The sequence below is a fragment of the Acinetobacter sp. Marseille-Q1623 genome (assembly GCF_902809895.1).
Classification (GTDB): Bacteria; Pseudomonadota; Gammaproteobacteria; order Pseudomonadales; family Moraxellaceae; genus Acinetobacter; species Acinetobacter piscicola_A.
On the sequence record NZ_CADDWG010000001.1, the window covers coordinates 692,058 to 922,743 of the forward strand.

The 230,686-nt window shown below is 37.9% G+C and carries 211 protein-coding genes, 2 tRNA genes, 3 rRNA genes, 3 pseudogenes and 1 CRISPR repeat array (2 of these 220 only partly in view); of the genes and pseudogenes, 126 read left to right on the forward strand and 93 right to left on the reverse strand.

The window, feature by feature from the left end; translation table 11 throughout:
- Window positions 1-611, reverse strand: the 5' portion of a protein-coding gene (locus HUV91_RS03205; protein WP_130073334.1) for a TetR/AcrR family transcriptional regulator. The gene continues 46 nt to the left of window position 1, outside the view; the window shows 611 of its 657 coding nt (coding positions 1-611); the start codon lies at window positions 609-611; its stop codon lies beyond the left edge, outside the window.
- Between the two features lie 236 nt (window positions 612-847).
- Here HUV91_RS03205 and prpB point away from each other — a divergent pair, with 236 nt between their 5' ends.
- Together prpB and prpC are read left to right on the forward strand one after the other, a co-directional pair.
- The gene (gene prpB, locus HUV91_RS03210; RefSeq protein ID WP_174492506.1) at window positions 848-1,732 is read left to right on the forward strand and encodes a methylisocitrate lyase; all 885 of its coding nucleotides are present in this window, start codon (window positions 848-850) and stop codon (window positions 1,730-1,732) included.
- Between the two features lie 2 nt (window positions 1,733-1,734).
- Entirely contained in the window at window positions 1,735-2,871 is a 1,137-nt protein-coding gene (gene prpC, locus HUV91_RS03215; RefSeq protein WP_174492507.1) for a bifunctional 2-methylcitrate synthase/citrate synthase, read from the forward strand.
- 136 nt (window positions 2,872-3,007) lie between these two features.
- Here prpC and HUV91_RS03220 read toward each other — a convergent pair whose 3' ends face one another.
- Window positions 3,008-3,931 carry an AraC family transcriptional regulator gene (locus HUV91_RS03220; RefSeq protein ID WP_130075431.1) on the reverse strand — a complete coding sequence of 308 codons (924 nt, stop codon included), beginning with the start codon at window positions 3,929-3,931 and terminating at the stop codon, window positions 3,008-3,010.
- Between the two features lie 184 nt (window positions 3,932-4,115).
- Here HUV91_RS03220 and HUV91_RS03225 point away from each other — a divergent pair, with 184 nt between their 5' ends.
- Entirely contained in the window at window positions 4,116-5,333 is a 1,218-nt protein-coding gene (locus tag HUV91_RS03225; RefSeq protein ID WP_130075432.1) for an alkane 1-monooxygenase, read from the forward strand.
- Between the two features lie 58 nt (window positions 5,334-5,391).
- Here the strand turns inward: HUV91_RS03225 and HUV91_RS03230 are convergent, their stop codons facing one another.
- Together HUV91_RS03230 and HUV91_RS03235 are read right to left on the reverse strand one after the other, a co-directional pair.
- Window positions 5,392-5,799 (reverse strand): hypothetical protein, encoded by a 408-nt coding sequence (locus HUV91_RS03230; RefSeq protein ID WP_130075434.1) that lies wholly within the window; start codon window positions 5,797-5,799, stop codon window positions 5,392-5,394.
- Window positions 5,800-5,932: 133 nt separating this feature from the next.
- A complete protein-coding gene (locus HUV91_RS03235) occupies window positions 5,933-7,462 on the reverse strand; it encodes an acetyl-CoA C-acetyltransferase (RefSeq protein ID WP_174492508.1) in 1,530 nt (509 codons plus the stop codon).
- Between the two features lie 242 nt (window positions 7,463-7,704).
- Here HUV91_RS03235 and HUV91_RS03240 point away from each other — a divergent pair, with 242 nt between their 5' ends.
- The 4 genes from HUV91_RS03240 to dnaX all read left to right on the forward strand — a co-directional run bounded on the left by HUV91_RS03240 (window position 7,705) and on the right by dnaX (window position 13,750).
- Window positions 7,705-9,096 carry a 3-oxoacyl-ACP reductase gene (locus HUV91_RS03240; protein WP_130075437.1) on the forward strand — a complete coding sequence of 464 codons (1,392 nt, stop codon included), beginning with the start codon at window positions 7,705-7,707 and terminating at the stop codon, window positions 9,094-9,096.
- Window positions 9,097-9,260: 164 nt separating this feature from the next.
- The gene (locus HUV91_RS03245) at window positions 9,261-10,115 is read left to right on the forward strand and encodes a MaoC family dehydratase (RefSeq protein WP_174492509.1); all 855 of its coding nucleotides are present in this window, start codon (window positions 9,261-9,263) and stop codon (window positions 10,113-10,115) included.
- A 76-nt stretch (window positions 10,116-10,191) separates the two neighbouring features.
- A complete protein-coding gene (locus HUV91_RS03250; RefSeq protein ID WP_174492510.1) occupies window positions 10,192-11,454 on the forward strand; it encodes a serine hydrolase domain-containing protein in 1,263 nt (420 codons plus the stop codon).
- A 130-nt stretch (window positions 11,455-11,584) separates the two neighbouring features.
- Window positions 11,585-13,750, forward strand: coding sequence for a DNA polymerase III subunit gamma/tau (gene dnaX / locus HUV91_RS03255; RefSeq protein WP_174492511.1), 2,166 nt, complete (start codon window positions 11,585-11,587; stop codon window positions 13,748-13,750).
- A 1-nt stretch (window position 13,751) separates the two neighbouring features.
- Here dnaX and HUV91_RS03260 read toward each other — a convergent pair whose 3' ends face one another.
- Both HUV91_RS03260 and HUV91_RS03265 read right to left on the reverse strand, forming a co-directional pair.
- Window positions 13,752-14,186 carry an acyl-CoA thioesterase gene (locus HUV91_RS03260; RefSeq protein WP_174492512.1) on the reverse strand — a complete coding sequence of 145 codons (435 nt, stop codon included), beginning with the start codon at window positions 14,184-14,186 and terminating at the stop codon, window positions 13,752-13,754.
- Between the two features lie 55 nt (window positions 14,187-14,241).
- Entirely contained in the window at window positions 14,242-15,399 is a 1,158-nt protein-coding gene (locus HUV91_RS03265; protein ID WP_174492513.1) for an iron-containing alcohol dehydrogenase, read from the reverse strand.
- 120 nt (window positions 15,400-15,519) lie between these two features.
- On the opposite strand from HUV91_RS03265, the gene HUV91_RS03270 reads away from it, so the two are divergent.
- The 9 genes from HUV91_RS03270 (at window position 15,520) to rrf (ending at window position 25,115) form a co-directional block, all read left to right on the forward strand.
- Window positions 15,520-16,023, forward strand: coding sequence for a low molecular weight protein-tyrosine-phosphatase (locus HUV91_RS03270; RefSeq protein ID WP_130075448.1), 504 nt, complete (start codon window positions 15,520-15,522; stop codon window positions 16,021-16,023).
- A gap of 14 nt (window positions 16,024-16,037) precedes the next feature.
- The gene (gene murB, locus HUV91_RS03275; protein WP_174492514.1) at window positions 16,038-17,075 is read left to right on the forward strand and encodes a UDP-N-acetylmuramate dehydrogenase; all 1,038 of its coding nucleotides are present in this window, start codon (window positions 16,038-16,040) and stop codon (window positions 17,073-17,075) included.
- Window positions 17,076-17,079: 4 nt separating this feature from the next.
- Window positions 17,080-18,204: a YdcF family protein gene (locus tag HUV91_RS03280; RefSeq protein ID WP_174492515.1), complete on the forward strand. Its 1,125-nt coding sequence runs from the start codon at window positions 17,080-17,082 to the stop codon at window positions 18,202-18,204.
- The gene (locus tag HUV91_RS03285; RefSeq protein ID WP_174492516.1) at window positions 18,204-19,232 is read left to right on the forward strand and encodes an alpha/beta hydrolase; all 1,029 of its coding nucleotides are present in this window, start codon (window positions 18,204-18,206) and stop codon (window positions 19,230-19,232) included. Before HUV91_RS03280 ends, HUV91_RS03285 begins: the two co-directional genes overlap by 1 nt.
- 495 nt (window positions 19,233-19,727) lie before the next feature.
- Window positions 19,728-21,264, forward strand: a 16S ribosomal RNA gene (locus HUV91_RS03290).
- A 59-nt stretch (window positions 21,265-21,323) separates the two neighbouring features.
- Window positions 21,324-21,400, forward strand: a tRNA-Ile gene (locus HUV91_RS03295).
- A 74-nt stretch (window positions 21,401-21,474) separates the two neighbouring features.
- A tRNA-Ala gene (locus HUV91_RS03300) sits at window positions 21,475-21,550 on the forward strand.
- A 384-nt stretch (window positions 21,551-21,934) separates the two neighbouring features.
- A 23S ribosomal RNA gene (locus HUV91_RS03305) occupies window positions 21,935-24,827 on the forward strand.
- Window positions 24,828-25,000: 173 nt separating this feature from the next.
- Window positions 25,001-25,115 (forward strand): 5S ribosomal RNA (gene rrf / locus HUV91_RS03310).
- Together the 16S, 23S and 5S rRNA genes with 2 tRNA genes alongside form the textbook arrangement of a ribosomal RNA operon.
- Before the next feature lie 605 nt (window positions 25,116-25,720).
- On the opposite strand, the gene pcaD is transcribed toward rrf, so the two are convergent.
- The 7 genes from pcaD to HUV91_RS03345 form a co-directional block, all read right to left on the reverse strand.
- On the reverse strand, window positions 25,721-26,500 hold the full coding sequence (gene pcaD / locus HUV91_RS03315; RefSeq protein WP_174492517.1) for a 3-oxoadipate enol-lactonase: 780 nt from the start codon (window positions 26,498-26,500) through the stop codon (window positions 25,721-25,723).
- 63 nt (window positions 26,501-26,563) lie between these two features.
- Window positions 26,564-27,766 (reverse strand): 3-oxoadipyl-CoA thiolase, encoded by a 1,203-nt coding sequence (pcaF, locus tag HUV91_RS03320; RefSeq protein WP_174492518.1) that lies wholly within the window; start codon window positions 27,764-27,766, stop codon window positions 26,564-26,566.
- Between the two features lie 133 nt (window positions 27,767-27,899).
- Window positions 27,900-28,550, reverse strand: a complete 651-nt coding sequence (locus HUV91_RS03325; RefSeq protein WP_174492519.1) for a 3-oxoacid CoA-transferase subunit B — start codon at window positions 28,548-28,550, stop codon at window positions 27,900-27,902.
- 2 nt (window positions 28,551-28,552) lie between these two features.
- Window positions 28,553-29,242: a 3-oxoacid CoA-transferase subunit A gene (locus HUV91_RS03330; protein WP_174492520.1), complete on the reverse strand. Its 690-nt coding sequence runs from the start codon at window positions 29,240-29,242 to the stop codon at window positions 28,553-28,555.
- Between the two features lie 130 nt (window positions 29,243-29,372).
- Window positions 29,373-30,293 carry a catechol 1,2-dioxygenase gene (catA, locus tag HUV91_RS03335; protein WP_174492521.1) on the reverse strand — a complete coding sequence of 307 codons (921 nt, stop codon included), beginning with the start codon at window positions 30,291-30,293 and terminating at the stop codon, window positions 29,373-29,375.
- 114 nt (window positions 30,294-30,407) lie between these two features.
- Window positions 30,408-30,698 carry a muconolactone Delta-isomerase gene (gene catC, locus HUV91_RS03340; RefSeq protein WP_130073354.1) on the reverse strand — a complete coding sequence of 97 codons (291 nt, stop codon included), beginning with the start codon at window positions 30,696-30,698 and terminating at the stop codon, window positions 30,408-30,410.
- Between the two features lie 14 nt (window positions 30,699-30,712).
- Window positions 30,713-31,822: a muconate/chloromuconate family cycloisomerase gene (locus tag HUV91_RS03345; RefSeq protein WP_130073355.1), complete on the reverse strand. Its 1,110-nt coding sequence runs from the start codon at window positions 31,820-31,822 to the stop codon at window positions 30,713-30,715.
- Between the two features lie 118 nt (window positions 31,823-31,940).
- On the opposite strand from HUV91_RS03345, the gene catM reads away from it, so the two are divergent.
- Window positions 31,941-32,861, forward strand: a complete 921-nt coding sequence (catM, locus tag HUV91_RS03350) for a cis,cis-muconate-binding transcription regulator CatM (RefSeq protein ID WP_130073356.1) — start codon at window positions 31,941-31,943, stop codon at window positions 32,859-32,861.
- A gap of 128 nt (window positions 32,862-32,989) precedes the next feature.
- Here the strand turns inward: catM and HUV91_RS03355 are convergent, their stop codons facing one another.
- The 5 genes from HUV91_RS03355 to dnaE all read right to left on the reverse strand — a co-directional run bounded on the left by HUV91_RS03355 (window position 32,990) and on the right by dnaE (window position 41,510).
- On the reverse strand, window positions 32,990-34,996 hold the full coding sequence (locus tag HUV91_RS03355; RefSeq protein WP_174492522.1) for an alpha/beta fold hydrolase: 2,007 nt from the start codon (window positions 34,994-34,996) through the stop codon (window positions 32,990-32,992).
- Between the two features lie 135 nt (window positions 34,997-35,131).
- Window positions 35,132-36,061, reverse strand: coding sequence for an ABUW_2363 family tetratricopeptide repeat lipoprotein (locus HUV91_RS03360; protein ID WP_130073358.1), 930 nt, complete (start codon window positions 36,059-36,061; stop codon window positions 35,132-35,134).
- Window positions 36,062-36,266: 205 nt separating this feature from the next.
- A complete protein-coding gene (cysE, locus tag HUV91_RS03365) occupies window positions 36,267-37,067 on the reverse strand; it encodes a serine O-acetyltransferase (RefSeq protein ID WP_174492523.1) in 801 nt (266 codons plus the stop codon).
- A complete protein-coding gene (locus HUV91_RS03370) occupies window positions 37,067-37,903 on the reverse strand; it encodes an RNA methyltransferase (protein ID WP_174492524.1) in 837 nt (278 codons plus the stop codon). The genes cysE and HUV91_RS03370 overlap by 1 nt, the downstream gene beginning before the upstream one ends.
- Before the next feature lie 34 nt (window positions 37,904-37,937).
- Window positions 37,938-41,510 (reverse strand): DNA polymerase III subunit alpha, encoded by a 3,573-nt coding sequence (gene dnaE, locus HUV91_RS03375; RefSeq protein WP_174492525.1) that lies wholly within the window; start codon window positions 41,508-41,510, stop codon window positions 37,938-37,940.
- Window positions 41,511-41,686: 176 nt separating this feature from the next.
- Between dnaE and HUV91_RS03380 the strand changes: the two genes are divergently transcribed.
- The gene (locus HUV91_RS03380; RefSeq protein WP_130073362.1) at window positions 41,687-42,577 is read left to right on the forward strand and encodes a tetratricopeptide repeat protein; all 891 of its coding nucleotides are present in this window, start codon (window positions 41,687-41,689) and stop codon (window positions 42,575-42,577) included.
- Between the two features lie 75 nt (window positions 42,578-42,652).
- On the opposite strand, the gene HUV91_RS03385 is transcribed toward HUV91_RS03380, so the two are convergent.
- The 3 genes from HUV91_RS03385 to HUV91_RS03395 form a co-directional block, all read right to left on the reverse strand.
- A complete protein-coding gene (locus HUV91_RS03385) occupies window positions 42,653-43,711 on the reverse strand; it encodes an asparaginase (RefSeq protein ID WP_130073363.1) in 1,059 nt (352 codons plus the stop codon).
- 156 nt (window positions 43,712-43,867) lie between these two features.
- Window positions 43,868-44,566, reverse strand: a complete 699-nt coding sequence (locus HUV91_RS03390; RefSeq protein ID WP_267313469.1) for a PhzF family phenazine biosynthesis protein — start codon at window positions 44,564-44,566, stop codon at window positions 43,868-43,870.
- A 215-nt stretch (window positions 44,567-44,781) separates the two neighbouring features.
- A complete protein-coding gene (locus HUV91_RS03395; protein ID WP_174492526.1) occupies window positions 44,782-46,212 on the reverse strand; it encodes a pyridoxal phosphate-dependent aminotransferase in 1,431 nt (476 codons plus the stop codon).
- A 228-nt stretch (window positions 46,213-46,440) separates the two neighbouring features.
- On the opposite strand from HUV91_RS03395, the gene msrB reads away from it, so the two are divergent.
- The 3 genes from msrB (at window position 46,441) to HUV91_RS03410 (ending at window position 48,607) form a co-directional block, all read left to right on the forward strand.
- A complete protein-coding gene (gene msrB, locus HUV91_RS03400; RefSeq protein ID WP_130073365.1) occupies window positions 46,441-46,860 on the forward strand; it encodes a peptide-methionine (R)-S-oxide reductase MsrB in 420 nt (139 codons plus the stop codon).
- Window positions 46,857-47,339 carry a glutathione peroxidase gene (locus HUV91_RS03405; RefSeq protein WP_130073366.1) on the forward strand — a complete coding sequence of 161 codons (483 nt, stop codon included), beginning with the start codon at window positions 46,857-46,859 and terminating at the stop codon, window positions 47,337-47,339. Before msrB ends, HUV91_RS03405 begins: the two co-directional genes overlap by 4 nt.
- A 347-nt stretch (window positions 47,340-47,686) precedes the next feature.
- Window positions 47,687-48,607, forward strand: a complete 921-nt coding sequence (locus tag HUV91_RS03410) for a LysR family transcriptional regulator (protein ID WP_130073367.1) — start codon at window positions 47,687-47,689, stop codon at window positions 48,605-48,607.
- Between the two features lie 75 nt (window positions 48,608-48,682).
- Here HUV91_RS03410 and HUV91_RS03415 read toward each other — a convergent pair whose 3' ends face one another.
- Together HUV91_RS03415 and HUV91_RS03420 are read right to left on the reverse strand one after the other, a co-directional pair.
- Window positions 48,683-49,612 carry an alpha/beta fold hydrolase gene (locus tag HUV91_RS03415; RefSeq protein WP_174492527.1) on the reverse strand — a complete coding sequence of 310 codons (930 nt, stop codon included), beginning with the start codon at window positions 49,610-49,612 and terminating at the stop codon, window positions 48,683-48,685.
- Window positions 49,613-49,620: 8 nt separating this feature from the next.
- Window positions 49,621-50,172, reverse strand: a complete 552-nt coding sequence (locus HUV91_RS03420) for a PadR family transcriptional regulator (protein ID WP_174493581.1) — start codon at window positions 50,170-50,172, stop codon at window positions 49,621-49,623.
- A 164-nt stretch (window positions 50,173-50,336) separates the two neighbouring features.
- On the opposite strand from HUV91_RS03420, the gene HUV91_RS03425 reads away from it, so the two are divergent.
- The 3 genes from HUV91_RS03425 (at window position 50,337) to HUV91_RS03435 (ending at window position 54,232) form a co-directional block, all read left to right on the forward strand.
- Window positions 50,337-52,361, forward strand: coding sequence for an NADPH-dependent 2,4-dienoyl-CoA reductase (locus HUV91_RS03425; RefSeq protein WP_174492528.1), 2,025 nt, complete (start codon window positions 50,337-50,339; stop codon window positions 52,359-52,361).
- Window positions 52,362-52,574: 213 nt separating this feature from the next.
- On the forward strand, window positions 52,575-52,982 hold the full coding sequence (locus HUV91_RS03430; RefSeq protein ID WP_174492529.1) for a nuclear transport factor 2 family protein: 408 nt from the start codon (window positions 52,575-52,577) through the stop codon (window positions 52,980-52,982).
- Window positions 52,983-53,140: 158 nt separating this feature from the next.
- The gene (locus HUV91_RS03435) at window positions 53,141-54,232 is read left to right on the forward strand and encodes a YheT family hydrolase (RefSeq protein ID WP_174492530.1); all 1,092 of its coding nucleotides are present in this window, start codon (window positions 53,141-53,143) and stop codon (window positions 54,230-54,232) included.
- A gap of 97 nt (window positions 54,233-54,329) precedes the next feature.
- Here HUV91_RS03435 and HUV91_RS03440 read toward each other — a convergent pair whose 3' ends face one another.
- Window positions 54,330-54,842 carry an internalin gene (locus tag HUV91_RS03440; protein ID WP_130073372.1) on the reverse strand — a complete coding sequence of 171 codons (513 nt, stop codon included), beginning with the start codon at window positions 54,840-54,842 and terminating at the stop codon, window positions 54,330-54,332.
- A gap of 226 nt (window positions 54,843-55,068) precedes the next feature.
- Between HUV91_RS03440 and HUV91_RS03445 the strand changes: the two genes are divergently transcribed.
- From HUV91_RS03445 to HUV91_RS03485, 9 genes are all read left to right on the forward strand, one after another.
- Window positions 55,069-56,709, forward strand: coding sequence for a CTP synthase (locus tag HUV91_RS03445; RefSeq protein ID WP_130073373.1), 1,641 nt, complete (start codon window positions 55,069-55,071; stop codon window positions 56,707-56,709).
- 28 nt (window positions 56,710-56,737) lie between these two features.
- Entirely contained in the window at window positions 56,738-57,595 is an 858-nt protein-coding gene (kdsA, locus tag HUV91_RS03450; protein WP_174492531.1) for a 3-deoxy-8-phosphooctulonate synthase, read from the forward strand.
- Between the two features lie 47 nt (window positions 57,596-57,642).
- The gene (gene eno, locus HUV91_RS03455) at window positions 57,643-58,932 is read left to right on the forward strand and encodes a phosphopyruvate hydratase (RefSeq protein ID WP_130073375.1); all 1,290 of its coding nucleotides are present in this window, start codon (window positions 57,643-57,645) and stop codon (window positions 58,930-58,932) included.
- A 270-nt stretch (window positions 58,933-59,202) separates the two neighbouring features.
- Window positions 59,203-59,619, forward strand: coding sequence for a hypothetical protein (locus HUV91_RS03460; RefSeq protein ID WP_174492532.1), 417 nt, complete (start codon window positions 59,203-59,205; stop codon window positions 59,617-59,619).
- A gap of 657 nt (window positions 59,620-60,276) precedes the next feature.
- Entirely contained in the window at window positions 60,277-60,672 is a 396-nt protein-coding gene (locus HUV91_RS03465) for a septum formation initiator family protein (protein ID WP_130073377.1), read from the forward strand.
- Window positions 60,644-61,366, forward strand: a complete 723-nt coding sequence (ispD, locus tag HUV91_RS03470) for a 2-C-methyl-D-erythritol 4-phosphate cytidylyltransferase (RefSeq protein ID WP_174492533.1) — start codon at window positions 60,644-60,646, stop codon at window positions 61,364-61,366. The genes HUV91_RS03465 and ispD overlap by 29 nt, the downstream gene beginning before the upstream one ends.
- An 86-nt stretch (window positions 61,367-61,452) precedes the next feature.
- Window positions 61,453-62,589, forward strand: coding sequence for a rod shape-determining protein RodA (gene rodA, locus HUV91_RS03475; protein WP_130073379.1), 1,137 nt, complete (start codon window positions 61,453-61,455; stop codon window positions 62,587-62,589).
- Between the two features lie 110 nt (window positions 62,590-62,699).
- Window positions 62,700-63,191 (forward strand): hypothetical protein, encoded by a 492-nt coding sequence (locus HUV91_RS03480; protein WP_130073380.1) that lies wholly within the window; start codon window positions 62,700-62,702, stop codon window positions 63,189-63,191.
- Window positions 63,192-63,209: 18 nt separating this feature from the next.
- A complete protein-coding gene (locus HUV91_RS03485; RefSeq protein WP_174492534.1) occupies window positions 63,210-63,833 on the forward strand; it encodes a protein DA1 in 624 nt (207 codons plus the stop codon).
- A 3-nt stretch (window positions 63,834-63,836) separates the two neighbouring features.
- Here the strand turns inward: HUV91_RS03485 and ygaH are convergent, their stop codons facing one another.
- Window positions 63,837-64,178 carry an L-valine transporter subunit YgaH gene (gene ygaH / locus HUV91_RS03490; protein ID WP_174492535.1) on the reverse strand — a complete coding sequence of 114 codons (342 nt, stop codon included), beginning with the start codon at window positions 64,176-64,178 and terminating at the stop codon, window positions 63,837-63,839.
- A 1-nt stretch (window position 64,179) separates the two neighbouring features.
- On the reverse strand, window positions 64,180-64,935 hold the full coding sequence (locus tag HUV91_RS03495) for an AzlC family ABC transporter permease (RefSeq protein ID WP_174492536.1): 756 nt from the start codon (window positions 64,933-64,935) through the stop codon (window positions 64,180-64,182).
- A gap of 103 nt (window positions 64,936-65,038) precedes the next feature.
- Here HUV91_RS03495 and HUV91_RS03500 point away from each other — a divergent pair, with 103 nt between their 5' ends.
- Window positions 65,039-65,515, forward strand: coding sequence for a hypothetical protein (locus HUV91_RS03500; protein WP_130073384.1), 477 nt, complete (start codon window positions 65,039-65,041; stop codon window positions 65,513-65,515).
- A 58-nt stretch (window positions 65,516-65,573) separates the two neighbouring features.
- On the opposite strand, the gene HUV91_RS03505 is transcribed toward HUV91_RS03500, so the two are convergent.
- The 9 genes from HUV91_RS03505 to yegQ form a co-directional block, all read right to left on the reverse strand.
- Window positions 65,574-66,197, reverse strand: coding sequence for an aminotransferase (locus tag HUV91_RS03505; RefSeq protein WP_174492537.1), 624 nt, complete (start codon window positions 66,195-66,197; stop codon window positions 65,574-65,576).
- Window positions 66,198-66,578: 381 nt separating this feature from the next.
- On the reverse strand, window positions 66,579-68,249 hold the full coding sequence (locus HUV91_RS03510) for an FMN-binding glutamate synthase family protein (protein ID WP_174492538.1): 1,671 nt from the start codon (window positions 68,247-68,249) through the stop codon (window positions 66,579-66,581).
- Window positions 68,250-68,404: 155 nt separating this feature from the next.
- Window positions 68,405-69,268: an SAM-dependent methyltransferase TehB gene (gene tehB, locus HUV91_RS03515; protein ID WP_174492539.1), complete on the reverse strand. Its 864-nt coding sequence runs from the start codon at window positions 69,266-69,268 to the stop codon at window positions 68,405-68,407.
- Window positions 69,269-69,330: 62 nt separating this feature from the next.
- Complete coding sequence (locus tag HUV91_RS03520; protein WP_174492540.1) at window positions 69,331-70,497, reverse strand: cupin domain-containing protein; 1,167 nt, start codon at window positions 70,495-70,497, stop codon at window positions 69,331-69,333.
- 170 nt (window positions 70,498-70,667) lie between these two features.
- Window positions 70,668-71,363: a methionine ABC transporter permease gene (locus HUV91_RS03525; protein ID WP_130073389.1), complete on the reverse strand. Its 696-nt coding sequence runs from the start codon at window positions 71,361-71,363 to the stop codon at window positions 70,668-70,670.
- A complete protein-coding gene (locus tag HUV91_RS03530) occupies window positions 71,360-72,385 on the reverse strand; it encodes a methionine ABC transporter ATP-binding protein (RefSeq protein WP_174492541.1) in 1,026 nt (341 codons plus the stop codon). Before HUV91_RS03530 ends, HUV91_RS03525 begins: the two co-directional genes overlap by 4 nt.
- Before the next feature lie 74 nt (window positions 72,386-72,459).
- Window positions 72,460-73,332, reverse strand: a complete 873-nt coding sequence (locus HUV91_RS03535; protein WP_130073391.1) for a MetQ/NlpA family ABC transporter substrate-binding protein — start codon at window positions 73,330-73,332, stop codon at window positions 72,460-72,462.
- 774 nt (window positions 73,333-74,106) lie between these two features.
- On the reverse strand, window positions 74,107-74,364 hold the full coding sequence (locus tag HUV91_RS03540) for a YfhL family 4Fe-4S dicluster ferredoxin (RefSeq protein ID WP_174492542.1): 258 nt from the start codon (window positions 74,362-74,364) through the stop codon (window positions 74,107-74,109).
- A gap of 2 nt (window positions 74,365-74,366) precedes the next feature.
- Window positions 74,367-75,767: a tRNA 5-hydroxyuridine modification protein YegQ gene (gene yegQ, locus HUV91_RS03545; RefSeq protein WP_174492543.1), complete on the reverse strand. Its 1,401-nt coding sequence runs from the start codon at window positions 75,765-75,767 to the stop codon at window positions 74,367-74,369.
- A gap of 162 nt (window positions 75,768-75,929) precedes the next feature.
- On the opposite strand from yegQ, the gene HUV91_RS03550 reads away from it, so the two are divergent.
- Genes HUV91_RS03550 through arsH form a run of 4 tightly spaced genes read left to right on the forward strand, consistent with a single transcriptional unit; the run spans window position 75,930 to window position 78,513 of the window.
- The gene (locus HUV91_RS03550) at window positions 75,930-76,250 is read left to right on the forward strand and encodes an ArsR/SmtB family transcription factor (protein ID WP_174492544.1); all 321 of its coding nucleotides are present in this window, start codon (window positions 75,930-75,932) and stop codon (window positions 76,248-76,250) included.
- A gap of 17 nt (window positions 76,251-76,267) precedes the next feature.
- On the forward strand, window positions 76,268-76,741 hold the full coding sequence (locus HUV91_RS03555) for an arsenate reductase ArsC (protein WP_130073395.1): 474 nt from the start codon (window positions 76,268-76,270) through the stop codon (window positions 76,739-76,741).
- 10 nt (window positions 76,742-76,751) lie between these two features.
- Window positions 76,752-77,786: an ACR3 family arsenite efflux transporter gene (gene arsB / locus HUV91_RS03560; RefSeq protein WP_174492545.1), complete on the forward strand. Its 1,035-nt coding sequence runs from the start codon at window positions 76,752-76,754 to the stop codon at window positions 77,784-77,786.
- 22 nt (window positions 77,787-77,808) lie between these two features.
- Window positions 77,809-78,513, forward strand: a complete 705-nt coding sequence (gene arsH, locus HUV91_RS03565) for an arsenical resistance protein ArsH (protein WP_130073397.1) — start codon at window positions 77,809-77,811, stop codon at window positions 78,511-78,513.
- A gap of 86 nt (window positions 78,514-78,599) precedes the next feature.
- Here arsH and HUV91_RS03570 read toward each other — a convergent pair whose 3' ends face one another.
- The gene (locus tag HUV91_RS03570; RefSeq protein ID WP_130073624.1) at window positions 78,600-79,007 is read right to left on the reverse strand and encodes a Cd(II)/Pb(II)-responsive transcriptional regulator; all 408 of its coding nucleotides are present in this window, start codon (window positions 79,005-79,007) and stop codon (window positions 78,600-78,602) included.
- A gap of 92 nt (window positions 79,008-79,099) precedes the next feature.
- Here HUV91_RS03570 and HUV91_RS03575 point away from each other — a divergent pair, with 92 nt between their 5' ends.
- The 9 genes from HUV91_RS03575 to HUV91_RS03615 all read left to right on the forward strand — a co-directional run bounded on the left by HUV91_RS03575 (window position 79,100) and on the right by HUV91_RS03615 (window position 87,290).
- Window positions 79,100-79,729, forward strand: a complete 630-nt coding sequence (locus HUV91_RS03575; protein WP_174492546.1) for a cation transporter — start codon at window positions 79,100-79,102, stop codon at window positions 79,727-79,729.
- 154 nt (window positions 79,730-79,883) lie between these two features.
- A complete protein-coding gene (locus HUV91_RS03580) occupies window positions 79,884-80,132 on the forward strand; it encodes a hypothetical protein (protein WP_130073399.1) in 249 nt (82 codons plus the stop codon).
- Window positions 80,133-80,173: 41 nt separating this feature from the next.
- Entirely contained in the window at window positions 80,174-80,356 is a 183-nt protein-coding gene (locus HUV91_RS03585) for a hypothetical protein (protein ID WP_174492547.1), read from the forward strand.
- Window positions 80,357-80,599: 243 nt separating this feature from the next.
- Entirely contained in the window at window positions 80,600-81,238 is a 639-nt protein-coding gene (locus HUV91_RS03590) for a vWA domain-containing protein (RefSeq protein WP_130073401.1), read from the forward strand.
- A gap of 116 nt (window positions 81,239-81,354) precedes the next feature.
- Entirely contained in the window at window positions 81,355-81,996 is a 642-nt protein-coding gene (locus HUV91_RS03595; protein WP_174492548.1) for a TerD family protein, read from the forward strand.
- A 49-nt stretch (window positions 81,997-82,045) separates the two neighbouring features.
- Window positions 82,046-82,681 carry a vWA domain-containing protein gene (locus HUV91_RS03600; protein ID WP_174492549.1) on the forward strand — a complete coding sequence of 212 codons (636 nt, stop codon included), beginning with the start codon at window positions 82,046-82,048 and terminating at the stop codon, window positions 82,679-82,681.
- A 74-nt stretch (window positions 82,682-82,755) separates the two neighbouring features.
- Window positions 82,756-83,808 carry a TerY-C metal binding domain-containing protein gene (locus HUV91_RS03605; RefSeq protein ID WP_174492550.1) on the forward strand — a complete coding sequence of 351 codons (1,053 nt, stop codon included), beginning with the start codon at window positions 82,756-82,758 and terminating at the stop codon, window positions 83,806-83,808.
- A gap of 42 nt (window positions 83,809-83,850) precedes the next feature.
- The gene (locus HUV91_RS03610) at window positions 83,851-85,695 is read left to right on the forward strand and encodes a PP2C family serine/threonine-protein phosphatase (RefSeq protein WP_174492551.1); all 1,845 of its coding nucleotides are present in this window, start codon (window positions 83,851-83,853) and stop codon (window positions 85,693-85,695) included.
- A 65-nt stretch (window positions 85,696-85,760) separates the two neighbouring features.
- Window positions 85,761-87,290, forward strand: a complete 1,530-nt coding sequence (locus tag HUV91_RS03615; RefSeq protein WP_174492552.1) for a helix-hairpin-helix domain-containing protein — start codon at window positions 85,761-85,763, stop codon at window positions 87,288-87,290.
- 88 nt (window positions 87,291-87,378) lie between these two features.
- Here HUV91_RS03615 and HUV91_RS03620 read toward each other — a convergent pair whose 3' ends face one another.
- Genes HUV91_RS03620 through HUV91_RS03640 form a run of 5 tightly spaced genes read right to left on the reverse strand, consistent with a single transcriptional unit; the run spans window position 87,379 to window position 92,373 of the window.
- A complete protein-coding gene (locus HUV91_RS03620) occupies window positions 87,379-88,311 on the reverse strand; it encodes an HpcH/HpaI aldolase/citrate lyase family protein (RefSeq protein WP_174492553.1) in 933 nt (310 codons plus the stop codon).
- A 4-nt stretch (window positions 88,312-88,315) separates the two neighbouring features.
- Window positions 88,316-89,470: a cysteine protease StiP domain-containing protein gene (locus HUV91_RS03625; RefSeq protein ID WP_130073408.1), complete on the reverse strand. Its 1,155-nt coding sequence runs from the start codon at window positions 89,468-89,470 to the stop codon at window positions 88,316-88,318.
- Window positions 89,463-90,245, reverse strand: a complete 783-nt coding sequence (locus HUV91_RS03630; RefSeq protein ID WP_174492554.1) for an HAD family hydrolase — start codon at window positions 90,243-90,245, stop codon at window positions 89,463-89,465. Before HUV91_RS03630 ends, HUV91_RS03625 begins: the two co-directional genes overlap by 8 nt.
- Window positions 90,235-91,356: a phosphoribosyltransferase domain-containing protein gene (locus HUV91_RS03635; RefSeq protein WP_174492555.1), complete on the reverse strand. Its 1,122-nt coding sequence runs from the start codon at window positions 91,354-91,356 to the stop codon at window positions 90,235-90,237. The genes HUV91_RS03630 and HUV91_RS03635 overlap by 11 nt, the downstream gene beginning before the upstream one ends.
- 9 nt (window positions 91,357-91,365) lie before the next feature.
- The gene (locus HUV91_RS03640) at window positions 91,366-92,373 is read right to left on the reverse strand and encodes an ATP-grasp domain-containing protein (RefSeq protein ID WP_174492556.1); all 1,008 of its coding nucleotides are present in this window, start codon (window positions 92,371-92,373) and stop codon (window positions 91,366-91,368) included.
- 359 nt (window positions 92,374-92,732) lie between these two features.
- Between HUV91_RS03640 and HUV91_RS03645 the strand changes: the two genes are divergently transcribed.
- The 7 genes from HUV91_RS03645 to HUV91_RS03675 all read left to right on the forward strand — a co-directional run bounded on the left by HUV91_RS03645 (window position 92,733) and on the right by HUV91_RS03675 (window position 99,072).
- Window positions 92,733-93,974: a TerD family protein gene (locus tag HUV91_RS03645; protein ID WP_174492557.1), complete on the forward strand. Its 1,242-nt coding sequence runs from the start codon at window positions 92,733-92,735 to the stop codon at window positions 93,972-93,974.
- A gap of 48 nt (window positions 93,975-94,022) precedes the next feature.
- Complete coding sequence (locus HUV91_RS03650; RefSeq protein ID WP_130073413.1) at window positions 94,023-94,598, forward strand: TerD family protein; 576 nt, start codon at window positions 94,023-94,025, stop codon at window positions 94,596-94,598.
- A 16-nt stretch (window positions 94,599-94,614) separates the two neighbouring features.
- Window positions 94,615-95,718, forward strand: a complete 1,104-nt coding sequence (locus HUV91_RS03655; protein WP_130073414.1) for a DUF475 domain-containing protein — start codon at window positions 94,615-94,617, stop codon at window positions 95,716-95,718.
- Window positions 95,719-95,721: 3 nt separating this feature from the next.
- A complete protein-coding gene (locus HUV91_RS03660; RefSeq protein ID WP_130073415.1) occupies window positions 95,722-96,300 on the forward strand; it encodes a TerD family protein in 579 nt (192 codons plus the stop codon).
- A gap of 133 nt (window positions 96,301-96,433) precedes the next feature.
- Window positions 96,434-97,744 carry a vWA domain-containing protein gene (locus HUV91_RS03665; RefSeq protein ID WP_174492558.1) on the forward strand — a complete coding sequence of 437 codons (1,311 nt, stop codon included), beginning with the start codon at window positions 96,434-96,436 and terminating at the stop codon, window positions 97,742-97,744.
- An 11-nt stretch (window positions 97,745-97,755) separates the two neighbouring features.
- Window positions 97,756-98,472, forward strand: a complete 717-nt coding sequence (locus HUV91_RS03670; protein ID WP_107008709.1) for a TIGR00266 family protein — start codon at window positions 97,756-97,758, stop codon at window positions 98,470-98,472.
- A gap of 12 nt (window positions 98,473-98,484) precedes the next feature.
- Entirely contained in the window at window positions 98,485-99,072 is a 588-nt protein-coding gene (locus HUV91_RS03675) for a TerD family protein (protein WP_107008671.1), read from the forward strand.
- 153 nt (window positions 99,073-99,225) lie between these two features.
- On the opposite strand, the gene benE is transcribed toward HUV91_RS03675, so the two are convergent.
- From benE to catA (HUV91_RS03705), 6 genes are all read right to left on the reverse strand, one after another.
- On the reverse strand, window positions 99,226-100,443 hold the full coding sequence (benE, locus tag HUV91_RS03680) for a benzoate/H(+) symporter BenE (RefSeq protein ID WP_130073418.1): 1,218 nt from the start codon (window positions 100,441-100,443) through the stop codon (window positions 99,226-99,228).
- Window positions 100,444-100,578: 135 nt separating this feature from the next.
- Window positions 100,579-101,364 carry a benzoate diol dehydrogenase BenD gene (gene benD, locus HUV91_RS03685; protein ID WP_130073419.1) on the reverse strand — a complete coding sequence of 262 codons (786 nt, stop codon included), beginning with the start codon at window positions 101,362-101,364 and terminating at the stop codon, window positions 100,579-100,581.
- Between the two features lie 79 nt (window positions 101,365-101,443).
- A complete protein-coding gene (gene benC / locus HUV91_RS03690; protein WP_174492559.1) occupies window positions 101,444-102,460 on the reverse strand; it encodes a benzoate 1,2-dioxygenase electron transfer component BenC in 1,017 nt (338 codons plus the stop codon).
- A 78-nt stretch (window positions 102,461-102,538) separates the two neighbouring features.
- A complete protein-coding gene (benB, locus tag HUV91_RS03695) occupies window positions 102,539-103,039 on the reverse strand; it encodes a benzoate 1,2-dioxygenase small subunit (RefSeq protein ID WP_107008677.1) in 501 nt (166 codons plus the stop codon).
- Window positions 103,036-104,436 carry a benzoate 1,2-dioxygenase large subunit gene (gene benA / locus HUV91_RS03700; protein WP_174492560.1) on the reverse strand — a complete coding sequence of 467 codons (1,401 nt, stop codon included), beginning with the start codon at window positions 104,434-104,436 and terminating at the stop codon, window positions 103,036-103,038. The genes benB and benA overlap by 4 nt, the downstream gene beginning before the upstream one ends.
- A 93-nt stretch (window positions 104,437-104,529) precedes the next feature.
- Window positions 104,530-105,450 (reverse strand): catechol 1,2-dioxygenase, encoded by a 921-nt coding sequence (gene catA / locus HUV91_RS03705; RefSeq protein WP_130073422.1) that lies wholly within the window; start codon window positions 105,448-105,450, stop codon window positions 104,530-104,532.
- A gap of 238 nt (window positions 105,451-105,688) precedes the next feature.
- Here catA (HUV91_RS03705) and HUV91_RS03710 point away from each other — a divergent pair, with 238 nt between their 5' ends.
- From HUV91_RS03710 to HUV91_RS03720, 3 genes are all read left to right on the forward strand, one after another.
- Window positions 105,689-106,606 (forward strand): LysR family transcriptional regulator, encoded by a 918-nt coding sequence (locus tag HUV91_RS03710; RefSeq protein ID WP_130073423.1) that lies wholly within the window; start codon window positions 105,689-105,691, stop codon window positions 106,604-106,606.
- A gap of 545 nt (window positions 106,607-107,151) precedes the next feature.
- On the forward strand, window positions 107,152-108,525 hold the full coding sequence (locus HUV91_RS03715) for an MFS transporter (protein ID WP_174492561.1): 1,374 nt from the start codon (window positions 107,152-107,154) through the stop codon (window positions 108,523-108,525).
- Between the two features lie 101 nt (window positions 108,526-108,626).
- Window positions 108,627-109,928 (forward strand): DcaP family trimeric outer membrane transporter, encoded by a 1,302-nt coding sequence (locus HUV91_RS03720; protein WP_174492562.1) that lies wholly within the window; start codon window positions 108,627-108,629, stop codon window positions 109,926-109,928.
- A gap of 121 nt (window positions 109,929-110,049) precedes the next feature.
- Here the strand turns inward: HUV91_RS03720 and HUV91_RS03725 are convergent.
- Window positions 110,050-110,922, reverse strand: a pseudogene (locus tag HUV91_RS03725) (DMT family transporter).
- A gap of 137 nt (window positions 110,923-111,059) precedes the next feature.
- On the opposite strand from HUV91_RS03725, the pseudogene HUV91_RS03730 reads away from it, so the two are divergent.
- Window positions 111,060-112,449 (forward strand): annotated as a pseudogene (locus tag HUV91_RS03730) (PLP-dependent aminotransferase family protein).
- A gap of 10 nt (window positions 112,450-112,459) precedes the next feature.
- On the opposite strand, the gene HUV91_RS03735 reads toward HUV91_RS03730, so the two are convergent.
- Window positions 112,460-112,897, reverse strand: a complete 438-nt coding sequence (locus HUV91_RS03735) for a hypothetical protein (RefSeq protein WP_130073426.1) — start codon at window positions 112,895-112,897, stop codon at window positions 112,460-112,462.
- Between the two features lie 491 nt (window positions 112,898-113,388).
- Window positions 113,389-114,867, reverse strand: coding sequence for a phospholipase D family protein (locus tag HUV91_RS03740; RefSeq protein ID WP_174492563.1), 1,479 nt, complete (start codon window positions 114,865-114,867; stop codon window positions 113,389-113,391).
- Window positions 114,868-115,059: 192 nt separating this feature from the next.
- Here HUV91_RS03740 and HUV91_RS03745 point away from each other — a divergent pair, with 192 nt between their 5' ends.
- Both HUV91_RS03745 and HUV91_RS03750 read left to right on the forward strand, forming a co-directional pair.
- Complete coding sequence (locus HUV91_RS03745; RefSeq protein ID WP_130073428.1) at window positions 115,060-116,169, forward strand: S-(hydroxymethyl)glutathione dehydrogenase/class III alcohol dehydrogenase; 1,110 nt, start codon at window positions 115,060-115,062, stop codon at window positions 116,167-116,169.
- A 161-nt stretch (window positions 116,170-116,330) separates the two neighbouring features.
- Window positions 116,331-116,765, forward strand: coding sequence for an I78 family peptidase inhibitor (locus HUV91_RS03750; protein WP_174492564.1), 435 nt, complete (start codon window positions 116,331-116,333; stop codon window positions 116,763-116,765).
- A gap of 63 nt (window positions 116,766-116,828) precedes the next feature.
- Here the strand turns inward: HUV91_RS03750 and HUV91_RS03755 are convergent, their stop codons facing one another.
- Window positions 116,829-118,034, reverse strand: coding sequence for an aromatic amino acid transaminase (locus HUV91_RS03755; RefSeq protein WP_174492565.1), 1,206 nt, complete (start codon window positions 118,032-118,034; stop codon window positions 116,829-116,831).
- Window positions 118,035-118,324: 290 nt separating this feature from the next.
- On the opposite strand from HUV91_RS03755, the gene HUV91_RS03760 reads away from it, so the two are divergent.
- The 3 genes from HUV91_RS03760 (at window position 118,325) to HUV91_RS03770 (ending at window position 123,165) form a co-directional block, all read left to right on the forward strand.
- Window positions 118,325-119,089, forward strand: a complete 765-nt coding sequence (locus HUV91_RS03760; RefSeq protein WP_174492566.1) for an alpha/beta fold hydrolase — start codon at window positions 118,325-118,327, stop codon at window positions 119,087-119,089.
- A gap of 502 nt (window positions 119,090-119,591) precedes the next feature.
- Entirely contained in the window at window positions 119,592-121,724 is a 2,133-nt protein-coding gene (locus HUV91_RS03765; protein ID WP_227554716.1) for a bifunctional diguanylate cyclase/phosphodiesterase, read from the forward strand.
- 379 nt (window positions 121,725-122,103) lie between these two features.
- Window positions 122,104-123,165, forward strand: a complete 1,062-nt coding sequence (locus HUV91_RS03770; RefSeq protein ID WP_174492567.1) for a 3-deoxy-7-phosphoheptulonate synthase — start codon at window positions 122,104-122,106, stop codon at window positions 123,163-123,165.
- Window positions 123,166-123,239: 74 nt separating this feature from the next.
- Here HUV91_RS03770 and HUV91_RS03775 read toward each other — a convergent pair whose 3' ends face one another.
- Window positions 123,240-124,145 (reverse strand): hypothetical protein, encoded by a 906-nt coding sequence (locus tag HUV91_RS03775; RefSeq protein ID WP_174492568.1) that lies wholly within the window; start codon window positions 124,143-124,145, stop codon window positions 123,240-123,242.
- A gap of 278 nt (window positions 124,146-124,423) precedes the next feature.
- Between HUV91_RS03775 and HUV91_RS03780 the strand changes: the two genes are divergently transcribed.
- Window positions 124,424-124,666: a hypothetical protein gene (locus HUV91_RS03780; RefSeq protein WP_174492569.1), complete on the forward strand. Its 243-nt coding sequence runs from the start codon at window positions 124,424-124,426 to the stop codon at window positions 124,664-124,666.
- Window positions 124,667-124,981: 315 nt separating this feature from the next.
- Window positions 124,982-125,369: direct repeats of the CRISPR family, unit length 28 nt; unit sequence GTTCACTGCCGTATAGGCAGCTTAGAAA.
- A gap of 277 nt (window positions 125,370-125,646) precedes the next feature.
- A complete protein-coding gene (locus HUV91_RS03785; RefSeq protein WP_174492570.1) occupies window positions 125,647-126,819 on the forward strand; it encodes an MFS transporter in 1,173 nt (390 codons plus the stop codon).
- A gap of 365 nt (window positions 126,820-127,184) precedes the next feature.
- On the opposite strand, the gene HUV91_RS03790 is transcribed toward HUV91_RS03785, so the two are convergent.
- Entirely contained in the window at window positions 127,185-128,600 is a 1,416-nt protein-coding gene (locus HUV91_RS03790) for a GGDEF domain-containing protein (protein ID WP_174493582.1), read from the reverse strand.
- Window positions 128,601-128,920: 320 nt separating this feature from the next.
- Here HUV91_RS03790 and HUV91_RS03795 point away from each other — a divergent pair, with 320 nt between their 5' ends.
- Window positions 128,921-129,406 carry a hypothetical protein gene (locus HUV91_RS03795; RefSeq protein WP_174492571.1) on the forward strand — a complete coding sequence of 162 codons (486 nt, stop codon included), beginning with the start codon at window positions 128,921-128,923 and terminating at the stop codon, window positions 129,404-129,406.
- A gap of 92 nt (window positions 129,407-129,498) precedes the next feature.
- Here the strand turns inward: HUV91_RS03795 and accC are convergent, their stop codons facing one another.
- The 3 genes from accC to aroQ are packed head-to-tail and all read right to left on the reverse strand — an operon-like array spanning window position 129,499 to window position 131,770.
- Window positions 129,499-130,863: an acetyl-CoA carboxylase biotin carboxylase subunit gene (accC, locus tag HUV91_RS03800; RefSeq protein WP_130073437.1), complete on the reverse strand. Its 1,365-nt coding sequence runs from the start codon at window positions 130,861-130,863 to the stop codon at window positions 129,499-129,501.
- Window positions 130,864-130,879: 16 nt separating this feature from the next.
- Complete coding sequence (gene accB, locus HUV91_RS03805; RefSeq protein ID WP_130073438.1) at window positions 130,880-131,296, reverse strand: acetyl-CoA carboxylase biotin carboxyl carrier protein; 417 nt, start codon at window positions 131,294-131,296, stop codon at window positions 130,880-130,882.
- An 18-nt stretch (window positions 131,297-131,314) separates the two neighbouring features.
- The gene (aroQ, locus tag HUV91_RS03810; protein ID WP_130073439.1) at window positions 131,315-131,770 is read right to left on the reverse strand and encodes a type II 3-dehydroquinate dehydratase; all 456 of its coding nucleotides are present in this window, start codon (window positions 131,768-131,770) and stop codon (window positions 131,315-131,317) included.
- Window positions 131,771-132,901: 1,131 nt separating this feature from the next.
- On the opposite strand from aroQ, the gene HUV91_RS03815 reads away from it, so the two are divergent.
- From HUV91_RS03815 to HUV91_RS03825, 3 genes are all read left to right on the forward strand, one after another.
- Window positions 132,902-133,093 (forward strand): hypothetical protein, encoded by a 192-nt coding sequence (locus tag HUV91_RS03815; protein ID WP_180046360.1) that lies wholly within the window; start codon window positions 132,902-132,904, stop codon window positions 133,091-133,093.
- Window positions 133,094-133,228: 135 nt separating this feature from the next.
- Window positions 133,229-133,567, forward strand: a complete 339-nt coding sequence (locus HUV91_RS03820; RefSeq protein WP_130073441.1) for a hypothetical protein — start codon at window positions 133,229-133,231, stop codon at window positions 133,565-133,567.
- A 61-nt stretch (window positions 133,568-133,628) separates the two neighbouring features.
- Window positions 133,629-134,015, forward strand: a complete 387-nt coding sequence (locus HUV91_RS03825; protein WP_228721829.1) for a hypothetical protein — start codon at window positions 133,629-133,631, stop codon at window positions 134,013-134,015.
- Window positions 134,016-134,190: 175 nt separating this feature from the next.
- Here the strand turns inward: HUV91_RS03825 and HUV91_RS03830 are convergent, their stop codons facing one another.
- The 6 genes from HUV91_RS03830 to HUV91_RS03855 form a co-directional block, all read right to left on the reverse strand.
- Window positions 134,191-134,382 carry a ribbon-helix-helix protein, CopG family gene (locus HUV91_RS03830; RefSeq protein ID WP_174492574.1) on the reverse strand — a complete coding sequence of 64 codons (192 nt, stop codon included), beginning with the start codon at window positions 134,380-134,382 and terminating at the stop codon, window positions 134,191-134,193.
- A gap of 424 nt (window positions 134,383-134,806) precedes the next feature.
- Entirely contained in the window at window positions 134,807-135,343 is a 537-nt protein-coding gene (locus tag HUV91_RS03835; protein ID WP_174492575.1) for a DUF2058 domain-containing protein, read from the reverse strand.
- 15 nt (window positions 135,344-135,358) lie between these two features.
- Window positions 135,359-136,033 carry a YoaK family protein gene (locus HUV91_RS03840; protein WP_174492576.1) on the reverse strand — a complete coding sequence of 225 codons (675 nt, stop codon included), beginning with the start codon at window positions 136,031-136,033 and terminating at the stop codon, window positions 135,359-135,361.
- A gap of 46 nt (window positions 136,034-136,079) precedes the next feature.
- Complete coding sequence (sstT, locus tag HUV91_RS03845; protein WP_174492577.1) at window positions 136,080-137,276, reverse strand: serine/threonine transporter SstT; 1,197 nt, start codon at window positions 137,274-137,276, stop codon at window positions 136,080-136,082.
- Window positions 137,277-137,452: 176 nt separating this feature from the next.
- Complete coding sequence (locus HUV91_RS03850; RefSeq protein ID WP_174492578.1) at window positions 137,453-139,186, reverse strand: SulP family inorganic anion transporter; 1,734 nt, start codon at window positions 139,184-139,186, stop codon at window positions 137,453-137,455.
- Between the two features lie 141 nt (window positions 139,187-139,327).
- On the reverse strand, window positions 139,328-139,636 hold the full coding sequence (locus tag HUV91_RS03855; RefSeq protein WP_130073449.1) for an ArsR/SmtB family transcription factor: 309 nt from the start codon (window positions 139,634-139,636) through the stop codon (window positions 139,328-139,330).
- A gap of 527 nt (window positions 139,637-140,163) precedes the next feature.
- Here HUV91_RS03855 and HUV91_RS03860 point away from each other — a divergent pair.
- The 5 genes from HUV91_RS03860 to HUV91_RS03880 are packed head-to-tail and all read left to right on the forward strand — an operon-like array spanning window position 140,164 to window position 143,799.
- Window positions 140,164-140,793 carry a 2'-5' RNA ligase family protein gene (locus tag HUV91_RS03860; RefSeq protein WP_174492579.1) on the forward strand — a complete coding sequence of 210 codons (630 nt, stop codon included), beginning with the start codon at window positions 140,164-140,166 and terminating at the stop codon, window positions 140,791-140,793.
- Window positions 140,790-141,335, forward strand: a complete 546-nt coding sequence (gene cobU / locus HUV91_RS03865) for a bifunctional adenosylcobinamide kinase/adenosylcobinamide-phosphate guanylyltransferase (protein WP_174492580.1) — start codon at window positions 140,790-140,792, stop codon at window positions 141,333-141,335. The genes HUV91_RS03860 and cobU overlap by 4 nt, the downstream gene beginning before the upstream one ends.
- A complete protein-coding gene (cobT, locus tag HUV91_RS03870) occupies window positions 141,332-142,384 on the forward strand; it encodes a nicotinate-nucleotide--dimethylbenzimidazole phosphoribosyltransferase (RefSeq protein WP_174492581.1) in 1,053 nt (350 codons plus the stop codon). The genes cobU and cobT overlap by 4 nt, the downstream gene beginning before the upstream one ends.
- A gap of 46 nt (window positions 142,385-142,430) precedes the next feature.
- Complete coding sequence (locus HUV91_RS03875; RefSeq protein ID WP_130073627.1) at window positions 142,431-143,057, forward strand: histidine phosphatase family protein; 627 nt, start codon at window positions 142,431-142,433, stop codon at window positions 143,055-143,057.
- Between the two features lies 1 nt (window position 143,058).
- A complete protein-coding gene (locus HUV91_RS03880) occupies window positions 143,059-143,799 on the forward strand; it encodes an adenosylcobinamide-GDP ribazoletransferase (protein WP_174492582.1) in 741 nt (246 codons plus the stop codon).
- Between the two features lie 174 nt (window positions 143,800-143,973).
- Here the strand turns inward: HUV91_RS03880 and HUV91_RS03885 are convergent, their stop codons facing one another.
- Together HUV91_RS03885 and HUV91_RS03890 are read right to left on the reverse strand one after the other, a co-directional pair.
- Window positions 143,974-144,669 carry an LrgB family protein gene (locus HUV91_RS03885; RefSeq protein ID WP_174492583.1) on the reverse strand — a complete coding sequence of 232 codons (696 nt, stop codon included), beginning with the start codon at window positions 144,667-144,669 and terminating at the stop codon, window positions 143,974-143,976.
- A complete protein-coding gene (locus HUV91_RS03890) occupies window positions 144,660-145,136 on the reverse strand; it encodes a CidA/LrgA family protein (RefSeq protein WP_174492584.1) in 477 nt (158 codons plus the stop codon). Before HUV91_RS03890 ends, HUV91_RS03885 begins: the two co-directional genes overlap by 10 nt.
- A 99-nt stretch (window positions 145,137-145,235) precedes the next feature.
- Here HUV91_RS03890 and HUV91_RS03895 point away from each other — a divergent pair, with 99 nt between their 5' ends.
- Together HUV91_RS03895 and HUV91_RS03900 are read left to right on the forward strand one after the other, a co-directional pair.
- Window positions 145,236-146,135 carry a LysR family transcriptional regulator gene (locus HUV91_RS03895; protein ID WP_130073456.1) on the forward strand — a complete coding sequence of 300 codons (900 nt, stop codon included), beginning with the start codon at window positions 145,236-145,238 and terminating at the stop codon, window positions 146,133-146,135.
- A gap of 124 nt (window positions 146,136-146,259) precedes the next feature.
- The gene (locus tag HUV91_RS03900; RefSeq protein ID WP_130073457.1) at window positions 146,260-146,883 is read left to right on the forward strand and encodes a hypothetical protein; all 624 of its coding nucleotides are present in this window, start codon (window positions 146,260-146,262) and stop codon (window positions 146,881-146,883) included.
- Here the strand turns inward: HUV91_RS03900 and HUV91_RS03905 are convergent.
- Both HUV91_RS03905 and HUV91_RS03910 read right to left on the reverse strand, forming a co-directional pair.
- Window positions 146,870-147,682, reverse strand: a complete 813-nt coding sequence (locus HUV91_RS03905) for an alpha/beta fold hydrolase (protein ID WP_174492586.1) — start codon at window positions 147,680-147,682, stop codon at window positions 146,870-146,872. The genes HUV91_RS03900 and HUV91_RS03905 overlap by 14 nt on opposite strands.
- Before the next feature lie 12 nt (window positions 147,683-147,694).
- Window positions 147,695-148,450: a hypothetical protein gene (locus HUV91_RS03910; RefSeq protein WP_174492587.1), complete on the reverse strand. Its 756-nt coding sequence runs from the start codon at window positions 148,448-148,450 to the stop codon at window positions 147,695-147,697.
- 431 nt (window positions 148,451-148,881) lie between these two features.
- Here HUV91_RS03910 and HUV91_RS03915 point away from each other — a divergent pair, with 431 nt between their 5' ends.
- From HUV91_RS03915 to HUV91_RS03925, 3 genes are read left to right on the forward strand one after another with little or no spacing between them, the layout of a single operon-like run.
- Window positions 148,882-150,249 carry an MBOAT family O-acyltransferase gene (locus tag HUV91_RS03915; RefSeq protein WP_323052956.1) on the forward strand — a complete coding sequence of 456 codons (1,368 nt, stop codon included), beginning with the start codon at window positions 148,882-148,884 and terminating at the stop codon, window positions 150,247-150,249.
- Window positions 150,236-151,321 (forward strand): DUF459 domain-containing protein, encoded by a 1,086-nt coding sequence (locus tag HUV91_RS03920; RefSeq protein WP_174492588.1) that lies wholly within the window; start codon window positions 150,236-150,238, stop codon window positions 151,319-151,321. The genes HUV91_RS03915 and HUV91_RS03920 overlap by 14 nt, the downstream gene beginning before the upstream one ends.
- A gap of 36 nt (window positions 151,322-151,357) precedes the next feature.
- Window positions 151,358-152,626: a GDSL-type esterase/lipase family protein gene (locus HUV91_RS03925; RefSeq protein ID WP_174492589.1), complete on the forward strand. Its 1,269-nt coding sequence runs from the start codon at window positions 151,358-151,360 to the stop codon at window positions 152,624-152,626.
- 95 nt (window positions 152,627-152,721) lie between these two features.
- Here the strand turns inward: HUV91_RS03925 and HUV91_RS16730 are convergent, their stop codons facing one another.
- A complete protein-coding gene (locus tag HUV91_RS16730; RefSeq protein ID WP_372403037.1) occupies window positions 152,722-152,838 on the reverse strand; it encodes a hypothetical protein in 117 nt (38 codons plus the stop codon).
- Window positions 152,839-153,126: 288 nt separating this feature from the next.
- Here HUV91_RS16730 and HUV91_RS03930 point away from each other — a divergent pair, with 288 nt between their 5' ends.
- From HUV91_RS03930 to HUV91_RS03940, 3 genes are read left to right on the forward strand one after another with little or no spacing between them, the layout of a single operon-like run.
- Window positions 153,127-153,540, forward strand: a complete 414-nt coding sequence (locus HUV91_RS03930) for a YeeE/YedE family protein (protein WP_130073462.1) — start codon at window positions 153,127-153,129, stop codon at window positions 153,538-153,540.
- A 2-nt stretch (window positions 153,541-153,542) separates the two neighbouring features.
- Entirely contained in the window at window positions 153,543-153,956 is a 414-nt protein-coding gene (locus HUV91_RS03935; protein WP_130073463.1) for a DUF6691 family protein, read from the forward strand.
- A gap of 1 nt (window position 153,957) precedes the next feature.
- Window positions 153,958-154,827: an MBL fold metallo-hydrolase gene (locus HUV91_RS03940; protein WP_174492590.1), complete on the forward strand. Its 870-nt coding sequence runs from the start codon at window positions 153,958-153,960 to the stop codon at window positions 154,825-154,827.
- 50 nt (window positions 154,828-154,877) lie between these two features.
- Here HUV91_RS03940 and HUV91_RS03945 read toward each other — a convergent pair whose 3' ends face one another.
- From HUV91_RS03945 to yddG, 3 genes are all read right to left on the reverse strand, one after another.
- The gene (locus tag HUV91_RS03945; RefSeq protein WP_174492591.1) at window positions 154,878-156,287 is read right to left on the reverse strand and encodes a PLP-dependent aminotransferase family protein; all 1,410 of its coding nucleotides are present in this window, start codon (window positions 156,285-156,287) and stop codon (window positions 154,878-154,880) included.
- Window positions 156,288-156,301: 14 nt separating this feature from the next.
- Entirely contained in the window at window positions 156,302-156,463 is a 162-nt protein-coding gene (locus HUV91_RS03950) for a hypothetical protein (RefSeq protein ID WP_174492592.1), read from the reverse strand.
- A 176-nt stretch (window positions 156,464-156,639) separates the two neighbouring features.
- The gene (yddG, locus tag HUV91_RS03955) at window positions 156,640-157,566 is read right to left on the reverse strand and encodes an aromatic amino acid DMT transporter YddG (RefSeq protein ID WP_174492593.1); all 927 of its coding nucleotides are present in this window, start codon (window positions 157,564-157,566) and stop codon (window positions 156,640-156,642) included.
- Window positions 157,567-157,865: 299 nt separating this feature from the next.
- Here yddG and HUV91_RS03960 point away from each other — a divergent pair, with 299 nt between their 5' ends.
- A complete protein-coding gene (locus tag HUV91_RS03960) occupies window positions 157,866-158,753 on the forward strand; it encodes a DMT family transporter (protein WP_174492594.1) in 888 nt (295 codons plus the stop codon).
- A gap of 198 nt (window positions 158,754-158,951) precedes the next feature.
- Here HUV91_RS03960 and HUV91_RS03965 read toward each other — a convergent pair whose 3' ends face one another.
- Together HUV91_RS03965 and HUV91_RS03970 are read right to left on the reverse strand one after the other, a co-directional pair.
- Complete coding sequence (locus tag HUV91_RS03965; protein WP_174492595.1) at window positions 158,952-160,316, reverse strand: ATP-binding protein; 1,365 nt, start codon at window positions 160,314-160,316, stop codon at window positions 158,952-158,954.
- Between the two features lie 11 nt (window positions 160,317-160,327).
- A complete protein-coding gene (locus HUV91_RS03970) occupies window positions 160,328-160,996 on the reverse strand; it encodes a response regulator transcription factor (protein ID WP_130073469.1) in 669 nt (222 codons plus the stop codon).
- A gap of 128 nt (window positions 160,997-161,124) precedes the next feature.
- Between HUV91_RS03970 and dsbD the strand changes: the two genes are divergently transcribed.
- Genes dsbD through dsbG form a run of 3 tightly spaced genes read left to right on the forward strand, consistent with a single transcriptional unit; the run spans window position 161,125 to window position 164,678 of the window.
- Window positions 161,125-163,074, forward strand: coding sequence for a protein-disulfide reductase DsbD (dsbD, locus tag HUV91_RS03975; RefSeq protein ID WP_174492596.1), 1,950 nt, complete (start codon window positions 161,125-161,127; stop codon window positions 163,072-163,074).
- Window positions 163,071-163,910, forward strand: coding sequence for a TlpA disulfide reductase family protein (locus tag HUV91_RS03980; protein WP_174492597.1), 840 nt, complete (start codon window positions 163,071-163,073; stop codon window positions 163,908-163,910). The genes dsbD and HUV91_RS03980 overlap by 4 nt, the downstream gene beginning before the upstream one ends.
- A 9-nt stretch (window positions 163,911-163,919) precedes the next feature.
- A complete protein-coding gene (gene dsbG / locus HUV91_RS03985) occupies window positions 163,920-164,678 on the forward strand; it encodes a thiol:disulfide interchange protein DsbG (RefSeq protein WP_174492598.1) in 759 nt (252 codons plus the stop codon).
- Window positions 164,679-164,763: 85 nt separating this feature from the next.
- Here the strand turns inward: dsbG and HUV91_RS03990 are convergent, their stop codons facing one another.
- Window positions 164,764-165,645, reverse strand: coding sequence for a LysR family transcriptional regulator (locus HUV91_RS03990; RefSeq protein WP_174492599.1), 882 nt, complete (start codon window positions 165,643-165,645; stop codon window positions 164,764-164,766).
- 175 nt (window positions 165,646-165,820) lie between these two features.
- Between HUV91_RS03990 and HUV91_RS03995 the strand changes: the two genes are divergently transcribed.
- The 6 genes from HUV91_RS03995 to HUV91_RS04020 all read left to right on the forward strand — a co-directional run bounded on the left by HUV91_RS03995 (window position 165,821) and on the right by HUV91_RS04020 (window position 173,083).
- Window positions 165,821-167,338 carry a CoA-acylating methylmalonate-semialdehyde dehydrogenase gene (locus tag HUV91_RS03995; protein ID WP_174492600.1) on the forward strand — a complete coding sequence of 506 codons (1,518 nt, stop codon included), beginning with the start codon at window positions 165,821-165,823 and terminating at the stop codon, window positions 167,336-167,338.
- 38 nt (window positions 167,339-167,376) lie between these two features.
- Entirely contained in the window at window positions 167,377-168,267 is an 891-nt protein-coding gene (gene mmsB / locus HUV91_RS04000) for a 3-hydroxyisobutyrate dehydrogenase (protein ID WP_174492601.1), read from the forward strand.
- Window positions 168,268-168,348: 81 nt separating this feature from the next.
- A complete protein-coding gene (locus HUV91_RS04005; RefSeq protein ID WP_174492602.1) occupies window positions 168,349-170,007 on the forward strand; it encodes an AMP-binding protein in 1,659 nt (552 codons plus the stop codon).
- A 90-nt stretch (window positions 170,008-170,097) separates the two neighbouring features.
- Window positions 170,098-171,225 carry an acyl-CoA dehydrogenase family protein gene (locus HUV91_RS04010; protein ID WP_174492603.1) on the forward strand — a complete coding sequence of 376 codons (1,128 nt, stop codon included), beginning with the start codon at window positions 170,098-170,100 and terminating at the stop codon, window positions 171,223-171,225.
- Window positions 171,226-171,271: 46 nt separating this feature from the next.
- Window positions 171,272-172,045, forward strand: coding sequence for an enoyl-CoA hydratase (locus HUV91_RS04015; RefSeq protein WP_174492604.1), 774 nt, complete (start codon window positions 171,272-171,274; stop codon window positions 172,043-172,045).
- A 12-nt stretch (window positions 172,046-172,057) separates the two neighbouring features.
- Window positions 172,058-173,083 carry an enoyl-CoA hydratase/isomerase family protein gene (locus HUV91_RS04020; protein ID WP_174492605.1) on the forward strand — a complete coding sequence of 342 codons (1,026 nt, stop codon included), beginning with the start codon at window positions 172,058-172,060 and terminating at the stop codon, window positions 173,081-173,083.
- Between the two features lie 50 nt (window positions 173,084-173,133).
- On the opposite strand, the gene HUV91_RS04025 is transcribed toward HUV91_RS04020, so the two are convergent.
- Together HUV91_RS04025 and HUV91_RS04030 are read right to left on the reverse strand one after the other, a co-directional pair.
- Entirely contained in the window at window positions 173,134-174,165 is a 1,032-nt protein-coding gene (locus HUV91_RS04025) for an LD-carboxypeptidase (protein ID WP_174492606.1), read from the reverse strand.
- 132 nt (window positions 174,166-174,297) lie between these two features.
- Entirely contained in the window at window positions 174,298-174,735 is a 438-nt protein-coding gene (locus HUV91_RS04030; protein WP_174492607.1) for a DUF2147 domain-containing protein, read from the reverse strand.
- A gap of 346 nt (window positions 174,736-175,081) precedes the next feature.
- On the opposite strand from HUV91_RS04030, the gene HUV91_RS04035 reads away from it, so the two are divergent.
- A complete protein-coding gene (locus HUV91_RS04035; protein WP_174492608.1) occupies window positions 175,082-175,996 on the forward strand; it encodes a LysR family transcriptional regulator in 915 nt (304 codons plus the stop codon).
- Window positions 175,997-176,061: 65 nt separating this feature from the next.
- Here the strand turns inward: HUV91_RS04035 and HUV91_RS04040 are convergent, their stop codons facing one another.
- On the reverse strand, window positions 176,062-176,256 hold the full coding sequence (locus HUV91_RS04040) for a heavy-metal-associated domain-containing protein (protein ID WP_130073483.1): 195 nt from the start codon (window positions 176,254-176,256) through the stop codon (window positions 176,062-176,064).
- A gap of 152 nt (window positions 176,257-176,408) precedes the next feature.
- Between HUV91_RS04040 and HUV91_RS04045 the strand changes: the two genes are divergently transcribed.
- The 7 genes from HUV91_RS04045 to HUV91_RS04075 all read left to right on the forward strand — a co-directional run bounded on the left by HUV91_RS04045 (window position 176,409) and on the right by HUV91_RS04075 (window position 185,362).
- A complete protein-coding gene (locus tag HUV91_RS04045; RefSeq protein ID WP_174492609.1) occupies window positions 176,409-178,871 on the forward strand; it encodes a heavy metal translocating P-type ATPase in 2,463 nt (820 codons plus the stop codon).
- Window positions 178,872-178,935: 64 nt separating this feature from the next.
- On the forward strand, window positions 178,936-179,337 hold the full coding sequence (gene cueR, locus HUV91_RS04050; protein ID WP_174492610.1) for a Cu(I)-responsive transcriptional regulator: 402 nt from the start codon (window positions 178,936-178,938) through the stop codon (window positions 179,335-179,337).
- A gap of 457 nt (window positions 179,338-179,794) precedes the next feature.
- A complete protein-coding gene (locus tag HUV91_RS04055; RefSeq protein ID WP_174492611.1) occupies window positions 179,795-180,784 on the forward strand; it encodes a putative oxygenase MesX in 990 nt (329 codons plus the stop codon).
- A gap of 78 nt (window positions 180,785-180,862) precedes the next feature.
- On the forward strand, window positions 180,863-181,906 hold the full coding sequence (locus tag HUV91_RS04060; RefSeq protein ID WP_174492612.1) for a methionine synthase: 1,044 nt from the start codon (window positions 180,863-180,865) through the stop codon (window positions 181,904-181,906).
- Window positions 181,907-182,043: 137 nt separating this feature from the next.
- The gene (locus tag HUV91_RS04065; protein WP_130073488.1) at window positions 182,044-182,544 is read left to right on the forward strand and encodes a flavin reductase; all 501 of its coding nucleotides are present in this window, start codon (window positions 182,044-182,046) and stop codon (window positions 182,542-182,544) included.
- A gap of 88 nt (window positions 182,545-182,632) precedes the next feature.
- Window positions 182,633-183,433, forward strand: coding sequence for a sulfite exporter TauE/SafE family protein (locus tag HUV91_RS04070; RefSeq protein WP_174492613.1), 801 nt, complete (start codon window positions 182,633-182,635; stop codon window positions 183,431-183,433).
- A 606-nt stretch (window positions 183,434-184,039) separates the two neighbouring features.
- Window positions 184,040-185,362: a condensation domain-containing protein gene (locus HUV91_RS04075; protein ID WP_174492614.1), complete on the forward strand. Its 1,323-nt coding sequence runs from the start codon at window positions 184,040-184,042 to the stop codon at window positions 185,360-185,362.
- A 25-nt stretch (window positions 185,363-185,387) separates the two neighbouring features.
- Here the strand turns inward: HUV91_RS04075 and HUV91_RS04080 are convergent, their stop codons facing one another.
- Window positions 185,388-186,161: an SDR family oxidoreductase gene (locus HUV91_RS04080; protein WP_174492615.1), complete on the reverse strand. Its 774-nt coding sequence runs from the start codon at window positions 186,159-186,161 to the stop codon at window positions 185,388-185,390.
- 148 nt (window positions 186,162-186,309) lie between these two features.
- Here HUV91_RS04080 and HUV91_RS04085 point away from each other — a divergent pair, with 148 nt between their 5' ends.
- From HUV91_RS04085 to HUV91_RS04105, 5 genes are read left to right on the forward strand one after another with little or no spacing between them, the layout of a single operon-like run.
- Window positions 186,310-187,536, forward strand: coding sequence for an isochorismate synthase (locus HUV91_RS04085; protein WP_174492616.1), 1,227 nt, complete (start codon window positions 186,310-186,312; stop codon window positions 187,534-187,536).
- 9 nt (window positions 187,537-187,545) lie between these two features.
- A complete protein-coding gene (locus HUV91_RS04090) occupies window positions 187,546-189,213 on the forward strand; it encodes a (2,3-dihydroxybenzoyl)adenylate synthase (protein WP_174492617.1) in 1,668 nt (555 codons plus the stop codon).
- Window positions 189,214-189,253: 40 nt separating this feature from the next.
- Window positions 189,254-189,916 (forward strand): isochorismatase family protein, encoded by a 663-nt coding sequence (locus HUV91_RS04095; RefSeq protein ID WP_174492618.1) that lies wholly within the window; start codon window positions 189,254-189,256, stop codon window positions 189,914-189,916.
- Window positions 189,913-190,152 carry a phosphopantetheine-binding protein gene (locus tag HUV91_RS04100; RefSeq protein WP_130073495.1) on the forward strand — a complete coding sequence of 80 codons (240 nt, stop codon included), beginning with the start codon at window positions 189,913-189,915 and terminating at the stop codon, window positions 190,150-190,152. Before HUV91_RS04095 ends, HUV91_RS04100 begins: the two co-directional genes overlap by 4 nt.
- 34 nt (window positions 190,153-190,186) lie before the next feature.
- Entirely contained in the window at window positions 190,187-191,353 is a 1,167-nt protein-coding gene (locus HUV91_RS04105) for a type III PLP-dependent enzyme (protein ID WP_174492619.1), read from the forward strand.
- A gap of 66 nt (window positions 191,354-191,419) precedes the next feature.
- Here the strand turns inward: HUV91_RS04105 and HUV91_RS04110 are convergent, their stop codons facing one another.
- Window positions 191,420-192,118 (reverse strand): DUF1826 domain-containing protein, encoded by a 699-nt coding sequence (locus tag HUV91_RS04110; RefSeq protein WP_174492620.1) that lies wholly within the window; start codon window positions 192,116-192,118, stop codon window positions 191,420-191,422.
- A 338-nt stretch (window positions 192,119-192,456) separates the two neighbouring features.
- Between HUV91_RS04110 and HUV91_RS04115 the strand changes: the two genes are divergently transcribed.
- The 3 genes from HUV91_RS04115 (at window position 192,457) to HUV91_RS04125 (ending at window position 194,823) form a co-directional block, all read left to right on the forward strand.
- Complete coding sequence (locus tag HUV91_RS04115) at window positions 192,457-193,365, forward strand: hypothetical protein (RefSeq protein ID WP_174492621.1); 909 nt, start codon at window positions 192,457-192,459, stop codon at window positions 193,363-193,365.
- The gene (locus HUV91_RS16570) at window positions 193,362-193,619 is read left to right on the forward strand and encodes an endonuclease V (RefSeq protein ID WP_228721830.1); all 258 of its coding nucleotides are present in this window, start codon (window positions 193,362-193,364) and stop codon (window positions 193,617-193,619) included. The genes HUV91_RS04115 and HUV91_RS16570 overlap by 4 nt, the downstream gene beginning before the upstream one ends.
- Window positions 193,620-194,232: 613 nt before the next feature.
- Window positions 194,233-194,823, forward strand: coding sequence for a uracil-DNA glycosylase family protein (locus HUV91_RS04125; protein WP_174492622.1), 591 nt, complete (start codon window positions 194,233-194,235; stop codon window positions 194,821-194,823).
- 90 nt (window positions 194,824-194,913) lie between these two features.
- Here HUV91_RS04125 and HUV91_RS04130 read toward each other — a convergent pair whose 3' ends face one another.
- On the reverse strand, window positions 194,914-196,308 hold the full coding sequence (locus tag HUV91_RS04130; RefSeq protein ID WP_174492623.1) for an aspartate ammonia-lyase: 1,395 nt from the start codon (window positions 196,306-196,308) through the stop codon (window positions 194,914-194,916).
- Window positions 196,309-196,435: 127 nt separating this feature from the next.
- On the opposite strand from HUV91_RS04130, the gene HUV91_RS04135 reads away from it, so the two are divergent.
- The 3 genes from HUV91_RS04135 to HUV91_RS04145 all read left to right on the forward strand — a co-directional run bounded on the left by HUV91_RS04135 (window position 196,436) and on the right by HUV91_RS04145 (window position 200,768).
- Window positions 196,436-197,308: a LysR substrate-binding domain-containing protein gene (locus HUV91_RS04135; protein WP_174492624.1), complete on the forward strand. Its 873-nt coding sequence runs from the start codon at window positions 196,436-196,438 to the stop codon at window positions 197,306-197,308.
- Between the two features lie 117 nt (window positions 197,309-197,425).
- Entirely contained in the window at window positions 197,426-198,232 is an 807-nt protein-coding gene (locus HUV91_RS04140) for a hypothetical protein (RefSeq protein WP_174492625.1), read from the forward strand.
- A 340-nt stretch (window positions 198,233-198,572) separates the two neighbouring features.
- Window positions 198,573-200,768, forward strand: coding sequence for an OsmC domain/YcaO domain-containing protein (locus HUV91_RS04145; RefSeq protein WP_174492626.1), 2,196 nt, complete (start codon window positions 198,573-198,575; stop codon window positions 200,766-200,768).
- A gap of 705 nt (window positions 200,769-201,473) precedes the next feature.
- Here HUV91_RS04145 and HUV91_RS04150 read toward each other — a convergent pair.
- The 5 genes from HUV91_RS04150 to paaZ all read right to left on the reverse strand — a co-directional run bounded on the left by HUV91_RS04150 (window position 201,474) and on the right by paaZ (window position 208,274).
- Window positions 201,474-202,715: an OprD family outer membrane porin gene (locus HUV91_RS04150; protein WP_174492627.1), complete on the reverse strand. Its 1,242-nt coding sequence runs from the start codon at window positions 202,713-202,715 to the stop codon at window positions 201,474-201,476.
- Between the two features lie 20 nt (window positions 202,716-202,735).
- Window positions 202,736-204,106, reverse strand: coding sequence for an MFS transporter (locus tag HUV91_RS04155; RefSeq protein WP_174492628.1), 1,371 nt, complete (start codon window positions 204,104-204,106; stop codon window positions 202,736-202,738).
- A gap of 508 nt (window positions 204,107-204,614) precedes the next feature.
- The gene (locus HUV91_RS04160) at window positions 204,615-205,268 is read right to left on the reverse strand and encodes a 3-oxoacid CoA-transferase subunit B (protein WP_130073562.1); all 654 of its coding nucleotides are present in this window, start codon (window positions 205,266-205,268) and stop codon (window positions 204,615-204,617) included.
- An 11-nt stretch (window positions 205,269-205,279) separates the two neighbouring features.
- Window positions 205,280-205,981 (reverse strand): CoA transferase subunit A, encoded by a 702-nt coding sequence (locus tag HUV91_RS04165; protein WP_174492629.1) that lies wholly within the window; start codon window positions 205,979-205,981, stop codon window positions 205,280-205,282.
- 178 nt (window positions 205,982-206,159) lie between these two features.
- Complete coding sequence (gene paaZ, locus HUV91_RS04170; RefSeq protein WP_174492630.1) at window positions 206,160-208,274, reverse strand: phenylacetic acid degradation bifunctional protein PaaZ; 2,115 nt, start codon at window positions 208,272-208,274, stop codon at window positions 206,160-206,162.
- Between the two features lie 260 nt (window positions 208,275-208,534).
- Between paaZ and paaA the strand changes: the two genes are divergently transcribed.
- From paaA to HUV91_RS04230, 12 genes are all read left to right on the forward strand, one after another.
- Complete coding sequence (gene paaA / locus HUV91_RS04175; protein ID WP_174492631.1) at window positions 208,535-209,476, forward strand: 1,2-phenylacetyl-CoA epoxidase subunit PaaA; 942 nt, start codon at window positions 208,535-208,537, stop codon at window positions 209,474-209,476.
- 56 nt (window positions 209,477-209,532) lie between these two features.
- Entirely contained in the window at window positions 209,533-209,823 is a 291-nt protein-coding gene (gene paaB / locus HUV91_RS04180; RefSeq protein ID WP_068975398.1) for a 1,2-phenylacetyl-CoA epoxidase subunit PaaB, read from the forward strand.
- A gap of 11 nt (window positions 209,824-209,834) precedes the next feature.
- Entirely contained in the window at window positions 209,835-210,590 is a 756-nt protein-coding gene (gene paaC, locus HUV91_RS04185) for a 1,2-phenylacetyl-CoA epoxidase subunit PaaC (protein ID WP_174492632.1), read from the forward strand.
- Between the two features lie 27 nt (window positions 210,591-210,617).
- Window positions 210,618-211,118, forward strand: coding sequence for a 1,2-phenylacetyl-CoA epoxidase subunit PaaD (gene paaD / locus HUV91_RS04190; RefSeq protein ID WP_130073567.1), 501 nt, complete (start codon window positions 210,618-210,620; stop codon window positions 211,116-211,118).
- 40 nt (window positions 211,119-211,158) lie between these two features.
- On the forward strand, window positions 211,159-212,217 hold the full coding sequence (gene paaE, locus HUV91_RS04195; RefSeq protein WP_174492633.1) for a 1,2-phenylacetyl-CoA epoxidase subunit PaaE: 1,059 nt from the start codon (window positions 211,159-211,161) through the stop codon (window positions 212,215-212,217).
- A 44-nt stretch (window positions 212,218-212,261) separates the two neighbouring features.
- A complete protein-coding gene (locus HUV91_RS04200; RefSeq protein ID WP_130073569.1) occupies window positions 212,262-213,032 on the forward strand; it encodes an enoyl-CoA hydratase-related protein in 771 nt (256 codons plus the stop codon).
- The gene (gene paaG, locus HUV91_RS04205; RefSeq protein ID WP_130073570.1) at window positions 213,032-213,823 is read left to right on the forward strand and encodes a 2-(1,2-epoxy-1,2-dihydrophenyl)acetyl-CoA isomerase PaaG; all 792 of its coding nucleotides are present in this window, start codon (window positions 213,032-213,034) and stop codon (window positions 213,821-213,823) included. Before HUV91_RS04200 ends, paaG begins: the two co-directional genes overlap by 1 nt.
- Window positions 213,824-213,825: 2 nt before the next feature.
- Window positions 213,826-215,394: a 3-hydroxyacyl-CoA dehydrogenase gene (locus tag HUV91_RS04210; RefSeq protein ID WP_174492634.1), complete on the forward strand. Its 1,569-nt coding sequence runs from the start codon at window positions 213,826-213,828 to the stop codon at window positions 215,392-215,394.
- Between the two features lie 12 nt (window positions 215,395-215,406).
- On the forward strand, window positions 215,407-216,618 hold the full coding sequence (pcaF, locus tag HUV91_RS04215; RefSeq protein ID WP_174492635.1) for a 3-oxoadipyl-CoA thiolase: 1,212 nt from the start codon (window positions 215,407-215,409) through the stop codon (window positions 216,616-216,618).
- Window positions 216,619-216,685: 67 nt separating this feature from the next.
- Window positions 216,686-217,996 (forward strand): phenylacetate--CoA ligase PaaK, encoded by a 1,311-nt coding sequence (paaK, locus tag HUV91_RS04220; protein WP_174492636.1) that lies wholly within the window; start codon window positions 216,686-216,688, stop codon window positions 217,994-217,996.
- A gap of 62 nt (window positions 217,997-218,058) precedes the next feature.
- Window positions 218,059-219,000 carry a PaaX family transcriptional regulator C-terminal domain-containing protein gene (locus HUV91_RS04225; protein ID WP_174492637.1) on the forward strand — a complete coding sequence of 314 codons (942 nt, stop codon included), beginning with the start codon at window positions 218,059-218,061 and terminating at the stop codon, window positions 218,998-219,000.
- Between the two features lie 59 nt (window positions 219,001-219,059).
- Window positions 219,060-219,653 (forward strand): DapH/DapD/GlmU-related protein, encoded by a 594-nt coding sequence (locus HUV91_RS04230; RefSeq protein ID WP_130073575.1) that lies wholly within the window; start codon window positions 219,060-219,062, stop codon window positions 219,651-219,653.
- An 84-nt stretch (window positions 219,654-219,737) separates the two neighbouring features.
- Here the strand turns inward: HUV91_RS04230 and HUV91_RS04235 are convergent, their stop codons facing one another.
- Window positions 219,738-220,856: a Fic family protein gene (locus tag HUV91_RS04235; protein WP_174493583.1), complete on the reverse strand. Its 1,119-nt coding sequence runs from the start codon at window positions 220,854-220,856 to the stop codon at window positions 219,738-219,740.
- A gap of 462 nt (window positions 220,857-221,318) precedes the next feature.
- Here HUV91_RS04235 and HUV91_RS16575 point away from each other — a divergent pair.
- Window positions 221,319-221,607, forward strand: a pseudogene (locus tag HUV91_RS16575) (site-specific integrase); the annotation flags it as partial.
- A 10-nt stretch (window positions 221,608-221,617) separates the two neighbouring features.
- Here HUV91_RS16575 and HUV91_RS04240 read toward each other — a convergent pair.
- Window positions 221,618-222,316 carry an SGNH/GDSL hydrolase family protein gene (locus tag HUV91_RS04240; protein WP_228257069.1) on the reverse strand — a complete coding sequence of 233 codons (699 nt, stop codon included), beginning with the start codon at window positions 222,314-222,316 and terminating at the stop codon, window positions 221,618-221,620.
- 143 nt (window positions 222,317-222,459) lie between these two features.
- Between HUV91_RS04240 and HUV91_RS04245 the strand changes: the two genes are divergently transcribed.
- Window positions 222,460-223,143, forward strand: a complete 684-nt coding sequence (locus tag HUV91_RS04245) for a hypothetical protein (protein WP_174492638.1) — start codon at window positions 222,460-222,462, stop codon at window positions 223,141-223,143.
- A 67-nt stretch (window positions 223,144-223,210) separates the two neighbouring features.
- On the opposite strand, the gene HUV91_RS04250 is transcribed toward HUV91_RS04245, so the two are convergent.
- The 4 genes from HUV91_RS04250 to HUV91_RS04265 all read right to left on the reverse strand — a co-directional run bounded on the left by HUV91_RS04250 (window position 223,211) and on the right by HUV91_RS04265 (window position 227,159).
- Entirely contained in the window at window positions 223,211-223,954 is a 744-nt protein-coding gene (locus HUV91_RS04250) for an SDR family oxidoreductase (RefSeq protein ID WP_174492639.1), read from the reverse strand.
- 56 nt (window positions 223,955-224,010) lie between these two features.
- Window positions 224,011-224,709 carry a histidine phosphatase family protein gene (locus HUV91_RS04255; protein ID WP_130073579.1) on the reverse strand — a complete coding sequence of 233 codons (699 nt, stop codon included), beginning with the start codon at window positions 224,707-224,709 and terminating at the stop codon, window positions 224,011-224,013.
- Window positions 224,706-225,827, reverse strand: a complete 1,122-nt coding sequence (locus HUV91_RS04260) for a phosphotransferase family protein (RefSeq protein WP_174492640.1) — start codon at window positions 225,825-225,827, stop codon at window positions 224,706-224,708. The genes HUV91_RS04255 and HUV91_RS04260 overlap by 4 nt, the downstream gene beginning before the upstream one ends.
- Window positions 225,828-225,920: 93 nt before the next feature.
- Window positions 225,921-227,159: an acyl-CoA dehydrogenase family protein gene (locus HUV91_RS04265; protein ID WP_174492641.1), complete on the reverse strand. Its 1,239-nt coding sequence runs from the start codon at window positions 227,157-227,159 to the stop codon at window positions 225,921-225,923.
- A gap of 136 nt (window positions 227,160-227,295) precedes the next feature.
- Here HUV91_RS04265 and HUV91_RS04270 point away from each other — a divergent pair, with 136 nt between their 5' ends.
- Window positions 227,296-228,213, forward strand: coding sequence for a LysR family transcriptional regulator (locus HUV91_RS04270; protein ID WP_174492642.1), 918 nt, complete (start codon window positions 227,296-227,298; stop codon window positions 228,211-228,213).
- 90 nt (window positions 228,214-228,303) lie between these two features.
- Here the strand turns inward: HUV91_RS04270 and HUV91_RS04275 are convergent, their stop codons facing one another.
- From HUV91_RS04275 to HUV91_RS04285, 3 genes are all read right to left on the reverse strand, one after another.
- Entirely contained in the window at window positions 228,304-229,170 is an 867-nt protein-coding gene (locus tag HUV91_RS04275) for a hypothetical protein (protein WP_228721831.1), read from the reverse strand.
- Between the two features lie 82 nt (window positions 229,171-229,252).
- Complete coding sequence (locus HUV91_RS04280; protein WP_174492643.1) at window positions 229,253-230,338, reverse strand: LLM class flavin-dependent oxidoreductase; 1,086 nt, start codon at window positions 230,336-230,338, stop codon at window positions 229,253-229,255.
- Window positions 230,339-230,380: 42 nt separating this feature from the next.
- Window positions 230,381-230,686: the 3' portion of a flavin reductase family protein gene (locus HUV91_RS04285; protein ID WP_174492644.1), read on the reverse strand. Its footprint extends 228 nt past the window's final position; only the last 306 of its 534 coding nucleotides appear in the window; its start codon lies beyond the right edge, outside the window — the gene reads right to left on this strand; it ends in the stop codon at window positions 230,381-230,383.

Consider the following 230,686-nt stretch of genomic DNA (forward strand, 5'->3'; position numbering starts at 1 on the left):
ATATGTTTGATGACTTCTTGTTCGGGTTTATCTACTTCTAAGCCCATCAGAACACGCCACTCAAAATCTCTTAAAATACCAAAATACATCATTGCAGAGCTATATGGATTAGTGCAGTTTAATATTCCTTGAGCATGTGAATGCTCTAAAGCTTTTGCAATAGTTAATTGAATATAATGCGCTCCCTTTTCATGAATATATAAGGCTAAATTGGGATTTTTTTGAGCTTGTTCGATAATAAGTCGAATAAAGGCAATATTTTCGGGTTTTTTAAGATGAAGATAAAAATTAATTAAGGTTTGAACAAGATAATGGCGTAAATGATCTTCTTCTGAATTATAACAAGCACAAATATCTTTAAAGAATAAGTCACGACGATAATCACAAATTGCGGTAAATAAACCTTCTTTATTACCAAAATATTTATAAATAGAGGTTTTAGAGCCACCTGCATGATTCACAATATCATCTAAAGATACAGCTTCGTAACCATGTTCTAAAAATAATTCATTCGCACTCAATAAAAGCGCTAACCGCCGTTGTTGACCTCGGCGAGTTTGTGGTTGTTCACCACAACTTATAGCGTTAATTTCTGCGAAATGTTTTTGCATAAAAATAATCGAAATACAGAATCTTTGTCATGATTATAGCAAAGAAGTCAAGAAATTTCTGTTGATAAATATAGGCTTTATTTTGTCGTGAAATACTACAATTAAAATAATGAATATAAATTCATTAATTCTTTGACTAAAGTTTTAGAGCTTTTCCCCTAAAAAGTCATGGCGGAGTAAATTTTTATGGATATACTCAAACCTCGATAAATAGATAGACCACTGTGGAAAGGAACATGACACAAGAAACGTCTGCAGGCTTAAGATTTAGACAAGCACTGGAAGTGGAAAAACCATTACAAATTATCGGTACAGTCAACGCTTATGCAGCGATGATGGCGAAACAAGTCGGCTACAAGGCGATTTATCTTTCGGGTGCGGGTGTTGCCAACTATTCTTATGGTTTACCTGACTTGGGTATGACCAGCTTAGACAACGTATTAGAAGATGTGCGTCGTATTACCGAACGTGTAGATACTCCCTTACTTGTCGATATTGACACGGGTTGGGGCGGTGCATTCAATATTGCACGTACTGTGAAACAAATGATTGCCGCAGGTGCAGCCGCTGTTCATATTGAAGACCAAGTGGCACAAAAACGTTGTGGACATCGTCCAAACAAAGAAATCGTGTCTCAACAAGAAATGGTAGATCGGATCAAAGCGGCAGTCGATGCAAAAACTGATTCAAATTTCGTAGTGATGGCACGTACAGATGCTTTACAAAAAGAAGGTTTGCAAGCGGTGATTGACCGTGCATGTGCATGTGTAGAAGCGGGTGCAGATGCGATCTTCGCAGAAGCGATGACGGATATCACCATGTATAAAACAGTCTGCGATGCAGTGGGTGTACCAGTATTGGCAAATATTACAGAATTTGGTGATACACCGTATTACACAACGCAAGAATTGGGTGAGCAAGGGATTTCAATGGTGTTATATCCATTGTCAGCTACGCGCGCGATGCAAAAAGCAGCACTCGAAGTATTCCGTTCTATTCGTGAAAATGGTACGCAAGTGGATGTGTTAGATACCATGCAACAACGTAAAGAGCTGTATGAATTCCTTGATTATCATACATTTGAAAATACATTAGACAAACTATTCACAGAAGGAAAATAAAAATGGCTGAAGGAAAAGTACTTACAGGCGCAGGCTTACGTGGTCAAGTTGCAGGTAAAACAGCATTATCTACAGTAGGTAAGAGCGGCGCAGGCTTAACTTACCGTGGTTATGATGTGCAAGATCTTGCTGAAAATTGCCAATTTGAAGAAGTCGCTTATTTAATCTTCTTTGGTGAATTGCCTACAACAGAACAGTTGACTGCATATAAAGCAAAATTGAAATCACTTCGCCAATTACCACAAGCATTGAAAGAAGTTTTAGAACGTATTCCTGCTGACTCACACCCAATGGACGTGATGCGTACAGGCGTTTCAATGTTAGGTAATCTTGAAACAGAAAAATCATTCGATGAACAACAAGATGTTGCAGATCGTATTTTGGCAACGCTTCCTGCGATCATCTGCTACTGGTATCGCTTCAGCCATGATGGCGTACGTGTCGAAGAAAACACCGATGACGATTCAATTGGCGCGCAATTCTTACATTTACTTCGTGGTGAAAAACCAAACGAATTGCATGAACAAGTGATGAATGTCTCGTTAATTCTTTATGCAGAGCATGAGTTTAACGCATCGACATTCACAGCACGTGTATGTGCTTCGACGCTTTCTGATATGCATTCATGTATCACAGGTGCAATTGGTTCACTTCGTGGTCCACTCCATGGTGGTGCAAACGAAGCTGCGATGGAAATGATCGAAAACTGGACTTCACCTGAAGAAGCTGAACGTGAAATGTTGGGTAAACTTGAGCGTAAAGAAAAGATCATGGGCTTCGGTCATGCGATCTATAAAGACAATGATCCACGTAACGGCATCATCAAAATCTGGTCTGAGCGTTTAGCGAAAGATGTCGGTGACACTGTACTTTATCCAGTATCAGTACGTTGCGAAGAAGTGATGTGGCGTGAGAAGAAATTATTCTGTAACGCAGACTTCTTCCATGCATCTGCTTATCATTTCATGGGAATTGCAACCAAACTGTTCACACCAATCTTTGTGATGAGCCGTGTAACAGGTTGGGCCGCACATGTGATGGAACAACGTGCAGACAACCGTATTATTCGTCCAAGTGCAGACTACACAGGTCCTGAACTGCGTAAAGTTGTTCCAATTGCTGAGCGTTCAGCTGCGTAATTTGTATAAAGTTTAGGGTTTGAATAGTTAAAATAGAGCCTCAAAATGAGGCTCTATTTTTATATTAATGGAGAGAAAAATACTGGTTTTTATTATTATAAATAATCTCAGTATTTTTTAGCCATTCGTAGTAATTTTAATTGATTTGATTGCGATATTGACTTGGACTGATTTCAAATTGTTTTTTAAAGGCTTGGCTAAATGCAGTTTCTGACGAATAGCCGACTTGATGAGCAATTTGCTGTATGCTAAGTTGCCCTTGTTTTAACAGTTGACTTGCAAGACGCAAACGATGTTGTTGTAAATAAGCAAGTGGTGTTTCACCGACGACTTGATTGAATAAATTGGCAAATTTTGAACGTGACATACAACATTGTTCCGCTAAGCTTTCAACCGTCCATGCAATATGGGGTTGACTGTGAATGACAGCTAAGGCATTCGATAGTTCAGGATGAATTAAGGCATTTAACCAATTATTTTGATCTTGTAGCTGCTCAATATAGTCACGTACACATTCAATCATCATAATACTCACCAGATGATCTAAAATTTTATTTTTACCTGCCAAAGTCCGTTGTGTATCTGAAGCCACAAAATATAAACCGATACGTAACCATTCAGGTGCTGAATCACTTAAAGCATTTTTAATATGTAAATAAGGGGGAAGCGCATTGACGAGCGGGCGTGCCATGATGGCATTGAGATGGCATCTCACCGTAAGAATTAAAGTTTTTTCATTGCTACCTTGTCCAAATTCAATCGCATCTTGCCTTAAGCCACAAAATAAAGGTGCAATATCTAAAGATTCTAAGAGCTTATGTTCAATTTGATTAGATACTGAATGTGTTAGACCTGCTGGGATTAAAATCATATCTCCAGTGTTTAAATCAATCGTTAAGTTTTTAGAAAACTGTAGATGTGCTGTACCATATAAAACAATATGTGTAATGACAGCATCTTGTGCGCAACTATGGAATGCCCAATCTCCTTGTGCTTGTAGATACAGGTATTCCGAATGGTTGAGATGAATATCATCAAAAATTTTACTGAGCGCATCCATAAACAAATAATAATTTAAATTTCAAGAATAAAATATGAGGTGGATATTAAAACATGTGCTTGAAGGACAATCTCTAGCTTAAATAAGCCAAGGACTTTTTCATAGCTTTTTTGGACGCTGACAACTGTTTTGTCTCGCCTAATTGCATAAATATAGCGATAAGAAATATAAGGAAGAATTTACGATGAATGCACCTATTTCATTGAGTGAACAGCAGTTACAGGAAATATCGACTAAATCTGTTTTACAACTCGACAAAAAACGCTATTTATGGGCAATTAGTCCTGCATTGCCCATTATTGGTATTGGAATTTTAGCAGGGTATCAATTTGCACCAAAGCCATTTAAAAAAGTTTTTGCTTTGGGTGGCCCCATTGTTTTGCATATCATCATTCCAACGATCGACACCATTGTTGGACAAGACAATAATAATCCTTCAACTGAAGATATTAAATTACTTGAGCAAGATCCTTATTATTCACGACTCGTGAAAACGTTTATTCCTCTGCAATATGTTGCCAATATTTATGCATGTTATTTAACGAGTCGTAAAACAACTTCTTTTGTTGATAAAATTTTATTGGGTATTTCAATGGGTGCAATTAATGGTATTGCAGTGAATACCGCGCATGAATTGAGCCATAAATCGAATCGTATTGACCATATTCTGTCACATTTGGCGCTTGTACCTACAGGTTATAATCATTTCCGTGTTGAACACCCGTATGGTCATCACAAACGCGCTGCAACCCCTGAAGACCCAGCATCATCTAAAATGGGCGAAACTTTTTATGAGTTTTTACCTCGTACAGTCGTTGGTTCGTTTAAATCAGCGATTGAAATTGAAAAAAATCGTTTAAAACGTAAAGGCTTAGAGTTTTGGTCTAAAGAGAATGAACTTTTACAAGGTTGGGCGATGAGTGCAGGTTTTCACGCTTCAATGCTGAAATTATTTGGAACATCAACGCTTCCTTATTTATTGACGCAATCGGCGTATGGTATTAGCTTATTTGAAATTATTAATTATATTGAACACTATGGTTTACTGCGTCAGAAAGATGAAAATGGTAAATATGAACGTACCATGCCTGAACATAGTTGGAATAATAACAACATCGTGACCAATCTATTTTTATATCAATTACAACGTCATTCAGATCATCACGCATATCCAACACGTCCATTCCAAGCGTTGCGTCATTTTGACGAAGCGCCTGAGTTGCCAAGTGGTTATGCAAGTATGTTATTGCCTGCATTGATCCCATCTTTATGGTTTAAAATTATGGATCAGCGTGTATTTGATCACTATAACGGCGATTTAAACAAAGCCAATATTTATCCAAAACGTCGTGCAAAATTATTTAAAAAGTTTGGTGTCATTGATAAACTATTGAATCAATAGTGCTGTATTCTTGAGTGAAAAAGAGACCCATATTGTAGGTCTCTTTTTATTGAAATTTTTAAGATAATTTTTGAATATGAACGGATAAGTTTCTCTCGTCATCATTAACAACAAAAATAATTTTTTGATTAAAAACAGTCAAATCATATCCTTGATTTAAAATTTTCCATGATTTTATGAAATCCCGCATATTTGAAAATTGAAATTCAACAAAAAACACTCGCTCAAAAGCAATATAGTAGTAATCATATATATCTAATAATTTACTCATTTCCTCCTCTAACTCAATACAATTTAAGATCACTTTCCCTACGGAATTAATTTTATAATATTCTTTAATTTTCTCATAAATTTCAGGATAACCATCAAAATACTCTTTTATGGAAATATTTTCCACGCCTTCAAGTTGGCTCATAAAATGTTTAATTTTGTTTTTCAATACTAATACTTTTAATCTTTCATTCATAGGTAACCTGAATATCACACCCAAAATCAGCCACTCTTAAAAAGTGATAATTTCATTATTAGAAGAACAAAAATCCCCACAAGATTGATCTTATAGGGATTCATATATTCGGATTTATTTCAAAAGTAGAAGATTATTTCTCTACAATCGCTGTTACACCTTGACCGCCCGCAGCACAGATCGACACTAAAATCTTACCTGAACCTTTTTGGTTTAAGATTTTTGCAGCAGTTGCTAAAATACGACCACCTGTTGCAGCAAATGGGTGACCCGCAGCAAGTGAAGAACCATGGATATTGAGTTTAGCCATATCAATTGAACCTAAAGGAGCGTCTAAACCTAAACGTTCTTTACAGAATTTTGGATCTTCCCACGCTTTTAATGTAGATAACACTTGTGATGCAAATGCTTCATGGATTTCATAATAATCAAAATCTTGAAGTTTCATATTTGCACGTTCAAGCATACGAGGAACTGCATAAGCAGGCGCCATGAGTAAGCCTTCTTTTTTACCCACAAAATCAACCGCAGCCGTTTCTGAGAATGATAAATAAGCAAGTACTTCATGACCGTTAGCTTTTGCCCATTCTTCAGATGCGAGTAACACTACAGAAGCACCATCTGTTAATGGTGTAGAGTTACCTGCAGTCATCGTTGCATTTTCGCCTTTACCAAAAGCAGGCTTTAATTTTGCAAGTTTTTCTACAGAAGAATCAGCACGTAAGTTGTTGTCACGCTCAAGACCCATAAATGGTGTCATTAAGTCATCAAAGAAACCATCTTCGTAAGCTTTTGCCATTTTTTGATGTGAAGATGCAGCAAGCTGATCTTGTGCTTCACGAGAAATACCCCATTCAAGCGCAGTAATCGCTTGATGGTCACCCATAGATAAACCTGTACGTGGCTCACCATTTTTAGGTGCATCTAATAAATCTTTTATGTTGATTTTTGTTAATGCTTTTAGACGATCTTTACCCGTTTTTGCAATATTCAACTCTAGTAAAGCTTTACGTAAACCATCACCAAATGCAATTGGTGCATCAGAAGTTGTATCTACACCACCTGCAATACCGACTTCAATTTGACCTAAAGCAATTTTGTTGGCAACGGCAAAAGCAGCTTGTAAACCTGTGCCACACGCTTGTTGTAAATCATAAGCAGGTGTTTCTGGTGCAAGTTGAGTGTTTAATACACATTCACGTGTCATGTTAAAGTCACGGCTGTGTTTAAGCACTGCACCCGCAACAACTTCACCTAAACGTTGATCTTGTAATTTATAACGCTCAACTAAACCATTGAGTGCAGCAGTTAACATGTCAATGTTGGTTGCTTTAAAATAAGCGCCATTTGAACGTGCAAATGGAATACGGTTGCCACCAAGAATTGCAACACGGCGAATAGTATTTTGACTCATGATTTTTCCCTGTGAAACAGAAGTTTGAGACGTCGATGGAGATGTTGCTGGATCAGCTTTTTGTGTTGTAGAAGCAGTGCTTTTACGTGTAGCAGTACTTGTTGTACGGCGTGGTTTACTGTTGCTATTTGTTGTACGAGCAGCAGTGCCAGTGCTTTTAGTTGAACGAGTACGTGGCTTTGATGTATTTGACACTTCTTCCGCAGTAGAATTTTTAACTGTTGGATTTTCTTGAGTTGTTTTGCTCATAAGGCTTTTCCAAGCATGTGGCTAATCTTCTTGATGTTAACATTACCATAATTGAAGAAGTGCGGAATTGACTAAAATGACATTTGCCAAAGCATTCAGGTCAAGACATGAAGTCTTTAACTCAAGTATTATTTAACTGAAACATAATAAGTCTATTAAAATATAAGTATCTGACATTAAACTTGAAGTTAATGGATACCTGCAGACTTATTAAAAAATTTATTTACTGAGAGATTATTACCATGACTGATCAATACCAAGCATTTTCTAAATCCCCAATTGGTAAATTTGTCATCAAAAATTTAGGTTTACCATCACCTGTTTCTTTAGATCGTTTTGAATCAGCAACACCTGTTATCAAAGGTGCAGTGTTGTTAGGTGCTGCACCGAATAGCCTATTTTCAAGTGAAATTGCGCAAGTATTAAGTAATATTCATGCAAATAGTTATGTGGGTAATAATGTTGAGCTACAGCAAGAAGCGGCAAAAGTAGGTTTAACTGTTGGTGCATTTAACGAAGGTGATAAAGAGTCTAAATTTAAAGCTGTTGTTTTTGATGCTTCAGGTATTCAAAACTCAGAACAATTACACGAACTCCATAAATTCTTTAATCCAATCGCACGTCAAATTCAAAACTCAGGGCGTGTGATCGTGATCGGTCTAACACCAGAATCTGCACCTACAGTGAAACAAGCAATTGCTCAGCGCGCTTTGGAAGGTTTTGTAAAGGCAGTAGGTAAAGAATTTAAAAAAGGAATCGCTGCGGATTTAATTCTTGTCGATGCTGATGCGGCAAAAAATTTAGAATCTTCATTACGTTTCTTGATTTCACCACGTTCTGCTTATGTTTCTGGTCAAGTGATCCATGTTTCAAATGCAAAAGTTGTTGATGTTGATTGGGCAAAACCACTTGCAGGTAAAACAGCGTTGGTGACAGGTGCAAGCCGTGGGATTGGTGAAGCAATCGCCCATGTACTGTCACGTGATGGTGCGCATGTGATTTGTTTAGATGTCCCACAACAACAAGCAGATTTAGATCGTGTTGCAAGTGAAATTGGTGGATCAACATTAGCCATTGATATTACAGCAGCAGATGCAGGTGAAAAAATTAAAGCGGCTGCGGCTGCACAAGGTGGTTTAGATGTGATCGTGCATAATGCAGGGGTTACACGTGACAAAACTTTGGCAAATATGAAACCTGAAATGTGGGATCTTGTAATTAACATTAACTTGTCTGCGGCTGAGCGTATCAATGACTATTTATTGGCAAATGAAGGTCTAAATGCCAATGGTCGTATTGTATGTGTCTCTTCAATTTCAGGTATTGCAGGTAATTTAGGTCAAACGAACTATGCGGCGTCTAAAGCAGGTGTGATTGGTTTGGTGAAATTTACTGCACCTATTTTAAAAGATGGCATTACCATTAATGCGGTTGCACCTGGTTTTATTGAAACGCAAATGACGGCTGCAATTCCATTTGCAATTCGTGAAGCAGGTCGTCGTATGAACTCGATGAGCCAAGGTGGTCAACCTGTTGATGTTGCTGAAACTATTGCACTCTTTGCTGCAACAGCTTCTACAGGTTTAAATGGCAATATTGTTCGTGTATGTGGTCAAAGCTTGTTAGGTGCTTAATAACGAGCCTCTAAATTTCCTTTCCTGATCTTTAAAGGAGAGGATTAGGCAGAGGTAGGGTTATTTATAAATTAAAAATGAGATAGTTTTGCCCCTTATCCCAGCCTTCTTTCTGAGTGAGAAGGGGTTTTAAATATCGAAATAAAACATTTCAAAGGTCTAGTATGAATACTCGCCATTTTAGTCAACTGCCAAAACCTTATGTTGCTTATGCAAAAGTTGTACAAGGTTTAATCATTAAAAAGCCGAAAGGTGAAAAAGTGCTACCACAAGTTGAATATGTGGTGGATTCTTTACAAGTCGACCAACAACATTTAAGAGCATATAACGAAGTTTGTGGCTTTAAAAATAATGGTTATATTCCAGCGATTTATTTGGCTGTATTGTCACAAAGTTTGCAAATGCATATGATGACAACAGAAGCATTTCCATTTGCAATTTTAGGTTTGGTACATATCCGTAACCAGATTAAACAGACACGTAAAATTGGTGTGAATGAAAAGATCACGTTGTCATGTCAATTTGGTGAAGTACAACCGCATGATAAGGGTCTACAATTTGATTTTATTACCACTGCAAAAGTGGGTAATGAAGTGGTGATGGAAGGATTAACCACCTATTTATCACGCCAAAAAACCGATGGGGCTGCTGTAGAAAAAGCCAAAGAAAGTAAAGCGCCTAATTATCAAGTACAAGCGGTATGGGATGTTTCAGAAAATACAGGTCGCCGTTATGCAAAAACTTCGGGTGACTTTAACTTGATTCATATTCATGCGTTGACAGCGAAAGCCTTTGGTTTTAAACAGGCGATTGCACATGGCATGTGGAGTAAAGCACGTGCTTTGGCAAGCTTAACTTTACCAGAAACTTATGAAGCCGATGTGTACTTTAAACTACCAATGTTCTTACCTTCAAAGGTTGAGTTTTTGACAGCGACTCAAGAATCAGCAACTGATTTTCTGATTCGAAATGAAAAATCGCATAAACCACACGTTACAGGTGTAGTCAAAGCACAATAAAATCAAATAAGATAGAAAGCCTAAGTCGAGATGATTTAGGCTTTTTTTTGAGTGGAATAAAAATAAGGGTTTGAGTATGAATGCAATTAAGGAAATTATATTTGCCGATAAGAAAAACTATCAAGGCGATGTTGATGAAAGATTTATAGATTTAGCAGAACAATTTAGTCGTTTACAAGATGGTCGTACTCAATTTGGTGGCGCTGCATTAGTGGTGTATTTTCAAGGTCAAAAAGTTGTAGATATTTTTACGGGTAAAAAATCAGAAACGGAAAACTGGAACAATCAAACATTATCGGTTTGTTATTCAACAGGAAAAGGTGTGTTAGCCACATTAGCACATATTTTAGTGAGTGAAGGTTTCTTAGACTATGATACGCCAGTGGCGCAATATTGGTCTGAATTTGGTCAAAATGGTAAACAACAGATCACGTTACGTCATATTCTCAGTCACCAAAGTGGTTTGTTCGATATTCGTAATTTGATTGAACAAGCAAAAGAGATGGCCGATTGGCAACATATGTTAAAGGTGATGGAGCAAGCGACTCCGCGTTTTGCTGTAGGTGAAGATATTGCCTATCAAGCACTTACTTTTGGTTGGCTCGTGGGTGGTGTGTTGGAAAAAGCTACAGGACAACCTTTAAGATGGTTAATGCAAAAGTATTTAGTCGATCCTTTAGCACTTGATGGCGCTTATTTTGGTGTGCCGAGTGGGGAATTGGCACGAGTTGCACGATTAATTCCACAAGTAAAAGCACACGTGGCAGAGCAAAGTAGCAAGCCTAAGCATCATAAGAAGAAACATAAAACATCATTTTCAGACAAACTGATTGAGCTGAGTGGACAAAATCCACAAGACTTTTTAGATGCAATGGTGCCCAAAGGTATGCGTGATTTTAGCTTTTTTAGTGATGAAGGCTTACAAGCCATTATTCCTGCTGCAAATGGTGTTTTTACTGCTGAAAGTCTAGCGAAAATCTATGCAATGTTAGCCAATCAAGGTGTTTGGAATGATCAAACCTTGATTAAACCTGAAATTTTTAAAGAATTAAGCAGGATTCAATCGATCAAACGTGATCGTGTTATGCCAATTCCAATGAAGTGGCGTTTGGGGTATCACCGTGTCATTACCATGGGGAAACGTGCGAAAAAAGGCTTCGGACATATGGGATATAATGGCTCGGGTGCTTGGTGTGACCCACAGCGAGGGCTCAGTTTTGCCTATACACATAATTTTCAAATTGCTTCAATCACAGGGGATTATCGCTTGTGGGGGCTGACTCAAGAAGCTTTGCGTTGTGCTGATGCTGAACTGAAAGGCAGTAAAGGGTGGTTTTAACATCCTTTGATTTTATATTTTACGGATCATAAGATTGTTAGATATTTCAGCGATTACCATCTTCAAAGACATTCTTCATTCACTAATGAGCAAAAAAACAGTATCCTTAACGCTGTAATGAGGAGCTTTCATGTATCAGGTACTTGCACGTAAATATCGCCCGCGAAATTTTAATGAATTGGTTGGACAAAATCACGTTTCACGTGCATTAACCAGTGCATTGGATCGTGGTCGTTTACATCATGCTTACTTGTTTACGGGAACGCGAGGTGTGGGGAAAACCACCATCGCTCGTATTTTAGCCAAATGTCTAAACTGCGAAACGGGCGTAACGTCTACGCCGTGTGAAGTCTGTGCAACCTGTAAAGCAGTCAATGAAGGTCGTTTTATTGACCTAATTGAAATTGATGCGGCGTCACGTACCAAAGTTGAAGATACTCGTGAATTATTGGATAACGTTCCTTATGCACCGACACAAGGGCGGTTCAAGGTTTATCTGATCGATGAAGTGCATATGTTGTCTACGCATTCTTTTAATGCTTTATTGAAAACATTGGAAGAACCGCCTGCACATGTCAAATTTTTATTTGCCACAACAGATCCACAAAAACTTCCGATTACGGTGATTTCGCGTTGTTTGCAATTCACCTTGCGCCCTTTGGCTGTCGATGAAATTACTCATCATTTAACGGATATTTTAGCCAAAGAAAGTATTCAGTCTGAACAAGATGCCATTTGGCAAATTGCTGAATCGGCACAGGGTTCCTTACGTGATGCATTGTCTTTGACCGATCAAGCGATTGCCTATGGTCAAGGTGCGATTCATCATCAAGATGTCAAAGAAATGCTGGGGCTGATTGATCGAACTATTATCTATGATTTGATTTTGGCGATTCATCAAAATCAGCGTGAGCATGTTAGTCAGCTTTTATTGCAATTTAGACAGCAAGCTTTGGATGTCTCTTTGGTTTTAGATCAATTTATTTCAACATTACATGAATTGGCAATGTTGCAATATCTACCCGATTTAAGCCTGAAATATAGTGCTGAAATCAATAAAAAAATCATGACATTATCGCAATTGGTTTCTGCACAGGACATCCAGTTGTATTATCAGATTGCCTGTAAGGGACGTGCAGATCTGCAATTGGCGGTGACGCAGGAACAAGGCTTTGAAATGACGGTCTTGCGTTTATTGGCATTCCGTCCATTGCAAGCCAATGAAATTGTGGTTTCAGAGCCAAGAACTGTTCAGTCGTCTTTAGTTGTGGAACAAGCTATTGAATCTCATCCCATCATTGAGCAAAACCCTGAATTTGAAACAAAACCTGATATTCAAGAACAGCATAACGCTGAACAAAATTATTTTGTTGAACATGTTGATGATCATCAAATTCAGACAGCGACTACACTTTCACATATTGAGCATTCACCTGAAAGTATTGCGCCTGTCGCTGAACAGCTTGAGCCTGTTGAACTAACATCGACAACTGAAATGCCAAATACGCAAGATTTAGCAGCTATTGCAGAATCTGCAAACATTGAGCAGGCTCAGGACTTAAGTATTGGCATTGAATCTGAAACATCGTTAGTACAACGCTCTGAAAATATTGAAGTGCTCAATGAAACTCAAGGTTTACAGGATACAGATGAACTCGCTTTAACTTCATTTGGCACGGATTTTTCTGAAAATGTTGCAACAACAAATACTGCCGCAACTGAAGAAGTTTTCTTCCTTGCCTCAGAAATGGATGAAGCAAAACCTGTAGCACAGTTGCATGAGGTGGTTGATGTTGGGACTGAATCCATCACCAAAACTCAGCCGCAGAATCCAGTTACCGCCGAAATCGAACCACATCAACATCATTCACAGCAAACGCCACAAGACATTTTACAGCTTGCGCCACAGCAACTCGAAGGTGAATGGGATGTCAATAAATGGGAATACTGGTTTAGAAACAGTGATTTGTCACCTGCAGTGCAGGAGTTGGCACAACATGGTTTGATGATTGGAATGATTAATGGTCATTCTACGTTTCAAATTTCCAAGCAATATGAAAATTTATTAAATCAAACTCAACATGCGCTAGAGTCATCACTTAAACAACAATGGTCGAGTACTGTGTTTAATGTGCAATATGGTGAGGTCGAAAGTACCACACCATTTCATATGCAAAATGAACGTAAGGCACGTGCCTATGATCGAGCAACAGAGATGTTACATGCTGAGCCTGTGATCAAAAGCTTATTGCAAGCTTTTGATGGTGAGTTGCAAAATATTCAATTGAAAGTTTAGGTTATTTCATTAAATAATCCTGTAAAGCATCTCGCATTTGATGTGGAATCGGGGTGCTTTTTTTCGTTTCACGCTCAACGAATACATGTACAAAGTGACCTTGTGCAGAGGCTTCATTTTGCCCTTGTTTAAAAATGGCTAAATCATAAGTCAATGAAGAAGTACCTATTTTAGAGATTGCTACACCGACTTCAATGACTTCTGGATAGGTGAGTTCTTGTAAAAAGTCGCAAGCTGAATTGACAACTAAACCAATAATGGGGGACTGGTGAATATCAAAACCTGTTTTTTGAATCAAGAGAGCATTGGCTGCGGTATCAAAATAACTATAGTAAGTGACATTGTTGACATGCCCATAAATGTCATTATCAGCCCATCGGGTTTGAATCGGGAATAAAAAACAATATTGAGTGCGAGTTTTAACTTCTGGTTTCATATTTTTCATCTAATTTAATTAATAATAATTTGGTACGTTACTAATAAATATTCACTTAATAAATTTCTTGGTAAATTTTTAAAGCGTGTGATTTAGTCATTTCTCTTGGATTGTTTTGTAATAAACGTGTTTGTAACATGGCATCTTCAGCTAACTGCTCTAACATATTTTCAGGAACATGGAGTTGATTGAGCTTTAAGGTTAAACCACTGCTGTCTAAATGACGTTGCATATGATCAATAAATAAATCGCATAAACCATCTGTACTACCTTTGCTATAAGGGTCTAGATATTGCATTAATTCAGCATAGAGTTGCTTGGCATGTGGAGCATTAAACTTTAAAACTTCTAATAAAACTAAGGCATTGGTATGTCCATGGGATAAATGAAAATGTCCGCCAAGTGGATAAGCCAAAGCATGTACAGCGCCCACAGGCGCATTGGCAAATGCCTGACCTGCAAGCATGGAACCCAATAACATATTTTGTCGCGCTTCTGAGTTTGAGCCATCTTTGAGCACCAAGGGTAAATTTTTATTTAACAGCTTCAAGGCTTGTTTAGCGAGCATATCTGCATAAAAATTCTTTTTAATTTTAGAGGTATAGGCTTCAATCGCATGTACCATGGCATCAATACCCGTTGCCGCAGTAATATGTGCAGGTAAACCGATTGTGAAATTGGCATCCAAAATTGCAATATCTGCATATAAAATAGGTGCCACAATACCTGTTTTGGTGGTTTCTCCAGTCGTCACAATGGAAATAGGTGTGACTTCGGAACCTGTACCCGCAGTTGTTGGCACTAAAATTAAGGGTAAGCGAGGCGCCTGTGCGTTATTTACACCATATAAGTCTTGAATACTTTGTTGTTGTTCTGGGTCTGCTAAAATCGCAATGACTTTTGCGACATCCATTGAGCTGCCACCCCCAAACCCGATGACGACATCCACCTGTTCAAGCTTTGCATAACTGACCGCATCTAAAATAATATCTTCAGCAGGGTCGGCTTGTACCTCTGAATAAATCACATAATCTAAGCTTAATTGTTCAAGGATCTCTAAAATTGGACGATGCAAATGATGTTGAATCATCCCAGCATCCGTGACGAGTAAGAGTTTTTTATAATTTCTTATTTTTAAAATGTTGTGTAATTCTTGAATTGAGCCTAAACCTGACATGATATTGGCAACAGTTTGAAATTGAAAATGATGCATATGTATTATCCTTAATCTATCATCATAAAATAAACATTATTGTTTTGTCGTACTATGGGATTCATTCGTTAAATAACTTAACATAAGCCCTGAAAAAATAAATGATCAATTGAGGTTGTTATGTCATCCAAAACGCCATACAAGGTGTTATGTGTGTGTTTAGGAAATATTTGTCGTTCTCCAACTGCTGAGGTTGTGTTGCGACATTATTGTGATGAGCATCAACTCAATATTCAAGTTGATTCAGCAGGAACAAGTAATTATCACCCCAATAAAGCACCTGATGAACGTAGCCAAAAACATGCGAAAGCACGCGGATATGATTTATCCGCATTACGCGCGCGTCAGTTGCAACAAAATGATTTTTATGAGTTTGATTTGATTTTAGCAATGGATTTAGAAAACTTAAAAAATATCTTAAATTTAAAACATGAAGCTGAGCAAAATCTTCAAGGACATCAAGTTCGTGCTGCAGTTGCACTTATGAGCGAACATGATCCGAACTACCTTCAACAAGCATTACCCGATCCTTATTATGGGGGTGCAGAGGGTTTTGAGCGCGTGCTTGATCAGTGTGAATCAAGTAGCCAAGCATGGGTCGAACATTTTAAACGTCAAGCGTAACACTAAGGTTTTGTATGAATATTCAAAAAAACGTTTCTCTAAAAGAATTTAATACATTACGTTTAGATGCAGTAGCGTCACATTATGTGAAAGTTCAATCCAAACAAGTATTGACTGAAGCGCTTGCTTATGCACAAACACAACATTTAAATGTATTGATTTTATCGGGTGGTAGCAACATGTTGCTGCCACAAAATATTCATGCACTTGTCATGCATATGGAGATTCAAGGCATTGAGTTTTTATCCGAAGATGATCATACACAGACTTTAAAAGTCGGTGCGGGACAGGTGTGGCATGATTTTGTATTGTGGACGACCACGCAAAAGTTATATGGTTTACAAAACCTTGCCTTAATTCCAGGGCTTGTGGGGGCGGCACCTGTACAAAATATTGGTGCTTATGGGGTTGAGGCAGGTGAGTTTATTGAATCTGTAGAGGTCTATGATCGTCAGCAGCAACAGTTTAAATTGATCGATGCTGAGGATTGCGATTTTTCTTACCGTCACAGTATTTTTAAGGATGAGCCAAACCGTTATGTCATTGTAGGCGTCATTTTTAAACTGTTAAAACAAGCAGATTTAAAAATCAATTATGGCGATTTGAAAACGGCAATGCAGGATGATCTTTCTGCGGAAAATTTACAAAAACAGGTGATTCATATTCGTCAAAGTAAATTGCCCGATCCTCAAGAATTTCCAAATGTAGGTAGTTTTTTTAAAAATCCGATTATTTCAAAAGATCAATTATCGCAATTAATTGTAGAATTCCCTAATATTCCACATTATCCTCAAGCAAATGAACAGGTTAAAATTGCTGCGGGTTGGTTAATTGATCAAACAGGTTGGAAAGGTAAAAAACTGAATCAAGTAGGAATGTTTGAGAAACAAGCACTTGTTTTGGTCAACTATGCTGATGCAACTTTGCAGGATATACAAGCGACATATCGTGCAGTACAGCAGGATGTTTACAATAAATTTAATGTGTTACTTGAGCCAGAACCTGTATTGTTTAATACATTAGGTTTAATTCAGTCTCATTTAGGTAAATAAAAAAATGAAAAAACAGCATTGGATGGTCAAAACAGTACGATGGATTGCAATCCTATTCGTCTTTTTGGCTGCTCTAATGGTTTTTTGGTATACGCCGTTCTATTCCAATATGATGGTGAAATTACTTAATACTTTTGTGCCTGTAGAGGTTAATCAGTTGGCAGCACAAAGCCAACAAAATGCTGCATTGTCTGAGTCGGAAAATTTAGAACCAGGTTCACAACTTTGGATAGCTCGACAAGCCTATTTAAAATTGATGGAACAGGAAATTAATAGTCAAGATGCACAAGGTCTAAGCACTTTGCAGCTTAGATATAAAGCCTTGCAAGAAAAAATTATCGAAAAACAAAAAGAAAAACAGGAAAATGAAGATAAACCCGTTATTCCTTTACTTATAGAACAAGCTGCTTCTGATGTGCAGCACGATGAAAGTACAACAGTGAAAGCTTTACTGGATTTAAACAATGAAAATAATAAAGTATTGATGGATCAATACTTAAATTTTTTGAAAATGCATCATGTCAAAGAAGAACATGTGAAAAGTGAATTGGCAAGTTCTGCCGTTGAAGCAGATATTGAAAGTTTACAAAATCAAAATACTGTTAAAAGCAAGGTGACCAATCAACCTTATGCCATCGTTGTTTTAGGTGGCGGATTAACGCTAGATAAAAATCAAAAAGATATTATCGTCAATGCCTATACCCGTTTAAGATTAGAAACGACTGTGGCTTTAGAAAAAAAAGTTAAATTACCGATTGTACTTAGTGGTGTAGAAGCACCTTATATGCAAGCGTGGCTTAAAGAACGTGGTGTAGATGCTAATCTACTTGAAAATAGAAGTATGAACACCTGTGAAAATACCCGCTTTAGCTCATTACTTTTACAAAAGAAAGGTGGTGCACCCACCGTATTATTGATTACTGATCGTTATCATATGCCAAGAACACGTCGATTATTTGCTTTAAATGGTATTGAAACCATTCCTATTGAAGCACCTATGCCAACGCCATTGACCGACTGGCAACCTAGCCAACAAAATTATAATCACAGCCGCCGTGCCAATTATGAAACATTAGCAACAATTCGAGATGTTTTATTTGGTTCAAGCGGTTGTCGTGAGGTGCCATAATGCCAGACATCCCATTTTTAAATCCAACCATTCTAAAACAGCTCGATTTACCTGTTCCAAATCGAGAGCAAACACCACAACTTTTAGAAGCATTAAATTTAAATAAACCTTATCAGCCTTCAAGAGAAATCCAAGCTTATCGCCGTTTATATGGTTTAGATCAATTACAAGGGCAGCATTGGCAAGGTTTTATTGAAATGCCATTATTTAAATTACATGTGCAGGTTTTTCAACCGAATGTTGAAAAAATAAAAGGCACAGTGTTTTTATTGCATGGTTATCTTGAACATAGTGGTATTTATCAGCCGATTATTCAAGAAATTTTAGAGCAGGGCTTTAGCGTACTAACCTATGATTTACCTGGGCATGGTTTAAGTAATGGTTCACCTGCCAATATTGAAAATTTTGACCATTATCAACAGGTATTACAGGCGGTATATCAATACGTTAAAAATGCAGATCAACTTGCTAAACCGTGGGTCGGTATTGGGCAAAGTACAGGTGCAGCAATTTTAATGCATCATTTACTTGACTATGCACAGCGCCGTGAAAACCCAATTATTGAGCGTGTTTTATTATTATCACCGCTTATTCGCCCAGCAAAATCGGCATGGTGGCATAACTCAGTCGGGCTAGGCATTATTCGTAGAATTAAACGCGAAGTGCCTCGACACTTTAGACGTAACAACCACAATCCTGAATTTTTAAGATTTGTACGTTTAAAAGATCCCTTACAGCCACGTATGATGGGAATGGATTGGATCTTAGCGATGTCTAAATGGATGCAGGAAATGGAAAATCGTCCTGCGTGTCGTATTCCAGTTTGGCTTGCTCAAGGTGCGCAAGATCAAACAGTAGACTGGCGTTATAATATCGAATTTATTCGTCATAAATTTAGATTACAGACTTTGCTCATGTTAGAAGAAGGTTCACATCAACTTATTAATGAACGTGCAGATATTCGTGCAGCTTTAACAGGATTAATTCCTGCTTTCTTACACGCCAACTCTGTTGGTTCATATTACTAAACTTAATAAACCTAATTTTAGAAGAATAAAATCGTCTTTTAAGTCTAAAATGCAGTAAATTTACTCAAAATGACTAAAAAAAGATCACTTGATGCATAAAATTAAAAAACTTTAAAAAAAGGGGTTGCGTCGTATCTGAAATGCTGTAGAATGCACATCCATCGGCGGTGATGAGGATTAAAACTTCTGATAAAACAATGATTTGATTGAATTGATTAAGTTGGGTTTTAGAAAGAAAGTTTAAAAATAATTTTCATTACATGTTGACTTTCTAGAGATAGAGAGTAATATAGCCGACCTAGCTTGATGCTGACGAAGCATTAAGAAGATCATTAAGAGAATATGAAGAACAACTTGTGTGGATTTTTGCTGATTGATTGATCAAAATTATTTTCATTGATTGATGGTAGAAATTACTCGAAGTTTATTTGAGAAATTAATGTCAGAAAATTGATGAGCCAGATTTGGTGTTTAGAATAAAGCACTATTGATTTTAAACTGAAGAGTTTGATCATGGCTCAGATTGAACGCTGGCGGCAGGCTTAACACATGCAAGTCGAGCGGGGAAAGGTAGCTTGCTACTGGACCTAGCGGCGGACGGGTGAGTAATACTTAGGAATCTGCCTATTAGTGGGGGACAACGTTTCGAAAGGGACGCTAATACCGCATACGCCCTACGGGGGAAAGCAGGGGATCTTCGGACCTTGCGCTAATAGATGAGCCTAAGTCGGATTAGCTAGTTGGTGGGGTAAAGGCCTACCAAGGCGACGATCTGTAGCGGGTCTGAGAGGATGATCCGCCACACTGGGACTGAGACACGGCCCAGACTCCTACGGGAGGCAGCAGTGGGGAATATTGGACAATGGGGGGAACCCTGATCCAGCCATGCCGCGTGTGTGAAGAAGGCCTTATGGTTGTAAAGCACTTTAAGCGAGGAGGAGGCTACTTTGGTTAATACCTAAAGATAGTGGACGTTACTCGCAGAATAAGCACCGGCTAACTCTGTGCCAGCAGCCGCGGTAATACAGAGGGTGCGAGCGTTAATCGGATTTACTGGGCGTAAAGCGTACGTAGGCGGCTTTTTAAGTCGGATGTGAAATCCCTGAGCTTAACTTAGGAATTGCATTCGATACTGGGAAGCTAGAGTATGGGAGAGGATGGTAGAATTCCAGGTGTAGCGGTGAAATGCGTAGAGATCTGGAGGAATACCGATGGCGAAGGCAGCCATCTGGCCTAATACTGACGCTGAGGTACGAAAGCATGGGGAGCAAACAGGATTAGATACCCTGGTAGTCCATGCCGTAAACGATGTCTACTAGCCGTTGGGGCCTTTGAGGCTTTAGTGGCGCAGCTAACGCGATAAGTAGACCGCCTGGGGAGTACGGTCGCAAGACTAAAACTCAAATGAATTGACGGGGGCCCGCACAAGCGGTGGAGCATGTGGTTTAATTCGATGCAACGCGAAGAACCTTACCTGGTCTTGACATAGTAAGAACTTTCCAGAGATGGATTGGTGCCTTCGGGAACTTACATACAGGTGCTGCATGGCTGTCGTCAGCTCGTGTCGTGAGATGTTGGGTTAAGTCCCGCAACGAGCGCAACCCTTTTCCTTATTTGCCAGCACTTCGGGTGGGAACTTTAAGGATACTGCCAGTGACAAACTGGAGGAAGGCGGGGACGACGTCAAGTCATCATGGCCCTTACGACCAGGGCTACACACGTGCTACAATGGTCGGTACAAAGGGTTGCTACCTAGCGATAGGATGCTAATCTCAAAAAGCCGATCGTAGTCCGGATTGGAGTCTGCAACTCGACTCCATGAAGTCGGAATCGCTAGTAATCGCGGATCAGAATGCCGCGGTGAATACGTTCCCGGGCCTTGTACACACCGCCCGTCACACCATGGGAGTTTGTTGCACCAGAAGTAGGTAGTCTAACCGCAAGGAGGACGCTTACCACGGTGTGGCCGACGACTGGGGTGAAGTCGTAACAAGGTAGCCGTAGGGGAACCTGCGGCTGGATCACCTCCTTAACGAAAGATTGACGATCGGTAAGAATCCACAACAAGTTGTTCTTCATTGAAGTATCTGAGGGTCTGTAGCTCAGTTGGTTAGAGCACACGCTTGATAAGCGTGGGGTCACAAGTTCAAGTCTTGTCAGACCCACCATTCTGACGAACACATTATTTAATTGAAAAATTAAATATTGAGTACAGGGAATTAGATATTTTAGATCTTAAGCTGGGGACTTAGCTTAGTTGGTAGAGCGCCTGCTTTGCACGCAGGAGGTCAGGAGTTCGACTCTCCTAGTCTCCACCACATTCTTACAGAATGTTAACTAGCTAATAAACAAGCAAATAAAATGATAGCTTATAGAGCTTAGTGATAAAGAAGCGTATAATACGCTGCATTGTTATTAAGCTCTGTGATTTATCACAGTTGACTGCGATCTGACGAAGACGTAGTGAATCATTAACAGAATATATTTGAGTTGAAATAAATTGTTCATACTCGTTTCAAGTAGGCAACTACAAGAAATGAGTTACTAGCGATAAAACTGAATCAAGCGTTTTGGTATATGAATTTAGATTGAAGCTGTACAGTGCTTAAGTGCACAAGACGCCAACTGTATGATTGACTGAGTAATTAGTTGATCTGTTGCTCATCCTACTTGTAGGGATGAACGACTGTTTGGGGTTGTATAGTCAAGTAATTAAGTGCATGTGGTGGATGCCTTGGCAGTCAGAGGCGATGAAAGACGTAATAGCCTGCGATAAGCTTCGGGGAGGCGGCAAATATCCTGTGATCCGGAGATTTCTGAATGGGGAAACCCACTTACCATAAGGTAGGTATCGTATGATGAATACATAGTCATACGAGGCGAACGAGGGGAAGTGAAACATCTCAGTACCCTTAGGAAAAGAAATCAATTGAGATTCCCTCAGTAGCGGCGAGCGAACGGGGATCAGCCCATTAAGTTATATGTGTTTTAGCGGAACGCTCTGGGAAGTGCGACCGTAGAGGGTGATAGTCCCGTACACGAAAGGGCACATATAATGATGACGAGTAGGGCGAGGCACGTGAAACCTTGTCTGAATATGGGGGGACCATCCTCCAAGGCTAAATACTCCTGACTGACCGATAGTGAACCAGTACCGTGAGGGAAAGGCGAAAAGAACCCCTGTGAGGGGAGTGAAATAGATCCTGAAACCGCATGCATACAAGCAGTGGGAGCCGACTTGTTCGGTGACTGCGTACCTTTTGTATAATGGGTCAGCGACTTATATTCAGTAGCAAGGTTAACCGTATAGGGGAGCCGTAGAGAAATCGAGTCTTAATAGGGCGTATAGTTGCTGGGTATAGACCCGAAACCGGGTGATCTATCCATGAGCAGGTTGAAGGTTGGGTAACACTAACTGGAGGACCGAACCCACTGTCGTTGAAAAGCCAGGGGATGACTTGTGGATAGGGGTGAAAGGCTAATCAAACTCGGTGATAGCTGGTTCTCCCCGAAAGCTATTTAGGTAGCGCCTCGGACGAATACCATTGGGGGTAGAGCACTGTTTCGGCTAGGGGGTCATCCCGACTTACCAAACCGATGCAAACTCCGAATACCAATGAGTACTATCCGGGAGACAGACTGCGGGTGCTAACGTCCGTAGTCAAGAGGAAAACAATCCAGACCGCCAGCTAAGGTCCCAAAATCTATATTAAGTGGGAAACGATGTGGGAAGGCATAGACAGCTAGGAGGTTGGCTTAGAAGCAGCCACCCTTTAAAGAAAGCGTAATAGCTCACTAGTCGAGTCGGCCTGCGCGGAAGATGTAACGGGGCTAAAATATAGTACCGAAGCTGCGGATGTATACTATGTATACGTGGTAGGGGAGCGTTCTGTAAGCCGATGAAGGTGGATTGAGAAGTCTGCTGGAGGTATCAGAAGTGCGAATGCTGACGTGAGTAACGACAAAACGGGTGAAAAACCCGTTCGCTGAAAGACCAAGGGTTCCAGTCCAACGTTAATCGGGGCTGGGTGAGTCGACCCCTAAGGCGAGGCCGAGAGGCGTAGTCGATGGGAAATTGGTTAATATTCCAATACTTCTGTGTAATGCGATGAGAGGACGGAGAAGGTTAAGTCAGCCTGGCGTTGGTTGTCCAGGTGAAAGGTTGTAGGCATGTATCTTAGGCAAATCCGGGGTACTCTATGCTGAGAACTGATAGCAAGCTGTACTTGTACAGTAAAGTGGCTGATACCATACTTCCAAGAAAAGTCTCTAAGCTTCAGTTACACAGGAATCGTACCCGAAACCGACACAGGTGGTCAGGTCGAGTAGACCAAAGCGCTTGAGAGAACTCTGCTGAAGGAACTAGGCAAAATGGTACCGTAACTTCGGGAGAAGGTACGCTGCTTTTGGTGATGGAACTTGCTTCCTGAGCTGAGAGCAGCCACAGAAACTAGGCCCCTGCAACTGTTTATTAAAAACATAGCACTCTGCAAACACGAAAGTGGACGTATAGGGTGTGATGCCTGCCCGGTGCTGGAAGGTTAATTGATGGGGTTAGCGTAAGCGAAGCTCTTGATCGAAGCCCCAGTAAACGGCGGCCGTAACTATAACGGTCCTAAGGTAGCGAAATTCCTTGTCGGGTAAGTTCCGACCTGCACGAATGGCATAATGATGGGGGCGCTGTCTCCAGCAGAGGCTCAGTGAAATCGAAATCGCCGTGAAGATGCGGTGTACCCGCGGCTAGACGGAAAGACCCCGTGAACCTTTACTGCAGCTTGACATTGAACTTTGATCTTACTTGTGTAGGATAGGTGGGAGGCTTTGAAACCGAGACGCTAGTTTCGGTGGAGCCAATCTTGAAATACCACCCTGGTAATATTGAGGTTCTAACTCTGCTCCATTATCTGGAGCGAGGACCATGTCTGGTGGGTAGTTTGACTGGGGCGGTCTCCTCCTAAAGAGTAACGGAGGAGTACGAAGGTGCGCTCAGCGTGGTCGGAAATCACGCGTAGAGTATAAAGGCAAAAGCGCGCTTAACTGCGAGACCCACAAGTCGAGCAGGTACGAAAGTAGGTCTTAGTGATCCGGTGGTTCTGTATGGAAGGGCCATCGCTCAACGGATAAAAGGTACTCTGGGGATAACAGGCTGATACCGCCCAAGAGTTCATATCGACGGCGGTGTTTGGCACCTCGATGTCGGCTCATCTCATCCTGGGGCTGAAGCAGGTCCCAAGGGTATGGCTGTTCGCCATTTAAAGAGGTACGCGAGCTGGGTTTAGAACGTCGTGAGACAGTTCGGTCCCTATCTACCGTGGGCGCTGGAAATTTGAGAGGATCTGCTCCTAGTACGAGAGGACCAGAGTGGACGAACCTCTGGTGTACCGGTTGTGACGCCAGTCGCATCGCCGGGTAGCTATGTTCGGAAGGGATAACCGCTGAAAGCATCTAAGCGGGAAGCCTACCTCAAGATAAGATTTCCCCGAGACTTTATGTCTCCTAAAGAGCCGTTGAAGACTACGACGTTGATAGGTTGGATGTGGAAGCATGGTGACATGTGAAGCTGACCAATACTAATTGCTCGTGAGGCTTGACTATACAACACCCAAACAGTTGTATGTTTCAATGAATTCAATGCAAAATGCTTGATTTAGTTTAAAAGCTAGTTAGAATACCAACTCAAATATCTCTGTTAAACTCATTTGGAAAAAGCATTGGCATACACTGAAAAGTGAATAAATAAGACCAAAGCAAGTATCCATAAACAGTTTGCTGGCGACAATAGCAAGAGTGAACCACCTGATCCCTTCCCGAACTCAGAAGTGAAACCTCTTAGCGCTGATGGTAGTGTGGGATTACCCATGTGAGAGTAAGTCATCGCCAGCTTTTAAATTTAAACACCCCCAACTGTAAGGTTGGGGGTGTTTTTTTATGGCGGGTGGGAAATAGCCATCAATAACAGAAACAGGTGATAAAATTATGCTAAAAAGTATTTTAATTGAAATATTTTTTAAATCTTCCTAAGTCCTTAAAATAAATTACATATAAAAAAGAAACCCCATCATCCTGATGGGGTTCTTTCATATTAGTGAGTTAGATCTGACTCCTGTCGAATCTCACATTCCTGATGCTCAGACTGTTCATTGTTGTTTTGTGTCTGGGAAACGTCCTGTTCCCTATGTTTATAGAATATGAAATTCATGCTTCTCCGAAAAGATGCAATTTGCACCACTAACTGTAAGCATTTTCTTACATCGTCATATTATAAATTTTCAATAAAAAAGCAGATCCTATGATCTGCTCTTTGTTTTCTTTTGGGTCTGTTCGATCTTAGAAATGTGCATCTAATCCGATATATGGACCATTGAGTTCAAATTTTAGATTAGGTTTGTCCTGTTTCTCATTTGATATTCATCATAAAGTAGATGCAATATAGAAATATTGCTATTGCACCTTGGGTAAAGACAGAACCAAGACCTTATTATTATCCTTTACAGAGAGATAAAGTTTTTTACCGCCTGAGTAAACTCATTTGGACATTCAATATTTGATATATGTGATGCATTAATTTCAAATAATTCGCTATTTGGGATGCGATCAATCATATATTGACCATCTGTAATTGTGGTTACAGGGTCTTGCTGACCTGCAATCACAAGTATTGGAACTGTAATATTTTTCAATTCTTCACGTAAATCTGCTTTAGCCAAAGCTTCGCAACAACTTGCATAACCTTCTGCGCTGCCAGCTGCTAAGTCGTTACTTAAAGATTGTACAGTTGCGGCTTGGCTTTGGATAAAGCTTTCCGTAAACCATCTTGATGCCGCAGTTGCAGCAATGGTTTGCAGACCTTGTTGGCGTACTAAAGCAGCACGCTCATTCCATGCTTGTTCTTGTCCAATTTTTGCTGCGGTATTACACACAATAATATGATTAAAACGTTCTGGCTTATAAATAGCCAGCCATTGACCTGTTAAACCACCCATTGAAATGCCACAGAAATTTGCTTTTTCAACCTTTAAATGGTCAAGTAAATTTACCACATCTTGTCCAAGTTGTTCAATTTGATATGGCCCTTGAGGTGCAGAAGAGGCACCGTGTCCACGGGTATCATAGCAAATAACAAAAAAATCATTTTGTAATGCATCAATTTGCGATTGCCACATGGTGTATTTTGTACCCAATGAATTGGAAAAAATAATCGCAGGGTTGCTTGCATCACCAAAAGTTTGGTAATTGATTTGGGCATCATTGGATGTAAAAATTGGCATTTGAATTCCTAAATCTTTATTTTAAGTTCCTCCCTTTTTTAAAGGGAGGTTAGGAGGGATTCCTTAAACTCTTTCAATAATCAAAGCAATGCCTTGACCCACACCGATACACATTGAGCACAGGGCATATTTGCCACCTGTTACTTCAAGCTGATTCAGCGCGGTGATGACCAAACGTGCACCCGATGCACCGAGTGGATGACCCAAAGCAATCGCGCCACCATTTGGATTGACTTTCTCTGAACCATCGGCAAGACCTAGGTCACGCGTCACAGCCAATGCTTGTGCTGCAAAAGCTTCGTTTAGTTCAATCACATCCATTTGCTCAAGGCTTAAACCTGTTTGAGACAATAGTTTTTTGATCGCAGGTGCAGGACCAAAGCCCATAATGCGTGGCTCAACACCAACAGTTGTTGCAGCAATGATTTTGGCACGAGCTGTTAAACCATACATTGCAACGGCATCATCAGAAGCAATCAATAGCGCTGCTGCACCATCGTTAATGCCTGAAGCATTGCCGGCAGTCACTGTACCTTCAGCTTTCACTACAGGTTTTAACTTGCTTAATGCTTCAATCGTGGTTGCACGAGGATGTTCATCTTTTGAAACAACAATGGCATCACCTTTGCGCTGTGGAATGGTCACAGGAATAATTTCTTTGTCGAAGAAACCTTTTGCCTGTGCAGCCGCAGTACGTTGTTGACTGGTCAAAGCAAACTGATCCTGATCGGCACGGCTAATGTTGAATTGCTCAGCCACGTTTTCCGCAGTCTGTGGCATGGTTTCAACACCATACATTTCTTTCAGTTTTGGATTGATAAAACGCCAACCCATCGTCGTGTCTTCAAGCTTTTGTGCACGACCATAAGCAGATTCAGATTTACCCATCACAAATGTCGCACGTGACATACTTTCGACACCACCTGCAAGAATCAAATCTACTTCACCTGCTTTAATCGCACGTGCTGCCATTGCCACTGCATCTAGCGATGAACCACATAAACGATTGACTGTTGTTGCAGGCACTTGATATGGCACACCTGCCAATAGTGCAGACATACGACCGACGTTACGGTTGTCTTCACCTGCTTGGTTGGCACAACCATAAATCACATCATCGACTTTTTCCCAGTTCACAGATGGATTACGTTCAATTAAAGCTTTAATTGGTAATGCACCTAAGTCATCTGTACGTACAGGTGCAAGTCCACCTGCATAGCGACCGAAAGGTGTACGGATGGCATCAATAATATATGCGTTTTTCATTTTTAAATCCTTTACCTCCCTTAATCCCTCCTGAAATGAGGGAGACTTTCCAATGAAAAATAAATATTTATTGGTCAAAGTTCCCCTTTGAAAAAGGGGGATTTAGGGGGATTCTGTATATTTCTAAAGTGCCTTAAGCAGTCGCATCAATCAATTTTGCACCTGTCATCGACTGCAATTCTTCAAATGAAAGACCTTCCACTTTTTCAATCACTTTCATGCCCTCAGCAGTGACGTCAATCACACACAGGTCAGTATAAATACGGTCTACACATTTTAAACCTGTGGCAGGATAAGTCAGTTCAGCCACAATTTTAGGCTCGCCTTTTTTGGTCACATGATCTGTGGTGATAAATACTTTTTTCGCACCAACGGCTAAGTCCATGGCACCGCCAACCGCAGGAATCGCATCAGGTGCGCCTGTGTGCCAGTTTGCTAAATCACCATTTTCAGCAATTTGGAAAGCACCGAGTACCGCGATGTCTAAGTGACCACCACGCATCATGGCAAAGGAGTCACCATGATGGAAGAAACAACCCCCCGTCAGCATGGTGACAAATTCTTTACCGGCATTAATTAGTTCAGGATCACGATCTTCTTCAGCAGGTGGTGGACCAAAAGCCAAAAGACCATTTTCAGAATGTAAAAATACATCTTTGTCAGAGGGTAAATAATTGGAAATCTTCGTCGGTAAACCAATGCCTAAGTTGACATATGCACCATCAGGAATGTCTTGTGCCACACGCTCAGCAATTTGATCACGGCTTAATTTTGTATAACTCATGTTTAATTCTCCGTAACCAATGATTGAGCAGGTTTTACTTGTACAACGTGTTGTACAAAAATACCTGGTGTGATGATATGTTCAGGATCTAAAGCACCCAACTCAACAACTTCAGACACTTGTGCAATGGTCACATCTGCTGCCATTGCCATGATCGGGCCAAAGTTACGTGCAGATTTACGGTAAACAAGGTTACCCCAACGGTCGCCTTGTTGTGCTTTGATGAGGGCAAAATCCGCTTTAATTGGGTTTTCTAAAACGAAATCCTTACCTTCATAGTTTAAGGTTGGTTTGCCTTCAGCAAGTAACGTCCCAAAACCTGTAGGTGTGTAGATTGGACCTAAGCCCATGCCCGCAGCTTGGATACGGCAAGCCAAATTACCTTGTGGTACAAGTTCTAACTCGATTTTTCCCGCACGATAAAGCTCATCAAATACCCAAGAGTCAGACTGACGAGGGAAAGAGCAAATGATTTTACGGACAGCACCTGCTTTGAGCAGTTTAGCTAGACCATAGTCACCATTGCCTGCATTGTTATTGATAATGACAAGATCTTTCACACCGAGTTCGATCAAGCCATCGATGAGCTCTGCAGGTTGTCCTGCTGTGCCAAATCCACCAATCATGATGGTTGAACCATCCTTGATTTGGGAAAGTGCTTCTTTCAAAGAAGCTGAACTTTTATCAATCATGTGAATAACCTTGTCTACATTTTCATAAATTGCTATGCATAAATATTTTGAATAAATACTTATGCATAAAAAATTATGGTACAGGGAAATACTGTGAAACTAAGCAAGTCTCACAGTATTCAGGTCATCATTATGCACTTGCACGACGACGATCAATTTCAGTTGTTGGTGCAGCTTCTTGATCTTTCACAAGTTCTACATTGAATGTGATGTGTTTGAATGCTTTATCTACACCACGACGTGCAATTTCAGCTTCATCTGTCACATCAACAGCCTCTGCAACAAGACCTTCACGTGTAGCGAATGCAAAGTCATCCCAAAGATATTGGTCACCCTCAATATTGAATTGAGTGGTGAGTTTGCGATAACCCGGTGCAGAAACGAAGTAATGAACATGAGAAGGGCGGTTACCATGACGACCAAGCTTGTTAAGTAATGCTTGAGTGGTGCCTTCAGGTGGGCAGCCATAACCGACAGGCATTGTTGTTTGAGCAACATATTGTCCATTGGTGTCTGATAAAATCGTACGACGTAAGTTAAAGTCAGATTGGGATTTATCAAAGAATGAATAGTTCCCTAAGCTGTTAGCATGCCAAATTTCAACTTTAGCACCTTCGATTACACGGCCTTCAGTATCTGTTACAGTACCTTCGATAAATAAAGTATCAATTTTGTCAGATTCAGAACCATCATCCATACGAGCAAAACCTACAGATTCAGGTGCTCCTGCAACGTATAAAGGACCCTCAATGGTACGGGGTGTACCGCCTGTAATGCCTGCTTTAGCATCAGCTTCATCGGCACGTAAGTCCAAATAATGCTCTAGACCTAAACCAGCAGCGAGTAAACCAAGTTCATTTGCTTGACCTGCATCAGTCAGATATTCAAGACCTTTCCACAATTCAGTTTGTGAAATATCGAGGTCTTCAATAGCTTGAAAAAGATCAGAAACTAAACGTACAACAATTTGTTGAACACGAGCATCAACAGGACCTGTTGCTGTGTCTACGTTCATTTTTTTTACTAATTGATCGATCTCTTGACGGTTCATACGAATTCTCCTTAAGTATGAAAAGGGTCTGTGGGGCTGTGCTTGCTAAATGGTTTTGGCTTACGTCCTTGCCCCAACAATCCTTGTTTTATTACTATAAAATGATATTAAAAATCAGGTGTCATCTTCACGAATTGATGAAGGATGACGGTTTAATGCAACAACTTCGATGTCCATGTATGGATACAATGGCAAACCTTGTAAAATGTTGTGTAATTCTTCATTACTCTCAACATCAAAAATACTGATATTTGAGTATTGACCTGTAATACGCCAAATATGACGCCATTTCCCTTGTCGTTGCAAATCTTGAGAATATGCTTTTTCAACGGCTTTAATTTCATTGGCTTTTTCAGATGGCATATCTAAAGGGATATTTACATCCATTTTTACTTGGAAAAGCATGACGACTCCTTCAATTATTGACGACGTAGGTTGTCGATTTTGTCTTCATCTAATTCAATACCTAAGCCCAAACCTGTTGGGATTTTGAGCTCAAAATTTTCATATTGAAGTGGTGTTTTTAAAATTTGTTCAGTCAGTAGTAATGGACCAAATAGCTCAGTTCCATATGCTAAATTACTGAATGTTGAAAATACGTGTGCAGACGCAATCGTGCCCACAGGACCTTCAAGCATGGTGCCACCATACAGGTCAATGCCAGCAAGATTTGCAATTTTGGCAACTTCGCAACCTTCAATTAAGCCACCAGATTGAGCGACTTTGACTGCAAAAACAGAAGCTGCATTGCGTTTGGCAAGTTCATAAGCACTTTGTGGACCCATTAAAGATTCATCTGCCATAATGGCGATATCAAACTTACGAGTTAAGCGTTCCATTGCATCAATGTTATTAATGGCACAAGGTTGTTCAATTAAGTCTATGCCACCGTCTTGTAGGAGCTGAATGCCTTTAATCGCACTGAGTTCAGACCAAGCACGGTTGACATCAACACGAATTGAAACGTCATTGCCTAAGGCTTTTTTGATGGCTAAAACATGTTCTACATCTTGTTCGACAGGGCGAGAACCAATTTTGAGTTTGAAAACATTATGACGCTTGCTTTCAACCATTTTTTGCGCTTCAGCGATATCTTTTTCTGTATTACCAGATGCTAATACCCACAATACTGAAATGCTGTCACGTAAACGACCACCCAACACTTCACTTAAAGGCAAACCTAAACGTTGTGCTTGAATATCCAATAACGCAGTTTGAATCGCACATTTTGCAAAACGATTGCCGTTAATATTACGGTTAATGATTTGCATGGTTTGTGCGACATTTAAACCTGCTAAAGTTTTTAATAATGGAGCAAAATAAGTTTCAATATTGGTTTTTACACTTTCAGGGCTTTCTTCGCCATAGCCTAAACCGCCAATTGTGGTTGCCTCTCCCCAACCCACAAAGCCATCATCTGTGCTGACTTTTACCAATACTAGGGTTTGTGTTTGCATTGTTGCAACCGCCATCTTGTGTGGACGGATGGTTGGGATCTCAACAAGCAATGTTTCTATAGATGTATACATTGCAAATATTTCTTAAGTGTTTAACTGTTTATATACCCTAAATTAATGTAATATCTTAAACTAGAGCTAAATTGGTATTTTTAAATACTTAAAAGGTATATAAAGGGAGTTTGATACAATGGAGTTACGTCATTTACGTTATTTTGTGACGGTTGTTGAAGAACAAAGTATTACCAAAGCAGCAGAAAAGCTGTGTATTGCTCAACCGCCCCTAAGTCGCCAAATTCAAAAATTAGAAGAAGAACTTGGTATCTTGTTATTTGAACGTGGTTCACGCCCTGTGAAAACCACCGAAGCAGGACAGTTTTTTTACCAACATGCTGTACAGATTCTTACGCATACAGCACAAGCTACCTCAATGGCAAAACGCATTAGTTCGGTCAATAAAGTGGTGCGGATTGGCTATGTGAGTTCATTGTTATATGCGTTATTGCCACAAATTATTTATTTATTTCGACAAAAAAATCCTGATACAGAAGTGGAATTGATCGAATGCGGTACCAAAGATCAGATCGAGGCACTTAAACTTGGGAAAATTGATATTGGATTTGGACGTTTAAGAATCAGTGATCCTGCGGTAAAACGTATTTTAATGCGTAGAGAAAAATTATGGGTTGCAGTACATAAAAACCATTTTCTTGCACAACATATTGATAGAGGTGTGTATTTATCAGAGATTAGCAATGAGCTGATTTTTTCTTATCCTGCATCACAAAAACCAAACTTTTCAACTTTAATTCAGTCGATTTTTACTGAGCTTGCCTTAGTGCCTAAAAATATGCAGGAAGTACGTGAAATTCATCTTGCTTTAGGTTTAGTTTCATCTGGTGAAGGTATTTGTTTAATTCCGCAAAGTGCGAGTGAAATCGGGATGCGAAATTTGGTTTATATTCCAATCTTAGACTTAGAGGCTTATAGTCCGATTTCCATGTCAATCCGAAATATGGACCAAAGTGCTTATATTCCAAAGATTTTGGATTGTGTAAAAGAAGTGTTTGAAGCTGAAAATATGACTTTATTAATGGATGTGGATGAGTAGTTTTTGCAGTTTTACACGTGTTTCACAAATGTAAAATGCAAATAAACAGTTATAAGGATTTCTTTTATAACTGAAAATGAGTTGTATATAAATTAATAGCCCACATGTTGTGGGCTATTTGTGTTGCTTTATTCAGGTTTATACAAGCCGAGCTGTACGAGGTGTTGACGTAAAATACGTCTCAGTTCTAATACTGCTTCAGGTGTTTCTTGGATCGAATGTCCACCTTTAATAATTTTTTCAGATGCAGCGCCATCTAAATGTGCACTCTGATAAGGGACAATACCATCTGTCATGAGCTTTTCATCTGTGGTATCGGAGTTATTACCCATAATGGAATGAAAAATCATACCGTGTTTAGGCATGACATTTTTAGTGAGTTTGGTAAATTTAGAATTATGACTTAAATCACTAGGACCATTTTGAATCAATCCATCGCCAACTTCATTCACAAAATTTTTCATATTTAGATTTTGATCTGTCACAGAGTCGGCTAAAGCACCTAAAAAAGCACCTGGGAGCTTAATAATTTTTCGTGCTGCCAATGTAAACCAACGATCTGCAAAAGCTGTACCTCGATGTGGTGCAGAGAGAAAAATTGCACGATCAAAGTTAGGTACAGGTTTAATGATTAGACGTGCCTTGAAAACATCATCATCTTTAAAACGATCAAATTTACGATTATTCAACATTTTTAACGCAGGTTGAGTTAAATCGGCATCACTGACCAATAAACGTGCGATGATGCCGCCCATACTATGACCAATCAAGACAGCATCCTTCGCCGCTGATGTATCTTGACCAATATAGTCAAAAGTTTGATTAATAATGGCATTAATTTGGTAGCGACTTTCTAAAATTGGCATATTGGTTGAATAAAAAACTTGCCAAACTTGATAATGCTCACGTAGAACCTGATCTCCCATAATATCGTTGGTTAAACGAATCCAAGCCTCAGGACTGCTGGCTAAACCATGTACCAATACAATCACTTTTTTCTTTGGATTGAAGGGTTCTAACATGTATAAATGGGGCATGGTCAAACGTTGATCACGGTCAATCAAAGTTAAATATGCTGCAGCACCCAGATTATTTTCTGCTAACCATAGACCATAAGGTGCAGAGAAGTTTGCAGCGAGTGGATAGTCTTTATCTGCGACTTTAATATTTTCAATTAAATAAGGATCATAAATTTTTAAACTAAAATTAGGATTATGTAAAATATCGTTTACGCTGTTGCCTGATTTTGGCTGTGCGGTAATACTAACCGATAAATAACGAGGATCATGAATATTGGGATTAATGCCATTTTGATAATGGTGATGTAATGGATCGACGATGTATTTATTTTCCTCAGCACGTTCAGAATCATCTAAAACTACAACAAACTCAGCACCGAAACCATCTCTACGGTTCAGAGAGCGTAAACCTGAAAAGTTTAAGTTATAACTCGAAAGAAGGTTTTGAATCTTTTCGGTATTGAGCTGCGGATAATGACTATAGTCAATGCTATAAACACTTTTGCCAATTTTAATTTCTTTAGGAACGGATTTACCTTCGCTACGTAGACCATAGGTGGTAATCATTTTTGCTAAAGCTTGGTTATAAAAGTCTCGAATTTGAACTTGTCTGTTGTCAAAAATACGATCTTGTGGTTGACGTTTAGTTTCAAATAAATAGGCATAACTATAACGAATACTTTTGTCGAGCATGTCTAATTGTTGGTCTAAACAGTTGTTATAGTTGGTTTTATTAATTTTTTGTTTTTCTTCTGATTGATGTTTAGACAGGGTGCTGACCTTACAACTTGAAGAATCATTTAAAGCAATTGCTTTGGCAAGATAAATTTCACTTGCAGTTGATAATAATTGCTCATCTTGAATCTGTGGAATTTTTTCCAAGTCTTGTACACACTGATCAGGTTGGTCTGTACATTTTTTCGCTTCACTACCTGTCATTGACAGTACATTAAGGCTCGCTTCACTCATTTTATTGCGTGTCAGGATACTGTCACGTTCATTGGCAATGGTGACATTGACTTTTTGGCTTTTCACACTAACAACTTGACAGCCACTTAGCAGTAAAGGCGCCATCGCAGTAAGGACTAGCAGTATATTTTTTTTACTGTGCTGCATAAGTATCCTCGATACACATTACATTTAGCGAAATCATACGATATTGCATAGAAAATTCAATTTTTTTTGCAAAAAAATAGGCTGACTCGGATCAACCTACTTTTATATAATGAAATAGTGAGAAATACTGCGTAATTATTTAGATTGGGCAGGATTTTTCAAAATTTGCCATACGTTGTAACGACCTTCTTTTTCGACTTCTTGTACTAAACGGTCAACCACATCAGCTTCTTCTGGATATTTTGTTTTATAATTTTTTAAGGTTTGAATGGCATTTTTTTTCTGATCCATCCATAAATAATTGTTGGTGGCAGATAAATAAGCTTCTTGTACCTCAGATTTCATTGCATTGTTTAAATATGGCATCGCTTCTTTTTGACCGCCACCTTCAGACAATGAGAAACCGAACCATAAGTTGGCTTCTTGGTCATCTTTGTTAATTTTTAAAATGCGTTGTGCATAGTCTAAAGACTTGGTGGTATAAGATGAACCTAAATCTAAGTTACGTCCCATAACACTGGCTTTAAATGCACGAATAAGAATATCGAACGAGGCATTCGGATTTGCAGCAAGAGTGTCTAATTGGGTTGATACTTCTTTAAGTTTGCTTTCAAAACCACGGCGTTCTTGACGGTCAGTAAATTGTGGTGGATAGTGGCGTGCTTTACCTTCTACCATTTGTAAAAAATCATCAATATTGGTGATGTCTATTTCATCTTGGCCTGCAATTACCGCATATTTCATTGCGCGTTGCGTACTGTTGACTGTAGGCACGATCAACTTATTGGTATCTAAAATAATTTTAGCATTTAGATTATTTGGGTCAGGCACTTCCATTTTTTGTACAGGTGCTGCAGCAGCTTTTTGTAATTCAATTTCAAAAACAGGAGGTTGGTTATAATTAAATGGATTAAGTGCGTAAAATGGTGGCGAAATTTCAGGTTCAGTGTAGACGATTGGTTCATTATTGACGACTTGATTTTGAGTTTTGTTTATCGTAGTCGTTGAGCAAGCTGCAAGTAATGAAGCTGAAAAAAGAGCGACTGCTAGAGGCTTAATCGTCATATTTATCTTCCAAAGATTTGTTGTATAAGTCAAAAATTAAGTATATGTAGCAGTCTAAGAAAACTTATTTAAACATGCAACGCTTAAAGCTTAAAGTTTTAAAATTTATACAGAAAGCAAACGTGTTTAACGCAATTATTGTTATTTTTTTGTAGATTCAATAACATGAAGAGGGGAGTGCCTAGATCAACTAGGCACTTTGACGCTATTTACTTTGTGCTTCACACTCACGGCGTACATCTTCAATAATTTTTAGTTCTTCTTCACTAAAAGGCGTTTCTTTGGCTTGTTGTTGATTAAACGTCGGGTCAAGCAATGATAAACGATGACATAAATTATTCATTCGCATTTCATTTTGTTGAATACGTTCAAGTAAAACACGCATACCATCAAGCATTGGATCAGATTGATCTTGTGTTGCTGCATAGGGTTGAAAACCAATACTTTCTGCATAATCACGACGTTGTTTTTCTTGCTCGTTGTGATTTTCTTTATCTTTGAAAATTAAACGGGCAGCACTGCCGACAGCCGTTGCACCTTCAGGAATGGCTTTTGTTACAACGGCATTGGAACCCACTTTAGCATTTTTACCGACAGTGAAGGGACCTAAAATTTTTGCACCTGCACCGACAACAACACCGTCTTCTAAAGTCGGGTGGCGTTTGCCTTTATTCCATGTTGTTCCACCCAAAGTTACGCCATGATACAAAGTGACATCATCACCAATTTCAGCCGTTTCTCCGATCACCACACCCATACCGTGGTCAATGAAAAAGCGTTTACCAATTTTTGCACCAGGATGAATTTCAATGCCTGTGGCAAAACGACTAAAAGAGGACAACATGCGTGCTGAGGTTTTACACTCTTTTTTCCATAGTTCATGGGCAACACGATGCATAATGAGTGCATGAATCCCTGGATAAGTGGTTAAAACTTCAAATGTATTGCGTGCGGCAGGATCACGCGCAAACACAGCTTGGATATCTTCTTTGAGCTGTTTCAGCATTAGTTTTGATCCTCTTTGGGTTTTGAACTTTTCCATGTGCCATTATTCAAGGCTTGAACTCGGCTAAAAATGCCTCGAAGTAAATGATATTCCATTTTATCTAATTGTATACGTCCAAATAAACGGCGCAAGCGTAATGGTAATAATCTTGGATTTTTAGGATCCATAAACTCAATTTCTGCCAACATTTTTTCAATGTGTGGGTAGAATAGTTCCATTTGTTCATGTGTTACAAGTGGTTCATCCCAATGCATGTCTTCAGAATCAGTGACATGCATAACAGCTTGATCGTCATGCTGTTTATCTGCAAAAGCTAAAGTAGCCATACGCATTTCGTAACAGAGTACTTGAATGGCCTGTGCAACATTGAGGACACCATAGTCACTATTCACAGGAATAGTCACATGATAATTTGCTAAAGCCAATTCTTCGTTGGTGAGCCCTCGATCTTCGCGACCAAAGACAATGGCAATTTCTTGTTGATCATGAATCACGGCTTGCATCGATTTTTCTGCAGCAGGGCGCGCATCAAGCAGTGGCCAAGGAATGGTACGGCTGCGTGCACTGGTACCAAAAACCAAATGGCAGTCTTTGATGGCGTCTTCTAAAGTTTCAACAATTTCAATCTGCTCGATCAGATCTGTTGCACCTGCGGCAAGTGCATCAATATCGGGGTGTGGATAGGTCTTTGGTGCAACCAGCACCAATTTAGATAAGCCCATCGTTTTCATTGCACGTAAAGCACTACCAATATTTGCAGGTAAAGTGGTATTAACCATGACAATACGCACATGGCTCAAATGCTGTGAAATAGCAGCATTATCAATAATATCCATGATATTTCCAAAATTTAGCTTGAATGAGAGGATCTTAAGAAAATTGATTGACTTCAGCGTTATACACATCCATTGCATCATCCATGCTCATATTCTCTGGCGGAGGAGCAACTTGGGTGGGTTGTGCAAGTTCACGATGATCTACAGTTTTGGCTGCTTTAGATTTCACTTGATAGTGCACATGAATACTTTCTTTACCAAAATATTCACGTAGCTTAAACAGCAGATCATCTAAAGGCGCAACTTTCCATTGCGCACCCAAATGCAGATCTGCACTGGCATAGTCATAATCAATTTGAATTTGGAATGGGATATGCTGACACATATCAACATGACAAAATGGGAGAAGAATTTTTTGTAAATCTGATGCTAAGGTTTTACTGATAACTTCAGGATTTAATTGAATCGAGATCGCATTGGCTCGTTTTTGGCGAATTTCATTGAGACTAAATGCTTTGGTTAGACGTCCCATTGGGCGGTCAAAACCTTCACGTTCATAAATTTCACCTTCGATGACCACGACTTTTTCATTTTGTAAAATGTCTTTAAAACGTTGGAAACGTTCGTGATTTGCAGAGACTTCGATCCGTGCTGTGCCATCATCTAAGGTGATCATCATACGGTTCGGGAAGTTAGCCACATCCACAACTAATCCTGCAAATACTGTGGTTACACCACGACGCGTAGGTGTCAATTCATTGATGCGTTGTGAAATAAAGGCTTTTAACTCAGGTCGATAAACATCAATAGGGTGGCCTGTTAAATACAAGCCTAAAGTATCTTTTTCACCTTTTAAACGGACTTCATCTGACCATGGTTTTACAGGTTTTGCAGGTTTACGCTGAACTTCTTCAACTTCACCAAATAAATCCATAATCCCTGTTTCACGGTTAGAACGCGCTTGTTCTGCGGCTTGGACAGCTTCAGGCAGTTGCGCCATGATGGTTGAACGTTCCATGTCTAAACAGTCTAAAGCACCTGCACGAATCAATGCCTCAAGGGTACGCTTATTGATTTTTTTCAGGTCAATACGATGACAGAAATCGAATAAATCTTTATAAGGACCGTCTTGCTCGCGTGAGTCAATGACCGATTGCATGGCTTGTTCACCCACACCTTTGATGGCACCTAGACCGTAAATTATGGTTTTTTCATCACTGGCATGGAAATGATAGAATGACATATTAATCGAGGGTGGTAATACCTCTAAACCATTAATTCGGCAGTCATCAATTAAAAATACAATATTGTCAGTATTTTGCATTTCTGAAGACATGACGGCAGCTAAGAACTCAGAAGGGTAATGAGCTTTGAGCCATGCCGTTTGATAAGCCACTAAAGCATATGCTGCCGCATGGGATTTGTTAAAACCATAACCTGCGAATTTTTCCATATAGTCGAAAATATGGTTGGCAGTTTTTTCATCAATGTCTTTTTTAGCAGCACCTTCAATAAAGGTCGCACGCTGCTTGACCATTTCTTCGACTTTCTTTTTCCCCATGGCACGGCGTAGTAAATCTGCACCACCAAGGGTATAGCCTGCACAAAATTGTGCAGCTTGCATAACTTGTTCTTGATACACCATGATGCCGTAAGTCGGTTCGAGTACGCTTTCAAGCAAAGGATGTAAATATTCAAACTCACCACCATGCATACGGTGAATAAAGTCAGGAATCAGATCCATTGGACCAGGACGGTACAAAGATACAAAGGCAATAATTTCCTCGAACTTACTTGGGCGTGCTTCTTTCAGCATTTTTTTCATGCCCACGGATTCAAATTGGAAGACCGCCGTGGTGTTGGCTTCTGCAAAAATTAAATAAGCATCTTTATCGTCTAAAGGAATATGTGCAATATCTAAAGGTGTTTCTGACTGAACACGTTTATTGATATTTTGAACCGCATCCTCAATTACGGTTAAATTTCGTAGACCCAAGAAGTCAAATTTAACCAAGCCTGCGGCTTCTACATCATCTTTGTCAAACTGTGCAACACGGTTTGTTCCATCATCATCACATAAAACAGCGGAATAATCGGTAATTTTGGTAGGTGCAATTACCACACCACCTGCATGTTTTCCTGTATTACGCGTAATACCTTCAAGTTTGAGTGCCATTTCCCAAATTTCAGCAGCATCTTCATTGTCTGGATTTGATGGATTGGTGACAATATCTTTGAGTTGTGGTTCAGCTTCGAGTGACTCTTCCAAACTTAAGCCTAAAGGTTTGGTTGGAATCATTTTTGAAATACGGTCCGCCAAACCATAGGATTTACCTAAGACACGCGCCACATCTCGAATTGCACCTTTTGCGGCCATGGTACCGAATGTTGCGATTTGTGAAACAGCATCACGCCCATAGTGACGTGCCACATAGTCAATGACTTTGTCTCGACCTGCGATACAGAAATCGACATCGAAATCGGGCATAGAAACACGTTCAGGGTTTAAGAAACGTTCAAATAGTAGGTCATAACGAAGCGGGTCTAAGTCCGTAATTTTTAAACTATATGCAACCAATGAGCCTGCACCTGAACCACGACCTGGACCAACGGGAACGCCGTTATTTTTTGACCATTGGATAAAGTCCATGACGATGAGGAAGTAACCTGGGAATCCCATCTTATTAATAATGCCAAGCTCATAGGCAAGACGCTCATCATACGGTTTACGGATTTCAGCCCAGTCTTCATCACGTTTTTCAACAGGATATAAAACCGCAAGACGTTCTTCTAAGCCTTCTTCAGACAAATGCTCAAAGAAGGTATCAATGGTATGACCTTCAGGAATCGGATAATCAGGTAAGTCATGGAAACCTAAACGTAAAGAAACCGTACAACGTTTAGCAATCTCTACGGTATTTTGAATCGCACTTGGAATATCTGAAAAGAGTTCAACCATTTCCGCAGCGGTTTTAAAATATTGCTGTGGACTATAATTTTTTGGACGTTTATCGTCACCTAAAACATAACCGTCAGCAATACATACACGTGCTTCATGTGCTTCAAAATCTTCAGGTTTAATAAAATGTACATCATTGTGTGCAACCACACCGATATTATATTTACACGCTAATTTAACTGCTTCTTGGTTAAATTCTTCTTCTCTTGGACGATCAGTACGGGTGAGTGCAAGATAAACACGATTGCCAAATTTTTCGATCCATTCTTCAAGTAAAGGCTCAGCTTTTTGAGGATTAGAGGAGATGAGCATTTGTCCCACATCGCTGTGTAAACCCAGCAGAACAATAATGTCTTGTTGTTGTTCTAAAATCCATTCTTTTTGAATACATGGGATGGACAGTTGTTGCCCCTCAATAAAGCCACGCGACACAATTTCAGTGAGTCCACGCCATCCTTTTTTAGTCATTGCAAGCAATGTAGCTTTATGATGAGCATCGTTGAGACGGATGGTACTGCCGAAAATAGGTTTAATACCTTTGCCTAAACACTTATTATAAAATTTGACAGCGGCATGTAAATTAGAGAGATCTGTGATTGCAAGAGCAGGCATTTCATCCTTTGCAGCAGCCGAAATCAGATCAGGTATACGTACAATCGATTCTGTAATCGAAAACTCTGTATGAATACCAAGATGAACAAACTGCATAGATGAATCCCTTTTATAACAGCCGATGATTTTACCACGCTTCATTTAGATATGCAGACGAAAGTTGATTGAAGTGATTTTGTTAATGAATAGTTGAATATTTTGCAATCAGGAGAAAATATTCATATCATTGATATTAACAATAATTTGACTCAAACTTTCTGAAAAGGAAACAAATGAAAATTAAAACACTTTTACTCTTGGGTTGTTTAGCATTACCTGTTAGCACAATGGTCAATGCTGAAGAAGTACAATACAGCGCGACTTTAGTGAAAAAAGCTGAGTCAGGAGATGCACAAGCACAATATGAATTAGGGGAAGCCTATTATCAAGGTTATGGCGTTGAAGAAGATTTGCATAAAGCCTTAGAGTGGTATAGAAAATCAGCAGCAAAAGGCAATTTAGAAGCGATTTATTCTATCGGTTATATGTACGATGAAGGCGAAGCTGTCGAAGAAAATAATGTAGAGGCCATGAAATGGTTGTTAAAAGCTGCTGAAAAAGGTCATTTGTTGGCACAATATCGTTATGGGCAAACCTTAGAAACAGGTGAAGAAGGCGTGAAAGCTGACGCCAAAAAATCGATGCAATGGATCAAAAAAGCGGCTGATGGCGGTTTGGCTGATGCTCAGTATCATCTAGGTTATAATTATGAAATGGGAGAATACGTTACTAAAGATCTAAATCTTGCTGTGAAATATTATAAAATGGCAGTAGATCAAGGGAATCGTGATGCACAAAATAACCTTGGTGTTTTATATCATGATGGTGAAGGTGTTGCACAAAATTATGCGAAAGCACTTGAACTGTATAGTGCAGCATCTGAGCAAGGCAATGAACTCGCTTCTTCAAATATTGGTCTGTTGTATGAAAATGGCGAAGGCGTGAAAAAAGACTTTAAACGTGCTGCTCAATACTATGAGTTGGCATACGAGCAAGGTGATCATGATGCGCTCGAAAGTCTAGCAAACTTGTATGAAACAGGTGGTTTTGGTTTGAAAAAAGATTTAAGCAAAGCCAAAGAATATCGTGAGGCATCTGAAACATCTGCTGCTGCAGCAGAATAAGCAATTACATACGATCAAGTCAAAATAAGCGCCACATTGGCGCTTATTTTTTATTTGTAATAACAATATGTTGAATTAATATTCCCAAAACATGCGTTGAATTTCTTTGGCATCTTTGGTTTTAGTCAGTGCAAGCGCGGCAAGTAGTTTGGCTTTTTGCGGATTAAAATCGTGAGCAACGACCCAACCGTATTGATCATCAGGTTGCTCAGCATTACGTAATACAAAACCTTGAGGAACACGTGACGAGCGAATAATTTGCACACCTTGTTTTTGTAGATCAGTTAATGTTGGTACAAGGTATTTTGCAACAGAGCCATTTCCTGTTCCTGCATGGATAATTGCTTTTGCACCCGCTTTGGCATATGCCAAATAGGCATCAGGCAGCATATTGCCTGAACCATATACGATTTGGACGAGTGGTAAGGCATCGCCTTGAATATTCTCAATATTAAATTCAGAGCTATTGTTAAAACGCTTAGCGACACTTCTAAACCAATAGGGTTTCGCTTCAACCAATGTGCCTAAAGCACCCCATTGGCTTGCAAAAGCATCGGTGTGAATATTGATGGTCTTGGTCACATCACGTGCTGCAAAAATACTATCATTCATCAGTACAAGTACGCCTTTAGCTTTGGCGCTATCCGCAGCAGCAAGTGCAACTGCACTATAAAGGTTCAAAGGGCCATCGGCAGACAAGGCTGAAGGTGGGCGCATTGAACCGACGACGACGATGGGTTTATCGGTATGGATGGTAAGGCTTAAAAAAAATGCTGTTTCTTCTAGGGTATCTGTGCCATGTGTAATGACCACACCATTGACATCAGGCTTTTTAACCAATTCGTTGACTTTACGGGCAATGGTTAAAAGTTCTTTATCTGTAATGCTTTCAGATGCTACTTGCAGTGCTTGTACGCCTGTGACATTGGCAAGGTTTTGAATCTGTGGAACCGCATTGAGTAAGTCATCTACAGGAACTTTGGCTGCGGTATAAGTCGCGCTATTGGTAGAGCTTGCGCCTGCACCTGCAATCGTACCGCCCGTTGCAACCACAACAACATTATTTTTTGCAAAGGTTGAAAAGGGCAATAATAAACCGAGGCTTAAAGTCAGTGCGGTCAGTGTTTTTTTCATCTTCTATCCTTATAAAAGTTCTGTACATTCCAAGCATTTTTTGTACCATTTTTAACTTAATATAAAAAATAGGCTTTTGCCCATACTAAATTTAAAATATGTTTTTTTGAATGATCATTCAAATTTATAATTATGGTTCACAGTAAATTTTTTATTTTATGTGGAAAGAGAAAATAAAAGCTCATCTGAAATCACTAAACAAGCTTGACCATAAATATAAACGCGAGAGTGATCTTGATTTAATTCGCATTTCAATTGGCCTTTTTGTTTACCACCTTGTTGGGCAGTTAATAATGTTGAATTAAGTTTATTTGACCAAAAAGGAGTGAGGCAAGTATGTGCTGAACCAGTAACAGGATCTTCATTTACACCAACACGAGGACCAAACCATCGAGATATAAAGTCAAATTGATCAGATGCGGCAGTTACAATGATGCCACGTGTATTAAATCTCTTAAGCTGATTGAAATCGGGTTGAAGGTATTCAATAATTTTTTCATTTTTAATTTCAAGTAAAATGTCATCCGCTTGCCAAGCACTAAGAACCTCATCTTCTGTGATGTCTAAAGCAGTTAATAGTTGATGATTAATTTTCATTTCTTCGAGTTGCTTGGTAGGGAAATCCATACATAAATAATGATCTGTTGATTTAGAAACGATTAATTCACCACTAAGTGTGTAGAACTTAATAGAAGGTTGTGCATAACTTAATTCATTGAAAATAACCCATGCTGTGGCAAGCGTTGCATGCCCACATAGTTCTACTTCTACAGTAGGTGTAAACCAACGTAATCTAAATCCATCATTTTCCTTTACAAAAAATGCAGTTTCGGAAAGATTATTTTCTTCAGCAATTTTTGTAGTGTGTCATCATCAAGCCAAGAATCGAGTGGACAGACAGCTGCAGGATTGCCATTAAACGTAGATCGTGTAAAAGCATCGATTTGGAAAAATTTAATTTTATGTTGATTCATTTTTTCTTGAATAATTTTAAAAAGGGTAAGCATAACCTAAAATTTTAAATAAAAAAGCACCCAATCAATTGAGTGCCTTGTAATGTGTTTTGAACCTTAACGCATTTTAGACAAGAAACGACCTAAACGAGTGAGTGCTTCACGTAATTCATTTTCAGCAGGCAAGAATACGACACGGAAATGATCAGGTGTAGGCCAGTTGAAACCAGTCCCTTGTACTAACAACACTTTTTCTGCTTTTAACAAATCCAACATGAATTTTTCATCATCTTCAATCGGATAAATTTCAGGATCAAGTTTAGGGAAGCAGTACATTGCACCTTCAGGTTTAACACAACTTACACCTGGAATATCATTCAACATTTCCCACGCAATATTACGTTGTTCATACAAGCGACCACCGGGGCGAATCAAATCATTAATTGATTGATACCCGCCAAGTGCCGTTTGAATCGCATATTGTGCTTGGTGGTTGGCACATAAACGCATAGACGCAAGCATGTCTAAACCTTCAATATAATCCGCTGCACGTGATTTATCACCTGTGATTGCCATCCAACCTGAACGGTAACCCGCGATACGATAAGCTTTTGATAAACCATTGAAAGAAATACAAAGTTGATTGCCTGCTAAAGCAGCAACAGATACATGTTCAATGCCGTCATACACAATTTTGTCGTAGATTTCATCTGCAAATAAAATCAAATCATATTTTTTAGCGAGTGCAACAATTTGTTCTAATACATGGCGTGGGTAAACTGAACCAGTTGGATTATTTGGGTTAATAATCACGATCCCTCGAGTATTGGGTGTGATTTTACTTTCCATGTCTGCAATGTCGGGATACCAATAATTTTGATCATCACATTTATAGTGAATTGCAGTACCACCTGAAAGGTTGACCGCAGCAGTCCATAAAGGATAATCCGGCATTGGAATAAGCATTTCATCGCCATCATCCAATAAACCTTGCATTGCCATCACAATGAGTTCAGACACACCATTGCCCACATACACATCTTTGACATGCAGGTCTAAAATGCCTTTTTGTTGGTAATACTGACAAATTGCTTTACGTGCAGGAAAAATTCCTTTTGAGTCGGTATAACCAATTGCATTCGGTAAGTTTAAAGCCACGTCATTAATGATTTCTTGTGGCGCTTCAAAACCAAATGGGGCTGGGTTACCAATATTAAGTTTGATAATTTTATGACCTGCTTCTTCCATCTCGTTGGCCGCGCGTAACACAGGTCCACGAATGTCGTAGCATACATGATCGAGCTTAGACGATTTTTTTATTTCGCGTGGGGTTTGGATACTGTTCGGCATTTTGAGATTCTCGGAAAGAGTGGGGTTCACTTTTGCATAACGATATAAGTAACTTTTAAATGTTTCTGTTGTTACGAGATCAAGATTATGTTTGTCTTTGAGTAAAGCAACAATTTTTTCATGTGTAAATCCATCCTGTTGATATTGCTTAATGACAGGGAGTAGATTTTTAAAAATAACGCTCTTTTTTTGCGACATTTCTTCATCCTGAGCAAGAACACGTCTAAGATTAACACTAAAGTTGCTTACAAAAAAGCATTAATTGAATAAATTTGCTCACTTTGTTTTTATATTTGCTTTCTTTTTGCTATTAATGTCGTTGTGAGTCTTTTGTAAATTGTGAATTTAGTACTAGAAATTTTTAGATGAATCACGTAAATATAGGATTATCCTATTTTAAGTGGCATGATGTTAAAGGAAATAATCATGGGAAAACTCAATAAAACAGAAAGAGAATGGCAAAGAGAGTTGTCGCCAGAAGAATTTAAAATAACACGCCAAAAGGGGACTGAGCCGGCATTTACAGGGAAATATTGGAATACCAAGCAGCAAGGTACGTATGTGTGTCGTTGCTGCGGCACGCCTTTATTTTCTTCAGAAACCAAGTATGACAGCGGCAGTGGTTGGCCAAGTTTTTATCGACCGATTATAGCGGCTGCGGTGGAAGAGCATGATGATACAACGCATGGTATGCAACGCACAGAGATCGTTTGTCATCATTGCGATGCACATTTAGGGCATGTGTTTGAAGATGGTCCGCAACCCACAGGTTTGCGCTATTGTGTGAATTCGGCTTCTTTAGAATTAAAAACAGAAGAAAAAAATGATGAGGAAACCTATCCATGACCAATATTTATCAGTTTGAAGCAGAATTATTAGAAGGAGAAAATAAAGCTTTTTCAGACTATAAAGGGAAAGTTTTATTGATTGTAAATACTGCAAGTAAATGTGGTTTTACACCACAATTTGCAGGCTTAGAAAAATTATATGAAAAATATCATGAGCAAGGTCTTGAAGTTCTAGGTTTTCCGTGTAACCAATTTGGTGGGCAAGATCCGGGTTCAAATGAACAAATTGGAGAATATTGCCAACGTAACTATGGTGTGAAATTTCCAATGTTTGCCAAAGTGGATGTTAAAGGTCCTGAGGCACATGTGATCTTTCGTTATTTGACCAATAACAGCAAAGGTGTATTGGGAAATGGAATTAAGTGGAATTTTACTAAATTTTTAATTAATAAAAACGGTGAAGTGATTAATCGTTACGCACCCACGACGAAACCTGAAGCTTTAGAAGAGGATATTGAAAAAGCATTGGCGGAGTGATAGGTATTACTAGATTCCATTCCTACTGAATAATAACTTTATTTATATGCGAACCCTGCATGTGCAGGGTTTTTTTATATGGTTGGATTAAAATAATCATGAAGGTTTATTGATGAGGTGTAGTAATCGCTAATTTAATGGTGAATGGTAAGATGTGGGTTTAGGTTTTTATTGAGTCATCATAATAAATACATTTGTAATGAAAAAATGATGGGCTTTTATTCTACGTTTAGATTTTAAATGGTTTATAAATACATCTCTTTAAAATAAATTCATGAATTATATGTTAAGCTGAGCGTTATTCATTTTTTACTCAATGTATTACATCTGTCTAATTGGATTTGCTCATGTTGGAAATTCGCCATCTGAAAACTTTAATTGCTTTGCGTGAGCACGGGTCACTTGTTGCAGCAGCAACTGATTTATGTTTAACACCTTCTGCAATTTCTCATCAACTCAAAGAGTTGGATCATTGGTATGGGATTGAAATTGTGAATCGGCGGACACGACCTGTGACATTTTCCAATGTTGGGCAGCGTTTGTTGAAACTTGCAGATGATATTTTGCCGCAGATTCAAATTGCACAAACGGACATCACACGCATTGTACATGGACAAACGGGACGCATTATTTTCTCTTCAGAATGTCATAGTTGTTTTGATTGGTTAATGCCTTTGTTGAATCAGTATCGTCAGCAATACCCTGATGTAGATCTAGATTTCGCTTCAGGTTTTGAGGCGAATCCACATGAATTATTGCAAATCGGTGAGTTCGATTTATTGATTACTGCTGATCCAATTGCACTCAAAGGGATTGAATATTTTCCAATTTTTGAATATGAGTCACGTTTAGTTTTGTCTAACACGCATCCTTTGGTGCGTGCTGAAAATATTACGGTGCAAGAGCTTGCTGAAGAAACTTTAATTACTTACCCAGTGGATAAGCATCGTCTAGACATTATGGCAAAGTTGTTTTTACCTGCAAATATCCAACCAAAACAAATACGAACAACCGATTTAACGCAAATGTTGATTCAATTGGTTGCGAGTGGTCGTGGCATTGCTGCTTTGCCAGATTGGGTGGTGAATGAATATGAACAGAAGGGCTGGGTAACATCCAAGCGTTTAAATTGTGTATCAGAAAATGGCTTGCGCCGTACTTTATATGCAGGTTATCGTATTGATGAAAAAGAAAAAAGCTATTTTGAGGGGTTTTTAAAACAGCTCGATCGTTTTTCAAAAAAACGTGTGATTTATTATTCTGCTTAGAGATGTGATTGCAAATCACCAAGCAAATATAAATTTTGATCATTTTTTATTTGCTTGGGTGAAATATATTCATGTTTATTGTGTGGGTTTGGATTGTGTATTTTTAGCTAAAAATGCAGAGATTTCTTTGCCAAATTTCAAAGGTTCAGTGATTAAAGGAGTGTGTCCTGAGTGCTCAAAGATAATACTTTGTGCATTCGAAAGTTGATTGGCGATGCGTTTTTGTCCTTCAGAAGGATATAAAGTTGATTGTTCACCAATAAAAAATGTGGTTGGACAGTCCAGTTGTGCAAGGGCAGCCCGATAATCTTCCTGATGATTGAGATAATTGTCGATATACCAAGTCATATAATCAAGGCGTCGAATCGGGAGTAAATGCTTTTGTAATTGTGGACGTTTCAGTGCTAGATTGAAAATAAACGGACTGACTTTATTACTGCCTTGAATTTTAATAAAATTAATCCACATTTGCACCAATTCAGTACGGGGTTCAGCAGGTAACTCATCTACAAAGCGATAGTTTTGGTATTGATGCAAAAAGTCTGAATAATCTTTAAGAAAACGTTTGAATTTTAAATGTTTTTTGCCAAATAAACCAAATTTCCAAGACGCATCTGTGGTGATTTTTGGGGTTTGGTCAATATGTAAATAAGCTTTGAGTTTTTCTCTTAAGTTGCCATATTGCATGCCATGCATGGCTGTGGTTGCCCCCATTGAATAAGCAATCACAATAAAATCATCGAGTTGCATTTGTTTAATCAGGCTGTCAATGTCACGCCAATGATTATGAATGGCATCAAGCTCTTGAGGAATTTTACAGGTGCGTGAACCGCCAAAACCACGCCAATCCGGGATAATAAATTTAAATTTTTTGATATTGGGAAGTAAAAACGGAAGCCATTGCCAACTTTGCATGCCTAAACCGGACAGAACCAATACGGGTTCACCTTGTCCAATTTCTCGGACAAATAATTTTTCACCATCAGGCATTGTATAGTGTGGCATAGTAATCCTTAAGTTTTTTCTTTGTTTTCAAATTCTTTGAGTTGAGGGATGAGTTGACTGAGCCAATCAATCCAGCCATTTTCTAGATCAATTCCCAATTGTAAAATCATTTTATGAATATATAAAGTTCGATCTTGTGGGTCTGCATGAGCAAAGTCTTTATTGAAAATTTGCTGATACAATTTTAAATTTTCTTGATGTAACAGTAAATGACGCTCTAATTCAGGCAAAATGGTATTGCCTCCAAATTGTGCCTCAAGTCTTAATCGCACCATAATTTCTTCACGAAGCTGTGCAGGTTCACCTTGTTTGACCATCCATTCGGTTAACTCTATACGTCCAAGTTGTTCAACCTGATAGGTTTTTTTGCGTCCTGTGTCGGCTTGATCTTCTAAAGTGGAAATCCAGCCTTTTTTCAGCATGCCACTTAATTCACGATAAATTTGTTGGTGTGTGGCATTCCAGAAAAAGCCCATAGAGCGGTCAAAACGGCGTGCCAACTCAAAACCTGTACTCGGTTTTTCAATCAGACTCGTCAATAAAACATGGGCTAAAGACATTTGAGTAATATTTCGCACATAAAATGGGTGTAAATTCATTATGCAACATGTTGCATAAAAATCAAATCTCGATTATAAATAAATTGCATTATGCAACTTGTTGCATTAAAAATTAACTGAGAAATTATAAATATTAGCCAGCGAAAGCACGCCAAGGAGTTCACATGTCTAATTACCCGCATTTACTTGCGCCATTGGATTTAGGCTTTACCACTTTAAAAAATCGCGTATTGATGGGTTCTATGCATGTAGGGCTTGAGGAAGTTGACGGTGGTTATGACCGTATGGCTGCATTTTATGCAGAGCGTGCAGCAGGTGGCGTTGGGTTAATTGTAACAGGTGGAATTTCACCGAATGATCACGGTGTAACCTTCTTTGGTGGCTCTAAACTCGATACCTTGGAAGAAGCAGAAAAGCATAAAGTGATTACACAGGCAGTACATGATGCAGGTGGGAAAATTGCCTTACAAATTTTACATACGGGTCGTTATTCTTATCAGCCTGAAAATGTTGCACCATCAGCCATTCAGGCACCAATTAACCCAACCAAACCACATGCTTTAACTTCGGCTGAAGTTCAGCAAACCATTGCTGACTTTGCCAACTGTGCCAAGTTGTCACAAATTGCAGGCTATGATGGTGTTGAAATCATGGGTTCAGAAGGTTATCTGATCAATGAATTCATTGCAGCACGTACTAATCATCGTGATGATGAATGGGGCGGTAGCTATGAAAACCGTATCCGTTTCCCGATAGAAATTGTAAAACGTACTCGTCAAGAAGTGGGTGAAAACTTCATTATTATCTATCGTTTATCCATGCTGGATTTGGTCGAAGGCGGCTCAACTTTAGAAGAAGTGATTCAGTTAGCGAAAGAAATTGAAAAAGCAGGCGCAACCATTATCAATACAGGAATTGGTTGGCATGAAGCGCGTATTCCGACCATTGCGACCAAAGTACCGCGTGCAGCATTTACTTGGGTGACCAAAAAATTAAAAGGTTCTGTGAATGTACCTTTAATTACCTCAAACCGAATCAATACCCCTGAAATGGCTGAACACGTTTTGGCGCAGGGCGATGCAGATATGATCTCAATGGCACGTCCAATGCTTGCCGATTCGCACTTTGTGGCAAAAGCTGAGCAAGGTCGTGCAGATGAAATTAACACCTGTATCGGCTGTAACCAAGCCTGTTTGGATCATATTTTCTCAATGAAAATAGCAACTTGTTTGGTCAACCCTCGTGCATGTTATGAAACTGAACTCATTTTTAAAGAGAGTGCAACAGTTAAAAATATTGCAGTGATTGGTGCAGGTCCTGCAGGTTTAAGTTTTGCGACCTACGCTGCTGATCGTGGGCATAAAGTCACGATTTTTGAAGCATCCAATCAGATTGGTGGTCAGTTTAATATTGCCAAAACAATTCCTGGCAAAGAAGAATTTTATGAAACTTTACGTTATTTCAAACGTAAAATTGAGCTTCAGCCAAATATTAAATTGGTGCTGAATCATACGGCAACCTATGAAGAAATCAGCGCTGAAAACTTTGATGACATTGTGGTTGCAACAGGGGTTACACCACGTCATTTAAATATTGAAGGTATTGATCATCCTAAGGTTTTAAGTTACATCGACGTGCTGCGTGATCGTAAAGCTGTGGGTCAAAAAGTGGCAATCATTGGTGCGGGCGGGATTGGTTTTGATACTGCGGAATATCTTTCTCATGTAGGTGAGAGCGGCAGTCTGAACCCACAAAAATTCTATGATGAATGGGGTATTGATACCAACTATGCGCATGTCGGTGGTTTAAAAGTCCCTAAAGTTGAGCAATCACCACGTGAAATTTATTTATTGCAACGTAAAACTAATTCAGTCGGTGCGGGCTTAGGTAAAACCACAGGATGGATTCACCGTACAGGCTTGAAACATCGTCATGTCAATATGATTCCGGGTGCAAGCTACGACAAGATTGATGATCAGGGTTTACATATTACTGTGGCTGATAAAGTCATGGTACTGGATGTAGATAATGTCGTGATCTGTGCAGGACAAGAATCTTATACTGCGATGTTTGATCAGCTCCAAGCAGATGGTAAGTCTGTACATTTGATTGGCGGTGCGAAAGAAGCAGGCGAGTTGGATGCCAAACGTGCCATTCGTCAGGGTGCTGAATTGGCGATGGTGATTTAGTTTTTTATACCTCTCTCTTGCCAAGTACACTTCTCATCTCCTGAAAGGAGAGAGGACTTCATTAATTTTTTAAGAATCTCCCTTAACCCCTCTTTAAAAAGAGGGGAAAGCTCCGTTTTATTAAGGTTATAAACTCCTCCCTTTTTTAAAGGTGAGAAGCTTGCTTCGCAAGGGGAGGGATTACTGTTCAAAGGATATCAAAAGGACATTAAAATGAGCTATACCAATACCAAAACCGCCTTACAAAAATGGCACGACATGATTGCAACGCGTGATATGAGTATTTTGAATGAACTATTGGCAGATGATGTGATTTTTCGTTCGCCTGTCGCATTTAAGCCCTATGAAGGTAAGCAGGTTGTGTATTTTATTCTGACGAATGTAATTCAAGTATTTGAAAATTTTACTTATCATCGCGAGTTCTTCACTGAAGATGAGCAAAGTGTTGTTTTAGAATTTTCAGCTGTAGTCACAGAGAAGCAACTCAAAGGAATCGACATGATTCGTTTTAATGAGCATGGTCAGATTGTTGAATTTGAAGTCATGATTCGTTCATTAAGTGGTTTACAGGCATTGGGTGCTCAGATGGGTGAGCGTTTTGCAAAGTATCAACCATCATGATTTGATAAATCTGTTTTGTTTAAATATTTTTACATGAAATGATTTTGAGATTGAGCATGTATGCGTACATGCTCAATCTCATTGATAAACGATCACTTATAACACACCTGTAATTGAATTATGAATGATTTTGATGTGATCAGTCATAGGAAATCAAAATGTCTATTCTGAATTCTGCATTAAATAAAGCAATACAACTCACGCAAACTGTACTTGATCAAGTGACAGGTGCAGAGCAACCGAAATTGTATTTTAACCCACAAGGTGGAATGTCGAAAATAATTCCACAGTTATCGCAACTGCATGATAAATATCGACCTACGCTGTGGTTGGTCAATACACATGTACATCTTTTGTATTTCGACTTAGTCAAGAAAAAAACAGTCAAATTGGATTACGACCGAATCGATCAGCTGACCATGCAAGATGGTGGTATTACCGCAGTCGCGTGGTATGGCTATGATTTACCACACGATACGCCAACCATTGTGATCATGCATACCATTACAGGAACGCCTGAAAGTATGCGTGAGTTAGTCAAAGATTTGCATGAATATACTGGGTGGCGCATTGCATTGTGTCTACGCCGTGGTCATGCAGGCTTACCGATGCCTGTAGCACAAATGTCGATTTTTGGTTCAACTTCTGATTTAAAAGAGCAATTAAATTTTATTCAGGCACAATTTCCACAATCTGAGCTATATGCTGTCGGCTCCTCCGCAGGAACAGGATTGTTAGTACGATATTTGGGGGAAGTGGCTGAACATACACCCTTTAAAGCTGCATTTGCCTTGTGTCCCGGCTACAACACGAAAGATGGTTTTGAAAATGTACATCCTTTCTATAGCAAAGTGATGACAAAAAAACTATTTAAAGCCTTTATTCAGCCCTATGAAAGCACATGGCAACACACTCAATCGATTTCACTGGTGCTTAAAACCAAAACTTTACAAGAGTTTCAACAACATTATTTTGAAATGGCAGGTTTTAATGATTATGAAAGTTATGACCAAGCTATTAATCCTATTTATGTGTTCGAAAATGTGAAAATTCCACTGATGATTTTAAATGCAGAGGATGATCCTATTTGTTCAATTAAAAATTTTGAACCTTATAAGCAGATTGTACAAGAGATGCAAAACATCGTAGTTGTGACGACAAAGAAAGGCAGTCATTGTGGTTATTATGAAGGTTTAAATACCAAATCATGGGCAGCGAAGTTGATTGCGGATTTCTTAAAGCAATTTTAATGCGGTCTGAAAAATTTCAGTTGAGCTTGTAGATTTATAGTAATAAAAAACCAGTCACAACAAAGAGACTGGTTTTTGTACCGATGAAAAGCTGAGCTTAGTTTTTCAAAGCAGGTGTAGCCGCAGCAATTGCCGCAGCAACAGCATCATCTTCAGTTTGTGCAGTACCTGAGCTTGCTTTTGGTGCAGCAGGTTTTGGTTGCTCAGCACGTGCAGTTTCGACAGGTGCAGGTTTTGCCTCAGGCTTTGGTGCAGCAGGTTTCGGCTGTTCAGTACGTACAGTTTCAGTGTGTTGAGCAGGACGAGGTTGTTCAACACGTGGTGCAGGCGCAGCAGTTGCTGGTTGTGCAGAATGTTGAGTTTGTGCTGTTTCAGACGAGTGAGTATTCACTTGTTGTGAAGGCGCATCTTGACTCACTTGCGGTTGATCATTTTGATCATGTTCAGCAGTTTCAAGATTTTCAAACTCAGCAGGCTGTTGTGCAGGTTGCTGCGTTTGCGTTGTTTCAACTTTTTCAGTTTCATCGTTTTTAGGTTCTTCTTTTTTCACACATGCTGTTAAAACAAGACCTGTTGCAATTAAACCACAAATTAAAAGTTTCTTATTCATATTGACACAAAATATAGCTTCTAGAGAGTAAGCCTATTATAACAGTAAAATTAGAGATAAAAATCATGTACTGTAATGTTAATTTTTGATTGGAAATGCTGATAGAATAGCCAATTGTTTATTGTTCTATGAATTGATGTGAATTGACTTTGCTTTCTAGGTACAAGGTAAAGTAAAATCGCACAACATTGTAGGCCAATTTAGGCTCCATTGTACGAGAAACTTAATGACCCATTTTATATTCGTCACTGGTGGTGTTGTATCATCACTAGGTAAAGGTATTTCAGCTGCTTCAGTTGCTGCACTTTTAGAAGCCCGTGGTTTAAAAGTGACCATGGTCAAAATGGATCCATACATTAATGTCGATCCAGGGACTATGAGCCCATTCCAACACGGTGAAGTTTTTGTTACAGAAGACGGAGCTGAAACGGACTTAGATTTGGGTTATTACGAGCGTTTCTTACGTCGTGCTAAAATGACCAAATTGAATAACTTTACCTCTGGTCGTGTTTATCAGGATGTTCTGAACAAAGAACGTCGTGGTGATTACTTGGGTGGTACAGTACAAGTTATTCCACATATTACGGATAATATTAAAGAGCGTGTACTTCGTGCTGGCGAAGGCTATGACGTTGCGATTGTTGAAATCGGTGGTACAGTCGGTGACATTGAATCTCTCCCATTCATGGAATCTGTACGTCAGTTAATGGTTGAACTTGGTCATAAACGTACTATGCTCATGCATTTGACTTTATTGCCATATATTAAGTCTGCGGCTGAGTTGAAAACTAAACCGACTCAACATTCTGTAAAAGAATTATTGTCGATTGGTATTCAACCTGACATTTTGATCTGTCGTACAGAACATGATGTCGATGCAGACACGACCCGTAAAATTGCATTATTCACCAATGTGGAAGCACGTGCAGTTGTGGTATGTAAAGATGCCCGTTCTATTTACCAAATTCCACGTACATTCTATGAGCAAAATGTTGATGATTTAATCTGTGAACGTTTTGGTTATGACAATTTGCCAGAAGCGGATCTTTCAGATTGGGACAATGTGGTCGAAGCATTGTTAAATCCGGAATATATCGTTCGTGTTGCGATGGTGGGTAAATATGTCGAACTTCCAGATGCATATAAATCTGTGAATGAAGCACTTTTACATGCAGGTATTCAAAACCGCGTTAAAGTTCAAATTGACTATGTCAATGCAGAAGATCTAGAGGGTCAAAACCCTGCTGAAGTATTGAAAGATGCAGATGCAATCCTCGTTCCGGGCGGTTTTGGTGAACGTGGTACTGAAGGCAAAATGAAAGCAATTCAGTTTGCACGTGAAAATGGTGTGCCATTCTTGGGTATTTGTTTAGGGATGCAATTGGCTGTGATTGAGTTTGCTCGTCATGTTGCTAATATGCCTGAAGCAACGTCTACAGAGTTTAATCGTTCGACTAAATTCCCACTGATTGGTTTAATCACTGAATGGTTAGATGAGCGTGGCGAAATTCAACATCGTTCTGTAAATTCTGACCTTGGTGGAACGATGCGTCTGGGTGCTCAAAAATCAGAATTGGTTGAAGGGACTAAAACGCGTGAAGTTTATGCCAAAGCAGAGATTATCGAGCGCCATCGCCATCGTTATGAAATGAATGATCGTTTTATTCCAGTGATTGAACAAGCAGGGATGAAAATTTCAGGTTATTCAGCAGATCAACATCTAGTTGAAACTGTGGAAATTCCTGAACATCCTTGGTTTATTGCGGTACAATTCCACCCAGAATTTACCAGCTCACCACGTGATGGACATCCATTATTTGCAAGTTTTATTGATGCTGCAAAAAAACAGTATCAAAAAAGCAAATAAGCGAGCAAAACATAACTAGGAAGTTTAAATGTCACAATTAAAACCACAAGAAATTGTACGTTTAGGCGATATACAAATGGCAAATCATTTGCCATTTGTACTATTCGGCGGAATGAATGTACTTGAGTCGAAAGACTTAGCTTTTGAAATTGCAGAAACCTATGTTGAAATCTGTAAACGTCTAGACATCCCTTACGTTTTTAAAGCGAGCTTTGATAAAGCTAATCGTTCGAGTTTATATTCGTTTCGTGGTCCAGGCTTAGAAAAAGGCGTTGAATGGTTAGCAGACATTAAAAAGCATTTTAATGTGCCGATCATTACCGATGTTCATGAGCCTTATCAAGCTGCTCCTGTTGCTGAAGTCGCAGACATTATCCAACTTCCAGCATTTCTAAGTCGTCAGACTGACCTTGTTGAAGCAATGGCAAAAACACAAGCCATTATCAATATCAAAAAAGCACAATTCCTTGCACCACATGAAATGCGTCATATTTTGAATAAATGTTTAGAAGCAGGCAATGACAAACTCATTTTATGTGAACGTGGTTCAGCATTTGGTTATAACAACTTAATTGTTGATATGCTTGGCTTTGACACCATGAAAGACATGAATGTGCCAGTCTTCTTTGATGTGACACATGCTTTACAAACACCAGGCGGTCGTGCTGATTCAGCAGGTGGACGCCGTGCACAAATTACCACATTGGCACGTGCGGGTATGGCGACAGGTTTGGCAGGTTTATTTCTGGAAGCACATCCAGATCCTGAACAAGCGAAATGTGATGGACCTTGTGCATTACGTATGTCGCAACTAGAGCCATTTTTAGCACAGTTAAAAGAATTGGATACTTTAGTCAAAGGATTCAAAAAGTTAGATACGCATTGATGCTTTGTTTTTAAGCATCTTATTATTAATCAACTGAGGAAATATTCATGAGCCAAATCGTTGACATTCGTGCACGTGAAATCTTGGACTCTCGTGGTAACCCAACCATCGAAGCAGACGTAATTTTGGACTCTGGCGTTGTAGGCCGTGCATGTGCACCATCTGGTGCTTCAACTGGTTCTCGTGAAGCTTTAGAACTTCGTGACGGTGACAAAGCACGTTACTTAGGTAAAGGTGTTCGCACTGCAGTTCAAAACGTAAATGGTCAAATCAAAGACTTATTAAAAGGTCAAAACGTATTTGAACAAAAAGCAATTGATGACAAAATGATTGCGCTTGATGGCACTGAAAATAAAGAAAAATTGGGTGCTAACGCAACTTTGGCGGTATCACTCGCTGCTGCTCGTGCTGCATCTGCTGAAAAGAAAATTGAATTGTTCCAATATATTGCAGACTTACGTGGTCAAACAACGTTGTCTATGCCTGTTCCAATGATGAACATCATCAATGGTGGTTCACATGCAGATAACACTGTAGATATTCAAGAATTCATGATCGAGCCAGTAGGTTTCACATCTTTTGCTGAAGCTTTACGTGCAGGTGCAGAAATTTTCCATTCTTTAAAATCTGTACTTAAAAAACAAGGTTTAAATACAGCAGTGGGTGATGAAGGTGGTTTTGCACCTAACCTTCGCACAAACGAAGAAGCGATTACTGCGATTCTTGAAGCAATTGGTCAAACTGGTTATAAAGCAGGTTCTGACATCATGCTTGCACTTGATTGTGCATCTTCAGAATTCTATAAAAATGGTCAATATGTACTTGCAGGTGAAGGCAACAAAGCATTCACAAGCAACCAATTTGCTGACTATTTAGCAGGTCTTGTGAAACAATATCCAATTATCTCAATTGAAGATGGTTTGGATGAGTCTGACTGGGAGGGTTGGGCTTACTTGACTTCTATCCTTGGTGATAAAATCCAATTGGTTGGTGATGACTTGTTCGTAACTAATCCTAAGATTTTACAACGTGGTATTGATGAGAAAATCGGTAACTCGATCTTAATCAAATATAATCAAATTGGTACGTTGTCTGAAACTTTAGATGCAATTTACCTTGCTAAAGCAAATGGTTATACAACTGTAATTTCTCACCGTTCTGGTGAAACTGAAGATTCTACAATTGCGGATCTTGCTGTTGGTACTGCTGCGGGTCAAATCAAAACGGGTTCACTTTCACGTTCTGACCGTATTGCGAAATATAACCAATTGCTTCGTATTGAAGAATTAACACATGCGGTTTACCGTGGTAAAGCTGAATTTAAAGGTTTAAATTAATCATTATTGATTGATTTAGATTGAAAGAACCACTCTGAAAAGGGTGGTTTTTTATTATTTGTACAATATTTGTCAAATTAAGTTTTACGAAATCTACAATTAGCACTGACTATATTTTAAAATTTTTTTGGCTCATTTAATTCAAATATTTCATTCTTATCATTCAATGTAATGTATTAACATAATAGTTGTTCGCTACACCGTAAAATGATGGAACTAAGCCAAATTTATGCATATTGGCATTAGTAATTCAGGTTTTTGGAGAAAATAGTGGCTTTTTCACTTTATTGTTTAATTAACGAAAATTCAAATCGCTTTTCAATAGAATTTTTTGAAAAGGAATTAAAGAAGTATTTTTTTAAAATGGAGGGATTAAGTCTTAGTTATGAGGAGGATCTATTTGACTCTTCGAATATACATTTATTGCTTTCTTGGGAAGGTTGGTGGATTAGATTTTTTTATGAAACTGGTCAACATGTAATTGATGATTCGGTAGAAATTGCTAAGCATGCTAAAAAAAATCTATCTAGTGAAATTTCTAATATTGATAAAAGAATTATTGTTAGATTTGCTGATGATGAATCAAAGATTTATACAAATCATATAATTTTGATGATAGATTATTTACAAGATATTCCTAATATAATTATATTTAACCCTCGAACTAAAAAATTTATAGTCAGTTAATCATAATTTTAAACAATAAAAATTACTTATTGTACGTAGTTGATATAAATTCAAAGATAATCAAAATATTCTCATTATGTGATAAGAACAATTGCAGCTTAATCGGTTGTATATTAAAGTCCAATTAGTACGTTAGATAGCGGATTAAAATTGACTTATTGATGTTATATACAATCTTATACCATTCAGTAAAAGTTAATTAATATAAATTTAAAGTTTGCCTTGCCTTATCTTACAGTGAAAAGTTTAAATTCCTATGCGTAGGCGATGCCTTACTTTTCAGGGATAAAAAGTAACAAAAATCCTTTGTTAGACATGAGAAGCGAAGCTTCGCAAGATATCCCCTTGTCTAACGGCGACATCCCTGTCGCCTCACGATAGCATGATCCTGTTTAAAGCAATTGGTGCAGAAAAGCAAAAGTGGCTGAGTCATATGTAGTTAATTTAACAGATTGGTATTAAATTCAAAATGAATGGATTTAAAAGTGATATTACATTGTGCTATATCATTTTGATTGATTAATTTTATCAAGTAAAAATCAGAAATATCTTGATTCTTATCCTTTTGCATATTTACCACAGTAAAGCGTTCTCCATCCCTCTGATTTGATGTATATTGAACGCATAATTCAATGTTGCTCTTAACCCACATACACTATGCCAGAAGTCCTCAAATCAACTTCAAGTAAAATTATCCTTGTTATTGCATTGATCATTGTTGCAGTACTCCAATACCGTTATTGGTTTGGTGAAGGGGGATATTTTCCACACCAAGCACTACTACAGCAAATACAGCAACAAACCGAAGTCAATAATGAGCTAAAAGAGCGCAACCGCATTTTAGCAGCAGAAGTGTATGACTTAAAAAATGGTGCTGAAGCCATAGAAGAACATGCTCGCCTTGACCTCGGTTTAATCAAGCCTCATGAGACATTTTTACAAATCAGCACGCTTAGTACGCATTATAAACCGATTTATATCGATCCAAATGCAGATGTAGATAACAGAACCAATGAAGATGAAGATGCAGAAACCATCCCTCAACAACCGTAAAATTTGGGCAATTGTTCCTGCTGCTGGGTCTGGAAGTCGGTTTTCAAAAACAGAATTAAAACAATACCAACGCATTCAAGATCTCACTGTTTTAGAACATACTGTGAATCGTCTGAATCAATTGCCTTTGGCAGGTTGCGTCTTAGCTGTCAGTGAACAAGATGATGTTGCTCGTCAGCTCAACTTTGAGAAGAATGACAATATTCATTTTTGTTCGGGTGGAAGAGAGCGAGTAGATTCGGTTTTAAATGCATTAATCTATCTGAGCGATATTGCTGCACCTGATGATATCGTCCTTGTTCATGATGCTGCACGACCTTGTGTGACAGTAGAATGTTTAAATGATCTTGTATATACAGTCACTCATCTTGCCACGAGTGCAATTTTAGCGATTCCTGTAAGAGATACTTTAAAACGTGTTGTACAGCAGCAAGAAATCCAACAGACGGTCAGTCGTGAATATCTGTGGCAAGCACAAACCCCGCAAGCTTCAAGCTTAAGCCAACTGAAAAATGCCATTGAAACAGCATTAAAGAATGACGTTGTCATTACGGATGAAGCCAGTGCTTTAGAGTTTATGGGGGAGATTGTACAGGTTGTTCAAGGTCGTTCTGACAATTTGAAAATTACTTATCCTGATGATTTAGAATTGGCACGTTTGATTCTAAATGCACAACATGGCAAAACTGCCTAAATCAAAGAAATATACAGGGAAGGCGCTGTAATCTTGGCTATTTCTCTTTATAATTTTGTTTCCCCGTTTTTGTTGTAGAAAATATCATGCCACCGAATGAGCAATATCGCTTTCTACGGCAGTCTGTAAGAGATGGTCGTAGTTTTAATGAAAGTACATCAAGATGGGATAAATTACATTTAGATCCGTGGTTATTGGTATTTTTGATTATCAATACAATTTTGGGTTTGTTAATGGTTTATAGCGCCTCGGATCAAGATGTTGGAATGTTAGTGCGTCAAGGTTTGAGCTTTGTTGTTGGCTTTATTCTACTGTTCCTGTGTGCGCAAGTTCCCCCAAAAGTTTATCAAGCCATTAGCCCATGGTTTTATGGTATTGCAATTTTATTGCTGATTTTGGTGTTGCTGGTGGGTGATGTTCGATTAGGGGCAAAGCGTTGGTTGACCCTACCGGGGATCGGGAGTATGCAACCAAGTGAATTCACTAAGTTTGCAATGCCGATGATGATGGCATGGTATTTTTCGCGACAACCTTTACCACCTAAATTTAGACATGTGATCGGTGCGCTGATCTTGATGGTTGTGCCTTTTGGCTTAGCATTATTGCAACCCGATTTAGCGATAGGGATTGTCATTGGTGGTGTTTTTGCGTTATTTCTTAGTGGTATGTCGTGGACATTGATCATTGGTGCGATTGCAGCAGCAGGCATGGCCTTGCCTTTAGTGTGGATGTTTGTTTTACAAGCGTATCAAAAGAAACGTATTTTAACTTTGTTTGATCCTGAGTCGGATGCTTTGGGCGCAGGTTGGAATATTATTCAATCTAAAATTGCCATTGGTTCAGGGGGATTTACTGGCAAAGGTTACTTAGGTGGAACCCAATCACAGTTGGGTTATTTGCCCGAACATCATACTGACTTTATCATGTCAACTTATGCAGAAGAATTTGGTTTTATCGGGGTTTTCTTATTGTTTGTATTATATGCAGCAATTATTTTTCGTTGCATGATGATCAGCCTAAATTGTTTCCATAATTATGGTCGAATTTTGGCAGGAACCATTGGTTTATCCTTATTTTTCTTTGTTTTTGTGAATTCAGGTATGGTCAGTGGCATCTTGCCTGTGACAGGTGATCCACTACCGTTGATGAGCTATGGTGGAACGGCTGTCATTACACTGTTAGCGAGTTTTGGGATTGTCATGTCGATTCATACGCATCGATAATCAACAATAAAATGGGGATATTCAAACAATATCCCTATTTTTTTGCAAAATAAATTGAAACTGTGGTTTATTTCATATAATTATTTATTAAAAAATAAAAGGAAATTTTGATGCTTCGCCAATTGTTATGTACAAGCACGCTTATTTTAAGTGGTTTAATTTTTACTACTACCTATGCAGCACCAACGCAACTGGATGGTGTGCAAACACAAAGATCACACGTCAGTCAAAATCATCAAGCAGATTTTAATTTATTTATCAGTTTGATGGAGCAAGTTGACATGCAAAAAATGACGATCATGGCAGAAGAAGACAATGAAAATATAACACAAGAGCAGAAAGCACAAGTGGCTGACGTAATCAAGAATTTACAAGCGTTAAGCCAATCTTTAGCTCAAGCTCAATTTATTACAGTTGAAGGTCAAAAAGTTCAGGCTGCTTTTATGGCTTATAATGATGATTCAATTTATTTACTAAAAAATCAACAGAAATGGGAGAATGATCAAAAACAGAAAGAAAAGTTAATAGCACATTCAATGCAATTAAATCAAACTTTAATCGATGCTTTGCAAAACTTAAAAGTGCTTGCAGGGCAAGAATGATATGCTGAAATCATACCTATGTGGCTAAATTCAAAAACTTTATATCCTTGCTATTACTGCCATCATCAGCATTTTAAACACGATATTTCAAGTTATGCAGATGGTCGGATGCTGTGTAAAGATTGTGTCAGACATATTATTGTGAGTAGTGAAAATTTAAATATTGTGGCGCAATGGGTATTACAACAAATCGAAAAGTTAGGCTTTAAATTTACGCGAGGTTATACTCACGTGAGCCTCATCAGTAAAGAAAAAATGAAAAATTTGGGTTTTGATCATGCAGAAGGTTTAGCAACCAATACCGTGAGTCATCATCTATTTTTGCAAGATCAACATATACATGCACAAATCAATGTGATTTATGGGATGCCTACGGCAAATTTGGTTTGGGTGCTGAGTCATGAGATTGGCCATGTTTTGGTATCCCAACACCAATATAAATTTAACTCTATGGCACAGGAAGAAGGGTTTTGTCAGCTCATGGCTTTATTGGTCAGTCAAAAATCACAAAACCCGTTAATGCCTAGAGTGTTACATAAAGAGTTCAATAATCCTGATCCAATCTATGGCGGGGAATTGAGAAAAGCCTATGCCCAATACCAACAACAAGGCTTTTCAGTTTATTTTAAAAATTTTATTTAAGCGTTAAAGTGGTATATAGGTATAGACCAAACCATAAGAAACAGCCGCAATTAGAGTGGCTAGGACAATTTTTTTAAATTTAAAATAAATACCAATGAGCACCAAAAAACCGATCAGCATGGCAAAGCTTTTATTGGGTGTTTCAATTAAGGGAGGCAAGGTAGCAACAACTAGCATAGAACTAATAGCTGCAATCCCGATGCTACCTAAAGCTATTTTTAACCATGTTGCACCACGTGCTTGCTGATTTTTTTGACTTTTTTGAATGACTAATAATGGACCAAAACGTGAAGCGAAATTGGCAATACCGACAATAATTCCGACTAAAATAATTTCTAGATCCACATTATTCTCCTGAATGACTGATGGCAATTTCATCATGTTGTTTTAATACATAATGTTTAAATATTCCTGCAAATATTCCTGCAAGTATGCCAATAAAAATCGCAGCAGATAAATTGATCAGATAACACGAAATTGCGGCAACAAGCAAAGAGACACAAACCACAAGCGTATGTTTCTTTTCAAAGGCAGCCAATAAAAAACTGAGGAAAAGCGCAGGCAGTAAGAAATCGAGTGCAGCTTGTAAAAATTGAGGTAAATTGGCAACTTGGTCTGAAAATAAACCACCTAAAAGTGAACCCAAAGCCCAAGACATCCAACTAAATAGGCTTAAACCCAACATCCAAGATTCAGACCATTCTTGGCGTCTTTGTGATAGTTTAATCATACCTGCGGCAAAAACTTCGTCGGTTAAACCCCATGCCCAAAGCGCAGTTTTCTTTAAATTTAAGCGATCTTGAATCAGGTTTTGCAAAGCAGGGCCATATAAAACATGACGAATGTCCAATGCAATCACGGTAAGTGCAGTCATCCAAATAGAGGTGCCACTCCCTAGCAATGCCACCACTAAAAATTGACTGGCGCCAGCATACATAGAACAGGACAGAAACAAAGCTTCCCAAGGCGTAAAGCCAAATTGGGTTGCAGATACACCAAAAGCAAAAGACACAGGCAGATAAGTAAAAATAATCGCTTGACTATCTTTAGCACCTTGCCAAAAACCTGCAGGTTTGACGGAGGAAGTTGTGTGTTGGGACACGTAACACCTAATTGGGAGTATAAAACAAAAGGTAAAATCAAGATTGTGTATTGTACCCGAATTTACTAGCATAGTGCTCAATTGTTTAATTTGGCGATGTGCTATGTTTGCGGTGAAATTTCCTTTGTTGCTTAAGTCAGGCTTAATACTCGGTATTTTGCTATTACAGGGCTGTGGTCATTCATCTTCTGAGCCAAAAGAACCGATTCAGCCTGCACCAAAGCTGAGTAATGATGCAACGGCATATGCACAAGAAGCATGGAAATTACTGAATGATGTAGAACCTTTTGTATATCGTAAGCAGTTGAATTTAATAGAAGAAAAAGTCAGGAAGCCGATTCGAAAACTCAGTACTGACTGGCGAATTAATGTCAAAATGACAGATTCTGTGACGGAAGGAAAATACGCTTTGTGTCGAAAATCTTTAACGAGTTTGGATAATTTTGCACGTGCAACACTTGAAAAAGATCATGCATTGAGTCAGAAAAAAGCAGATTACGAGCGTGATAAAGCACAATGTAAAGATGCAATTGATAATCCAAATTTAGGCAACACCAAAGCTTACACCAATTTATTTTAAAATAATGGGTTATTGAAAAAGAAGAGATAAAAATGCGCTGATAGAGCGCATTTTTAATTTATTGAGTCGGTAATAATAATACGGGGTCTTCTATCGTATAACCTGTTTCAAAAGGAATACCCAGATATTTTACAGTCACCAGAACTTTATTTTGTTGAGGAATCAGAAATTGCTGTGAGATTGTTAATTGCTGCTGATATGCAGTTGCTTGTTGTTGTAAGCTTTTAAAATTTTGATTTTTCACATGATAAGTATAATGAAACTCAGGTTGTTTTTGTTTGGGATCATACCAAACTGGGACATGTTGAATCGTTTTTTTGTTAATCACAATACGATATTGAGAAGATGTGGCAGTTAATGGTTGTAAACGCTTTGTGATTTTGGCAAGTTCTTGATTAAAGCGAGTATCCTCCTGATCATAATCAATTTTTTTCGTTTTAGGATGGATATATAAAGAATTAACTTGGATCAACTTGTTGGGCTTAGCATTATTTTTAAACTGATAATAATACAATTGTGGCAGTCGACCACGTTCATCTTCATAGTGTTTAAGCAAATAAACTTTCTGCTCTTTGGCTTCGTAGCCCAAAACTTCAATTGTTTGTGGACCACCCACTGTGGCAAATACAGGTAAAGAACAACTAAGACAGCTTGTAAATATTAACTTTTGCGTAATATGCATACTTTTTTACTCACATTTAAATCTGAATTTGATCCTGTCAAAAAATAACCAATAGACCATGGATATAATGTAGATGTTTTGCATCAAATCAGGATGAATTATTGGCTGTGTAGGGGATTAAAACAGCATCATCAATCACATATCCCCGTTTCATAGAGCATCCCTAGATATTGAACAATCGCAAGAAAAGTATTGTGTTGGGTAATATGATATGCACCAGTGACATTTAATTCAGCATGGTGATAGCTGACAATTTTTTGCACTGAACAGAACAGCTTTTACACTTAAATCTTAGTCTAGTTTGCATTATTGATGTGAAAATAAAAGAGGATTTTTCCTCTTTTATTTAAAATTATTACACAAGATAAGGTATAAATAAAATTAAAACTTTTCAGCAGCAGCTAGATTCCACATTCTAAAATAGAAGTTTTCTTCATCTTTATTTTCACATGAAAGCAATTCGCCATCTTTCATCCAAAAATGTAATTGTGCATAGTTTTTAATTTCACGGTCATTGATACGTTGAGCTAAGTGGTGCGGTTTAATTTCGGTTGGATGCTGTAAACCTGCCGCTGCGATCATTTCAGCTAAAGCTTTGAGCGTATTTTGCTGGAAATGGAAAACACGTTCTGACTTTGTTGGCACATCTAAGGCTTTCTGGCGTTCTTTGTCTTGTGTTGCAACCCCGACAGGGCATTGATTTGTATGGCAACTTTGCGCTTGGATACAGCCTACAGCAAACATAAAGCCACGTGCTGAATTCACCCAATCTGCGCCCATCGCCATGGTACTTGCAATGTCAAAAGCAGAGATGATCTTACCGCTAGCACCAATTTTTATTTGCTCACGTAAGCCTGCGCCGACCAAAGTATTGTGAACAAAAAGTAAGCCTTCACGTAATGGTGTCCCCATGTGGTCAATTAACTCGATTGGAGCAGCACCTGTACCTCCCTCAGAACCATCAACCACGATAAAATCAGGCACGATTTTAGTGGCAAGCATGGCTTTAACAATACCCATAAACTGCCAAGGTTGTCCAATACACAGTTTAAAACCCACGGGTTTTCCATTGGATAATTCACGTAATTTTTGAATGAAATACATCATTTCAATTGGGGTGCTAAAAGCAGAATGTGACGCTGGTGAAACACAGTCTTCATCGCGTGAAACACCACGAATTTGGGCAATTTCTTCACTGATTTTATTTTTAGGTAAAATTCCTCCATGTCCAGGTTTAGCACCTTGTGAGAGTTTGATTTCAATCATCTTAATCACAGGGTTAGCGGCTTGTTGTTGAAATTTTTCAGGATCAAATTTCCCATCTAGAGTTCGGCAACCAAAATAACCACTGCCCAGTTCCCACACAATATCCCCACCATTTTCAAGATGATAAGGACTTAGGCTGCCTTCGCCTGTGTCATGGTAAAACTGCCCCATTTGAGCACCTTTATTCAATGCACGGATGGCATTCGCACTGAGACTGCCAAAACTCATTGCTGAAATATTCATGATCGAGGCACTATAGGGTTGCGAACATTGCTCATTACCAATATGGATCCGGAAAGTTGTATGATTAGCGGGGTGGCAAGGTGCTAAAGAATGGGTCAGAAAACGGTAATCTTGTTGATAAACATCAATGATTGAACCGAAAGGTTTGTCGGCATTTTCGTTTTTTGCACGTTGGTAAACTAGACTGCGTTGTGACCGTGAAAAAGGTAGTGCATCTTCATCAGATTCAATGAAATATTGACGAATTTCAGGACGGAAACTTTCAAAGAAAAAGCGGAAATGTCCCATAATGGGGTAGTTTCTGAGAATCGCATGTTTACTTTGAAGAATGTCATAAATCCCGACACCGCTTAGTACAATACTGATGACCCATGCAATATTGAGTACTGTATCGGAAAAGAAATAGTAAATAAAATGGGACTCATGTAAAAAAATCGTCCATGTCAGATAAATTGCGATGAATAAACACAAGAACCAAACAGAATAACGTGAAAAGAAAGTATTAAAAAATTTACTTCTTATTGCTTGAGCAGGGCTTGCCATAGGAATAGTTTGTCCAACTTAATATTATGCTGCTAAGTTGCCAATTTTATGTTGTTTTCTCAAGTATTGAATTGTTAGAAATAAGAAAGATTCTATTTTAAAAATCAGAGAGTTCGTGCCGAGTGTTTAGTATGCTAGTGAGCATGAAAAAGAGCTTAGATTTTTTGCGCCAATAAGGTTGCGAATCGTTGTTTGATGCGCTTGCCGTGTTCATCTGTACGATGTAATTCACCGACATTTTCATTGTATTTTAAAATGTTCCATGCTTGATAATATTCACGTAATTGGTTGCTTTTAAATGTGAATGGAAAATCAGCTTGGGCAGGATAATCATCTGTATCCATTGCGCAGACGATCAAGTTAAAACCATTGGCTTGGGTGACATTTTGCATATTTTGAATTAAAGGTGGAATGGTTTCTGGCTGTAAAAACATCATGACCACAGTGGAAAAGACAAAATCATATTGGCCATTTAAGCTTTGATCTTGATTTAAATCGCGAATAGTCGTGTGAATATGCTCTAACTTTTCCGTTTGAATGATCTCGTTGAGTTTATGGATACTCGTAGGATTGACATCAAAAGCATCTAGCTCAAAGCCATGTTGATTTAAATATAAAGTATTCCGTCCATGACCACAGCCAATGTCTAAAGCCTTACCTATATTGAGGTAAGGCATTGCCATGAGAATTTCGGAATGCGTTGCAGCTAGTTGATATTTTTTAGAAAAATAATTCTCTACATCACAGTAGAAGCTCAGTTGGCACTTTATATCAGCACTTGCCGAGATAATCTTGTGCCAAGTTTGTGGTGCAATAAAAGAGGGTTGGTGTTCTGCATTAAATTGCTGTTCAGAAAGAACATCGCCGTGTTCATTTAGCAGGGCAAAGTCTAGGTGACCTTGTAAAATATTTAATTTTGCCCAAGTGCCTATTTGAGTGTTGTGCGCTTTTTTAAAGCCGTCAGGAATATTGGCAAAATGCCATACAGGTAATTGTTGATAACAACGTAAATTTTGCATTCAATATTCCTTTAGCATCTACAACTATGTGCTTAAATACAGATCTCGGCACATGAAAGATTCTATTCTTCTTCGGTAGGGACGAGCATTAAAATAGATTCATTTAAAAGCATAACCAAGTCTTCTAAAATTTCATCATCGGCTAAATCGAAATTTAATTCAATGCTGTGACCATCTGCAATTTGCTGTAAAAATGGCGTGAATTGTTCAGAAATACACAAAGCTTCACCATTTGCCCAAAATAAAATGTCATGGTCTTGGTCAGAGTAAAGTAAGCGTGATGCAGGTTCAAGTTGAATGATATAGCCTTGATCAATGGCTTGTTCTAAATCACCCGTGCCAATTTCTTCAGCTTCTGGAATATTTTCAGGATATTTCGAATCAGACACTAAACTCATAATGGCATCATCTAATACCATTGAGTTTTGCAATTGTTCTAAAATTTTTGCTTTCAAATAAGTGAGCTCATTTTCAGTCACTTCACCTGCACGCGATACTTGGTCACGGATAATATCGACGAGAGGATTTTTCAATTCCACATTTTCTGAAAATTTATCACAAATACGATCCATCATGTCAGGCACATTTGGCATACGGAAGCCAAAAGAATAAGTCAGACAATGGTCTTCCGCCACGCCATAATGTGACAGTCCAGGTGGCACATATAGCAAATCACCCGGTGCGAGGACTTCATCAAAATGAACATCCATTTCAGGTAATAATTTGAGTGGTTGACCTACTACAAATTCTGTTTCAGCATCACACATTTGACCCAATTGCCAACGGCGATGACCAAAACCTTGGACTAAAAATACATCATAAAAATCAAAATGTTGACCAACAGAACCACCTTGAGGTGCATAAGACACCATAATATCATCACGACGCCATTGTGGAATAAATGGAAATTTTTTCCAAAGCTCAGCTAAATCAAAAGAGTAGTGGTCTATCGCTTGAATAAGAAGCGTCCAAAGTTTTGGCATTTTTTGAAAATCACCTTTAATCAATGGTGAATTTTTCACTGTCCACTGCTTTGGATCTTTGTCTTTTTGTTTGATCAGACGCGCTGTGATATTTTCATCGAGTGCGAGTTCCATGACATCTTCAGGAACCAAAATATTGGTAATTTCAGGGAGTGCATTGCGGACTAAGAGTGGTTTTTTTTGCCAATATTCTGAGAGAAATTGTTCTGCGGTAATCCCGCCTAAAACGTCCAAGGGTTGTGACATGAAATAGCCTAAGCAAATTTAAAACAATAATATGATATTGTCGTATGAGATGCAGTAGGGTGCAAGTTTTGATTTGATTAGAATGTCGAAGTTCAAAAGAATAATTTGATGATCAATTAAAAAACCAGTACATCAAGTACTGGTTTTTTAGTTTTGTTTAAAAATAGACATTATCTTAATTTAGATAACCAATCCCCTAGACTTTGTACAAGTTGAACTAAAATCAACAGTACAATCACAGTAAGAATGACTACACTTGTATCAAAGCGTTGATATCCATAAGAAATTGCGAGATCACCAATACCGCCTGCGCCGACAGCGCCTGCCATAGCTGTTGCACCGATGAGGCTAATGGTTGCCGTGGTCAAATTTAAGATGAGTGAACTACGTGCTTCAGGAATGATGAATTTAAAAATAATTTGCCAAGGTGATGCACCCATCGCTTGTGCTGATTCAACAATACCTTCGTTGACTTCTAACAGTGACGTTTCAATCAAACGTCCAATGTAAGGTCCCACATAAATAGTTAAAGGTACGATTGCCGCCCAAGTCCCGATGGATGTACCGACAATCATTTTGGTCAGAGGAATAACTGCAATTAACAAAATGATGAATGGAAGTGAACGTAGTGCATTTACAATTGGATTAAGCACATGATAAATCACTTTATTTGGCAAAATTCCATTTGGACGCGTAACCAATAAGATAATGGCTTGAATAAAGCCCCAGATACCACCAAACAGCATTGCAAAAAACACCATATGCATGGTTTCTTGCATGGCCGTCACAAATTGGTCGATAGACAATGAACTTTGCCAATAAGGCGCTGTGACTTCAGTGAGCCATTGAACGATGAGATCTCTCATTCTGCTACTCCTGATTGAGACACTTTAACCCCTTGTAAAGCAAGAAACTGTACCGCTTGTTGGATCACAATCGGATCGCCGAGTAACTGCACAAACATTTGTCCAATCACTGAACCATTGATTTCAGTCATATTGGCAAAGACAATATTAAGGCTAATATCAAATTGTTGAATTAGTTTTTGAATCACGGTTTCTTGAGCAGATGTACCTAAAAATTGTAGATTATAAATGCTATTATGATTTTTATTTTCTAAATTATTCAATATATTAACAGGTAACTGTTGTTGTAAAACAGTTTGAATAAAATTGCGTGTCGTCGCTTGTTTTGGGCGGCTAAAAATATCTAGGGTTGAACCTGTTTCAATAACTTTGCCAAACTCCATCACAGCAACATGGTCACAAACTGACTCAATTACATCCATTTCATGGGTGACCATTACGATAGTAATACCTTGTTCTTTATTGATTTTTTTCAATAAGGCTAGGACGGATTTGGTGGTTTGTGGATCGAGTGCAGAAGTTGCTTCATCACAAAGTAAAATTTTAGGATGGTTGGCTAAGGCACGTGCAATTCCGACACGTTGTTTTTGCCCACCAGACAGTTCATCAGGAAAAGCATCTTTTTTATGTTTGAGGTCAATGAATTCAAGCAATTCATTTAAACGCTTTTCACGTTCAGCCTTAGAAAAACCTAATAATTTCAGTGGCATTTCAATATTGGCAGCAACAGTTTTGGTTTCAAGCAAATTAAAATGTTGAAAAATCATGCCAATATTTGCACGTTCTTGACGTAATGCGCGTGCATCTAATGCAGTGAAGTCCTTATCATTGATGATGACTTGCCCTTGGCTTGGACGTTCCAAGAGATTGATCATACGGATTAAGGTGCTTTTTCCTGCACCACTATAACCAATAATGCCAAAAATACTGCCATTCGGAATCTGTAGATTAATGTCATCCAAGGCACGTACGGTTTGACCTTTGAGATCATAATGTTTTGAGATATTTTTAAATTCGATCATGTTGTCAAAAACTATACAAAAATGAAAAAACAGGCAAAATCATTTTGCCTGTTTCATGGACATCAAAAAAGATGTTATTTGTTTTCTGTTAAATAGCTAACAGGTTTATTTACATCTACTTTAGTGCCACCAAAATGTTCTTGAACATATTTGCCTACAGCAGCAACATGGTAGAGTTCACCGACTTTTTTCAAGATTGGATCATCTTTACGTGACTCAGCAACTGCAAGAACATTCACGTTCATTTTGGTGCTTTGGTCAATTGGTTCATAATAGATCGAATCTTTTAATACGTTCAATCCACCTTCCATTGCTAAGGTATTTCCAAGAACGATGGCATCGACTTCATCTTTTGCACGTACCGCAGTTGCCATTTGAATGGGTTTGATCACAATTTTTTTACTATTTTCAATGATATCAGCAGGTGTACCTTTGACGTTATCAAAATCAGCTTTTAATTTTAACAGACCTGCAGATTGTAATAACAATAAGGCACGTGATTCATTTGCACCATCATTTGGAATGGCAATAGTTGCGCCTTGAGAGAACTCTTCAACTTTTTTTACTTTGCTTGAGTAAATGCCCATTGGCTCTAAATAGGTAGTTGAAATGGGTGCAATTTTATCTTTGTTTGAGTCGTTAAATGCAACCAAATATGCATAAGACTGGAATGCATTGATGTCAATTTCTTTGTTAGCAACAGCGGTGTTCATAGACACATAGTCTGTAAAGTTCTTAACTTCAAGCTTAATACCTGCTTGTTTGGTTTCAGGCAAGGTTGCGATATAACGCCATACATCTGCATCTGAGCCTGTAGACGCCATAACCACTGTATGTTCTTTTGCATCACCTGTAGATGCGGTTTCTGTTTTAGGTGCTTCTTGTTTACCACATGCTGCAAGAGAAAGCACAGATGCACTGAGTAAAACACCAAACAACTTGTTCATGTTTAAATCCTGAATAATAAAATGCACTTAAATGAATACACTTATAAATTAAATCGCTTAATTACCCAATACAGCTTAAAACAAATTTGTGTCTTCTCTAGAAGGCTGATACGACAAGCAAAAATTTTTCAATTTGAAATTGGTTTTGCGTGGCTCTTTATTGACTGCAATTGAAATCAAACAATAAAAATTCAAAAACAATATTTGAACTGAACCATGACGAAAATTTTAATTATCATACCAATAAATTTAACTTATACATAGTCGTGCTAAAGATTTGTATTACTTAGAAAAAACTTATAAAAGAATGAATTTACTAAAAAAATAAAGAAAACAAAAGCTTTTGTTGAATTGTGTGGTAAATACGCAAGACTTTCTACTTATTCTTAATATATAAAATATAGTAAAAAGCTTAGCTAAAAAATAAATAAGCCATTAAATACAATAGTTCAAAATAATCATCTTTTTTATGTTGCTCTTAATTGAGAAAAATGGCGAATAAATTCTGCATTGTTATGCAGTCAGCATGATTGAACTTTATCGTATGTCAAATCATGAGATTTAATGATTGTAAAGTGTATAGAATGATTAGATGTCATATGTGAATTTTTGTGTACGAAAAGACCTAATTTTATTGTTAAATTGAAAGCCAAAGTGTTCCCCAAATTCCCCCAATAACACTTTGGCTTTCGTTTCCCCTACTAAATTTATTGTTTTTGGCGTGAAGTTGATCCAATCAACTTTTTTTATTATTTATCGTTATTTTACTGTGATTTAAGAACGATGAAATAAATTTAAACCATGAAATTTTTCTAACAATTTTGCGTGAGTTTCTCTATATTCGGGATGTGGTTCAATACATTCAATCGGGCAGACATTGACACAGGTTTGATGCTCATAAAAACCAACGCATTCAGTACAGCGCTCAACATCAATTTCATAGAATTTTTCACCTTCAAAAATGGCTTGGTTTGGGCATTCGGGCACGCACATATCGCAATTTGTGCATTGATCTGTAATGAAAAGTGCCATAATTAGCTCGCTATATAGGCTAAAGAAGCAGCAGAAATATCTGCGCTTGAATTGGGGAGATTGCGGATCAGTAATGCAAAATTCATGTCAACATCAGCAGGAATCGGAATTTTAACAATATGCCCTGAGCCTTTGGCATGGGGAATGAGTGTATCTTTCATATCTTTCATTTCTGTTAAAATGAATGTGATATTTCCACTAGTTGTCATGAGCTCTAAGGTGTCGCCTACGACAAAGCGATTTTTCACATCAACCACGATATAGTCTCCATTACGCTCTAAAACCTCACCGACAAATTGTTGATGATCAAAGCGGGATGAACCTGTTTCATAATTTTGATATTCACGATGTATATGACGACGTAAGAAACCTTCGGTATAGCCACGATTTGCCAAACCTTCAAGCTGAGTCATCAGTGCAGGGTCAAACTCTTTGCCTGCATGTGCATCATCAATCGCTTTACGATAAATTTGTGCAGTTCTAGCACAGTAAAAGTATGATTTGGTGCGTCCTTCAATCTTTAAAGAATGGACGCCCATTTGAGTTAAACGATCCACATGCTGTACAGCACGTAAATCTTTAGAATTCATGAAGTAAGTACCATGTTCATCTTCTTCAGCAGCGAACATCTCTTCTTCATTGCGTTGTAGTAAAACCGGCTCGCCAAATTGATGTTGATTTTGGGCGTGTTGCTCGTCGGCATCTTTATTGGTGCAGCAGCTTGATGCTGTCTCCAGTGGTTGGACTGGAATGACATCCCCAGATGCATCTTCTGCTGCTTCGTGAACTTTATAATCCCAGCGACACGCATTGGTGCAAGCGCCTTGATTGGCATCACGTTTATTCATATAGCCTGAAAGTAAGCAACGACCGGAATAAGCCATGCAAAGTGCGCCATGTACGAAAACTTCAATTTCCATATCAGGAACATTTTGCTTAATTTCTTCGATCTCTTCGAGGGATAATTCACGTGATAAAATCACACGAGTTAAGCCCATATTTTTCCAAAACTTGACTGTCGCCCAGTTGACTGCATTGGCTTGAACAGATAGGTGAATCGACATGTCAGGGAAATGTTCACGTACCATCATGATCAAACCGGGATCAGACATAATGAGTGCATCAGGTTGCATTGCAACCACAGGTTCAAGATCTCGGATAAAGTTTTTTAGCTTCGCATTATGTGGTTGAATGTTCACCACAACATAAAACTTTTTACCCAAAGCATGTGCTTCGGTAATGCCAATTTTCAAATTATCATGATCAAATGCATTGTTACGAACTCGCAAGCTATAACGTGGCTGACCTGCATATACAGCATCCGCACCATAGGCAAATGCATAGCGCATATTCTTGAGTGAACCAGCTGGCGAGAGGAGTTCAGTAACGTGGCAAATAGTCATATCACAAAAGGCATAAAAACTTTATGGGTATTATTCTAGTGATAAAAAAAATAGATTCAACCTAGTAAAAAACTCGGAATTTAAAATGATGTGTTGGAAAAATTGGCATTTTGATCATTTAAAGTTTAGTATATATGGAAATTCGTATATCCATATATAAATATGAATCAAGTCGATTTTTTTAAATGCCTTGCCGATCAAACTCGGCTCGATATTTTAATGATGATTGTTAAACAAGGTGAGCGTTGTGTTTGTGATTTGACGGTAGGACTAGATTTGAGTCAGCCGAAAATTTCACGACATTTAGCGCTGTTACGTAGTGCACAAATTTTGCAAGATCGCCGTCAAGGACAATGGGTCTATTATCGGTTACATGATGATTTAGCCCTATGGTGCAAAGAGATTTTACTGCAACTTTCAGCACAGGATCAGCGTTTTGAGTGCGCTCAAGATGCATGCGCTGAAAATCCAAATTGTTATTAGTAAATAGTTGAATTAATATGAAAATTTTATTCTTATGTACAGGGAATAGCTGCCGCAGTATTCTTTCGGAAGCTTTATTTAATGCTCAAGCACCAACAGGATTTCAGGCATGCAGTGCAGGTAGTCATCCTTCAGGTCAGGTACATCCATTGACTTTGAAAACCTTACAAAGTTTGAATATCCCGACTGAGCATTTGTCGAGTAAAAATATGCAGGCATGTGAAGCATTTGCGCCTGAGATTGTGGTGACCGTGTGTAGCGAAGCTGCCAATGAAGCATGTCCACTCTATTTAGGAAATGCTTTAAAAGTGCATTGGGGGTTAGATGATCCATCGCATTTAAATTTGCCAGAAGAAGAAAAATTACAAGCATTCAATTTAACTGTTCAACATATTCAGCGCCGTTTTGATGCATTTTTTGCACTAAATTTTGAGCAAATGGATGCACAACAATTAACCAAATCGCTCGAAAATATTGCTCTAATTGGATGAATATTCAACTATGTCAGCTCAGAAACTTTCTTTTTTAGATCGCAATCTTACGCTTTGGATTTTTATTGCGATGGCAGTAGGGATAGCCATAGGACTATTTTTCCCAAAATCTGCACAAAGTTTAAATCAGATGAGCATGGGAACAGTAAATTTGCCCATTGCCATTGGTTTAATTTTGATGATGTATCCACCTTTAGCCAAAGTGGATTATAAAAATTTAAGTCAAGTTTTTCAGGATAAGCGAACCTTAGTTTTGTCTTTAGTACAAAATTGGTTGATTGCCCCTTGTCTTATGTTTGCACTCGCAATCCTATTTTTACAGGATTATCCTGAATATATGACAGGGTTGATTTTAATTGGCTTAGCACGTTGTATTGCGATGGTGTTGGTCTGGAATAATCTTGCTTGTGGTGATCAGCAGTATGTTGCGGCGTTGGTTGCATTTAACAGTATTTTCCAAATTCTGTTTTTTAGTAGTTATGCGTGGCTATTTTTAACGTATTTACCGCCATTTTTTGGTGTTGAAGCGCAAGTGATCAATGTGAGTTTTTGGACGATCACGCAAGCGGTATTGATTTATCTTGGTATTCCATTTTTACTTGGTTTTTTAACGCGTTTGATTTTGGTCAAACAAAAAGGCTTAGATTGGTATCAAAATACTTTTATTCCTAAAATCAGCCCACTGAGCTTATTGGCATTGCTATTTACGATTGTTGCGATGTTTAGCCTTAAAGGTGCGGATGTGGTTGCATTGCCACTAGATGTATTGCGAATTGCCATTCCGTTAACGCTGTATTTTATCCTAATGTTTTTCATTAGCTTTTTCATGAGTAAATGGATGGGTAATGATTATCCTAAAACCACCGCAATTTCATTTACCGCCGCAGGTAACAATTTTGAGTTAGCACTTGCTGTGGCAATCGCAACATTTGGTTTGGCTTCTCCTGTGGCATTTACCACTGTGATCGGGCCATTGGTTGAAGTGCCTGTATTGATTCTACTGGTCAGTGTTTCCTTGTGGCTTAGAAAGAAATTTTTTGCCTAAGTGATTTTTAAAGGTTTTAAAAATGAATCTTCCAAATATTGATTTAAACCTGCTTGAGCATCCAACGTTTGAAAAAGTTCAAGCAAGAGAAAATGAGCATCCACCTCGAATTTTATTGCTGTATGGTTCAAATCGAGCGCGTTCGTTTAGCCGTTTAGCTGTACTTGAAGCAGGGCGTATCCTAGAACAGTTTGGTGCTGAAGTGAAAATTTTCCATCCTAAAGCTTTACCTTTACCTGAGGATGCCGACACTTCACATCCAAAAGTGCAGGAGTTGCATGAACTGTTAGCATGGTCGGAGGGAATGGTTTGGTGTTCACCTGAGCGTCATGGTTCCATGAGTTCTATTTTTAAAGCGCAGATTGATTGGATTCCATTGGCAGCAGGGGCAATTCGTGCCACGCAAGGAAAAACTTTAGCTTTGATGCAAGTAAGTGGCGGTTCACAGTCATTTAATACAGTCAATCAACTGCGGATTTTAGGGCGTTGGATGCGTATGATCACGATTCCAAATCAGTCATCTATTCCAAAAGCATTTTTAGAGTTTGATGAAAATGATCGGATGAAACCATCATCTTATTATGACCGCATTGTGGATGTCATGGAGGAGTTATATAAGTTTACATTGTTGACACGTGGGCAAGCCGCATATTTGACAGATCGTTATTCTGAACGTAAGGAATCTGCCGAAGCATTGTCAAAGCGGGTAAATCAGAAGTCGCTTTGATGTCTAGCATAGACGATCAGCAAAGTCATCTATTGTGTTGGGTGCAGGCGTATTCCTTAATCCTGTATCCAACGGAAACTTTAGATCTATTCGATTGCAGCGGCTAAATTTTTCACAATCTGACAATGATCAATGGTGCTGTCCGAAGCACAAGATTGGCGCAAAGCAACAAGCTGTGTTTTAAAACTTTGTAATTCTAAAATCCGTGTTTCAACATGTTGAATATGTTCTGCAATTAACTGATCAACAATTTTACAACCTCGTTCAGGGTGTTGAACTTGTTCCAATAAGGCGATGATCTCTTGTAAGGTCATATCCAATGCACGACAACGCTTAATGAAAATTAAACGTTTTAATGTTTCATCATTATAATATTTATAGTTATTTTCAGCTCGAAAACTGGCTTGAATCAAATTTTTCTTTTCATAAAACCGAATCGTATCTGTACTCAATTGGGTCTTTTTAGCCAAATCGCTGATGAGATATTGTTGCATGATATATGCTCCACAAAAGTACTTGACCTTGGAGTTAGTCCATAGTTTTAAATAGCATAATACAGATAAATCTTTAAGCAAGGGGAGTCAGCATGGCATGTACGTGTAGTCATGAACCTGCACCACAAAAACCAAATAGTAAGTTCCGTACTGCGTTATGGATTGCACTCATCATTAACCTTACGCTGTTTTTTGTGGAGTTGGTTGGCGGTGCTTATGCACATTCATCTGCACTTTGGGCAGATTCACTCGATTTCTTTGGTGATGCTGTGAACTATGGCATTTCGCTGGCGGTATTGGGTGCGAGTTTATATTGGCGTGCGACTGTTGCGTTGATCAAAGGCTTGACCATGGCATTGTTTGGTTTTGTGGTGATTGGTAAATCAGCTTATGCCTATATGCAAGGCATTCCCCCTGAAGCCATGACAATGGGAGCAATTGGGATATTAGCATTGATCGCCAATGTGATTGCAGCCGTGATCCTTTATGCATTTCGCGATGGTGACGCGAATATGCGGTCAGTGTGGTTGTGTAGCCGTAATGATGCGATTGGCAATGTTGCGGTGATTTTTGCAGCAGTAGGTGTATTTGGTACAGGCAGTTTATTACCCGATATTATTGTTGCTGTGATCATGGCAACTTTAGGTTTAACAGGCGGGTCTCAGGTGATCAAAAAAGCCTTACAAGAAAGACGTGAAAATAAACCAATATTAAATACTTAAAGCGCATATATTTAAAAACCACTTTCGAGTGGTTTTTTATTATGTATTAAAAATAATCCTTTACAGTTTAAAAATAATAGATAAAATTCGCTCCAATTAAAAATAAATAAATAATTTTTATAAATTATTTAATTAAACTGAAGTAGGGGTTAAGGTGAGTTTTAAAAAGTATTTTATAGCAAGTCTTTTAGTGTTTCTGAGTGGTTGTAGTGCCAAAGTCATTACTTATGATGCCGCAGGAAATGCAATTGGGGCGTGTAAAGCCACGCAAGGTTTTATTTTTGGGGCAAAAGCGGTTTGCTATGGTCATGGAAATGCCAAAGGCATTGATTATCGACAAGTGAATATTAAAACAGGCTTATTACCGATTCCACCAGCAAGCACGCAAATTCAATTGGATTAATTGGGTTTATTGACAATTCGTCAGGATTTAGAGGAAAGAAAATGAAAATTTCAGGATTAATTGCACTTTTTACTGCGCTAGTCATGACAGGATGTGCATCAACAGTGACAACGTATGATTCACGTGGGCAAGTGATTGGTTCATGTAAAGCAGAACGTGGTTTTGTCATTGGTGGTGGAGCACATTGCTCAGGTCATGCAAATCAGGAAGGTCGCACAAATTAATTAAGATGTTTTAACTGAGGTTTCGACTTCGGTATGCGCAATATGATGACAAAATCATCATGTTGCTGCTTGAAAATAACAATAATTTTAACGTAATAAACACAAATTAATGTTGAAATGTGTCCTAAAGAGAAATGATATTAAATTGAAAATTAGAAAATCAGGATATTCTACTATTTTAATATTTAAGCTAAGATGCTTATAACAACAAAGTTTATAAATTGATAACAAGGACATATAAGCATGAGAAGATTGCCCGTTTATTTATTGCTTGATACATCAGGCTCGATGTTAGGTGAACCTATTGAAGCTGTTAAAAATGGGGTGGAAATGTTGGCCTCCTCTTTGCGACAAGATCCCTACGCCTTAGAAACCGCTTATTTGTCCATCATCACTTTTGATACGACTGCCAAACAGTTGATGCCATTGACTGAACTGGCAATGTTTAATACGCCGAATTTACAAGCAACAGGAACAACACAGCTTGGTGAAGCGTTGTCATTATTGGCGGATAAAATTGAACAAGAAGTGCAAAAAACAACACCAGATACGCGTGGAGATTGGAAACCTTTGGTCTTTATCATGACCGATGGTGCACCAACAGATGACTGGAAGAAAGGTTTTGAAAAACTAAAAAAAGTCAAAACGGGTATGGTCATTGCATGTGCTGCAGGACACAATGCTGAAACAGCAATTTTAAAGCAAATTACGGAAGTCGTGGTGGAGCTTGCAACCGCAGATTCAAATACCATCAAAGCATTTTTTAAATGGGTGTCTGCAAGTATTTCTACAGGCAGTCAAAAAGTCGATGCAGGACAAAAAGAAGTGACAGGTTTGAGTGATTTACCACCACCACCCCCTGAAGTCAATGTTGTACTTTAAGTATATAGATGATTTTAGACCTCACTTAAAGATAAAAACGATAGATCGGATGGCTGAAAATTAAGATATTTCGCTGTCCCTAAAGCTTTCAACTAAAAGAAAAAAAGGAAAATAACATGGGGATTACATTAGCAAAAGGACAAGGTCTGACATTAGAAAAGGCAGAAAATAATCTGTCACTGGTCACCATTGGCTTGGGTTGGGACATCGCCGAGCAGAAAAAGGGCTTTTTAGGGGGATTATTTGGCGGACAAACTGCAGAATATGATTTGGATGTGATCGCTTTTTTATGTGATGCTAATGGTAAAGTGCAAAATCTCGGGCGAGATACTTCGGGGCATCCGACTTTAAACAATAGTGACGTTATTTTCTTCAATAATCTTAAGCATCCCTCTGGTCATATTTGGCTCACAGGAGATAACCGTACGGGGGCAGGTGATGGGGATGATGAGCAAATCATTGTTAAATTAAATTCATTAGCACCTGTTTATCATAAAATTGTATTTATTGTGCAAATTTACGAAGGCAATAAAAACAAGCAGCATTTTGGACAGGTACAAAATGCGTTTATTCGTGCTGTTGATGCTTCTGGCAAAGAAATGGTCCGTTTTAATTTGTCAGGTCAGGGACAATATGAACAACAACGTTCCTTACTTTTTGCTGAACTCGTGCGTGAGAATGCTGGTTGGAAATTTAACGCCATTGGCTCATCGTCTGAGTCAGATAACTTTGTGGAATGGCTAAAACAATACGTTTAATCATGTGAATGATCCATTTAATCACGACAAATCATCACGAGGAAAAAATATGCGTCGACTACCTGTTTATATTTTATTAGATACCTCAGGCTCTATGCGTGGAGAGCCAATTCATTCGGTAAATGTGGGCTTGCAGTCGATGCTGAGTGCGCTCAGGCAAGATCCTTATGCATTGGAAAGTGTACATCTTAGTGTCATTACCTTTGATATGCAGGCAAAAATTTATTTGCCTTTAACGCCGTTGGATCAAGTGCAATTGCCTGAAATTGAAGTACCGAGTGTTGGTGCAACATTTATGGGGGCAGCCTTGGAGCTGTTAGCAGAAGATGTGCAAAAAAATATCAAGAAAAGCACAGAAGAGCAAAAAGGTGATTGGCGACCACTCTTGTTCCTCATGACGGATGGTTCACCCTCAGATGTATATGCCTATCAGCAGATTGTTCCAACTATTCAACAGCTTAACTTTGCAACGATTGTGGCATGTGCTGCGGGTCCAAAAGCCAAAACTGAGGCATTACAACAATTGACTTCTCAAGTTGTGGTGTTGGATTCGATGGATTCGAACTCATTTGCCAGTTTCTTTAAATGGGTTTCTGCAAGTGTGGTAGCGGGGAGTAGTAGTGCAGGTGTCGCAGATGCAATTGAGTTGCCGCCGCCGCCTTCGGAAATTCAATTGGTGCTATAAAATCATTCTCAAATGCAATTGAATGTAAGTTTAATAAAAAGGCTTGAAATAATAACAATGAACAAGGTGAGTTTATGCGTCGATTACCTGTATTTTTCGTGATTGATTGTTCCGAATCTATGGCGGGGCAGCCTTTAGTTGCTGTGCAAGAAGGTGTTGACTTTATTATGCGTAGTCTACGCACAGATCCTTATGCACTAGAAACAGTTTATGTTTCATTGATTGCTTATGCGGGAATTGTGCGTACTTTAGTACCACTCACAGAATTATATGCCTATCAACGATGTGAGTTACCTTTGGGTGGCGGGACACATTTGGGCAAAGCACTGACCCATTTAGGTAAAGAAATAGATCGCTCAGTGATCAAAACCACTGCAGATGTCAAAGGTGACTGGAAACCCGTCGTTTATTTATTTACCGATGGTCGCCCGACGGATGATTATCAAGATGCTATTCAACAATGGAAAACGAAATATAGCCATCGTGTGACTTTGATTGTGATTGGTCTTGGACAAGATGTTGATTTTTCTATCTTAAAAGAATTAACGGAACACTGTATTTCGGTTGATCAAATTAACCAAGAATATGTCAAAGGTCTATGTAAATGGATCAGTGCTTCTGTGGTGTCACAAAGTGTTAGCGTGGCAAATTTTCAAAACTCAGAAGAACTAATTCCACTTGATCAGCGTTATATGAATTTAGCTAAGTCAAAACTCACGTTCCGAAAAAGCCATGCTGATGATCGTGTCGTTACTTTTATTGGGCGTTGTCAAAAATTACAACATCCTTATCTGTTGAAATATAGCAGAAATTTACAATATGGCGGTTTGTCTGACTTAAATATTAATTTATACAATTTTAAATTAGAGACTTGCGAAGCGATCAGTGAGGAATATTTTAGTTGGACGGATCATAGTGCTGAAAAACCACAAATTAATACATCAAAATTAGAAGGATGGTCGCAATGTCCACATTGTTATGCAGATACTGCTTTTGCCATGTGTGGTTGTGGCAATCTGATGTGTTATGACGGCTATAGTGAATATGTCGTTTGCCCATGGTGCCGCCGTCAAGTGAGTTTTAGTACGGAAGGTGGGGATTTTGATTTGACCCGTGGTCAAGGTTAAATTTTTGATAAATAAAATGATTGATCATTGAAAGGGGGCAGTATGCAAGAATTAGTATGTAAAATTAAAAAAATTTTGGCAGTCAATGAAATGGGGTTAGATGATCAATTTATCGAGTTTTTTAAAACAGATGAGCAATTACAACAACTCTCAAAATTAGTGTATGAACTCAAAAAGCAATCTGCAACGCCACCTTTACTGACTGAAATCTTAGAACCCATATATTTTGAGAATAAAGAACATTCACATGAAAATGAGCAGCAAATTCAACAAGCGCAATTAGATTTGGATGACAAGGAGATCTTACCGACTGAACAGCACCCGCTAACATTGCTTGATGATGCTCAACGTCAAGAACAAGATATTTCTGATCAAATTACTGATATTTTACAAAATAGCCTAAGTAATATAGATATTAAGCAAGATCGCTCAGCACAAACTGTACCCGCACACTCAGTCCTATCTGAGACGATTATTTCGCATCAACAACAAGATGATGTACAAGCAGCTCATGAAAATATGTCTGTTGCAGTTGCAGGAGTCAGTGCCCCGATAATGGCGATAGAAGAGATTCTTATTGATTCTGAAGCACAACAAGTTGAACAAGAGATACCCATACAGCAACAACAAGCACCAATCGAACAAAATAGAACCGAGATTACAGACGTGTTTATACAGCGCAAAGTAAATGATGTGAAGTTTCAAGTTGATAATGCACGTGCAGGGCAACCTTATACTTCAAAAATTCAAATCTTATCGAGTCAAAAACCTGAAAATATAGAATATATTGAGGAAAGTTTTAAATTTCCAAATGATATTTTTTATTTTGATCAAGCGACACAAAGTATTCAAGGTCAACCCAACCAAGCTGATGAGTTTAATTTTTCATTCCAATATCGTGTCAATGATGAAGTCTATACAGGACAATGCCGTTTAAACGTGATTCCTGATCCACGTAGTTTATGGAAAGTGATTGAACCTGAGGCAGGGCAAGCTTTTGTTAAAACGCATACAGATCAACTGTGTATAGATACAGCAGACTATCAGCTCATTGCGGCAAGTCGCCGTGGTCGTTCCCATGAACATGCAGGAAGTTTCCGAGATGATGATTTTTCATTGATGCACATTGCAAATAGCGATTGGTCGGTATTGGCGGTTGCAGACGGTGCAGGTAGTGCGGAATATTCTCGTGAAGGTTCAAGAATCGCAGTTGAGATTGTACAGAAAGAATTTCAACGTTATTTCAATGAACATACGATTGATGCTTTAAATGAAGATATTAAACAATGGCAATTAGATCAGCCTCAACATGCGGATACACAACGAATTGCCAATAAATTAAATCAACAGTTCTATCATGTTTATTATGAGATTTATCGCTCAATTCTCACACAACTCGATCAGCTTGCAGCTGACCAGCATGTCGCAACTAAAGCATTTTCAACCACACTTTTGGTTGCGGTGGTCTATCAACATGCAGATAAAAACTTAATTAGTACATTCTCCGTGGGTGATGGTGCAATCGCTGCATTTACTCAAGACACAGTACGATTGATGAATGTTGCCGATGGTGGGGAATATGCAGGACAGACTAAGTTTTTGGATCGTAGTATTCATCAAGAGTTGGGTAGTCGGGTTAAAATAGGCTGTTTTAAAGACTTAAAAGCTGTTTTATTAATGACAGACGGTATTTCAGATCCAATTTTCGAAACTGATGCTGGACTTGCAAATCAACAGAAATGGCTAGATTTATATGCAGAGCTTGAACCTGTTTTGCAACACGATCAGCCAGAGCAGGCTTTATTAGAATGGATGCATTTTTTTAAAACAGGCCATCATGATGACCGAACTTTAGCGGCTTTATATAAGAAAAATCAAGTAAATTAAAGCCTGAAAAAGTAATCAATTCACACTATTTAGAGACAAAAATTTTAGAAATTAGGTGTTAGCACATGTCGGCAAAAATCGTAAAATGTACTACAGTCGATGGACGTCCAATCGAATTTGTAGATGAAGTGATCGGTTCAGGGGCAATGAAAGATGTGTATTTTTCACCTGACCGCAGTTATGTGGTGTGTTTTTTTAGTAAAGAAAAAAATAAATTTTATCAATCTAAAGCAGCATTTGAACAGCAAAAAGACCGTTTAAAAGAAATTGTTGGTAATAAATGGCAAGGTATTTTTAATGGTGTTGGTGGTGACTATTGGAAAAATATCTTTTGTTGGCCTGATGGCTTGGTTGAGTACAATGATTTATTGGGCATTACCGCACCGACCTATAAAAAGCAATTTTTCTTTGATTATGGCTCAAAGAATAATGATTTTTTAAACATTAAAGGTAAAGAAAAAGAAGGAAAATGGTTTGCGAGTGCCAATAACCAGAACCGTTTTTTAGATGATCGTGAAAAAGGGACATGGCTTAATTATTTAAAAATTAGTATTTTAATTTCACGTGCGGTGCGCCGTATGCATGCAGCAGGTTTGGCACACTCAGATTTATCCTATAAAAATGTGCTCATCGACCCTGTGACAGGGAGTGCATGTGTGATCGATGTGGATGGCTTGGTTGTGCCTGGAAAATATCCACCAGATGTGGTGGGAACGCCTGACTTTATTGCACCTGAAGTGGTGATGACCAGTCATTTAAATAAAGATGATCCAAAACGAATTTTGCCAAGTATTACGACAGATAGACATGCGCTTGCAGTATTGATTTATATGTATTTATTGTATCGTCATCCATTGCGAGGTGGTAAAATCCATGACATGGATGACCCTCAAAAAGATGAAAATCTTGCCATGGGAGAGCGCGCATTATTTGTCGAGCATCCAGACGATCAAAGTAATCGGGTTAAGGCCAATCAACTTAAACCTTCGCAGCTCCCTTGGGCTGACCCTGCACAAATTCCTTATACCGTAACAGGTCCTTATTTAACTGAATTATTTAATAAAAGTTTTATTGAGGGCTTGCATGAACCGAGTAAACGTCCATCTGCCAATGATTGGGAAATTGCATTGGTCAAAACAGTGGACTTGGTACAACCGTGTTTAAATCCAGCGTGTAGTCATAAATGGTATGTATTTGATAATACAACACAGCCGAGCTGCCCATTTTGTAAAACCACATTTAAAGGCAAACTGCCGATTTTAAACTTATATTCAGCACGACAAGGCTCAAGCTATCGTCCTGATAATCATCGTTTAATGGTGTGGACAGGGCAGTCTTTATTTGCATGGCATGCCAATAGTATGATTGCACCGAATGAGCGTTTAACACCAGAGCAAACTAAACGTAAGGGTTATTTTGTTTTACATCAAGATCGTTGGTGGTTGGTGAATGAAGATTTACCTGATTTAACCGATGTGACGACGAAGACACCCATTCCAATTGGGGGAAAAGTAGAGTTAAAAGAAGGCGCACAAATCTTATTGTCGAAACAGGATGGTGGGCGTTTGGTTGTCGTACAGATGGTCGAAGTTTGATATTTTTTGAGTAAGCTGAAGTTTATTTTTAAATGAATGGCGAATAGAGACCGCCATTTTATTTGATTATTTCGATTTGCTTTGTGATTTAAGCATTGAATTTAAATATATCATTCTGATGATGTAACTGGGATTTATTTAAGCCAAATGTTTTATAGCGTAATAATACCATTTCAGCCCAATTACGATGTGTTGCAGGTTCTAGCATAGAACCTTGGCTTTTAAATACACTTTTTGCATCCATTGCCAATACTTGCTGTGCTTCTTGAAATTCTTCAGTCGACACTTGAAATGCTTCATGAATAAAATCAATTTGTGTTGGATGAATGGCAGTTTTGGTATAAATTCCATTATTCATATCTTGGATCAGTTCATTGGATAAAATCTGTATATTTTCAATATGTTCACAGACAGGTGAGCTGAGTTGAAAGCCTGCGGGAATATATAAGCCTGCCAGTTGAGAAATTAACATACCCACAGGTGTTTGATAAATAGTGGTATTTTTTGGACGACGCAGGTATAAACAGGAGAGTAAATCATTACCGCCAATCCTTAAACACAAGGTTTTATGAAAGTCATACTTGAGTGCTTGTTGTAATTCAACATTATGCCCCATATCAAAAATTTCTTTGGTTTCAAAGGTTGGCATTAAATTTATATGAGAAGGTAAAACCTCCATCCATTGTTTTAAATTATGTAAGGTAAATTTTGGTAAAATCATACCACTGATGGTGTGGTGTAAATCCCAATCGATAATATATTTCGCCATTTCGATATGACGTGGGCGAATAAACAATGCAGGTGCTTTTAGGTTTGGGTTTTCTGCACGTTTTTGCAAGAGTGCTTTTAAATTGACCATTGCCGTCTGTACATCTTTTTCTAAAACAGCATCTTCCAAACATACAGCGATAGATTTTAAATTGGTAAATTTATTACCTTCCGTGACGTCCCATAAATTTTCATGCGTGGCAGGAATATACATGGTCGCACCAAGCTCAATGGCATGTTGTAATTGTTTCATTGTATTATTTTCCAACGTTTTTAATTAAGGTCACTGCATGATATGGACCCAATTTTGAACCTAAAATGTCGACTGGGACGTGCTGTCGTTGCGCAAAGTGTAACAGTAACTGAACGTGAGGATTATGTTCATCTCGGATTAAAATACGTTCAGGCACACGTCTAAGTACGGCACGCGTGGCTTCAGCAATACTTGGTTTAATATGGTTAATGTTATTGATTTGGTAGTGTGCAGCAATCCAATCTACCGTGTCTAAGCACAATTTTTGCTGAGTTAGTCGAATCTCGTTATCCCATTCAATCGTCTGTTGAATGGGATGTTGTTCAATAATATTTAAAATATTTTGAATGAATTGTACAGATAAATCGTGTTGTTGAAGATGGGTATAAACGACACAATCATGCCATTTCTCTGGATTAAAACAGTCCAATTTTGCTTCAGCTTGATCTATATCTGCTCGTAAGATACTACGAGAAGTTAAACCTGAAATGACTGAACCTAAGATGCCAAAAGGAATCAGCCAATCTTCACAACTGGCACTGAGCCAAGAATAACCACCTAAATCTGACAATGTTACAAGGCGAGGAATTTCCCAACCTGCATCAAATAATTCAGGATAGTCTTGTAGATTTTTCGTCAGTTCACGGCAAATCGCCCCTTTGCCTGTCCAGCCATCTACAAAGACAATATTTTCAGCACCATGTTGCTGAATGATAGCATTGAGCGCAGCAAAATCAATGCCGCGGTCTCGAATAATACTAATACCATAATGAAAACATGCTTGTTGTTTGGCAATGCAATGTTTCAACAGAACGCCTAAAGGTACGCCTGCTCGCACTAAACTCACTAAAACAATAGGTTGCTTTGGAAAACGTGTCATCAAAGCTTGGCTAAGTTGTTGTACTTCTTGCGCTAGACGTGCTGAACCATGCGTAAAAGCATGCTGAAAATGTTTTAAATGTTCAGGCGAGGGGGCATTTTCTTCACTGATCATTTCAGAATAATGTTTTTGACCAGATTGAATTAAACGTTCTTTTTCTGCGACTGAGGTTGGTGTTAAATCCGTGATATTCAGTAAAAAAGTAATGTCTTGTGGGCGATATGAGCCGTGAAAACCGATGTTTGCTAGTCTTTGATCAATCTGATTTAAATTAGACATGCCCTAAGAATCCTTTCTGTCGATGATCATTGCTTAAGTTGTGTGCTAAAAATTGGTCAAGCTGACTGTTTTTTGGCATACCAAACCAATCACAACAGCCTAAGAAGCCCGCATCGGATAGACTGTCACCCCAACCCAAAATGACACGCTCCCCTTGTGGGTCATATTTTTCGATAAAAAATTCAACGGCTTTTTGCTTAGAGACAAACTTTGGAATGACGGCCAAATTATTGCCGTTGATATGTACATAGCAATGTTCTAACACATCTTTGGGTAAATGTTTTACCAATTGATCTAAAAAAAGCCCATCCTCTGGCTGATTTTGCTTAGCAACAGTATAGATTTTGAGGTCATTTTCCTCGACTGTCCATGTACGAATCGAGCCTAAGTCCTGTGCTGTTTTCAGTAAAATCTCAGGTAATTCATCCAATAAATCATTTAAGTTTGCAACAGCATTTTTTTGAATATCAAACCAATCCATATCGATATTTTGCTGTGCGTCAATAATCGTACCACCATGTGAACATACTGCACCAGATTGAAAAGGTAAATGCACACGTTGTAAGGCTTCAACTGAACGCGCAGTCACAGGCACAACTTCAGCCGAATCTAATAACCAATTTACAAAAACTTGTTGTTTCGGTTTCATATAAGACAGGGGTTGCCCAGACTTATCTGTGGTGGCAATTTTATGTAAATCAGTCGGTGCAGACTTGCGATTGGTCTGAAATAAAGTATCGTCTAAATCGACAAAAACCAAAGGCTTATGGTTCATAATGAATCACTTCCAAATTTTCAATTTGCTCAAAAAGCGTAGGGTCTACACTGTGTTGTTCTGTTTCGATGACCAATAACACACGGTCAAATTGTTGATGTCGAACGTTATAGGCATAATTGTTGATATTGAGCCCATAATTGTCGGTAAAGGCACAAATGCTTTCAATGGCATGCCCTTGCATAATCGGAGAGCGTGTGGTGGAGCTATAATAAACTTCTGCACCTTGTTGCTCTAATTGTTCTGCGATCAGGAACGGAATCCAACTGAACTCCCCTGAGCCTAAGACTAAAATTTTTTCATTCGGTTGGTTAATGTGTACATTTGCCCAAGCTTTGCAATCTAAGTAACTAGGTTCACGTCCCCAATCATGTGGTGCAATAATGCGCTGTGCTTCTTGATTGGTTTTATTGACATCAGGCATATGGATTTCAATCTGATTTTGATTGGCTTGCCAATGCCACGAACCATGCAACAGTGAAACCACTTCAATGGGAATACCGACGTTGAGATCATTCAAATGTTCTTCTGCCCAATTGACCAACGTCACTAAGATAATGCGCTCAACCTGTTCAAGCCCCGAATTTTTCAGGCTCATGATCAGATTTTTAAAAGTTTTACCTGTAGAAATTTCATCATCCACCAAAATTAAAGTTTTTGATTGGATTAAATGTTGATGTTTTTTCGGATCATGACTACTCAAAATAAACTGATCTTGCGCATGGCTATGTTCTTCTAAAAATAAGCCTAAGGTGGGCAACGCATCGACAGGATGACGTGTTGTTGTCACAAAAAGGGCATTTTCAGCAAAATCTTTTTTTAATTCACGATAAACACCTGCACCTAAACCTACCGCCGTTTCCGCCATACCAATCACAGTAATGGGATAAGGTACATCTTTGGGAACTAAAGCACCTAAATCTACGTAACTGCGTTGCATGGTAGAGGGTGCAACAGGAATATGCTTGCCTAAGACTTTGGACACAAATAAAAAAGCACGTTTTGGATTAATTCTTTCTGCAAAACCTAATAATTGATCTAAATCCCAATGCGGGTGATGTTGACGAACCGAAACACGAATACAACCACGACTTAATTCAATTTCTTTCATTAATTAATCTTAATCCATTTTAAAACTTTGTACTAAAGGCAGTACTTTGACGGGTGATATTGTGTTCTCACGCTGTAAATTGAGCGATAACTTTTGTGCAAAAATTTCTGCAACCAAATTCACGCCAGTATGCAAGGTATATGCAAATCCGCCTGCTGGGCGTGCATTAATTTCTAAAATATGCCACTGCTGTTGTTGGTCTTTTTTAAATTGAATATTAATCAAACCGTCACAATTGAAATGTTGAACCAATTGTGTGCAAATTTCATGACAGGGATGTTGTAAAAAACATTCTTGATGAAATTGATATTTAATACGGGTGACTTGAGCCAAGATTTTGCCTTGATGACAGGCAATGTCAACCGAACATTCTTCACCATTCAAATAAGGCATAATTAAGTATTCGATGCCTTGTTCGAGTTGAGCATAAGCTTCGATAAACTGTTGTGTATTTGCAATAAAAGGTGATTTAAAATGTTGAAAATAATCAATATCATCTTTTAAACGGACAAAACCAAAACCATAAACACCATGCACAGGTTTAGCACAAATTTCACTAAACTGTTGTTTCGCTTGTAAAATAGCGGTTTTTAATGTGTCACTTGAATCTGCTTTAATAGCAGGAATATAAGGTAAGTGTAGTGCCTTACATTGCTCCGTAAAAACAAATTTATCATCAATGTCTTCAAGCGCTTGAAGAGACATAGCACCTGTGATCAGTTGAATATTGTGCTTTGCAAATTGTTCACGATAAGGTTCGATACAGTGTGCTTTTTTGCCACAAAATAGTAGGTCTACCTTAAATTGAATGCATTGTTTTAATAACCACTCAGCCGCGTCGAGAATATCAGGTTGTTGAATAAAAAGATCAGCAATATGTTGCAGTTCAGGGCGTAGCAAATGATGTGAGCAAATGATTTTCAAATGGGAAGCAAGAGAAGAATCTTTTAAGGCTTGAATAATATCTTTTTGACAAGAAAAACTTTCAGCAATCCAAACGGTATAATGATCTTTCACGGTAAAATTTATTCTCAATAAGCAAATTTTTTAAAATCAAATCATAAAATATCTTGTTCATATTTAGTTATTTCTCAATATGAGAGAAAATAAACCATTCAAACAGGGTGTAGACGTTACATTTTAATTAAATGTTTAAAAACTAGAGAAATATATAATTAAAATAGAATAACTTGCAATCTTTTTTTACAGCTTCTTTGTTTATATTTTTGTTAAAAAAAATATTTTTATACTATGGTCTGTCATATTTTTATGGTAAAACTAAGTGATGCAAATATATTAAACTGACTTAGTTTAAATTTTGATTTCATTCAAAAAATCATTTTTTATAGATTTATAACAATGTATTTGAGGATAATATGCAATTGATTGCAGGTGGTAATATTGGTTTAACCCAACAAAATGTGGATATATTAATAAAAACAAACGTTCCTGCGCATATCGATTTAGACATTACAGCCTATCAGTTGGCGCAAACAACACAAAAAGTTCGTGGTGATCAGGATATGATTTTCTACGGGCAAAAGCAGACAATAAATCAAAGCGTAATATTAACTGAATCAAGCAGTAAAGCACCTTATCAAAGTAAATTAAGCTTTAATACGGCTTTAATTGATCCTCAAATTGGTAAAATTGCAATTTGTGCAACTTTAAATGAGCCACATGCAGTCAATAGGCTTGCCCCCATCCAAATCGAATTACAGGAAAATGGGCAAACTGTTGCCACAGCCATTGTGGAAACACAGCAAAAAACTGAAAAAGCTTTGATTTTAGCTGAAGTGTATAAACATAATGAGAAATGGAAATTTCGTTTTGTAAATCAGGGTTTTAATGGTGGTTTAAAGCCATTGGCTGAAAATTTTGGTGTTGAAATTGCAGCAGAAACAACACAAGCTACGCCTACGCCTACGCCTACGCCTACGCCTACGCCTACGCCTACGCCTACGCCTACGCCTACGCCAACGCCAACGCCAAACTCAAGTTTAAATTTATCTAAAATCAAATTAGACAAGATCAATTCCAGTATTAATTTGACTAAAAAAGGCTCAGGTTTCGGTAAAATTTCAGTAAATCTCAACTGGAATCAAGGTCAACAAGCCCAATCAGGTTCATTCTTTAAAAAATTAGTCGGTGGAAATAAAACCATCGATCTAGATCTCGGCGCCATGATTCAGTTTAAAAGTGGTCAAGTTGCTTTAGTTCAACCACTGGGTAATCAGTTTGGTCATTATGACCGCCCCCCATTTATTCATTTAGACGGTGATGATCGTACAGGTGCGACAACGACAGGTGAGAACTTGCATATCAATGGTGATCGTTGGGATGAAATTGAACGGATTGTTATTTATACCTATATTTATTCAGGTGTGGCGCAATGGGCTGCAACAGATGGCGTAGTGACCATTCGTATCCCAAATCAGCCTGAAATAGAGGTTCGTTTAACCGATGGTAATCATTTAACCACCTGTGCCATTGTTGAACTGAAAAATGTGGGCGGTAGTATTCGAGCCAATCGTGAAGTGCGTTATTTCCAAGATCAACAATATTTAGACCAACATTACCGCTTTGGTTTTCGTTGGACACAAGGGTCAAAAGATTAATCTTTAACTTTTTTAACAATCAATTTCATAGATAAAAGGATATGCAATATGGCAATTTCTTTAAATAAAGGTGGTAATTTATCACTAAGTAAAACAGATCCATCACTTTCTCAAGTTCTTGTTGGTTTAGGCTGGGATGCACGTGCAACAGATGGTGCAGATTTTGACTTAGATGCATCGGCATTTTTATTAGGTGCAAACGATAAAGTTCGTGGCGAACATGACTTTATTTTTTATAACCAAACACGTTCTCCTGAGGGTTCTGTTGAGCATACAGGCGATAACCGCACAGGTGCAGGTGATGGTGATGATGAAGCCGTTAAAATTAATTTAGGTCTTGTTCCTGCAGACATTCAAAAAATTGCAATCACTGTGACGATTCATGATGCAGAGCAACGTGGTCAAAACTTTGGTCAAGTACAAAATGCATTTATTCGTGTGGTCAATGATCAAAGTAACGTTGAAATTGTACGCTTTGATTTAAACGAAGATTATTCAACCGAAACAGCAATGGTATTTGGTGAGTTGTATCGTCATAACGGTGAATGGAAGTTCCGCGCTGTAGGTCAGGGTTATGCAGGCGGTTTGCGTGCCATGTGCCATCAGTATGGCATTAGCATCTAAACGTTGAGTGGAATGAATGAAGCATTTTAGATTTTCGATAATTTTCACCATTATCTGTTTAGCAATTTCTGCCTATTGGGGATTTACCCACGGTCCTGAAGCAGGGCTGATGATGATGTTTAAGGTACTGGCCATTACAGGTATTTTAGCCATCATGGAAGTGTCATTATCATTTGATAATGCCGTTGTGAACGCCTCTGTGCTTAAACATTGGGATATGTTTTGGCGGAAGTTATTCTTAACCGTCGGGATCATTGTTGCTGTATTTGGTATGCGCTTGGTTTTCCCATTGCTTATTGTTGGCGTCACCGCAGATATGAGTATGGTTGAAGTGGCTAAGTTAGCCCTGAATGACCCTAAAACTTATTCAGAAAAACTGATGGCACATCATGCGGAAATTGCTGCTTTTGGTGGTATTTTCTTATTACTTGTGTTTTTAAACTTTCTTTTTGATGATGAAAAGGATGAACATTGGTTTCATTGGGTCGAGTCTAAATTAGCAGATTTAGGCAGTATTCAAGCGATTTCAGTATTTATTTCACTGATTGCATTGTTGGTCATTGCAGGTTTTGTACCTGAGGCACAGCGTTTAGTTGTGGTGATGGCAGGCATCTGGGGTATCGTGGTCTATGTGGGTGTGCAGGTCATTGGACATTTACTTGAAGGCAGTGGTTCTGATGATGAAGCAGATGATGAAAAATCTTCAAATGGCAACGCAACAGTTACTGGTACAGTGGTGAAAGGTGGTATCGGGGGCTTCTTGTATTTAGAAGTTTTAGATGCTTCATTTAGTTTTGATGGGGTTATTGGTGCTTTCGCAATTACCAATGATGTTGTTGTGATTATGTTAGGTTTGGCAATAGGTGCGATGTTTGTTCGTTCTATGACCATTTACCTCGTTGAAAAAGGCACATTGGATGCCTATGTATATTTAGAGCATGGTGCGCATTATGCGATTGGTGCTTTAGCATTGATTATGCTCGCAAGTGGTACAGGTGTGCATGTACCTGAAGTTGTCACAGGATTGATTGGTGTAGCGTTTATTGTATGGGCGGTATTATCATCAATTTCGTATAGCAAGAAACAGCAAAAGTTAGAATCAACACAAGAAGGAAATTAAGACATGGCGATTAGCTTATCTAAAGGCGGTAACATTAACTTATCTAAAACTGCACCTACGATGAATAAAGTAGATTTAGGTTTAGGTTGGAACCCACGTGTAACTGATGGTAAAGCATTTGACTTAGACGCAGTCGCATTTTTAACAGATGAAAATGGCAAAGTCACAGGTGATGGCGATTTTATTTTCTTTAACCAGAAAGTATCTCCATGTGGTTCTGTAACGCATCAAGGTGATAACCGTACAGGTGATGGCGACGGTGATGATGAAACGATTTCTGTAGACTTGTCTAAAGTTCCTGCAAATATTGCGAAAGTTGTCTTTGCAGTTACCATTCACGAAGGTCAACAAAACGGTCAAAACTTTGGTCAAGTGGATAAAGCGTACATCCGTGTGATTAACCAAGATGCAAACGGTGAAGAGCTTGCACGTTTTGACTTGTCTGAAGATGGTAGCACTGAAGTTGCAATGATCTTTGGTGAATTATACCGCCACAGTGGCGAGTGGAAATTCAAAGCTGTAGGTCAAGGCTTTAACGGTGGCTTAGGCGCATTGGCTGCAAGCTATGGTGTTGCCGTTTAATCTGTAAAAATAGTATAAAACAGAGTACTAAAAGAGCAATCTTTTAGTACTTGAAAATAATTTTGCAATCTTTGTATTTTATAAAAATGCTTTTAAATCGATTATTTTCAAGTACTAAAATAGAGAATGATATATGCAACTGGTTTCAGGACAAAAGTTCGCATTGACCCAACTGTTACAATCTACATCAGAATTGAGTGTACGTGTTCAAGTGCAAGCAAGTTTTGAAATTGATATTTCTAGTTTTGGCTTAGGGCGGCATGATCAGCTTTATCATGATGATTATATGACTTTTTATAATCAGCCAAAAACACCCGAAAATGAAGTGCAATATTTTCAGCAAGCACAGCAACATATTTTTAAATTTGATCTCAGTCAAATTGATACTGAAAAAACGCCCCGTTTTGTGATTTGTGCGACAACAGATCAAACAACTTTAAATCATATCCAATCTATTCAAGTTGATTTAGTCAATGCTAAGCAGCAAGTTTTGGCAAGCTACCACCTGACAAGTGCACATTTTCAGCAAGAAAAAGCGGCTATGTTGTGTGAAATCTACTTTAAAAATGACGCTTGGCGCATGGCGGCGGTTGGGCAAGGTTTTAATGGCGGTTTAAAAGCGTTGGTTGAGCATTTTGGTGGGGAAGTTGCAGATGAAACGGCTCCTACTCCTATCGAAAATACGGTAACTCAAAACCATGTACCTGCAACGACATCAACTTTAGATTTAAAGAAAAAAGTGGTTTTAGATAAAATTGAGAAATCTGCTCCGCAGCTTTTAGAACTCACTAAAAAATCTTTGATCAGTTTAGAAAAGAATAACTTACTCAATGTGAAAGCACGGGTAGCACTTGTTTTAGACTATTCAGGTTCAATGAATCAGCAATATAAAAAAGGTGATGTACAAAAAGTCCTTGATCGGATTATGCCTTTAGCGGTGAATTTTGATGATGATGGTCGTTTTGAATGTTGGGCATTTGCACAGCATGCTTTACGTTTAAGCGATGTACATTTAGGTAATTTAAAAAACTATATCAATACAGAACAGGGCGGGTATAAAAAATGGGATGCTGGCGCACGTTTTAATAATGAACCTGCGGCACTGAATGCAGTGATTGATTATTTTATTCAAGAAAGCCCATCCGATTTGCCTGTTTATGTGGTGTTTATTTCAGATGGTGGCGTATCTGAAACCAAAAAAATTAAACAAATTTTAAAAGATATATCCAATCAAGCAATTTTTTGGCAGTTTGTGGGCATTGGTGGTCGAAATTATGGTGTTTTAGAACAGTTAGATGAGATGTCGGGACGTGTGATTGATAATTGTAATTTTTTTGCAATGGACAATATCGACAGTATGCCTGAGTCGCAACTTTATGATTTGTTATTAAATGAATTTCCAATGTGGCTCAAAGCTGTGCAACAAAAAAATATAATCAAGTAGGACCAAGAGCAATGGCAACATTTACTTTAGTGGGTAGTCCAGAACCTTTTTTACATGTCAGTATGAAACGTGGTGAATCGATTTATTGTGAATCGGATGCCATGGTCATGGTTGAGCAAAATCTCGAAGTGACAGGTAAGTTACGTGGCGGTGTATTTCAGGCGTTTATGCGTAAATTTACCTCAGGTGAGTCTTTGTTTCAGCAGCAAATCAAAGCTTCAAATGGAGATGGTGAATGTTTGTTATCCCCAAATTTAGATGGAGATATGCAAATTTTAGATGTTGGGCAACGCCAATATATTTTGTCAGACGGTGCATTTGTCGCTGCAACTGAACATACCAATATTAAAGCGAAAGTACAGAGTAATATTGGTGGTGCATTATTTGGCGGCACAGGTGGCTTTGTGGTGATGGAAACAGGTGGGCAGGGGCAAGTCTGTATTTCAGGCAGTGGCACCTTGCTTGAGTTAGATATTACCCCTGAACAAGGCGAGGTTACCATTGATAATGGTCATGTTGCGGCTTGGGATGCGTCTTTAAACTATAACATTGGTATGCCGACTTCTGGCGGCGGTGGTATTGTGGGCAATATTTTTAATAGCTTAACCAGCGGTGAAGGTTTAGTGATTAAGTTTCGCGGGCATGGCAAAGTGATTGTATGCTCTAGAAATCGTGCAAGTTATTTACAATGGTTGGCATCGGCTTTAGGTCGTGGAAACTCAAACTGAAGGAAACAATAAATGGGTATTAGTCTAGTAAAAGGTCAAAAAATTTCGTTAGAAAAACCAGATGGTTCTTCATTAACAAAAATTTATTTGGGTGCAGGTTGGGACGTTGCTAAAGGCGGTGGCTTTTTAGGTGGTCTATTTGGTGGCGGTGGTGGCTCTATTGATTTAGATGCTTCGGCAATTTTATTTGATGCCAATAAACAAGTGCTTGATAATGTTTGGTTTGCTCAGCTTCGTAGCCGTGATGGTAGTATTCAGCATTCTGGTGACAACTTAACAGGTGAAGGCGATGGTGATGACGAGAAAATCTTTGTAGATTTGACGCGTGTTCCTGATCAAGTTCAGCAAATCGTATTTACGATTAGTAGCTTCCGTGGTCAAACTTTTGAAAAAGTAGAGAATGCCTTTTGTCGTTTAGTCGATGAAACCACCAACACTGAAGTTGCAAAATATAATTTGTCAGCACAAGGCAATTATACTGCTTTGATTATTGCGAAAGTATATCGTCATAATGGTGCTTGGAAAATGTCAGCGTTGGGTGAGTCTTGTCAAGGTAAAACGATTCATGACATCGTACCTTCGGTATTGCCATTGTTGTAATTGATTATTTTTGATGACATAAAAGCCTAATTTTTAGAAATTGGGCTTTTTCTAAAGAGGTTGAATATTTTAACCTTGGTATTATATTCATGCTAAAACTGAGTAAGAATAAAGCCCACCCAAAACTTATTTGAGTGAGCTTCATGCTATTTTTTATTTTGAACTGACAGCTTCAGTCTGGCTTTGTGTTAATTTTTGACGTTGTGTCAAAATGACATGTGCCACTATACCAATACAAATGCCCCAAAATACTGAACTGAGACCTAAGAAGCTCATCCCTGAAGCCGTTGCTAAAAAAGTCAGTAAAGCAGCATCGCGTTGACTTTCATTTTTCATTGCAGCAGAGATGTTAATCGCAATTGCACCGAGTAAGGCTAAACCTGCTAATGCAGCGACTAATTCTTTGGGTAATAATGTAAAAAGCATCACAATACTTCCTGCAAATAAACCACCTAAGATATAAAAAATACCATTGGCAATCCCTGCAATATAACGCTTTTCTTTCAGTTCATGTGCATCTTTACCCATACAAAGTGCCGCAGTAATTGAGGCAAGAACAATGGTAATTCCGCCCACGCATGCAACAGCCATAGATGCCAGACTGGTTGCTGTGATGATCGGTTTAGCAGGGGTGTCGTAGCCACTTAACTTCATAATCGCCATACCAGGTAGAAATTGCCCAGATAAGCTCACCAATGTCAGCGGAATAGCAAGGTTAAGCGTTGAGTTCCATGTCCATTCAGGCGTGATAAACTGCGGAATAGCGAGAGAAAAATCGACATCAACGGGATTCATTTTGCCTAAAGCTAAACTTAAAATCACACCTGAAATAAGCACAAAAACCATGGCATAACGAGGGCTGAGTCTTTTTGCCACCAAATAAACCAAAAGCATGCCAAAAACAATCATTGGCATGGTGTCTGTGGCTTTAAATAAGCCTAGCCCAAACTGAAATAAAATACCTGCCATCATGCCTGCGGCAACATCTTGTGGAATCCATTTGAGTAATTTATCAAAAGAACCTGAAATTCCAATCAAGAAAATAATCACTGCGGACGTGATGTATGCAGCAACAGCTTCATTGAGTGAGATATGTGGAAATAGTGTGACCAATAAAGCCGTGCCAGGAGCAGACCAAGCTGTGATCACAGGAACTTTAAATTTAATGGATAAAAATATTCCAGCGACTGCAGCGCCAATAGAAATGCCCCAGATCCATGAAATCATCATGGCATTGCTGACATGGGCTTGTTGTGCTGCTTGGAAAAAGATAATGAGTGGACCTGAGTACGAAATCAAGACTGCTAAGAAACCAGCAACTGTAGCTGAAATTGACCAGTCCTGTTTTAGGGTCTTAAACAGGGTTGCCATTGGGCATTTGCCTCCATGCGTGTTTAATTCAATGATCCTGCTGAATTGTGTTTGAAATGATGTAGCATTTAGAAAAAGTTAAATCCACATCGTAATGTAGATTTAAGTATTCAAAAAATAAAATGGGTGATCGGTTTAGCCCTGATCTCCACCACCCACAGGAACGACAGTACCTGTCATATAAGATGAGTCATCTGAGGCTAAAAATAAAATCGCATTCACTTGTTCTTGGATCGTGCCGTAGCGTCCTAAGAAAGTTCGATCAATGGTTTGATCAACCACTTGTTGCATCCATTGTTTTTCATTTTCAGATAAAGGATTACTATTGCGAGGTACTTTTCGAGGTGGTGCTTCGGTGCCGCCTGTTGCTACAGCATTGATACGGATACCATCTTTCGCATGTTCAAATGCCATTGCAGCAGTTAAGGCATTTACACCACCTTTAGATGCAGAATAAGGTACACGGTTAATACCACGTGTCGCAATTGAAGATACATTAACAATCGTACCTTTCTGATTTTTCAACATTTCTGGTAAAACTGCACGGCAGCACCATAATGTTGGGAATAAAGAACGATTCACTTCCTTAATAATTTCTTCTTCAGAAAATTCTTGGAAGGGTTTCATCCAAATTGCACCACCGACATTGTTGATTAAGACATCAACACGACCGTATTTTTCAATTGCTTTAGCCACAACAGATTGAGCGCCTGCAAAAGTTTCTAAATCTGCATTAATTGTGATCGCATCACCTTGATGCTGCAAAATTTCAGCTAAAACTTCATCTACAATTTCAGCGCGATCTGCGAGGATCACTTGTGCGCCTTCAGCAGCAACTTGCAGCGCAACACCACGACCAATCCCTTGAGCAGCACCTGTAACAATAACAACTTTATTTAAAAATCTTTGACGATCTGACATTTTTTTCTCCATGCTCAATTTTTTAAAACCGAATATTTAAAAACCTCGTTTTGAGTGCAAAACGAGGTTTGTGGAAAGCTTAGTTCGCAGAGAATTTTTCAAATAAGAAGTTTGCAGGTTTTACACCTTCTTGGTCTAACCAGCCACGAACGGCTTCGACCATTGGAACTGGACCACAAAGGTAAACGTCAACATCACCACCATTGAGCCATTCATTGTCAATATGACCTGTCACATAACCTTTACGTTCATGCGTAGAGTCAGCATGTGCTACAACAGTGCGATATTCAAACCATGGTAATTTTGCTTGTAATTCATTAAGTTTTTCAATGGCAACTAAGTCAAAATCATTGGTTACACCGAAAACAAGACGTACAGGTTGTTCAGAACCTTTTTCTTCTAAAACTTGTAGCATTGACATAAATGGTGCAATACCTGTACCCCCTGCAAGCATAAGAACAGGGCGAACAACATTACGTAAATAGAAGCTACCAAAAGGACCTGTGAATGTCATTTTATCGCCAACTTGAGCATTGGCACTTAAAAACTCGCTCATCTTACCATTCGGTACATTACGCACAACAAAGCCTGTTAAGCGGTTGCCTGGTTTTGAACTAAATGAATAAGAACGTGTTTCTGCTGTGCCCGGCAAGCCAACATTAACATATTGTCCTGCAAGGAAATGAATATCTGGCTGACCTTCATCAAGTTGAATATCAAAGGTAATGGTCGATTCAGATAAGTTTTCTACACGTGCTAAAGTGCCTTGGAACTCGTGAATCTGAGTTTTACAGACATCAGAAGTTGCTTGAATCTGGAATACTGCGTCTGAAGTTGGTTTACATTGGCAAGCTAAAATATAGCCTTCTTCTGCTTCTTCAGGTGTTAAAGCATCTTCAATATAGTTTTCTTCAGGCATGTCATAAGAGCCAGACTCACAAAACGCGCGACACGTTCCGCAAGCACCATCACGGCAATCTAAAGGAATGTTAATTTTTTGACGATATGCAGCATCTGATAAGGTTTCACCTTGAGCGACACTGATAAAACGCGTTACGCCATCTTCAAATTGAAGAGCAACATTATGGTTTGACATGGCTAGAATCCTACTTAAATTTTGATACTTCTGACATTTGCCAAATGGGAGTTTGACGAATGCCATCCTTGTTTGTTTTTAGAGGTGGTAGATATCAATGACTTGATTGATATAGTCATTTTTAAGTACAACGTATTTACTTAAAATCTGTGGTTGTTCACCTGAAAAATCAATTTCATAGCGAGACATACCAAAATAGCTATAACTGTTTTTATAACGGAAGCTCAATGTATTCCAGTTAAAGCGAACAGTCACTTTATCGCCATCACGTTCAACAACTTCTACGTTAGCAATGTTGTGTGCTGTACGTGTATTTGGCATGGTTGCAGAAGAGCGTTCAGTTTTAATACGGAACACACGGTCTTCTAAACCTTGACGGTCAGGGTAATAAATTAATGAGATCTCAGCTTGAGGATCTTCAGTAAGTTTGTCATCGTCATCCCAAGCTGGCATCCAAAATGATGCAGATGGTGCATAACACTGTAACCATTCATCCCATTGTTCATCGTCTAGAAAACGAGCTTCACGATAGAGAAATTGTGCAATATTTTCTAATGATGCTTTGTCTTGCGCGCTCATGCATTCTCTCCTTGTGCAGACGTTTCTAACTCAGCCAATTCTTTTTCAGCTGCGATGGCATGTTTCATGGTTTTTAACCAATATTGATGTTGAGCAAGGTATAAGCCTTCATCTTCAGTTTTGATACAGCTTAATGCTGGTTTTAAACCAATTTCATTTGCAGCATCATCTGGACCTTGAATCCAATGTTTAGAACCACGGCACATGTCGTTCCATTCAAGTTCAATACCTGCATAACCTGCTTGACATGCACGGAATTCTTCAAGGTCATCTGGTGTTGCCATGCCTGAAGCATTAAAGAAGTCTTCGTATTGGCGAATACGACGAGCACGTGCTTCAGGTGCTTCACCAACAGGCGCGATACAGTAAATCGTGACTTCAGTTTTATTGACAGAAATAGGGCGGAGTACGCGGATTTGTGAACCGAATTGATCCATCAAATATACGTTAGGATATAAACATAAGTTACGTGAACGCTCGATCATCCATTTAGACATCGCCGCGCCATATTTTGCTGTATATTCTTCAGCCTTCGGGAAGTTTGGACGGTCTTCTGGATTTGCCCATTGTGTCCAAAGTAACATATGACCGTGATCAAAACCGTAAGAACCACCGCCTTGTTTACCCCAAGCACCTGCGCTCATTGCACGAACATTATCAAGCTCTTGTTGCTTTTCTTTACGCTGTTGCGTTGTTGCTGCATAGTTCCAATGTACCGCAGAAACGTGATAACCATCTGCACCATTTTCAGCAGTGAGTTTCCAGTTACCTTCATAGGTATAGGTTGATGAACCACGTAAAACTTCTAAACCTTGTTCAGATTGATCAACAATCATGTCAATGATTTTTGTGGTTTCACCTAAAAACTCTTCTAATGATGGAACATCTGGGTTTAAGCTACCGAACAAGAAACCTTTATAATTTTCAAAACGCGCAACTTTTTTCAGATCATGAGAGCCTTCTTGGTTAAAGCAATCTGAATAACCTGCATCGGCTGGATCTTTAACTTTAAGTAATTTACCTGAGTTATTAAATGTCCAGCCATGGAAAGGGCAAGTATAAGTGGCTTTATTTCCACGTTTATTACGGCAAAGCTGAGCACCACGGTGTGAACACGCATTAATCATTGCGTTCAATTCACCATTACGGTTACGTGCGATCAGAATCGGTTGACGACCAATATAAGTTGTATAGTAGTCATTGTTTTTTGGAATTTGGCTTTCATGTGCCAAATACACCCAATTTCCTTCGAAAATGTATTTCATTTCTAGGTCAAAAAGGGCTTGGTCTGTAAATACTGAACGATGAAGTTTAAATTCACCTGTTTCATAATCATCTACAAGAAGCTCATCAATACGATCAAGATGGCTGGTATTAATCACAGGAATACGTGGCATGTCCGTTCTCCGACTGTCCAAATGTGGGCAAGTCACCGAAATATGTTTTTAAATATATTTCGGTTCCAAAAGTATTTTTAAATAAAAGGGAAATTATGCAGAAGCTCGACGACGATCAACTTCAGTTGATGGTGCTTGAACTTGTTCTTTGACTAACTGAATATTGAATGTAATGTGTTTGAACGCTTTGTTTAAACCACGGCGTGCGATTTCAGCTTCGTCAGTGATGTCGATTGCTGTTGCGACTAAACCGTCACGTGTTGCAAATGCAAAGTCATCCCACAGGTACTGATCACCTTCGATATTAAATTGAGTGGTGAGTTTGCGATAACCTGGTGCAGAAACAAAATAATGCACATGTGAAGGACGGTTACCATGGCGACCTAATTTGTCCAATACAAATTGTGTAGTGCCTTCAGGTGGGCAACCATAGCCAACAGGCAGGGTGGTTTGCGCTGTATAGTGACCATCTTGATCCGAAATAATCGTGCGACGTAAGTTAAAATCAGACTGTGATTTATCAAAGAATGAATAGTTGCCTAAGCTGTTGGCATGCCAAATTTCAACTTTAGCGCCTTCAATGATATTACCATCAGTATCCGTCACTGTACCTTCAATGAACAAGGTTGGGATTTTATCGGTTTCTGTGCCGTCATCCATACGGGCAAAACCAACAGATTCAGGTGCACCAGCGACATAGAGTGGACCTTCAATGGTACGTGGTGTTCCGCCTAAGACTCCAGCTTTGGCATCGGCTTCATCGGCACGTAAATCTAAATAATGTTCTAGACCTAAACCTGCTGCTAAAAGACCAAGTTCATTGGCTTTACCTGCATCGGTAAAATACTCAAGTCCTTTCCAAACTTCAGTTGCAGATAAATCAAGGTCTTCGATGGCTTGGAATAAGTCACTGACAAGACGAACAACAACTTGTTGTACACGAGCGTCAACATCACCTGTAGCAGTGTCAACATTCATTTTTTTAACAAGTTCATTAATTTCTTGACGATTCATACTATTCTCCTAGAGTATGAGGTCATCCTGAGCGACAAGCATTCCTTTTTGTAGCTGGCTAACAGGCTGGCCCAAATGTGATCGCAATTACATTTAGATTTTTAGATCTGAAAAAATCAGTTTAAAAAAACTTCACTTTGTTGCTAATTTACTTCATGCTATATACCTTAAATGAATAAATTAGGTCTTGTCGAAGATCAATTACGTATTTTTTTATACTTTAAAGGTATTCGTTGTCATGGAACTTAGACATCTTCGTTATTTTGTTGCAGTGGTGGAAGAGCAAAGTTTCACCAAAGCTGCTGAAAAATTATTCATTGCACAGCCGCCATTGAGTCGGCAGATTCAAAATTTGGAAAATGAGCTGGATGTTCAACTATTTATCAGAGGAAGCAGACCATTAAAAACAACAGAAGCAGGTCAATTTTTCTACCAACACGCTGTTAAACTTTTGTCTAATGCTGAAGAAGTAAAGTCTATGACCAAGCGGGTAGGTTTGGCAGATCGGACCTTAAATATTGGTTTTGTAGGTTCATTATTGTTCGGCTTGTTATCAAATATTGTCTATTTATTCAAACAGCAAAATCGAGATGTTAAAATTGAGATGGTCGAAATGACCACAACAGATCAAATTGAGGCATTAAAAGAAGGGCGTATCGATGTCGGTTTTGGGCGTTTACGTATTTCTGATTCTGCGGTCAAACGCGTGTTGTTACGTGAGGAACCCCTCATGGTAGCTGTACATGCGAGTAGCCCTTTAGTACGTCAATATAAAGAAGGCGTTTATTTGGCAGATTTGTTAGATCAACATATTTTATTATATCCAAATCATCATAAACCTAATTTTTCCACTCAAGTACGTCATTTATTTTCTGAATATGGTTTAGATCTAAAAAATGTTCGTGAAGTACGAGAACTGCAACTCGCACTGGGTTTTGTGGCTGCTGCTGAAGGAATCTCAATTGTCCCAAGTAGCGCCCAAAATATTCATTTATCACATTTGCACTTTATACCTTTATTAGATGATGCAGCGGTGAGCCCAATTTTTATGGCAATGCGTAATATGGATGAAAACAATGATATTCACTCATTGTTTGACTGTGTTTATCAGGTATATGACCTTGAACATATCGGCTATGAGCGCCGTGTGCTCTAAAGCAAAATCATTTTTTGCTTGAAAATTAAACATATGTGCTTTTATTGAAGGATAATGAGCACTTGTTTTTTATTATTGTTTATTTTTAGTACATATTAAGTTTGAAGTAGAATAATATTTCACCAGTTATTATAGACCTTTGTCGCAATATAATGATGAACTGATTAGAAAATCGATTCAATATGATTATATTTATAAAAATATTACAAAAAGTAGAAGATAATAAAATGAGTTATTTAAAGGTTAAAAATCATATAACAAGAATTAAAATAAAAATGATTTAGAAAAATTGCGAAAAAATACCATTTAAATTCTCTTTCTATGATTTTTTTAAACAAAATAAAAAAGTGTTGTTAAAACCGTTCATGATTTTATACAAAGGATTAAAAAACATTTTTTGATATAAATTATTGTTATTTAAAGGATAAAAATAAAGCCTACTTTTTAGGTATAGATTTATGCGTAATCGGTTTTGGACATTAAAAACACTTTAATTCATTGTTTGATAAATTTTCTACCGTTCACGCGCAGGAGGCGCAAAGTGTATGGCGAATTTAAATATAAATACAATTGTGGATGAAGCGAAGTTCACCCCATTTCATTGGAATGTATTAATTTGGTGTTTACTGATTATTATTTTTGATGGTTACGATTTAGTTATTTATGGCGTTGCATTACCTTTATTGATGCAAGAGTGGGGATTATCTGCTGTACAAGCAGGTATGCTCGCAAGTACCGCCTTATTTGGCATGATGTTCGGTGCAATGTGCTTTGGAACTTTGTCAGACAAACTTGGTCGTAAAAAAACCATCATGATTTGCGTTGCAATTTTTAGTGGGTTTACTTTTTTAGGTGCATTTGCTTCCAACCCAATTGAATTTGGTATTTTACGTTTCCTTGCAGGCTTAGGCATTGGTGGGGTCATGCCAAACGTTGTGGCACTCATGACCGAATATGCACCCAAAAAGATTCGCAGTACATTGGTGGCTGTGATGTTTAGTGGTTATGCCATTGGTGGGATGACATCTGCATTATTGGGGGCGTGGTTAGTGACAGACTATGGTTGGAAAATCATGTTCTACATTGCCATTATTCCATTTGTTGCTTTACCATTAATTTGGAAGTTTTTACCTGAATCCATCATGTTCTTGACCAATAAGGGGAAAACTGAACAAGTACATCAAACTGTACAAAAAATTGCACCAGAAAAAACGATTTCTGTTGATACCGTATTTGTATTGAATGAAACCACTGTTGGCGATGAAGCGCCATTACGTGCTTTATTTCAACAAGGGCGTACGTTCAGTACATTGATGTTTTGGATCGCTTTCTTTATGTGTTTACTGATGGTGTATGCATTAGGCAGTTGGCTACCAAAATTAATGATTCAAGCAGGTTACTCGCTTGGTGCAAGTATGATTTTCTTATTTGCATTAAATATTGGTGGTATGGTGGGTGCCATTGGTGGCGGGGTATTATCAGACCGATTCCATTTAAAACCTGTATTGACCATTATGTTTGCAGTTGGTGCAATCGCATTAATTTTACTCGGATTTAAAAGCCCACAAGGGGTTTTGTATACACTGATTGCAATCGCAGGTGCAGCAACCATTGGCTCACAAATTTTACTTTACACTTTTGTTGCACAGTTTTATCCAGCCGCTGTCCGTTCTACAGGCATGGGATGGGCTTCAGGTATTGGACGTATTGGTGCAATTGTAGGACCTGTATTAACAGGGGCATTATTAACTTTACAATTGCCACATCAAATGAATTTCTTAGCAATTGCAATTCCAGGGGTAATCGCAGCACTCGCAATTTTCTTGGTGAATTTGAAAGTATCGGTAGACCAAAGCAAAGAGACTTGTTCTTCTGCTTCGCTTAAAAATGAATCAGTAATAGAGTCATCTGTCAATTAAACCAAAGAAAAATATTTTAAGTTTTCTTATATTATTTAATCAGATAAATTTATTCATGGCATCAAAGGATGATGCCATAATCATCAAGAAATGAGGTTTGGATGAATACTCATAACAAATTTTTTAAAGTAAAAACGCTTCTATTGGCTATGGGCGTATGTAGTACTGCACTAACGCATGCACAAGATGTGAATCCTGAAATTGAACAATTGCGTAATGAAATTAATGAGTTACGCCAACTGTTAAATCAGCAAACACAACAGCAACAGCAGCAAGCGGTACAACTGCAAAACTATCAGGAAGAAAAAGCTCAACATGCAGCGAAAGATCATCTTGCACAACGAGGGAGTTTAGCGTTGACGAAAGGTGGGGCTGAAATCAGTGTATATGGAAATGTACGTGCGGATCTTCAATATCAAATAGAAGGTGGTCCAGCAAGTCGAATCTATAACCAAATCAGTACAGTTGCTTTAGATGGCGTCAATGAAAATAGCGACAATCTGAAATCAACCTTGTCGGCGACACGTTTAGGTTTTGATTTTAAAACACCAACCCAAGTCGGTGATGTCGGTGGTAAGCTTGAGGTTGACTTCTTAGGTGGCTCGTCTTTAGATACATTACGTATTCGTCATGCTTATTTAACCTATGGAAATTGGTTGATTGGTCAGACATGGTCAAACTTTGCACCTGTTGATTTTATGCCTGAAGTCGTTGATGCACTTGGCTTTGTCGGTGGTTCAGTCAAACGTACACCACAGCTTCGTTATACGCAAAAATTAAATGCGGATACTAATTTTGTCTATGCTTTAGAAGACCCTAAAGATAGCAGTTCAGATATGCGCTTACCTGCTTTGACAGCACGACTTAACCATAAAATCGTGGATAATCTATCGCTTGGTGCACGTGCAATGGTGACTGAAAAACGTACCAAAGCAGATGAGCAAACAGCATGGGGTGTAGGTGTAGGTTTAAAATATGATGTAACACCAACTACAACATTGAAGGCGGACTACTACCATGTCAATGGTGACAGTAGTTTCGTGTCATGGACGAACCAAGGTTTTGTGACTGATGCGAATAATCAGATTCTTGAAACCAATGAATTTGATTCTATTACTCTAGGTATTACTCAACAATTCAATGAAAAATTGCGTGGTACTTTGGCTTATGGTTATATGAAAGCGGATAAAAATGACCGTTATATCAATGCCCTTGCGGATAAAACCAAAGCCAATAAAGACTTATGGCAAGCATGGGGTAACGTTTTTTATAGTCCAGTTAAGCCACTCAGCTTTGGTGTTGAATATGTTTACGGTGAGCGTGAAGCATTTGGTGCAGCACCAAATGGCAGCAAAACAGGTGAAGATAATCGTGTAAATGCGGTGGCAATGTATAACTTCTAACTTGAAGTGATATGAGTTGAAAAAGTTCCAATAAGTCGAGGTATAACTCTATTTTGGCTTATTGGACTTTTATTTTACATATGATATTTATTAAAAATAACTACATTTTTTAGATAAAAAGTTAAGCATATTTCTTTGCAAGTAGTACACAAATGAAGACCAGACAACTGACCATAAGCATGCTCATCGTGACTTGTTCGCCCAATAAAAAAGTTGAAAGCATTAAGCCAATCAAAGGCTGTAATCATTGAATTTGCCCTATTTTTGCAATACCCCCAAGTGCTAAGCCTTTATACCAAAAGAAAAAACCGATTAACATACTAAAGATAGCAACATAAAAGAGCGCTAAAAATTCAGTAGTTTTAATGCCTGTAAAACTTTGAGGAAAATAATGAATAGTTAAGGGTGCCATGATTGGAAAAGTTAAAACAAGTGCCCAACAAATCACTTGCCAGCTACCTAATTCACGAGATAAATATCCACCTTCAGCATAACCTAGCCCACATAAAATAATCGCAACTAACATATAGGCATCACCAATTGCAACATCTTGGGTTGTACTCTGGCTGAACATAAAGATCAGTACAAAACTGCTGCCGAGTAGGGCAAATAACCAAAATTGAATACTGGGTTTTTCATGTGCTCGAAACACACCAAAAATTGCGGTTGAAAGTGGTAATAAACCAACAAAAACAATGGCACGAGATGAAGGAATACTTTGTAATGCTAAAGCAGTAAACAAAGGAAAACCAAGTACAACACCTAAAGCAACAAGACTTAAAGATTTTATTTGGGGAATACTGGGATATTTTAATTGAAATTTATAAGAAAATAGCAAACAAAAAAGTCCCAAAACTGCTGCAATTGAAGCTCGGGCTACCGTGAGAAATTCAGGACTAAATCCTTGTACTGCAATACGTGTAGCAGGAAGTGAAGCTGCAAAAATTACAACGCCAATCAAACCATTGAGCCAAACTATATTTTGACGATTCATATTTTAAAATCTTGACAAATAAGGCTTATTTAAAGCTTTTATCTTTTTTGAAAAAAGCCACAGTGCAATACAATAAAAAGAAACTGTTATGCTTCTGTATACAGTACAATTTGAAAAAATAGACCAAAGTGCAGCCCATGACGATCAGTAAAATTGAACGAGTCATTGCTTTTATTCAGCAAGAAATTAGCAATAAAAAACTCATATCAGGTACACGTTTAATGTCTGTGCGACAGCTTGCACAACATTTAAACTATTCAGTCTCTACAGTGGTTGAGGCTTATGCGCGTTTAGTGGCTGAGGGTTTAATTGAGGCGCGAACTGGCTCGGGATATTATGTATCCACAAAGATGCAGGTCATTCACAATATTGAAAAACCTGTGCAATACGAACGTGAAGTAGATCCTTTATGGATTTCACGTCAATCTCTAGAGGCTAAAGCTGATGTCATTAAAGCAGGGTGTGGGTGGCTACCTGTGGAATGGATGCCTGAGTTAAGTCTTCGCCGAGCACTCAAATAAGTCGCCAAAGCGGAAGCTTCTCTTTTGGTTGATTATCCTATTCCACATGGTCATTTAGGTTTAAGACAATGGATCGCGCGAAAAAACAAAAAATATGATCTTGAATTGAGCGTTTCTCAAATCTTAATGACCGATTCTGCCACACAAGCGATTGATTTATTATTTCGAAAATTGTTAAAAGCAGGAGATGTCATTTTAGTGGATGATCCATGTTATTTTAATTTTTTAGCTTTAAGTCAAGTACATGATTTACAAGTTATTTCAATTCCATTTACTGAGCATGGTCCAAGCGTACAGCATTTTCAGCAAGCATTATTATATCAACCTAAAATTTATTTAACGAATTCAGGCATCCATAACCCAACAGGTGCAACATTATCTATTGCACATGCGTATCAAATTGCAAAATTAGCAGAACAGGCAAATTTAATCATTATTGAGGATGATATTTTTGCTGAGTTTGAACAGATCCCAGCACCACGTTACTCATCTTTAATGGGATTTGAGCGTGTTATACAAATAGGCAGCTTTTCTAAAACAGTAACGGCGGCTATTCGTTGTGGTTATATTATTTCACATGAAAAATTTATTGATGAATGTATTGATTTAAAAATTGCCACCAATTTTAGTGGTGGGCATTTAAATGCAGAAATTATTTATCAAGCTTTACTGGATAGTAGCTATAAAAAGCATCTGGATAACTTACATAAAAAATTATTAAAAAACAATGCAGTTCACGATTCAATCATTGTTTAAACTTGGAATTGAACCTGTGATTATTCCTAAAGCAGGCATTTTCTTGTGGTGTCAGTTACCTGAGCAGATGAATGCTTCAGTTTTATCAAAATTATGCTTGAAACAGGGCGTTATTTTAGCACCAGGAAACTCATTTAGTCAGTCACCCGATGCAGGACAATTTATGCGTTTTAATGTTGCACAATGTGGGCATAAAAAAGTATTTGATGTTTTAGAAAATGCAATGGAGGAAATGAAGAATATTCAATGAATATCATTGTTTAATCAGTATATTCTACATAATCCCAAAGATTTAAACGGGCTTTAATTTCACTACGAATATTGGGCAATAGGGGTAACAGTGTACCATCGATCCATAAACTAAGTGCTTGAGTTGAGATTTTTCGTTGTGTAGCGTCAACAAGATGTGCACCTTTGACCACAATCAAAGTTTGTTCAGACACAATAGTTTCAATTCCTTTAAACAGAACCTGTAAGCTGTGACCTGTGTCCATGATTTGCCACTCTAGTTCTATTTCTATGTTTTTATTCGACTTTAAAATAGCTTGACCTTCGAGAAAATCATGTGTAGATAGACAGTCATGATCTACTCTTACTTTACTTAAAAACCACTCCTGCATTTTTAACTCATCTAAAGTGTGGTGGGGGACTAAAATATCATCAAGATTAAATTTTTGGCTTAAATCGAAAAATTGCATGGGAGGAAAACTTATAACAAAATAAACAATGAAAAATCATATTTTATGCCAAGCATCGTTGAGAGTAAAACCTTTGCAATACTTGGCTATTCTTCTGTATAAAGAAACATCACTGACTGATTGGATTTTATTTTGATGGCGACACAAGACGTTGCAAGCCCTATAGATCTTCATATATTAAAAAGTGTGAAAATATTCATTATAGTACTTTAGATTTTTCTGAAGCCATGCATGAACTTCGACATAAATTTTATGCCTTAAACTTTGATTGTTAAGTCAGAAAATTATTAAAACCTATTAACATTTATTTGGTATGGAATCATATTTTACATCACATGTGATGTAAAATCATGGGTTATATATGTCTACACGAAAACACGTTCAAAGTCAGCATATTTCAAAGACATCGACTTGGTGATACAAAAAGAAAGCTTATGTTTGTTTGAGTACAAAGCTTGACTGTGATGCCTAACTTTAAATATATAAATAAGTTACATCATCCATTCAATTGGCAAATACGAGACACTATGCATGACACCACGCTGAAAACGCGTTGTTTCAGGTTCTTGAGTGTATTTTTTGATACTGCCATCGGGTTGGTGGTCATACCAATTAATTTTGCCTTGTGAATCGAGTTTAAGTTCATAAGCAACTTTTAAAAGATAGGTGTCAAGTAATAATGACACTTGTTCTTGTAGTTGATCTGACTCAACCACTAAGCCAACTTCAGTATTTAAGTTAAAAGAACGAGGATCAAGATTAAAAGAACCAATAAAAACTTTATTGTCTATATCAATAAATTTGGCATGTAAACTCGATTTGTTTTTACCTTTTTTAGGAATGACATTGCCTGTAACCACTTCATACCAGGTTCGATTTTTACGCTCAATATAAGGTTTAAACTCATAGAGTTTTACACCACTTTTCAATAAATCTGTACGATATTTTTGATAAAAAGCATGTACTAGTGCAACATCATTGGCGACAAAGGAGTTGGTCGAAACGCGAACATCAACGCCTTGCTTGGGGAACTGTGCTAAATATTGTGTACCTACTTTCGTTGGCACAAAATAAGCTGAAATTAAGTCCATTTCTTGTTTTGGTTCACCTAAATGTTGACGAATTTGGTGAGAAATTAATTCGCCATTTTGGGCTTGTCCTAAGGTTTTTTTAGGTGAATCTGCAAGGAAATGAGCACGTGCCCAATTGATACGATTTTGTTTAAGTTGATGGGCGAGTTCTCGTTGTTCAGTATCGACTTTTATATCTGTATCAGGTTCTTTTTGTTCTAGTTTTTGATAGTCTAATCTTAACTTTTCTAGATCTTTAGCATTGCCTTGAGTAATAAATTGCTGATTTGGATAGCTTAAATCATTATTCCAAAAGTTTGAAAATACAGTGTTTGCACCATGTACTGCTGTACCAAAAAATAAAATATCCATATCTGTAAACTGGAAGGATTCACTGGCATCAAAATATTCGCTGCTAATATTACGCCCACCAGTGACCGCAATAATACCATCGGCAATGATGAGCTTATTATGCATACGATGATTAATTTGTTTTAAACGAAAAATATAATCTAAGACTCTGAAGTGTCTAAATTTATAAGGGTTATAGAGTTTAATTTCAATATTGGGATGTGTGCTTAATGCTTTTAATTGAGGGTCTATTTTTGTACCATTTTGGTCATCAATCAACACACGAACTTTTACGCCACGATCAGCCGCTTTAAGTAATTCATGTAGCATCAGATTGCCAATAAAATCATCAGCCCAAATGTAATACTGTAAGTCTAGACTATATTTCGCTTGACGAATCAGGTGGATGCGAGCAGCAATACTTTGGAATGCATCACTCATTGCTAAATAAGCAGTCAAACCCCGTTGTAACTGAGTCTTAGTATCCTCTCCATTCAGCCAGTGTTCACTGTGAATCTGAGGTTCATTGGTAGGTTTAGACTGATTCATAGGCAAACTGCATCCTGACAAAAAAGTGAAGCTAAGCGTGATGGCGATAAAAGATGGTGAATATTTCATTCTTATTGAATAAATTGTTAAATTTTTATAAATCATAACACTAGTTATTGGTTGAATCATTAAATGAAAAAAGGTTACTGTAGCTAATCTGTTAAAGAACGACCCCATGAAGGATGATGCTATATGAAATCACGTGCAGCGGTGGCATTTGCGCCAGGAAAACCTTTGGAAATTGTGGAGATTGATGTTGCTCCACCACAAAAAGGTGAAGTGTTGGTTAAAATTACCCATACAGGTGTGTGCCATACAGATGCATTTACTTTATCTGGTGAAGATCCAGAAGGTGTATTTCCCGCAGTACTGGGACATGAAGGTGCAGGCATTGTGGTGCAAGTCGGTGAAGGAGTAACCTCTGTTGCGGTGGGTGATCATGTTATTCCACTTTATACCGCAGAGTGTGGTGAATGTTTATTTTGTAAATCAGGCAAAACCAACTTATGTACAGCCGTCCGAGCAACCCAAGGTAAAGGTGTAATGCCTGATGGTACAACACGTTTTTCATATAATGGCGAGCCAATTTATCACTATATGGGATGTTCAACCTTTAGTGAATATACCGTTGTTGCAGAGGTGTCATTAGCAAAAATCAATCCTGAGGCAAATCCTGAGCAAGTATGTTTACTCGGTTGTGGTGTAACTACAGGTATTGGTGCAGTACACAATACAGCGAAAGTACAAGAAGGTGACTCAGTTGCAGTCTTTGGTTTGGGTGGAATCGGTTTGGCTGTAGTGCAAGGTGCTCGTCAAGCAAAAGCAGGGCGTATTATTGTTGTAGATACCAACCCAGAGAAATTTAAACTGGCTGAAGAGTTTGGCGCAACTGATTTCTTAAACCCAAAAGATTATGATCAACCTATTCAACAAGTGATTGTAGAAATGACAGGTTGGGGTGTGGATCATTCATTTGAATGTATTGGTAATACCAATGTGATGCGTTCAGCACTTGAATGTGCCCATCGCGGTTGGGGGCAATCTGTGATTATCGGTGTTGCGGGTGCAGGTCAAGAAATTTCAACGCGTCCATTCCAATTGGTGACAGGACGTAAATGGATGGGAACTGCATTTGGTGGGGTTAAAGGTCGTAGTCAATTGCCAGGTATGGTTGAAGATGCAATGAAAGGTGAGATTCAATTGGAGCCTTTTGTCACACATACGATGAGCTTGGACAAAATCAATGAAGCATTTGATTTAATGCATGAAGGTAAGTCAATTCGTACAGTGATTCATTTTTAAGTTTGGCGGATTTAACTCGCAAGTACGACAGTTACTTTAGAGATTTTAAAAGTCAGTGGAATTAAATTCTGCTGACTTTTTTATTAATTTTTGCAAGAAGTTGACATTAAATTTGCATAAGTTTGCTAGTCTAGAGCCTTTATTTTGACTTTAAATTATTTATGAAAAATATTGTATTTTCTAGTGTTATTCTACTTTTCTTAAGTGCCTGTTCTACCGTTCAAAATCAACAGGAAGCAGCACCATTGATTGGGATGTCAAATCCTGCAAGTCAATACTGTGTTGAGCAAGGTGGCAAACTTGAAATTGTGAAAGAAGCACAAGGCGAAGTTGGTTATTGTTATTTGAAAGATGGGCAAAAAGTAGAAGAGTGGGCATTGTTTCGTCAAAACCAAGCACAATGTGTTGCAGATGAAGCTAAAAAACTGATTGGGCAAGTTGCTACAGACGATGCTCAGTTAAAGCAACAAACTAAAGCACAAAATATTCGTCGTGTTGCACCTCAGCAACCAATGACAATGGATTTTCGTTCAGAGCGTTTAACCTTGGTGATTGATCCAAATACCAAAAAAATTCTGAAAGCAAGTTGTGGTTAAGTAGCAAAGCTATCGTTGAAGTAAAAAACCCAAGCGAACTTGGGTTTTACTCTAATTTAACAATTAAGCTGTTGCTTTAATGACTTCAGCAAATGCATTTGCAACTGTGTCAATATTATTTAAGTTCAGACCTGCCGCACACATACGACCACTACGTACTAAATAAATACCGTATTGATCTTTTAATGTATCCACTTGTTCAGCAGTTAAACCTGTGTAGCTGAACATACCTTGTTGTTTCACAAGATAGCTAAAATCACGTTCAGGCAATGCTGCTTCAAGTTTTGCCTTTAATAGCTCACGCATTTTGATAATACGTTCACGCATTTCTTGTAGTTCAGCTTTCCAGTTTGCAGCCAAAGCTTCATCGTGCAATACATTATCTACAATCAAAGCGCCTGTTGTTGCTGGGCTTGAATAGATACGACGTACAGTTGCTTTTAATTGACCCAAAACTTTCTGTGCAGTTTCTGCATCATCACAAACGAAGCTTAAGCCACCAACACGTTCACCATACAATGAGAAAATTTTAGAGAAAGAGTTACTCACAATAAAGTTCATACCAGATTGGTCTAAGGCACGAATTGCATAAGCATCTTCTTCTAAACCTTGACCAAAACCTTGATATGCAATATCTAAGAATGGAATGAGATCACGTGCTTTTAATACTTCAATCACACGATCCCATTGTGCAGGGGTTAAATCTGCGCCTGTTGGATTATGACAACATGGGTGCAGCAAAACGATGCCTTTTGCTGGAATTTGATTTAAATCTTCGAGCATTGCTTCAATGTTGACACCATTGGTTGCAGCATCAAAATAGCGATAGAAATGAGAGTTTACACCCGCACCATTAAAAATAGCGATATGGTTTTCCCAAGTCGGTTGGCTCACCCAGATATCAGATTCAGGAAAGTATTTTTTTAAGAAATCTGCACCGACTTTAAGCGCACCTGAGCCACCTAAAGTTTGAATCGTTACAACACGACCGTCTTTACGTGCTTGTGAATTTTCGCCAAATACAAGTGCTTGTGTTGCTTGATTATAAGTTTTAGAACCATCCATTGGTAAGTAAAGTTTTACTTTATCATTTAAAGGTTCAATATTTTTAAGTGCAGTTTTAACCGCTTCAAGCTGAGGAACAATATTGTCCTCATTATAATATAAACCAATACTCAAATTTACTTTTTGAGTACGTGCATCCTTACTATACTCTTCCATCAACGAAAGAATTGGATCACCTGCATAAGAATCGACGTGTTGAAACATGGTGAAAAGTCCTAAATCAAACAAAGTTATTGTGCTTAGATAATATAAGCGAAATTTTGACTGACTCAACTCAGGATTGAAGATAAATTCTTATAAATGATTCAACTTTAGTTTATATCGCGAGTAAATTTTATGCTTTTATAGCAAAAATATAAATTTAAGCCATATTCTTCTTTCAATCACTTTATTTAGACAGGAACATTAGGCTATAGATACAATAAAATATTGTTCAAGTTCAGCGATATTCCGATCATAATAGCGGTCTAATTTTGCAAATATTTGGAATTCCTATGTTATTAAATTATCAATGGCATCAACCTGAAGATGATCAGCAACGTACGCCGCTTGTGCTTATTCATGGTTTGTTTGGCAGTTTGAGCAACTTAGGTGGAATTGCACGTGCTTTGTATGCCACACATCCTGTCTTGCAAATTGATGTGCGTAATCATGGTCAATCACCCCATTCGAGTGAAATGAACTACCAAGTGATGGCACAAGATATTTTAGAAAGCTTAGATCATTTAAATATTCAGCAGTTTTCTGTCATTGGTCATAGCATGGGCGGAAAAGTGGCAATGAAACTGACAGAGCTTGCCGCCGAACGTTTAGAACAGTTGGTGATTTTAGATATTGCACCATTTGCCTATCAAGAAAATCATCATGATCAAATTTTTAAAGCTTTATTTGCCGTTAAAAATGCCGCTATTCAGAGTCGCAAAGAGGCGACAGAAATTATGCGTGAATTTTTGAAAGAAGAAATGGTCATTCAATTCCTTTTAAAATCATTCAATAAAGGGCAATGGTTGTTTAATGTTGATGCCTTATATGCACATTACCAAGATATTTTGTCATGGAAAGACATTCCACAATGGACAAAATCAACGCTATTTATACGCGGTCAGGCATCGCCGTATATCGGAAAATCTTTGCATATAGATGCAATTGATTCTCAATTTGAAAGTGCGGAAATTCAAACTGTAGAAAATGCTGGACATTGGTTACATGCAGAACAACCTGAAAAAGTGAATTATTTAATTCAGCATTATTTAAATTAAAAATTAGAATTATTTAAAAAAAATAATAGATAATGTTTTTTGATTAAACTTAACTTAACGTAAACAATAATATTTTATGTAAAGTTAAGTTTATATTGTTTATAAAAAAATATAATGATATTAATGTTTTGAAAGGATAATACTTATATTGTTTATATAGTGTAGAAAATATCATTTTATTTTAAATAAATGTGGTATATTTCACATTATTGTTTACTTCGTATTGGGTGAGAAAGTTAATTCTATCCAAAGGCTTAACTTCTTGTATTGTACAAATTTTACAAATCATTTTATCCTGAAGGTTGATTAAGCATCTTTTTAAAACTAAAATTTAGGTAATTTAAAACTTTAAATTATTTTTTATAAATCAAAGTTTAAGGTTTTGAAGCTTATATTGGAAAAGATGGTATAAGTCATGCTTAAATGTTTAGCTTTTAGCTAGACGTTGTAAGATGAAATGTTAGTAAATATATCAATTTAGTTTTTGCAAAAAGGATCGGATATGACTCGATTAGATTTGCTTCATGATACACAAATGGGTCAGACGGATACGTCTAAAACAACGATTGTTCCTGCAAAAACAGTAATTAGTGATGAAGTTAAACTGACATTAGACTTATTGCCTCATCTTGTTTGGATTAAACGAGGCGATGCGGTCTATGGTAACACTGCACTGAGAGAATATTTAGGTGCAGAGCAATCCCTACAGGATTGTGAGTGGTTGAAATTCGTTTATCAAGAAGATGCTGAGCATTTATATAATTTGTGGAATAATGCTCAAAAAACTGGACGAAAATTTGAAAAAGAATGTCGTATTCGTGATGTTAATGATCAATACCACTGGTTTTTATTTGTAGCGCAAAGCCATATTGGCAATGGGCGAGAGTTTGATTGGACGATTACTTGTACTAATATTCATGAACGAGCACTGATGCTACGTGAAACGGCAGATACTTTGCGTGCGCATACCGATATGCTCGATGTGAGTGTTGATTGTATTAAGATTGTACGCCCAAATGGTACAGTTTCACATATGAATCGTTCTGGCTGTATTGCATTATTAGGGCAAGAAAAAGTCAAAAAATTTGATATGGAATGGCTCAGCCTTTTACCTCCAGAAGTACGAGATAAAGGACAAATTGCCATTACTTCGGCTGCAAAAGGTAAAAATGCACGTTTTGCAGGCATGAGTGGTGAAGGTGATGCACGTCAATATTGGGATAATATTTTAACGCCTGTCGTGAATGATGAAGGTCAAACCACAAGTATTTTATGTGTTTCTCGAGATATCACTTTACAGCGTATTGCCGAGAATAAATTACGGATCAGTAGTGAGCTTGATGAATTAACAGGTTTAATGAATCGTCGTTCTTTTAAGCAAAATCTCAAAAAATCTCTAATCAAAGCGAAAAGAAATAAACAAAAAATAGGTTTAATGCTGATTGACCTAGATCACTTTAAACATATTAATGATACGCTTGGTCATCCTGCGGGGGATCATTTGTTACGTATTTTATCTAAGCGTTTAAATCGTAGTTGTGATGAAAATACCTACGTCGCACGCTTAGGTGGTGATGAATTTGCTGTTGTAGTGAATGATTTAAAAGATATTGAACATTTTAAGAGAGCAGCACAAAATGTTTTAAAACAGTTAGATCAACCTATTACTTATTTGGGTAAGTTAATTAATGGTGGCATGAGTATTGGGGGCGCTTTATATCCAGATGATGCGAAAGATAGTTCAAATCTCTTAAAATTTGCGGATACTGCTTTAAATAGCCTAAAAGAAGGTGGCCGCGGAGGGGTACGTTTCTTTAATCAAGAAATGTTAGACATTACCATCCAAAAAGCAGCTCAATTAGAAACAGCCCGTCAAATTGTTCGTGACAATAGCATCCACCCCTATTATCAACCTAAAGTAAATCTGCAAACAGGAAAAATCATTGGTTTTGAAGCATTATTGCGTTGGGAACATCCAGAATTAGGGATTCAATTTCCTAGTTCTGTCGCTGAAGCGTTTAATGATTATGAGCTCGCGACAAAAATTGCTGAAACAATGCATGTTAAAGTTTTTAGTGATATAGAGCAGTGGATTCAATCTGGTTTAGACGTTGTTCCAGTTTCCATTAATGCCTCACCTGTTGAATTCATGCGGGATAATTATGCTGAAATTTTATTGAAACGTCTCGAAAAATACCAAGTCCCATATCATTTGATAGAGATTGAAATTACTGAACATATTTTAGCAGAGCGTGGTTATATTTATGTTGCGCGTGCGCTCAAAAAATTGAAACAAGTGGGTGTTCGCATTGCATTGGATGATTTTGGGACAGGTCATTCATCTTTAACTCATTTACATGATTATCCTGTAGATAGTTTAAAAATTGACTGTGGTTTTGTGCATCGAATGAATAGTGAATTACCTATTCATGCCATTGTGCAGGGTATTTCTCAACTCGGTCCAATCTTATCATTAGATATTATTGCTGAGGGCATTGAAACAGAAGAACAGCTTGAAAGTTTAAAACAAGTAGGGTGTAACCTTGGTCAAGGTTTCTTATTTAGTCGTGCAATTGATGCATCTACTGTTGTTAAGATGTTGAGCAACAAAAAGCTGCAAATAAAAATGAATTAATTTTTCAAAAAGTACTTGTCAAATGAGGTAAGTACGAGTATTTTAATTTCATACAGATTTTTTATGTGAATAAAATGTTAGTTAAACCTTTGATCAATAACGTATCTTATTATTTTTGGCAGTTCTTTAAGTAATTGCCTGAATACGTTTGGGCATAAAGTTGCCCTTCAAAGTTAATACCTGATCGGCAACCCCGATCAGGTTTTTTTATGCATTTAATTTTAGATTTTTGGAGAATACAATGAACACATTTAACGATACATACTTTAGCTACTTTTATTGGTTTCACTTTAGCCGCGCGATGACACCTATTTTGCAATCGAATAGACCCCATAAGCTCAAATAAAAGATTGGACTTGAAGTCCCAAAGGAAAAAATGATGAATATGTTAAACCAAGCTTTACAACACACAGCCAAAGTAGAAACACAACTCAGCACACCTATTCAATTAAAACAACAATTTCCATTAAGTCATTCTCTTGCTGTGCAAATTGCAGAACAGCGTCAAACAATTAAAAATATTCTTTCAGGTCAAGATTCACGTTTAATGGTGATTACAGGACCATGTTCGATCCATGATCCTGTTGCAGCTTTAGAATATGCACAAAAATTAAAGCATTTACAAAGCTTGGTATCAGATCAAATTTTCCTTGTTATGCGTACATATATTGAAAAACCAAGAACCACAGTAGGTTGGAAAGGTTATATGTATGACCCTCAGTTAAATGGTTCTTCAAATTTACAATTAGGTTTAGAAAAATCACGAGAATTATTCTTAAATATTATTGAAATGGGATTGCCTATTGCCAGTGAAATTTTAAGTCCCATGGCGACAGGATATTTTGATGATTTACTGGCTTGGGGTGCGATTGGCGCGCGTACAAGTGAGTCACAGATTCATCGTGAAATTTCGAGTCATATGCCTTTCGCGATTGGATTTAAAAATGGTACAGATGGTTCAATTCAGATTGCTTTAGATGCAATTCAATCTGCAATGCATTCACATCAATTTTTGGGAATGGGTCAACATGGCTTACCTTGTGTGTTGGATAGTCAAGGTAATCCTTTGGCGCATTTAATTTTGCGTGGCTCAAACTCAGGCTCAAATTATGATTTAGCTTCAATACAAGCAATTCGTAAACGCCATCAGGGTAATTTACCTGCATTGGTGATTGATTGTAGTCATGGTAATAGTGCAAAAAATCCATTGAAGCAGCCAGAAGTTTTAGCTCAAATTATTGCTGAGCGTAAAGAAAGCCATGTGCGTGGTGTGATGTTGGAAAGTCATTTAGTCGATGGTCAACAGAAAATTTCTGATGATATGATTTATGGTCAGTCTGTGACAGATGGCTGTTTAGGTTGGGAGAAAACGCAAAATTTATTGTTAGAAATGCATGATAATATGCAGACTGCCCAACAAATCATGACTTGTTCTGCTTAAAATGAGAATGATTAAAGCTCTTCTATGGAGCTTTAATCATTTGTTTGTTCTTGCTATTTAATTTTAGCTTGTGATTATTTTACAATTTTATTGATCATTGGCTGAACGATTTTATACAGGAAAAATCCTATCAAAATAAAAAGATATAATGGCCAAATTGAAATCAGAAGAATAAGAAAGTCGAGTAGGAATTGCCAACCGAATTGGATTGCGTAGCGTATTCTATTCCTAAAATGCTCACCATTTAACTGAGCAATATCATTAAGATTGACATCTATGCGTTCACGTACAATCGTGGGTTGATCAATGTTTAGATGAATGGTACTAAAATGAATACGGTCTTGTATTTCGAGTTGGGTTAAACGAGAAATTTCATTCAGTTGGGCATTTGATTGTGCCGTAGTTGATATTTGGCTTTGTTGTACTTTTTCTTCTAGAAGCTTTAACTCATAACGCTTTGCAGAGTATTGTTGTTGATTGAAGAAATACATCAGTGGTAAAAGTTGATTCACAAATGTTGCTGCATTTTCACTTGGGATTCTGATAATTAAATCTGCCTCAGGACGGATTTTTTCAAAAATTTTGACTTTACCCTTAGAAATATTTTGGGATTTTGCTTCTAATACTGTGTAATTCATATTTTTTTGTTCAATAAAACCACCCATTTTTAAACAGAGCTGTTCAATGGCAAGAGTCGTTTTTACAACATCTAGGGCAGAAAAATTGACACTCGCTTCACGAACCATCTGCCGTGTTGTGTCAACAGCATTTGCTTCTGGATTTAAGATCGTTTCGGGTTTTTGTGTTGTTATTGGTGTTGTTTGGGCTTGTGGGGTGGTTGAAGTATCTAGCTGATTATTTGATGCTGCATGAATAGAGTTTTCTTGGGCTTCATTGCCAGATGGCTCGGCTTCTTGTTTTTTTGAGCAAGCCGTTAAACATAGACAAGAGAGCGTGATGATTAAAAAGTTGTTTTTCATTTTTTGAATAACTTTAAAATGTTTAGAGGAATTATAATGAAAGTTAAACATTAAACCTTATTATTTTGTGAATCGTTGTCTTTGAGAATTTTTAGGTGGGTATACCTCTAATGAGTTTGTGGCTGGTTTTTTAACTGTCGCGCTTGTTCGTTGAGTCCATCATCATATATTAACGAGATATTCTCAGTTTATGCCCACAATCTTTCCACAAAGTTGTGGGTTTTTTTATCAAAAAAATTATTATATATTGATAATAATAGTATGAATTGGAGCGTAAGATGAATATCTGTATAGGTGGTTGTTGGCATGGAAGTAAACTGTTAGTAGATCAGAAATCGGATTATTTTTTAGCGAAAGACAGAGTGACGAGCAAACCTACAAGATATGAAAGATTACAGATATTATGTACGAATGAAATCAAAAATTTTTGGGTTGCAGATAGTTTAAATTGTTTAGAGATTACTCACAAGATACAACCTTATTTAGATAATTTACGCTCAAATTTAGATTATCAAATTTAAAGAATAATTTTTTAAAATGTATATTGAGGCATGTTGAGCATCAAATGGGTGTTAGGAGTGCACTAACATCCTATACGCTTAGCAAAAGAGTGAAGTGATTCATCATGTAAAATAATACAGCTATGTATGATTTTTTATGATAATAGATTGTTAAATTAAGTTATTGGGTAAGAGAAGATTTTAACCAATATTTTTTTGAATATTTAATACGTTAATAAAATCAATAATTTATAGACCTGGTTCAAAACTTGGGTATTTTGATATTTTAAGTTTTAACTCACTGTTATATCTTCTTTTTTTTGCTATATTATTACTGTTCACTGCCGTATAGGCAGCTTAGAAATAGATCTAAGCGTTGTCTATTTAGTTCTTCACGTTCACTGCCGTATAGGCAGCTTAGAAAACCCACTTACGATTTGGTAAATAACAAGGGCCGTTCACTGCCGTATAGGCAGCTTAGAAAAATCGCTCTAAATCTAAATGATGTATCAATGCGTTCACTGCCGTATAGGCAGCTTAGAAAAGTAGGCCTAGATAGCTGTTTGAGTGATTAAGGTTCACTGCCGTATAGGCAGCTTAGAAACATCCCCCCTGCAAAGCATAGATAGGCTTTACGTTCACTGCCGTATAGGCAGCTTAGAAATCCATGAGATTAGTCATGTAAGCATCGGGGGCGTTCACTGCCGTATAGGTAGCTTAAAGTTTGCTTTATGGGCTTAAGTATTTTCTTCACTTGCACGGTGAGAGATTGTTTTAGATAGTAGATCATAATTTAGATTTGATTTTGAATAAAAGTAAATATTTTAACTATAATAAGGCTACTCTCCCAAAATGATTGTTTTTGTATGCGTATTTATCAGTCTGAAAAATAAATAATTTTATGATTTATAGATTGTTGAATTACATCCAATGCATTTAAGTGCATATGTATACAACTATTATTTTTATAATTAATTGTAAATACAAAGGTTTACAGCTGAATGCAACCAATGCCAATCCAACACAAACTTGGTGCTTTTTATTTTTTCTACTATTCGATTGTTGGTACATTCATGCCTTATTGGAGTTTATACCTACAAGATCAAGGCTTTGATTTTAATGAAATAGGAATTTTGTCTTCCATCGCTATTATTACCCGATTTTTTGCACCTTTTATTTGGGGATGGATTGCAGATAAATCAGGTAAACGTATGCTTTTAGTCCGTATTGCAACATGGATGGAAGCTGTCATTTGGTTACTGATTTTTATTATTCCCAATAATTTTCAATCAATAGCTTTACTCATGCTGATTTTTAGCTTTTTTCAAAATGCGATTTTGGCACAATTTGAAGGTGTTACCTTATTTTGGTTAGGTGAAAAAAGAGCAGAATTGTACGGTAAAGTGCGTAAATGGGGATCGGTTGGTTTTATTGTTGGGGTTTTTAGTATTGGTCTGTTATTGGAAATTGTTCCAATTTCAATGTTGCCAATTATGTTGTTATGCATTGCATTTACGGCATTTCTTTGGTCTTTTACCATTAAAGAACCGCGTCATGCACCTCAATCACAAACACAGCTTGAGCCTTTATTGCCGATCTTAAAACGACCTGTTGTGGCTGCATTTTTTAGTATCGAATTCATTATGCTGTTCGCACAAGCGCCATTTTATAGTTTTTATAGCAATTTTTTAAAACAGTCAGGTTTCAGCACGACAGAAATTGGATTGTTATGGTCAGTTGGTGTGATTGCTGAAATTATCATGTTCGCTTATTCGGCATTGTTTCTTAATAAATTTTCGTGGCGTTTTTTGATCAGTCTATGTTTGATCATGACTGGATTGCGTTTTATTGTGGTGGGATTATTCCCTGAATTATTTGTTGCACAGTTTATTGCACAGACTTTTCATGCTTTTAGTTTTGGTCTTTTTCATGTGATTGCGATGCGTATTATTTTCCAAAATTTTAGTTTGGGGCAGCAAGGGCGAGGGCAGGCATTATATAGCACGATGTGGGGTTTAGGGGTAGCAAGTGGCAGTGTGTTGGCGGGACATTTTTGGCAGCAATGGTCAGGTCAGTGGGTGTTTATAATCGCAGGTTGTACAACCATTTTAGGATTTTTATTTCTACAAGCTTTACCCAAAGTGGTTGAACACAAGGCGGAGCATTCATCATAATTTACTCTTTTATCTAAACATAAATAGCGCTATCTATAATTTTTTTTAATCAATCAATCAATCTATTGATGCATATACTCAATCAAAAAAATGACAATATCTTGCTCTTTGTGATGTAGATTTTTTAGTAAAATGGGGTACTTATAAAGATTTTCTAGAAGAATTTTTGCACATTGTATTGTTATTATGTATACAATGTAATGACAATGAGCTTGCATTTATGTGTGATACATTGATAGTTCTGCTAATCACTGTATAGGATCACGTGATTAATGTGTATATGTTTTATAAGCGAATTCTAAATCATCATATTGAATATATTAAGAAAATATTATCTTAATCTTTAAATATATTATGCTAATGAATCAAAACTGTGCGTGTAAGCGATCGGTTGGTTTTTGCAATGCATTCTCTAAACAGAGTTGATTACGACCTTTTTCCTTAGCTTGATAAAGTGCTTCATCCGCACGCTTAATCAGTTGTTGAAAAGGAACACAATAAGGGAGAGTTTGATAGCTTAATCCAATGCTTACACTGATATTTAGACATTCACCTGTTTCCAAATAAATCGGTGTTGCAAAAACTTTATTGCAAATTCTTTGCGCCATTTGAATACTCTGTTGTAAAGTCATATCCTTGAGTAGAATCGCAAACTCCTCTCCACCTAGACGACCAAATAAATCATCGCTGCGAATTTGTTCGCGTACTTGACGACTGAACTCTTGTAATACTAGGTCTCCCGTATGGTGTCCATAAGTGTCATTAATTTTTTTGAAATGGTCTAGATCCAATAATAAAATCGTTACAGTCTGCGCCTGTTTTTTTTGTGGGGTTGTTGTAACGGTACGTTCACTTTCTTCATAAAAGAAACGACGGTTCATGGTGGTGGTGAGTCCATCATGGTTGGCAAGGTATAAAATTTGATGATAGAGTTTCTGTCGATTTAGACTGATGATTGTGAGGGTGAGTGGCCCCAGTGCGAGCATCATTAACCCAATACGTACTGAAATTGTGGTCGCAAGATAAGCATTTGGAGACTGTGCAATATAGTATTCTGTTAAAGAATTATAGAGCATCATACAGACAATGCAGTTAATGATCGCAATAAAGAATAAATTATACGTTAATGCAGCCCAAATTAAAGCTGCAATGGGAAACATAATGGCACCGGGACCGACAAAAAAGTGGGTCAAAATTACTGAACCAATAATTGCAAGTAAAGGCATCATTGTGTTGATTTGGATAGGGGCTAGCTGTTGTTTATGCCAATAATTTTTAAAAGTTTGAATATCAGGAATGGCGAGTAAAATAGGTAAAAATGCAATCACATTAATGATTTCACCTGTCCACCACATACCAAAATCTGTCCATACGCGCTCAGGCTTCATAAATGTGTTGGGTACATGAGGAATGGTCAGTGCAGCGAAACTAGCGGCCGCTAAACAGCCGCCAAAGGCAGAGATAAGAAAAAGAAAAAGGAAAGTTAAACCTTTATTGTATTGTTTAAAATCAAGTTTGAAAAAATGTAATAGAGTCAAAGTACATACTGCATGAAGCATATTAGAAATGGTGAGAAAAACAGTAAGGACGAAATAATTGCCTGTCATGAGATCTGCAAGCATAAAGCCACAAAAAGCTCCTAACCATCCACCGATATTGCGTAACGTTGGAAAACGCAAAAACAGCCCTAGTAATACAGCGTTTGCTGGCCAAAAAATCGCGAGGAAAAATAATGGTCGTCCTAAAATTCCAATGAGTGCACAGACGAAAATAATTCCCATGACAATTGCAAAGGCACGGAAGTTGTTAGATAGAAATTGTGCTGATTGATGAATAAATATAGACAATTCAAGATCCTATATATTGCTAAATGTTGCAAAGCACTTTGTTTTTATGACCTCATTTACATGTATTAAAGTATTTCACATAAATGGCTATTTTTATATATGAATTGGATATTTTGTTGAGTGAAAAAGTATATTTTTTATCAATAGAAAATTTTGTCAAAAAAGAAAAATTGTTCATATATGGTTATTTTTACATGCATTATTAATTAAATATGTTAGTTTAAATAGGAACACACTGTAATATACATTTAAGTATGAAAAAAACATTATTATGCATTTCTTTGTTGTTAAGCGCATCACCTTTAAGCTTTGCTGAAACGACAGCGAAAGCAGCACCAGTGGGAGCTGAAAAAAGTACTTTGGCTGAGAATACGATTCGTATTTCCACACGTCCAGAAATTTTAGGTTTATGGGGGATGAAGATTCCAAATAATAAAAAATGTGTTGAATATTATAATTTCCGTGGTGGAAATGAAGTCGTTGTTAATAGTGGGAAAGAATGGTCAGCGGGGCTCTATGACTATCAAGCTTCTCCTGATAATACTCAGGAAAAATTACCTGCATTGATCATGCAAATTAAGTATGAGAATAATGAAGTGGATTGCTCAGGGCGACAGGAAAATCAAGCAGGTGAAGTTTCGCAGTATTTTGTACGTTGGCAAAATAGTAATACGATTAATTTTTGTGCTTCAGAAAAAGCAGATCAGTGCTTTGCGACATTGAATCGTGTTTTGCCTTAGAAATGAAGATCGAAACTAAAATTGAACAAGTACAATTGATAATAAAAAAACCTCTGATTTTACAGAGGTTTTTTATTGCTTAAATACTGCTATCAAGCATCATTTTCATGACCTTGAACTTGCTTAAGCAAGTGTTTTTCAAGGTAATGAATATCCATAGCTTGTTGACAGAATTTTTTATCTTCTAGAATCAAATCTTTATGCAATGGAATATTGGTTTTGATGCCTGTCAAAATCATCTCATCTAAAGCTTGTTTCATACGTGCAATCGCAGTATCACGATCTTTACCATATGAAATAAGTTTAGCAATCATTGAGTCATAATAAGGTGGAATACTATAACCTTGATAAATATGAGAATCTAAACGAATCCCTGCACCACCTGGCGCATAAAAACTTTCAATTTTACCTGGTGATGGTAAGAAAGTTGAAGGATCTTCTGCATTGATACGACATTCAATAGCATGACCTTTGATTTGAATATCTTCTTGTTGAAGGTTTAGCCCAAGCCCCGCAGCAATACGGAGTTGTTGTTCAATAATATCGATGCCTGTCACTTGTTCAGAAACAGGATGCTCAACTTGAACACGCGTATTCATTTCAATAAAGAAGAATTCACCGTCTTCAAATAAGAATTCAAAAGTACCAGCACCACGGTATTGCATGAGTTTACACGCATTTACACAGGCTTCTAAAATGTGTGCGCGAGCTTCCTCAGGCAAGCCTGGAGCAGGTGCTTCTTCAAGTACTTTTTGGTGACGACGTTGTAAAGAGCAGTCACGGTCATAAAGGTGTACAGCATGACCATTACCGTCTGCTAAGACCTGTACTTCGACATGACGTGGTTTTTGTAGGAAACGTTCCATATAAACCGTATCATCACCGAACCACATTTCTGCATCACGTTGAGCAGCTTGTACAGATTCAAGAAGTGTGTCGACACGTTCTACAATACGCATACCACGACCACCACCACCTGAGGCAGCTTTGACGATCAATGGAAAGCCAATTTCTTTGGCTTCAGCTAAAGCATTGGTTGGTGTGACAGCATGAGCAGAACCTGGTACAGTTGGAACACCTGCTTTACGCATTGCCATAATCGCTGAAACTTTATTCCCCATGAGGCGAATATGTTCAGGACGTGGACCAATGAAAATAAAACCTGAACTTTCTACAATTTCAGCAAATTCAGCATTTTCAGATAAGAAACCATAACCCGGATGGATGGCATCTGCGCCTGTGATTTCTGCTGCTGTAATAATCGCGGGAATATTTAAGTAGCTTTCACTGCTTGCGCCTGGACCAATACATACCGCTTCATCAACAAAGCGTAAATGCATTAAATCTTTGTCAGCATCAGAATAAATACCAACAGTTTTGATCCCTAAAGTTTTGCAAGCACGCGTGATGCGAAGCGCAATTTCACCTCGGTTTGCAATTAAAACTTTTTGCAACATATCAACCCCCTAGCGATTACGCGCGGTAGCGGAATAAAGGTTGACCGAATTGGATTACATCACCATTTTTAACTAAAATTTCTTCAATCACGCCGCTTTGTGTTGCTTCGATTGGGTTCATGATTTTCATTGCTTCGATGATCCCTAAAGTTTCACCTGCAGAAATCGTTTGACCAACATTGACAAATGGAGGCTCTCCTGGATTCGGTGCCGCATAAAATACACCCACCATAGGAGAAGTTTCTACAGCACCACGTGCAGCAGCTTTAACAACTGGTGCTTCAATAGCAGGAGCTGAAACAGGAGCAACGCCAGCAACAACAGGATTACGACGCGTCAATGCAATCGATTGATCTCCTTCTTTAACCTCAATTGCCTGAAGGTCGGATTCGATCATCAAATCGATGAGCTTTTTGATTTTGCGAATATCCATGGATTCGTATTCCTAATGTTATGAATGAGTTGAAGGTTGAATTTTTTCGATCGCATAGTTCAATGCAAAAGAATAACCTTTTGCACCAAGACCACAGATCACGCCAACGGCTTTATCAGATAAATAGGAGTGATGTCGAAATGATTCTCGTGCATGAACATTCGACAAATGAACTTCAATAAAGGGTAAGGCAACGCCAAGTAGGGCATCACGTAGAGCAACTGAGGTATGCGTAAGCGCAGCAGGATTAATAATGATGAATTGCACACCATCTTGTTGTGCTTGATGAATACGATCAACGATTGCGCCTTCCCAATTACTTTGGAAAGTTTCTAACTGAATATGGGACTGCTGGGCTTGTGCAGTGAGTTGCTGATTAATATCTTCTAAAGTAAGGTGACCATAGACTTCTGGTTCGCGCTTTCCTAGCAAGTTTAAGTTTGGTCCGTGAATGACCAAAATGGTCGAACTCATTGAGCCTGCTCCAATTCAAAAGTTGCAAAAAATCTTTGCAAGATCGCTACAAAGTTTGCGTATTATGGCATAATTTTCTACATGTATTTTATAATTTCTTTTAATTGGTGTAGAAATCAGATACCGACTATGCGCTATATATTGAGAACTTTGCGACTAAATAACAATGTTAAAATATGACAAATTTTTTATTTTTTATTTTTGAATGAGTTTAAACCGAATTGACCAAAACTGTTGATGTGATTTATGTAACTATAGCCCAAAGAAGTGTGCTTTTGTAGTTTTCTAGATGGTTTCTAATCTTCTAAAATTTAATAGGTCTAAACTTCTGATGTGTTTTTATCAATACCAAATTGTTATTTATAGAGATGATATTCAACTATGAACTTTAAAAATAGAGTTGATCATCATTTTGTATACATCACAGTTTGTTCTATAAATTTGAGTTGATTGATTTTTTATTTATCTAAATATTTAATTTTTATTTGTTTTATGAGAGGTTTAGATAAGGTTTTATAGAATATCTTGTTCAGTGAATTTTAATGGATTGAAAAATACTGAGATTCTTAAGATAAAGTGATTTATTAAGAAATTTGCTCTGATTTTTTTGATTGTCAGAAAACAATAAAAGCCAGCATGGTGGCACCTAAATAGCTGAAAAAGCGGAGTGATTTACTTATTTTTCTACAACTTGGTTATTCATTGTATTGTCTGTAAATTCGGCATGAGATTGACCGAATTGCTCAATCTGTGTATGACAAATGAACAGTCAATCAGACCAAGAAAAATTATAGGATTGGCAAAACTTCCATATCATGCAGGGTTACATTTCTTTCTATGATAAAAATGTTGAGCAAGATAAAAATTAAGCCTATTTTTTGTACTTTATTTGCTGAATAAAATGTCAATCAAATAAAATGATGTAAAGAAATAATAACATTTGGCTAGATTGGGTAACCAAAGTAATTATGTCATTTAAAAGTCATCAATATTTGAAGGGCTTATATTTTAAGCTTTACATTGTTTAAAAATGACACATCTATTGGCTTGTTCAAAGAGAAAAAAGTTTTAAAGTAGATTTTGTCGTTGTTCATACGGCATTCCCCTAAATTGCAAAGGAAGATGATGAAAATGGCTAATCAACAAAATCAATCGAACCAACAAAATGATCAACAGCAACAACAATCTAATCAACCGAATCAACAAAATCGTCAACAGCAACAACAATCTAATCAACCGAACCAACAAAATCGTCAACAGCAACAACAATCTAATCAACCAAACCAACAAAATGATCAACAGAAACATAATCAACAGCAATAACTGTTCAATATCGTCCTTAAATGATGCAAAGCCCCGAATGTTCGGGGTTTTGCTATTTTTATTTCATCAAGTTGCATTGTGCATTGAGCATGAAATGCTTAAAATTTGAAATCTAATAGATTGATGTAAAATATTATGTTGCAAGATTTTATTGAAGAACAAAAATTGGTATGTGAAGAATTTGATTCTCGTTATATCAAAGTAAATGAAACAGATGTGATTGCGATTGCCAAACATACCTTAAACCAAGAACCGATTGTAGGTTTACGTAAAGCACCTGATGAGAATCAAGTTGCATGGTTTATTTATGGTGGAGAGTTAGCTGCTGAGCAAGATGACTTTGAATTGGTGACTGTGAAAGAGCTAGAAGATATTTTTCCAGATGCAATTCCATATTTAGCATTGGAGCAGGGGTTTCGCTTCATGATCGATGCGGATGACTATGAAGATGTTTGGAAAGCTGATGCATTTTAATCGAATAAAAAACAAATATTTATCAATTATTTTGACACAAATCTTTTGTATTTGTGGAATATTGTTTACCAGTTCACTCGCTGCACAAGACGTGCAAACTTTAGCGAATCAGTCATTAACACAGCAACAGTATAATCAACTGATAACGCATTTTACCAATCAAGTGAATGCAACCAAAAAGATATTGGATCAGTCTGAAAATGCAGATGCAACTGCACAAAGGCAGGCATTTTGTAGTCGTTTAGAGGCTTATCAGCACATTGCTGCGTTGTCAAAAGATAACCTTCAATTAGAAACAGCAAGTGTGATGTTAATGGTTGCTAATCAATTTTTAGATCGACAAAAGCAATCTTTAATTGATTCAGGAATGACAGAACAGGTATTTTGTGCAGCAAAGCCATCTAAATTGTCAGAAAATGATATAAAAATGGCTGAAAATGATAAATAATTCAAAGTAAATTTTAGTGATAATATCTTTTGTTAAAACAAAGCCATAAAGATTTTCCCTGGTCTTATTGTGTCATGTTTTACACATCAACGTCCAAGTTGATGAATTAAACCCGCCTTAAAAAGCGGGTTTTTCTATTTTGGCTTATAAAAGGCATTATGTAAAAAAAGCCCGATTAATTAGGCTTTTTTACATGTGCTACATAGCATTTTAATGCTTCAGCAATGATTTGACCTTGTGATATATTTAGCTCGCTGGATAGGTCTTTAATTTGCTGAACTGTTGATGTGTGTAATTTATATGATTTACTTACAAAACCTCTATTTGCATCACTATCTGCGTTAATTTGGATTCTTGATTTAGCCATTATATTGACCTCAATTTATTATTTGTGGTGGATTAGGATGTGCGATCTATTTTGTAACCCTTTGTGCCTATACATTGTTTGATTGACCAGAAAGAGAATGACGCTAACAATGAGTTGGGTAAAAAGTTTCATCACGTTTATTCAAGTTTGTAATATTTAACAGCTACTTATCATTAAAACAATACCAATTTTAAAAAAATCTTAAAACAAAGGCATCCTAGTCATTTACAAGCCAAACATGAGTGCGTAATTAAGTACGACCTAAATTGAACGATAATAATCTCTGCGATGGATATACTCGAAAAAGTACACCCACCATATATGCGGTGGGTGTGCTGATTATTAACAATACAGAGCAAGGTACTATATTGAGAAATTTATTTCGCAAGCGTCAATTTGCATAAAAATTGTATTCATCTGGCTATTACCACATCAAATCATCAGGAATGACATAAGCTGCGTATGGGTCTTCTTCATCAGTAGTTTGTTGATTATTTTCGGCGTTATTGACAATAATAAATCCTGTCATTTTTTCATTAATACGGTCTGCTAAAGCTTTGGGTAACAATGCATAGCTATTATTTTCTTTGGCAATCACTAAGCTACCCGATACAAGAGCATTATAAACTTGTTGATGAATATAGACTTTTTTGATTTTGCCATCATCAATAAATTGATAACTGATATCACCATCAGTGTCTTTAATTTTGTGTTGTGCAATCATTTGAATAATCGCAGCAACGAGGGCTTTTTCATCTAAAATACGTTGTTTTTCTTGGTTGAGAGCTTGATCTTTTGCAAGTTTTTCTTGCTTATCTTGCTCAATTTTGGCTTTTATTTCAGCGTCATTGTTTTGACCCGTACGCTGTTCATGTTGTGCTTGTTTCGACAACTTTTTTGCCTTTTTATTATCGACTAAGCCCGCTTTTAATAATTGAGCTGCTAAAGCATTTTTAACCATGTGAACAACCTACCATCACTTTGTAAGATAATGAATACGAAAATAAATAACCCAATAAATGCAACTTAAACTAAAACTGAGTAGTGCTGGCATTAGAAAGGTGTTTAATTTTAAATAAGGATAGACTCCTGTGGCAATTACTCCACCGAAGATAAATCCAAATAAAATCAGTAAATGTAAAATAATGCGCTTTTTTTCAACATAAAGCCCACGAAATAAATAGCCTAAGGCAAGCCCTAGGTCAGTTAAAACGCCAGAAAGATGCGTAGTCCGAATAATCGCACCCTGATAATGGCTCACCATAGCATTTTGGATCCCCATTGCAGCACATGCCCAAAGCAGTCCATAGCGTGGATAATCCTTAATAAAATACCAACTGAGCACAATAAATAATGAAACTAAGCTTAATGGTAATCCATAACGTCGCCCCATTTGAAAGTGACTATTACCTAAAATAAAACCACTATAGCTTGAGCCCAATACATAGCTCAGAATCACTAAAATAAGGAAAATGATATTAGGCACATCACCATGTATGATGCTGATTGCCAACATACTGGCATTGCCTGTCATATGCGAAACAGATTGATGCAGTAAAGTGATTAATCCAATCACATTGATCATGCCCGCATTTAATGCAAGCATGAAAGCACCAAGTTGAATCCAAAGAGGGAGCTGTTGAAAAGGCATTAAACTAACTGAATCAAATCTTGATTTGATTCAGTATAGAATGAGATTATTTTTTAGCAAGGTCTACAGCAGCAGTAAATAATACATCGGTCGAAGAGTTTAGCGCGGTTTCAGTTGAATCTTGTAACACGCTAATCACCATACCGATAGCAACCACTTGCATAGCGATTTCACTCGGAATACCAAATAAGCCACATGCCACAGGAATGAGTAATAAAGATCCCCCTGCAACGCCTGATGCACCACATGCAGTCACTACCGCAACTACGGATAAAATCACCATAGTCACCAGATCAACATGAATACCTAAAGTATTTACAGCTGCTAAGGTTAAAACAGTAATGGTCACTGCTGCACCTGCCATGTTAATAGTTGCACCCAAAGGAATGGCAACACTTGCAGTCGCTTCATTTACACCTAAACGTTTTGCAAGGTCTAAATTTACAGGGATATTTGCTGCAGAACTACGTGTGAAAAATGCGGTAATCCCACTTTCTTTTAGACATTTAAAGACCAAAGGATAAGGATTACGGCGCATTACAATTGCAACCAATAATGGGTTAATAACCAATGCGACAAAGAACATGGTTGCCACAAGCACTGCAATTAAATGCGCATAATTTTCTAAGGTTTCTAAACCAGCTTGTGCAAACGTTGCGACGACCAAACCAAAAATACCAATCGGTGCAAGGTTAATCACGATACGAATGATCGAATTAATTGCATCAGCAACATCAGTAATGACTTGTTTTGTTGTATCAGAACCATGACGTAATGCAGCACCCAAACCAACTGCCCAAGCAAGGATTCCAATGAAGTTTGCTTCAGAAAGTGCAGTGACTGGGTTGGTAATAAAGCTTAACAATAAATTTTTCAAGACTTCAGCTACGCTACCAGGTGGTTGTAATGCAATATCACTAGCACTTGTAAAAACCAAGGTACTTGGAAACACGATACTCGCAAAAACAGAGCTGAATGCTGCTAATAGCATGCCCACAGCGTAAAGCATCAAAATAGGTTTTAATTGACGGTTACTTTGTCCTACTTTGAAATTAGCGATGGACGACATCACTAAAACAAAGACTAAAATCGGGGCAACTGACTTTAATGCCTTAATGAAAATATCACCTAAAATACTGACGTATCCAGCAGAATTAGGGAAAAGATATGCAACTATAAAACCAAGTATGATGGCAATAAGAATACGTGTGACTAAACTTAAACGTGCTAGGGCAGCGAACATATTAAAACCTGAGTTGCCTTAAACTGGACTAAAATCAATAAACAAGCCGACTATTCTATACCTAAAAGTGCTTGTAGAATGAAACAATTTCACATAAAAAATAAGATACTAAAAAATATATAATTTTTTGAAAATGAGAAATTGTAGCAGTTTATTGATTCACCAATAAAGAAAAATTAAACTGAATTAAAGGTTTGTGCATCTAATTCATGCATTGCTTGATAATGCGTTAAATAAATATTACCACTGAGTTCGTCCAATAAATTTGATACCTTCAAGCGATCCATCACTGGGCCTTTAATTTCAGATAGATGCAATTTAATTTCGAGTTTAGCAAGTTCAGCATTAATATCCTCGAGGGCTTCTAAAGCGCTGATGTCAATATTACTGATACTTGAGCAATTGATTACAACATGATGTAAATGCTGATTTTTACTGACTTCGGCAATAATAAATTCTTTTAACGTATTGGCATTTAAAAATGTTAAATTTTCATCAATACGAATCGAAATAATATTGGCACTGGTCACAACTTCATGTCGTGAAATATTACGAAAATGTTGTGTTCCTTCAACCAAACCAATTACAGCAATATGTGGACGACTGATTCGCCAAAGCAATAATATAAAGGTTGAAACAATACCAATAATTAAACCTGTTGAAATGTCAATACACAGTACGCCAAAAAAAGTTACCCACATTGCAATACCATCGGCTTTAGAGTAACGCCAAGCTTCAATAAAAGGCTTAAATTCAACCAATTTCCAAATTGAAACAATAATGGTTGCGGCAAGCACAGCCAAAGGTAAGGCTTTGAAAACACCTGTGAAATACAAACTAACGATAACAATCAATAGAGAGGAAAAAACTCCTGCCATCGGCGTTTTAGCGCCTGCATCAGCATTCACTACTGTACGTGACAAACTACCTGTTACAGGAAAAGATGAACTAAAACCAGCGCTTAGGTTTGCTAAACCTAAAGCGACCAATTCTTGGTTACTGTTGAGTTCACTTCTTTTTTGAAATGCGGTCGCTTGAGCGATCGAAATAGATTCAACAAAACTGACCATCGTAATCATCGCGGCACCCGGTAATAGTTGCATCACCAAATCCCAAGACCAAAATGGCATTGAGAGTGGGGGAATACCCGAAGGAATTTCCCCTACAGTTTTGATACCAAACTGATCAAGGTTTAAAAGCTGTACCAGTGCAATCGAAAAAAATACCAGTAATAATGGCAATGATTTATTGATAAAAATAATGCTATTTTTATTTAATTTTGCTAAAGAAAAACCAATGATTTTAGGGGCGTAAATTAAGAGTAAAATGGCAAAGCCACCAAATATTAAACTCGGAAAATGAATCAATGAAATATATTCGGCAGCAGAAATTACAAATTCAACGACATTGCCCGATTGTAAAGGTAAATTGACTAAAAATTTAAGTTGACTTAGTGCAATCAAAACAGCAGAGGCAATAATAAAACTTTTGATGACAGGATGACTAATTAGTCGAATTAAAAAACCGAAACGCAAGATTCCCAATAAAGTCGATAAAACTCCGACCAAGACTGCCAATAAACACGCTGCTTGAATATAAACAGGTGAACCTACTTCATACAAGGGTTGTAAGGTCGCAAATGTCATCATTGAAATCAGTGCGACAGGACCAATCGACAATGTTGGACTACCACCGACAATAGCATACACAATCATCGGTAAGATACTGGCATACAAACCTGTGATCGGTGGTAAACCAGCTACCATGGCATATGCCATACCTTGCGGAACAAGCATTGCAATGACAATGAGTGCTGCAAGTAAATCTGCTTTAAAAAAAGGAGCATTATAATGTTGCAGCCAATGCCAAGCAGGGATGATAGCATTTAACTTAGATTGAGATTTAGGCATAAAAATCTATATCATATTTTTATATATATTATGCAGAAAAAATGCTAAGAATTATAGTCCCATTTTAAAATACAAATTTTGATCAACTTTAAATGCTTGATTTTCAATTTATTCAAAGTTGATCTGACTACAGATTAAAAATCACTGAGGACAATACAAGTCATAAAGTGTATTTAAAACAAGACTTAGCTTTGGATCTTTAATTGAATAATAAATTTGTTTACCATCACGTCGAGTGCTGACCATATCACTTTTACGCAACATCATCAGTTGTTGTGACAACGTTGGTTGGGTAATTTGAGTATGTTGCTCGATTTGCGAAACATTTAGTTCTTGTTGAACCAAATGACATAAAATCAATAAGCGATCGGTATTCGCTAAGGATTTTAAAATTGAAACCACATCGGTTGCAGATGCTCGCATTGCATCAATTTGAAAACTCTGACTCATAAAGATCAGAAACTCCTAATATTGCCTCATGTGCATAATCGAATACATGCATATCGTAAACGAATCGGGCTATTCTATTGCAAGCTCCATCCTAACACGAATACTTTCATATTTATTTCTGATTAATCTTAAGTTTTTTTTATAAGGCATATTATTTTTATGTAATTCAAATATAAATATATCTATATGATAATTTTATATAAGTTTCAATATATTAAGGTAATGTGACCATAATCTGATTGATCCATACTTTGCATTGGTACGTGTGGGTGCGAGGGTATTTATATGATGGATTATCGTGTAAATAGCCTAAGCATATTCGCACATGAAGATCGTCGCAAATTGTTATAAATTTAACATTGGTACGATGCAAAATTTAAAGCAAGCACAAAAAATGAAAGCCAAGCTTAGAATTTAACCTTCCGTGAAGATTATTCAGTTTTAAGTTGAAGATTACTCAAGGATGATGCGTAGTAATTATTTAAATTTATGTTCTAATAGCATTATTCATTTATGTAAAAATCATCGTGCTGCTACAACCTTTATCCTATGTTATTCCTACACTTTCCCATGACTATGCCGAATGGCATCAGGGCAGGGAAGATTATGCGTTGTGGTATATCGAAATTACAGAACCGACCTTATTAGAATATCTAAATAGCCTAAGAAAATATTTTTCAGCATTTTTATTTGAACCCAATATTCGGCAGTTTCATATTACCTTATTTGTTTGTGGATTTTTAACGGAAAAACAACCTATTTTAAATGACGATTTTTCAATTGCGCAATTTAAACAACAGGTTCAATACATCATTCAACAGCAATTTCAAAGTTTTAAAATATTAACAGGCAATCTGCAAAGTTTTGATAGTGCCTTATTTATTGAAATTTTTGATTTTGAAAATAGCCTAAGCAATATTAGAAATTTATTTTCAAAAACGCATCATGAAATAGCACCTTTACAATATCTACCACATATTACTTTAGGACTTTACAACCAAGCCTATCATTCCTCAGAGATCTTTCAAACAATTGAAAAGATTCATCAAAAGCATTTTGAAATTCACATCGAGCATTTAACATTTGGTTACTACAAAGCCAAAATGATCCAAGGGCAGTTATATGCCCATCAACAAATACATTTAGGTCAACTATGATTCGACTTATTTTAGGTGGTGCACGTTCAGGCAAAAGTCGTTTGGCAGAACAATTGGCTCAATCCTCTGCTTTGGACGTGACTTATATTGCAACAGCGCAGGCATGGGATGCAGAAATGCAATCACGAATTGAGCATCATCAAAATCAGCGACCAACGGATTGGACTGTGCTGGAAGAACCCATTTATTTGGCAGATTTATTAGAAAAAATAGATCAGCCCGAGCACGTGATTTTAGTGGATTGTTTAACGTTGTGGATGACCAATTTGTTGTTAAAGCAAGATGAAAATTCACAGGAATTTCAACATGCTGAATTACAGATGCAAGAATGTGAAAAGTTATTAAAAATATTACCCACTTTACAAGCACACATTATTTTAGTCAGTAATGAAACAGGGCTTGGTGTCGTGCCGATGGGTGAAGTGAGCCGTAAATTTGTAGATGAATCAGGTCGTTTACATCAACAACTCGGAAAAATTGCCGATCAAGTGATTTTTTGTGTCGCAGGTTTTCCAATGTATTTGAAAGGAGAGAAAGAATGAATTGGTGGTTAGATGCATGTAAAAGCCCAAATGTTGCAACGAAACAAGAGGCGGAACAACGTCAATTACAATTGACTAAACCCACAGGTTCACTTTCTACCTTAGAAAATATTGCTGTGCAATTGGCGAGTTTACAAGGTCAAGCTAAACCCAATGTGAATTTTCCTTGGATCTGTATTTTTGCAGGTGATCATGGGGTAATGGAAGAAAATATCTCTGCATATCCACAAGCCGTGACACGACAGATGTTACAAAATTTCGCTACAGGTGGTGCATGTATTAGCGTGATTGCAAAAGAATATAATGCAAAACTACAAGTCATTGATTGCGGCTCTGTAGGCGAAAGCTACGAATACCAAGGTGTTGAACGACATTGTATCGCTGAAGGTACTGCAAACTTTGCCAAAACAGTTGCGATGACTGAAGCACAATGCCACGCAGCGATGCAACTCGGGAAAGATAGTGTTGACCAAGCATTTGCACGAAATGCTTCAATTTATGTCGCAGGTGAAATGGGCATTGGAAATACTTGTTCGGCGTCTGCGGTTGCATGTTTTTTATTAAATGAATCGCCTGAGAAGTTAACAGGTGTCGGCACAGGTATTCGTGCAGAACAATTAGAACATAAGAAAAATATCATTCATCAAGCGCTTGAACTCCATAAAAAGGATGTGAATGGTGATGTGTTTAAGGCACTTTGTGCGGTGGGTGGCTTAGAAATCGCTGCGATGACAGGTGCTTATATTCGTTGTGCGCAAGTCGGTTTACCTGTGGTGGTCGATGGTTTTATTAGTAGTGTTTCGGCTTTAATCGCCGTGCGTTTAAACCCTGATGTACGTCAATGGATGTTATTTGGGCATCAATCGGCAGAATATGGGCATCAACGTTTATTGCAAGAACTCAATGCTGAACCTTTATTGAAATTAAATTTACGTTTAGGTGAAGGCAGCGGGGCCGGTGCATCTTTGGGAATTATTAAACTTGCCTGTAGTTTACATAATAATATGGCAACTTTTGCAGAAGCTGCCGTCATCGGTGAAAAAATTTAAGCTTCCGATTAAATTTAGGTTGAATTTGTAGGATGATGCAATGATCGTGGAGATTGATTTACTTCGGCATGGTGAAACCACATTGAGTCATACGCTCAGAGGTTCGACCGATGATGCCTTAACTGAACAGGGACAATTGCAAATGCAGACGACGGTTCAGGATTTTTTAGATCAATCTTCACACGGCGTTCCGTGGCAGGCAATTTATAGTTCACCATTACAGCGTTGTCAGTTATTTGCTGAGCAATTAAGTGCACAGTACGGCAAAAGCTTACGAATCGAACCGAATTTACAAGAGATGCATTTTGGAGATTGGGAAGCAAAATCAACACAATGGATTTATGAAAATTTTCCAAATGAATTGAGTTTATTTTGGCAAAGCCCAACGCAATATACACCGCCCAATGCAGAAACAATGCAGCAGTTTTATTTAAGAATTTGCACAGCATTGAAAAATATACAACATGCAATGCAGCAACAGCATTGGCAACGAGTTTTATTGGTCACACACGGTGGAGTCATTAAATTATTAAAATGTCTTGCGGCACAAAAAAACTTAGATGAAATTTTAACGTTGTCGGCTGAATTGGGCACATTGCATCGCTTTGAAATCGATATTGAACAAAACTCAATACTTTATTTATCAGATACTTTAAACAGTAAAGAACTTTAACATGACCCCTTTTTTAATTGCATTGCAGTTTTTAACAACCTTTCCTATTCAGTTAAAAGCGATGCCCAGCCCACAGCAAAATGGACAATCATTGTTGTTTTATCCCGTTGTGGGTTTATTAATTGGTGCTATTTTATGGGCGATAGCGATATTATTTCAAAGCTTACCAATCATTTTATTGGCTTCTATCGTGTTGTGTACATGGATTTGGTTAACAGGCGGATTGCATTTAGACGGTTTGGCGGATACTGCTGATGCGTGGGTCGGTGGTTTTGGTGATCAAGCACGTACTTTAGCCATTATGAAAGATCCAAATTGTGGCCCGATTGGCGTTTTAAGTTTAGTGATGATTTGTTTGTTGAAGTGGTCTGCAATTTATGTGTTACTTCAACAAAAAATGTTACTCGCTTTACTTATATTTCCAGTCCTTGGACGTATTGCACCTCTGATTTTATTTCTGACCACGCCTTATGTAAGAAAAAATGGTTTGGGTTCTGCATTGGCAGAATTTATTCCACAAAAAACGGCTGTTTTGCTTATTGTGGTGTGTTTAAGTTTTCCTTTGGTTTTTTCATGGCTTGGTCTTGTCAGCAGTCTTGTATTTCTATTCAGTTTGTATTATTTACGGCATAAATTTATACAACGTATTGCAGGGATTACGGGAGATACTGTCGGGGCAAGCATTGAAATTTTAGAAACAGCCACTTTGTTGTGTTTTGTGATTTTAAGTTTTTATTTTTAATCTTATAAATTTGTGTGAAACATAGAAGAACAACGTCCACAGCATTTTAAATCTTTATAGGATCTATCACATAGAGATTAGTAAACTTTTTATTGGACATTTTGATGCTTTGTATTTAATGAAATACCAAACATCAACCAAATAGTAGATGATTGGTCATTTCAATTTTCTCGGTCAACCTGCAAACACTAAAATCATTTGTACCAAATAAGGCCCTACAATGACCATGAAAATACCAGCAAGTACCATGGTCAAACTTGCAATCACACCTTCTTGTTGATGACGCATATAGGCTTTGCTTGTGCCAAAACCATGTGCTGCATTGCCTAAAGATGCACCCATGGCAAAGTGCGATTTTAAGTGAATCATTCTTAAAATCACATCACCAAAACACATTCCGACCAGTCCTGTAATAATGGTAAATAAAATCACCAATTCCACCGAGCCACCAATATGTTCCGCCAGTTCCATCGCAAAAGGCGTAGAGATTGAACGTGCCATTAAGCTATACGTGGTCATCTGATCAAAGCGAAATAATTTTGCCAAATAAAATGCACTGAGCATCCCTGCGAACATGCCAAAGATTACCCCCATTGAAATAGATAAAATATGTTGGTAGATCACTTTGCGATATTCATAAATAGGAATCGCAAAAGCCACTGTGGCAGGTCCGAGCATCCATACGATCCATTGACTGTCCAGCATATAAGTTTCATATGTGGTATGAGAACACAGTAAAATCAGGATAATCATCACAGGCACAAGGATTGCAGGTGAAAAAACCAAGTAAGGTAATTTACGATACAGTTTTTTGGCTAAAATGTAGGCAAGTAATGTCCCAACAAAACAGACCATGGAAATTAAAGACATTTATGCTTCTCCTGATCATGCTGCCATTTGTTCTGATGTTCTAATCGCCGTTGCTTAATTTTATGCTCAAGTTTAAAACCAAAATGTACGCTATACGCTGTACAGACCATGACACAAATTGTTCCGATAAACACGGCGATCAGCAGTTGCCAACCTTCAGTCAAAAATAAATCTTTGTATTTCATCAGCCCGATGAAACAAGGAATAAAGAAGAGCACTAATTCTGCCAAAATCATGTCAGAACCTGTCTTAATCCAGTTTAATTTTAAAATACCGCTGAATAAACAGAGCAGTACAAGCATTAAACCAATAACAGCGGCTGAAATAGGGAGATTGAAAGTGTTTTTGATCACGCCACCCATTGCGAAGAAGACCAGTAGTAAAAGAATTTGTAAAAAGACTATGCCGATAAAACTGAACTTTGCAGAGAAATTCAGCTTAGAAAATAAATGATGTGAATGCGACATAATATGCGGCTTGTTGCGAACTGATGTCTTATTTTATTATGCACTTTTATGTTAAATTATGAATAATTAAATTAATATTATTCTTAAAAGGAATAATTTATGGATTTAAAAAGCTTAAAAATTTTTCGGACAGTTGTAGATGTACAAAGCTTTTCACTAGCAGCAGAGAAGTTATGTATGACCCAACCTACAATCAGTAAGGCAATCGCACATTTAGAATATGAATTACAGACTGCATTATTTAAAAAGGGTGAAGCAGGGCGTAAACGTGAGGTGTATTTAACCTATACAGGTGAATTAATTTATCAACATGCTGTCACAATTTTGCAAGAACAACAAAAAATTTATGACACGATTCAACATGTACATCATTTAAAAAAAGGCAAACTCACCATTGGCTTACCGCCTTTAGGTTCAGTCTTATTCAGTCCATTAATTGCATTATTTCATCAACAATATCCAGAGATTGAACTCAAATTTTTAGAAGTAGGTGCAAACGGCGTAGAGGAAGCGATTGCAGAAAAAACAGTTGATGTTGGGATTTTACTCGGAAATCTAAGACCAAACTTTTCAGCGATTCCTGTTTTGGACTCGCCTTTATGCTTATTGTCAGCGAAAAACGCTAAATGGAAAAATCGTAAAAATGTCGATCTAATTGAACTAAAAGAGGAATCTTTTTTACTCTATGCCGACTCTTTTACCTTAAATAATGTGATTATCGCAGCAGCACAAAGCGTTGGCTTTGAACCACATGTGGTATGTAAAAGTGGACAATGGGACTTTATTTCAAAAATGGTTGAGTTTGATATGGGTATTGCACTTTTACCTCAAATCTATTGTGATCAGTTAGATCAAACACATTATCAAACCGTGCTTTTGACACAGCCAAATTTAAATTGGACACTCAGTATGGCATGGAATACCTCTGTCACCATGAGCCCAGCAACACGTGCGTGGTTAAATATTGTCGATCAGCATCGTGATAAAATTCATTTTTAAAATTTTTAAATTTCAAATTATTGAGAAACTGCAAAATTAAAAAATTATGACTTATAGTAAAGATAAAAATAGAACATTCCATGCAATCTTGTTCTACTTTTTCATGCTCAATGTATTTATGGGTATGAAGTTAATTTCAAATGCTGAACATTATCAAAATATTGCCTTTGGGGAATATCGTTTGGTTCATTACCATATTCCGCAACAGTTACAATATGTAGAAAATGATTGGAAAGGAGATCGGAGGCGACTTTATTTTTCTATTAATGGAAAGCAAATTTATGAATTACAGTGTGTTAAATTATCTCAAGACATTTGCAATGAATTTGATCATCCGCAATATAAAATTCAAAACGTCAGTTTTTATGAGCGTTATTTTGCGCAGACACCTCAGCATACGAGAGAATATGAATTAAAACAATTTCAATATTTAGATGAGCATAACCAATTAGTCCAAGTCGATCTACCAATAAAACCATACGAAAATTCACGGCATTTATTGCAAGCCAAATATGATTTGGTATGGACAGCTGTATTTTATAGTGCAGGCATCATATTATTGGCAGGCTTTGTATTTTTTATAAAGTTTGATAAAACACAAGTCGAAAATGCTCAAAAACGACAACGAATTCAATTGGCAGCTACATTTCAATGGCAGCGTAAAGCAATGCTGTTCATCATGTCCATCGCAATGCTTATGGTATGGACTTATGTCATATCTGTACTTTATGGATTTAGTCCCGTATAAACGATCTAATCAATTCAACAACAGCTTTGGGTTGTTTGAGCCAAACACTATGTTGATGACCTTTTAAACTCTGTGTTAAGTCTAACTGTTGCACTTTGGGCGTGTAAAAATAGCGACTTAGTCCGAGTGTCGAAGACATTGGGACAAAATCATCTTGTTTGAATTGGATAAATAATGCTGGATTTTTCGATAGAGATTCTTTTGGTAAAATATGGCGATAATTTCCAGTAAAAATCACTTTAGACCAATCGCGCATTAATGTTTTCGCTTCTTTATTTCCAAAGCCAATTTTATAACCTGCCAAATACCCATCTTTTAAAATCATGGCATTAAAAATTGCTGCAGCTTTTAAAATATTAAATTTGCCTTTGTAATCCCAATATTTTAAACCAATATTACCTGTGGCAATACCAATGACTTTAACGGTATGATGCTGAGCATAGAGTGTTGCTAAATGTCCACCTAAGCTATGTCCTAATAGGATGGGCGTTTGTGGTGATAATTCTTGTGCAATGTTGACTAATTGTGGAATGAAATACCCCAATAAATCCGCATAACCAAAATCAAATGTTGCAGAAACGGATGGGGTATTACGTCCACATCCTGGATAATCGGCTGCAATGACATTAAAGCCTTGTTCAATTAACTGTTGAATCAATAGTTCATATTTTTGAATAGCAACACCAATGGCAGGTAACACAATAATGACATGCTGTTGCTGAGCAACTTGATAAATATCCACTAAAATTTGATCACTTTGTGGAAATATCAGTTGTTTTTGTAAGATGGTTTTATTCATCTGGGTATTGCCTTATTTTAATTGATGATTGAATTGAATCATTAATTTTAGCCCGAACGCATTCATGAATGCCGGTCTGGCATGTGGATGGCGTTGAGCTTCTTGTTGCATTAAATCTTGAAAACGTGTTTTGAACTGTGTTCGAGGATAATGCTTTAAAATTTCTGTTTGATAGTGGTGAGAAATGTATTGGGCTTCGCTACCAATCACATCATAGGCAGTGGCTTGTTGTAAAAGTAAACTTTCTTTTGCCAAACGATGGTCTTTTTCATCCAAATAGCCATTCATATGTAAACAGATTGCATCTGAAATTTTTTGACTTTTATGTGCAGGATAATCATGCCGATGGCAAATACTTTCTGAACGTAAGGCACTTTCAAAAGTAAAGCATTGGCAACTTTGATATTCATTTTTTGGATCTGCCAAAGCAACATCATGCAGTAAACTTGCAATTAAAAAAATTTCATCATCAAATTGCCATTGTTTACTCTGCGCAATTGCGACACCCCAAAAATAACAACGCCAAGAATGTAAAATAGTTGCTTGGCAATGGGTCTGTTCTAATTCAAAGAGAGCGTCTTTAACAATCGCGGTGTCAGGAATTTTAATCTCTTGCCGTGTTAAATGATGTGAAGTCGATGCCATATTAAATTGAGACTTTGCAAAATTGAATGTTGCAGGAAGCATAAATTTTTTTAGCACCGTGATTTTGTCTTTAAAGTTTAATTTGCCTTGCGTTAAGTTCATCCATGCACGATCACCAAGCATTTTTATTCCTTTTATCAAAATTAGAGTAATTACTCTAATTTATTGTGCATCGAAATTTTCCAAAATGCAATTCTAAAAATAGATTAAAGGCTGAACAGCATCATGCTGTGTGTCCACTTAAATTTGATTAAATTTTAATGTGCTAAATTTTTTTGTATGTAAAATGTACAAAATCCACATATTTTGTCTAACAGTTCGATTAAATAAATTTAAAATATTGATAATAATAATTTTATTTTTGTTTTAAAATTGTAACGCAAGTGCTATATTTGCGTCGTTATCGCAGTGCAGTAGCTGAAATGTTTTCGTTTTTGTCCATCGAGTTTTGTCTGTTTTTCATTGCTTTTTTTTGTATTTATTGGTCATTTCGTTTTAGTCCGAAAATACAAAATTTGATTTTGATTCTGTTTAGCTACACAGTGATCTATCTGATGGCAGGTGAATTACCTGTCTTCATTTTATTTGGATTTACCTGTGCTGTTTTTCTAATAAGCGTTTTGATGGAGCGCTATGCACAACATAAAAAGACATTATTATTGATTGGTATTTTGCTGACCATTGCTCAATTATCTTTATTTAAGTTTTATGACTTTTTTAAAGCACAAATCAGCTTTGCATTGAATCATTTAAACTTAGACAGCTCAGGTTTGGTGGCAAACCTGATTCTACCTTTAGGGATTTCATATTATTCATTTCAAGCCATCAGTTATTTAGTCAGCCGTTATCGTGAAGAAGTGGATGTACCTCGTTTTAAATTGAACGAGTTATTCATGCACTTTTCATTTTTTGCGACCATTACGGCAGGGCCCATTGCCCGTGCACAAAGTGCCAAAGGCTTAACAGATATTCAAGGACATGCCTGCGGTATGAGTGAACAAATCCGTTCATCGCAGCGTCGTCATATTTTATTTCCAAGTTTAGCTTTTTTATTCATCGCATTGGCATTGGTTAAAAAATGGTGGATTGCAGGGTGGTTGGCAGACAATTGGGTCAATCCTGTCTTTTCTAATCCAATGCAATATCATAGTTTAGAAGTACTTGCGGCGATTTATGGTTATACCTTACAGCTATTTTTAGACTTTTCTGGCTATAGCGAAATGATGATCGCTTTTGGTCTACTGCTCGGTTTTAAACTCCCTGTTAACTTTAGAGCACCTTTGCTTGCACATAATATCCGTGATTTTTGGGACAAATGGCATATCAGCCTGTCAACATGGATTCGTGATTATATCTATATTCCATTGGGCGGTAGCCGTGGCGGTTTTGTACGTACGCAGTTTAATTTACTTCTAGCGATGGTACTTTCAGGTGTATGGCATGGCTCAGGTTGGAATTTTTTCTTATGGGGATTATTTCACGGTTTGGCTTTGGTGCTGCTTAATGTTGCCGATAAACTCTATGAAAAAACCTTTAAAGTTTCAGCAAAAGAAGCCCGTGATGCACTCTACAAATCAAGTTGGATCGGTAAGGTTTTAGGTGTATTTGTCACTATTCATTTTGTCTGTTTTTGTTTTGTATTTTTCCGAGCGAAAACTTTTGAAGAAGCAATGCAAGTATTTCAAGCCTTATTCACCAATTATGTTAATGTACAATGGTCGAATAATCCATTGTATTTACTGACTTTATTGACCATTTCTTGGATTGCCTATCCATTTGTGAAGCGTTTGTTTTCAACGCAAAGAATGCGTTTTGAAGTCTTACCGAAATATGCTCTATTTGTGCCTTTACTCATTGTTTTTATTGTCATTGTGATTTGTGCCCCATCAGGCATTCCAGGATTTATTTATGCCAACTTCTAATCCAAGCGAAATGACACGCTTAAATTTTGACTACGATCACGCAACAACACAGGATCATATTGAAAATGATCATTGGCAAGGTGTGCTGTATACGGTTGTATTTTTAGTGGTCACTGCTGTTTTAGGTATTTGGATGATGCAAAATTCAGTGAATGCCTATTATCAACAGACCTATCATCAAGACAGTCCCCTCAAGGTTTTGGATAAATACCCAATGTGGCAAAAAGGGGGAGAACTAGGCACTTTGTTCTATGCTGAACATAATGCTGTAAAAAATTCAATTCAGCAGAATAATCAATATATTGTTGACACATTTAACCATGATTATGCGTATACCACAGAATATAAACAGCAATTGGCTGAAAAAGCCAAACAGGAAAAAATCCGTTTAGCCAAAGAAGCGGCTGCGCGTGAGCATCAAAATTTACTCAATCAATTTAGTTTAACAAAAAATGATCAAGTATTTTTTGCAGGAGATTCTTTAATGCAAGGGGTTGCACCGTTTGTACAAAAGTATTTACTGGAAAATTATGACATTAAAACCGTGAATTTGAGTAAACAAAGTACAGGTTTATCTTATCCAAGCTTTTTTGATTGGCCAAAAACCATTCAAGAAACCATTGCAAGTCATCCTGAAATTAAAATTTTAGTGGTTTTTTTAGGACCGAATGACCCTTGGGATATGCCCAACCCGAAAGGCGGAACATATTTAAAATTTAAATCGCCTGAATGGGAAGCGGTCTATCGTTCACGAATTAAGGAAATTATTGATACGGCTCAGCAACATAATGTACGTGTCATGTGGTTAACCCCACCAAACATGCGTAAACCACAATTAAATGAGCAGATGATCTACTTAAATCAAGTGGTTGCAGATCAGGTACAAAAAAGCAAAGCATTCTTCATAGATTCTCGCCCTATTTTGGGTAATAAAAACAATGTTTATAGTGATTATTTGGTCAAAGATGGTCAATCCATCAAAATGCGCAGTGCGGACGGAATTCATTTCTCTGCAGAAGGACAAAAAGCGATTGCCAATGTGATCAGTCAGCATTTAAACGTCATTCAGTAGTCTATATTTAATTAGAAATTCGGTTTAGGTACATTCATGACAATGATTAAAAAAAATTTAAGTGTAAGTATTTTAGCAACGCTTGCGATCGGGCAAAGTTTTGCAAGCAATTTAAGTAATTTTAATGAACCCAATACGGCCAAGTTAAATGCAGCGATACAAAATCGTGATGTGCATGTCGTGCAATTGGGTGATTCACATACTGCCGCAGATGAAATGACGCATGTTTTACGTCAACAATTACAAAATGCTTTAGGTGATGGTGGCATGGGCTGGGGTATGCCGATGTATTTCTCAGGTCAACGTATGGCACGATTTGGTTATGACAATTCAGGTTGGCGACCTGTTTCAAGCCGCACCCAGCGCAATGATAATTATACTTTAGGTGGTTTAAATGCTGTACCTCAATATGCAGGTGCAACATTGACCATCAAAGCTAAGCAGGTTGAGCAAGTTCAAAAAATTTTAGTCAGTATTCGTCAAGCAGCAAATGATATGCCATTTACAGGGATAGATGCAGACGGAAAAACATTTACCCTCGAAGCACCTGTTAAAAATAACCATTGGCAAACCGTTACTTTTACCGCCAAACTGCCGTTTACCATTACAGCACAAAATACTCAAAATTCAGCTTTAGGCGGATGGTGGGCAAAGAACCAAAATGGTTCAGGTGCTGTTGTGTCTGCATTGGGGATCAATGGTGCTGAGTTGTCTTATTGGAACCGTTGGAGCAATGATTGGCAAAATGAGCTGACAGCCGTTGCACCAAATTTAGTGATTTTGGCATACGGCACCAACGAAGCCTATAATGATAATCTGGATGTTGAACAAGCACGTTCTATTTTAGTGGATAAAATTCAAAAGATTAGAGCAAGTTCACCACAAACAGCCGTCATGATTGTGTCTGCACCTGAAAGTTTAAAACGTACAGCAGGTGAATGTGGTAGTCGACCGATCAAATTAAGCGCCGTACAAAGTATGCAGTTGCAAGTCGCTCAGTCGATGCATACTTTGTATTGGGATTGGCAAAAAGCGATGGGGGGAAGTTGCTCAATGAAATCTTGGATTAATCAAGGTTTAGGACGTGCAGACGGCGTACATTTTTCAGCGTCAGGTTATCAGCGTTTAGGACGCAGTTTAGCTTCAGACTTGCTCAATCTTTCAGGTGTGAATATTGATACTCGTCCTGCATCAACGACTGAGCCAAATCAGACAAATTCGACACCGCTCACAAATTATGGACAACTTGGCTTTGCACAAATTTGTTTAGAAGGTTCGAGCGAATGTAAAAGTATTGGACGTTAAAATAGACACATAAACCTATAAAATAAACGTAATTGACACGATGTATAAGATTCAATTACGTTATTTTATTCAGGAGAATGTCATGCTTACTCCACTTATTTGGAAAGAATAAATTCCCAAATAATATAGCCCAATGCGAAGCCAAGTAATGAATATGCCGTAATGATAAAAAATACAAAACTTGCTGTATTATGTTTTCTCAAAAAATCCATAGCAACCAGCCTTGAAAAGTTGATCACTTATTGTGGCCGATTTTACTCAAAATAAAAGATATAGAAATACATTAAAAAACTATAACAGACGATGATTTTTGTATCTATTCTATGATTTTATTGATAAATTTTAAGGAAAATAATACATAGGTTTAGATTTTTATGCATTAAAACACCTCAAGTTTCAATTTTTTGTCATTCAATAACTATAAAATTACAAATCAAGGGTTGAATAGATATAATAATAATATATTATAAAAACATATAATGTTTATTGAGTGATCAAGTATGCATCCCTATTTAAATGCCTTGCTTGGCGGTGCGCTGTTAGGTATTGCTGTGGTTGGCTATTTATATGTCAACGGTAGAATTGCTGGAATCAGTGGCTTAATTGGACAGCTTTTCAATAAAAAAGGCTTTTTTCAACGTCCTGCAACATGGTTTTTATTGGGTTTATTTGTGACTCCTTTTGTGTATGGTCTATTTTTTAGTCCTGAGATTCAAATCGACGCATCACCCTTAGCCATGATTGTTGCAGGTGTTTTGGTTGGTTTTGGGACACGCTTAGGCTCTGGATGTACCAGTGGACATGGGATTTGCGGTATGAGTCGTCTGTCTACGCGTTCTATGGTTGCAACGAGTCTATTTATGCTCGCAGGTTTCATCACCGTCTACGTCATGCGTCATTTACTGGGGCTATAAACATGAAAAATATTCTCGCTTTTATTTTTGGTAGCTTATTTTCTATTGGTTTAATGTGGTCAGGCATGGCAAACCCAGAAAATGTGCTGAGCTTTTTAGACTTGTTCGGTGAATGGAATGCAAGCCTCATGTTTGTCATGATTGGTGCAATTTGTGTGGCATTTATTCCATTTCAAAAAGCGATCCGTAAACCTGTAACGCTCTTTCATGAAAAAATTGAATTGCCAACATCAACACAAATTGATAAACGTTTATGTATTGGCGCATTGATTTTTGGTACAGGTTGGGGAATTGCAGGAATTTGTCCAGCACCCGCATTTACTTTAATTGGTTTAGGGTATTATCAAGCCATTTATTTCATTGCCGCGATGTTCTTTGGTGTGTGGTTGTATCGTAAATTTGATGGAGCAAAATAATATGCAAAACATTGTGATACAAGATTTCTTTGATGAAAATACAAATACTTTCAGCTATGTTGTTTCTGATCCCATCACTTCACAATGTGCCATCATCGACAGTGTTCTAGATTATGACTCAGCTTCAGCGAGTACCACTACTACACATGCAGATTTCATTATTGCTTACGTTCAAGCCAATGATTTGAAAGTTCAATGGATTTTAGAGACCCATGTACATGCCGATCATCTGACTGCCTCGCAATATTTAAAAGAAAAATTAGGTGGGCAAGTTGCAATGAGTGAAAAAATCAGTGAAGTACAGAAAACTTTTGCTGACATTTATCATTTTGAAAATACTGCACATTTTAATGTTGCTTTTGATTATTTATTTGAAGCAGGCGAGAAATTTAAAATTGGGCAATTAGAGGCTTATAGCATTGCCACCCCCGGACACACACCTGCATGTTTAAGCTATGTGATTGAAGATTGTGTATTTGTCGGTGATACATTATTTATGCATGACTATGGTACAGCACGTTGTGATTTTCCTAAAGGAAGTGCATCACAACTTTATGATTCCATACAGAAAATATTTGCATTACCTGAACATTTCCGTATATTTTTATGTCATGATTATTTGCCTAAAACACGTACAGAATATCAATGTCAGAGTACGGTGAAAGCACAGAAATTAAAGAATATTCATGTGCATATTGGCATTGAAAAAGCAGATTTTGTGCAGATGCGCGAACAACGTGATGCAACCTTAAGTATGCCCAAGCTGATTTTACCTGCGATTCAAATTAATATGGTGGCAGGGCATTTTCCTAAAGCGGAAAGTAACGGAATCCGTTACTTGAAAATTCCCTTCAATTATTTTAAATCCTAGAATATTCTAGGATTTATCTCTTGTGTATCCATGATTTTGTGATTTTTAATCTACTGAATTTTATCTTGGATACGCTCAATTAAACAATCTAAACCATGCTGAATGTCTGTTGTCCATGTAAAAGAACAATTTAAACGTAAATAATGTTGCTGAGAACTCAACATATTGAACAGTTGGCTGGGTGTGACATCTATATTTTGTTGAATAAGATCGTGATAAATATCCATGCTATTTACAAAAATAGGGAGTTTGATCCAAAGGAAAAATCCGCTCGCATAGGAAAAAATTTGACATTGCTCAGGTAAGTTTTTTTCAAGGTAATGAAAAATTTGTTTCTTATTTCGTTCTAGGTTGCGTCTTAGTTGACGCAAATGTTTTTCATAATGGTGATGTTGTAAAAACTCAACTAAGGCATTTTGTAGAAGTGCATTGGTTGAAATGGTGCTCATGAGTTGTAAGTGTTGAATTTTATTTGAAAATTTACCTGCATGTACCCAACCTACTCGAAAGTTAGCCCCCAAAGTTTTAGAAAAAGAAGAACAATGTAAAACCCAATTATGCTGATCAAAATGCTTGACTGAAAGTGGCTTTTTTTGACCGAAATACAATTCTTCATAGACATCATCTTCGATCAAATACACTTGATATTGTTGTAAAAGTTCAGCAATTTTTTGCTTGGTTTCGTTGTTTGCAGTAAACCCGATCGGGTTATGACTATTGAGCATTAACCAACATACTTTAATCGGGTAGTTTTTTAAAATATGTTCAAATGCATCTAAATCAATGCCCAGACGAGGGTGTTCAGGCACCGTAATGACTTTTAATCCCAATCTTTCAGCGGCTTGCCAAGCGCCGTAAAATATCGTTTCTTGTAAAACAATATAGTCACCGGCTTGTGTCACGGCAGCCAGGGCCAAATTGAGTGCATCCAAACAACCTGACGTAATGACCAAATCATCGGCTTGAGTCGCAATGCCATGCAGGCTATAGCGCTGTGCAATGATATTTCTCAGCTCAATATTGCCTGGAGGAAAACTATCAACACGCAAATAACTCTGTTTAGCGCGAGAAAGTTGCCCCATAATTTGGGTTAATTTTTGTGAATAGACCAATTCTGATGATGGAAATGCTGAACCTAAACCTAAATTGGTCGAAGGTTGAATTGATTTCAGATATTTAAAAATAAGAGAGTTAATTTCAACTTGATGATTGATTGAGACAATAGTTTGAGAATTTTGTGATTTTTCATTTAAATAATCATTCACAAAATAACCAGATTTTGCTTTTGAATAAATTAACCCTTGTGCTTCTAAGGCTTGATAAGCATTCATCACGGTCATTAAGCTAAAACCCGAACGTTGTACCTGATCCCGTAAGGACGGCAGTTTTTCGTTGGGTTTTAACGTGCCATTTTCAATGAGCTGTCGAAGATGTTGTGCTAACTGATCAGCTTTATACATAAATTCTCAAAATATTAATTTAAATATGCATGGTCTGCACCGACTGTCAAAATAACACCGATACAAAATAATGTGCAGTAAATAAAAAACCAAATAATCATATGCTTAAATACTTTATCTGAAATAGAGCTGTCTGCGTATTGTGGTACTTTTTTTGAATCATGATCTTGCTTCATTGGTGTGATCTCATTTCAATCTATAAATATAGTATGAAAAAGATGAAAACAAATCACTAGACACAGAACTGTACTAAAAAAATATAACAGATGAGTCAAATAAAGCGTATCTGTTATATCTACATGTCATTTATACTGAATATTGTTCTACTGTACGATATACCATGTTGGCAAAATTAGAATTGCATTTTAAAGCGTTGAATCCGTGGTTTAATGTGTTCCCAACTCGTTGAAATCCAACAGATCAGTGAACCTAAGGTAACGAGACATACACCGTGCCAAAATTCGATGGATAATGCTGTTTGTAAAATAAGCATGGAAAATAAAGTTGAAAAAATAGGACTAAAATAAGAAAGTGTGACCAAAAACGTGATATTTCCTTTGATAATACCAATATTCCATGCCGCATAGCCCAAAGCAGTTGCAAAACCAACAGCAAATAAATAGGGAAGCACTGTCAGATCAAGACTTGGCAATGTCTCAAATGGATTTGTCATGAGCAATTTTGTCCATAAAAATACAGTAATCATGATGAAATACAAGGAAATAGGATTATGTCCTTGGCTATATTTTCGGGTGATTACACAATAAATTGCCCATAAAGTCGCGCCGATGAAAGCTAAAATATAACTTAAGGGATTTGACATGAAATGCGAGATGAGTAGAGATAACGAAAATTGGTTATTGCCTGTTTGAATCAAGATGATACCACTCATACTCACCATTAAACCCAGTACCACAAAAAGGCTAAACTTTAATTCTTTAAAAATGATCAGCATGACTACGGTGAGACTTGGCCATAAATAATTCACCAAACTAATTTCAATGGCTTGCTGTGGCGTTTGCGCCAGTGCAATCGCATAAGAAAAGCACAACTCGTAGACTAAGAATAATAAAGATGCACAAATCAAATATTTTTTGGGAATGACTCTTAAATTTGGAATTCTAAATATCAGTAATAAGATGACCGCACTTAAACTATACATCAGGGTCACAGCATAATCGGCACCTAATAGACTACTCAGTTTTTTTAATAATCCAACCAAAGAAGACCAAAGCAAAATAGCACTAAAGCCAAGAAGCGTAGCAAGATTTTTTGACATGACAAGACTGCTTTGCCTAGGAAATAGGCTGTTTTAGGGTCAGAAGTGGATGTGCATAGTATAGTGTTTTTTGATTTAATTAGAGGACGGATTTTAAGATTAAAAAACGGCTTTTAAATGGTTTATTTGAATGTTTGGTAAAAACTAAACCAAGCAAAATAAACTGACCATATGATAGGAAAATACGAAAAATTTTAATGCTTGGAAAATAAAGAAAATTTAACTGTAAAATCATATTTTTTAAATTGAAAGGTGTATATTCAAGCCTGTTTTGAATTTTATGTTTAAAGTTACCGCTTATGACATCATTTTGGATTTTTTTTACAGTTATGGCTGCCTTTATGCAGGCATGGCGCAATGCTTTTCAAAAGCAATTGAGCCTCACGGTTGATGTCTATGGCGTGACTTTGGCACGTTTTATTTTTGGTTTACCGTTTGCGATTGTCTATATTTTTATTTTATATCTACAACAACCTCTAAGCACACACGTTGAATTTACCTCTCGTTATTGGCTATATGTCATCATTGCAGGTATGAGCCAAATTGCTGCCACTGCATTGATGGTAAGGTTATTTAAGCAAAAAAATTATGCGATTGGGGTTGGTTTAGCCAAAAGCGAAGCCATTTTAGCAGCGATGATTGCTGTAGCAGTTTTACATGAAAAGTTAACTGTATTGGGCTGGTTTGGTGTTATGTTGGGGGGAATTGCTGTATTTTTACTGAGTAATGGCAAACAAAAAGAAGCGATTTCATTACAAACTTTGACCATAGGTATAGGCAGTGGATTGTGTTTTGCCATTACCTCATTGCTCGTTCGTGAAGCCAGTTTGGAGTTGACGAATTTGCCATACTTACATCGGGCAGCATGGGTATTGCTCAGTATTATTGGTTTTCAGTGTTTGTCTATGTTATTGTTTTTGATTGTCTTTAGTCGAAAAACATTGTTTGCGATGTGGCAAAAAATTGGACTCACATTTAAAGTGAGTGTCTGTAGTTTTTTAGCTTCTTTGGGGTGGTTTACGGCGATGAGCATGCAATCTGTCGCGATTGTGAAAACATTGGGACAGATTGAAATCTTATTTAGCCTCTTGATTTCAGTGTATTTCTTTAAAGAAAAATTAGCCAAAAAGGAGCATATAGGACTTTTTTTAGTGGTCATTGCTGCAATTTTGGTAATTTGGGCTTAAAATTTTATACTTGAAAATGGCAAATGCCGTCATCAATGATAAAATTTAAATCTTATCCCAAGATATATCCACAGAATTTGTGGATTTATTTTTATTTTAAGTATTTAAAATATAGTTATAAATTATATTTTTGATCAATTATTCATCTGCAATTATTTTGTTTATGATCTGCTGACGATACTGCCAAAATATGACATCTTAATTTTCAATTTTTGAAATCATGACTTTTAAGCCATGAGGTTGATGATGTTGAAAATGGATGGCATAGCCGTTTTTATTTAAAAGCACATTGACTAAAGCTAAGCCTAAGCCATAACCTGTATTTTGTGCAGATTTACGCCAAAAACGTTTGGTTAAGAGTTGTAGTTCTGTATCATTTAAACCGATACCATTATCTTGAATAATCAAGTGATTATTTCGCATGTAAATATCGATCCTAGTATAGGATTGAGCATGTAAATAAATATTTTCAAGCAAATTTTTTAAGATGATATGCAAGCTAGAGGCAGGCAATTGCAAGCTTGTCAGTGTGTTCCATTGGATCTGTAAATAGGTGCTTTCAAGCGCATATTTTAGGCTTAATTCTTGAATGACCTGTTTAAGTATGTCTGCAATCAGCGTGTTTTCGTGCGATTGTGTAGGATGTAATTCAGTCTTACTCAGTAACAGTAATTGTTCCAATAGCTGTTGATAACGTTGAATACTATGATCAGCCTGTTGTAAATTTTGTGCAAGTTTAGACTGCTGTTGACCAGATTGTTGCAGCATTAAAAGGCTCAATTGCACGTTGGTTTTGATCGCTGTTAAAGGACTACGTAGCTCATGTGCGGCAAAAGCGCTAAAACTTTTTTCATTTTCTAAACTTTCATGTAAATTGTGAATCAGTTCAATCAGACTGTCGACAAAAGGCTGTATTTCAGTGGGAATATTTTGAGTTTTTAATGCCGATAAATAACTTGCTGCTTCAGATAAACTTTGCTTTTTTTGCGTGACATGTTGTGCAATTTGATCTAAAGGCTGAAATTCCACACGGATAATCCATAAAATTAGAAAAACACATAAAATTAAGGTAAAAATTAAAGGAATGAGCACGGACTTTAAGATTTGAGCTAATAGCGTCGAGCGTAATTGTAATTTTTCAGCAGAAACAACCTGAATCTGTCCCTTTTTCAATGTATAACTGCGCCATTCAGTGCCATGATGTGTCCATGTGCTAAAGCCTGAACTTTGGTTACTCAGGTTATCTGGCGCATCTTGGGTGCGTGCAATCACTTTTTGCGCTGTCGAAATATGTGAACTAAAAAATGAAACTTCACATGCAATTAAGTTGGGATTGGCATTTTCAGCATTTACAGATTCTAAAACATTGGGTAAATCATGCACAGGTAAATGACGAATTAAACGGGCAACCATGTGTGCAGATGCTGACAGACGTTCATCTAAGGTCAGTTGTAATTGTTTTTGTAAATCATAGTATAACCAGCAAAAAACCAGCGACCAAAGTAAAATAAACACCATTAATAAGGTCGACACTAAACGCCATTTTAAGCTATAACTTTTCATGGCTTTGCTTCTCATTGTTCAGTCGGTACTTTTAAAATATAGCCCACACCACGCACGGTCTGAATCAAATCGGGATGGGTTTTTTGTCTTAAATGATGGATATGTACATTAATGGCATTACTTTCAATGCTGTCTTGGAAGCCATAAGTTTTATCAATTAATTGTTCTGTTTTTAATACCTGATTTGGGTAGAGCATAAAAGTTTCAAGTAGGCTATATTCTCGACGTGATAGACTCAAAACTTGTTGTTGATAGTAAGCTTGCTGTGTATCTTGATTAATTTCTAAATCCGCAATACTTAAAACATTTGATGAATAACCACGATGACGCCGTGTTAATGCATGAATACGCGCAATTAGCTCGGTTAAATCAAAAGGCTTGGTCAAGTAATCATCGGCACCTGCATTTAATGCTTCAACACATTGTTGAGTTTGATTACGTGCGGTGAGGACAAGAACGGGGACATGCAATTGATCTGTACGCCAATTTGACAATAACTCAAGACCGTCTTGGTCGGGTAAACCCAAATCCAATAAACATAAATCTACCGCAGTTTTACGAATAAAATAGTCTGCTGCTTGAGCAGTACTGACATGTTCAATTGAAATATTTAAATAATCCAATGCCGCAACAATACTTTGTGCAATAAATGGATCATCCTCGACCAAGACAACAAACATGAAGGTTCCTTTTTATGTAGATAAAATGCCTATAGACCCTAGATTTTACAAAGAAAAACAAGTCTTAATGTTCTCTTAACCCATTTTCGATGATAATGCATTCAGTCACATTATTTAGATTGATAGATATGTTTATCAAAACCTTAACAGGTGTCGTACTGAGCTTAGCTTCGACAGCTATTTTTGCGAATGAGGATTTTTTACCCCCAGATCAAGCGTTTAAATTTCAGGCGCACTCGATTTCACAACAACAAGCTGAACTGAATTGGCAAGTTGCACCACATTATTATTTATATCATGACCAATTTAAAGTCAGTGTAGCGCAAAAAGAGCTTGCACTGAAATTACCACAGGGAAAAGAAAAAGATGACCCCACCTTTGGTAAAACCAATGTGCATTATCATCAAGTGACAACAACCCTTAATGTTAAGCCTAATCAAGAATATCGTGTGCAATGGCAAGGCTGTTCGGAGGATGGGTTATGTTATCCTTTGCAACATACAACAATTCAAACGGATGCATCGGGTTTATTGCCACAACAAAAATTAGCCAAAGTGGGTATAAATCCATCTGCGCCGTTGTTAGAAAATAATACCAGTGAAAATAATCGCTTACTAAAGAATACAGTTGCAGACGATGCTGTGCCGATCAAAGAACAAACAGCTGAATTAGATAAAACAAAAAATATCCCTCCTGAAACAACACTTGTGCAAGAAGATGATTCATCTGCAAGCCAAGTACAAACGATTCAAGCAACATCGAGCAATGCGGCAACACCAGTACCTGAGCAACAAAATGAATCACTGCAAAATGAGTTAAATAACGATCAATTTTTCTTAAAACTATTGAATCAGCAAAATATTTTCTTAAATATTTTATTGTTTTTAGCATTAGGAATTTTACTGGCATTTCTGCCGTGTTCTTTACCATTGATTCCTATTTTATCAGGCATTTTAGTACAGCGTAGTAAGGGGTACAAAGCGGCAGCGATTGCCTCAACCTTTGTGATCTGTATGGCTTTGGTCTATGGCTTGATGGGAGTGGTGGTCTCACAGCTCGGTTTCGGTATTCAGCGTTGGTTTCAAAATCCAATATTTATCAGTGTTTTTGCGATTTTATTTGTAGTTTTTGCATTAAATTTATTTGGGCTTTATCAAATTTCTTTACCGCGTGGACTGTTACAACGTTTAGATCAGTTACAACAACGTCAAAAGGGCGGAACCTTAGTCGGTGCAGGTATGATGGGCGCAATTTCCGCACTGATTGTGGGTCCATGTATGAGTGCGCCTTTGGCTGGGGCGTTATTGTATGTTTCGCATCTTGAACAGCCTGTCTGGGGGGGCTTTTATCTGTTCTTACTGGGCTTAGGTATTGGTATTCCATTGTTTGTTGCGAGTGTATTTGGTTCGAAATATTTACCTAAGCCTGGATTATGGATGGATCGTTTAAAGTTTAGCTTTGGTTTTGTCATGTTGTTGATGGCAGTTTACTTTGCACGTCCTTTATTACCGTCCATGATCTACTTTGTTTTACTGGCAATTTTACTGTTTGCGATGACGATTTATCTGTTTGCGATCATCCGTCATGTTGTTCAATTACCCTATAAAATCTTGGTGCTAGTGATTGCTTTAGCAACAGCCAGTACAGGAATTTGGCAAACACGTCAAGCACTTCAACAAATGAATGCTGCGGAAAAATTAGCGCAATTACATCCTTGGATCAAAGTGAGCAATGCACAGCAACTTGAACAAGTATTGGCACAAAATACACAAAAACCCATCATTATAGATGTTTATGCAGATTGGTGTGTGGCATGCCAACCGATTGAAAAAGAAGTTTTTCCTCGTGCAGATGTACAAGCTGCTGTGCAAGATGTGGTACGGATTAAATTGGATTTAACTCATCCTGAAGCTTCACAAGATGCATTATTGAAAAAATGGCAAATTTTGGGTCCACCGACCATGATTTTCCTTAATGCACAGCAGCAAGAAATGCGCGATTTACGTTTAACAGGCACATTTACAGCACCACAATTTTTGCAAAAACTTGTTCAGTTAAAGCAAGAGAATGCGCAATGATTTCTGCTGAAGCCATTCATTTAGGCCCTTTTATGCTGCCATTTCCACTGCTGTTGGTGCTCTTAGGTTTAATTTTGGTCTACATTGTTGGCAAAATTTTACAGAAGAAACAGCACTGGGCGGCTGAAACTTGGCAGACTTTTTCTGATTCTTTATGGACGACACTGTGGGTGGGGCTGATCGCAGCACGATTGGTTTTTGTGCTGTCCAATCTAGAGGTGTATTTGGCATCTCCCATCGACATGCTTAAGGTTCAAGACAAAGGCTTCCATTTATATGGTGGTGTAATTGTAGGTATTGTGTGGTTTTTATGGAAAAATCGTGCATTTAAACTTGAAAATAAAGTCATTTTTGTGACTATTTTCACTTTAATTTGTGCGTTTAGTTTGGGCTTAAAACAATGGCAGAAGCCACACCGTTTTTACCCTAAAATGCAATTTTATAGCCTTGAACATCAACAAATTCCGTTAAAACAATTTATAGGTAAGCCAACTGTTGTCAATCTTTGGGCGAGTTGGTGTCCACCATGTCATCGTGAGATGCCTGTATTGGCACAAGCGCAAACTCAATTTAAAAATGTCAATTTTGTCATGCTGAACCAAGGTGAAAATGTGGTGACAATTCAGCAATATTTAAATAAACATCATTTTTCTTTTCAATATGTTTTGATGGATTCGCAAGGTCAACTTGCCAAAGAAATGAAGATGTTTGGTTTGCCAAGTACACTATTTTTTAACTCACAAGGACAATTGATGGATCGTCATATGGGCGAACTGAGTCCTGCCATGCTGCAACAGTATTTAAAGAAAATTTCGAATTCTGATCATTTAAAATAGGTAGAAATTATGCAAAATATTCGTTATTTATCACAAAAAATTGCTTTAACTTTATGTGTATTTGGTAGTGCAAGTACAAGTTTTGCGCTCACGCCATTGCAGCAACAAATTGCAAATGAAGGCTTTGAATTTGTGAAGGAAATTCCTGCACCTACAAATATGACAGGTTGGGCAGGGCATAGAGATCAATATCCTGCGACAGTATTCATTTCAAATGATCAAAAATATTATATCGTGGGAGACTTATATAATGCCAAAGGGGAAAACTTATCCGTCGAAGCATTAGAAAAGCATGTCAAAGGCGCTGTTTTAGATGATGTCTGGCAGTCATTGGAAAAATCAACGTATATTCAAGACGGTAAAAAAGATGCACCACGTGTTGTTTATGTTTTTTCTGACCCGAATTGTCCTTATTGTCATCAGTTTTGGCAAAAGGCACGTCCTTGGGTAAATTCAGGAAAAGTTCAATTACGTCACATTCAAGTGGCTGTGATCCGCAAAGAAAGTCGTGGGCAGGTGGCGACTTTATTAACATCGAAAAATCCTGAGCAAGTTTTTAGTCAACTTAATTTAAAATCAGGTGATCAATCCTTAAAACCAATGCAAAATATTCCTGCTGAAATTGCCAAAAAAATTGATGCTAATCAGGAACTCATGGATAAATATGGTTTCTTTGCAACGCCTGCGGTGATTTGGAAAGACAGTAAAGGTGAATTTAAGTCTGCTCAAGGGATGCCGAAAGACTTAAAAGAAGTTTTTGAACAGTGATGTTAAAATCATCACTTTTTGTAAGTATTTGAAATATAAGACCCTAAGTTTAGGGTCTTATGCAAGTTGTTTAAAAAATAAAAAATTAGTCCATCAATAAATGTTGATATTCATCCGCTTGCGCTCTTAGAAAATCCCAGACCAATTTAATGCGTGGTTCATGTTGTAAATCGACCAAAGTCAGCATCCAAAAAGTATGTACAAAGCGCACTTCGTCATGCAAAACTTGTTCAAGTTCAGGTTGGTCATTGGCTAAAAATTTGGGCAATATTGCCAATCCTGCGCCTGCGCTGACTGCGATTTGCTGTGCCAAAATACTGCTACTTCTAAAGTTGGCAGCAAGTTGTAATGGTAGCCGTTCTAAACAATATAATTCTGGGCTATAGACCAAATCATCAATATAATTAACAAAACGATGTTGTTTTAAATCTTCAAGTTTATGAATGGGTTGGGTTTTTGAAAGATAGTCTTTACTGCCATAAATTTTTAAGCAATAGTCGGTCAAACGGGTGATGATATAAGGTCCAGATTTAGGACGGTCAATCGAAATCACAATGTCAGCTTCACGATGTGAGAGCTTAATCATTTTCGGTACAGGGATTAAATCAATGGTGAGTAAGGGGTATTTTTTGGACAATTCTGCCAATAATTTAGCTAAAAATGCAGTACCAAAACCTTCTGGTGTGCCAATACGCACACGACCTTGTAAAGGTTGATGTGGTTTTTCGATTTGTAAAAAAGCCTGTTCCATTTGTTCAACACGTGGGACAAGTGCCAAACCTTCTATGGTCAGTTCATAACCCGTTGCTTCACGTTTAAATAATGGCGTTCCTAAAGCTAACTCCAAAGCCTGTATTCTTCGAGAAACGGTACTATGTTCGACACCAATCATACGTGCTGCATTGGTCAGTGTTTTTGCACGTGCCAAGACTAAAAAATATTGTAAATGATCCCAATCCACTTTCATTTTTACTGTTCTTCCATGTGCATTTTTGCACAACAATCGTGCGTGAATTTCTATTGGTCGTCAAATTTTTCTTTGTTAGTCTCAAATGAAACAGCAATACAGAAAATAGACTGAATTGAGTTTCAAGTTATTTTCAAACAATGAAACAACAAAAAATAGTACCTATGGAGAGGTTATGAACAGCATCACAAATATTCAGTCAACGACGGCTAAATTATTAATTAACGGACAGTTTGTAGAATCACAAACTTCGGATTGGCAAGACATTGTTAACCCTGCAACACAGGAAGTGTTAGGTCGTGTGCCAATGGCAACACTGGATGAAGTTGATGCTGCCATTGCTGCTGCTCAAGAAGCCTTTAAAACATGGCGTTTAACACCAATTCAAGCACGTATGCGTATCATGTTGAAGTTACAGGACTTGATCCGTGACAACATGAAAGACATTGCAAAAGTATTAACGGCTGAACAAGGCAAAACCTTGGCTGATGCTGAGGGCGATATCCAACGCGGTTTAGAAGTCGTTGAGCATGCATGTTCAATTGGTACGTTGCAAATGGGTGAATATGTCGAAGGTGTTGCACGTGGTGTAGACACGTATACGCTGCAGCAACCACTTGGTGTGTGTGCAGGCATTACACCATTTAATTTTCCTGCGATGATTCCTTTGTGGATGTTCCCAATGGCGATTGTTTGCGGAAATACTTTTGTATTGAAGCCTTCTGAACAAGATCCATTATCGACCATGATGTTGGTTGAGCTTGCTGTACAAGCGGGTGTACCTGCAGGCGTATTAAACGTTGTACACGGCGGTAAAGCAGTGGTTGATCGTTTATGTACCCATCAAGATATTAAAGCGATTTCTTTTGTTGGTTCAACGGCTGTCGGAACGCATGTATATAACCTTGCAGGACAACATGGTAAACGTGTTCAGTCGATGATGGGCGCAAAAAACCATGTCGTGGTGATGCCTGATGCCAATAAAGAACAAACTTTAAACGCGCTTGTCGGGGCGGCATTTGGTGCGGCAGGTCAACGTTGTATGGCACTTTCTGTTGCAGTGATGGTCGGTGAAAGTAAAAACTGGGTAGATGAACTGGTCGAAAAAGCCAAAACCTTAAAAGTGAATGCAGGACATGAGCCAAATACCGACATTGGTCCAGTGATTTCTCCTCGTGCCAAAGCTCGTGTGATGGACTTAATCAATAGCGGTGTAGAGCAAGGTGCAGAGCTGTTACTTGATGGTCGTGATGTACAAGTTGTGGGCTATGAAAATGGCAACTTTGTTGGTGCGACCATTTTCAATGATGTCAAAACAGATATGCGCATTTATAAAGAAGAAATCTTTGGTCCTGTGCTTGCCATTATCAATGTAGACACTTTAGATGAGGCGATTGAACTGATTAATGCTAATCCATTTGGTAATGGTGTGGGCTTATTTACCCAAAGTGGTGCAACTGCACGTACATTCCAAAATACCATTGATATCGGTCAAGTCGGTATTAATATTCCAATTCCTGTACCTGTGCCATTTTTTAGCTTCACAGGTTCACGTGGTTCAAAACTTGGCGACTTAGGTCCTTATGGTAAGCAAGCGGTACAGTTCTATACACAAACCAAAACCATTACCAGCCGTTGGTTTGAAGACACTCAAGAAAAAGGTGAAGTCAACACCACCATTAACCTACGTTAAAACCTGCGTGTAAATACACAAAATTTAGGAGTTCAAGGATGAATATTGCTTTTATTGGTTTAGGGAATATGGGCGGTAAAATGGCTCAAAACCTCCTCAAATCAGGTTTAACGGTATACGGTTTTGACCTCAGTGAAGTGGCAATTCAGCACTTCACCGAAGCTGGTGGGATTGTGTGTGACAGTCCTCAGGCAGCGGCGCAATATGCTGATGTGGTGATCAGCATGTTACCTGCGGCAAAACATGTGAAAGAGGTGTATTTGGGGGAAAATGGTGTGTTGTCCGTGCTTAAAGCAGGCAGCTTATGTATTGATAGCAGTACCATTGATCCACAAACGATCAAAGATATCGCAGAGGTTGGTGCTGAAAAAGGGATTAAAATCTGTGATGCACCTGTGTCAGGCGGTACGATTGGAGCGCAAGCAGGTACATTGACCTTTATGGTCGGTAGCGATGATGCTGTATTTGAACAAGCGAAGACTGTCTTGCAACACATGGGTAAAAACATTGTACATTGTGGTGATGTTGGCGCAGGGCAAATTGCTAAAATTTGTAATAATTTGATTTTAGGCATTTCAATGGCTGCGGTTGCTGAAGGAATGGCATTGGGTGCAAAACTCGGTATTGACCCACAAGCACTTGCAGGTGTCGTGAATAGTTCAAGTGGTCGCTGTTGGAGTTCGGAAGTGTGTAATCCTTGGCCTGATATTTCAGCCAATGCACCTGCGGGTCGTGGCTATACGGATGGTTTTGCTACGCAACTCATGCTGAAAGATTTAGGTTTAGCTATCGAAGCAGCAGGGCAAGTCAAACAACCGATTTTATTAGGTGGTTTGGTGCAACAAATGTATCAACAGTTGTGTTTGCAAGGTAATGCGCACTTAGATTTTTCCAGCATTATTCAGCAATATTTACCACCACAAGCTTAATAGTTTCATGCCAAAGGATGGCATAACGATAAATATTCACTCATGTCATGAATAACAACAAATCTAGACGGAGCTTAAACGATGTTGAATTATCAAGATGTAGCGGCAGCATTTGATTTAAATCAAGCTGCTCAAGAAATGCTTTCGGGTTCATTAGATCAAGTTAATGCTTGCTATGAATGCTGTGACCGTCATGCAGAAGCAGATGCGAATAAAGTCGCATTATATTGGCAAGGAAAAGATGGGCGCAAAGAACAATATACCTTTAGCCAATTGAAAACATGGTCAAGCCAATTTGCCAATTTTTTAAAATCGCAAGGTGTACAAAAAGGTGATCGAGTTTCGGGATTATTACCCCGAACACCTGAACTTTTAGTGGTGATTTTAGGGGCTTGGCGCATTGGGGCAGTGTATCAACCGTTATTCACCGCTTTTGGACCGAAGGCGATTGAGCATCGTGTGCAGTTAGCACAAAGTAAATTGGTAATTTCCGATGTAGGTAACCGTAGCAAATTGGATGAAATTGCCCATTGCCCACAAATCGTGACGGTTGCAGATCATGACGGTCATGGGGTTAAACCAGGCGATTTAAACTTTTGGGATGTGGTCAATGCACAGTCTGATCAATGTGAATTGGTCATGCAAACGATCCAAGACCCATTTTTACTCATGTTTACTTCGGGTACGACAGGTCCTGCAAAACCGTTAGAAGTACCATTAAAAGCTTTAATCGCTTTTGGCAACTACATGAAAGATGCGATTGGTTTAAAAGCAGATGATTCATTTTGGAATATTGCTGACCCCGGTTGGGCGTATGGTTTGTACTATGGCATCACAGGACCATTACTGTTAGGTCATTCGACTTTATTCTACGAAGGTGGTTTTAGTATCGACAGCTTGTGTCAGATTGTTGATGATTACCAAGTGACCAATTTGGCAGGTGCACCAACAGCCTACCGTATGATGATGGCAGCTGATCCTCAGCAAATGGCAAAACTCAAAGGTAAATTCCGCGTGGTCAGTAGCGCAGGTGAGCCATTAAATCCAGAAGTGTTTAGATGGTTTAAACAAGTTCTAGATGCCCCAATTTTTGATCACTATGGGCAAACTGAAACAGGCATGGTGGTCTGTAATCATCATGCACTCAGTCATGATGTTCGAGCAGGTGTCGCAGGCTATGCAAGTCCAGGGTATCGGGTGGCGGTTGTAGATGAGCAAGGCAATGAGCTGCCGACAGATACACCGGGAATCCTTGCAGTGGATATCGAACAATCCCCAATGATGTGGTTTGGTGGCTATAAAGAAAGCCGTAAGTCTCCATTTTTAAAGCATTATTATTTAACTGGAGACACCGCAGAATTACATGCAGATGGCAGTATGAGTTTTGTTGGACGTAGTGATGATGTCATTACAACGTCAGGCTATCGTATTGGTCCTTTTGATGTAGAAAGCGCTTTGCTTGAGCATGATGCGGTGATTGAAGCTGCTGTGGTGGGTGTGCCTGATCCTGAGCGAACTGAAATTGTGAAAGCTTTCGTGATTTTGGCAGAAGGCAAAACAGCATGTGACGAACTCGCTGAACAACTTGGACAATTTGTCAAAAAACGTTTATCTGCACATGCTTATCCACGTCAAGTCGAATTTGTTCAGGAATTACCAAAAACTCCAAGCGGTAAGATTCAGCGCTTTTTACTACGCAATCAAGAGATTGCCAAACAAACGGCAAAGCAAGCAGGTTAATCAATATAAGACTTTCATCGAGTATTCAGCATAAAAAATAATATGTTAAAACTTGATGAAAGTTAAGGAATTTTTGTAAAGGAAAACAAGATGCAATTTACCGAAGAACAATTGTTAATTCAGGATATGGCGAGAAATTTCGCACAAGAGCAAATTAAGCCAAATGCAGCAGATTGGGATCGTCATGGCACATTTCCAAAAGATGCATTGTCACAAATGGGACAATTGGGCTTTTTAGGTATGTTGATCTCTGATGAATGGGGCGGCTCAGCAACTGGAAATTTAGCCTATGTTTTAGCGCTAGAAGAAATTGCCGCAGCAGATGGCGCAACCTCAACTATTATGAGCGTACATAACTCTGTCGGTTGTGTACCCATTGCCAAATTTGGCACAGATGAGCAAAAAGAAAAATATTTAAAACCTTTGGCACAAGGTGAAATGATCGGTGCTTTTGCTTTGACCGAACCGCATACTGGTTCAGATGCTGCTGCGATTAAAACCCGTGCAGTTAAAGACGGTGATCACTGGGTGATTAATGGCGCAAAACAATTTATTACCTCAGGTCATAACGCAGGCGTGATTATTGTTTTTGCTGTGACAGATCCAAGTGCAGGAAAAAAAGGCATCAGTGCTTTCATCGTCCCGCGTGAAACAGCAGGTTATGAAGTCATTCGTACTGAAGAAAAATTAGGTTTACATGCGTCTGATACCTGTCAAATTGCGCTAACCGATGTACGCGTTCATGAAAGTTTGATGTTAGGTAAAGAAGGTGAAGGTTTAAAAATCGCCTTGTCAAATCTTGAAGGTGGACGTATCGGGATTGCAGCGCAAGCTGTGGGTTTGGCACGTGCCGCACTTGAAGAAGCAACGCAATACGCCAAAGACCGTATTACGTTTGGTAAACCTATTTTTGAGCATCAAGCGGTGGCATTTCGTTTAGCTAGTATGGCAACGGAAATTGAAGCAGCACGTCAGTTGGTACATCATGCAGCACGCTTAAAAGAAGCAGGACAGCCATGCTTAAATGAAGCTTCGATGGCAAAGTTGTTTTCTTCGGAAATGGTGGAGCGTGTTTGCTCAGCAGCGCTGCAAATTCATGGTGGATATGGCTATCTCAAAGACTTCCCAATCGAGCGAATTTACCGTGATGCGCGTATTTGTCAGATTTATGAAGGTACGAGCGATATTCAACGTTTGGTGATTGCACGTAGTTTATAAAGTATTTAAAAAATAAGAGATTAGATTCAAAATCAAGGAATGAAAAATGCAGTTTGAAACGATTTTATTAGAAAAGAAAAATGGTGTAGGTTTAATCACGTTAAACCGTCCAAAGGCACTCAATGCATTAAATACTGAACTCATTCGTGAAGTTAATTTAGCACTGGATGATCTAGAACAAGACCGTGAAATTGGGTGTATCGTCCTTGCAGGCTCAGAAAAAGCGTTTGCTGCGGGTGCAGATATTAAAGAAATGGCAAATTTAACATTCCCCAATATTTATTTTGATGATTTCTTTAATTTGGCTGATCGTATCGCACAACGTCGTAAGCCATTGATTGCTGCGGTGAGTGGCTATGCCTTAGGGGGTGGCTGTGAATTGGCATTGATGTGTGATTTTATTTACTGCGCAGATAATGCCAAGTTTGCCTTACCTGAAGTCACCTTGGGTGTTATTCCTGGAATCGGGGGGACGCAACGTTTGACACTTGCTATTGGCAAAGCGAAAACTATGGAAATGTGCTTAACCGCACGTCAAATGGGCGCAATAGAAGCAGAGCAAAGTGGTTTAGTGGCGCGTGTTTTTGCGAAAGAAGAATTATTGCGAGAAACTTTGCAAGCGGCTGAGAAAATTGCTGAAAAATCACTTGTAGCCACCATGATGATCAAAGAATCGATTAACCGTGCTTTTGAAGTCAGTTTAGCTGAAGGTTTACGTTTCGAACGCCGTACTTTCCATTCTATTTTCGCTACACTCGACCAAAAAGAAGGCATGCAAGCCTTTGTTGAAAAACGTCAAGCGCAGTTTAAAAATCAATAAGAGAATGCTGACATGAATACAGAAAATCACTTAATTATCGAACAACAAGGTGCATTGGGCATGATCACTTTGGATCGTGTACCGAGTTTAAATGCTTTATCTTTGCAGATGATCAATAGCATTCGTCACCAAGTTGAAGATTGGCAAAATGAAGACAGCATCCAAGCGATTTTAATTAAGTCAAATAGCCCTAAAGCCTTTTGTGCAGGTGGTGATATTCGCTATCTTTATGATAGTTATAAAAATGGTACTGAAGACCATAAAGCTTATTTTAGTGCCGAATATGACATGCTAAATAGCATTCGAGCATCAAAAAAGCCTGTTATTGTTTTACTTGATGGCTATGTTTTGGGTGGCGGTTTTGGTTTGGCTCAAGCATGTCATATCATTGTCAGTAGCGAAAAATCACGTTTTGCTATGCCTGAAACGGCAATAGGCTTTTTCCCTGATGTGGCGGCAACACACTTCTTATCTCGTTTAGATGATATTGGTGTTTATTTGGCAACGACGGGTGATCAAATCAGCAGTAGTGATGCCTTATATTTAGATTTGATTGATTATCATGTGCCAAGTGAGCAATTCGAAGCTTTACAACAGACTTTGGTTCAAGCTGAACATTTAACGAAAGAAAGCATTGGTCAAATGATTGCGAAGTTTATTACCCATCCGACACAGAGCGAATTGAGCTTGTTGGCTGAAAATATTCGTAAGCATTTTGGTTTTGAAAGTCTAGCAGAAATTGAAAATAGTCTGGAAAATGAAACTGATACAGAATATCAAGCATGGGCAAGTAAAGTGCTGAATACTTTGCAGCAACGTTCTTTCATTGCTAAACAAGCCAGTTTAAAGCTACAACATCTTGGACGGAGTTTGTCTCTACAGCAGTGTATGCAAATCGAGCGTGATTTACAGGATATTTGGTTCGAACATGGCGATATTGTTGAAGGTGTTCGTGCTTTGATTGTTGATAAAGACAAACAACCGAAATGGCAACAAAGTAATCCGACACTGGATAAAATTTTAGCTGAGCTGGGTTAATGTCTGTAAAACCGAGTTGATCTAACTCGGTTTTTTATTTTAAAAATTATTTAAAATTTTTCTTGAAAGATAGAACAATAATCTGAGTCCTGAGGACAAGCAATATGTGCTTTTCCACCTAAAATAAAAGGTTTATTGATTTTTCCATGTCCAAAATAAGGATAATAATACACAGGAATTTGACTTTTTTCGGCAAATGTTCGAATCACTTCTTTGTAAATTAAACGTTCTCCATCATTGGTTTTACTGGGATAAAACTGTCCAAACACGATAGCTTTAGGGTGAAAATCTTTCTTAAATAAAATTTGATGTAATAAACGGTCAAGTTGTTTATAGGTTACGCTAATATCTTCAAGTAACAGAATTTTATTTTGCCAACGACGTTCATATTTGGTCGAAAATAACGTTTGTACAAGCGTTAAATTTCCTCCTGTTAATATGCCCTGATCAAAGTGGTTTTTTGCTGCCTGATTTAACGGTAAGAGTCCTTGATAATGCACACCATTTTCTAAAGTTGAGAAGATTTCATCAATTATATCATTTTGATTTTCATCAGTATTATTTATATTTGTGATTGATGCCGTTGTTTCAGTAGAAGCAGCAGTCGGTGCATTGATAATTTTGCCTGTTGCGGCGGTGGTTCCATGAATACTTTTCCAGCCAATTTCATTGTTGATAAAATAATGAATGGCTGTCACATCACTAAAACCAATGAGAACTTTCGGTGTGCTTTGCTTGATTGGGTTAATTGCTGAATGTAGTTCAGGCAATAAATTTAAAGCCCCCGAGCCACCCCGTACAAACCAAAGATATTTCACGCGATCATTTTTTAAAGCAGCAATCAGATTTTTAGCGCGTTCATGGTCAGTGTTTACATAGCCAAAGTCTGAAAGCTGCTGGTTTAGATATTGTGTATTCACACTAAAGCCTTTACTTTCAAAAGCCTGAGTTATTTTAGGGATGTAACTTTCATCATAGGCAGATGAACTAGAAATGAGGTAGATCGTATCTTTCGCATGTGAAGAGATCGAAACGTAAAGTGAAATTGCCCATATAGATATAAATTTCAAACTTTTCATCATTTCGAGATCGACTTTATTTTCAAAGGTAGAATTGTATGCAAAGGATCAGCATTACAGCTAGATAAATTGCATAAATTAAACAATTTCACTGAGTTAAATATGTCTTTTGTCCACAGCAAAGATAGTGTAATCCTAATTTACCCTTAACCATGTTTGTGAACGTCCAAATGCAGATACACCGATAAAACCACGTCCTTTTAAAACTTGCCCATTTTCAGATAAATTGGCATTAAATTTATATGTTTTACCTGTTTGTGGATCTGTAATACTTCCCCCTGTATATTTCAGATGACCTGAATTTTTTAAATTGGAAATGATCTTAAGTCCAATTAAAGGCTTATTTTGATATTTTCCGATACATTTTGTACATTTTTGTGCTTGGCTCGTTTCAAAAACTTTTTGAATGCTTGCAGACAATGTGCCATTAGCATTTTCTTTAAATTGGACAAGTGACATGGGTTTTTGTGTTCGATCATCGATGGTTTTCCATACCGTACCGTTTAAGGGGTCACTCGCATAACTATGTACAGAAATCATAAATAAGGTCAACAAGCTGAAAAGAGGTTTCATTTTTAATCTCTTATAGGATAATAAGGACAGATTATTAAAAAAATATTGAGTTTTTTATTTAATGGCTGTTAATTTTTGAAAATTAATAGATGAATTTTGTATGTGTATAAAGCTTCGCTTTTTGTATAAATAGTAGGTTTAACTGCTGCGTATCAATAGATTGTTGATTAAATCTAAATTTTGAATATTCAAATCTTTGATTATTTCAAGATTGAATTGAATTTCTGTACTTAAGATTCATTTTTACTGAATAATTTTTTCATATCTAAAAATAGATTATTCTTTAATGTCAAATCAATATATCAACGATGCTTGATTCAGAAATTTTAAACAGGGATATATAGACATGGAGCTTAGACATTTAAAATATTTTGTGGCAGTGGTTGAGGAACAAAGTTTTACCAAAGCTGCTGAAAAATTATTTATTGCTCAGCCACCTTTAAGTCGACAAATCCAAAACTTAGAAGCAGAACTGGGTGTTCAGTTATTTGAAAGGGGCAGTCGACCTTTAATGACGACTGAGGCTGGGGGATTTTTTTATAATCATGCTTTACAATTATTAAGTCAAGCCGATGAATTAAAAAGTATGACAAAAAAAATCGGTATGATTGATCGAACGATTACTTTGAGTTTTGTTGGATCATTATTATTTGGTTATTTATCTAAAATAATTTTTTTATTTAAACAAAGAAATGCTCATCTAAAAATTGAGTTGGTGGAACTGTCTTCAATTGAACAGGTGGAGGCATTAAAAAATCGAAAAATTGATATTGGTTTTGGTCGGATCAATTTTGATGATCCTGAGATTATTCGAACTAAATTACGAGATGAACCTTTAGTATTAGCGATACATGCTGGTCATCCATTAGCATGTAAGAAAGGTATTTTTTTAGAAGAATTGGTCGATGAAGATTTAATTTTTTATCCAAAAAATGATCAGCTTAATTATTCGCAGTATATAGCAGCTTTATTTGAACAGCACAATTTAAAGCCTAGGCATGTGCGCTATGTGCGAGAAATGGCTTTGGCATGTGGTTTTGCTGCTGCTGGTGATGGCATGGTAATTGTACCTGAAAGTGCTAAAAATATTTGTTTAACCAATTTGAAATTTATTCCTATTCTAGATTTGAATGCGATCACACATGTCGTTATGGCTGTTCGTAAAGAACAATATACAGAAGATATTAAATCTTTTTTTGATTGTATTTACCAAGTTTATGATTTAGAAGGGATTTCATATAATAAGCATCTCGGTTTTTGATCATTTTATGATGTAAAAAAAGCCAAATGAGATGAACAGTTGGCTTTTTAATGAAGTGTAGCGAATTACTGAACTTTGGCAGGAAAACCATCTTCTGCTAAAGCCGCAGTTATTTGATCTGTACTCGCAGTTGTGTCAACAGTGACAATTTTACTTACCAAATCAACCTCAACTTTGGCATGGCTATCCACATCTTGAATGGTTGCAGTGACACCACGCGCGCAACCACCACAGGTCATATTCTCGATCAATAATTTCATGGCTATTCTCCAAGAGAAGTTATCGTTTAAAGCAAGTCTAAACCTTAACACGATGGTAAAGTCAAGCTTTAAATCTATTTTTAAAATTCACTTGACCTTACCATGATGTCAATCTGTATGCTTAAAACAGAATTTTAAATGAGAGGTCAAATATGAGCTCACAACAGTATCAGGAAACTTTGTCAATTGAAGGCATGACTTGTGCCTCATGTGTGGGACGAGTCGAAAAAGCCTTGAAAAAAGTCGAGGGGGTAGACACTGCACATGTGAATCTAGCGACTGAAAAAGCCGTTATTCAATCATCTCATCCTTTAGACCGTGAATTGCTGATCAAAGCTGTGGAACGAGCAGGCTATGATGTGACAGCAAGCCCTGCCATTGAACTGACCATCGAAGGCATGACTTGTGCTTCTTGTGTAGCACGTGTGGAAAAGGCACTCAAAAAAGTGGAAGGTGTGCAACAAGCCAATGTTAATTTAGCTACTGAACAAGCTTGGATTCAGGCAGATGCCCATATCAGCAGTGATCGTTTAATCCAAGCTGTGCAAAAAGCAGGCTATGATGCCAAACTTGTTTCAAGCAATAAAACTCAACAACAAGATAAAAAAAATAGTGAGTTACAGGAGTTAAAACGAGATCTCATTATTTCACTGGTTTTAGCCTTACCTGTTTTTATTTTAGAAATGGGTTCACATATGATTCCTGCATTTCATATGTGGATGATGCATCATATCGGACAATATCAAAGTTGGCTGATTCAATGTGTACTGACGACCTTAGTGTTAATTTTTCCAGGGCGTAGATTTTATCAAAAAGGGATTCCTGCATTATTGCGCTTTGCACCAGATATGAATTCCTTAGTGGCAGTTGGAACATTGGCAGCCTATAGTTTTTCCTTGGTGGCTACATTTTTACCGCAGCTTTTACCGCAAGGTACAGTGCACGTTTATTATGAAGCCGCTGCGGTGATTGTGAGTTTAATTTTATTGGGGCGTTATTTTGAAGCCAAAGCTAAAGGACGAACATCTCAAGCCATCCAACATCTTATCGGTATGCAGCCAAAAACTGCCCGTATTCATCAAGATGGCCAGATTTTAGAAGTACCCATTGCCAATGTAACGAGTGATTGTATTGTAGAAATTCGTCCTGGTGAGCGTGTCCCTGTCGATGGTGAAGTTGTTGAAGGGCATAGTTATATTGATGAGTCGATGATTACAGGTGAACCCATCCCTGTTGAAAAATCTGTAGGTCAATCGGTTGTCGGCGGGACGATTAACCAAAATGGGACATTGAATATTCGTGCCACGGCGATTGGCGAAGCATCTGTTTTGGCACAAATCATTCATATGGTTGAGCAAGCACAAGGTTCAAAGTTGCCCATTCAAGCTGTAGTCGATAAAGTCACTATGTGGTTTGTTCCTGTGGTGATGGGTTTAGCACTGCTCACTTTCTTTGTTTGGTTAATCTTCGGTCCTGATCCTGCACTGACTTTCGCCTTGATCAACGCCGTTGCGGTACTGATTATTGCCTGTCCGTGTGCTATGGGCTTAGCAACACCAACGTCCATTATGGTCGGGACAGGTCGTGGTGCAGAAATGGGGATATTGTTCCGTAAAGGTGAAGCCTTACAACTTTTGCAAGATATAAACGTGGTTGCAGTCGATAAAACGGGGACATTGACTGAAGGAAAACCCACTTTAACTGATTTTCAAGTGATGGATGGTTTTGCTCGTGAGCAAGTTTTACAAATTGTCGCATCGGTTGAAGCCAAGTCTGAACATCCGATTGCGTTGGCAATTGTCGATGCGGCACAACAGGAGAATATCCATTTCTTGCCTGTAACCGCTTTTGACTCGGTGACAGGTTCAGGGATTCAAGCTGAAGTTGAGGGTCAAGCAGTCCAAATTGGTGCTGACCGTTATATGCATGAAATTGGAGTCAATGTCAGTGCATTTGCAGCCGAAGCTGCACGTTTAGGCAATGAAGGCAAAACTCCTATTTATGTGGCGATTGATCAAAAACTTGCCGCAATTGTTGCTGTTGCCGATCCGATTAAAGACTCGACCTATGCTGCGATTGATGCTTTACATCAACTTGGTTTGAAAGTTGCCATGATCACAGGCGATCACCGTCATACAGCTAACGCTATTGCCCAAAAGTTAAAAATAGATCAAGTCGAAGCTGAAGTTTTGCCTGATGGTAAAGTTGAAGTGGTGAAACAGTTACAGAAAAAATATGGTCGTGTGGCATTTGTTGGTGATGGCATCAATGATGCACCCGCATTGGCACAAGCAGATGTTGGTATTGCGATTGGCACGGGTACAGATGTTGCGATGGAAGCTGCTGAAGTGGTTCTGATGTCTGGTAATTTGCAAGGCGTACCAAATGCAATTGCGCTGAGTAAAGCGACTATTCGTAATATTCAGCAAAACTTATTTTGGGCATTTATTTACAACATTGCCTTGATTCCCATTGCCGCAGGGATTTTATATCCAAGTTTTGATATTTTACTGTCACCAATTTTTGCCGCAGGGGCGATGGCGCTGTCTTCCGTATTTGTCTTGGCTAATGCATTACGTTTAAAATATTTTCATGCACTTAAATTTGACGCATAAAAAGTCTTATATTCAGAGTTTAAATGCTTGGATTTAAACTCTGAATATCTATTAGGAGTGGAAGATGAATATCGGTCAGGTGTCTAAACAGTCAGGCATTTCCAATAAAATGATTCGTTATTATGAGCAAATCGGCTTGTTGGATACAGCAAAGCGTGCGGCTTCAGGTTATCGTATCTATTCAGAACAAGATTTAAAAACCTTAAATTTTATTCGACATGCGCGTGATTTAGGTTTTTCCTCTGAGCAAATGAAAGAATTATTATCGCTGTGGAAAAATACCGAACGTCAAAGTGCTGAAGTGAAACAACTGACTTTACAGCATATTCAAGTGTTAAATGACAAAATTGCCCAATTGCAAGCGATGGTTGACTTACTACAACATTCTGCGAATTGTTGTTCTGGCAATGATCAGGCAGATTGTGCGATTTTAAAAAATATTGAGTTGGGTGCTGTTGAAACGTAAAAGCTGTATTGAGCTTGAGTGACACAATATTGATATTTTTTCATCTTAGCAGTATGAACATCCCCCGTTTTTACAATGATCATTGGTTTTTTTCACCCCAATTCAACATGATATTCATGTATTTATTTTAGAAAATGGCGCATTTGAATCGTTAATTTTTTACATAGCATAAATGTAAATACTCAAAATTTCATAAGATTGATCAGTAACAACGTATTTATTGCAAGAAGAATAGATTTTTTATTTGCCCATGGGTAAAAGTTTAATTTATAAAAATAATTAATTATTTCAATGTCTTATAATTGTATTTTTGGGTTTTGTTGTTTCATTTTTATCTTACATGAATTTTACTCAGCTTTACCTTAGATTAAATCATTTTTATTCATCTTGGCTTTGAAGTATAAATATCCTCATTGAAAACATTTAAATTTATTTTTGAAATTCGGTGGTATTTCCCATGAGTAACGCATTTGCATGTTCACTTAAACGTATTCGTTTTGATGAAAACTATAAACCAGCTGACAGCACACGTCTGACCACTAATTTTGCCAATTTGGCACGTGGCGAACACCGTGAAGAAAATCTGCGCCGTACCTTGGCAATGATTAATAACCGTTTTAATAGTTTGGCTAGCTGTGACAATCCGAATGCTGATCGTTATTCCCTTGAAATCGATATTATTTCTGCCGAGATTGACATTGAGGGCAATGGTCAAACTTTCCCATTTATTGAAACTTTAAAAAGCACCATCATCGACCATAAAACCAATGAACGCATTGAAGGTATGATCGGCAACAGTTTTTCATCGTATGTACGTGACTATGACTTCAGCGTGGTATTGCCAACACTCGGCTGCAAATTCAATGAAAAACCTGAAGATTTTGGCGATTTACATGGCAAGCTATATCAACACTTAATCAATTCAGAGGTATTTAAAGCTGAATTTAAGAAACAACCTGTCATCTGTTTAAGTGTTTCAACGACAAAAACCTATTACCGTACTGCAAATGTGCATCCGATCTTAGGTGTGGAATACACCAATGATGATCACTCCCGTACAGATGATTATTTTGCAAAAATGGGCTTAAGCGTTCGTTACTTCAAACCTGAAAATGCGACTGCGCCATTGGCATTCTATTCAGCAAATAACTTACTGACCGACTATACAGATTTTGAATTGATCAGTGCGATCAGCACCATGGAAAGCTTCCAAAAAATCTACCGTCCTGAAATTTACAACACCAATGCGACAGCAGGCTTAGTGTATCAACCAAGCTTAAGCTTTGGCGATTACTCATTAACCCGTATTGTATATGACCGTGTTGAACGTGGTCAGTTGGCAGTTAAACAGGGCAAATGGACAGAAGAAAACTTTATCAAGCCATATCAAAACATTCTGAATGAGTGGGCTGCCAATTTTAATATTGAAAATGCAGACGCAGCTTAATTTTAAATCACGTAAATAGATGAAACACGGGTGAGTTAAACCACCCGTTTTAAAGAAAATAGAGATAGAAGATCGAATATGGCCCAATTAACACATCAAAAGTTACTTCCAACGTCAACTGCTGGCAGCTTACCTAAACCGTCTTGGCTGGCTGAACCTGAAAAACTGTGGTCAGCATGGAAGCTTGAAGGCGAAGAATTATTAGATGCAAAACGTGATGCGTTGAAATTATCTTTACATGAACAAATCCATGCAGGCATTGATATTGTGAGCGATGGTGAACAAACCCGTCAGCATTTTGTGACCACATTTATTGAACATCTTGAAGGGGTTGATTTCGAAAAGCGTGAAACGATGCGTATTCGCAATCGTTACGATGCAAGTGTACCGTCTGTCGTAGGTGAAGTATCGCGTAAGAAAGCAGTGTTTGTGGATGATGCAAAATTCTTACGCAGCCAAACCCATCAGCCGATCAAATGGGCTTTGCCTGGCCCGATGACGATGATTGATACTTTGTATGATGGTCATTACAAGAGCCGTGAAAAATTGGCTTGGGAATTTGCTAAAATCCTGAATCAAGAAGCTTTAGAGCTTGAAGCGGCAGGCGTGGACATCATTCAATTTGACGAGCCTGCGTTTAATGTATTTTTTGATGAAGTCAATGATTGGGGGATTGCGACCTTAGAGCGTGCGCTTGAAGGTTTGAAATGCGAAACTGCAGTTCACATTTGCTATGGTTATGGCATTAAAGCCAATACCGATTGGAAACAGACTTTGGGTAATGAATGGCGCCAATACGAAGAATCATTCCCGAAACTGCAGCAATCGAAGCTCGATATCATCTCACTTGAATGCCAAAACTCTCGTGTACCGATGGATTTAATCGAACTCATCCGCGGTAAAAAAGTGATGGTTGGTGCCATTGATGTCGCAACCAATGTGATTGAAACACCTGAACAGGTTGCAGATACCTTGCGTAAAGCTTTACAGTTTGTAGATGCAGATAAGCTATATCCTTCAACAAACTGCGGTATGGCGCCATTAGGACGTGAAGTGGCACAAGGCAAACTAAATGCGTTAAGCGCAGGTGCAGAGATTATTCGTCAGGAATTAGCTCGATAATTCAACATTTAACTTATATGTAAAGTTCCTTTTTCTAAAACGAACAAGGAACTACAAAGCAATATTTACATCTGAACGGCACAGTATTTTTAACATTACAGTCAAATACAGCGTTTTAGGCGAACAGGAACACGGTCATGGTGAATGCAACAGACTTTAAAAATGCAATGTCTTCGTTAACAAGTGCGGTCAATGTGGTGACCACCGTTGGCGAATCTGGTTTTCATGGTTTTACAGCATCTGCTGTGTGCAGTGTGACGGATACACCACCGACATTATTGGTCTGTATGAATAAGTCATCACGTTCTCATACGCATTTTGTTGAAAATAAAGTGTTGACGGTAAATGTGCTCGGTGCCCAGCATGAAAAACTGTCCAATGCATTTGCTTCATCTAAACTCAATTCAGATGAGCGCTTTGCTTTGGGAAAATGGACTGAGCTTGAAACAGGATCACCTGTGTTAGCTGATGCTTTGGTTAGTTTTGATTGTGAAATTTCAGATATTCAGGAAGTGGGAACACATACGATTTTTATCTGTCCAATTGTCGCAATTCAAAAGAATCAAGAAGATCAGGCTTTGGTTTATTTTAATCGTGCTTATCATCAAGTGGGTCAAACACAGGTTGAAATTGCTTAACTGTGTATGAATGCAATTGGCTATAGAGGTTTCTTGTTATAAATATTTCTCACTTCATTTTTTAATCCCTTTTAAAAGTTAGTATCTTGTGGAACTCATTATATTTTTAGTCATCGGGGCTTTGGCTGGTTTTGCAGCAGGGCTGTTTGGCGTCGGTGGCGGCACCATCATTGTGCCATTGTTATACATTGTCTTTACGCAAATGGGCTATGACCCTAATGTCATCATGCATTTGGCTTTAGGCACGTCATTGGCGACGATTGTTGTGACATCGATCAGTTCATTGATGGCACATCATAAAAATGGCGCTGTGATTTGGCCTGTATTTAAAAATTTAGCCCCGCCGATGGCGATTGGCTGTTTTGCAGGTGCTGGGATAGCAGGTTGGCTGTCAGGTGTACATTTACAATTTATTGTTGGTTTGTTTTTACTTTGGGTTGCCTACAATATGTTTATGGGCGCTAAAAAAGCGGTTGATTCCACCAAACAGTTACCCTCTACAGCAAAGCAAATGGGTGCTGGTGCAGGCATTGGGATTGCCTCGGCAATTTTTGGTATTGGTGGAGGAAGTTTAACGGTGCCATATCTGACACATTATGGTGTCGTCATGCAAAAAGCCGTAGGAACATCTGCAGCATGCGGTCTCCCGATTGCCATCGCTGGTGCTTTGGGCTTTATGGTCTTTGGTATGAATGCACAAGTGAACGTGCCAAATACCATTGGTTTTATTCATGTTTATGCTTTTTTAGGCATTAGTATCATGAGTTTCTTTACCGCAAAATACGGTGCAAAAGCAGCACATGCTTTATCACCAAGCGTATTAAAAAAATGTTTTGCTGTGTTATTACTGTGTGTTGGAAGTTTCTTTTTAGTCAAAGGCTTTCTTTAATATTTTGATGCCCAATGAACGTTTCATGTAATATCGTTTCAACAAATGATTCCTTCTCCTCTTAGGTTGCATCAGGGCTTACGCTAAGAGGAGAAGGGGGCTTGTGATCAATTCAGTGTGGTCATCATCACTTGTTGAGCTTTTCATTAGGCTAATGATAAAATTTTAGAAACAAAAATTCAGTGACGATGACCGTGACCCATCCACTGATCATTAAGATTAAAATAATTTCAAATTTTAAATTCACATTTATGCCTTAAAAAAATCACGGATCGTATACGTGCTTGTAATCGTTTTTTACCTTTAGCCCAAATGATTTTTCTTTGTTCATTACGTGTGGGAAGTATCGTGCTGAGGGAATAGATCTCGACATGTGTCGTCTACTCTTTGAAAAAATGTGGTTCAAGGTCTCATGATTTAACCATCGAAAACGAATCATGTTGGTTTATTGTAATGATAATAAATATCATTTGCAAATAATAATGATTATATTTAATAATTTACATCAATGCTTCCGACACAAAAGTATTCATCATTTTTCTTCAATATATATCGTTCAAATTTTTATAGATCTTGATAAAAATTGTTTGATTTAGGCAATGACTCATGCAAAAAATGCAATCTCTCGTTCCCTTAACTCGTGCACAACACAGTATGTGGAAAGGGCATCATTATCACGGCAGTTATCCATTTCATACCGCAGAATGGTTGGTGATCGAAGGTCCGCTTGATCGGGAAATCTTTCACCAAGCCATTGCATCTACGCTCAAAGAAGCCAAAGCATTACATTGGCGTGCGCTTGACATAGACGGTAAAGCCTACCGCGTTGATGATGTCGCCGTACGAGCAGCACAATTTATTGATTTATCACATTTAGATGAGCAAGCTGTTTTAGCTTGGGCAGATCAAGCCGTTGAACCACCGTTCGATCTCAGCACAGGGCATCTCTACGATTATATTTTTGTACACTTGGATGATGAAAAATACGGTTTATTTTTTAGAGCACATCATGTGGCATTGGATGGTTATGCCTATGGGTTGATGATTCATCGTTTTTTAGATTATTACCAATCTTTAAAAAATTCCACGGCATTGAAGAATAAAGCTTTTGAGCATTTTGATCGCTTTTTGGCAGAGGAACAGCGTTATTTACAATCGCCAAAAGCGCAGCAAGATTTAGCATTTTGGCGTGAAAATTTTTCCAACGAACTTGCTCCAAAGAAACGCCTCAAACGAAAATTAAAACAACCTTTTTATCAAGGTCCTCGCTATGAAGATGTGATTGATTGGGAAACACAGCAGCACATGAATGATTTAGCTGCACAACTAAAATTACCTAGTGCGATGGTGGTAATGGCAGTCATGATGCGCTATTTAGCCAAACAGTCAGGAGATCTTCAGCAATGTTTTGGCGTGCCCATGATGTCACGTTTAGGTACGGCGGCGATGCGCATTCCATGTTTAGTAATGAATATTTTGCCTTTACGTTTGGCAGGTACAGGACAGGAAAATCTAGCGCAAACGGTACAACTATTAGCACAGCGTTTTAATGAAATTCGTCCACACCAGAACAGCTATTTTGAGCAAATGCGTTATGTGCTAGACGGTTTTGAACCAATGGAAAATATTTTATTTGGTCCGATTGTCAATTGGATTCCTTATCCTTTGCCTGAACAATTTGAAGGGTGTAAATTAACCAAAACGACCATTTCTGCAGGTCCAATTGAAGATTTTGATATTGCCATTACCAATAAATTTGTCGATGGTGTCGAGCGTCTATACCTTGCTGTAGATGGTCACAAAGAACTTTATGATGTCGAGGCTTTAGCTGAATACTGGCATGATTTTATGCGGATGTTACGCCTATGGTTACAGCAACCTCAGCTAAAAGCAGACGATTTAACAATTGAAAAAAAACTGCCAGAGTAAATCTGGCAGTGGTGCTGAAAACTCATCAAACCCCAAGTGTTGCACCACCATCTACGACGAGTTCATGCATGGTGATTTGTTTGGCTTGATCTGAAAGTAAGAACAAAACAGCGTTGGCAATATCTTCGGGTTCAGCCATTTTCCCGAGTGGAATACCATTACGGTATTGTTCAAGATTTCCTTCAACAATGCCACGTGGTGGTTGCTCATCTGTCCATAATTGTTTTTGCATTTGTGTTAGGGTTGAGCCAGGCAATACCAAATTACAGCGAATACCATGCGGTGCAAGTTCTAAGGCAAGATTTTTAAAATAATGACTGACTGTGGCTTTGGTGGTGGCATATAGTCCCATATTCATACGTGGAATCAATGCGGCATTGGAGCTGATACTGACGATAGCCCCTGTTTGATGTGGCATCATTTGTTTGGCAACCCACTGTGACAATAGCGCAGGGCCTAGAAAATTGATGGCTAAATTATGCTGCCATTGGGTGGCTGTAGTATCGAGCAAACTGCCCATTTCCAAGATACCCGCAGCATTGACTAAGCCTGTAATGGTTTGATCAGCCCAAGGTGACCGTTGAATCTGTTCAATCAAACCATTTGTTTGAGAAATGTCATGCGCAATCGCATAAAAATTTTGTTGTTGCGATGGCGTAATTTTCTGCATGATTTCCCATGCTGTAAGTTCAGGATTGAGATCAATTCCAATCACTTGATGGTTTTGTTGCAATAATTTCGCTGCAACAACAGCACCAATACCTTGTGCGGCACCCGTCACAATAAAGACTGAAGACATATTTAAGTCCCTCTGATTTTTACAAAAGATAACAATTATCATTAATAAATGAGAATAATAATCATTATAGTAGTTGCGTTCAGCCCCTAGAGTCAAATGGCTTTTAGGCTGAATTGTTAAAAACATAACTGAAAATGCGAGAGCAAATATGTTGCCAGTAGAACCATCAGTATTTAAAAACATGATTGGAATAACCAAGGAAGATTTAATTGAAACCGATGTCGCAGGGTTTGTATTTGCAACACCTACAGGGGCAATTTCAAGTCAAAAGTTACTTGAAAATATTCAATTTGACCGTAATACAGCACTTTCTTTCGAGCAGCAGCAACAGGCATGGTTGCAACATGCACAACAAAAACTTCAACAAAAAATTCAGCAAACAGGAAATGCTGAACTGATTTTGGTTGGGAGTTTACCTTTTGATCATCGTGACTTACCTGAGATGTCCGTTGCTGAAGCGAAAAACAGCTATGTCAGTGATGGTTTAGCGCATTTAGCCGCAAGTAAAGGGCATTCAAACGTTCAAGCCACGTTGGTACCGCCACAAGTAGATTATGTCAACGGCGTGGCTAAACTCGTGGAGTTGATGAAAAAGACAGAATTAGAAAAAGCAGTGTTAGCGCGTGCGATCGATCTACACAGTACGCATAAATTCTCAGTCGTTGAATTATTCTATCGTTTATTTCATAACAATCCCGAAGGCTATACCTTTGCTTTGGCGCAAGACCCGAAAAAATCAGGTTGGTTTATGGGAGCAAGTCCTGAATTACTGATTGCCAAACAAAATCAATATGTCTTTAGCAATCCTGTTGCGGGTACCTTAGCAAGAAGTGCTGCCCCTCATGAAGACCAAGCACAGGCACAGCGTTTACTGACATCGACCAAAGATCAACATGAACATGCAGTGGTGATTGAAGCTATTGCAGATCAGCTTTCACCTTTATGTCAAAGTTTAACGATTCCAAAAACACCATCGCTGATTAAGACTCAAACGGTATGGCATTTAGCCACACAGATTAAGGGCACATTGAAAGATCCTGAAATGCATGTTTTTGATCTTATTTCTATTTTACATCCTACACCTGCGGTATGTGGTCAACCTGCACCTTTAGCACGTCAGTTAATTTCAGAACTAGAGCCCTTTCAAAGAAATTTATTTGCAGGAACCATGGGCTGGAGTGATGTCCAAGGCAATGGTGCGTGGGCAGTAAATGTACGTTGTGGTCGTATTTTTGAACATTCCGCGCGCTTATATGCGGGTGCAGGAATCGTGGAGGCATCGCAACCGACCAGTGAATTAAATGAAACTATTGCCAAGTTTAATACCATGCTGAATGGCTTAGGTTTAAACGCTGATCAACTCAGCTATCAATAAGGTGAAGCCATGTCTGAATCAAGCGTATTAGAACAAAAGCTGTGGGATGGCATTGTGCAATATCCACCTGAGTTTGTGGACAAATATATTGCAAAGGGGTATTGGCGTGGGCAAACCTTAACTGAGTTTTTCATCGAATGTGCAGATCAATATGCCGAGAATACCGCTTTAATTTGTGGTCAGCGTCATTTTAGTTATCGTCAATTACAACAACATATTGATGCGTTCGCCGTCTATTTAACACAAAAAAACTATCAAGTTGGCGACAGTGTGGTGATTCAACTGCCCAATATTGCAGAATTTTTTATTGCTTATTTTGCTGCGTTACGAATTGGTATGCGTCCTGTGATGAGTTTACCTGCGCACCGTCATGCAGAAGTCAGTCATTTTATTACCCAAACGCAAGCAAAATTGTATATCTGTGCCGATCAATTTATGGGTTTTGATTATCGTAAATTAGCGCGTGAATGCTTAAATCGTTGTGAAAGTTTAAAACAGGTTTTAGTGGTCGGTGATGTAATCGGTTATGAATCATGTTTTGAAGCATGGTCAAATACACAGGCATTTCAAAAACCGTGTGTGATTGAACCTCAAGTGAGCGCGCGTCATGTCGCATTTTTTCAATTGTCGGGTGGTAGTACAGGGACACCAAAACTAATTCCACGTACACACGATGACTATTTATATAGCGTGCGTGCTAGTGCTGAAATTTGTGAACTGAATCCTCAGACCAAAATGTTAATGGTGCTGCCTGTAGCACATAATTTTAGTCTAAGTTCCCCAGGCTCATTAGGAGTGTTTTATGCAGGTGGTACGTTAGTTTTATCGCCAGATCCTTCAGTAAGCACGTGTTTTGCGCTGATTCAACAGCACAAGATCTCACATGTGGCATTGGTTCCTGCCTTGGCTGCAACATGGGCAGAAGCTGTGCAAAAAGGTGCAGACAATATCTTCGCTCAATTAAAATTTTTACAAGTGGGCGGTGCCCGTTTGGCAGATGCTTTGGCACAACAATTGATAGAACAATATCAATGCCGTTTACAACAGGTTTTTGGTATGGCTGAAGGCTTGGTGAATTATACCCGCTATACAGATGATGTTGAGCAAATCATTGCTACACAAGGCAGTCGAATCAGTGCGGATGATGAAATCAAAGTGGTCGATGATGATGATCAAGAACTGGCTCAAGGTGAGTTAGGACATTTACTGACGCGAGGGCCTTATACCATTCGTGGTTATTTTAATGCACCAGAACATAATCGGAATGCATTTACTGTCGATGGTTTTTATCGCACAGGAGACTTAGTACGGATCAATGCGGCTGGCAACATCATTGTGGAAGGGCGTAGTAAAGAGCAAATTAATCGGGGCGGTGAAAAAATCGCGACCGAAGAAGTTGAACAAGTTTTAAATCAGCACCCTCAAGTGATTCAGTCGGCGTTGGTGTCGATGCCCGACGCAATGTTAGGTGAAAAAAGTTGCGCTTATATTCAATGGCGTAGCGATGCACAAGACCCGAGTACAACACGCTTAATGATGCAACTTCGACAGTACGTTCAAAACTATGGGTTGGCGACTTATAAGATTCCTGACCGTATCGAATTTGTTGCCGATATGCCTTATACGGCTTTGGGTAAAATCGATAAAAAAGCGCTCAGACAACGTTTAGTGGCGTAAAAATATTTTTAAATTTTATAAATTACAAGGTAAATCACACATGGCTATTCCACGTATTGCAAGTTATCCGATGCCACAAGCACAAAATTTCCCAACAAACAAAGTCAACTGGACGCTTGATCCAAGTCGTGCCGTACTATTGGTGCATGATTTACAACAATATTTCTTAGATTTTTATGATCAAAGCCAAGCCCCTATTCCTGAGTTGATTCAACATTGCCGTCAGTTGATTGATCAATGTCATGCGCAAGGCATTCCTGTGTATTACACAGCTCAACCTGGCGATCAGAGTGTAGAGCATCGTCAATTATTAACCGATTTTTGGGGCAAAGGCTTGGCTGCAGATCCGAATATTGTGCAGATTATTCCGAGTTTACAACCTACAGCACAGGATATTGTGTTGACCAAATGGCGTTATAGTGCATTTAAGAAAAGTGATTTTGAACAACGCATGAAAGATGCAGGGCGTGATCAACTGATGATTTGTGGGGTGTATGCACACATTGGTTGTTTACTAACTGCCGCTGAAGCCTTTATGTTGGATATGCAAGCCTTTTTAGTGGGGGATGCGCTCGCAGATTTTAGTTTAGCAGAGCATGAAATGGCACTGAAATATGCGACAGGTCGCTGTGCCAAAGTCGTAGATACAGCAACGGTATTAACCGAGTTGCAAACAGAAGCGCTCACAATGGAGGCTGTATGATGCATGCAGATTTAACTTTGGAAGGACTGCGTCAAACCATTGCCAAACAACTCGAAATCGACGCAAGTGAAATTCAAAATGATGACAATTTATTTATGCTCGGTCTTGATTCAGTGAGCCTGATGACCTTGGTTGGCCAATGGCGTGAACTTGGTATCAGTGTCGAATTTCAAGATTTAGTTGAAGAACCTACGCTGCAAGATTGGCAGTGCCGTTTAAAACACAATCTCGCTTGATTCAAGCGCCACAAAAAAAGCGAGTAAATGTTTGATGAACTTAGAGAATTATTATTCTTCACAACAATGGCAAAAAATCCAAAATTTTGCTGCAAACAAACCGAGTCCATTTTTAGTGGTGGATTTAGAGCGAATTGAATTTAAATATCAGGAACTGCAAGATAGCTTTCCCAAAGCACATCTATTTTATGCAGTCAAGGCCAATCCAAGTTGTGAAATTATTCAACGTTTAGACCAACTGGGTTCATATTTTGATATTGCCTCCATTTATGAATTAGATCGAGTGATGGCATGTGGTATTGCCGCTGAACGTATTTCCTTTGGTAATACCATTAAAAAAGCAGCAGATGTGAAATATGCATATGACAAAGGTGTTCGCTTATTTGTGACCGATGCACAGGCCGATTTAGAACAAATCGCGCAATTTGCACCCAATGCTCGAGTATTTGTCCGTGTGCTAGTAGAGTCGGGTACGACTTCAGATTGGCCATTATCACGTAAATTTGGTTGTGACCCTGATATGGCGATTGATCTGATGGTGAAAGCCCAACAGATGGGGCTACAACCTTATGGCGTATCCTTCCATGTTGGCAGTCAGCAAAATGATGTTACGGTATGGCGGACTGCACTGAAAACCGTAAAGCATGTGTTTGAGACCCTTGAGCAACAACATGGCATTCAGCTTGAATTGATCAATGCGGGTGGAGGTTTTCCTGCACAATATTTGGCAGATATTGACAGCATTCAAAGCTATGCACAGCAAATACAAAGCTATTTAGATGAATATTTTCAGCAAAAAATCACGCTGTTTTTAGAGCCAGGACGCTCACTTGTGGGGGATGCGGGTGTGATTGTCTCAGAGATTGTCCTTATTGCACATAAATCGGAGCAAGATGAAAAACGGTGGATTTATACCGATGTTGGGGTATTTAATGGCTTAATTGAAACATTAGGGGAAATGATTAAATACCCGATTTATACCCCTAAAATGCAGAATAATATGGCAAAATCTAACGTCATTTTGGCAGGCCCAACCTGTGACTCGACAGATATTATGTATGAGAAAATCGCTTATCCTTTGCCGCAAAATTTGGTCATGGGAGATCGTTTATATTGGCTCAGTACGGGTGCCTATACCACATCTTATGCATCCGTTGAGTTTAATGGCTATCCACCATTAAAAACCTTTTATTTAGAGTAGTGTATTGATTTAAATCAAAATTAACCCAATCCGCTGATGATTGCATTATCGTATTGGGTTAATGCATTAACAAATTAACAATAGGCGATATTCATCTTCATTTTCCTGAGGCGCGCGATGCACACAAGGCAAAACATGTTGTGTTGGATGGTCTACAGCTAAACGCCAAAGATGTCCTAGACCTAAATTGATTGGTTTGGCATCTGCTTTAGGTTCATAATGTAGATCAAAGAAATATTCTTTAAGAAAGTTTTCGAATTCTGCATCTGTACCATCATGAAGTTCTTTCAGTTTTGCTCTAATTTCAGGGATCAAGATTTTTTGCTGAACCTGAGCATTGGGTAAAATATCACTCGCAGCACCATAATAAGTACATAAAAAAGTGTCTGTTTCAATGGGCGAACGGTCGACATGATAGGAATAGACATCGGTTGAAATAAAATCAAGCTCATTGTCACGTTCATAATTTTTTAATAGATTGAGACACGGAGAAGCACCAAAATCGGTCAGTAGTTGTATATCATTGATGATGTGTTCTCGGGCAAGATGGGCATTTTTTGTGAGTTTTAAGGCACATAGATCATCCACAGAAACTTCAGTAATATTTTCAGTCAATTTAAGTTTGTTGACAATTTCTTTAAAATCACCAACTAAGTTTCTTTGCCAACACATGGCGTTGACAGCGCCGTGAAACTTTAAGGTGGTGAGTTCAGAAAAAGTAGAAACCACATCAATTTGATAGTGATCAAAAAGTGTATTTTTCATATCAGAATTAAATGAATAAATAACGTTGCATCATACACGTAGCGTCCTATAAATGGAAAATGAGATACGGATGTGATGTGTATATAAATTGGAATCAATAGGTTTGCTTTTTGACTATTGTTTATATATAAAAATCAACCAGTTTAGCATTCCATCTGAGAAGTATACTTTGTAAGGGGTGGAACGAGACAATTAAATTAAAAAATATCATAACATTCATATTCAAAATATGATATGTGCTGAAATAATAGTACTAATAAGCAAGGTGGGCGATTTGATGCTTGTACACATTGTAGTGGTATTATTCCTGAAGAGGTCAATATTCCAACGGGGCGAAAATGATGCAAAAAAGAATATTTGATTTTGGTTTGACGCTTAAAGATCAGTTGTACTATGACGGTGATGTCTTATTTACAGGAATCATGTTCTTTGAGGAAAAAAAATACTTTTATACAGCTTATCATGTTAATGCGGGAGTTAAAGGGGAGAAATATAGACCTGTTTGCTTAGCTGAAGAAATTGATGATGATCTTCCAATGGTTGATCCTGGTGTAGTCGTTTTTCATGGTGAGCAGGCTAAACTCAATGGCGAGTTATTTAATGGCGTTATTGTTCATGGATATTTTTCTGAAGCATATTATGAGGATGGTATTGAGGATACTTATATCAATTTTGGCAAAAATCAGTCAGTAGAGTCTTTTAATTTAGACCATGGTGGTATTTATGAACGTGGTAAAATAAATGAGGGAAAGTTGACAGAATATTGGTTCGATGATTATTTTTTTATTCGTTTTAACCCAGAAAATAAGTTGGGACGCTTACGGATTGAGAAGGACTTTTCTATATTAGGTCAAGAAAAGCTAGAATTATTTAAATTTCTCCCAGTACAATATCTATCAGATCTTCTCAATTGGGATTTTTCTGAACAACTTAATCTTGCTGGTGATTATATTGATGATGACTACGTCTCTAAACTTGTTCATTTAAGTAAGTTAACACAGGTACAGAAGATTGATTTTTATGAAACAAATGTTATAGATTTTAATTTTTTGTCAGAATTATATGAGTTAAGAAGTATTCATATTACAGTTAAAAGGAAATATTCCCCAACAGTGGAAGAGAAAATTTTGCAAGATGAATTAAATGAATCAATAGAGAAATGCTTACTGAATGTAAAGGCCACTTTCAAAGAAGAACGAAATTCAGATGTAAAAATTATTTTAAATCAATCAGAGTTAACATTATGATTGTTGTGATTGATGTTTATTATCACGAAAATACTGCTAAATGTGTAGCAGGTCTTTTTCAGGATTGGAATAGTGAGAAGTTCTATAAGATTTATGATTTGTTTATAAATGATATTACAGAGTATATTCCAGGACAATTTTATAAACGTGAACTTCCATGCATTTTGAAAATTTTAGAAAATATTCAAGAGGAATATGAGTGTATTGTAATTGATGGGTATGTATTTTTAGGGGCAGAAAAAAAACGGGTTTAGGTAAGCATTTATGGGATAATTTAAGTACTAAAAAACCAATTATTGGGGTGGCAAAGAATTATTTTAAAGATACGCCTGAGGATTCTGTTATTTTTCGAGGTCAAAGTCAAAAGCCACTATATATAACTTCTATTGATATTCCATTAAATATTGCAAAGGAAAGTATTATTAAAATGTATGGGGATCACAGGATTCCAGATTTAATCAAAAAAATAGATTTAGAAACTAGATTGTAATCATTTTTTGGAGGCTATATTCCCTCGTTCCACTATTTTATGTTGAAATGAGGAAATTTGTCGGTGTTAGATCATTCAAAATAATAATATTCACTTATGGCACGCAGTCGATATAAATTTCAAGATCACCAACATCCTTACTTTATGACATGTATGATTGTGCATTGGTTACCTATATTTTTAAGTCCACATATTTATTTTTTATCTCAATAAAGCACTGTCATTTAAGCTAATGAAATCAATCTTTATAAAAAACATTTTGTGAAAATATTGTGAATGACAAAATTCAGGATCATTTTTAAAAAATAAAAACCGATGTTTATGCACTAAAAGTGCTATGATTTAAGCCATAAATATCAATTTTTGAATTTATTTAAATGTCTGATTTAACTATAGAAACCCATCCTTTAGACCCATTTTTACCTAAAAATGCTAAGCTTTTGATGTTAGGTAGTTTTCCACCGCCAAAAACGCGTTGGAAAATGGATTTTTATTATCCGAACTATCAAAATGATATGTGGCGGATTTTTGGTTTAATTTTTTTTCAGGACAAAAACTACTTTTTAGATTTAGCTAATAAAAATTTCAAAGAACAAAAAATACGTGATTTTTTAAGCAAAAAGGGCATTGCAATTTTTGACACGGCGTATCAGGTCATCCGTTTACAAGGGAATGCTTCAGATAAATTTTTGCAGATCGAAACGCCAACCAATTTAAAATTATTGTTAGATCAGATGCCTGAATGTAGCAACATCATGACCACAGGTGATAAAGCCACAGATACTCTGATGTTGTCCATGCCTGAAGGTACTGACAAACCACAAATTGGTCAGGCGGTGCACACGATTTTTGATCAACGACATCTCACTTTATATCGTATGCCGTCATCCTCTCGAGCTTATCCTTTGGCCTTAGATCTGAAAGCAGCAGCATATCGAAATTTATTTCAACAAATCGGGCTATTGTAATAGACGAAAACATAGAGATTTAGATCTTCAACGCAGAGTAAAAAAGGAAATGTCCTGACATTTCCTTTTTGTTGACTGAATTGTTGATGTTTAGAAATTGACTAAATTTTTAATTGAAAAAATATCATCTAAAGATTGTTTACTCAGGAGTTTTTCATCTTCAATAATCGTAAAAATACTTTTACCTGTTTCATTGGCAGCTTTAGCAATGCGAGTGGTGGTTTCATAGCCCAAGTATGGATTCAGCGCGGTAATAATACCGATGGAATTATCCACGAAATTTTTACATTGTGATGCATTCGCCGTCACGCTATCAATACAATAATTTTTAAACATTTTGACGGTTTTTTCTAACAGATCAATAGATTCAAATAATTTGAGTGCAATTAACGGTTCCATCGCATTGAGTTGCAGTTGTCCTGACTCTGCTGCAAGGGTAATGGCTAAATCATTGGCAATAATTTGATAACATGCGATATTCACGGCTTCAGGAATAACAGGATTCACTTTACCCGGCATAATTGAACTGCCCGGTTGACGAGGCTCCAAATTAATTTCGTTGATACCCGTGCGTGGCCCACTTGAAAGCAAACGTAAATCATTGGCAATTTTTGACAATTTGGTTGCTGTACGTTTGAGTAAGCCTGACAGTAGAACAAAATCACCCATATCAGAACTTGCTTCGATTAAGTGTGGTGCAGTCATCATGGGACGTTGGGTGATATTCGACAATGCTGCAAGTGCTTCTTTCTTATATTGTTCAGAAGCATTAATTCCTGTACCAATCGCAGTGCCGCCAAGATTTACATAGCAGAGGGTTTCAGATGAAATATCGATGATTTTATCAATGTCTTTCTTTAAAGTGACTGAAAAACCTGAAAATTCCTGTCCGAGTGTCATCGGTACAGCATCTTGTAATTGGGTACGCCCCATTTTAACCACATTTGCAAACTCAATTCCTTTTTGCGCTAGACTTTCTACTAAGGCATTGAAAGGTGGTGTTAATTTTTCCAAGCTTAACAACAACCCAAGTTTAATTGCGGTTGGATAGACGTCATTGGTCGACTGCGACATATTGACATCATTATTGGGATGCAAATATTGGTATTCACCTTTTGCATGCCCCATAAACTCTAAAGCAATATTTGCAATGACTTCATTGGCATTCATATTGGTCGAAGTCCCAGCACCCCCTTGTAACATGTCAATTTGAAATTGATCTTGGTATTTGTCTTGTATTAATTCATTGCATGCAAATTGAATTGCTTTTCGCTTATTTTCAGGGAGTAATTCGGTACGATAGTTGGCTTCTGCACATGCCGACTTTACCATGGCAAGTGCTTTGATAAATAAAGGAAAGTGATATAGTTTTGTTGCACTTAAATTAAAATTTTCGAGTGCTCTTAATGTTTGTACGCCATAATAGGCTTGTGCAGGAATTTCTTTTTGACCAAGTAAATCTGATTCTAAACGATGCTGAGACATGAAGATTGTCCAATGAAGATTTAATAAAAGCATAAAATTAAAAAATCAGCCTGACCAATGCAAAAAATGAAAAATGTATGCATTTTTTGCATACAATGAAGGTGTTTTAACCAAAGGAAAACGTAAAATGAGTTTAGATATTCGATGGATTGAAGATATTTTGGCACTGGATACAATGAAGTCGATTTCTAAAGCGGCAGAAATTCGTTTTGTCACGCAGTCGGCATTTACACGAAGAATCCAGCAAATTGAAATGGATTTAGGACAAGAAATTCTGATAAGAAACGGCAAAAATATTGAATTTAATGAAGTTGGACAAGTGCTTTTATCCACGGCGAAAAATATCAAAGATCAACTCGATCTGACTTTAGGCTTGCTGAATAAACTCAATACACAAGATAAAATTATTAAATTTTCGGTATCTCATTCATTAATGTCGAATTATTTCTCACAAGTTGTGAAATTTTTACCCGAAAAATTAAAGGATTTTCATCTTGAAATCATTACCAATAACGTAGGTGAAGGATTAAAAAATTTAAAGGAGGGAGGCTGTCATTTTTTAATTTGTTATGCAGATGCCACCTTATTAAATGCTTTGGATGACAGTTTAATTAGCCATTGTAAATTAGGGGAAATGGATATTATTCCTGTATGTACGGTAGAACAAACTTATGATTTTGAGAAAGATAAGCACATCCCATTGTTGATGTATGGCGCTAAAGCTTATTTAAGGAAATATGTAGATCAGATTGTTCATGCCTTGGATTATAAAATTTTATATGAAACTGATAATGCATTAGATTTAAAAGAATTGGTTCTACAGGGCTTAGGAGTGGCTTGGCTGCCTAAAAATGTGGTGAATAATGAAATTAAGCAAAATAAATTAAAAATAGTGGGTAATGCATCTTATTATTCAAGACAAGAAATTCATATTTTAAAAAGTAAAATCAATGCCAATCCCAACTTGCAATTGGTGTGGGAGAGTTTGACGCAACATTAAACAGATCAGTGGAAAAAGTGCATCTGTTATAGGAAATTAGCCGAAATCTGTCTATAGATGAAAGACTATAGGCTTTTTATACTATAACAGTGCAAAATGAATACATTGGAATTATGTATGTTTAAAACAAAAATACTTCAGCAAATCAGCGAAGTTTTTGCAGGTGAAATCTGCTTTAAAACGATTTTAGACCAACAAGATTTCACTCAAGATCGTCTTGAGGCTCAATTATTGCATGCGGCTCAACTTAGAAATCAACAACCTTCTCATTTTAATGCAATTATTCAAAGTGCGATTCATCCTTTCAGTCATGATATTGCCTATTTATTTGCACCTTTTATTTTGTCCAATTTAAATCTAAAAACGCTTTATACCACCCCGAAAACCCCGACGGTATTGACGGTTTTTAATTCATATTTCAATACCAGTGAGATGCAACTGGCACAGCATACTGAAATTTTAAAAGACTTAAATTTTTCCATTCAATTGAGTGATGTAGCGCAAAATGAGGCTGAATTTTTATATCAATATTTACTCGCTGCGTTATGTAATGAAAAAATCAATCATATTTTTATCATTTCAGATGTTCAGCCCAATTTAACTCAATTAAAAACTTTAGAAATACAACTGGGGGTTAGAATTTTTACACTGGCTAAAGTCACTAAAAAATTAGACATTGCAGTGTTAGATATGCGTAAATTATTATTTAAAAACAAAGATACGCAGTATATGCAACTGTGTGCAGATTTTGCAGAAATAAATGCTCAAATTTTAGTTCCTTTGATGACGTTAACGCAGCATCAGGCACAACATTTGATTGATGATATGTTTTATTCAGAACATATTTTTGAAAAATTATCTGTCTATAGCGAATATATGAGCACCTGTATTTTTAATGCTCAGCAATTGGTTCGGGCACCATAATGGACAGACAAGGAAGAACGATAGAATGTCTTTTTTTGATCGTTCTATCACTTTTCAACTTGCTTTGTTGGTTTTGCCTGCTCAGTAATCGATCTGATAGGGGGAAGCATAAATTTTATAAAATTTAAGCAAAATGATACGGAATTACAGACAAACATTATCAACTGCTTAAAATCCCTTTATAATAGTGCCCATTCTTTTTGAGTGATGGAAATTGAAATATTTCAATTTCATTCATTCGCTCATTTTTCTATTTTTAGTCAATTGCTAAAATTCGACTGATTTAAATATTTTGCAATTTATGTGCTTGTAAATACACATAAAAGCTTTAGGTGCTCACATGGAAATCAAAGTCAATTATCTCGACAATCTTCGACAAGAGGCGAAGTTTGATGACTTCACGGTGATTGCCGATCAGCCGATTCGCTACAAAGGCGATGGCTCTGCACCAGGACCGTTTGATTATTTCCTTGCATCTTCGGCTTTATGTGCAGCGTATTTTGTAAAAGTGTATTGTGCAGCACGTGACATTCCCACTGATAATATTCGCTTGTCGCAAAATAATATTGTTGATCCTGAAAATCGTTATAAGCAAATTTTTAAAATTCAGGTGGAATTGCCTGCCGATATTTCAGACAAAGACCGTCAGGGTATTTTACGTTCCATTGACCGTTGTACCGTCAAAAAAGTGATTCAGACGGGTCCAGAGTTTGTCATTGAAGAAGTGGAAAGCATTGATGCAGATGCTCAAGCTTTGCTCATGCCAGACCTCGCCAAAGAAAGTACCACCTTTATTGCGGGTAAAGACTTACCTTTAGAAGAAACCATTGCCAATATGTCAGCAATTTTGGCAGGTTTAGGTATGAAAATTGAGATTTCTTCATGGCGTAATATTGTCCCAAATGTATGGTCTTTGCATATCCGTGATGCACAATCGCCGATGTGTTTTACCAATGGTAAAGGCTCCACCAAAGAAAGTGCCTTGGCATCAGCTTTAGGCGAGTTTATTGAGCGTTTAAACTGTAATTTCTTCTATAACGATCAGTTTTGGGGAGAAGACATTGCCAATGCTGCATTTGTACATTATCCAGATGAAAAGTGGTTCCAACCGGGGCCAAATGGTGAATTACCGACTGAAATCTTAGATGACTATACCCGTGAAATTTATGACCCTGAAAATGAGTTATTAGGTACACATTTATATGACACCAACTCAGGCAATAAAGCCCGTGGTATTTGTTCATTGCCCTTTGTACGTCAGTCGGATGGCGAAACAGTCTACTTCCCATCGAATTTGATTGAAAATTTGTATCTTTCTAATGGTATGAGTGCAGGCAATACTTTGGCTGAAGCGCAAGTACAATGTTTGTCTGAAATTTTTGAACGTGCCGTGAAACGTGACATTATTGCAGGTGAAATCGCATTACCTGATGTTCCTGAAGACGTTTTAGCGAAATATCCGCGTATTGTTGAAGGCATTAAGGGTTTAGAAGAGCAAGGTTTCCCTGTTTTAGTCAAAGATGCTTCACTTGGTGGAAAATATCCTGTGATGTGTGTCACTTTGATGAATCCACGTACTGGGGGTGTTTTTGCTTCGTTTGGTGCACATCCAAAACTTGAAGTTGCATTGGAACGTAGCTTAACAGAGTTGCTACAAGGACGTAGTTTCGAGGGTTTAAATGACTTACCAAAACCGACTTTTAGTCGCAATGCAGTGACTGAACCTAATAATTTTGTTGAACATTTTATTGATTCAAGCGGTGTGGTGTCTTGGAAATTCTTTAGTGCACAGTCAGATTATGAGTTTGTGGAATGGGATTTTACAGGCAAAGGTGATAATGAAGCCGAGGCTGCAACCTTGTTCAAAATTTTAGAAGATATGGGTAAAGATGCCTATATGGCGGTATATCAGCACCTTGGTGCAACAGCTTGTCGTATATTGGTGCCTGATTATTCTGAAATTTATTTGGTTGAAGATTTAATTTGGGACAACACCAACAAAGCCTTAGACTTCCGTGAAGATATTTTAAATATTCACCGTTTAGATGAAGAACAGCTTGAAGCTTTGGTGGAACGTTTAGAAGAAGTTGAAGTTGATGACTATACCGATATTGTCACCTTGATCGGGATTGAGTTTGATGACAATACCGTGTGGGGACAATTGACCGTTTTAGAACTTAAACTTCTAATTTATATTGCATTGCAAGAATTTGAAGCAGCTAAAGATTTGGTGGAACAATTCTTACAATACAATACCAATACGGTAGAGCGTGGTTTGTTCTATCAATGTATGAATGTGGTCTTAGAAGTTGAGCTTGATGATGAGCTTGATCTTAATGATTATGAACACAATTTCCGCCGTATGTTTGGGGATGAACGGATGGATGCAGTGATTGGTTCAATGGATGGCAGTATTCGTTTTTACGGATTAACTGAAACCAATATGCAACTTGAAGGTTTAGATCGTCATTTGCGTTTAATTGAAAGTTATAAAAAACTACACGCAGCACGTGCAAAATTTGTTGCCGCTTCTTAAAAATTAGTAGCGATTTATCTGTAAATAAAACGTCCTATGGGGCGTTTTATTTTTGTAATTTGAGCATCAAATGTTTCGCTTAAATCGGAAATCGTTCAGTCGTCATGATATGACTCATCATTTTAAAAATAAAACTGCTTGAGGCTAAATCCTGTTCAATACAATATTGCTCAACCCAATCATAATAATCTTCAGGTAAATCAGAAGAAACGCCTCGTTCCCAATAATTATTTGCATAAAAAAAGAAACATTATCCAATGATATTCATAATCATGGGAAATCATTGCAGCTCCTAACGCTCCACGAATAGGCTGTTGGCAAACACTTGATTCAGCGACGATATTTTGTGCTTCTTGTAGGTTTTTTTGCGCATATTTCGCAATGGTTGCTTCTACAATTCTGACCTATGTATAAAAGTTGAAAATGATTTTTTCATTTGGATCATCTTCACCATTAAAAACCAAGTTATCTTTAATTTCTTGCTGCACTATTTTCCTTATCTTTGTTTTAATTAAATATTTTAAGTATAGAGAATTTTATTCCTGTTTTGAATGGATTAGACATTATCATGAAAAATAGCTAAGTGTACGGTCATAAAAATGTGGAAAATAATTATGGAAAAAATTGAGTGAATTTATTTGAGTTTGGATGTTATGAGTAACCGAATCACATTCTCTATTGACTCAGTTACTCATATATGTGAACTTAAAACTTATATTGATAGTTAATAAAGAAACGATTTTCCATAAAGTCATTGCCATGATCTTGATCATATTTAGCAAATAGATGCTGTATAGAAAGACCTTTTAACTTGGGGGTTTGAAAGTTGTAACTTGTAAATAAGTTAAATTCAGATTCTTCATTTTTCTGCCCATTGGCCATTTTGATATCGCGTCCTGAGGCGTATTTCGCAGTACTTATTAACCCTGGAATATAGTCTTTAAAGTCATAACTATAAATGAAATGCCAAGATTTTTCATTTTTCTTGAAAAAACCTGTAACATTCCAGTTAATAAAATACAGTTCGGGCAAAAAACCATCAGGTAACGGATAGGCATCACCAATAATTTGTTGATAACCCACGCTAACACTATGATTATTTAACTTAACTGTTTCTAATAGCCCAATATTCTGACTGTCAATATTCAAAGCACTGTTATTGTCCTGTGAATTAAAATAGCGCAATTTAGAATGTAGTGCGATATTTTTCGCAATCGGATACTGATATTCGATACCTAAATAATGTTTATCATACAACTTATCCAAATGCCCATAGTAGTAATTCACATTCAAATCTTTATTTGCATCATAAACTAAGTTGATATAATCCAAACCATCTGAATAGTGTTTTACACCATTCTGCGTATAAGAAAATTTATAAAAATCTTCTTGGTTGCGTGGTGAGTTTTTCGTAACACGCCCAAGCTCAACTTTCAATTTATCCATTACGGGAAATTTTAAATTTGCACCCAAATAAGAAGTTAAAAGTTGGCGACTTGTGTCGACTGTAGTCATGGGAAGATTGAGCCATAGCTCACCCACTCGTAGTTCTGCCTGATCATATTTAAGCTTTAGCGTTCCGCCATATTTCAAATAATCATCTGCTTGTTCTTTTTTGATAGGATCAAAAGGCAATACGGTATCATCAACATGTTTGTCACTGCTGAGGCGTACAGCATATTGCACTGAACCATCAACCCCGATTTGAATAGGCTGATCTAAAATTTGTAACGGTGTATCATGAAATTTTGAATTGTAAAATAATGAGATACCTTGTGACCAACTGCCTGTGTCTTTGATATTTCCCTGATCAAAATTGCGGTCAATATAGGCATTTTTCAAGGTGATTTTCCATTCATCTTCGGCATGCAATTGCTGCATCAAGGCACAAGTGTTGATGAGGATGAGTGCTGAAAAAAGTGTTGAGAATGAGCGTTTTGTTAACATAAGACATCCTTGACTTAAGTTTATTTCCAAATAAAAGGAGATTGTTTTTGAATATCTTCAGCATCAGGCTCTAAAGCTATTCCCGAGCGGTCTTTGAAAATACAAATGGCAAGGAAGGCGATCACCGACATCACTGTTAAATAGGCACTGACCAAATAAATTCCATTTACTTTACCAATCAATGCGGCTGCAATGAGTGGTGCAAATGCGCCACCGATGATTGAACCAATGGCATAAGTAATCGAAATCCCTGAGAAACGGATGGAAGCAGGGAATAGCTCTGAGTAGAAAACCGCTTGTACACCATAAGTCATCCCAATTCCCATGGATAACAATGTCAAGCCCAGCATGATCAAACCGTAACTGCCTGTGCTGATCAGAGGAAATAAGGTAAGAGCAGTAATGACTTGAATGACTGAACCGATGATATAAATTGGTTTTCGTCCAAATTTGTCCGAAAGTACCGCAGATAACCACGTGAAAAATGTCCAGATCACGGCTGAAATACTCACCAAACCTAAAATGGTTGGGCGGTCTAAGTTTAAACCTTTGGGATTGGTGGTGAAGCTTTGAATAAAACCACCCGCCGTCATATAGCCTAGTGCGGTTGTGCCTGCAATCAGTAAAGCTGAGCTGAAAATGACTTTTTTGTATTGAGCAAATAATTCACGGATCGGTTTTTGGGTAGTGCCTTTTTGCTTTAATTCCTCAAAAATAGGGCTTTCTTCAACTGAACGACGAATCCAATACCCCAAAGCAAACAGAAAAATGCTGAGTAAAAAGGGGATGCGCCAGCCCCAAGCCATAAACTCTTCACCCGGTGAGACATAGCCTGTCATTACTACAAGCACCAATGATGCAAGCAATAAACCCAATGGCACACCAAGCTGTGGAAATGCACTAAATAGTCCTCGTTTTTCAGTTGGTGCATGTTCAACCGCCATTAATACCGCACCTCCCCATTCACCACCTGCGGAAATGCCTTGTAAGATCCGCAGTAAAATTAACATGATCGGGGCAGCGATACCGATGTGATCATAAGTGGGTAATAAGCCTATCAAGGTAGTGGTACCGCCCATCATAATCAAAGTAATGGCAAGTACCGTTTTACGCCCAAATTTATCGCCAAAATAACCTGCGATAAATGCGCCAAAAGGACGAAAAATAAAACTAATTCCCACCGATGCAAACACTAAAAGTGTGGCAAATATGGGACCTGCGGGTTTAAAGAACAGTTGATTAAAGACTAAGCCTGCGACTGCGGCATAAATAAAATAGTCATACCATTCGATGGTAGTGCCAACAATGGTCGCCATCGCAATTTTTCGGGTACGTGACGCATGGGGCTGTGCAAGCGTCGGGTTGTGCAGTTCTACGTGAGAATGTTCCATAGCATTTCCTTTTTTTGTACTGTGCGAGTGGTTTCAATCTATTTTTTAGTTTTTTGATTGAACCCAAGTCCTTATCGCCATGATTCGTCATGAATCAAGTGATTTAATTATGCTGAATATTTTTAAAAAAGATACAATATAAATAATATTTATTTTAAATAGTATCTTTTATTTAAATTTAAGAACTTTGTTTTATAGATATTTTTTAATAAATAAAACAATATATATAGATACTTATTGATTTTTAATAAATGAAAATTTTCATTTATTAAAAAATTATGATTTAAAAATAAATATAAATATTTAAATGTGTATCATATATTTTTATTTTAACCACAAAAAATCCCCAGATAAAAGAACTTTATCTGGGAGAAAAATGAGAGTGTATTTTATATACATCACATGAAATGTATGCTGAAAGTCAAATCATGGTGATGTTGTTAAGCATAAGGCGTTAGATCCTGATTCCTTTGTCTATGACTATTCAGTAATATAAATAATCACGTCATTATGCAGCATCTTCAGCAATTTCTGCATGTATTAAAGTGGTTCCTGTGGCTTGAATGACCGCTTCAAGGCTGATGTCAGGGGCAAGTTCAACAATATGTACAGTATTTTCAATAATATCGAATACACCATAATTACTGATGATGCGACTGACCACACCTTGTCCTGTTAAGGGTAGTGTGCATTGCTCCAATATTTTGGCTTCGCCATGTTTATTGCAATGCTGCATCATCACTACAATTTTCTTAGCACCTGCGACCAAGTCCATGGCACCACCCATACCTTTGACTTTTTGCCCCGGAATCATCCAATTGGCAATATCACCATTTTTGGAAACCTGCATTGCGCCCAAAATCGCGACATCGACATGACCGCCACGGATCATGGCAAATGAGTCTGAACTTGAAAAAAATGATGCACCTGATTTGGTGGTGACGGTTTGTTTACCTGCATTGATCAAATCGGCATCCACTTCATGTTCTAGTGGAAATTCACCAATGCCCAATAAACCATTTTCTGATTGCAGCCAAATATGTAATTCAGGGTCAATATAATTTGCCACCAATGTGGGTAAACCGATGCCTAAATTGACATAATCACCATCGTTTAACTCTTGTGCAGCACGTTGTGCCATCTGTTCTTGTGTCCAAGCCATGAGCGTCTCCCTTATGCCGCACTTTTAACGGTTCGAATTTCAATATGTTTGGATGGATTCGGATTGATGACAATACGATCCACATAAATACCGGGCAGGTGAATGTCATCCGGATCTAATTCACCAATTTCAACAAGTTCTTCCACTTCTACAATGGTGAGTTTGGCGGCCATGGCACAGTCGGGGTTAATATTGCGGGCTGTTTTGCGGAAGACCAAATTGCCTGCTTTGTCGGCTTTATAGGCTTTAACTAAGGCGAGGTCAGCATTTAAAGCCTCTTCAAGTAGGTAGTTTTGTCCTTTAAAATTACGCACTTCTTTGCCGTCTTGCACCGCCGTTCCTACGCCTGTTTTGGTATAAAAAGCGGGGATTCCTGCACCTGCAGCACGAAGTTTTTCAGCCAGCGTCCCTTGTGGAGTGAGTTCAACTTCAAGCTCGCCCGCTAAGTATTGGCGTTCAAATTCTTTATTGCCACCAATATAGGATGAAATCATTTTTTTAACCTGACGTGATTCAAGTAATAAACTTAAGCCGATACCATCAATGCCAGCATTATTACTGATACAAGTCAGTTGTTGGGCATTGGAGTCACGTAAGGTTTGAATAAGCAACTCAGGAATGCCACATAAACCAAAACCACCGACAGCAATCAGCATATTGTCCTGAACAATATCAAACAGTGCTGCCTGACTATTTGGGTAAACTTTATTCATTTTAAAATCCTTGTGTGATGCTCCAAAATCCATATTTGGAAGGGTATATTTTTATCCATATGACTCTGAATTCAATATTTTAAAATCTCCCCACTTGCACAGCGGAACACGCCTCCTTTTTAAAAGCTGAGGAACATGTTCGGCAAGAGGGGGATTAAAAACATGAAATCACATAACTTTAGTCACGATTAACGAGTGTTAAAATATCGTAAGTTGCGACCAATTCATTGCGTTGGTTTTTGACTTTAATATCCCAGACCACCACACCATGCGGTTTTTGTTCAGGATCACGCAAGGGTTTAGGGGTTTTTTGCTTACAGGTCAGTTCGACTTGAATGGTGTCACCAATTTTTACAGGTTCAACAAAGCGTAAATTGTCCATACCATAATTGGCAATGACAGGTCCCGGAGCTGCATCGACAAATAAACCTGCTGCTGCCGAAACGATAAAGTAGCCATGTGCAACCCGATCACCAAAGAGTGAGTCTGCTGCTGCAATTTTATCCATATGGGCGTAGAAATGATCACCACTTAAGCAGGCAAAATTAACAATATCTGCTTCAGTCACCGTACGGCGAGCCGTCAACAGGCGTTCACCCACACGCAACTCATCAAATGATTTTTTAAATGGATGTACACGATCTTCAAATACGTCTGAGCCAATGGTCCAACTGTGTCCAATTTGAGTCATTGCATTGGGTGAGCCTTGAATTGCAGTACGTTGCATATAATGTTTCACTGCACGTAAACCGCCCAATTCTTCGCCGCCACCTGCACGACCCGGACCGCCGTGTACAAGGAGTGGAAGTGGTGAGCCATGACCTGTACTTTCTTTGGCATTTTCAGCATCAAGTACATGCACACGACCGTGCCAAGGTGCGATTTTCGCAATGATGTGTTCAACATTTTCATCTGTATTACGTACAACTGAAGCTACCAGGCTGCCTTCACCTTTAGCCACCAATTGCGCCAATTCTGTCAGGTCACTATAAGGCATTAAGGTGACCACAGGGCCAAATGCTTCAACTTGGTGAATGGCTTGAGCGGTATTGGGTGATTTACAGACCAAAACCGTTGGTGGATAAAACGCACCTTTTTCAGGGTGTTCCGCAACAATATTAAAGTCTTGGCGTAAATGGCTACCAAAAACAATGTCAGCGTCTTGGCTTAATTGTTCAACCTTTTCAGCCACATCATGTTTTTGTTTAAGACTTGCTAATGCACCCATCGTCACATTTTCAAGTTCAGGGTTTCCGACCACGACTTTTTGTAGTTTGGCAATCAGGCGACTTTGTACGGTATCCAATAAATGTTCAGGCACAAAGGCACGGCGAATTGCGGTACATTTTTGACCAGCTTTGGTGGTCATTTCACGGAAAACTTCACGTACAAACAGGTCAATGGTTTCATCATTGGCATGTTGCGTCAAAATTGCACTATTGACTGAATCTGCTTCCATGCTGAATGGAATTGAATATTGATTTAAATGTGGATGCGCACGTAATTTTTGCCCTGTAGCGGCTGAGCCTGTAAAAGTGACGGTATCTTGTGCATTTAAATGTTCAAACAAATCATAAGTCTGACCACAAATGAGTTGTAAAGCACCCTCAGGTAAGAAGCCACTTGCCAAAATGTCAGCAACCACTGCATGGGTCATTTCTGCACCTTCGGTGGCAGGTTTAACAATACATGGAACACCTGCCAAAAGGGTCGGTGCAATTTTTTCCAGCATGCCCCAAATTGGGAAATTAAAGGCATCAATATGTACTGCAACACCTGCTTTGGGGGTCAGAATATGCTTTGCACCAAAGCTGCCATGCTTAGACAATGGAATCCATGCATCTTCAACCCATGCGGTTTCATCGCTCAGTTCACGACGGACTAAACTTGAGTAGGCAAATAGGGTGCCAATGCCGCCTTCTATATCAATCCAAGCGTCTTTGCGGGTACAGCCTGTTGCTTTGGCAAGCTCATAATAATTTTCTTTGCGTTCAAGTAGATACTGTGCAACTTGCTTTAAGGCATGGGCACGTTCATGAAACGTCATCTGAGCAATTGCAGAACCTTTGCTTTTTGCAAATTCGACAATGGCTTTGTTGTCAATGCCTTGGCTACTGACTTGATAAATTGCATCACCTGTAATGGCATGATGAACGATACGAAAATCTTGCTGTGCAATAAAGCTTTGACCACAGACCAAAGAACTTAATTTTTTCAGCTGAGATGTTGGTGTAGAAACAGTGTCATCTGTCGTGTGCTCGGTTGGATTTGATCCTGCATCTAGCTCAAGCATGGCTAACTCCTTTTATGATACGTGTTGCATAATTTTTTAATTTTGATGATTCATAATTTGTTCTTTTATTTTTAAATTGTCAAATATTTTTCCAATAAAATGCTGTAACAACAAATAATTAAAAATAAATAATATTAAAATACAATATCTTAAGTTATTTTAATTAAAAATTAAATATGATACAAATAAAATAGTATTGATTTTTTATACGTATCGTTTTAACTTAAGATGCATAAGCACTTGGGATAAGTGAGGACACAATGAAAAATTATCAGCAAGATTTTGATCAAGCCATGGAAAAGGATATTTCAATTGAACCTAAAGATTGGATGCCTGATGCTTACCGTAAAACTTTAATTCGCCAAATTGGACAACATGCACATTCAGAAGTGATTGGTATGTTGCCTGAAGGGAATTGGATTACCCGTGCACCAAGTTTAAAACGTAAAGCGGTATTGTTGGCTAAAGTGCAAGATGAGGCAGGACATGCACTGTACTTATATAGTGCGGCAGAAACCTTGGGTGCAGATCGTGACGACATGATGGATAAACTCATCGCAGGTCGTATGAAATATTCGTCTATTTTTAACTATCCAACTTTAACTTGGGCTGATGTTGCTGCAATAGGCTGGTTGGTCGATGGTGCAGCAATTGTCAATCAGGTGGCGTTATGTCGTACTTCTTATGGTCCTTATGCCCGTGCCATGGTACGTGTTTGTAAAGAAGAAAGTTTCCATCAACGTCAAGGTTTTGAAGCGATGATGCAACTTGCAAATGGCACACCTGAACAAAAACAGATGGCGCAAGACGCAGTTAATCGTTTTTGGTGGCCTGCGCAAATGATGTTTGGTCCAAGTGATGACAATTCACCAAACAGTGCACAAAGCATGCAATGGAAAATTAAATTATTTAGCAACGATGCCTTACGTCAAAAATTTGTAGATAACACGGTGCCACAAGTACATATGTTGGGTTTGACTGTGCCTGATCCTGACTTACGTTTTAATGAAGAAACAGGACATTACGAGTCAGGGGCAATCAATTGGTCTGAATTCAATGACATTCTTGCAGGCAAAGGTCCATGTAACCACGAGCGTATTGAGGCACGTCGTAAAGCGTGGGAAGGCGGTAAATGGGTGCGTGATTCAGCTGCTGTATATGCACAAAAACAGCATGTAGAAGAAGCTGCAAAAGTCGCTTAATTCACAGCATATTAGATTAGTTCATTATCGTTTTAAATTTCAGGAAGGATTCTCTCATGAACAATAAAAACAACTGGTCATTATTTGAAGTCTTTGTACGAAGTAAACAAGGTTTAAGTCATCGTCATGTGGGCAGCTTACGTGCCCCTGATGCGGAAATTGCTTTGCAAAATGCCCGTGATGTATATACCCGTCGTAATGAAGGGATCAGCATTTGGGTGGTGAAATCTGAACTGATTACCTGTTCACAACCTGAGGAAAAAGAAGAATTTTTCGATCCTGCTTTGGATAAGGTCTATCGTCATCCGACCTTTTACCATATCCCTGATGGCATTGAGCATATGTAAGGAGTAAGCAGATGAATCATTCCGTATTTTCTCAGTATCTTTTGCATTTGGCAGACAGCCAACTGATTTTATCGCACCGTTTGTCTGAGTGGTGTGGTCATGCACCTGAATTAGAACTTGATATTGCACTTGCCAATATTGGTCTGGATTTATTGGGTCAGGCTCGTACTTTACTGAGCCTTGCTGGTGAAGTGGAAGGACTTGGACGTGATGAAGACCAATTGGCATTTTTTCGTACTGAACGTGAATATCGCAATTTATTGTTGTGTGAACAGCCGAACGGTGACTTTGCACAAACCATCGTACGCCAATGGTTGATGGATCATTATCACCATTTACTCTTCGGCGCTTTGACCAATAGCAACCATGCAGAATTACGTGCTTTTGCCGTTAAGTCTTTACGTGAAGTGAAATATCACTTGCGTTTTTCAACAGCTTGGATGGCGCGTTTAAGTTTGGGTACAGCTGAAGCGCATGACAGAACTCAAAATGGTTTAAATGAATTATGGCGTTTTACTGAAGAACTTTTTGATTTAAGTGCAGATGAACAACAATTGGTGAAAGCGGGTGTGATTCCCAATATCACCTTGTTAAAAGCCGAGTGGCAAAATGTGGTGAATGCTGAGGCTGCACATTATGGCTTGATGATTCCTGAACTGGGTGCGTATCGCTGTGGTGCAAAACAAGGTTTACATACCGAACATTTGGGCTATGTTTTGGCTGAAATGCAATATATGCAACGCAGTTATCCAAATATGAATTGGTAATTTGAGTCAGAACAAGGAGCGAGTTCCATGAATTTAATTCGACAATGTACTGATCAATGTTGGGATATATTGGCACAAATTTCCGATCCTGAAATCCCGGTATTGTCTGTGGTGGATCTGGGCATGATTCGTGGTGTGGAATTGAATCAGAACAATGAACTTGTGGTTCGCCTGACACCGACCTATAGCGGATGCCCTGCAACAGATGTGTTAAAAGCTGAGATTGAACAGGCATTTACTCAACATGATTTAACGCCTGTCAATGTCGTGGTGGATTTATCTGAGGCATGGACAACCGATTGGATGAGCCAAAACGGCAAAGAAAAATTGAAAAAATACGGTATCGCACCACCCAAAGGTGAAGCGCATAGCTGTGGTACACATGTCGCATTGACTGATGGCATCGAATGTCCGCATTGCCACAGTGTACAGACCAAATTATTAAGTGAATTTAGTTCGACTGCATGTAAAGCCTTATATCAATGCAAAGACTGCTTAGAACCATTTGACTATTTTAAATGTATTTAATGACGCATTTTTAGAGTCAAACAGAAAGAGGGATTTTCAAATGAGTCAATTTATACCATTAACCATAAAATCAATTACGCCTCAAACTGAGCAGGCCATTTGTATTGCATTTGATGTCAGTCCTGAGCTACAAGCTGATTTTCAATATCAGCCAGGGCAGCATTTAACCATTCGTCATTTAACTGAGGCAGGTGAAATTCGCCGTTGTTACTCAATTTGCAGTGACCGCAATGAAGACATGAGTATTGCCATTAAAAAAATAGATCAAGGGCAATTTTCAACCTGGGCAAATGAGCATTTAAAAGCAGGTGATCAGCTTGAAGTGATGCCACCACAAGGCGTATTTTTCCAAAAAGCAGCCAAAGTCGGTGGAAAAAATTATCTTGGTTTTGCGGCAGGCAGTGGTATTACCCCAATTTTATCCATTGTGAAAACGGTGTTGTTACAACAACCAGATGCCAATTTCACGCTAATTTATGGCAACCGTTCATGGAAACAAACCATGTTTGCAGAGCAAATTATGGATTTGAAAGACCGTTTTCAGTCACGTTTTCAATTGGTGAATATTTTCTCACGTGAAATGAATGATAGTGCTTTGTTTAATGGACGTATTGATGCTGAAAAATTGCAGTTGTTATTTAAAGCCGATCTGATCAATGCGGACTTTGATCACTGTTTTGCTTGTGGTCCTGACGAGATGATGGATGCAATTGAAACTGTATTGCCTGAACTTGGGATCGGACGTCATAAAATTCACACTGAACGTTTTAATACGGGTTCAAGCAAGAAAGCTTCGGCAGAGCAGATCGAAAGCCGTAACGAAGAAAAGGTCAATATTGTGCTAGATGGTCGTGAGTTGATCATTGAAGTGTCGAAAGAAGATGACAGTATTTTGGATGCAGCATTACGTGCAGGTGCAGATTTACCCTATGCATGTAAAGGCGGTGTTTGCGCCACTTGTAAATGTAAGGTTTTACAAGGTCAGGTTGAGATGGTAATTAACTACAGCTTAGAGCCTGAAGAAGTTGAAAAAGGTTATGTTTTAAGTTGTCAGGCACGTCCAACAACACCCAATGTACGTTTAAGTTTTGACGAGTAATTTTTAAATACCAACAGAAATACAAGCAAGCTTGGAGCGCTGAGATGGAATTCTTAAAAAGCCAACAGGTCAAATCAGGCGTGATGCTGATTGAACTGAATCGCCCTGAAAAGCGTAATGCGTTAAATAATGCCACATTACAAGAATTGGTGACTTTACTGAAACACATCGATGCAGATATCAGTATTAAAACCGTGGTGATTACAGGCAATGAACAGTGTTTTGCTGCGGGTGCGGATTTAAATGAACTTGCAGCTTTGGATGTGGTGTCGATTCAACAAGATCAACGTCCATTGTTATGGAAACAAATTGATGAGTTTTCCAAACCGATCATTGTGGCGGTCAATGGTTTTGCTTTTGGCGCAGGTTTTGAGTTGGCTTTGCATGGTGACATCGTGCTTACAGGTGAAAATGCACAATTTGCCTTACCTGAAATTGGTTTGGGCATGTTGCCAGGTGCAGGGGGAACACAGCGTTTAGCCCGTTTGGTTGGACAGCAACTGACCATGCGTTGGGCAATGACTGGTGAACGCATTTCAGCGCAAACCGCTTTGCAACACGGCATTAGCAGTCAAATTTGTCCCACCCCGTTGACTGTGCAATATGCGATTGAACTTGCAGAAAAAATTGCCAAGCAGGCACCGCTTGCCATCCGAGTGATTAAACAATCTTTGAAATCCATTCATGAAGTAACTTTAAGCCAAGGCTTGAAGCAAGAACGTCAGCATTTTGTCTGGCTTGCAGCGACTCAAGATCGTCAAGAAGGCATCAATGCATTTTTAGAAAAAAGACAACCAAAATTTAGAGGTGTGTAATGGATTACCAAACAATTCTTGCAGAAGAAAAAAATGCAGTCGGTTATTTAACCTTTAACCGCCCAAAACAACTGAATAGCTTTAATGAAAGCATGCATCAGGAAGTTTCACAGACTTTAAAAGCATGGGCAAAAGATCCAAACATTCGTGCCGTGGTGATTTCGGCAGAAGGTCGTGGTTTTTGTGCAGGGCAGGATTTAGGTGATCGTGTGGTCGATCCAAATGCCGATGCACCTGACTTGGGTTTATCGATTGAAAAATATTATAACCCCTTGATTAAGCTGATTACTGAAATGCCAAAACCTGTCATTTGTGCGGTGAATGGTGTTGCAGCAGGCGCAGGTGCCAATATTGCCTTGGCATGTGATGTAGTGATTGCCGCACAATCTGCTTCTTTTATTCAGGCATTTTGTCGCTTAGGCTTGGTGCCTGACTCTGGTGGTACATGGTTCTTACCTCGCTTGGTGGGTCGTGCTCAAGCCATGGGGCTTGCCATGTTGGGCGATAAAATCCCTGCTGAAAAAGCGGTGCAATTGGGCATGATTTGGCAATGTGTTGCAGATGATCAATTAAAAGCTGAAGCCGTAAAAATGGCGGAACATCTGGCAACTCAACCGACCTATGGTTTGTCATTGATCAAAAAAGCCATCAATGCCGCAGCAGGCAATAATTTAGATGAGCAACTGCTTTTAGAACGTGATTTACAACGTTTGGCAGGGCGTTCAAGTGACTATAAAGAAGGTGTACAAGCATTTATGCAAAAACGTACTCCTGAATTTAGAGGATGCTGATCATGCAAAGACTCAATTTACAGCAAGCAAGAGTCGCTGTGATTGGTGCAGGGACAATGGGCATGGGGATTGCCCAACTTGCAGCCATGCATGGTCACGACACCTATGTTTTTGATTTGGATGTTGAAAAATCCAATGCTGCATGTGCCCAACTAAAAACACAACTCGAAAAACGGGTGCAGCTGGGTAAAATGACTCAAGCGCTTGTGGATGCAACACTTGCCAATATTCACATTGTTGCAGATTTACAGCAGTTATCAAATGCAGACTTAATTGTTGAAGCAGTGGTAGAAAAGAAAGAAGTCAAACAAAGTTTATTTCAACAACTTGCTGAAATTTGTTCGGAACACACTATTTTTGCTTCAAATACCTCTTCAATTTCAATCACAGCAATTGCCTCCGTGATTCCACATCCTGAGCGCGTGGTTGGGCTACACTTTTTTAACCCTGCACCTGTGATGAAATTAGTGGAAATCATTCGGGGTTTAAAAACCTCGGAACAGGTTGCACAGGCATTATTTGAGTTGATGCACGCATGGAAAAAAGTCCCTGTGACTGCAAAATCCACGCCAGGTTTTATTGTGAACCGTGTTGCACGTCCATACTATGCTGAAGCGTTTCGGGCATTACAGGAAAATGTCACCACGCCTGAACAGCTAGATTTTATCCTGCGTGAATGTGGTCACTTTGCCATGGGTCCATGTGAACTTACCGATTTAATTGGACAGGATGTCAATTTTTCTGTGACACAAAGTGTCTATCAGGAATTTTTCTATGAGCCACGCTATCGTCCATCGTTGATCCAGAAGGAATTGGTTGATGCAGGCTGTTATGGTCGTAAAAGCGGACAAGGTTTTTATGACTATCGCCAAGCGCAACGAAGTCCTGAATATATTTTGTCTGCATTACAACCTGAACTCAGCACAAGCTTTAAAGTGCAACTTTCAGGACAATGGTTACACGATACAGGACTGATTCAGCGACTCAAAAATACTTCAAATGTCAATTCTGTGCAGATCCAATCAGAAATAGACAAAATTTTGATTGATGACATAGCGGTGATGTTGACGCAAGGTCAATCTGTAGACATTGATCATAGCCATGAAAAAGTGGTGTTGATGGATTGGCATGCAGATTGGGCGACTGCCAAAGCAGTGGTTTTAAGTGCTTCGTCATTATGTACACGTTCCGATTGTGACAAGGTTAGTCAATTATTTGCAGCATTGGGTGTGAGCAGTATTTGGGTGAAAGATCATCCTGCATTATTTGTCATGCGTAGTATTGCCATGTTGGTCAATGAAGGCTGTGAAGCGGTATTACATGGTATTGCTACAGAGCAAGACATTGATGCAGCAATGAAATACGGTGTGAATTATCCGCAAGGTCCATTTCAGTGGGCAGCACAAATCGGAACGACCCAGATTTTAACCACGCTTGAAAATCTATACCGTCTTTATGGCGAAGAACGTTATCGTCCAAGCTTGTATTTACGTCAAAAAGTCGCGCTTGAATCTGTGAAAAATACACAGCATATGGCAACACAAGCACAAACACTGAAACAGGCAGGCTAAGGGAGAACAATAATGGAACAGGTTTTTATTTGTGATGCAATTCGCACGCCAATTGGCCGTTATGCCGGTGCTTTAAGCAGTATCCGTGCCGATGATCTAGCAGCCTTGCCCATCGAATATTTAAAACAGCAACATCCTGACTTGCCTTGGGAACAGTTAGATGAAGTGATCTTGGGTTGTGCCAATCAGGCAGGTGAAGATAATCGTAATGTGGCACGTATGGCAGCATTATTGGCTGGTTTGCCTGATACTGTCCCTGCAATTACAGTCAATCGTTTATGTGCTTCGGGTTTGGATGCGGTCGGTTTAGCAGCCCGTGCGATCAAATCAGGTGAGGCACAATTTGTTTTGGCGGGTGGTGTCGAGTCAATGAGCCGTGCACCCTTTGTACAGCCCAAACCTGAAGCTGCTTTTAGCCGCACCCCAAGTATTTACGATACAACCATTGGCTGGCGTTTTATCAATCCTAAATTCAAAGCCAACTTTGGTGTCGATAGCATGCCTGAAACAGCTGAAAATGTGGCTGAAAAATATCAAATCAGTCGTGAGGATCAAGATTTATTTGCATTGAACAGCCAACAAAAAACCGCAAAAGCTCAGCAAAATGGTATTTTTAAAGCGGAGATTCTGCCTGTAAACATCACAGATCGTAAGAAAAATACCCTTCAGGTGACTGAAGATGAACATCCCCGTGCGGATACCACGCTTGAAGCATTGGCCAAGTTAAAAGCACCATTTCGTAAAGAAGGTGGTTCTGTGACAGCAGGCAATGCATCAGGTGTGAATGATGGTGCAGCATGTGTGCTTTTAACAAGTAAACAATTTGCCCAAGATCATGCTTTACAACCACTTGCCAAAGTAATCGCAATCGCAAGTGCTGGGGTAGAAGCGAAATATATGGGCATTGGCCCTGTGCCTGCGGTGCACAAAGTACTGAAATTAGCAGGATTAAGTTTAGCGGAAATGGATGTGATTGAGCTGAATGAAGCTTTTGCTGCACAGTCTTTGGCGGTGATGCGTGAGCTAGGTTTAGATGATGAAGATCCACGCGTTAACCCTAACGGTGGTGCAATTGCACTTGGGCATCCTCTTGGTATGAGTGGTACACGGCTGGTGATCACGGCGATGCATGAGTTAAAACGCCGTCAAGGCAAATACGCACTGTGCACCATGTGTGTGGGTGTAGGACAAGGTGTTGCGCTCATTTTGGAAAATGTTGCGTAAAACAGATTTAAGGACAAAACAGGATTGTAAATGACAGCCAAAGGATGGCTGTTCAAGGAGAAATAAGATGAATAATAATGCTTTGGAACACATCGAAACCGCATCTATAGATGAATTACGCAATCTGCAATTACAACGTCTAAAAAAGACCTTGCAGCATGCTTATGCTAACAGTAGCGTGTATAAAAAGAAATTTGATGATGCAGGCGTGCATCCTGATGATTTAAAAAGTCTAGCAGATTTAGCGAAATTCCCATTTACCACTAAAAAAGATTTACGTGACAATTATCCGTTTGGTATGTTTGCTGTCCCACAGGAACAAATTGTACGTGTACATGCCTCTTCAGGGACTACAGGTCAGCCTACAGTCGTGGGTTATACCCAAAATGATATTCAAATTTGGTCAGATGTGGTGGCACGTTCATTACGTGCTGCGGGTCTCAGTCATAAAGACATCATTCAGGTTTCCTATGGTTATGGTTTATTTACGGGGGGGTTAGGCGCGCATTATGGTGTTGAGCGCTTGGGCGCAACGGTCATTCCAATGTCAGGTGGACAAACCGATAAACAAGCGCAATTAATCAATGACTTTAAACCTACAGCGCTGATGGTCACACCTTCATATTGTTTAAATATCATTGAAGCTTTAGAGAAAAAATTTGGAACGGCAAAATGCTCTATTAAAACAGGCGTATTTGGTGCCGAGCCATGGACCAATGAAATGCGTAAAGAAATCGAGGATCGCTTTGGCATTGATGCATTAGATATTTATGGATTATCTGAAGTGATGGGACCTGGGGTTGCGATGGAATGTCTTGAAAGTAAAGATGGACCGACCATTTGGGAAGATCATTTCTATCCTGAAATTATCAACCCAGAAACAGGTGAAGTATTGCCTGATGGTGAATTAGGTGAATTGGTCTTTACCACTATTACCAAAGAAGGGATGCCTGTCATTCGCTACCGCACCCGTGATTTGACTCGACTTTTAGCAGGCACAGCACGTTCAATGCGCCGTATGGATAAAATTGTGGGGCGTAGTGATGATATGATGATTATTCGTGGGGTGAATGTATTCCCTACACAGATTGAGGAGCAAATTTTACATATCCCACAGCTTTTACCTAATTATGAAATTCAAATTTGTAAACAAGGTCATTTAGATACATTGCATATTCGTACGGAAATGCGTCAGGATATTCATCCTGATTTAACGCAACAACTGGCAGCACAGTTAAAAAGTCAGATTAAAACCATGGTGGGAATTTCAGTCAGTGTAGAAATTTTACAGGAAGGAACTTTGCCGCGTTCGGAAGGTAAAGCACAACGTGTATTTGACATTCGACATCTAGTTCAGGAACACTACAAGTCAGCGTAGTGGGTGTATATGCAAATGATGCACTGAATGGGTTGAAAAATATAAGGTAATAGTGAAACAATATGAATCCAAAACTCAAACAAGCAATTGATGATTTTATTGCCAAAGAAGTGCTCAGTGGGACGTCTTTGATCATGACAGTATTTGGTGATTGTGTGTATCACCATGGTGGTATTATCAGTCTTGCCAGTCTGATTCAATTGATGGATGTATTTGGATTCAATGAACGTTCAGTACGCACTGCTGTATTTCGCTTGGTGCAAAATGGCTGGCTAGTGTCCGAAAAAATTGGACGCACCAGCTACTATCGAGTGACTGAAACGAGTCGACAACGGTTTGTGCAGGCCGATGCCAAAATCTATAATTTCACCCATATTGAATGGGATCAGAAATGGGACTTGGTTTTACTAAGTTCGGTCGAGCTTGAAAATAAACTGGTATTGAAGAAAGAATTAGAGTGGTTAGGATTTGCCAATATTGCCAGTAATGTAATGGCGTATCCGGGATGTGATCATTTAAAACTGCAAAATTTATTGCTCAATCTAAAAATGACTGACCAAGTGGTGATTTTCAAAGCGGAAACATTACAACTTTGGCAGGAGTCTTATCCTACTGTAAAACGCATGGTGGAAACCAATTGGCCTGTGGCAGAGTTACATGCGCGCTATGATAAATTTATCAAAGACTTTCGAGAATTTATGAATTTAGTTGAAAATGCCGATGATTTAGATGCCATTCAAGCCTTTCAAATTCGGATTTTATTAATTCATCAATATCGACGTATTTTACTTAAAGACCCTGATTTACCATCAGAATTATTGCCATCTCATTGGTTGTCTTTAAATGCTCGTAATTTGAGTAGTAATTTATATCAATTGGTGGTCGCAACAGGTGAAGAGTTTTTTATGCAATATGCCCGTACTTCAGAAGGGGCTATGCCACCGCTGCACCCGCAATTTTATAAACGCTTTGGTGGCATTAAGCAAGAAGAGTTAACTGACTGATTTTTAGATATTCTATCTAAAAGATAAAAAAAGATAAAATCGATTTAATGGACTAAAATATGACCTGTTATGCAATTGATGGTGTAATTCCTGTAGTGAGCCCTAAAGCTTATGTACATCCCACAGCAGTATTGATTGGTGATGTTATTATTGAAGAAGGTGTCTATATTGGTCCTTTTGCATCTTTACGTGCAGATTTTGGCGGCATTCACATCAAAAAAAATGCCAATGTGCAAGATAATTGCGTGATTCATGGCTTCCCCAATAAGGTGACGGTGGTGGAAGAATATGGACATATTGGACATGCGACAATTTTACATGGCTGTCATATTGGTAAAAATGTTTTGGTTGGCATGAACAGTGTCATTTTGGATGATGCAGATATTGGCGAAAATACCATCATTGGCGCCAACAGTACCGTCAAAGCCAAAGCTGTAATTCCAGCGCATGTTTTGGCTTTAGGTAGTCCTGCCAAAGTTATTCGTGATTTGGAGGAAAAAGAAATTGAGTGGAAAAGAAAAGGGACGCAAGAATATATTGTATTGGTACAGCGTTGTTTGAATACATTGCAAGAAGTGATGCCCGATCCACAGGTGAAAACAGGGCGCTTAACACATGAAGTATTTGGTGCAAAGCATGTCTATAAATCATAAATTTTGGCGTAATGAATAGGATATATCCTTCACCAAATATAAAAACCCCTACAAAATATTGGGGTTTTTAACTGACTAAAATATCTATAATTGAGTGTTAATCTGATAGCGTGTATTACGGCCACCACCTTCTAATTTTACAATGCATTCCTTTTCTAGTAAGTCTGATAAGTGGCGCGTAGCTGTTGCCTTACTGACTTTCGCAACCTTTTGGTATTGTGAAGCACTGATCCCATGCTCAAATCCATTTTCTCCGCCGTCTAATAAACGGTTTATCACTTTACGCTGTTCTGCACTTAAAGTTAAATTTGAATGTTTATGCCAAAACTGACTTTTAAAGAGTGTTCGATTGATCTGAGCTAAAGTATTTTCAAGGCTATCATCTAAGGTATCTAAGAACCAAACCAACCAATCTGTAATATCAGAATCATTTTTTTGCGTTTTTTCTAATATCTCATAATAACTTTTGCGCTTATTTAATATTGCGGTAGACATTGCATATAAACGAATGCTCTGTTCATCCATTTGAGCCAGAGCAAGGTCGGTAAGTGTACGGGTAATACGTCCATTACCATCATCAAAAGGGTGTAATGTCACAAACCATAAATGGGTAATACCTGCACGTAATAAAGGATCAAGTAATGAATCATTCAAACTCTGATTAAACCATACGATGAAATGATTTAAACGATGTTCTAAGCCTTCTCTTGGAGGGGCTTCAAAATGTACAGTAGGGTAATCCAATCGACCTGAAACGACTTGCATGGGCTCTGATCCTCTCAATTGACCGATCCTTAAGCGTTGCATTGTCCAATCAGGATCATTGAAAAGCCAATGATGCCATTGTATGAGACGTTCAAATGTGAGGGGTTGCTGAACGTCATTTAGTGCATCCAACATAATATTTGCTAGACCTTCTGAGAGATCTGAGCTGGGATAAGGTTGTTCTAATGTTACTCCTAAACGTTGAGCTAAAGAAGATCGCAACGAGAAAACATTGAGCGTTTCATTTTCAATTGCTGATGAGGCAATAAGATTAGCAAGTAGAGTATCTAGAGTGAATCTCTCCTTGGCTAAATTATGCTGACTTTGTCCAAGAAGAATGCCTATTTTTTGATGTATCTGTCTAGTTTTAGGTAAGATCACTGAATCTTGCCATGTGAAATTGGTCCAATTTTCTACCTGCCAAATCCATTGCTGCATTTCAATTTCTCTCATCTAAAATCTATGATGAGCTGAATATAACACATATTTGGCTCACTATTTGATTCGAATGTGTTATTGAATTGGCTCGCATCTTTGTCTAAGACTTTTTACTTGGGAATAACATAATAATAACTGAGAAAAAGTGGTATCTATATCATCAGTTCCTCAAAATTCCAACTGGTGTATACGTGAGTTTAAAAACAAGTTAGTAAAACAATTTTATTTTATGTTGTAGAGCATGTATTTAATAAAAGGATTATTAGTAATGAAACTATCTAAGCTTTTGGCGGTTAAGGCTAAAATATATAATTTCGCATAATGTATATTATGTTAAATACGATACACCTAATAATAACTTCATATCCTTCTTACTTAAACCAAAATTCAATAACTTAAGTGATTTCTATTTCACTTATAAAATATGATATGTTGACCTTAAAATACTTCATAAACTTTACTATCTTTGCTTTAAAAATAATTCATTTAGAAAAGAAAGTCTCAAACAAAAATCAAATTATTCTTTTATTTGATCTGGATTCATCTTGTTCATGTTTGTACCCTATGCTGTACACAACGAAGTTTCTTAGATTTCAAAGCCTATCTACACAACATGCAGATTTAATAGCACTAAAATTTTGGTATCAGAAATATATTCCACTTTGTTCTGTGAGTCATTTAAAATAATAAGAAGTTAGGAACAAATCTGATTAGGCTTAGATCAAATATAGATGCTAACTATATGACTATTACCTAGCGTTTCAAAATCGAGCCTTGATTTTCCCAATCAATTCACTTGCCCAAAGCTGATAAATTTCTGCACTTGGGTGAAAACCATCTTTTGCCATCTCTAAATTTAATGCTCTAAAATGTGCTAAATCAAATTGAACCAATTGATAGTTCTTTTTTTGTAAAATAAATTTCGTTAGTTTTTGATTCATCGCCGTGGAATATTGTCCAAATAACCATGCCAATGGATTGGGTAATGCAGGAAATAAATGCATGGGCGGTACAGCAGTGACAAGGACTAAATCAGGAGAAAATTTTTGTTCTATCTCTTGATAAAAAAGATGTTGCTGTTGAATCCATTTTTTGGGTGAAATTAATTTGGTGACATCATTCACGCCCACAGAAGTCATCACTATATCAAAATGCTGGTTATTCAATAACTTTGTTCTTTGCAATACCTGTAAAGTGGTATCACCTGTTTTTGCTTCTAGTTGGTAGCGAACCGTAAAGTGATTTTTTAACTCAGATAATAGCGCACCTAATAATGCATCTTCTTGTTTTTGTACTCCCACACCTGCTGCTGCAGAATCTCCCAAGATTAAAATCGACAATGTTTGCCCCTGCCCAATTAAACCTTTGCGCTCCCCGGATGCTTCAGCTAAACGAGGGGTATTTTTTTTGACTTGATAACCTTGCCATAAAAGTGAAGGAAGTAAGCCAAAGGTCAGCATTTTAAGTCGTAGCATAGTGTTGTTTGAAATAAAATTATTGCAGGAGTATTGTTAATTATATGGTAAAAGCTTAGAATATTTGCGTATTTTATCTTGATAATTAAAAACCTACACTCTCTCCGCTATGTTCAAGGAGCACGATCTTGGCTAAAAAACTTGAGCATCATGCAATAGAAGATGAAGTCAATAGCTTTATTCATACGATTGATCGAGCGGATTTAAAACCATTTATTGAAAAATTAAAACAATTTATTCGTCATACCGAAGCAATACCAAGTATTCAGCTACAAGTTGATGATATTTTAAAAAATATTAATGAAATTAAGGCACATCCTTTTATTTCCATACAATTACAACGTTTGTGTGATGCTGAAAAGCTATCTTCTGATGTACAAAAACATGAGGCGCAATTTAAAGAGATTTTGGCAGACTATCATATTCAAATGAGTGTAGCGTCCAAACTCAGTTTAGATCCTCATTTCAAAACTGATTTATATAATTCCGCTGTCGCAAAATATCAACAGTGGTTATTGGATTTACTCTTTTTGTTGTATTGTTTTAATTTTAGTCAGTCTGTATTCAATACATATTTAATTGAGTCTTATCTGATTTTTATGCATGAAATTTATCCGGCATCTGTGACGACCAAAATATCCTTACGTGATCAAGCATCTGTGAATGGGACAGTGTTAATTGAGATTCCCCGCAATAGCTTGGTTCATGTTTATGGCAATATCATCAATGACTATTGGTTAAAAATTTCTATTCATATCAATAATTTAGAAATAGAAGGCTATGTGCAAGCGATTTATTTAAAGAAAAAATAATTTTTAGATAAAGGAAAGTGCAAGACTCTCCTTTATATAAATTTTTTGATCTTAAAATTTGAAATCATCAACCAAGTTTATTGACAATTTTCAAGGGTAAAACTTTCATTGCCAAACCAAGTGGTAACCATGGCCATTGAGGGACATAGGCTTTAATGGGCTGTTTTTCAATGGCTTTAACCAATAAATGCGAACCTGTTTCGACATCCACTTCAAAAGGTAATTTTTTTGCACCTTCATTAATTTCGGTACGGATATATCCTGGGAAAATTGTGGAAACTTTGATTTTGGTATCAATCAGTTCCGCACGAATGCCTTCAGCCAATGCAGCAACTCCTGCTTTACTTGCACCATAAGCGGTTAAATGTTTTGGCATACCACGAATGGCACTCATAGAAGAAATTACCACCAAATGTCCAAATTTTTGTTCACGGAAAATTTCAACTGCCGCTTCACATTGTGCCAAAGCAGAAATGAAATTGGTTTCAACGGTCGCACGGTTAATTTCAAATTTGCCATTGCCAATACGACGTCCATCGCCTACACCTGCATTGACAATAATACGGTCAATGGTGCCAAAGTCTTGTTTAAACTCACGGAATACTTGAAATACTTGTTCGTAATCGGTCACATCCAAAACTTTAGCAATGACTTTTACGCCGTATTTAGATTCGAGTTCTTGCTTTAAATCTTGTAAGCGTTCTAAACGACGTGCGCACACTGCCAAATTATAGCCTTTTTGGGCAAATTCACGTGCCATTCCTGCACCAATTCCTGAACTTGCGCCTGTAATTAAAATTGTTTTTGCCATGATATTTTCCTGAATATTTTCTGTTAATTTTTTCAATCTGTTTTAATAAATGAATATCAGATCCAAGTCAGCAACTGAAAATCTTCTGCCTTGATAAAATGATGTTCGTTTAAGCTCAAGAGCTGCGGTTCATTACCCACTAAACGTAAGGTCGTTAAACTTGTATTGGCAATTGCCCAATTGAGAGCAAAGGTTTTATTTGGGCTGAGTTCCAGTAATTTTCCTGCGGCAACCGAAATGACCCCGCCTGAAGTAAACACCACAGCATAACGTGGCTTGCTTTGAGCGAGTTCATTACATAGATTTTGTAAGGCTGTTTCGACACGGTTTTTAAAATTCGGCCATGATTCATCATATTCATGATGATAGTCATCCCCTGTCCAACGTCCAATTGCACCTTCAAAAATTTTGGCTAAATACGCGCGAGGACTTTCCTCTTTTGCGACTTCTTCACGTAATAAGTGTGGCTCATTGAAACGTGGGTCATATTGGGCAAAAACTTGTTGATGATTAAACTCATTCCAAGCGCTGTCTGTGACAATATTGGCTTCAGGAAAACATTCAGCCAATGCAAAATTCGCCGTTTGTTGGTGACGTTGCATCGAACCTGCCACCACATAAGGTTCTTCTTTCAAAATTTTATTGAAATATTGACCCAATACTTTTGCTTGTCGCTCGCCATTAGGTGAAAGTTTATCGTAACTTTCTGCCCCGAATGATGCTTGTCCGTGACGAACCAAATAAATCGTGGTCATTTTGCTAAAATTTCCTTCATTTTTTCCATATATTTGTGTGCAATTTCATTGGCTTCGAGTTTTTGTAAGCCGATTAGTTTCAGCGCACGAATATGTAAGGCATGAATCACAATCCAAAAATCTTTAAATGCAGGATTATTGGTTTGTTTATGATAGTAACGATAATAAATTTGTTGTGCGATTACTGCTAAACGGAAAATACCGAACACTTCATAGAATGTCCAATTTTCAGGCTGTAAACCTGTTTTCTGCAAATAGTAGTCCACCACTTCTTTACGGGTAAACATCCCTTTTAAATGAGTCGGTTGGCGACGGGTCGATTTAAAAATTTGATTGTCAGTGTCTTCGACCCAATAGGCTAAGGCTGCACCTAAATCCATGAGTGGATCGCCAATGGTTGCCATTTCCCAATCCAATACACCAATAACTTGTGTCGGATTTTTCGGATCAAGAATGACATTATCAAAACGCCAATCATTGTGAATTAAACAGCTTGTTGAATCAGCAGGAATATTTTCATTGAGCCATTTACGCACAAACTTAAAACTTGGCACATTGAGGGTATGGGCTTTTTCATAGCGAGAGTCCCAACCCTCAACTTGACGACGACAATATCCATCCCCTTTGCCTAATTGTTCAAGTGGTGTACCTTGATATGGAACTTGATGTAATTCAATCAGTTTGTCCAAAACATTGATGCAGAGTTCACGGACTTCGGTTTCACCAAATTTTAATTCAGGTGGCAGTTTGGCACGTGGAATAATGCCTTCAATGCGTTTCATGACATAGAAATCACAGCCAATTACGGACTCATCCTGACATAGTGCCACCATTTCAGGCAAAACAGGATAATACGGTGCTAGCCAAGTTTGAACGTTATATTCACGCGCCATGTCATGTGCAGATTTGGCTTTGGTTCCTTTGGGTGGACGACGTAAAATTAAATCGGCATTTTCGTATTTTAAACGATAAGTCCAATTTGACGCGCCACCTGAATATTGAGTCACTTCCACAGGTCCTGAAATTTCAGAACCATTTTCAATGAGCCAATTGCCCACTGCACGGACATCGAGTTCTTCGCCTTCACGGACATTTCCACCAACATCAATCACTGACATGCTTTTTCCCTGATTTTGTAAATTTTGAATGGTGTGTATTTTCCTATGTCTATCTTTACATAGGAAAATGGTATTGCAAATGATTTAAATAGCTTACTTCTTATGTGAACCATAACCACGTTTTTTGAGTTCGAGTTTGGCAATCATACCTTTGTGCACTTCATCAGGACCATCGGCTAAACGTAAAGCACGAGCCTGCGCAAAGAATCCTGTCAATGGCGTATCACGTGACACACCTGCACCGCCGTGAATTTGAATTGCCATATCCACTACTTTTTCAAGTACCGATGGTGCAACGACTTTAATCGCCGAAATCTCAGTCAATGCCGCCATATTCCCTAAAGTATCCATTTTATATGCAGCATACAAGGTCAATAAACGTGCCTGATCAATCGCAACCCGCGCTTCAGCAACCCGTTCGAGGTTGCCACCGAGTTTTAAAATTTCTTTGCCAAATGCATGACGACTCATGCCACGGTCTATCATGAGTTCCAACGATTTTTCAGCCGCACCGATACAACGCATACAATGGTGAATACGTCCCGGTCCTAAGCGCCCTTGTGCAATAGCAAAACCTTGTCCTGCTCCGCCAATAAAGTTGGCTACAGGCACACGGACATTATCAAAACTGACTTCGCCGTGACCATGCGGTGCATCATAATCTCCAAAAACAGGCAACATACGTTCAATGGTCACGCCTTGCGTATCTACAGGAACCAATACCATCGAGTGTTGTTGATGGCGACTTTTTGTTTCGTCAGGTGTATGTGCCATGAAAATAATGATTTTGGCATTGGGATCGCCCAAACCTGAAGACCACCATTTACGACCATTTAACACAATTTCATCACCATCTACCACAGCGGTTGCTTGCATATTGGTTGCGTCTGATGAGGCAACATCAGGTTCAGTCATACAAAAAACAGAACGAATTTTTCCATCAAGTAATGGTTTCAGCCATTGTTCTTTTTGTGCCTCTGAACCATAACGCCACAAGACTTCCATATTGCCACTGTCAGGTGCGTTACAGTTAAACACCGTGGGTGCAATCAAACTGCGTCCTGAAAGTTCTGCAATATGGGCATATTCTTGTACAGATAACCCCTGACCCAGTTCAGGACAAGGCAGAAACATATTCCAAAGCCCTGCTTGTTTGGCTTTATTTTTTAAAATTTCAAGTTGTGTAGGCCATTGCCATTTGGTCCAATCCCCGCCTTGATTAAGATGATGAACTTCATTCCAGAACTCAGTTTCTACAGGTTCGATTTCATTTTTTATAAATACTTTGGTGCGTTCTACAAAGTCCTGCGCACGTGCTGAAAGTTCAAACATCCTGCTGTTCCTATTATTCAATAAAAGTAAAATACTGATCGAGTCAAATATGAAATGTTTGCGTGATCAATCTTGCTTTACATTACCTTAACTGAAAATATATTATGAACCAAATGATTTAATACCATAGTAAATTATGAATAGTATTCATTCCAAGAACACCTTGGATATGGCAATTTTCCACCAGATGGATATCAATTTATATCCACTGTTTTTGACCATTTATGAGCAACAAAGTATTTCCAAGGCAGCACAGATTTTATGTATTACCCAATCTGCTGCGAGCCATGCCCTACAACGACTTAGACAACATTTACAAGATGATTTATTTGTTCGTGCAGGCAATAAGATGTTACCCACATCTTTTGCTGAGCAGATCTATTCACCTGTCAAAAATGCTTTATTTGTCATTCAAAACATTTCCAAACAAAAACAATCTTTTGATCCGACTATGGTGCACACCCTTAAAATTGCGGTTCATGATGAAATTGAACCGATTATTTTTCCGCAACTGGTACAACATTTTCAACAGCAACAATTGGATATTCAATTTTTCAGCAGTAAACTCGACCGTAAAAATGTTGTGGCTGACCTCGCCTCGCAGCAAATTGATTTTGTGATTGATCTCGAACAAAATTATGGTGAGCGCGTTTTGTATCATCCTTTGGTTCAAGATCAATTTGTGATTTGTACCCAGCAAACCATAATGAACAGCGATCTATATTTTCAGGCGCCACATATTGGGGTTTCATCACGCCGTACAGGCTTGTTATTGGAAGATATTTATTTAAATAAAAAACAATTCAGCCGACAAATTTTTATGCGTTGTCAGCATTATTCAACAGCCCTACAAGTGTTGTTACAGTATCCTGAAGCAGTTTTGACGATTCCACGACAAATTTTGTCGCATTTAAATATTGATCAAAGTATTTATATTCATGAACATCCGATTGAATTGCCTACCTTAAATATGGGGATGTATTGGCATAAAGATTTAAATGAAAATTTGAGACACAATTATTTGAAAAATGGAATATTTAAAATTTTTGCTTAGGCTATTTAGAAAAAATTTAATATGCCATCTAATTGTTATTGCTTTAATACTTTGTAAAATGGCATTTACAAAGTATTCTGCTTAAAATGATTAGAAATGATAGGCTGCTCGAATCATAGGTACACTCGCTGTTGCCCCTTTGCCTGCTGCACCATTGGTATCATTGCCATATTTATTTTCCCAATATTGATAAGCAGCACCTACTTTAAATTTTTGTGATATATGTAACACTTTGCTTAAATCATACATTAGAGCGACATCAACAAAAATTTCAGGTTTGGTTTTATCACCAAATTCATTTTGACCTTTTGAACTCATCCATGTGGCAATACCATCAAAATTTAAACCTGTTGATGCAATAGGTATCCCCCATACAGCTTGTAAAGCAATGTAGGGATCATATGTGTATTTGTGATCAATCACATTGGGTTGATTGCTTTCAAATAAAGCCAACACATTAAAATTAAGATAGCCTACAACATTGAACATCACTGTAGGTCCAACAACCCACATTTGACGATTTGAACCATAATCATCATTTTTCGTATTCCAATCAAAACCAAAAGTTAAGCCATAACCTTTTGTTACACCTGCCGTATATAGCTCCTTCTGAAATATTTTACCAAAATCTAAGGTATGCCTATAAATTGCATAGGCTTCTTGTGCCCCTTTACCTGCTGCATTGCTATTAGGTTCATTATTAGAATGATGCAAATTAAGATGCACAAAATTTACACCATATTTATAAGTGCTATTATGCACAATAGAAAAAATTTGCTTATCTATATCAATTGCACGAGCATCTGCACTATTTTTGAAAGGCTCTGAAAATTCTTGCCCATAGCTCCATATCAATGATGTATCACTCCATTCAGCAGCATGACTTTGTACAATCCAACAAAATATACAAATAGCAATATTCATTTTTAATATAAGTTTCATCTTATTTTTAAGCATTCAATACATCCTATATTGATCTTCACTACAGATTAAGTTTAAAAAAAAGCCGACAATTTATCTAAAAATGTCGGCAGCTCTATTAACGAATGCCTTTTGCTTCAAGTAGTGGTAAAACTTGATCTCTAAAGTATGGAAATTCTTCAATGTAATTTAAAAATGATAAAGTCGTACCACTGAACCCAACTTCATGTAATGCGATTATTTGTTCTGCAATAATTTCAGGTGTTCCAACCAATGGGTAACCACCATGACCAACTGCCATACGATCACGTAATTGTTGACGAATGTCATGTGGGAAACTATGAGCATGTGCAAACATAAGATTCATTAAATTATCAACAGCTTGTGTATCTTCGTTTGCAAGTTGACGATCCCATTCTGCCTGAGCCTCTTGCATGGTTGGACGACAAATAACATGTGAAAAAGTCATCACATTGGTCTTACGCCCAATATCGTGACCTGCTGCTTTTAATTCTTGAATTTCACTACCAGAACGCGCCAAATCAGATACTGGTGTAAATAGGAAATCAGCATTTTTAATTGCAAAATCCCGTCCTTGTTTCGAACCTGCAGCATTGAAAATAGGAGGCTTTACATGTGGATGAGGCTTACTATAACTGCCCTTTGTTTGAAAATATTGACCATTCCAGTCAAATGGTGTGTCACTTTCCCAAAGTTTTTCAATAAAATCAAACCACTCCTGTGCATAACCATAACGTGTTTCATGGTCATCGGGTAATTTTAATCCTAAGGCATCATATTCTGGTTTATTCCAGCCTGCTACAATATTCAACCCGACACGCTCTTTTCCAATTTGTGATATAGTCGCTATTTGTTTTGCTACAACCATAGGATGATTAACAGCCGCTTGCACTGTCGCAAAGACCACTAAGTTTTTAGTAGATGCCAATAAAGCAGAAGTCCATGTTAAAGTTTCTAAAATCGTGCCTTGAAAATCTTTTTGACCACCATAACCAATAAAACGGGCGATCGGCAAAATAAAATCAATACCAGCATCATCTAATAACTGTGCTAATTTTAAATTTTTATCCCAACTCGCATCCCACGTTTCATCTAGTGCTGAAGGTGTCATGCCACCTGAACAATTCGATGCAAATGTACCAAGTAAAAATTTATCACGTTCTAAAAATGGATGTTGTTGCATAGATAGCTTCCCGATTTATTTAAAAATTAAAAAACATTTGATTTATCGACAATCGTTATAAGAGTGATGCAAGCTTGCTGCATGGTACTTTCCATTATGAAATAACAAAGGCTTTCCTCCGTTATGTTTACAAAGCTCAATTTCACCTAAAATAATATGGTGATCACCACCTTCATAAATTTGATAGGTTCGACAAATTAAAGTCGTCAAAGCTTCATCAATCACAGGAATGTTTTCAATTTCACTGACACAACTCAGACTAGAAAATTTGTCTGTGGATGATTTAGAGAAATGGTTTGACTCCGTATGCTGTGCTTCATTTAAAATATTGATAGCAAAACGTTTACA

Coding starts and splice junctions, on each gene's coding strand:
- HUV91_RS03260 (WP_174492512.1), bottom strand. CDS start 14,186: ATGAAACCAGAAGTTAAAACTCGCACTCAATATTGTTTTTTATTCCCG.
- HUV91_RS03900 (WP_130073457.1), top strand. CDS start 146,260: ATGAAGTTAATTTCAAATGCTGAACATTATCAAAATATTGCCTTTGGG.
- HUV91_RS04110 (WP_174492620.1), bottom strand. CDS start 192,118: ATGAAAAATACACTTTTTGATCACTATCAAATTGATGTGGTTTCTACT.
- HUV91_RS03970 (WP_130073469.1), bottom strand. CDS start 160,996: ATGTTTGTTGTCTTGGTCGAGGATGATCCATTTATTGCACAAAGTATT.
- HUV91_RS03280 (WP_174492515.1), top strand. CDS start 17,080: ATGAAAAAACAGCATTGGATGGTCAAAACAGTACGATGGATTGCAATC.
- HUV91_RS03820 (WP_130073441.1), top strand. CDS start 133,229: ATGTTGCAAGATTTTATTGAAGAACAAAAATTGGTATGTGAAGAATTT.
- HUV91_RS03780 (WP_174492569.1), top strand. CDS start 124,424: ATGAATATCTGTATAGGTGGTTGTTGGCATGGAAGTAAACTGTTAGTA.
- msrB (WP_130073365.1), top strand. CDS start 46,441: ATGGGAAAACTCAATAAAACAGAAAGAGAATGGCAAAGAGAGTTGTCG.
- prpC (WP_174492507.1), top strand. CDS start 1,735: ATGGCTGAAGGAAAAGTACTTACAGGCGCAGGCTTACGTGGTCAAGTT.
- HUV91_RS03285 (WP_174492516.1), top strand. CDS start 18,204: ATGCCAGACATCCCATTTTTAAATCCAACCATTCTAAAACAGCTCGAT.
- HUV91_RS04200 (WP_130073569.1), top strand. CDS start 212,262: ATGGAATTCTTAAAAAGCCAACAGGTCAAATCAGGCGTGATGCTGATT.
- HUV91_RS03940 (WP_174492590.1), top strand. CDS start 153,958: ATGCAAAACATTGTGATACAAGATTTCTTTGATGAAAATACAAATACT.
- HUV91_RS03430 (WP_174492529.1), top strand. CDS start 52,575: ATGAGCTATACCAATACCAAAACCGCCTTACAAAAATGGCACGACATG.
- accC (WP_130073437.1), bottom strand. CDS start 130,863: ATGTTGCAAAAAGTTTTAATTGCAAACCGAGGTGAAATTGCGCTTCGC.
- HUV91_RS03590 (WP_130073401.1), top strand. CDS start 80,600: ATGAGAAGATTGCCCGTTTATTTATTGCTTGATACATCAGGCTCGATG.
- HUV91_RS04250 (WP_174492639.1), bottom strand. CDS start 223,954: ATGGCAAAAACAATTTTAATTACAGGCGCAAGTTCAGGAATTGGTGCA.
- paaC (WP_174492632.1), top strand. CDS start 209,835: ATGAATCATTCCGTATTTTCTCAGTATCTTTTGCATTTGGCAGACAGC.
- HUV91_RS04235 (WP_174493583.1), bottom strand. CDS start 220,856: ATGCAGCAATGGATTTGGCAGGTAGAAAATTGGACCAATTTCACATGG.
- HUV91_RS03890 (WP_174492584.1), bottom strand. CDS start 145,136: ATGTCGCATTCACATCATTTATTTTCTAAGCTGAATTTCTCTGCAAAG.
- HUV91_RS03555 (WP_130073395.1), top strand. CDS start 76,268: ATGAAAATTTTATTCTTATGTACAGGGAATAGCTGCCGCAGTATTCTT.
- HUV91_RS03395 (WP_174492526.1), bottom strand. CDS start 46,212: ATGTCGCAAAAAAAGAGCGTTATTTTTAAAAATCTACTCCCTGTCATT.
- HUV91_RS03855 (WP_130073449.1), bottom strand. CDS start 139,636: ATGAGTCAGAGTTTTCAAATTGATGCAATGCGAGCATCTGCAACCGAT.
- HUV91_RS03615 (WP_174492552.1), top strand. CDS start 85,761: ATGTCGGCAAAAATCGTAAAATGTACTACAGTCGATGGACGTCCAATC.
- dsbD (WP_174492596.1), top strand. CDS start 161,125: ATGTTTATCAAAACCTTAACAGGTGTCGTACTGAGCTTAGCTTCGACA.
- HUV91_RS03610 (WP_174492551.1), top strand. CDS start 83,851: ATGCAAGAATTAGTATGTAAAATTAAAAAAATTTTGGCAGTCAATGAA.
- yegQ (WP_174492543.1), bottom strand. CDS start 75,767: ATGACTATTTGCCACGTTACTGAACTCCTCTCGCCAGCTGGTTCACTC.
- HUV91_RS04060 (WP_174492612.1), top strand. CDS start 180,863: ATGGCCCAATTAACACATCAAAAGTTACTTCCAACGTCAACTGCTGGC.
- HUV91_RS03990 (WP_174492599.1), bottom strand. CDS start 165,645: ATGAAAGTGGATTGGGATCATTTACAATATTTTTTAGTCTTGGCACGT.
- HUV91_RS04040 (WP_130073483.1), bottom strand. CDS start 176,256: ATGAAATTATTGATCGAGAATATGACCTGTGGTGGTTGCGCGCGTGGT.
- HUV91_RS03830 (WP_174492574.1), bottom strand. CDS start 134,382: ATGGCTAAATCAAGAATCCAAATTAACGCAGATAGTGATGCAAATAGA.
- HUV91_RS03885 (WP_174492583.1), bottom strand. CDS start 144,669: ATGTCTTTAATTTCCATGGTCTGTTTTGTTGGGACATTACTTGCCTAC.
- HUV91_RS04265 (WP_174492641.1), bottom strand. CDS start 227,159: ATGTTTGAACTTTCAGCACGTGCGCAGGACTTTGTAGAACGCACCAAA.
- HUV91_RS03925 (WP_174492589.1), top strand. CDS start 151,358: ATGACAATGATTAAAAAAAATTTAAGTGTAAGTATTTTAGCAACGCTT.
- HUV91_RS03600 (WP_174492549.1), top strand. CDS start 82,046: ATGCGTCGACTACCTGTTTATATTTTATTAGATACCTCAGGCTCTATG.
- eno (WP_130073375.1), top strand. CDS start 57,643: ATGAGCCAAATCGTTGACATTCGTGCACGTGAAATCTTGGACTCTCGT.
- HUV91_RS03735 (WP_130073426.1), bottom strand. CDS start 112,897: ATGCAATTTTTCGATTTAAGCCAAAAATTTAATCTTGATGATATTTTA.
- HUV91_RS03765 (WP_227554716.1), top strand. CDS start 119,592: ATGACTCGATTAGATTTGCTTCATGATACACAAATGGGTCAGACGGAT.
- HUV91_RS04130 (WP_174492623.1), bottom strand. CDS start 196,308: ATGTCTCAGCATCGTTTAGAATCAGATTTACTTGGTCAAAAAGAAATT.
- HUV91_RS03795 (WP_174492571.1), top strand. CDS start 128,921: ATGAAAAAAACATTATTATGCATTTCTTTGTTGTTAAGCGCATCACCT.
- HUV91_RS03645 (WP_174492557.1), top strand. CDS start 92,733: ATGCAATTGATTGCAGGTGGTAATATTGGTTTAACCCAACAAAATGTG.
- HUV91_RS03510 (WP_174492538.1), bottom strand. CDS start 68,249: ATGGCAAGCCCTGCTCAAGCAATAAGAAGTAAATTTTTTAATACTTTC.
- HUV91_RS04270 (WP_174492642.1), top strand. CDS start 227,296: ATGAATAGTATTCATTCCAAGAACACCTTGGATATGGCAATTTTCCAC.
- dsbG (WP_174492598.1), top strand. CDS start 163,920: ATGCAAAATATTCGTTATTTATCACAAAAAATTGCTTTAACTTTATGT.
- HUV91_RS04035 (WP_174492608.1), top strand. CDS start 175,082: ATGGAGCTTAGACATTTAAAATATTTTGTGGCAGTGGTTGAGGAACAA.
- HUV91_RS04015 (WP_174492604.1), top strand. CDS start 171,272: ATGCAGTTTGAAACGATTTTATTAGAAAAGAAAAATGGTGTAGGTTTA.
- benA (WP_174492560.1), bottom strand. CDS start 104,436: ATGCCACGTATTCCTGTGATTAATACCAGCCATCTTGATCGTATTGAT.
- HUV91_RS03670 (WP_107008709.1), top strand. CDS start 97,756: ATGGCAACATTTACTTTAGTGGGTAGTCCAGAACCTTTTTTACATGTC.
- paaZ (WP_174492630.1), bottom strand. CDS start 208,274: ATGCTTGAGCTAGATGCAGGATCAAATCCAACCGAGCACACGACAGAT.
- HUV91_RS03250 (WP_174492510.1), top strand. CDS start 10,192: ATGAATGCAATTAAGGAAATTATATTTGCCGATAAGAAAAACTATCAA.
- kdsA (WP_174492531.1), top strand. CDS start 56,738: ATGTCACAATTAAAACCACAAGAAATTGTACGTTTAGGCGATATACAA.
- ispD (WP_174492533.1), top strand. CDS start 60,644: ATGCAGAAACCATCCCTCAACAACCGTAAAATTTGGGCAATTGTTCCT.
- HUV91_RS03755 (WP_174492565.1), bottom strand. CDS start 118,034: ATGTTTCAACACGTCGATTCTTATGCAGGTGATCCAATTCTTTCGTTG.
- HUV91_RS04135 (WP_174492624.1), top strand. CDS start 196,436: ATGAGTTTAGATATTCGATGGATTGAAGATATTTTGGCACTGGATACA.
- paaB (WP_068975398.1), top strand. CDS start 209,533: ATGAACAATAAAAACAACTGGTCATTATTTGAAGTCTTTGTACGAAGT.
- HUV91_RS03485 (WP_174492534.1), top strand. CDS start 63,210: ATGTGGCTAAATTCAAAAACTTTATATCCTTGCTATTACTGCCATCAT.
- HUV91_RS03465 (WP_130073377.1), top strand. CDS start 60,277: ATGCCAGAAGTCCTCAAATCAACTTCAAGTAAAATTATCCTTGTTATT.
- dnaX (WP_174492511.1), top strand. CDS start 11,585: ATGTATCAGGTACTTGCACGTAAATATCGCCCGCGAAATTTTAATGAA.
- HUV91_RS03585 (WP_174492547.1), top strand. CDS start 80,174: ATGAAAATTTCAGGATTAATTGCACTTTTTACTGCGCTAGTCATGACA.
- HUV91_RS03245 (WP_174492509.1), top strand. CDS start 9,261: ATGAATACTCGCCATTTTAGTCAACTGCCAAAACCTTATGTTGCTTAT.
- HUV91_RS03235 (WP_174492508.1), bottom strand. CDS start 7,462: ATGAGCAAAACAACTCAAGAAAATCCAACAGTTAAAAATTCTACTGCG.
- HUV91_RS03575 (WP_174492546.1), top strand. CDS start 79,100: ATGGCATGTACGTGTAGTCATGAACCTGCACCACAAAAACCAAATAGT.
- HUV91_RS16730 (WP_372403037.1), bottom strand. CDS start 152,838: ATGGATTTTTTGAGAAAACATAATACAGCAAGTTTTGTATTTTTTATC.
- HUV91_RS04155 (WP_174492628.1), bottom strand. CDS start 204,106: ATGGAACATTCTCACGTAGAACTGCACAACCCGACGCTTGCACAGCCC.
- pcaF (WP_174492635.1), top strand. CDS start 215,407: ATGGAACAGGTTTTTATTTGTGATGCAATTCGCACGCCAATTGGCCGT.
- HUV91_RS03370 (WP_174492524.1), bottom strand. CDS start 37,903: ATGGATATTATTGATAATGCTGCTATTTCACAGCATTTGAGCCATGTG.
- HUV91_RS03915 (WP_323052956.1), top strand. CDS start 148,882: ATGGCAGGTGAATTACCTGTCTTCATTTTATTTGGATTTACCTGTGCT.
- HUV91_RS03740 (WP_174492563.1), bottom strand. CDS start 114,867: ATGAATCAGTCTAAACCTACCAATGAACCTCAGATTCACAGTGAACAC.
- HUV91_RS04075 (WP_174492614.1), top strand. CDS start 184,040: ATGCAAAAAATGCAATCTCTCGTTCCCTTAACTCGTGCACAACACAGT.
- paaK (WP_174492636.1), top strand. CDS start 216,686: ATGAATAATAATGCTTTGGAACACATCGAAACCGCATCTATAGATGAA.
- HUV91_RS03660 (WP_130073415.1), top strand. CDS start 95,722: ATGGCGATTAGCTTATCTAAAGGCGGTAACATTAACTTATCTAAAACT.
- paaA (WP_174492631.1), top strand. CDS start 208,535: ATGAAAAATTATCAGCAAGATTTTGATCAAGCCATGGAAAAGGATATT.
- HUV91_RS03995 (WP_174492600.1), top strand. CDS start 165,821: ATGAACAGCATCACAAATATTCAGTCAACGACGGCTAAATTATTAATT.
- benE (WP_130073418.1), bottom strand. CDS start 100,443: ATGGCAACCCTGTTTAAGACCCTAAAACAGGACTGGTCAATTTCAGCT.
- HUV91_RS04145 (WP_174492626.1), top strand. CDS start 198,573: ATGGAAATCAAAGTCAATTATCTCGACAATCTTCGACAAGAGGCGAAG.
- HUV91_RS03950 (WP_174492592.1), bottom strand. CDS start 156,463: ATGAAGCAAGATCATGATTCAAAAAAAGTACCACAATACGCAGACAGC.
- HUV91_RS04065 (WP_130073488.1), top strand. CDS start 182,044: ATGGTGAATGCAACAGACTTTAAAAATGCAATGTCTTCGTTAACAAGT.
- HUV91_RS03760 (WP_174492566.1), top strand. CDS start 118,325: ATGTTATTAAATTATCAATGGCATCAACCTGAAGATGATCAGCAACGT.
- HUV91_RS03675 (WP_107008671.1), top strand. CDS start 98,485: ATGGGTATTAGTCTAGTAAAAGGTCAAAAAATTTCGTTAGAAAAACCA.
- HUV91_RS16570 (WP_228721830.1), top strand. CDS start 193,362: ATGATTGTTGTGATTGATGTTTATTATCACGAAAATACTGCTAAATGT.
- HUV91_RS03345 (WP_130073355.1), bottom strand. CDS start 31,822: ATGTATACATCTATAGAAACATTGCTTGTTGAGATCCCAACCATCCGT.
- HUV91_RS04030 (WP_174492607.1), bottom strand. CDS start 174,735: ATGAAACCTCTTTTCAGCTTGTTGACCTTATTTATGATTTCTGTACAT.
- HUV91_RS04150 (WP_174492627.1), bottom strand. CDS start 202,715: ATGTTAACAAAACGCTCATTCTCAACACTTTTTTCAGCACTCATCCTC.
- HUV91_RS03445 (WP_130073373.1), top strand. CDS start 55,069: ATGACCCATTTTATATTCGTCACTGGTGGTGTTGTATCATCACTAGGT.
- HUV91_RS03650 (WP_130073413.1), top strand. CDS start 94,023: ATGGCAATTTCTTTAAATAAAGGTGGTAATTTATCACTAAGTAAAACA.
- HUV91_RS03935 (WP_130073463.1), top strand. CDS start 153,543: ATGAAAAATATTCTCGCTTTTATTTTTGGTAGCTTATTTTCTATTGGT.
- mmsB (WP_174492601.1), top strand. CDS start 167,377: ATGAATATTGCTTTTATTGGTTTAGGGAATATGGGCGGTAAAATGGCT.
- HUV91_RS03625 (WP_130073408.1), bottom strand. CDS start 89,470: ATGTCTAATTTAAATCAGATTGATCAAAGACTAGCAAACATCGGTTTT.
- HUV91_RS03960 (WP_174492594.1), top strand. CDS start 157,866: ATGACATCATTTTGGATTTTTTTTACAGTTATGGCTGCCTTTATGCAG.
- HUV91_RS03980 (WP_174492597.1), top strand. CDS start 163,071: ATGATTTCTGCTGAAGCCATTCATTTAGGCCCTTTTATGCTGCCATTT.
- cobU (WP_174492580.1), top strand. CDS start 140,790: ATGATTCGACTTATTTTAGGTGGTGCACGTTCAGGCAAAAGTCGTTTG.
- HUV91_RS03550 (WP_174492544.1), top strand. CDS start 75,930: ATGAATCAAGTCGATTTTTTTAAATGCCTTGCCGATCAAACTCGGCTC.
- HUV91_RS03850 (WP_174492578.1), bottom strand. CDS start 139,186: ATGCCTAAATCTCAATCTAAGTTAAATGCTATCATCCCTGCTTGGCAT.
- HUV91_RS03360 (WP_130073358.1), bottom strand. CDS start 36,061: ATGACGATTAAGCCTCTAGCAGTCGCTCTTTTTTCAGCTTCATTACTT.
- HUV91_RS03720 (WP_174492562.1), top strand. CDS start 108,627: ATGAATACTCATAACAAATTTTTTAAAGTAAAAACGCTTCTATTGGCT.
- HUV91_RS03440 (WP_130073372.1), bottom strand. CDS start 54,842: ATGAATAAGAAACTTTTAATTTGTGGTTTAATTGCAACAGGTCTTGTT.
- catA (WP_174492521.1), bottom strand. CDS start 30,293: ATGAACCGTCAAGAGATCGATCAATTAGTAAAAAAAATGAACGTAGAC.
- HUV91_RS03405 (WP_130073366.1), top strand. CDS start 46,857: ATGACCAATATTTATCAGTTTGAAGCAGAATTATTAGAAGGAGAAAAT.
- HUV91_RS03775 (WP_174492568.1), bottom strand. CDS start 124,145: ATGAAAAACAACTTTTTAATCATCACGCTCTCTTGTCTATGTTTAACG.
- sstT (WP_174492577.1), bottom strand. CDS start 137,276: ATGTTCGCTGCCCTAGCACGTTTAAGTTTAGTCACACGTATTCTTATT.
- accB (WP_130073438.1), bottom strand. CDS start 131,296: ATGGATATTCGCAAAATCAAAAAGCTCATCGATTTGATGATCGAATCC.
- HUV91_RS03410 (WP_130073367.1), top strand. CDS start 47,687: ATGTTGGAAATTCGCCATCTGAAAACTTTAATTGCTTTGCGTGAGCAC.
- HUV91_RS03225 (WP_130075432.1), top strand. CDS start 4,116: ATGAATGCACCTATTTCATTGAGTGAACAGCAGTTACAGGAAATATCG.
- HUV91_RS03425 (WP_174492528.1), top strand. CDS start 50,337: ATGTCTAATTACCCGCATTTACTTGCGCCATTGGATTTAGGCTTTACC.
- HUV91_RS04240 (WP_228257069.1), bottom strand. CDS start 222,316: ATGCTGACCTTTGGCTTACTTCCTTCACTTTTATGGCAAGGTTATCAA.
- HUV91_RS04260 (WP_174492640.1), bottom strand. CDS start 225,827: ATGTCAGTGATTGATGTTGGTGGAAATGTCCGTGAAGGCGAAGAACTC.
- HUV91_RS03910 (WP_174492587.1), bottom strand. CDS start 148,450: ATGCTTGGTGATCGTGCATGGATGAACTTAACGCAAGGCAAATTAAAC.
- cueR (WP_174492610.1), top strand. CDS start 178,936: ATGAATATCGGTCAGGTGTCTAAACAGTCAGGCATTTCCAATAAAATG.
- HUV91_RS04045 (WP_174492609.1), top strand. CDS start 176,409: ATGAGCTCACAACAGTATCAGGAAACTTTGTCAATTGAAGGCATGACT.
- HUV91_RS03945 (WP_174492591.1), bottom strand. CDS start 156,287: ATGTATAAAGCTGATCAGTTAGCACAACATCTTCGACAGCTCATTGAA.
- benB (WP_107008677.1), bottom strand. CDS start 103,039: ATGAGCGCGCAAGACAAAGCATCATTAGAAAATATTGCACAATTTCTC.
- HUV91_RS03835 (WP_174492575.1), bottom strand. CDS start 135,343: ATGGTTAAAAATGCTTTAGCAGCTCAATTATTAAAAGCGGGCTTAGTC.
- yddG (WP_174492593.1), bottom strand. CDS start 157,566: ATGTCAAAAAATCTTGCTACGCTTCTTGGCTTTAGTGCTATTTTGCTT.
- HUV91_RS03630 (WP_174492554.1), bottom strand. CDS start 90,245: ATGAACCATAAGCCTTTGGTTTTTGTCGATTTAGACGATACTTTATTT.
- paaE (WP_174492633.1), top strand. CDS start 211,159: ATGAGTCAATTTATACCATTAACCATAAAATCAATTACGCCTCAAACT.
- prpB (WP_174492506.1), top strand. CDS start 848: ATGACACAAGAAACGTCTGCAGGCTTAAGATTTAGACAAGCACTGGAA.
- HUV91_RS04165 (WP_174492629.1), bottom strand. CDS start 205,981: ATGAATAAAGTTTACCCAAATAGTCAGGCAGCACTGTTTGATATTGTT.
- HUV91_RS04210 (WP_174492634.1), top strand. CDS start 213,826: ATGCAAAGACTCAATTTACAGCAAGCAAGAGTCGCTGTGATTGGTGCA.
- HUV91_RS03635 (WP_174492555.1), bottom strand. CDS start 91,356: ATGAAAGAAATTGAATTAAGTCGTGGTTGTATTCGTGTTTCGGTTCGT.
- pcaD (WP_174492517.1), bottom strand. CDS start 26,500: ATGCCAATTTTTACATCCAATGATGCCCAAATCAATTACCAAACTTTT.
- HUV91_RS03530 (WP_174492541.1), bottom strand. CDS start 72,385: ATGATCGAATTTAAAAATATCTCAAAACATTATGATCTCAAAGGTCAA.
- HUV91_RS03230 (WP_130075434.1), bottom strand. CDS start 5,799: ATGAATGAAAGATTAAAAGTATTAGTATTGAAAAACAAAATTAAACAT.
- HUV91_RS03880 (WP_174492582.1), top strand. CDS start 143,059: ATGACCCCTTTTTTAATTGCATTGCAGTTTTTAACAACCTTTCCTATT.
- HUV91_RS03435 (WP_174492530.1), top strand. CDS start 53,141: ATGTCTATTCTGAATTCTGCATTAAATAAAGCAATACAACTCACGCAA.
- catC (WP_130073354.1), bottom strand. CDS start 30,698: ATGCTTTTCCAAGTAAAAATGGATGTAAATATCCCTTTAGATATGCCA.
- paaD (WP_130073567.1), top strand. CDS start 210,618: ATGAATTTAATTCGACAATGTACTGATCAATGTTGGGATATATTGGCA.
- HUV91_RS04080 (WP_174492615.1), bottom strand. CDS start 186,161: ATGTCTTCAGTCTTTATTGTGACGGGTGCCGCACAAGGTATTGGTGCT.
- HUV91_RS03965 (WP_174492595.1), bottom strand. CDS start 160,316: ATGAAAAGTTATAGCTTAAAATGGCGTTTAGTGTCGACCTTATTAATG.
- aroQ (WP_130073439.1), bottom strand. CDS start 131,770: ATGAGTTCGACCATTTTGGTCATTCACGGACCAAACTTAAACTTGCTA.
- HUV91_RS04280 (WP_174492643.1), bottom strand. CDS start 230,338: ATGCAACAACATCCATTTTTAGAACGTGATAAATTTTTACTTGGTACA.
- HUV91_RS04255 (WP_130073579.1), bottom strand. CDS start 224,709: ATGACCACGATTTATTTGGTTCGTCACGGACAAGCATCATTCGGGGCA.
- HUV91_RS03905 (WP_174492586.1), bottom strand. CDS start 147,682: ATGAATAAAACCATCTTACAAAAACAACTGATATTTCCACAAAGTGAT.
- HUV91_RS03920 (WP_174492588.1), top strand. CDS start 150,236: ATGCCAACTTCTAATCCAAGCGAAATGACACGCTTAAATTTTGACTAC.
- HUV91_RS04025 (WP_174492606.1), bottom strand. CDS start 174,165: ATGATGAAAAGTTTGAAATTTATATCTATATGGGCAATTTCACTTTAC.
- benC (WP_174492559.1), bottom strand. CDS start 102,460: ATGTCAAACCATAATGTTGCTCTTCAATTTGAAGATGGCGTAACGCGT.
- HUV91_RS03715 (WP_174492561.1), top strand. CDS start 107,152: ATGGCGAATTTAAATATAAATACAATTGTGGATGAAGCGAAGTTCACC.
- arsH (WP_130073397.1), top strand. CDS start 77,809: ATGAATCTTCCAAATATTGATTTAAACCTGCTTGAGCATCCAACGTTT.
- HUV91_RS03385 (WP_130073363.1), bottom strand. CDS start 43,711: ATGAAAAAAACACTGACCGCACTGACTTTAAGCCTCGGTTTATTATTG.
- HUV91_RS03355 (WP_174492522.1), bottom strand. CDS start 34,996: ATGCAGCACAGTAAAAAAAATATACTGCTAGTCCTTACTGCGATGGCG.
- cobT (WP_174492581.1), top strand. CDS start 141,332: ATGAATTGGTGGTTAGATGCATGTAAAAGCCCAAATGTTGCAACGAAA.
- HUV91_RS03480 (WP_130073380.1), top strand. CDS start 62,700: ATGCTTCGCCAATTGTTATGTACAAGCACGCTTATTTTAAGTGGTTTA.
- arsB (WP_174492545.1), top strand. CDS start 76,752: ATGTCAGCTCAGAAACTTTCTTTTTTAGATCGCAATCTTACGCTTTGG.
- cysE (WP_174492523.1), bottom strand. CDS start 37,067: ATGCTGAAACAGCTCAAAGAAGATATCCAAGCTGTGTTTGCGCGTGAT.
- benD (WP_130073419.1), bottom strand. CDS start 101,364: ATGTCAGATCGTCAAAGATTTTTAAATAAAGTTGTTATTGTTACAGGT.
- HUV91_RS03505 (WP_174492537.1), bottom strand. CDS start 66,197: ATGCATATTACGCAAAAGTTAATATTTACAAGCTGTCTTAGTTGTTCT.
- HUV91_RS03325 (WP_174492519.1), bottom strand. CDS start 28,550: ATGAGTTATACAAAATTAAGCCGTGATCAAATTGCTGAGCGTGTGGCA.
- murB (WP_174492514.1), top strand. CDS start 16,038: ATGAATATTCAAAAAAACGTTTCTCTAAAAGAATTTAATACATTACGT.
- HUV91_RS03520 (WP_174492540.1), bottom strand. CDS start 70,497: ATGTCACAACCCTTGGACGTTTTAGGCGGGATTACCGCAGAACAATTT.
- HUV91_RS03240 (WP_130075437.1), top strand. CDS start 7,705: ATGACTGATCAATACCAAGCATTTTCTAAATCCCCAATTGGTAAATTT.
- HUV91_RS04005 (WP_174492602.1), top strand. CDS start 168,349: ATGTTGAATTATCAAGATGTAGCGGCAGCATTTGATTTAAATCAAGCT.
- HUV91_RS03665 (WP_174492558.1), top strand. CDS start 96,434: ATGCAACTGGTTTCAGGACAAAAGTTCGCATTGACCCAACTGTTACAA.
- catM (WP_130073356.1), top strand. CDS start 31,941: ATGGAGTTACGTCATTTACGTTATTTTGTGACGGTTGTTGAAGAACAA.
- HUV91_RS04125 (WP_174492622.1), top strand. CDS start 194,233: ATGTCTGATTTAACTATAGAAACCCATCCTTTAGACCCATTTTTACCT.
- HUV91_RS03270 (WP_130075448.1), top strand. CDS start 15,520: ATGTCATCCAAAACGCCATACAAGGTGTTATGTGTGTGTTTAGGAAAT.
- HUV91_RS03535 (WP_130073391.1), bottom strand. CDS start 73,332: ATGAACAAGTTGTTTGGTGTTTTACTCAGTGCATCTGTGCTTTCTCTT.
- HUV91_RS03220 (WP_130075431.1), bottom strand. CDS start 3,931: ATGGATGCGCTCAGTAAAATTTTTGATGATATTCATCTCAACCATTCG.
- HUV91_RS04275 (WP_228721831.1), bottom strand. CDS start 229,170: ATGCTTAAAAATAAGATGAAACTTATATTAAAAATGAATATTGCTATT.
- HUV91_RS03595 (WP_174492548.1), top strand. CDS start 81,355: ATGGGGATTACATTAGCAAAAGGACAAGGTCTGACATTAGAAAAGGCA.
- HUV91_RS03895 (WP_130073456.1), top strand. CDS start 145,236: ATGGATTTAAAAAGCTTAAAAATTTTTCGGACAGTTGTAGATGTACAA.
- HUV91_RS03525 (WP_130073389.1), bottom strand. CDS start 71,363: ATGAGAGATCTCATCGTTCAATGGCTCACTGAAGTCACAGCGCCTTAT.
- HUV91_RS04085 (WP_174492616.1), top strand. CDS start 186,310: ATGTTGCCAGTAGAACCATCAGTATTTAAAAACATGATTGGAATAACC.
- HUV91_RS04230 (WP_130073575.1), top strand. CDS start 219,060: ATGACCTGTTATGCAATTGATGGTGTAATTCCTGTAGTGAGCCCTAAA.
- HUV91_RS04115 (WP_174492621.1), top strand. CDS start 192,457: ATGATGCAAAAAAGAATATTTGATTTTGGTTTGACGCTTAAAGATCAG.
- HUV91_RS04140 (WP_174492625.1), top strand. CDS start 197,426: ATGTTTAAAACAAAAATACTTCAGCAAATCAGCGAAGTTTTTGCAGGT.
- HUV91_RS04100 (WP_130073495.1), top strand. CDS start 189,913: ATGATGCATGCAGATTTAACTTTGGAAGGACTGCGTCAAACCATTGCC.
- dnaE (WP_174492525.1), bottom strand. CDS start 41,510: ATGCAGTTTGTTCATCTTGGTATTCATACAGAGTTTTCGATTACAGAA.
- tehB (WP_174492539.1), bottom strand. CDS start 69,268: ATGCAAAATTTACGTTGTTATCAACAATTACCTGTATGGCATTTTGCC.
- HUV91_RS03655 (WP_130073414.1), top strand. CDS start 94,615: ATGAAGCATTTTAGATTTTCGATAATTTTCACCATTATCTGTTTAGCA.
- HUV91_RS03265 (WP_174492513.1), bottom strand. CDS start 15,399: ATGCATCATTTTCAATTTCAAACTGTTGCCAATATCATGTCAGGTTTA.
- HUV91_RS04225 (WP_174492637.1), top strand. CDS start 218,059: ATGAATCCAAAACTCAAACAAGCAATTGATGATTTTATTGCCAAAGAA.
- HUV91_RS04055 (WP_174492611.1), top strand. CDS start 179,795: ATGAGTAACGCATTTGCATGTTCACTTAAACGTATTCGTTTTGATGAA.
- HUV91_RS03500 (WP_130073384.1), top strand. CDS start 65,039: ATGTTTGCGGTGAAATTTCCTTTGTTGCTTAAGTCAGGCTTAATACTC.
- HUV91_RS04095 (WP_174492618.1), top strand. CDS start 189,254: ATGGCTATTCCACGTATTGCAAGTTATCCGATGCCACAAGCACAAAAT.
- HUV91_RS03380 (WP_130073362.1), top strand. CDS start 41,687: ATGAAAATTAAAACACTTTTACTCTTGGGTTGTTTAGCATTACCTGTT.
- HUV91_RS03770 (WP_174492567.1), top strand. CDS start 122,104: ATGAATATGTTAAACCAAGCTTTACAACACACAGCCAAAGTAGAAACA.
- HUV91_RS04010 (WP_174492603.1), top strand. CDS start 170,098: ATGCAATTTACCGAAGAACAATTGTTAATTCAGGATATGGCGAGAAAT.
- catA (WP_130073422.1), bottom strand. CDS start 105,450: ATGAATCGTCAAGAAATTAATGAACTTGTTAAAAAAATGAATGTTGAC.
- HUV91_RS03570 (WP_130073624.1), bottom strand. CDS start 79,007: ATGCAACAATATCTCATCAGCGATTTGGCTAAAAAGACCCAATTGAGT.
- HUV91_RS03785 (WP_174492570.1), top strand. CDS start 125,647: ATGCAACCAATGCCAATCCAACACAAACTTGGTGCTTTTTATTTTTTC.
- HUV91_RS03750 (WP_174492564.1), top strand. CDS start 116,331: ATGAAAAATATTGTATTTTCTAGTGTTATTCTACTTTTCTTAAGTGCC.
- HUV91_RS03840 (WP_174492576.1), bottom strand. CDS start 136,033: ATGCCTTTTCAACAGCTCCCTCTTTGGATTCAACTTGGTGCTTTCATG.
- pcaF (WP_174492518.1), bottom strand. CDS start 27,766: ATGAAAAACGCATATATTATTGATGCCATCCGTACACCTTTCGGTCGC.
- HUV91_RS03745 (WP_130073428.1), top strand. CDS start 115,060: ATGAAATCACGTGCAGCGGTGGCATTTGCGCCAGGAAAACCTTTGGAA.
- HUV91_RS03620 (WP_174492553.1), bottom strand. CDS start 88,311: ATGAAACAATTACAACATGCCATTGAGCTTGGTGCGACCATGTATATT.
- HUV91_RS03420 (WP_174493581.1), bottom strand. CDS start 50,172: ATGTCTTTAGCCCATGTTTTATTGACGAGTCTGATTGAAAAACCGAGT.
- HUV91_RS03605 (WP_174492550.1), top strand. CDS start 82,756: ATGCGTCGATTACCTGTATTTTTCGTGATTGATTGTTCCGAATCTATG.
- HUV91_RS03415 (WP_174492527.1), bottom strand. CDS start 49,612: ATGCCACACTATACAATGCCTGATGGTGAAAAATTATTTGTCCGAGAA.
- HUV91_RS03930 (WP_130073462.1), top strand. CDS start 153,127: ATGCATCCCTATTTAAATGCCTTGCTTGGCGGTGCGCTGTTAGGTATT.
- HUV91_RS04160 (WP_130073562.1), bottom strand. CDS start 205,268: ATGGCTTGGACACAAGAACAGATGGCACAACGTGCTGCACAAGAGTTA.
- HUV91_RS03815 (WP_180046360.1), top strand. CDS start 132,902: ATGGCTAATCAACAAAATCAATCGAACCAACAAAATGATCAACAGCAA.
- HUV91_RS04020 (WP_174492605.1), top strand. CDS start 172,058: ATGAATACAGAAAATCACTTAATTATCGAACAACAAGGTGCATTGGGC.
- HUV91_RS04105 (WP_174492619.1), top strand. CDS start 190,187: ATGAACTTAGAGAATTATTATTCTTCACAACAATGGCAAAAAATCCAA.
- HUV91_RS03540 (WP_174492542.1), bottom strand. CDS start 74,364: ATGGCACTTTTCATTACAGATCAATGCACAAATTGCGATATGTGCGTG.
- paaG (WP_130073570.1), top strand. CDS start 213,032: ATGGATTACCAAACAATTCTTGCAGAAGAAAAAAATGCAGTCGGTTAT.
- HUV91_RS03710 (WP_130073423.1), top strand. CDS start 105,689: ATGGAACTTAGACATCTTCGTTATTTTGTTGCAGTGGTGGAAGAGCAA.
- HUV91_RS03330 (WP_174492520.1), bottom strand. CDS start 29,242: ATGATTGATAAAAGTTCAGCTTCTTTGAAAGAAGCACTTTCCCAAATC.
- HUV91_RS04090 (WP_174492617.1), top strand. CDS start 187,546: ATGTCTGAATCAAGCGTATTAGAACAAAAGCTGTGGGATGGCATTGTG.
- rodA (WP_130073379.1), top strand. CDS start 61,453: ATGCCACCGAATGAGCAATATCGCTTTCTACGGCAGTCTGTAAGAGAT.
- HUV91_RS03790 (WP_174493582.1), bottom strand. CDS start 128,600: ATGGGAATTATTTTCGTCTGTGCACTCATTGGAATTTTAGGACGACCA.